Genomic DNA, 230,686 nt, shown 5'->3' with positions numbered 1-230,686 from the left:
AATTATTTTAGCATAACCATCGATGACCTGCTCACCAAAGAACTTACTATTAACAAACTACTGAAGTTTAAGGAAGACCTGCCCTATTCCAATTCCTTTTACGAAGATTTAATGTCACGAATTCCCTGCATCTTCCCTCAAACCGAATTCGAGTATATTCGAAATTATCACCAGGAAGAATTTATCAATTCCCTTCCCTGTGTAAAATTGCCATTGCAATCCACTCAAAAGAGACGTGCCTTCGTGATCTCTACTTCTGAAATGGCTTCAAAGTCTAGCGGAATTCAGCCCAATGACATGGTGGTGGGTGAATGGCTCGATCTGGAAAATTCTGAAAATATCAGTACTGCGCCGCTGGTAATGGTCATTACTGAAAAAAGGTTGATTTTACGGAATTTAACCATTAGTGGTTCAAAGATCGTTCTTTCCACACAGCAGCCTGGTTATGAAGATATTCTTCTGAAAAAGGAAGAGATCCTGGAACTCTGGGAGATCAAACAGATCTTTATGAACCAGCTGCCGCAACCAGAAAATGATCTGAAAGGGAAATTATCAAACCTGGAAGAAGAGATCAACAAGCTGAAGAAATACCTTTAATAAATACACATTCTACCTTCAAAATCAGCAGCATATTGCTGATTTTTGTATTTTTACAGTACCCAAAATCTTAAACCTGACCTATGAAAAACTTTTATCTCGCAGTACCGGAGGACCCAGATTAAGCAGTTGATTCCCAAATAAAACTCTTTATCAACCCCAAATAGTAACCTACAAACCGGTCTGCATATGTTTGCCTCTAATCATTTATTGGCCACATTTTCGGCATTTTTATTTTTATTCTTAAGCGTTTCCACGGTTCATGCCCAGTGTGCCGAAAATGCTGCTGTCCAAATTTCGGCCAATGCCAGTTCTATTTGCCCGGGAGAGTCTGTTGAGTTCACTTCCGAAGTTACCGGGATAGGCAGCAACGAACTGAATTACCAGTGGTATCGCAACTCACAACCTATTAATAACGCCTCTTCCAGCAGCTATTCCGCCACAGGCATCAGCGATGATGACTCTTTTTCCCTGAAAGTTACACTCACCTGTGAAGCTGGACAGCAAATTATCGGGAGTAATTCGGAAGTTATTGAAGTTTACACGATCCCAGACGTAGAGGTTCCAGATGACATCAGTGTTTGTAATGGGGAAATAATTCAATCTATTTCCTTTAGTTCCAACGCTTCCGGCAACATTAATTACAGCTGGGTGGCCAATGACTCGTCCATTGGGATACCCACTTCCGGTACTGGGTCCATTCCTCAGTTTACGGCAGGTAATTCGGGTTCCGCAAGCAAAATCGTTAGCGTGGAGGTCACTCCGGATATCAACGGTTGTGAAGGTGAAAGCAAGATTTTCCAGATTACGGTCTTTCCAACACCTTCAGTAAATAATCAAACTGATCTTTTGGTGTGTAATGGAGAGACCGTGGAGGCGATCATTTTCGGCGGAAGCCAGGTTTCGAACACGACCTATCAATGGCAAAGCGACGAGGCATCAATTGGGATTTCAGCAAGCGGAAATGGGAAAATTCCATCATTCACCGCTCAAAATACTACCGAAGAACCCATCACGGCGAACATCAGCGTGATACCGGAAGCCAATTCCTGCCAGGGTGAAACCATGGAATTTCAGATAACTGTTAATCCTACTCCAGATTTTGATACTCCGGAAGATATAGTGGTTTGCAACGGCGAAACTATTTCCTCGATCAACTTTACGGGCAGCAATGTGAGCGGAACCAGTTTTAGCTGGACCAATGATCAGGCTTTTATTGGCCTGGCCGCTAATGGCTCGGGCAATATTCCAGATTTTACTGCTGAAAACAACGGAAATTCTCCCATTACCGCAAATATACTGGTGACTCCGGAAGCCAATTCCTGTCTAGGCGAAACCCGTTCCTTTACTATCACCGTGAATCCAACGCCTAAAGTGGAACAGCTACAGGATATCACCATTTGTGAAGGGGAAGATGTGGGCCTGATCGCTTTCAGTAATCTCCCGGTTGAAAACACCACTATTCAATGGACTGCCGATAATACGGAAACTGGCATCCCGTCTTCCGGAGAAGGAAGCATTCCTGCTTTTAGCGCAACCAATACCACGGCTGAAATTATGGAAACTACGGTGAGTTATTACCCTGTTGCCAATTCCTGCGAAGGAGAAACCAAAACCTTCAAAATCAGGATAAAACCTCAACCGGTTCTGGAGGCTCCGGAAAACAGGACGTTTTGTTCCGGAACCGAAGTTTCGGCTATTTCGGTGGAAAAAAATATCCATGCGCTGGTTTTTGACATTTCGGGAGGTGCAGAAATTGGTCTTTCCAATCGTACCAATGCGACAGAAATCCCGGTCTTTACTCCGGTAAATAATTCCAACACACCAAAAACGGCCAGTATCAGTCTGCTTCCAAAATATGATGGTTGCACGGGAGAAGCTGTGAATTTTGAAATTACCGTGAATCCCCTGCCAAGTATCTCGGTTTCACCATCGGCGCAGGAAATTTGCTCGGGCGAAACCAGTTCGATTAAACTAAACAGCAACATTGAAAATACCAATTTCAGCTGGGAAATCAAATCTATTACCCCGTCCGGCGCGATCACTGGTGCCGAACCGGGAAGTGGTCCAGAGATCGTACAACATTTAACCAACTCTACTTCCGAAGCAGCTACAGTGATCTACCGCGTGGTGGCGGAAGCCGCTTCCTGCGAAACCAGTCCGCTGGAAATCCCGATCACCGTAAACCCATTACCGGTACTGGTGGTGAATAATCCTGAAACCGTTTGTGCTCCCGCCGCGGTCGATCTTACGGCAGAGCCTATTACAGCAGGTTCGGGTAATTCTCTTCACTTTAGTTACTGGAAAGATGAAGCGGCGACTTCTGAACTGGAAAATCCAGCGGAAGCACCGGCCGGAACCTATTATATCAAAGCTGAAAATGCCTCGGGTTGTGAACAGGTAGCCGAAGTTATCGTAACCGAATATGATGCTCCGGTCCTTACCAGCCCTTCAGAGGTACCAGGATTTTGTTCAGAAACCGCTTTTAACTATGAATTTGAAAGCTCAGTTCCTGGCACCCAGTTCAACTGGTCCCGCCCGGCCATCAGCGGAATTTCGACTCCGGCTAACAGCGACACGGGGATGATCGATGAAGTGTTGGTGAATACAACGAATCACCCGATTGACGTGGAATACGAAGTGACGATGATCAGCCCGGATGGTTGCATCGCTTCGGAAAAAATCCATACCACAGTAACTCCTACTCCAGTGCTTACCAGTACCCTTTCTCCGGGAAGTGTTTGTAGCGGGACCGCTTTTACATACCAGCCGGAAAGCAGCGTTACCGGGACTACTTTTACCTGGAGACGCGAAGCCGTGAACGGGATCAGCAATGCCGCCGCAAGTGGAAACGGAGCAATATCGGAAACCCTGGAAAATACTACCAATCAAACACTCGCTGTCACTTACCAGTACAGCCTGAGCTCAAATAACTGTTCGAACCCACAAACCTACAGTATTACCGTACCGGTTACCCCCTCGCCCAATACCCAGGTCTTTGCTGCGGTAAATGATGGGGAGAGGCAAGCTGAAGAGATCGAGATCTGCGAAGGTGGCAGCATCGATCTTTTTTCTGAAACGCAATTACCGGAGGTTTCCGAGCTTCCTTCTGAAATTCTGAATGCCAATTTCAATTCAGGTGCAGATGGATGGAGCTCTACCGGCAATGGCACACGTTCCTGGAACATCGCCAGTGATAATACCACTGTTGATGAGCAGTGTGGTTATGTCTATGTTGGGCCTAATTGGTGGGATTATGAATACCAGTGCAACGATGTAAACCTACGGTCAAACGACCATTCTTCGTTCTTCCTGGTAAACAGCCGCCAGAATAACGGTGCCTTTTCCAATGTGGCATTGACGAGCCCGGTTTTCAGCACGTCTGCTTACCAGTCATTAAACCTGAGCTTTTGGCATTATTACCGGGATGGCGGTAGTCGCTGGAACGACAACCTGGATATCGGTCGGTTAGAATACCGCATCGGTAACGGCGCGTGGACAAGTCTCAACGGAACTTCCTATACTTCTACCCAGGGAAGTCCTAATGGTTTCGTGCAGGGAAATTATGACATCAGTTCGCTGATTGGCCACGAAAATGTGCAGATCCGTTTCAATTATGATAATGCCAATGGAGATTATTACTGGGCCATCGATAATATCAGTATCACCGGGGAAGGCGGGCAGCCTGCTGAAGTACAATGGACTGCCGATACCAGCGACTGGACTTCCGAAGAAACGAATCCGCAGAACATCAGTCCTGTAGAGACCACTACTTATACCGCCACCTATACTGATCCAGAAACAGGTTGTCCTGGTTCTGCTTCCGTAAAAGTTATCGTAAGAAATCCTCCTCAGCCGCAGATCAGGGCAGATTATTGTGCCTACCCTAACGAACCGAATAAGATCCGGTTGTACGTGGAAGGTAATTATGACCAGTATGAATGGACCAGTTCCGGCGAAGTCATAGGGAATGCTGCATCGATCGACGTCACTTCGGCACAGGGATACAGCATCAGGGTTTGGGAAAATGGCTGTGAAGGTACAGGCTCCATAGATATTTCAGAAAATCTTATCGAAAATGGTGATTTTGAAGCCGGGAATACTGGCTTTGTTACCCAATACAGCTACCAGACCAATCGCAACGGCCAGCAGGAACTTGTGCCTGAAGGAACTTACACGGTGGATACCAATTCCAACCAGTACCACGGATCCTTCCATGACAACGGCGACCATACCACTGGAAACGGGAATTTCATGATCGTGAACGGGGATCCCAACCTGGGAAGTACTGTTTGGGAATCGAACGGTTATATTGCTGTAAAACCTGGAACCGATTATTACTTCAGTGCCTGGACCACCAACCTGGTCTATCGTAATGAAGCTGAAAAATACGCGCAGCTGCGGTTACAGATCATCGTTAGGAATGGAGGGAATGAGCAAATTGTAGCAGAATCTACTCTTGGAGACCTTCGGTTTCAGAATGTAGGAGAATGGATCGAATTTTACAATCCACAAGTCTGGAATTCCGGGGAATTTACCGAAGTGAAACTGCGCATCATCAATGAAAATACGATCAGGGACGGAAATGACTTTGGGATCGATGACATTTCCTTTGCCGAGATCAACGCGGTGGCTTTTGATTTTGAACCTTCCAATGACTCCCCGGTTTGCGAAGGCGGAAGCGTACAGCTTTTCGCCAATCTCGAAGGCGGAAGGGAACCCATAACCTATCAGTGGACAGGTCCTAATAATTTCACATCTTCCGAAGCCAACCCTATCATTGAAAATATGACTCCGGCGGAAGCGGGCGATTACGAACTTCAGGTAACCGACTTCTATGGTTGCGACAATACCATCAAGTCGACAAAAGTTACCGTAATTCCCGCAACGATCGTCAATGCCGGTAAAGACCAGGTAATCTGCTCAGATGCTTCTGAAGTTCAATTAGGCGGAAGTGTATCAGGATCTGTCAGTTCCGGGTTTTGGAGTGGCGGAAATGGCAGCTTTGTGCCTTCTCCAAATGAACTGAACGCAATTTACCAACCTTCCGAAGAAGAAATACAAAATGGCCTTGCAACGCTCATTCTTACTTCTGATGAACCAGATGCGCCTTGCGAAGCCGTGAGCGACACCCTCAGGATTCAGATCAATCCCAGCCCGATGATCGATAATATTGCGATTCAGAATGTAAGTTGTTTTGGTGGCGATAACGGTAGTGCCAGCCTGATAATGACAACGGGAACGGAACCTTTTACTTACGAATGGAGCAATGCGGCAACCACGCAAACCATTAATAATCTTGAAGCCGGAAGCTATTCGGTCGTCGTAACCGATGCCAACGGATGCTCCGCTTATCAGGAATTCGAAATACGCGAACCTGCACCCCTAGAATTGCTGAATACCACGGTGACGAATATAGCATGTTTTGGAAACGCTACCGGTGAAATTACAGCCGAGCTCAGCGGAGGTTTCCTGGAAGAAGAAACTCCGCAATACATTGCCGTGCTTCTGAATTCTGAAAGTGAAGAAGTCGCCAGGATCCAGAGCGCTGAGACTTTGCTGAATCTTACTGACATTCCGGCTGGAAATTATACGCTTCAGCTGAGTACGGCAAAAAGCTGTACCACCATCAGTAAATCCATCACTCTTACACAACCGGAAGAGATCCCTGTGGAAGCAGGGGAAAAGATTAACATTGAAGAATGTGGCCGAACATCGGTTTTCCTGAATGCCACGGCCGTGAATGCCGAATTGGGTTCTGGAACCTGGAGCATTATTTCAGGTGAAGGCGGTGAAATTGACGATTTGAGCAATCCCTCAAGCCGTTTTTCCGGACTTCCGGAAACTACCTACATTCTTCGGTGGACCGTTAATCCCGAAAATGGTTGCGAAGCCATAAACGATGAAACCGAGGTTTCTTTTTCCGGTGCCTGTAGTCAACTGGATTTTGACGGAGAAGATGATTATGTGGATCTGGGTCAAAACTTCAATTTTGCTGGCAATTTCACGGTGGAAGCCTGGGTGAAACCGCATGATCTTGATGCTGCGAAAACCGTCATCAGTAAAAAAGACAGGCTGAACAATACCGGCTACGAGCTTTTGATCTCCAATGCCAAACCGGAATTTCAGTATAACAATAAGATAATCAGTTCTCCTTTTAAGATCACTACAGACAGATGGTATCACCTGGCCTGTACGGTAGCTGCCGATAAGATAAGCCTTTATATAGACGGCGTCGAGGTGAAGTCGGTTACCGGGGCCACGATTTCCGGAAATGAGCTTCCGGCGAGCATTGGAGCATCCCTTTCCGCAGAACAGCGGCCAGCAGACCATTTTCATGGCTGGATACAGGAAGTACGATTGTGGAAACAGGCGCTGAGCGCGGAGCAGCTTCGGTTTATGATGAATCAGCCTTTGGAAAATAAGAACGGAAATGTCCAGGGAAGTATTTTGCCTGTCGCGGTTCCGGGAGCTCCAGCCTGGAATACACTGGCCGGCTATTACCGCCTGCTGGTAAACGAGCTAAATGGTGGATCTACGCCCGACGCTTCTTCTAATAACCTGGACGGTACTTTACTAAATATGACCACTCTCCAGGAAAATACTGCGCCCCTGCCCTATATCCTGTTTCAGGATGTAAACACCGCCTGGTACGATCGTTCCTCCTGGACCCTGCCGGCTACTTATAATGGCCGGGCGATCACGCAGCGCCAGGTTTGGGATTCCCCAAATGGCAGCAGTGTGAAACCTTCGGAAAAGATCAACTGGAACATCGTGATCCTTCGCGGAAATATTAAGAATGAGGCGGCTGCCAATAATCAGAACCAGATTCGGCTACTCGGGCTGCTGTCTGAAAATGGCACTTTTGAAATGAGTGGAGAAAACAACTTCAGCGGAAATGCGCTGATCGTTGATCGCTACCTGAAACTCGATGGCGTAATAGACCTGGATGGCGAATCTCAGCTCCTGCAGCCAGACGGAAGTGTTCTTGCTTCGGAAAGTTCCGGCTATCTAGATAAAGACCAGCAGGGAACGCAAAACAGTTTCAATTACAATTACTGGACCTCACCGGTGAGTGAGCAGGGAAAACAGCCAAATTCGGGTTACCGTATTTCCGAAGTGCTGATGGATGGAAGCGATCCCGAAAACCCGGCCGGTATCTCGTTCAATCCCCAATATCATTGGGCCGATCATAGTTATTCCGGTGGATTGCACATCAGCACCTACTGGTTGTATGTCTTCCACGGCAGTGCCAACCAGTACAGCCAGTGGCATCACATAGACCAGAATGCAAACCTCGAAACTGCGGAAGGTTTCACGATGAAAGGAACGCGGGGTGCCGCGAGCATCCGTGACCTGCAGAATTACACTTTCCGCGGAATGCCCAATAATGGTAGTATTTCCCTGAAAATTTCCAAAGGTGAGAACCGCCTGGTGGGAAATCCGTATCCTTCGGCTATTGACGCTACGGAATTTATTCGCGATAACCTGAAAGATGTTTCCGGCGGAAGGAACTCAGCCAATGTATTTAATGGAAGTCTCTATTTTTGGGACCACTTTGGGCAGGAAAACACGCATATCCTGGCAGAATACGTGGGCGGTTACGCCACGATGAACCTTTCTGGTGGCGTCCCGGCTATTGCCAACGATGCCCGTATCAATGCCAACGGTAGAAAAGGATCCAAAATCCCGGCGCGTTACATCCCTGTGGGACAGGGCTTCTTTGTGAATGTCTCCATAGATGATGTTAGCGGAAATAATTACAATGTTCAGGGCGGAAACGTAAAATTTGAAAATCACCAGCGGATCTTCCAGCGCGAAAACCCGGGAAATTCCCAGTTCCTGATGCAGGAAGAACGTAGTAAGTCCCCTGAACAGGCTGTGACCAGCGACCTAAGGCCCAAGATCAGGCTGCAGTTCCATTCACCGGAAGGTTATCATCGTCAACTACTGGTGACCGGTGATCTCAATGCTACTGAAGGGGTGGACCTCGGTTATGACGCCCCGCTCATCGAAAGCAACAAAGAAGACCTCTACTGGCTCGTCAATGACGCGTCGATGGTGATACAGGCCGTGCCGCAATTTGGTGGCGAGCTGAAACTGCCGCTGGGAATGAGAGTTTCTTCAGCCAAAGAATTTGAGATTTCCATAGACAGCCTGGAAAACTGGTCTCCTTCCAAAGAAATTTATCTGAAAGACCAGAAATTAGACAGCCTTCATAATCTCCGCCAGGCTTCTTACAAGGCAATTTCAGAAGAAGGCGAGATCACCAAGCGTTTTATGCTGGTTTTCAGGAACAGGTTGCTGGAGAAACCTTCAGAAAAAGAAGACCTGGAGCGCTTTTTTGATATAGGCTATTACAATGATCCTGACACTTTCGAGCTGGAAAATCAGCAGGAAATACCGGTTTCCAAAATTCTCATATTCGATATGGGTGGAAAACTACTATCCAGTTTCAGGGACATTCCTACGGAAAAAGCCGTTCGCTTCCGGATGGAATCGCTTCCTGCAGGCACGTATATTGTAAAGGTTTACAGCGAAAAAGGCATTTTGAACAAGAAATTCCTGGTGAAGAATTAACATACGGCCCGATCTTATCGGGCCGTTATCTTCTCTGTAAAGGCCTTCTCCTCAATCGTTTTCGAAATGGAAAATTCACAGGAGATCTGATTTATTTTTATCTACGGAAAAATTCCATTCGTCGACACTTCTCTTCCTTCCACCGAAATACAGCGGCCGTTAAATGGCATTTTTGAGACATTTATCCTGCTTATAACAAAACGATGAAGGTTAAACTGAATATTCTATTAATTGAAGATGATTTCATCGAGGTCATGAAATTAAAGAGAGCCATTAGCAGCCTTTCTTTAAACCATAACCTCCTGGAAGCCAAGAATGGTGAAGAAGCGCTGGAAGTGCTCCAGAACACCGCAAATCTTCCCGATATCATTTTACTGGATCTCCACATGCCTAAAATGAATGGCATCGAATTCCTGGAAATTCTCAAAGCCGATGAGCAGTTGAGGCAGATCCCGGCCATTATCCTTACTACTTCCAGCAACCGCAAGGATCTACTGGAATGCTATCGAACCGGTATCGCGGGATATGTTATCAAACCGCTGAAATATGATGACTATGTTGAAAAAATTGGTGCCGTACTGAAGTACTGGACCGTAAATGAACTAATCCAAAATTAAGATGAAAGGAATCGTATTTACAGAGTTTTTAGAAATGGTGGAAGAAAAATTCGGCCTGGAGATGGTAGATGATATCATTGAAAAATCTGACCTTGCTTCGGAAGGAAGCTATACCGCCGTGGGCGTTTATGATTTCCTGGAAATGCAGCAACTCATTGTACACCTGAGCGAGGAAACCGGTATTCCCGTGCAAAAGCTTATTTACGAATATGGCCGGTATTTCTTTGACGTACTTGCCCAGGGCCACGCTAATATTTTTGCCCGCTACGCATCGCCCATAGAACTTCTGGCTTCCGTGCAGGACCATATTCATGTGGAAGTACAAAAACTATATCCGGGAGCAGAACTGCCTACTTTCGAAATTTCTAAGAAAGACGAAAAGCTTCTGGAAATGACCTACTATTCCAAGAACTCCCTTTATATGTTCGCGATGGCGCTCATGGAAAAGACCTTTGAATTCTTTAAAAAGACACCCGTTATAGATTACAACCTGGTCGAAGCCGATGGCAGCCAGGTGAAATTTGTCATTTCTGAACAATGAGTGTAACCACCAAAATAGAAGTTCTAGAAAGAGCCCTGAAACGGGAACGCCAGGCACGCAAGGCAGCCGAAAACATACTGGAAAGTAAGTCGGCTGAGTTGTACAGCGTTTCGCAGGCGCTTCGGCAATCAAATTCCCGGTTAAAGCAGTTGTTAAGTGAAAAGACTTCGGAACTCGAAGGCGTTTTTATGAATATCAATGATCCCTATGTTGTGATCGACCTTAACGGTGAAGTGCTCAATATGAACAGCGCAGCTACGGAACTATTGGGGTACGATATCGCAGTAGAACCTTTCAATTTGATGAATACGGTGAGCCATAAGGCGGTGAACCAGGTCAAACGCAATTTCAGTGAATTGCTTAGCACCGGCTCCTATATCAACTCCCGAATCCCTGTTGTGACAAAAAACGGGGAAAGGAAACTGCTTCAGGTAAATGCCAGCATCATCTATAACGAAGTTGGAAAAGCGGTCGCTGCACAGGGTATTGCAAGGGATATTACCGAAGAAACACGGCTTAGAGAAATTGCCAATCTTCAGCAGAAACAACTGGACCTTATCCTGGAAAACTCGCCGCTGGGCATCATTTTATTCAGTAGCGAAGACGATAAACTCATTCATACCAACAAAGCGCTGGTAGATATGCTTGGCTATTCTAAAACCGAGTTTGAAAATGTTAAACTCGAAGAGCTTTTGGAAAAAAATGAAAAAAAGAACTTCAAAACACAGCTGCAGAAACTTTACAATAATGAGATCGATCACTTTTCGCTGGAAACCAAATATATTACCAAAGATGGGGAGGCCTTCTGGGGAAAGACTTCGGTCAATTCTGTAAAGAATGAAGTAGGCCTGCCCTTACAAATGGTGGCGACGGTAGAAAACATCAATAAGGAAAAGATCGCCCGGGACCAGCTGAGAGAGTCTGAGAACAGGCTGTCCACTCTTCTGAAAAATCTTCATACCGGGATCCTGCTGGAAAATCAACATCGCGAGATTGTAATTACCAACCAGGAATTCTGCAAAATGTTTGGTATTGAAGCTCCTGCCGATGCTCTCACTGGTGCGAATTGTGAAAATGCCGCAGAACAGTCTAAAATGATGTTTGAAGATCCCGATAAATTCGTAGCAGATATCGATAAGATCCTAAAAGATAAAAAACCGGTCTATGCCGATGAATTGCGCCTGGTGGACGGCCGTGTTTTCCTAAGGGACTACATCCCGGTCTACAATAACGAGGAATACCGCGGTCACCTCTGGAATTACCAGGATATTACACTGCGCAGCCGCTACAAGGAGAATTTACGCAGACAAAAGGAAAAATACAGCAATATCATCAATAATATGAAACTGGGCTTTATGGAAGTAGACACCGAGGGCCGCATCCAGTTCGTGAACCAGAATTTCTGTGAGATCAGCGGTTATTCCAAAGAAGAACTACACGATCAGGTAGCCCAGGAAGTGTTGCTTTTTGGCAAAGATCAGCAAGAAGGACAGAAACTGTTATCTCGCCGCCAGAAGGGAATTTCAGATTCCTACGAGATCCAGATCAAGAATAAGGAAGGTGAAACCCGCTACTGGTTACTCAGTGGAGCGCCCAATTTCGATGCCCAGGGAAGAAATATTGGTTCCATTGGCATTCACCTGGACATTACCGAGCAAAAGCACCTGGAAATGCAGAAGGAACTGCTTCTGGAGAACCTGGCCGAGCAGAACGAGCGCCTCAACGAATATGCGCACATCGTGTCGCATGATCTCAAATCTCCACTTCGGAATATTTCCGCATTGCTGAGCTGGACCATTGAAGACTTCCGCCAGAAACTGGAAGAGGCTGAACTAACGAATTTGAGGCTGATGGAAGAACAGGTGGAAAAAATGGATTATCTCATCGAAAATATCCTGAAATATTCCAGCCTGGACAAATCAGACGTTAACCAGAAAAGTATAGACCTCAACGAGGTGGTTGGAGAAATGCTGGAAATGATCTATATCCCCAAACACATAAAGATCAAATTCCTTAGTAAGCTGCCGCGAATCAAGGAGAACCCCACCCGGATTCAGCAGCTTTTCCAGAACATCATCAGCAACGCGATAGAATATATCGACAAGCCTGAAGGACTTATTGAAATTGACTGCCAAAAATCTGAAAATGAGTATGTTTTCTCGATCAAAGATAACGGTGTGGGTATTGCGCCAGAGAATCATGACAAGATTTTTACCATTTTCAAGTCTCTTGGCAATAACAAGCGCTCTACAGGAATTGGCCTGAGCATCGTGAAAAAGATCCTGGATCTGCACGGTGGTCGCATCTGGCTGGAAAGTACTCCGGGCGAAGGCACTACTTTTTTCTTTACCTTAAAAAAAGAATCATGAAAATAGTTCAGGCAAAAAGACCGGCAGGTGAAAACTGGATCAAAAACCGGGAGTTTGAGTCCCTACAAAATCCGCTGGTATTTGTTTTTGGAGATCGTAAACTGCTTGAAAGTGACGATTTTTACCAGGAGACGATAGCTGCCTTCCCTACAAGGCATATCGTTTTCGGTTCTTCAGCAGGTGAAATTTACCATCAGGACATTCTGGATAATTCGGCCGTGATGACCGCCATCGATTTTGAAACCAGCTCTTTTGAAGTACGTAAAGCCAATTGCTGCGAATTTCAGCAGGATTCCGACGAATTGGGAAAAGCGCTGGTGGCGAACCTTCCGCAGGAAAATCTTCGGCATATTTTCGTGATTTCCGAAGGAAGTTTTGTGAACGGCAGCAAACTGGTTAAGGGTATGGAATCGAATCTCGACCAGGAATTATCTGTCACCGGCGGTATGTGCGGCGATAATGACCGTTTTGAAAAGACCCTGGTTTCCTATAATGAAAAACCGAAGGAAGGTGAAGTGATCGCAATTGGTTTTTATGGCGAATCACTGGACATTAGTTACGCGAGTTCGGGAGGATGGATCCCATTCGGGCCCGAACGTGTGATCACCAAAGCCGAAGGAAATATTTTATATGAAATTGACGGAATGCCGGCCCTTGACCTGTACTCCAAGTATCTGGGTGAAAAATCTAAAGAATTGCCGGGTGCCTCCCTCTTCTACCCGCTTAATATTCGGGTTAACGACCAAACCGAACCGGTGACCCGTACCGTACTGAATATCGATAAAGAGAATAACTCGATGATCCTGGCGGGAAATGCCCCGGTCAATTCCAAGGTACAGTTAATGATGGCATCCGTAGACAGTTTGGTGGAAGGTGCTTCCAAAGCCGCAAAAAAGGCCATGAAAAACCGGAAAAACAAACCGAGCCTTGCCCTGGTGGTGAGTTGCATTGGCAGGAAACTGGTGATGGATCAGCGCGCCGAGGAAGAGCTGGAAGAAGTGGCCGAGATCATTGGCCAGGACAGTTTCCTTTTTGGGTTCTACTCTTACGGAGAAATGGCGCCTTTTGAAACGAACCGGTTTTGTGAATTGCACAATCAAACGATGACCTTAACTTTAATCAGCGAGTCATGAATTCACTTTTGAAAAGACAACTGAAAAAATACCTTCCTGCTCATATTTCGGAAGAAGAATTGATGCCGCTGCTGGATTCCATCAGCCATTCCTATAATAATTACGAGGAACAGATCGCCATGTCCCAGCGAGCGATGCGCATCAGTTCAGATGAACTTTTTGATGCCAATTCCAAACTTCGGAACGATGCGGAGAAAAAGGAAAAAATCATTGACACCTTTAATAATTGCCTGAATATGATGAATGTGAAGGCGGCGAAATACGGGCATAAGGAAATGGAAGTTGAAGAACTGGCCGATTTCATAGAAACGCAGGCTACGCAGATCCACCAGATCCAGTCCCAACGGGAAGAGCTTCTTCATACGCTGGAACAGAAGAACGAAGTGCTATCAGATTATGCGCATATGGTCTCTCATGACCTGAAGTCGCCACTGCGCAGTATCGACGCACTGGCAAACTGGATCCTGAGCGATCATTTAAAAGAAATCACTCCCGAAGGCCAGGATAAATTTAGGTTATTGCTTCAGAATGTGGAACGAATGGACGCGCTTATTGAAGGCGTGCTGAACTATTCTACCATAGACCAGGCGCAGCTGGAAACCTATAAAGTAGATTTAGGAAATCTCCTGGAAGAAACCCTACAAATACTGTATATCCCGGAATCCACGAAAGTGGAAGTGATCACCGATCTTCCCGTGATACAAGGTGACCGTTTCCGGTTGCAGCAATTGTTTCAGAATTTGATACACAATGCCGTGAACAGTATGGAAGATGGAAAAGTCGGCAAAGTGGAGATCGGCCATTCCGAAGACAAAGAAAATTTTACGTTTTTCGTGCGTGATAATGGCAAAGGCATCCCAAAAAATCAGCACGAAAAGATCTTTAAGATCTTTGAAAAGCTGGAGAATAACCAGACTTCTACTGGAATTGGACTGTCTATCGTGAAGAAAATCATCGATTTCTATAAAGGAAGAATCTGGCTGGAAAGCACTCCCGGTTTAGGAAGTACCTTCTTTTTTCAGCTCCCCAAAATAAACCAGACCTCCCATGAAAAAACCCAGTCTTGCGCAAATTGAGCAAATCTGCCAGGGCAGTGAAAGCTGCAAGTCGCGAATTATCGCGATCCTGAAAAAAGAATTTCCAATAGAAGCTGCCACCTACCAGCAGAACCTGGAAAAGGGCTATTTGGAAAATTGTGCCGAAAACGTTCATAAACTGAAGCATAAAATTAGTATTTTAGGCCTGGAAGATGCCTACCAACTTGCTGTTTCCTACGAAGACGAACTTTTAGAAGGCATTACCGAAAAAAAGGCTAAATTCGATCTAATTCTTGACAGCATCAGGCAATTTATCAAGACCCTTTAAAAAACACTTATGAACTGCATTATCGTAGACGATGAAGAAATGGCCAGAGCCATTCTGGAAGAGATAGTTAGCAATCACCCGGACCTGGAACTGGCAGGTAGCTTTCCACATGCTATGGAAGCCCTGAAATACCTCAACCAGAACAATGATGTAGACCTGATCTTTCTCGATATTCATATGCCAGATTTTACAGGTTTTGATTTTATACAAACGCTGAAGAACCCGCCAAAAGTGATTTTGACGACTTCTGATATGAATTTTGCCATTACCGCCTTTGAATACAGCTGCATCGTAGATTACCTTGTAAAACCGGTCGCGCCGGAACGTTTTAATAAAGCTGTTGAGAAAGCCAAAGCGGTTAACAGCGGAAATGTTGAAACAGCGGGAACCACTGAAATGAACCAGGCCGAAGATTCTGTAAACGTGTTATACGTCAATATAGACCGCCGCCTGATCAAGATCGATGTTCCTTCCATCAAACTCATCGAGGCAAAAGGCGATTATATCCTCATCAAAACCACCGGTAAAAACTACACCGTTCATTCTACTCTAAAAAAAATCGAGAACAAATTACCGGGCGAACTGTTTCTCAAAGTGCACCGTTCCTTCATTATCAACCTGAATAAGATCATTGATATTGAAGACAATAGCGTACTCATAGACAAAGATGTGATCCCGGTGAGCCGCTCGAACAGATCAGAGCTCATTCGCCGTTTGAATCTCCTCTAAACCATTTACTTGCGTTTTTTTGCCATTCGTCTACAGTAAGTTCGTAGCCATCGAAAAACGAGCCAGTTTTCTTTTAAATGCTTGCATCTTTGAAGTAGGAAAGAAAACAAAAACTAACGATTATGGCTTTTTTAAACAACACACGGAATCTTCAAATAAAAGGAAGACTGTACAGCGGAAATGTTAGCGAAACCCAGGAAGAATTAGAATACGCTCTGGAAGTGTTCAACACCATTGAGATCAATCTTCGCGAGATCGAGGTGGTTGATATTGCAGGAGTGTTCATGCTGTACCTGATGTTATGCAAAGCCAAGGAAAAGAACAAGAAAATTGTTTTTACAGGATTAGACAACCCAATACTTCACAACGCCCTATACATTGCGGGACTTCACAACGCGTTCCACCCCGCCGCGGCTGCCTGATACGCAGTATTTGAAATTAGCCATGAGCCTCTGAAACAATCAGGGGCTTTCTTCATTTTAAGGATAACCGTGAGAAGAATTTTGCCCTAAAACACTTCAAGTATTGAAAACTTCCGCTCGTCTATAGTTAAGGTTTAATCAACGAAAAATGACTAATTCAAAAGACCATCCTCAGTAGTTTTACCTCAGAATTAATCCTAAAACTCTTCAACATGAAAAAAATGAAACTATTAGTCGCCGCCCTTGTCCTTTCTGGAGCTCAAAGCCTGCTGGCCCAGGACAACAACGACACGAACATCGCTTCACACATTCTGGATGTAAATGTTCCGGAAGTGGCCCTGCTCGATATCTTTGATGCCAATACGGGAACCGAAGCCAGCGCGATCATGTTCGACATGACCAATGTAACCTTATCTGGTACTAATGCTGAAGCGGGTCTCTACGCCTTCCAGGATATAAGCTATTCCAACCTGTTCCTGAATTATACCAGTGTGGTTGCCAGTGCTGCTAATACAGAAGGATATGATCTTACAAGAAAGATCAATGTGAAAATGGAAGCCGGAAGTACGTTCCCAGGCAATCTGGACCTTCGTATTTCACCGGAAGCGCCCGTGATCATTTCAGACGGTGGTACGGCCGACTCTGCCGGCACGATCATGCCAGGTGGTGTGGCACTCGGTGTGTCTGTCCCAATTGGTACCGATGCCCTACTCGTAGACAGTATTGAAAGTGTGTATACCGGTGACCAGGAATACGGCGTAAAATTAACCTACACGCTGGAGCAAAATGGGAATTTTGCCAGTTACAATGCCGGTTCCTACCAATCTACCCTTGTATATACCTTGACTGATTTATAAGACCTTTTTTTGCCCAAAACCTCAAGGCCCATTTCGGGCCTTTTTTTATGTTTTTTACTTAAAGCAGTTTAACGACCATTCGTCTACACTTCCTTACGAACCATCGAATTTCACCGAGTTTTCGTGCAATCTGTCAGTAATTTTAGAATATAAATTCACCCCCTATGAAGAATCTTATGGTAACCACAGCACTTTACGTACTTCTTAGTAGCCACTCCTACGCGAGCATCGTTGTTCTTAATGGTCTTACACATGTATATTCCGGTAACGCCGGTGACCGAATTGAAGGAGAGCTGATCCTGATGAACACCACCGATCTTCCGCAGCAGATCACTTTCAAATTAAATGATGTTATCTTCTCTTGTGAGACCAACCGCTTTTTTACCGATACGGTCTCTCACAAACAATCTTCTCTTCCCTGGTTCCAGGGAAGCCTGATGGATAAGGTGCTACTTCCCAAGGAGCAGTTCGTCTATAAGTATTCCATCCAGATTCCAAAAGATCAAAGTCTGAAAGGCACTTACTGGTCAGCATTAATGATCGAAGCAACCAAACCGGTAAAAGAGGAACAACTAACAACCAATATCCAGCTGGATACCAAAATACGCTACGCGATTGGTTTGATCACTAATGTAAATCAGAAGGAAAATGTGAATATCGATTTTGAAGCGATCAGCCTGAACGAAGATATCGATACCGTCAAATCCCTGAAAATTGGTATTTCCAATACTTCCCTTTTTATGGAAGGAGTACAACTCTCCCTGGAGATTTACGACTCCAAAGGCTTCAAGGTTGGCGAACGAAAATCGAAACGGGAAATGGTTTTCCCCGGCGCCTGCCAGCAATATGAACTAGATATTTCCGATCTCGAAAAAGGAGAATATGAATGTATCCTAACAGCCGATTCCCGAAAGGAATTTATCGGGACCAACATCAACCTGAGCGTGCAATAAACCCAAAAGGCACTAACCCATTTCCTCAAATCTGAAACTCATGAAACTGCGATTACTATACGTGGCCTGGATGTGGCTTGCACTAAGTGCCTGCCAGAGAGAACCATCCACTCCTCAGCTTCCTGCTTCTGAGGAGCCTTTTAGCCGTGAGGAATTGGAAAACCTGGAAGAGGAATCTGAGTTACCGGCTAATATGACCAAAACTGGTTCCCGAGATACGATTGCTGAAGTTATTTCGGAAAAATCGAAATCCACTTCAGAAAAAACCAGATCCTTTCTGCAAAATGCTTCGGAAAAAGCGATCCATATTTCTGAATCAAATACCAAAAAAATCAATTCCCCTACCGCTGATTTTTCAGAAAAAGTCTTTGAAAAACCGAATATTTCGATCATTTCCAAACCCGAAAACACATCCCTGGAACCCGGAAGCCGGCACACACTTCCCATAGAGATCGCCAGCGAAAACGCTCATGATCAAAAACTGCAATTACAGGCTACGCTTCCGGAAGACTGGAAACTGGTATCGGTAAGCAGCATTGACGAACTTCAAAACAGTGATAAAAAGGTCGCGCTCCTAAGCTTTTTTATACCTTCATCAGCAAAACCGGGATCGCGACCTGTATCACTGGAAATCCTTCAGGAAAATGGAGAAATTGTACTGCAGGACGAAATCCAGGTAAGCATTGCCAAAAATCCGAGCCTGGAAATTTTCGCCATTTCCTATCCGAAGACGCTTCAGGCAGGGGCTCCTGTCGAAGTGGTTTACGGTATCCGGAATAATGGGAACGTAAGGCAGGAAATCAGCCTGAAGTCGAATGTAGAACTTCTGGACGCCGAAAAAGGAACAATTGCACCAGATTCTTTAAAGGTCGTGAAGGTACAGGCTAAAGCCAGCCAGAAGATCCAGCAGCTTCAAACCATTACGACCTATCTTGAGGTAAGCAGCAAGGAACTGAAAGAGCCTTTACGCGCCTACTCCTCTACCCGTATATTCCCGAGCAAGATCCAGAAAAAAGATGCTTATTTCCGGTTTCCTGTTCGTGCCTCACTGAATTATAACAGCTATACTTATAAAGACGAGCATTTTTCCACCATTTCGGCGGAAGTATTTGGCGATGGGTACCTCGACCTGAAAAAGGACCATCATCTAAATTTCGTGTTCCGACTTCCGAAGCAGCAATACCTGAAACGATTTGGGGTAACCGACCAGTACAGCCTGATCTACAGCTATAAGGACCGTACCCGGGTTTTCCTTGGAGACCATGCGTATTTCATGAATAGGCTGGGGTTTGATAATCGCTACGGAATGGGTTTTCGAATCGATCAAAAGCTTCAAAAATGGGAATTTTCGACCTATTATTCCAAGCCCAGGCTATATGAATTCAATAGTTCCCCACTTTTTGGAGCCAAGGCGACCTATCGTTTTACCGATTCGCTTCAGGTTGCCCTGAACCTGGCACATTCTTCCGGAAGTATCCAGGGCGCCAATCCCAATATCGAAGCAAATCCCGATGAAAAAGGACAAATCCTGACCGCCAGTGTAAATTTTAAGCGCCGCCGTACGCAGGTGGAGGCTGAAGCTTCAGCAAGTTTTACCAATCAGCACCAGTCATCTGCCGCATTTCTAAACGTTTTGCAGGGATTTGGTAAATTTTCGTTCAATGGTTCGTATACCTTAAGTGGCGAATATTATTTCGGAAGCCTGCGGAATAGTCGGCAATTTTCGAACAGTCTATTTTACAACCCCGGCAAATGGAATTTCGCGGTTGGACACACCGTTTCCCGTGTCAATCAACGATTAAATCCCTTATTCTATGCTGCTGAACCTTATTTTGAAAACACTTATGCCCTGGCCGGGTATCGCGTGAATCGCAAGCATAGCTTCAGTCTTCGTGCGGAAACCCGTCAACGTGAAGACCAGCTTGAGCCCAAATCTTATTTTTATAAGGAACGAAGCCTCTTGTATCGCTATTTGTATTCCGGAGAGAAACTTTCTTTCAATTTCAATGGAAGGCTGGCCAAAACGCAGAATTTACTGGTTGGAAGCGACGATTTTAAAAACACCTACTCCATCAATTTCAATTCTGCCTATCGCCTGACAGATGCGTTGAGTTTACGCGGCGGGATGAACCATAATTACAGTAACCGTTATGGTTATAGCGATGCAAAAATGGCCTATACGCGTTATCATGTGGGTTTTAACCTGAGCGCCGGAAGAAACTTCAGATGGAATGCGACCTACAACAGCGGTTTTAGTCCGGATGAAAACTACCTCCGAAGAGATTTTGTGACATCGAACTTCCTTTTCAGGCTAGCTCGTCATCACCAATTTGAAACCCGTATTACCTATTACGAAAATGCAGGCGCCATGAACCGAAAAGAGTTGCTGGCCCTGGGGAAATACACTTATTTTCTGGGAGTACCGTTAAAACGTGTCCTTGATCAGGGCAGCCTCAGTGGAACGATTGGTACGTCAACCGAAGATTTGGACGTTTCCGGGATTCGGATTCTGGCTGCCGGAAAAGAGGTGGTGACCAATAAAAATGGCCATTTTGAGCTTAACAATCTTCCGGTAGGGCAACATTACCTTTTCATTGACGAGTCGAGCCTTCAGGCATCGAGCGTGGTGACCACCCAATCCCCGATTGAAATCAACATTCAGCCAAACGCCAAACACCATAGTTATTTTGAGATCAGCCAGGCGGGCGGGATCAAAGGCTACATCAGCATGAAAAATCAGAACGGTGAAAGCGCTTATCGCGGTTATGTGAAGATCAGCAATGAACAATTCAGCTATATGACCGAATCGAACGAACAGGGAATCTTCCATTTTGATCGCATCGTCCCCGGAAATTACAGCCTGAAATTGCTGCATTTCAGAAACGAAGAAGATTATGATTTTGAGAAAGAGCTTGCAGTGAGCGTGCAACCTGGAGAACTTGTGGCAATTGAAATGCCCATTGTTGCACGCCCACGGAAAATCAAATTCAGTAAAAAGACCTATAACCTTGGAAAAAAGCCATGAGAAAAGCCTGTTATTTATTGATACTGATCGCTTCCCTGCAGAAATTTACAGCGCAGGAGACCATCAATGCGTTTGATCCCAATAGTTTTATCCTGGGCGGCGACCAGCAAAGTGTAGGAGCTACGGTCCAGGTGCAGCCAATTTCACTGATTGACCTGGAGCCAGATCCCTTCAGTGCTGCTGCAGGTGGCGGTGAAACTTTAGAAGCCGGAAATCCTTTTACCGGTGGTGGCCCGGGTGCCTCCAGCGGTGATTTTTGGGTGAATTTCACCTGGCGGTCACTTAATTACCAGAATGCCAGGATCTTTGTTAGAGCCAGCCAGCCCATTCCGGCGGGTATGAGCATCCAGCTACAGATCATCAATACCGCCAATATTGGCGGAGATTATAATCCAAATCCCAATTATAATCCTGTGAATCTCAGTACCAGCGAGCAGGTCATTGTCTACGATTTTGCCAACGGTTATTCCGGGGATGGCGAAGGTACCGGCTACCAGGTGCAATACATGATCCAGAACCCGGAAGCTCTTTCTCTTCCGCCTGGTTTTGAAATACTTTTTGAAATACGCTAACAACCTGAACCATGAAAAAAATACTACTTTTCCTGTCCATCATTACTTCGAGTTGGATTCATGCGCAGCTGTTGCCGGGTACGATGAATGTTTCGGGGATGCCGGCTTTTATTCAGAATATTGACGATGTGGTTCGCGAAGCAGGCCTTGATGACACAGTCACAGGATTTGAAAGCGCGATCGATGCCAACCTGATCAGTTTTACGCTGGATCCTCTATTATTGCTGAATTCCGAAGTCATGTGCAATGAAAATGTTTTCAGGTACAGCGTGTATGTGCATACGCAAAACCTTCCCGCCAATCTGCAAATTGAAGCCCGTACTTATATGAATAGCGGCTCCAGGTTCCCGGAGGTAAGCATTTATGACCTTTTGATCATTCAACCCCTGGGACCGCGTGACCTTACGCCCTCCAACGGCGGTGATTATATCCCTGTTCCCAACGATGGCTCCCAGGCGATCAAGATCTTTGAATTTGTGGGCTGTAGAACCGATATCCCGGTGCAATTCCGGATCAAGGCCAGCAGCAAATTTGCCGGCGGAACAGGCAATTTCAATATCGTATACACGGTGGTGGGCAGTTTGTTATAAGTTTTTCTTCGGAAAAATATGCTGTATGCTACTATTCTGTAATGCTTCAGGAATTGCAGTCTTTCTGGAAACCTTTCTTTCGAAAAAAGTGTTCCGAACGATCAGTTTTCGCTTCCAAGGATGAGGAAAGTATTTCCTGATTTCCGAAACTTTCAAAAAACCACCATAGGTGAACAGGTTTATGATTTTTGCAATTATTAACGCAGTAACTCAAGGGGATAGTGATTCACCGGGATGTAGCTTTCTGAAATTCTGGCGCCGAAGATTTTCTAAAACTGGTATTAAAATGGGAGAAACCTCATCGATAATGGAGCGAGGGATACCCACGCTGTGGAAAAAGTCGAAAAGTACTGTTTTCAGAACCTCCCAAACACCTGATGAGCCTGCGGAAAATGCTAAAATTCAAAACCTGGATCAAACCATTAAAATTCTTACCCGTCAGCGATCGGAAGTCCATCAGTTCCCCGTTAAAACCAGAAAAGACCATTCGTTTCACCATTTTGACGTAGAAACAAAGAGATAGTGGCAATTCCATTTATTTTCAACCAGTTTCAACTTTTTCCAGGAGGAAAAACTGGAATTCAACCAGGTTTTATTTAATCCTTTGCTCGTAGACCTGGAAATTTAACCGGACTGGTTTCAGAATTTCAAAAATAAAAAAGCCCGATCCAAAGGAACCAGGCATAGGTTAAGTAAAGGGTAGATTAAAACAGTCGCTGGCTCTGGTAGCCCCTTCCGCGGAACATATCAAACCGAAGAAGCACTTCCAGAGAGCCATCATTATATTGTGTATTGCCCAGATCGGTCACCTCCTTATCATAAGAAAGCCCAACGAGTAAATTTTCAGTAAGCTGGAATCCGCTTAAAATACTATAGGCCGCATCCCAGCGATAAGATGCGCCCAGGGAAAAGCGTTTTCTGAACCAGGCCGTTGCTGCGACATCCAGTTGCATAGGCGCACCGCGAACCCACTTTAGAAGCAGGGATGGTTTGAGATGCCAGTCGGGTTCAATTTCAAAAACATAGCCAGACATCAGGTAAAAGTTCTTCATTTCTTTTGCCTGGGAGACAGATTCTCCATCAAAATGTCGTGTTTCCAGGATGTTGGGAAGTGATATTCCGACGTAAAAATCATCGGTATAATAATACATTCCCACCCCAAAATTTGGCGAAACCTTTTTGTTCCAGTATTTATTGATCATTTCGGGATCATCTTCGTAATTGGCGAGTCTGCTGTAATCCACGTTGAAGAAATGCAATCCGCCTTTAAGACCAAAAGACAGGTTTCCGCCCCTTTTCAACCGGATTTTGTATGAAAAAAGACCATCAATATACGTTTCCCGGACCGGGCCAATCTTATCATGCATGACCATTAAGCCCGTTCCTACCCGCTCTCCAACGGGGCCATGAAAATTAAAACTTTGCGTCACCGGCGCGCCTTCCATACCCATCCATTGGTTACGATACATCCCCGTGAGCGTTGGAACACCCCGGCTACCGGTATAACCCGGGTTAAAACTCACCGTATTGTAAACGTACTGAGTGAACTGGGAATCCTGTTGCGAAAAGGCCAGGAAACCAGTTAGCAGGGCAATAATGAGACTTTGTTTTTTCATGATCAGTTAGTTTAGGTGTGGGTTACCAGTTGAGGTAGATATAACCGGTTTTAGTATGTTTAGCCTTGGTTTTATCCCAGTATTCAATGAGGTAGAAATAGGTGCCTGCGGGTAAAAAGTCGGTCTGGGTTCCTGCCATTTTCGCATTGGCTCTCCCGTCAAAACAAATTTTACCGGAGTTATAAGAATCTGATTCCCATACCAGAATTCCCCATCGATTAAAGATCTGCACTTTGCTTTTGGTGCACTGCTCCAGATTTTTGATTTCCAGTGTGTCGTTTTTACCGTCTCCATTTGGGGAGATCAATTGGTTCTTAACGGCCACATCGATCACTTCTTCCATTTCCATGGTTTCTGCCATACTGCCGGTTTCACAGCCTGGATCGCAAGCATCCAACGGATCACTTCCCTGAGCGAGCTCTTCTCCATCCTCCAGACCATCCCCATCGGTATCTGCCTGCTGTGGGTCGGTTCCCGCGCTGATCTCTTCAGAATTGGTAAGACCGTCACCATCCTGGTCACAATGGGCATTATCAGCATCTGGATCACAGGCATTCAACGGGTCGGTATTTTTATGAAATTCCTCGCCGTCATTAATCCCGTCGTAATCGGTATCAGGATTTTCAGGATCGGTTCCTAAAATCGCTTCCTCAAAATCAGTAAGGCCATCAGAATCAGCATCGTTCGGGATTTTATAGATTAGTAAATTCAGTTGTTTTTCTTCTTCGGAAAGAGAATGAGGATTTTTACCATTATTCGTTTCTTTTTCCATAGCCTCAGAATAAGAAGAAGCCTGGATGTTTTCCGCAGTAAGCACCAAGATTACCAGGAAGACTATCCGGAAAATTCTGGGTAAAGAGGTGAATACGAAAATGGCCTTTAGAGTATTCATATTTTTAGTTTGGCTGGTTATGTTTTATTGAAGGTGAAAATAATTCAGCTAATAGAATTTGACAGGGACTATTCGTTAAAGCGAATTGGAGCTAGGATGAACGGTGTATTTTCAGGGATGAACGGCGCGAGGAAAATTCCTTTTTTCACACTGCGATATCCAGAAGCTCCTGAAGATCAAGCGTTCGGAAAGATTTTTCCACTCTCTTATTCCGTACGCTCATCAGGAACAGTTTCTTATCCATTTCTTTCGCTTCCGCTTTTAATCGTTGCAATTTATAGATGCCTTCCGGTTCAATCCGGCTCAGACCGGTAAGATCGATAATGAGTTGTTCTGAAAAATTGAAGAGTGTTTTCAGGCGGATCTGTATCACTTTGATATTGTCGCCGGTAAGCCGCCCCTTCAGCTGTAACTGGTTGTTCATTTCCTTGACGTGTAGATGCATGTTTTTCATGTAAAGTGATTGGAGTTTTTGTCTGGATTCAGTTTTCGTTATCTTCCAATGATCTTTAAGCCGCAAAGGCATACATTTTCATCTCCCTTGTGAGCGGTACAAACATTTTTGATGCAGGTGGGGCACTGAAAGGAAACTTGCGAGACTTTTCTCGGTCGTTTCTGCTTGTGGAAATCGTTACAGTTCATAGCTTCAAGTTTTGTTTATACCCGCAATTTATTCCAGGAAAGCACCAAAAAGGGCTATAATTCGTTAACCGGTAAGTTTCCTGTGGATAAATGGTAATTTTGTTGTGATAAAGCGAATTACCGATGGTCTCAAAATGTTTTTAAAAAAAAATCTTCTGATGTGTGATTTTTTCAAAATTTGATACACTAATAAGGAGCAGTTTCAATTTCAGATGAATAAAAAAGAACATTTTACCAAAGCGATTAAAGAACATGAAGGCCTGATTTATAAAGTGACTTTTCTGTATACCGATAGTCTGCAGGACCGGGAAGATCTTTATCAGGAAATTGTTTTTCAACTTTGGAAATCTTACGACAGCTTCAAGGAATTTTCCAAATTAAGCACCTGGATGTACCGGGTGGCCATGAATACCGCGATCTATCATTTGAAAAAGAGTCAGAGAAACATAGGAACTACCAGTATTGATCCTATGGCAGAAAGAATTACGGAGCAGCAGGATCATTCAGAAGAAGAAAAACTACAGTTGCTCCACGATCAAATTCAACAATTAAACCTCCTGGAAAAAGGTATTATCCTGTTGTTCCTCGAAGGAAAGAGTCATGATGAAATTGCAGAAATCATAGGAATCACAAAAACGAACGTTGGAACCAAAATTTCAAGGATCAAGAAAAAATTGAAATCCCGACTAACTAAAAACTAACTATCATGGAATTAGAAGAGATGAAAAATTTATGGGAAGGAATGAGCAAAAAAGTAGAAAAACAGGAGTTGCTCACTAAGAACCTTCTTGAAAAGGTAACCGAACAGAAGTATCATTCAAAATTGAATAAAATCAGGTATCCTGAAATGATAGGCACGATCATCTGTTACCTTGGAGCCGTTTATTTAATCATGAATTTTGTAAAAATAGATCCTTTGGCTGAAAAGATCTTCGCGATCATTGCGATTGGTTTGCTCCTTACACTGCCGGTAATTTCCTTACGCAGTCTGAATCTTATGCAAAATTTACCCATCTCCTCGAAAACTTATTTAGACACTTTAAATGATTTCGGAAAACGGAAGATGAGGTTTCAAAAATTTCAAAAATTGAACGTGTCATTAGGACTGTTTTTACTGATCGTAGCCATTCCTGTACTTTCAGCTATTAAAGGTGTAGACCTCAGTGAAACCGAGCATTTCTGGACCCTGACTTTTCCAATTTCCATCATTGCTTTTTTAGGATTTGCATTTTGGGTCTTCCGGTCTTACAAAAAATCTTTGGAAGCCACCGAGAAGCTGCTCTCCGACATTAACCACTAAACCATTGTTTAAATACCCGTATTGCTATCAGCTGAAACTTCAGCAGACGGATAGCTATGCCCTAAACTCAACATTCTTATGAAAACCATTATGATTACGTTATTGCTAATAGTATCCATTTTCCTCAATGAGCTATATGCGCAGTCTATTGAAGGAACCTGGCAGGGAGATCTGGAAGTTCAACCCGGTAAAACCATGCTTTTCATCTTCGAAATTTCAAAAGATCAGGATGAACTTATTACCCAACTGGCAATTCCCAGCCAGGGTTTAAAGGAACTTCAGCCGGCGTCCACGAAGCTGATAGAGAAAAACCTGATCATTGACGCTTCTAACCTCGGCTTTAAATTCAGCGGAAATTGGGATAAGGAAGCAGGGAAAATTCACGGTACTTTTCAGGAAGGCCTAAATAGCGTTCCGTTAAGCCTTTCAAAGGAAGAAAATGTAAAGCAAGCAGAAACTCCCAAAAGGCCTCAGGAACCTGTTAAACCGTACCCGTACCTGGTGGAAGATGTAAAAATCCCAAATCCGGAAGAAAATCTTCTACTGGCCGGAACCTTGACCCTACCCCGGGAATTTGGCCAAAATACACCGGTGGTCATATTGATCTCTGGCAGTGGTCCCCAGGATCGCGATGAATCCTATATGGGACATAAACCTTTTTGGGTCCTGGCCGATTATCTTACACGAAAAGGAATCGCGGTCTTACGGTATGATGATCGTGGAATCGGCGAATCGACCGGAAATTTCGAAAAAGTGACCACGGCCGACTTTTCTAATGATGTCCTGAAGATCATCAAATATCTAAAGAGCAGATCAGATATCGGCAATAACAAGATAGGTTTGATAGGCCATAGCGAAGGAGCCATTATCGCTCCCAAGGTGGCAAATATTTCAGAAGATGTTTCCTTTATTATCATGTTAGCGGGCACCGGTGTTAAGGGTAAACAGGTTTCCCTGCAACAGGCCCTGGATTACCGAAATTTCCCGGTCAAGGACGAAGAACAGTATCAAACGTATGTAAAGAAGGCCATTGATATCGCGGCTTCGGATAAAGACGCTGCCGCAGTAAAAAATGAATTGAGGTCCTTCTATCAGCACTCTGAAATGTTAGCCTCCATTCTCCCGGCAACTATCGATAAAGCTGAATTTATTGAAAACCTGGTTGAAAGTAGAACCAATCCGTGGATCCGCTATTTTTACAATTACGATCCATCAGTAGAAATTAGCAAACTGGATGTTCCGGCCTTGGCTTTATACGGAAGTCACGATACCCAGGTGCCACCCAAATACCACCTGGAACCAGTGGAAAAAGCCTTACAAAAAAGCCACGCTGAAAAGTACGAGGTCGTTCTGATGCCCGGTCTCAATCACCTGTTCCAGGAAAGCAAAACCGGCCAGATCACTGAGTACCCGCAGATCGAACAAACTATGAGTCCGAAAATTCTTGAAAAAATTGGTAATTGGGTACTGCATGAAATTTGAAGGTTTGAACTTCGAATTGCAGTAGCGGAATATGGAATCGCTGACGGAAGGATCCTCTTTTTTACTTTAGATACTGGATGGCAATTCTAGCTGCAAGAATTAAAAAATGAGCAGCGGAATCCATTTCCATAAAAGAACAGAAGGTGTTCGCCAGCAAATGTTCAAAAGAATTCAGAAACCTATAGAATTGTATCTTCTGGAAACTGCTCTTATGGAATACAGCATCTAGCAAACGAACACCCTAAATCATTCAGAAGATTGCCGAAATTATGACTAATTCACACCGGCAATCTCCTGAATTCAGGTTTACATATGAAAGCACCGACTAAACCTGGTATTTAAATAGATTGGTTTCTTACTTCAAAAATGATGGGCAAGGTGTACAGCACTCCAACCGCACGATCACGTTGTCTTCCCGGTTCCATCTTCGGGATGAGTTTCACTACCCTTTCGGCCTCTGCCTCCAGCGCAGGATGTGGACCTCTCGCCTGGATATTCTCTACATCGCCTTTGTCATTGATGCGGAAGATCACGTAAATTTTGTTAATGCCTTTAAGCCCCAGTTCCGCACTCAGTTCTGTTCTGAATTCTCTCTTGACCAGTTCCTGGATCTTACCAGACATACATTGTTTTTTCGCGTCATTGCCTTTTTGGTTTTCACAACCCGGGTAAACCGGGACATTGGCAATGATCACAAAAGGCACATCTTCGATCTCTTCTGCGATCTTTTCTTCTTTAATATCGGTCACCTCCACCACTTCGATCTTATCGTTCAGGTTGGTTTCAGTAGACTGAATAGTGCTTTCTTCTAACACGGAATTGTCCTCAATCACTTCAATCACTTCCGGGGCTGGAGGCGGTGGGGGTGGCGGAGGAAGTTTTTCCCGTAATTCGGTCACCGGTACATCCACGATTCGTTCTGTTTCCATATCGAGTTGCTGCAGATCTACCGCAGGCCGACTATCAAAATGCCATTCGATGGCCAGATAAGAAATACCCAGCATGACGATTAGCCCGATCTGGAAAAAGATCAGGCTGTTTCGGCTGAGATCGGCTTTGGGATTTTTTTTGGGTAACATGGCTCTAAAATTTGAAAGTTCGAAGGTTCAGTTTCCAGGATCGCTCCTGATTTCTACCCTAAAATTAGCCTGACTTTGACGGAATAAATATGACGCTGATCATGTTTGAAAAGCTTTATAAAAAAAGCCGGGACGATATCCCGGCTTTTCCTGAGGTTCTCCCAAACCTAGGTGACCACAATGTCCTTTCTTGATCTATTCATGGCCTCTTTTTCTTTTGCGAGTTGTAGTTTTAAGACGCCATTTTTATAGGTGGCCACCACCTCTTTTTTAAAATCGATACTTTTTGGTAATTGAAAAGTCCTGTGAAAACTGGAATAACTGAATTCCTTTCGGGTAAAGTTATCATCGTCTTCAAAGTCTTCTTCACTTTGTTCTGCAGAAACATAAAGAAGATCATCCTCAATGCTCACTTCGAAATCTTCTTTCGAAAATCCCGGAGCCGCAAATTCGATCTCGAAATCATCCTCATGTTCTTTCACGTTCATTGCTGGCAAACTTCTGTTGATCTTAAAGAAGTCGTCATCAAATAAATTTTCCAGGCTCCATGGTGTGTCACCATTCATCCATGGAAATCTCTTTTTGTGGGACTTAACTAATGACATGACTACAAATTTTAAATTGAAAGCTAATTCTCCAGCTAAGCTACTCCGCATTCAAAAAAAAACATATGACGAATGTCAGTTTTTGGTGCTTTTCTGCTACGGAAAAAGCTGAATCTTTTGGTTGAGTGACGGGATGGAAACAAACCAGCCATAGTGTTCCGCTAGCTGAAGTTTCAAAGCTGCCGCAGCCGGTTCTTCCCCATGGATAAGGAACACCTGTTCGGGAATATTCCGAATATCCGTACACCATTCCATCAGTTCTGCCTGGTCTGCATGTGCTGATAAACTTTCCAGCTTCAGGATCTGCGCTTTTACCTGGTAATATTTCCCCCAGATTTTGATTTCCCTGGCGCCTTCCAGCAAGTCGCGGCCACGGGTTCCTTCAGCCTGAAAACCGGTGAGCATCAGCCTCGTAGAAGGCACCTCCAGAAAACGCGTGAGGTAAGTAAGAATACGCCCACCGGTAAGCATCCCGCTGCCGGCCAGAACGATCCTTGGTCTATTCTCATCGATGATCTCCCAGGTACGGCGATAGGAACTTACCTGCTCAAAATAACTGCTCATACTAGAAAATTCCGAAGTACTGAGCTTATGGTATTCATGATATTCCGCAAAAAGTTTCGTGACATCCGTTCCCATGGGACTGTCTACATATACTGGAAGATTCGGAATTTTATTGCTTCGGAATAATTTCCAAAGTAAAAAACTCAATAATTGCAGTCGCTCCACCGCAAAACAGGCAATTAAAAGGATCCCATTTTCAGCAATGATATCCAATACTGCCGTTTTCAGCAGTTCTTCTACATTTTCCTGAAGATGGAGCCGGTTGCCATAGGTACTTTCCAGAAAAAGAACATCGGCCCATTTGGGTTTGTTAGGAGCTTGGAGCAACAGATCATCATTTCGCCCGATATCCCCGGAAAAGACCAGCCGCCTTTCATCGATTTCCAGTTCGATAAAACCGGCACCCAGGATATGACCACCTAGCTGATGCCGAAACCTGATGCTTTCCCGAAGCGAAATCCACTCCCCGCTATGAACAGTCTCAAAGGCCTGGATCGTGCGCTCCACATCTTCCAGGTCATATAATGGCAAGGCTGGCTGGTGTTTGGAAAAATCTTCCTTGTTGGCTTTCTCGGCCTCTTCTTCCTGAATCTTCGCAGTGTCTTTTAAAATGATCTCGGCAATTTCCAAAGTGGGTGCGTTGCCCAAAATCTTCCCTTTAAATCCCTGCATCACCAGTCTTGGTAAATAGCCAACATGGTCAAGGTGCCCATGCGTGAGCAGTACATAGTCAATTTTGGGAACATTTACCGGAAGGTCTTCCCAGTTCTTTAATCGTAAATCTTTAAGCCCCTGGAAGAAGCCGCAGTCGATCAATATGGAACAGCCGGGCGTTTCTACCAGGAATTTGGAGCCGGTAACCGTACCCGCCGCTCCTAAAAAATGTACTTCAATTTTTTCCGTTTTCATGGTGCATGATCTTTTGAAGTTCCTTTATGATCCTCTCCTTTCTTTCGGTAGAAATTTTTTCTTTTTGCAGGAGTTCCGGGTACTGGAGTATTTCAGAAGCCAGCACGTGACCCTTCTCCAACAAACTTTGTTTTTCTTCCGCAGAAAGCAAACTGGAAACCGTGATCGGGTATATCTTGAATTGATCGGCCAGGTCTTTCAAACCTTTAGCTTTTGGGTAATCCCAGCTTAAAAGCGAAAGCCCCACACAATTCCCATATTCCAGAGCATCGAGCGTAAAACGAGTATTGGTCACTACCCACCCGGAATACTTTTGAGCTCCGGAACGCTGAGAAATATCTTCAAAACGCGAATGGATGTAGAGCGGGACTTTCACATCACAGTTGCGCCCTTCTTCACTGTGAAATTTACATTCCACGAAAGCAGTTTTTCGATCTTTTTCCAGGACCAGATCGACCTCGTGGGTCACGCACCTGCCCTGTAACACCTGGTTCCACTGAACTTTATAATTCTTTTTCTGAAAAATATATCCCACGAGTTTTTCAAAAGGAAAGCCCGAAGGTCCCATCTCATAAATGACCTTTTTCAAACTGTACCTGCAGGCAAAGTGACTGCCATGCCCATGAAGCAAATTAAAAGCCTTTCGGTAGATCTCGCGGGTGGTGATGCCATCGTATAACTCTCTGGAGACTTCCCGAAGCACGTTCTCTGCCACCTCGACTCCTGCCCCACTCTTCAGCAGCGATCTTCTAAGTTTTTCTGCGGAAAAGGTCGCCAGTTCGCCGGAATTCTTCCGGATTTGATACCTGGATGTGTTGGCGTTTCTCATAAGCTGATATTCATCCTGAAATTACTCAAAATGCACGCTTCAATTTATGAGAAGGATCAGTTTTAGAGGAGAAAAAATAAATTAAAATAAAAACGTGAAAATTTCAGAAAAACTGACGTTTGTCATTTCAAAAAAACCTGGTTTTCAGGTTAATTTGAATCCAAATTCCAAAATGAAACGCGATGAAAACGTTGACTAAAAAAGAATGCCTGGATTTCCTTAAATCAAAATACATCGGCCGGTTGGGGTATCTCCACCGCGATCGTGTAGAGATCATTCCCGTCACCTATTTCTACGATGAGTCGTATCACTGCATCATCAGTTATTCCGGCGAAGGGGAAAAGATCAGGGCTATGCGAAAACACCCCCAGGTCGCGTTTCAGGTAGATGAAATTCCAGGACTGCACGACTGGAAATCGGTTTTGGTCTACGGAAGATATCGCGAAGAAAAAGGCATCGATGCCAAGAGTTTGCTTCACCGGTTTTCCGAAGGCGTCAAAGATCTGATTAGCCAGACAAAAAATACAAGCGTTCAGTATCTAAGCGAGTTTTCGAATAAAGTGGAGAATGACCGCTACCCAATCGTATATCGTATACAGCTGGAAGAATGCAGTGGTCGGTCAGAATCAAGCGTTGCGGAGTAAAGATGTTTTTATTTCATTATATTTAAAAATCTAATTACCAGTATTTTAGAATTTAATTATCTGGGGTTTAAGCAAAGTGTAAACTCCGATCAGCTCTTTTTACCGAATCTACCGGCATGTTCAGGAAATTCCAGGCGCATCCAGATCTAAAAGACTTTGTTCTTTTCTATTTTGAAATGGACTGGCAATCGGCGCAGGCTTATCAAAACCGGGGTTATCTCTGCCTGCCAACGGGTTGTAGCTTCATTGGTTTTCAGAAGAAAGGTCGGATGCAGGTGAAGATTGATGATTTTACATACGAAACCGAAGCCTATTTCCTTAATGTCCAGACAACGATTCCTTATGAAATGTTCACCCGCGAACCTGATCTCCAAGTGATCGCTGCCTGCCTGAAACCTACTGCGATTGCCCAGCTTTTTAAAATTGATGTTTCCAGGATCATTAACACCGGGATGAACCCCAGAAACCTGTTCGCTGATCACCTGAAAAATTTTTCCGATGTCTTTGAAAAGGAAACCAAAACTTCTGAAATACTGGCGTTACTCGATGAGATCTTTTTGAAACAGCTCAAACACTCCAGGCCTAAATCAAATTTTATCGATATCGCCGTGGATCTCATTATGCAGCAAAAGGGAATCATTTCAATTGAAGAGCTGGTTGGCAGATTCAAGGTAAGTACGCGTTATTTTCAGAAAAAATTCAAGGAAATGGTGGGAATTTCTCCCCTGCTATACATCAAAATCATTCGCTATAATTTCCTTTTTTCGTCGTTTAGCCAGCAATCGCCAAATTTTGCCTCTTCCGCTGCGCCGCTCTATTTTTACGATAGCGCCCATTATTCTAAAAGTTTTAAGGATTATCTCGGTATGAATCCCAGCGAGTTCGATCTATCACAGTATCCGTTTATTAAACTTACCGCCATCGAACAGGCGGTTTGGATAAATGCCTTCCGGGAATTAGCCGACTGATCTTCGATGCCGATCAATTATTATCCCTGAAATGCAATTTTTTTACTCCATTATTATTTCCTAAAAAGGACGCTTTTTTACAAAGTTGCTTCGGAAAATTACCCCTATTTTAAACTGATTGCGAGCCTAATCCAAGCATTCATTACACAAAACTCAACATCATGAAAAAAATTTCCATTTTGGCCCTGCTGGCGGCCATGCTACTTTCCAGCTTTTCCGCAGAAGGCCAGATCCTCAAAAAACTGAAAAAAAGTGCCGAGCGCGCTGCTGAAAGAACCATTCTGAACAGAACCGATCGCGAGGTGTCCAAAAAAACCGATGCCGCGATTGACAGTGTGCTGACCAAAAAAGAACCGCAAAATGCCAATACTTCTTCGCAAAAAAATCCTGAAACCTTAGAAAGCCCTGCTGAAAGTTCGTCTTCTCTTTACCAGAATTTCGATTTTGTGCCCGGTGATAAGATCCTCGTTTTTGATAATTTTTCCGCAGATAATCCGGGGGATTTTCCCGCGAAATGGGACACCAATGGTTCGGGAGAGGTGGTAAACCTCAGCAATAGCAATGATAAATGGTTGATGCTCGCCAACAAATCTTCTTACCTGCCGCACACTCAAAAACTGCCCGCAGAGTATACTATCGAATTCGACCTGCAGGCCCGGGGCCTCACAACTAAAACCAGTTCTCAGGCCATGCTAGAGCTTTGGTTCGATGCAGAAAACGGTTACCGCAAAGCCGCCACGTCCTCCTCGGTCATGATTCCTTTCTGCCTGTTCATCGACCCGGGCATCCAGGTGAGGAAGAACTCCAACGGCCAGCAGGAAATTTATAACAAGATTGAGAACGATATTCGGGATGTGATCCAAAACCAGTTCCATGTGTCGGTAGCCGTGAACAAAACCCGGCTACGCGTTTGGCTGAACGAAGAAAAAACGGTGGATGTGCCACGATTACTGAACGAAGGAAAAGCCAGTTATTTTAAACTTTACCCTCGCGGCTTCAATGATAACTCCGAGCAATTGCTCATCACGAACTTCAAGATCGCTGAAGGTGGCGTGGATCTTCGGAACAAATTGCTGACCGAGGGATCTTTTTCCACTACCGGGATTCTATTCGATTCAGGATCAGACGTTATCAAACCGGAGTCGTACGGTGTACTGAAAACGATTGCCGAAGCACTTGGCGATGGTGAGCTAAACATCCAAATCATTGGCCATACCGATAGTGACGGGGAAACCGCATTTAATCAACAACTTTCAGAAAAACGAGCAGCTTCAGTCAAAAGCAAACTGGTGCAGGATTTCGGAATTTCGGCACAAAGGATTACCACTTCCGGAAAAGGAGAATCGCTGCCCGTGGCCAGCAATGACGATGCCGCGGGAAAAGCGCAGAACAGAAGGGTGGAATTTGTAAAAATTTGATGATGAAAAAATTAATCTACTTTTTCCTGGTTTTCGCCAGTTTTCAAGTGATCGCCCAGGAACAGCCAGAAAGCCCGTATAAACTGGACCAGTCTTTTCACTTTGACAAAAAGATCGATTTCGAACTCAAGATGGATGGAAAAATCGTGCGATCATATATTTATTTTAACACCTCTTCAGGGTATTCGTTGCTGGAAAAAGATTTTTTCAGCCAGTACGAAGGTGGGCAAAACCTGGATTACCAGATTACTTTTCCGCAGCATGAAGAGCAGTTTCTCTACACCGTAGAGCAGGAAGATCATAAAAGGCGCAGTTTCAGGATCCATAAGCCGGTTTTGTTTGCGGGTCAGGACCTTTCAAATATGGCTTATTTCATGGCTTATTTCAGGAATATGCAGCCTACCGGGCAAACGGTGAACATGGGCGAAAAAGGCGATTTTTATTCCGAAGAATATGAGCACAGTAACGCGGAAACTGCCGGAGACATGAAGTTTTATATCAGTAAATACACCGATGCTTTCCTGAAGGATAATTCTTTTTGTGTTTCCTGGCTTGGTTTAGGCTACCTGAATGTTTCGAACAGAACTTTTCTCATCACAAAGATCAGCAGTGCCAGCCACCAGTTTCAGATCAATCTTGTGACCGAAAAAAACGCGGATTATACTTTTAACGGTCAGGATTATGAGTCGGTTTCGGTATTTCTGAATGAACAGATCGAAAGCATGGCCAACAGCCAGGCCGAAGCTCAGAATGTTTTTGTGGAAAGCCTTCAGAAGATAGAGGACCCTGAAGAAAAAAATCTTCGGAAAAAGGCCCAGAAACTAAAAGATGCCGACCAGCAAAAAATGATGGACATTATGAAACAGATGGCCAAAGGCGACGGAAAGATCGAAGATGTGTATGCTGCCGCGAATTCTTTTATGGACCCGGTTCAGAAAATCGAAATCCAGAAGGCCGATCTCAAAGTTGAAAAACAGCAGATTAGTGAAAAACTGAAAAAAGAAAGCGCAAAGGAATATCCCAGCGAAAAGAAAATGACGGTATATAAGCTGCAATTGGATAAGGTGAATGAAAAATCGAATGTTCTGGACATTTATAAACGACAGTTCGACAAGCTCAAAACCGATCATGCCGAAAAACCTATGGAACTTATCAATAAGAATGTGGAGGTTTTTATGGAAATGAATACCAAACTACAGGAAGTGGAAACGAAATTTGAAAAAGAGATTAAGAATGTTAAATAAAAAGTGGTAAAATAGCATAGATTGGAATAGCTGTTTGAGTTTTTCATAATAATGAAAAATCTTTCAGATCTTCTCATCACTGGATTCGTAGTGTTTTTGGAAATATTAAAATCACTATTTGTAGATCTCTTAAAATGTCATCGAGGATCAAAATTCAGTCGTTTTTAAAATGAAAAAAGCGCCGGGTTGGCCGGCGCTTTTTTATTAATTGCAATATAAAATATTACTGTACGATGTGATCAAATGCGGCCAAATAGGCATTATGGACTTCATCCATAGTCAAAATGTGCCCTTGCTTCTGCATTTCTGAAGCAAGCTCATAACCCGCTCTGGCGGCTGCCATTCTTTGAAGTGGCGTACCATGATGGCCCTGGTTGGTAAAGCTACAATCACCAATCTGAAAGAACAGATCGTAAAAGTCTATGACTCTCTTCCAGTTATAAGTCGCACCACGCTTATGGGTCATAAAATAAGATGCGAAAAAGTCGGCCTCCAATTCGGTATATCTGGTAGCTTCCGGAGCATTATCAGCAGCCCCAGTTGGATACCATACTGAATTATTCAAAAATTGAATTTCATGAGCCCATTCATGAGCCAGAATACCTGTCCATACGATTCCTTCATCGATCCCGGTTTCAGCCAACCAGGAAGGTAGCCCGTCACCAATCACGATCGTACGATTAGAAGAGGCAAAACCTTCTGTTGCGAAATAGGGATTTTCAGGTAAGTTGGGAGAGGCTTCGTTTAGACTCATAATAAGATCTGCCTGTTGATAAGCCTGATCGATAGTTAGCGGTATTAATTCGCCATCTTCTGTTCTGTATCCATAGAAATTGTAGAAGACGGCAGCTACATTATCACGGTTATCTAAATTGGCCGTATGCTGTCCCTGCACTTTGATTGTTACTGGCATGGACCAAAACTCAGCCAATTCACGTTGTCGTTTTTGCATCAATTGGGTATAATCTCCATTTTCTCCAAAATACTGCTCAGAATCATCCAGGAAATAACTAAAATAAAGGTTTAAATTAGAATAGAGCCTATTATATGCCAATGCTAGTGGTTCTTCTCTAATAGCATTAATGTATTTTGATTGAACTTGAGCTAATTCAGTTGGACCACACTCGCTGGGAGTAACGGCATTTCGAAAAAGATCGCCCAAGTTCTCAGAAGTTTCTGGTAAAGCCCCTTTACTCTGATCGCTGAGGGATAAATCCTCTAGCTGAATTTTTGATGAAGAATTGGAATTCGAATTCACGGGTTCCATTGTAGAAACTTCTTCGCTCTTTTCACATGAAATGGTCAAACCTACCAACAGCAGGCTCATAAGACCAATCTTAAGTTGATTTTTAATCATAGAATTTTTTTAAGGTTTCGAGAATAGTGTGAAAATACTATTTTAAGTTTCATTTAACAGTTTTATCGAAAGAAATTTTGACGCAAAAGGGATGCAGTGTATTAACTTTAAAAAACGTTTCAGTTTGTTAGAAAATCTTTAAACTTTTCAAATCTAACATTTAATCTTAATGACAAGCAAATGCCCCCTGGTAAGTAAATTTTTGATAATTCAGTATAAGACATAATTAAAACCTGCTCGCCAAGAAAACTTCCACAGTTATTACAAATTGGCGCACTCATATCCAGCAATCATCAACTAGGGCAAGGCATGCTTTAATTGGAGCTGGAGGGTTTCAGTTTCTCTGATCAACATTTCAATTTTTGACATATTGATACGCTGGCCTAATAATAAATATCTCAAGGTTATCTGGTAATTATGGTATTCTTCAGATTTCGGATCGAAATAAAATGGATAATCTGACAGCTCAAAATTAGTGGCTAATTCATAATCCATTTTCATCTTTCCGAAGCCTTTTTCAGAAACCTGAAGCCCATGCCACAGCAAATCACGGTTGCTGATATTATAGATTTCCTCCCGTTCACAAATGGTGTAATATCGAACTATAGAAGCAACGAGAGAATCTGATCCTAACGTATAGAGTTTTCCTGTGCCCATTAATTCCTGATAGGTGTTATCAGTAATATTCAGCATGGAACCGCCCTGAAAAGCTGTTGTTTTACCGATGAAATCAATATCCTCTTCCGAAAACCCGGCATAACTTAGTTTAAGAAGCGTGTCGGCATTTTTTACGGCCTGCTTAAAACTTGGCCATACGGGATCGTTTTGGTGGAGCAGTAAGTCCAGGCGTGATTGTGTGGCCTTAAGGTCCCCAATCATTTTCCGGATATATAAATAATTCTCATTTTGAAGCTTCCGATTGGCGTTCCATTCATTTAACTGGATAGCGATCATAATCCCAATCACCACCAGCACAATTTCCCCCAAAGCATAGACCAGGTAGCGGGTGAAACGGTTACCTTTAAACAAACTTTGCCGATAACGGCGAAAGAAGTGTATCATTTACATACAATTAAAAATTGTAGGGAAGTAAGGGATATTGCCTTCTAAAATACAAAATACTGTCATTGAGAGACTTACTACTACAAAAATGTTCAAAATTTTAATAGAGTAACAGTTACTGTTTAGGTAAGTGCTGGAAAAGTATTGAAAGAATTATGACTAAAAATCTACGAATATCGTCAAAGCTAAACTGGAATAGAAAGTTGTTCGGTTTAAAAAAGCAGTTTCGTAATTTGTAATATTTGGTTGACATTCTCAACCGTTGGACAGCATGTCAATACTTTGACATGTTATAATAACCTGTAATTCATCAGGCTTTTCAGTCAACTTATAATTCGGTTTACATTAATTTCTACTGATTAACTTCAAATTATAAGCTTTCGTCGGATTGCTGTAGATCGGTTTATTTTTCACACGATATAGTACACTAATTTTCAGTTATTTAGTATTTTCAGGCAGGTGGCTAAACTATTCCGACATATCCGCGAAAAATTAGTACGTGAGAACCGTTTCACACGTTATATAGTTTATGCAATAGGCGAAATCATTTTGGTGGTGATCGGGATTTTGATCGCGCTACAGATCAATAACTGGAACGAGGATCGAAAGGAAAAAATCAAAGAAATCAAGCTGCTTTCTGCATTACAGGAAGATTTCCAAACGAACCAAAAGAATCTCCAAAAAGCTTTAAATAGCTATCCGAAAATCGAACATCGACTGGAATCACAATTGACTTTCCTGGGAAATACCAACCAGTTGATGAATGATTCTATCAAGGATTTTTTATCTATTTCCGGGTTTTATAATACCGAAATTATTGAAAGTGGACTCAATGTTTTGCTGAGCTCTGAAAATCTCCAACTCATTACAAAAGATAGTCTTAAAAAGCATCTAACCGCCTATCCATCCTATATTTCAGTTTTTAAGAAGAATGAAAAAGAGACCTTTGATTTAGTTCTAAATGAACACCGTCCCATTCTAGAAAAGCATATTTCCCTTGCAGAACTGTATAGAAGAAACTTTCAACTCGATACATCCCTGAGTTTTATCACTTCTGATTTTGACGAATTAATACAAGATCGGAATTTTCAAAATGTGCTTGTCAAAGAAATGATTTACATCGGTTTCACTGTAAATCAAGCCATCATTCTTTTAAATAAAACCGAAGAAATCTTAAGGGAAATTAACGGTGAACTCTCAAAATACCAGGAGGAATGATCAAATTCTTTAGAAATATTCGGCAGCGGCTGCTTCGTGAAAGCAGATTCACTCGCTATTTAATCTATGCCATTGGTGAGATCATTCTGGTAGTCATAGGAATTTTGATTGCGCTGGGAATCAACAGTACCTATCAGGATTATAAAGAAGATAAAAATACCCAGGCTATTCTACGCCAATTGCAAAAAGAACTGGTGACCGATATAAAAGATGCTAAACGCATCAATGATCTGTATATCAAAAATATGAGTTTGGCTAAAGATGTTCTGAATGACTCCCTAACCATAGACGAACTTATGGATGATCCTAACCGCGGCTTCTTCTTTACACAGTATGTTTCCTTTAGTTATAAAACAGGAAGTTATAACCGGATCATGCAGAATACTAAAGTGATGCCAGAGCGTTATAAAGTTCTTCTCCCTTTTTTAGATTCCATTTTTGTGGAGACCAAAAACACCATTGATGACTACAACGAAAGTATTAAAGAAGAAGTTATGCGAACTATTACCGATGCTTTTAGGCTGGACTCCACCGAATATAGAACGGCATTATGGAAAGATCCACAGAAAAACGCCGGCGATTTGCTAAACGATCCTTTTTTTAAGAATAGAGTTTTCCTCTATAATTTAAAATTGAGGAATATGGCTTCTGTTTCTAATGAATACCGGTATCAGGCAATTTCCTTATACAAACGCATTGATTCTTTGTTAGGGAATGAAAAAACAACCTACCCTACACTTCTACGAACGCTGCCCGATGAGGATTGGACGTCAGAATACGAAGGAGACTATGTATCCCAAACTGAAAGAGACATTCTAACGATTAGGTTTCTTAAAGAAAAAGTTCGGCTTGGTTTCTAAAATAAACACTCTTTCACTCTATTGGAATGGAGATTCCTATTTCTACCAGTCAGACTTTGCAGGAGGGGTTCAGAAATTTTTTATTAATGCTAAGGACAACATTGTCTGCTAATGGAAAGAATTGCCAGCAGGCAGGTTTTCATTAAAACAAGTGATTTGAAAGCAAGCGGTAATAATTAATAATTACTAACAAAAAAGCTCAGCATCGCTTAGAATATGAATGCATGAGTCATAATGAACAGGAGTTTGAATTTTTTGACCTTCATAAAAACTGACATTTTTTCGGGAAAATTCCTTCTTAGTTAAAAGATGAAACATCTTTCGGTTCATTGTACTTCTGAAATAGCGGAAAGTATGAGACTAGGCAATATAACTTCCAACGATTGCTTAAAATGAACGTCACTTTAAACAGGTTTTTATGTTTTTATCGATCCAACTGAAGAAAAAGTTTTAATTAATTAGCAGGTGAATATTCGCAGAAGCTTTTTGTTTTCAGTTGTAACTGACAGGTTTTATGAATTAATCAGAAAGGGAATGAACCTATTAAAAAAAGGGTAACTACATGACAAACACATAATTACCCTCTAGGTTATTTCAAAATGAAATTTAAAAGTCGGGATGACTGGATTCGAACCAGCGACCCCACGCACCCCATGCGTATACGCTACCAGACTGCGCCACATCCCGATTTTCGAATTGCAAATTAAACAGCTTTATTCCAAATTTCAAAGAAAGACAGCAGAAGTATTTTTAGTTAAAATGTTCCATGAAATGATCTGGATGGGCGCCGGTTCTTTTGTTACGGTCCAGATTATCGATCTGCTGAATTTCTTCTGAAGTGAGTTCAAAATCAAAAATTTCTGCATTTTCCCTGATTCTTGCGGCGTGTACACTTTTCGGAATACTGCAAACCCCTTTCTGCAAGTCCCACCTGATCAGAACCTGGGCTACCGATTTCCCATATTTTTGCCCTATCTCCTTTAAGATATCATGATCGAGAAGCTGGCCGCGCATGAGTGGCGACCACGCCTGGTAAACAATATGTTGCTCGTGGCAGTAATTCAAAATATCCAGCTGAATCAACCGCGGATGAAATTCGTTTTGAACCAGCATCGGTTTCATTCCTGCTTTTTGAAGACTCTCCAAATGATGAATCATGCAATTGCTGGCACCAATAGCTTTTGCCATTCCGTTGTCATAGATCTCCTGCAATACTTTCCAGCTTTCAAGGTATTTTCCTGGAACTGGCCAGTGGATCAGGTACAGGTCTACATACCCGATATCCAATTTTTCAAAAGAACGATTGAAGGCTTCGGCGGTTTTAGGTCCCTGGTCATCGATCCAGAGTTTGGTGGTCACGAAAATCTCCTCCCGGGAAATCCCGCTTTCTCTAATAGCTTTCCCCACACTTTCCTCGTTTCCGTAGAAGGTCGCAGTATCAATAAGTCGGTAACCGTTTTCCAGCGCGGATGTAACGGCGTCATATACTTCTGAACCGCTCTTTGCTTTGTACACCCCGAGGCCGAGATAAGGCATCTTTTGTCCGTTGGAAAGTTCTATTTTTCCTGAAATATCAGTAATTGGAAATTTCATAACCTGTTTTTCAGAGAAAGTTAGGGAATTTGGAGCGATCCCTAAAAGCATTAGCGTTTTATCCGGTTTTCGAACGCATTTGCTGGGTAACGTCTTCCGCGACCTTAAAGCCTTTCCGCGTCATCTTACCCCAACCGGTCTTGATATCGAAGAATTTTTTATAATATCCCTTCATTTGACCGAAGACCAGCACCGGATGATAAAGAAATGGTTCCAGATAGGCGGCCAGCAATAACAGGACGATTTGTTTGGGTTTCTGATAGTGATTGAAACTTTTCACATACATGAAAATCGCGATCGTTGAAAACAGGCATCCTACCAGGTAAGCTGCCAAAAATAACAGGATCGCATTTGGCCAGTTTACCCAACCGAGCAAGGAAAAGGCAATCAGGCAAAGAACACCCATCGTTTCCACAATAGGCGCGCTAAATTCAAAAATGACCCAGTAGGGATAATATAGCCAGCCCATCTGGCGATATTTGCTGTTGAAAAGCAAGTGGCGATGCAGGCTGATGGTTTCCCAAAGTCCCCTCGCCCACCGGTCTCGCTGTAAGGTCAAAACTTTTACATCTGGCGGGCCCTCTGTCCAGCAAAGGGTTTCCGGAAGATACACTACCTTATACGGTATTTTCTTTTCTTCCATATGCATCCGCAGCCTGATACACAGCTCCAAATCTTCCCCTACTGTATTTGGGTTGAAACCTCCTACTTCGATCACTCTTTTCCGGGGATACATTCCAAAGGCGCCCGAAACGAGCATGAGACCGTTGATCTCACTCCAGGCCATTCGTCCCAGCAAAAAAGCCCTGATGTACTCCACGACCTGTGTAAGCGGAATCAGGTTATTTGGTAATTTAAGTTCTGTAAGTATCCCATTGCGAATTTCCGAATCATTGGCGATCCCGATCCCGCCTCCACAGGCGATGATCTCCTTGTCGTCTTCCTCCAAGTACGGGCGAACCATTTTCAGGATCGCGTCCTGCTCGATGATACAATCCACATCTGTAAAGATCACCAGTTCGGTATTAGCAAAGTTGACCCCGGCGTTAATAGCGTCAGCTTTTCCACCGTTATTTTTATCAATAACTGTTAAATGTGTGAATTTCTTCAGTTTACTTCTATAAATATGGTTTACGGAAGCCGTCGGAATAGGCTGCGTTATGAAAGAGGCATCGTGTTTTTCCAACTGGAACTCGTCGATGAGCAGCTGAAGTGAATCATCCTTACTTCCATCGTTTACGAGAAGTAATTCATAATAAGGATACTGCATGGAAAGCAGCGAACGCACATTTTCCACGATGGTCTTTCCTTCGTTATAAGCTGGGGCGATAATGGTCACCGAAGGAATATCAGTTGCACTTACAATATCGTCAGACTGCAGGAAGATTGACCGCTGCTTGGTTCTTTTGATCGAACGTCGTGCCAGTAGAATTCCCAGCAGATAAAGCGTAAGCAAGGAGGCTCCATAGCTCAGGAAAAGGAACACACTGATCCAGTAGATGAAATAACTTCCGAAGAAACTTTCCGCGCTATTCCACATGGGCTTCGGTTTTTGGGTACTGCTGGTAATAGAATTCCTGCACTTTCTCTTTGTAGCCGTTATTCCAAAGAATTTCAGCAACGCTTAGTTTCAGTTCATCATTATCACCATACAATTGCTTGAGATAGAAATCCAGATCGATTTCTGAATTTTCATAAATATAATCCAGCAGCTGTCCCTGTTGCGTCGCATTCGGGATCTTCTCATAGAGTTCTTTCACTCTTTCGATCTTTTCATCTGGCAGGGCAAAGGTCTGAATACAATAGATCGCGGTTTCCCGAATTTCATAATCGGTATCATCCAGGTGCATCAAAATATAATCGGTTTCTGAATGCAGCTGATATTTCCTGATGATGCGCATGAGCAATTGTTTGGCGAACAAACGGTCGGTTTTATAAGCCCGTTGCAACCACTTCAGTTCAGGTTTTGGATAAAGGTCATAGAGTTTTTCAACGATCTTGATCTGCTGCCACAAGGTGATCTTCCGCTTCAGATAAGGTAAAAACCGAAGTGATTCCCATCCCAGGAACACCACGAGCGCGATCTGTGCTTCGCGCCTTACATAAAGATTTCGGTGGTTTCGGTATTTGAAGACCTCGTCCAGGTACTGCGACTGGTCCATTTCATAAACTTCCCTGATACCACGTGCCTTCCGGTACCAGTTCCAGCTGTACACTTTGTTGATCGAAACTTTGTAGGGCGGGATCTGGGAATAAAGCTTTTTCAGCTTATTATAGTTTTCCCCAAGAATATATCGCTGTGTCCTGATCATTAACTGAATAAGAAACTGGATATTGCGGGTTTTCCCAGGTTTGATTCCCACATTCCGAAGCGTACGCTGTATCTGGACCAGGGTGATAGGATCTTCGGGATCATTATAAAGGTAGCGGCTCACGATATTGGCAAAAGTGCTCTCAATGATCAAGTAGCGCTTCATTCTATTGCGACGATACAGAATGCTCACCGCGATAGATATCCAGTATCCCGCAAGAATGATTGCTGTAGCTAGGATGAAATAAAGTAATGGTGCTCCATTCATCAGTAGGTTTGTATTATCGCTTCGATTTCGTCTAAATCCAGGGGCACGGCATAGAAACCGGCAATACCGCTTAACGCGAATATCTCCTTTTTGATCTTATCCTGACCCATATTGGTCACCACGATAAGATTCTTGTGCAAAATAACTTCCTGTACCTGAACCACAAACTCCAACGGCGCAATTCCCTCGAACAGGATATCTGTAATGATCACATCAAAATTCTGCTGCTGGTCTTCAATCGTTAAATCATCCAGCGAGCGTATCGCCTTACAATCAAACTTATTCAGCTTTACCAGTCGCTCCAGAATCTTCAGAATTATGATATCTTCTTGGATCACCAAGGCTTGCTTCATTCCAGTTACTTTGCGTTCGAAATATACTAATTAATGCTGAAAACCAAGCTTTTTACCGGTTTCACAGCTTCTTCGGAAGGTATTTCCGAAGAAATTGTACGAATATTCCCAAGACTTGGTTTTCAAAATCGGGCAATTTTACGTTTTATCTTAAAATTATACCGTAAAACTTTATAAATTATTCTTCAACGAGGAGCATTTTCTGTAAACCTCTTATATTGCAGGCAATTCAGGAATCAACATTTGAAATACGTAAGACCTACTATGCGATCTTTCCTTCATTCCCCAATCTGTCTCATGCTGGTATTTTGTCTGAGCTTCAGCCTCCATGCCCAGCAGGAAATGACCAGTGATGAACTATTTCAGAAAGCCCGTACAGAGGCCTTCGATAATGATAATTACCCGGAAGCGATCAGGCTCTCCAGGCTGGCGCTGGAAAAAAGCCCCGATTATACGGATATTCGCATTTTTCTCGGGCGACTTTACACCTGGAGCGATCAACCCGAACTGGCACGACAGGAATTTGAAGAGGTGCTCGCCAAAAACCCGGGACATGAAGATGGCAGTTTTGCCTACGGGAGCCTGGAATACTGGAACGACCAGTCTGATAAAGCACTGCAAATCGTGAATAACGGACTGGAGGTTCATCCAAAATCACAAAATTTACTGCTACTGAAGGCCAAAGTCCTGAAAGACCTGAAAAGATTTCCGGAGGCAAACACCACGGTGAACCAACTTTTAAAGATCAATCCCAAGCTCACAGAAGCCCGTTCCCTGCTACAATCCATAAAAAATGTATCGGCCAATAACGAAATTGGGATCGATTACGAATACACTTATTTTGACAAGCGATTTGAAGACCCATGGCACCTTGCCGGAATTGATTATTCCAGGGCTACCAAAATTGGAACGATCATAGGTCGGTTCAATTACGGGAACAGGTTTACCAACAGTGGTTCGCAGTTCATCGTGGAAGCATACCCCAGTATTTCTGAAACTTTTTACGCCTACGTGAGTGGTGGGGTAATGATCTCTGGCAGTATTTTTCCAGATTATCGTGCTGGCTTCTCGCTTTACGCGAATTTACCGGCTTCCTTTGAAGGGGAAGTAGGTTTCAGGATGTTGAATTTCGGCGGAGACAATACCTGGATCTACACGGCTTCAGTAGGTAAATATGTGAGCAATTTCTGGTTCAATTTAAGAACGTATCAAACCCCATCTAACGACCGGGTTTCACAATCTTATTCGTTAACTACCAGGTATTATTTTGGCGGGGCTGATGATTTTCTGAGCCTGCGTCTGGGCACCGGAATTTCACCAGATAATGAATCGAATAACATTTTATACAACGACGGAAATCCCTACAACCTGAAATCGCATAATGTCACTTTGGATTACCGCTTTACAGTGAAAAATTCCAATATTTTCTTTATTTCGGGAAGTTTACAGAACCAGGAATATCAGCAGAATACGCGCGGCAACCAGATCTCCGGAAGCCTTGGTTATATAAAAAGGTTCTAGACATGAAGAAGAAAATCCTGCTATATCTTTTCTTTTTCATCTTATTCATCCCGGTTTTCATGTGGCTGGCCTGGTATTTTACGCCCAATACCAAACTGGTGATCGCCATTGTTGATAAAACGGTTCTTACCAAAAAAGGCCAGGAACACATTTCGCTGAACTGGGTTCTGAACCACGAAAAATTCACAAAAACTTCTCAAAAACCCTATCATGTAAGCGAAGATTACTTCGGTTTTTTTCCGCAGGAAAATGAAAAATACAACCTGAAAGGCCTGGAACGTTTTTCAGATTCCAAACTTCAGCAACTAAGCCTCGATGCCGATATGGCTTATTTTACAGATACCTATGGAATTTACAATAATGAATGGTTCCAGGAAGGTGATATTTCAGCCAGGTCTGGCATTTTATACGGCGGTCTTAGCAACAAAGACCTGCAACTGCTGGAAAACCTAAAAGAACGACACAAACTGGTGATTGCTGAATTCAATACGTTCGGTTCTCCCACTTCCGCCAGAAACCGCAGGGCTTTCGAGCAATTATTCCATGTGAAATGGACGGGTTGGACCGCGCGGTATTTTGAAAATCTCGATATCGTTGAGAATAAAGAAATCCCGAAATGGCTTGTAAGCAATTATCGCCGTGCCCATCAGAATAAATGGCCTTTTAAGAATGCCGGCGTGGCTTTCGTGAACGACCACGATGAAGTGGTGATCCTGGAAGAAGGGCAGCATCTTAAAAATGCTATTCCCGTGATCAATACCATTGCTGAAAATCAGCAAAAATTTGGCCTTCCGGAAGATATGAATTACCCTTTCTGGTTTGACGTGATCGTGCCCGACCCGCAATACAATGAAGTGATCAGTTGGTTTGAACTGGATTATACTGCCGAAGGTTTAAAAGAAATCCAGGCTTACAATATCCCGAAACATTTCCCGGCAGTGACCGGCCATAAGGGGCAGGATTACCAGTTCTACTACTTTTCGGGAGATTTTTCAGATAACCCGGTGAGCCTTAGCAGTTCTTACCTCAAAGGCATCGAATATTTGAAAGGGCTCTTTTATGATTCCCGCAATGTGATGGAGCGCAAAAAGTTCTTCTGGAATTTCTATCGCCCGCTGGTCACCACGATTCTAGATGAATATTCTGAAGAACTACCAGATTAAGACCCGTATACTTTTAACGAATCGGGAATCAGTTTCTTTCCTTCAATGATCTGTTCGTTCTTTCTTCGGAACTGGTCAAACGCGTTCTGAAGTGCCGCTTTCTTTTCAGGATTATTTACCGGAATCTCTTTCATATCAGGCTGAATTTCATATAAAGAATTGCCATTGAGGTGATAATTCCCCATAACGAAATCCCGAAAATCGGTTTTGGTTTGCTTCAGGGCAATAGGATGAATATTTCTGAAGTTCCTAAGCGTATCCAAACCTTGCCCTACAAAGGCATTTTCCGAAGGAGTTTGAATGCCATATTGCTCATGCATAAAAGCAAGAACGCTCGGGGTAATATCAAAATGAGAAGAAATCGACTCGATCTGGGCCGTACGTTTCAACATAGGTGAATACACCATCAAAGGCACATGATAACGGTCAATCTTGGAAGTCATGGGAATCTCTGGAATACGGTGATCGCCCGTGATGAAGAAAATAGTATTATTGAAATCGGCCCTTTTGGAATAGGTTTCAAAGAATTCTTTTATCGCATCGTCCATGAACAGGATACTGGCATATTGCTTTTTATATTTTGAATATTCTTCCTTCAGCTCATCGCGGAAACCGATCTCCTCCAGCCGCTGCTCAAAACGCTCATTATAGCGATCCTGGTCGTTCACGCTGAAAGGATCGTGCGTGGAAACCGTCAGGATCACATTTAAATAAGGTGCAGCAGTCGTATCATCTGCAACCGTGTTCAGGTAATATCGGTATAGTTCCTTATCGCCATAACCCCAGGTAAAGCCTCCGGCCGATGGTGGTATTTTTTGATAAGCCTCAGGGAAAGTGGGTTCATCCAGGATTCTATTGACCTCATTCGCTTTCAGGTAACGATTCATATTATCAAAAGTGGAGTTTCCTCCGTAGTAAAAAGCCGTCTGGTAATCATTCTTCTGAAGCACATTGAAAAGCGATAATTCGGAAGGCATTTGATCCAGCTCCATAAAGCCGGTCTTCCCGAAAGGCAGCGAACCAAAAATGGAAGGCAATACGGCAAATGTACGTCCTCCCCCACTCAGGAAATTTGGCCAGTACAAACTTTTATCTGAAAGTTCATCCAGGAAAGGCGTAAAATTCCCCAGTTCCGCATTCTTATTGGTGAACGCGCGGCCCAGACCTTCCACTAAAATAAATACGAGATTTGGCTTTTTTTGCTTTGTTTCAAAATAAGGTCCCAGGACGTCATGGCCGGTAGACTTCCGCAGAAATGGATAATTGAATTCATCTACATACTCCACCGGTTCGAGCACATCATCTCCCGCGAGGTAATTTTTCACATAGCTCTCGGCATAAATATCGGTTTCATAAATCTCGGGCTCAAAATGCCGATACGCAGCATTATAGAAGTGTTCCGATTTATTTTCGGCAAGTTTCGTCTCAAAATCGGTTTCCAGTTTCGGTTGGACATTTTCATCCCATCCCACGAAAATATAGGCTGCGGAAAGTACCGGAACCAGTAAACCAATCACCGGCGGAAAGAAAATCCTTTTCCGAATAAATAAAATTCCAGCGATGACCAGCGATATAAATACCAGGAATATCATGACCGGCACAATGGCGAGGGTTCCACTGGCTCCTACTGTTTGAGTGATTTCTGCCAATGAATACCCAAAAATATCGCCCCCCAGCATCACCAGCGTCGTGTTGTAATAATAGATCAACAGCAAATGAATGCTGAAGAAAAGGATGATCGCGAGGTTGGATAAAATGAATGCGAGACTTCTGGACACCAGGTAAACAAGACTGAAAATGAGGTAAGCTGGCAGCGCAATTCGCAACCAGAAAGCCAGGTTTTCCAGGCTGGCCCATTTTATCAGGCTCAAAATTCCTGATTTCAGGTTATGATCTGAAGAAGCCAGGATTATTTCAAAAACAGAGCTGATGAAAAGCAATATTAGAAATAACAGGGAAAACTTCAGGAAATACGCTGTTGCCTGGGCCAGACGGTTTGGAGACTCGGGGCTCGATATTTCGGTCGCACTCATAATTTAGATCAAAGGGTCAGGTTACAAAAAAAAGAAAAATTTTCTTATCGCTGAGGCGGAAGGAAGTACAAGTCTCTAAAAACAAAAAACACCGATGAAAATCATCAGTGTTTTTTTGAAGTCGGGGTGGCAGGATAATTTATTTTCCAATAAACGTCCTAACCACAATACTTTCACTGTTAATTATTTTGATGTTTCACCGAATGATTCACCAAACTTCATAAAACAAAGAGAGTTCATACTATTTGATCGTCTTTGTGATGTAAAGATATGATTTTCTACAAAATACACTCTCCTCCATATTATTCTTTCTTAACGTCATCTCCCTTTTTTAGTAAATGCAAATGGATAAGATTTAGAAGTTAGCCGGACTGCATAAACCGGGCTTCATACTTTGCCCTTTTATAAGTCCTTTTCTAATTCTAAATCTTAAATATGGTGGCATGAAAAAAGGTAGTAGCGAAGGCTCTGAGAGAAGTAAATTAAATTCAATAATTGAAAGGTTTTCTGTTTTCAAAAATTGTAACTGATTAAAAAAAGGAAAGTGCTCAGGATAAAAAAAGTAAATTTTAATATGAACCGTAAGACCAGGGATTTACGTAAACCATTTAAAAATAATGGTTCATACAGGGGATTCGCATCGGCCTTTCCAGTAAATTATTAACTTCAAAAAATCAACAAAGCAAGATGTGTCATTGTCATGACAATCTTGCTTTGCGCCCGGAGGTTGCAAAGAATTATTTGTATCTTTAAAATCGCTGTAAACTTTTAATTAGTTTAATCCACAAAGGGTCACCCCCAAGTGGAATAAAAGAGGGGAAATGCAGGTAAAAGCGTTATTTCCCCTTTTTCATTCTTTACATACCTCCACCAAACGGCTTTAAAATCTGCTACCGTTCTAAAGCTATTTTAATAAGGAATATTTAAAAAAAGGGTAAAACTTCATGATACTGATCCTATTCCTATTAAAATTAGTGTTTTAAAAAAAAGTTCTATTTTTGGGATAATATTTATTATTAATTTGCTTTATAGAAATAATAAATTATTTGCTCTAATCTAAACACTTAAAAATGAAAAACTTAACCACACTTACTTTAACTGTATGTGGGCTCCTTCTACTTTCAGCTTGTTCTTCCGAAGAGGAAAATGCCACTGAAGATAATTTGAATGCTATTGCATTTACAGCAGATGCTCACGTCAGAACTTCTTCACTACCCCAGAGCATTCTGGAATTTATTACCAACAACTATCCTGGCCTGACTATTATAGAAGCTGAAGTTGAGGATAATAATAATTTTGAAATTACCTTAAGTGACAATACTGAGTTAATATTTGATTCGCAAGGTAATTTTTTAGGTGAAGACCGAGATGAAGAAGATGATTTTGGAGATGAAGATTTGGAGGTATCCGAATTACCCGAGAACATACTGGATTTCATAGACGAGCACTTTCCAGGGGTTGGCATTGACGAGGCTGAAAGGGAAAGTAATGGGCATTATGAAATAGAATTGGACAATGGCATCGAATTAATTTTTGATGTCAATGGAAATTTTCTTGGAATCGCTCATGACGAGAATGAAGATGATGATGACCAGGATGACACGGATATCCATCCAGATAATTTACCTCAGGCAATTAAAGATTATATCAGTGCGAACTATCCTGAAGAGACCATTATTGAAGCAGAAATAGAAGATGATGGATCTTATGAAGTAACATTAGACAACGGTATAGAGCTTGAATTCGATGAGGATGGAAATTTCGTTAGCGCAGAAGATGGAAATGGAGAAGATGATGATGATCAAGGCGAAGATGAAAATGATTAACTTAAAAATCTATATAAATGAAACTTACTAAAAAAATTCTTCTCATATTTTCCCTCGTAACAATAATAGTTGGATGTAGTAGTGATGATGATAATTCAAGCAATGCTACTATCAGGGTAAATGGTCAGGCTTTGTTTGAAGATGTTGGCGATTTCAATGGTGATATTGATGGTGATTTCACAGGAAATGGTGGGAGTGTAACCAGAACATTTCAATGGAGAAATGCTTTAAATACAGCAGATTATAATGCCGATATTACGGCTACTTCGCAGGGAACATTTAGAATGATAGTAAAAGATGCCAACGGAACTATGGTTCTGGATAAATCACTGGATGGTGGTTCTGAGCCTGATAGCTTTTCAGGAACAACTTCTACAGGTGTCCCTGGAATTTGGTCCGTTACCATTACTTTAGAATCCTTCAATGGTGATGGTAGCTTTTCGCTTAGTGAAGGTGACTAGATAATTTTTGGTGATCATACAATACTAAATTATTCAACGTATTCTCAGATTAAAAGCACTGACAATCTATTATTGTTCAGTGCTTTTAATTTATTGTTCATCAATACCGGCTGATGGTGCATTCTTTTTTACTAACCTATTTATATTTTCCTGCATTACTCGTATGTGGCTAGTCCCTATTACGTGCCACTTTTTGCTTTTAGCGAAATATCCCTGCCGATTCTTTTAATTTCAATTTTTCCCATAATATATTATTACTAATACTCCACTTTATTTTTAAGAGAGAAAAGTATTTTGCACCCATTTCATAGATTAGTTCAGATACTGGTTTAACACTTAAATATCTCTTTTTCATTGCGACCATCGGGAGCAATCAAGATTGTGTCCACAGGCACACATCTTGCAATTAGTTCACTTTAAATATATTAAGCTAATCTTAAATTGCTAAGACTAATTGGAAAAACGGCAATCGTTCCAATAAGAAAGAACTTAATTGCCACTTCAAACAATCCTATGTCTAGAACAAAAAAAGTGGTTCCTTATTTAATCCTTATAATTGGAATATTAATGGCTTTTATAGGATTTGGATTATTCATATACCTTCACCTAAGGCAAACATCAATTCATTAATTTTTTTTTTAAACATTCCATATCATTGGATATTTTAGAATCAATCACCCTGGCATAGATCTGGGTAGTGGATAATTTGGAATGTCCTAATAGCTTGGAAACAGTTTCAATAGGCACTCCATTAGATAAAGTTACCGTGGTGGCAAAAGTATGCCTGGCAGAATGAAAGGTTATGGTCTTTTTTATTTTCAATTGCAGCATAATCTCCTTTAAATATTTATTGATCTTTTGATTAGAACATACTGGAAACAAATAATCATCGGAAGTAATTTGATTCCTGTATTTATTTAATAAAAGTTCTGCCTGAGGGAGTAATGGTACCTTCACAGCTTCATCTGTTTTCTCTCGTTTGGTATAGATCCAATTACTGCCGTCAATTCCCTTTACGAGCCGATGAATGGTTAGCTCTTTAATATCTACGTAGGAAAGACCCGTATAGCATGAGAAAACAAAAATATCTTTAACTTTTTGCAAACTACTTCTGGTAAACTCGGTAGTCTCTAATATTTGAAGCTCACGCTTAGTTAGATACTGCCGTTCATTCTTTTCAAAGCGGAATTTAAATTTGTCAAAAGGATTTTTCATCAGCCATTCCAGTTTAATGGCCAGATTGAGCATTTTTTTTAAACGTTCCAAATGCTTCATAGTACCATTATTGCCACAAGTCTTTCTGGAGACCCTTGCAGAATACTTGCGTAAGAACTGTTCAAAGTCGGTTACAAACCGGTAATTAATCTGTCTGAGGTTAATATCATTGCAGCTCATTTGCTTATTTAAAAACTCTTTTAAATAGGTTTCAGTTGTATAATAGTTTTTAAGAGTTCCGGGCTTCAACACATTTTTCATGTGAGAATTATGATAATCCATAAGCTCCAATAAGGTTTTCTGCTGATCATCCTTCCCATAGAAACGAGCTTTGATACTCTGAGCGGAGATTACTTTATTCTCAGAAGACAACTGTTTATGACAGTCTAATAATTTATTGTAAACCTGGTCCAGATACTGGTTTAAAATGCGGGATTTTGGAGAAGTTCCTCTCGCGCGTCCTTTTGAGGCGTCCCATTGATTCACCGGAATAGATCTTTTTAAACTGATTTCGGAACGTTTTCCATCAACAGTAATCCGGGCGTAGATAAATAATTTCTTAGTCTCATCATGATGTTTTCGGACAAAGAATAATACGGAAAAGGTAGTGTAATTAGGCATTTCAAGCGTCTTTAATGAAACAATCAGTTCGCAAAGACGAAAGTCAAATCAACTAAAGTGCCTTAGGAAGTTACGGATTTATCTGTAATAATTGATTCACCGAATGATTCACCAGACTTATGTATTTAAATGATATTATCTGATATCATTAAAAACAAAAAACACTGAAAATCAATAGATTAACAGTGTTTTGTATCCACTTATTAGGTGGTTCGTCGGGGTGGCAGGATTATACCCTTTCCCCATAATATTATATATATCAATCAGTTACAGATTCCGAGACATAACTGTTAGCCGATTTGTTGACGATATTATAAATGAACTTATAGTAAATTGCTTTACTTTCTGATAGTGCAAATATATCATTTGTATTATTTCAAACCAACATAAAAAGTCATTTATTTTAGTGTATTAATACTGTAACAATTCCGGTCTATTATGCCTTCTCACCATTACCAATAAATCTTCTATCAATCATTCCTTAAGTACTTAAAATTGAGTAATTAACTACTTCATAATTGGTTTTAAAAGGAATTAATTTCCATAGGAAAATTTGAGGTAGAGAGTATTCATACAATATTACCGAAATATAAACGTCGCAAAATATTTTTCGGAAAAGGGACGGCATAAAGCCAACGCTTCTTCCCTCGCTTATTTATATTCCGTTTCCTTTCCGCTCTAAAATTTTGTCTTCCGTTTGGGTTTTGCTCAAATATTGTTTAATCTAAAATCATTTAATTATGGAAACAAAAGTAAAATCAAACGGAACAGCAAAAAAAGTAAATGCAACCATTAAAAAGGAAGTTCAAAAGAAGTTGACCGAGGAAGCTATCGGAAAAACTGTTACACCAGAAAAGCCCGTGGTAGCCAAAAAACCAGAGATTAATTTGGATGACAGAATTCAAAAGTTTGAAAAATTGAGAGGTTTGGCCAATCAACGTGAACGGTTGACGGAAACATTGAACGAGCTTACAAAGTTTAATTACAATCAGGATGATTCAAGTTCCTTTCATATTAGGGACTCACGTAATCTGGAATTCAAGACGACCAATACGAATTTAATAAAGTTGGTCACTACCCATTTACAGTCCACTTTGGAACAACGTAAATCAGAGATTGAAGAACAGATTGTACAATTTGAACTTTAAAAAGCGAATGTCTTCAAATGTAAAAGCCTGCTTGCAAGAGTAGGCTTTCTTTTTTTAATCATCTGTCATCAGACAGGTCTAAAATCAAATATTATGTATTTAAATCGTTTACAACAAGATGAAATTTTCGTTTCAAATGAAATGAAATCGTTAAAAAGCATTACTGGTATGGAATCTCGAAGAGGGCTTGAAAATGCCATTATTTCCAATGGAAAGATTGTGAATGTGGTCTCGAACAGTTATGGCCATATTCCAAATGAACTGTTCTTCAAAAAAGCCGAACAGCTATTGCTGGATGCCAATCTGAAATATCATAAACGCACGATTAACAGAAATGACAGGTCTTTCATTACCGACTTTATAATCGAGGATGATAATCAGTTTTCGTTGAAGAATGAACAGGATAAGATATTACCGATGTTGCGTTTCAAAAATTCCTATGATGGAAGCGAAAAGACTTCTGGGCATTTTGGGTTTTATAGAGAAGTATGCACCAATGGCTTGCACGTTGCTCAATCAGAAATAGCATTTTCAATAAAGCACAGCAAGAACAATACGGATTTAATAATGCCAAAACTGAATTTGTTGTTTGAGAAGTTTCTGAATAACGAATACTACGAAATCACAAGAAAATTCAGGGAAATGGAAGAAATCGAACTTATCGACACCAAAGCATTCGTAAAGGAGATATTGGAAAAAACGAAACTGTTCCGATATGAATGTAGCGACAAAAACGATAATCCTTCAAAGAAATCTAGGGAATTATTGGATATGATTGCAGAAGAAGGGCACGATTACCATACAACGCCCACATTATGGGATGGATATAATGCCTTTAATTGGATGCTTCACAATACCTTGAAAAAGACTTTTTCGCAACAGGAAAAGTTGGATAAGGTCTTGTTTGATGAAATATACGCAATGGTTTAAGGAAAGATTGTAAAAGGTTTATCCAGTACCTAACTAAACTGGATTTTTAATTATACTTCTGCCATATTATTCCGTTTAGCACATTTCCCTACATTTCGTTGCTCTACATTTCGGAAAAAGAGCTTCACTCAAAAAAGGTCTTGGACACAACTTCAAAGATTCCGATTTCCATTCCACTTGCCCACTCATTCCCGAGAAAATTCGGGAAGTGGTCAAACTCTATTTCAATCTACATCTTTAAAGTTATGTCCGCTTTAAATCCTACTTCAAAAGAATAATACGTTTTATAAACCGTTCAGCACTTTACCGCTACATTTCGCGAAAAGCTTCATTTCGGGCAAAGAGCCTCTCTACAAAAAATCTTGGACCCAATCCCCGTTTTTGGCTTTCCATTCCGCTACCCCTACCCGCTGCGCTGGGTTGGAGCGCTACATTCCCGAGCCAAAACCGTGAATCAAGTCCGCTTCTCATCGGAAATTCAAAGCCTCGATTTTCTTAACAGAATTCTCGGCAAAGCCTACTTTGGTCTTTGCTCGATAATTCTTAAAAACCGAACCTTTGCCTTACAAATTTTAAGGGGTTTATAATGGATGAAGCCTTTATTGTTTTTCGGGACAACGAAAAACAGGTATGGCATAACCAATTCTAAAATAAACCCATTTGCTCTGTTCGCTTAACTGCCGGTACGCTCTCGCCACAAATGACTTTATAAGAATTGCTAATGCCATTATGGAACTTGTCAAGACTATACAAGTTTTAGTGAAAAATAGGGTTTCTACTTCCTTGAAAATCCAAGGATTTTACTACGTCGCAAACACACCTGATTTGTTCCCTAAAAGTCTTGACAAAACCCACTTCATCCATTGTGCGGAGCACGAAAGAAATCATACAAACACCCCTTAAAATTTAATTCAGTTTAAAATGAAAGGGAAATATTAATCTTTTAAAACCTTGTATTATGAGTACTATTAAAAATCACGTACAGTTAATTGGAAATGTTGGACAAGAGCCAACCATTACGAACCTTGAAAGTGGTAAGAAAGTAGCCCGATTGTCATTGGCTACTAACGAAAACTACAAAGACAGTAAAGGCGAAAAGCAAACGGACACCAATTGGCACACCGTTGTCGCTTGGGGCAAAACTGCCGACATTATCGAAAAGTATGCCGATAAGGGTAAAGAAATAGGTGTGGTCGGAAAACTAAAGACACGCACCTACACTACAAAAGACGGTAATCAACGCTATGTTATCGAAGTGGTAGCCGATGAAATCCTATTATTAGGTAGTAAGTAAAAAGTAAAGAGGGCACTAATACCAGTTTTCAATTAGTTTGTGCCCTCTTCTTTTCATCATTAATTCTAAAAAAGACATTACAATGAAAGCACAAGTTAACGAAATAAAAGAAGGATTGCAACATTTTCACGGTTCTGAAATGTTCTATCAAATCCCATTGATACGCACGCGATTTACAAACGGATTGAAATATTTAGCCAATATAGCGGACTGCTTTTGGCTCATCACAGATGTTTCTGTAATTGCCAAAAGTTTATTGAACCGAAGTCATTTTATCACAATAGATTTTAAAAGGCTATCGGAAGAAAAACAGGATTATACAGGCTATGAAGCTGAAATAATTTACAGCGATGGAAATGGTAATATATTAGAAACACATCGATACAACTTTACGGATTTTCCTTTGGATGAACTGCGTTTATATTTTGTGGATAATACGCTGATGCTAACAAGCGAATATTAAAATGAAAGGCTATGATTTATCTGAATTATAACAACCTCGATGACGAAACCCAACAGCATCTGCTTTCCGTTTCAAAAGAAGAAATAGAGAGCAGATTTGGGAATGACCTAAAAGCCTACGCCAATAAACATCATATAGATTATGACACTATATTGGACGAAGAAGCGATAAAAAACCTATATACATATACCTACGTTTTTAACATCTAAATTGAAAACAAGAATTTAGACCTTTGAACTTTCAGAGGTCTTTTTTTGTGTCTTATTTTTTCACAATATTAAGAGCCACTATTCTGAAACTCGACGTCTTAAATTTACTTTTTCATAAAAATCCTATTTTTTGGTATCAAAACAAACCAATTGGAAACAATCTGTATTTCAGAATTATATCTAAATAGAATATCTTTAAAAGACTGTTAAGCAGTATCAATTTAAGTATCGTTATCCCATTTTGATTTGACTTTCGCCGATAATGATACCCACCAAAAATTAAACATATCGGAATTTTCTATTCCGAAAAAAAGCAACTGACTTTTTAGTCAGGTTGTTTGAAAAATTTTGTCCCTGCGGGACGAATTTGGAGAAGCAAGAGGGTAACACGCCAAGGCGGTGTTAACGATTGGTTTTTAGTTGTAGTTATTTGATATTCAAATAATTACTGTTTATATAAGATAGAAGAATAATAAAGTTTTACAGTAAATCCTTTTGAACCCCCTATAAAACGGCAATTTTTTACAGTAAATGAGTTCAAATCATCAAAAGAAATACAGTTTTTCTGCCATTAGTATTAAACCTAATGTGGCAACTCGTTTTCGGAAATTTTCCAAAAGAATTTCACGTTCGCACACCGATGCGCTGGAAACAATGATGAACTTTTTTGATTTGAACGAGCTATCCCCAAATGAATCTTTGGGTGCGAATATGCAGACCTTGGAGAATAGCCTCAAAAAACGCATCAACGCTCTGGTTGCCATTATTAGAGATATTGAAAAAAACCAGACCAAGCCCACCAATGCAATGTTGGAATTGCTTTTCCAAGAAAATCCAAATGAGGCAGCCCCACAAGAAGAAATATTTGAATTTGAACAACAGGAACTGATTACGGAAAACGAGGAACTGAACCACTACCGAAATCGATACGAAGAAGTTCAACAACAATTCCATTCGGTAAAATATGATTTAGAAAAAATCATCAGTAAGACCACTTATGTAAAAGGCAGTTTTGGAGGAGGATATTTAAAAGTGGATTTGAGCAAAGATGAATTTGAAAACATTAAACAAAAAATATAAAATGTATATCACGGTAACCAAACAGACATTGGACGGTAATTTTACACAGAGCGTTTCCGATTTTGTCGCGTATCTCGAAAAAGAGAATGAAGGAAAATCCATTGATGAGATGGAACATTTTTTTAACCAATATGGCGAAGAAATATCAGGAAAGGAAGTCGTCAAAGAAATCGACGGAAATACCGCTAAACTCAAAAAGACCGAACCTAAATTTTATTCCATTACGGTCAATCCGAGTGCCTATGAATTGAAGCGGTTGCAAAATCATTCCGAAGAACTAAAACAGTACACCCGAGAACTGATGAAGGAGTATGCTAAATCTTTCAATCGTGAAATAAACGGACGAGCTGTTACCGTAGATGACATTAAATACTACGCCAAAATTGAGCATCAACGAACGTATAAGGGAACGGACAAACAAATTCAGGAAAATCAACCTTATGCCACCAAGATACTTCAAATTAAGAACGATATCCGAAAAATTGAAAGTGGCGAATTGGAAGGAAACATCAGAAAATTACATCAAACGATGTCCCGATTGGAAAAAGAAGCACCACATCAACAAGATGGAAAACGTATTGTTAGAGGAATGCCGAAAGGAGGCTCTCAAAGCCATATTCATATTATTGTGAGCAGAAAGGATATGTCCAATAAATACAGTTTATCCCCAGGAAGCAAATACAAAGCTTCGGAAACCGTTTTTAATGGCAAACCTGTAAAACGTGGTTTTGACAGGGACAAATTCTTTAAGGCTTCTGAAAAGACTTTTGATTCTTTATTTCAGTACAAAAGAAACTATGTTGAAACTTATAAGGCACGTAAAACATTCCTGAAAAATCCAAAGTTGTATTTCTCAATTCTTTCGGGAATGCCAACCAATGAAAAGGCAACTGCCTATAAAATACTTGCCAAATCTGGTGTACCCATAATGAATATTCCAACAAACAAAGTACAGTTGGCATTGAAGATAATCAACAAATTTAAAAAGGGAATCGACCGAGCCATACAGTCGGGTTCTATTGGGATATGAGTATGTCAATACCACATATCATCCTTTTTATTGTTGTTCCGGTATTGTTTGTCAGTACAGTTTTATATGTGTTTCTTCATCAGGAAGAACCCATAAACGGAGATAAGAAATATCAGGTACGCTTTAAACTTCAACGCGGAAAATTTAAAATCGAAAATATCAAGCGAGGTGCATCGATTATTGGCTCTGCGGGAAGCGGTAAAACGGAAAGTGTTATCTATAATTTTTTACAACATTTTAACAAACACCAGTTTTGTGGTATTATACACGATTATAAAGATTTTGAACTTACCGAAATTGCCTACCCATTATTTAAAGAAAAGGATGTAAAATTCTATACCATTGCTTTTGACCAAATCCATTATCGTGTAAACCCCATTGCCCCAAGATATTTACCCAATGAGGAAAGTGTGAATGAATTATCCAAGGTACTTATTGAAAACCTTTTGGAGTTCAACGAATCCAATACAAACAGTACCACAAAATTCTTCAGTGATGCTGTAGAAGGTTTGATGGGTGGGATGATTTGGAAACTAAAAACGTCCTATCCTCAATATTGCACCCTGCCCCATTTGATTGCTATTTTTCAATCTATGGCTACCAAACAGTTGGTTGCTTTTGTGAGCTCAAATATCACTTCCCGAAGTATGGCAAGTGCTTTTATCAACGGAATGGACTCTGACAAGCAAACGGCAGGTGTAAAAAGCACATTGGCCAATGCCTTTAAAAAGATAGGTTCACAACAGTTGTTTATGGCTTTGTCAAAAGATGAAGTGCCATTGAATATTAACAGCAAGGATAATCCTGCTGTTATCTGCATCGTGAACCATCCCAAATATGAATCGGCTTACTCGCCTATCATCGCTGCAATTATGCACACAGTCATCAAGCAAATGAGCGTGAGAGGTCAACAGTCGTCATTTTTAATGATGGAAGAAGCCCCAACCATAAAACTACTTAATATGCACCGCATTCCCGCAACTTTAAGAAGCTATGATATTGCCACAATTTACGTGATGCAGGATAAAATACAGAATGATATGCTATATGGAGACAAAGCGAGTAAGGCTATTTTGAGCAATCTTTCCTATCAGTTTTTCGGAAAGGTCAATGACCCTGATACCGCAAAATACTATGAGCGTTTCTTTGAAATTGTCCGTATGGAAACCACAAGTATAAATCGTGGGCACAATCTAAATTTTGATACGAGAATTACCACAGGCGAAAAAGAAGTTTCTAAACGTAGGGCAGATGTGTTTTTCCGTCTAAAACAAGGCGAGTTTATAACTTTTGCTGATGGCGAGGATAAAAGAGTTCAATTTAAACTACAAGCGATTCAAAGAGAAATACCAAATCCTCATCAACATTTCACAACTGATGAATTAAAGCTCAATTTTGAACGAATTTATAGAGAAGTTAAATCGGTTTTTAAACTAAAATGATTTTTGATTTAACATTTTTTGACATCAACCATTTAGGTTTTATGTATCTTTCCACCTCAAATTAAACAGCCATATCGCAAAATATCATTCTTTTTTAATAGCTGTTATAGTAATTTATCTACAATTTAATTTACTATTGATATGCATTATTGTGGTGATACTTTGGTTGATGCTGCAATTTTTGAAAAGATAGGTATTCTTAGGGTATATAATTTATCAGAGTTATCACGTCAATTCAATCAGGAAACTGGTGATACAATGAATAAATATAAGGAAAAAAGGGAGTAAGAACACCCTTAGACAAAATAAGATAAAAAAATCTTGAAAAAGAATAAATAGTAAAAATGTCGTATAAATACCTTTACCATTTACCAAAATTTAATGATTATAACAAAGATTTAATAAAACGAAAAATAATGTAAAATTGGAGGAAATAAAAGCAGTTCATATTATTTCAGTGTGTTACAGGCCTGAAAAAATCAATTGCTTCTCTCGTTTGGGAAACTTAAATAATCTATACCATATAAAACTTCTATAATATGTTTAAAATTTCAATTAACTTTTTGCTATTGCTGCTATATAGCATCACTGTTACAGCACAAGAACAGAATCAGACAAGTACACAAAATGAAAGTGAATCATTTGAAAAAAGGTGGCACATCTCTGGCGTTATAAGTCACACTTACATTGGCAGCAATGGGAAGGGCAACCAACTTTTTGTTCCTTCTTGGGGGCTGAACATAGGTTATAGGTTAAATCATAAATTGGGTATTGGACTACATAGCGATATTAGGGCTGACAATTTTGTGATTGTGCGCCGCAATAATAATGAAGAAATCGAGCGGAAATATCCGCTTGTATTTACTTTAGATGCACTCTACTATATATCCAACAGTTTAGTTTTAACTGTGGGACCAGGGATTGAGGTGGAGCAAAATGAATCATTTGGTTTGGCACGTATAGGCTTAGAATACGAATACGAGATTGGTACCGACTTTTATTTGATGCCTACACTTTTTTACGACCAGCGATTTGATGGTTATAGTACTACTACTATTGGGCTTGGATTAGGCTTCAAATTATAGCCATTGTAATTGATTAAAAGCAATTAAAAAAAACTTTGGGTTTAAAATTAATTATCTGCTAAATTGTATAAAACAAAAAAATACAGCAATTAATTGCTTGCCAATGCATTCAAAAAGATAAGCTTCCAACAAATATTTACCCCTTTATCGAAAGATGAAGTTCGCTTAATCATAAACAACTAAGATAATCCTGCTGTTACATCCATCGTAAACCTTCCCAAATACGAATCTACATATTGCCCTATCATTGCTGCAATTATGCATATAGAGGTGTTAAATCGATTTTTAAACTAAGATGATTTTTGTTTTAACATTTTTTAACATAAATTACTGGATTTTATGTATTTTAGCATTTCTAATGAAACAGTCATATCGCAAAATATCATCTTTTCTAACAGCTATTGTAGTACTTCTTTCTACAATGTCATTTACTATTGATATGCATTATTGCGGTGATACTTTGGTTGATGCTGCAATTTTTGAAAAGGTAGGTACTTGTGGAATGGAAATGGAGGGTCCTTCAATTGAGGGTTGCTCAATTGCGAAAAAGGATTGTTGTAATGATGTACAAATAAGTATTGACGGTCAAGATGAATTGCAATTATCAGCTTACACGCTCACTTTAAATCAACAATTATTTATTGCATCATTTGTTTACAGTTATATAAATCTTTTTGAAGGTTTAAGGGAAACAAAATCCTTATATAGAGATTACGCTCCACCACTGGTCGTCAGACAAATCTACAAGATTGACGAGACTTATTTAATTTGATTTTTTTTTACTGTTAATCTTATATTATCCAATGGATATTTTCTGTTAGGATAATTAAAGTATTTAGACATTCACTGATACAATTATTAAATCGTTTTTAAACAGTGAATAGCTTATATCAAAATCTCAATTTGAGATAAAAATTTGATACCAAATAATTCGGCAGCTGCCAATGCCAAACATATATTATAGAGATTTAGAAAATAATATTTTCCAGATAAGAAGATTATTGTAGATAGGAGTTTGAAGAAAAAAAAGAAAAAAAACAGTTACATATGATAACACAAGAGTTTAAAATAAAAGGGAGGATTTGTAGCCGTTGTTTAAAAGTTTTAAATAATGAGTTTAGTGCAACAGGAGCCAAAGTAGTAGATATTCAATTAGGTAAAGTTGTAATCAATTATAGCCCTAAAAAAATAAATCGTTCAATTATCGAGCAAATAATTGTAGGAAATGAATTTGAAATTATTGTAAGTGAAGAAGAAATTCTTGGAGAGCAAACAAAGAGATGGATAATAAATTATATATATAATTCAGATTTAAGTACTAATTTATCAAGTTTCTTGAGTTCTAATATTCCTAAAACGTATAGTGTGATTAGTGATAATTTTTCAAATGTATTTAAACAAACTATTGAGCGTTATGCTCTTTTATTAAAAATAGAAAGAACAAAAGAACTAATTGAAATGGGCAAATTAAACTTTACTCAAATAGCATATCTCCTAGGGTATAGTAATCTATCTGGTTTATCACGTCAATTTAAGAATGAAACTGGTTGTACCATGAAAATGTATAAGGAAAAAATGGGAGTAAGAACACCCCTAGACAAAATAAGATAAAAAATTCTTGATAAAGAGTAAATATTAAAAATGTCGTATGAATACCTTTATCCCTTTTACCAAAATTTTATGATTTTAAAAAAAACCAAAATAGTTAAAGTATTATCAAGCCATATATTATTAGGACTGCTTGTTTTTTATTTCATCCTACACCCTTTAACAATGGCTATCTATGGTTTTGAATGCGCACAAGAAAAATATACTTTAAATGAATTATTAAGTACAATGGGAGGTATTTTGTCAAAGACATTTTCTTTTGAAATGCTTCCTATGTCATATATATTTATTGTTGTTGGAATAATTTTCGGCTTAATATCAGGTCTATACTGGTTTAATATCCTCCATGAAAAGGTCATTATCCAGAGGCAACACCGCATTTTAAATGCTGATGCTTTAATTCTCATTAAAAACGGTGAGAATAATTATGTTGAATTTAAAGCATCAATAAGGTATGATTTTCTAAAAAAAACAACGAACAAGGATTTAGAGATGGTAATTGCAAAGACCATAGTTGGTTTTATGAATGCTCAAGGAGGTAAGCTAATTATTGGTGTGGCCGATAATTTGGATATTATTGGTTTACAAAAAGATATGAATACTTTAAAGCATAAAAATCCAGATGGTTACGAGCGTAAGATCTATGAGATAATAGCCACTTATATTGGTGCTGAATTTAGCAGTTTGTGCCATATTGATTTTCCTAAGATTAATGATGAATTTATATGTGTTATACACATAAACAGCTCTAAAGAACCTGTTTACATGTCCGTTTCAAATAAAACCACCTTTTATTTAAGAACCGGCAATTCAACCAACCCACTCACAGTAAAGGAAACCGTTGAATATTTAAAAATTAGAAAATATGAATAAGTTACTATCTATCACCATATTGCTAAGTTTATTTTTAATCGCATGCAATAATTCCAGTAAAAACAAAAAAGGTAAAAACACTGATGAAGAATTGTCAAAACAAAAAACTACCGAACAGTGGAGCTATTCAGGTGAATCAGGACCCGAATTCTGGACTCAACTAGAAAAGGAATCAGATTGTGGTGGTCAATATCAATCACCAATAAACATAAATACAATTAATTCAGAACTAATTACCAATGATATTAAGGCTTCTGATTTTCATTACGAAAATGCAACGGATATTCAGTCTGTTAAAAATAATGGACATACAATTAAATACAATTTCACTTCTAATGAGAACATTATGATCTATGACGGTGGAAAATATTTGTTAAAACAATTTCATTTTCATTCACCTTCTGAGCATACAATCAATGGAGTTCGCTACCCATTAGAGCTACATATGGTTCATTATGATAAGGATAGTGGTGAATATCTGGTATTTGCAATAATGGCACAACAAGGTGATCCCAGCGAAACTTTTGAGTTTTTAGGACAGTTCCTTCCTTTAAAACAAGGAGAAACAAAGACCGTAAACAAATCTCAACAATTAAGTTATGCACTAAATGAAAGTATTGTTGGTGCGCTTTACAACTATAGAGGTTCATTAACAACACCCCCTTGCACAGAAAAGGTTAATTGGTTTGTATTAGAAAAACCCATTAGTGTTTCTGAAGAGCAAATAAAAATGTTAAGTATTTCTATGCCAATAAACAATTACCGTGATATACAACCCTTGAATGGTCGAAAAATAAATAAAATAATGCCTTTGGCGACAAACTCAGCAACTAATTAAACTTTAAAACTATTTACTATGAGAACACTATTATTAACACTATTTCTATGTGCAGGACTTATTGGACAAGCACAAATCGATGAAATGTCTGTAGAAGGAAATGTTGAAAATCTTCCTGTACATGAATATACATTGACCATCGATCAAAAGATTGTAAACAAAGCAGGAAAAGATGTTATGGGTATGACAATTAACGGTCAAATACCTGGTCCTACCCTAGAGTTTATTGAAGGTGAATATGCCATAATCCATGTCAAAAACAATATGGATGTGGAAACCTCAATTCACTGGCACGGATTATTATTGCCAAACTTCTATGATGGAGTACCTTATATCTCAACTCCGCCTATTGAGCCAGGGGAAACATTTACCTATGAGTTCTCTATTAAACAAAATGGAACTTATTGGTATCATTCCCATACTGGTTTACAAGAACAAAGTGGGGTTTATGGGTCTATAGTTATACAACCCAAAGAAAAAACATTAGACTATGATAAAGAATTGGTTGTAATGTTATCTGATTGGACTAACGAAAAACCTAAAACCGTTCTGCGTTATTTAAAAAGAGGCTCTGAATGGTATAATTTAAGAAAAGGAACTTCTACGCCTCTAAATAAAGTGATTGCCAGAGGAGCATTGGGTGCCCAATTAAAATTTTGGAAACAACGTATGAATAGTGCTGATATAGCTGATATTTATTATCCAGCATTTTTAATTAACGGTGAGCAAACCTCCGAACACCCAGAGTTTAAACCTGGAGAGAAAGTACGTTTACGTGTTATTGATGGTGGGGCTTCTACTTCTTTTTGGATAACTTTTGGTGGTGAAGACCCTATTTTGATAGCGGCAGATGGAAAAGATGTAGTGCCAGTTAAGCATAACAAGACCTTCATAGGTATTGCTGAAACTTATGATTATATAGTAACAATACCACAAGATGGAAAAATAGAATTCAAAATCACGTCCCAAGATGGTTCAGGAACAGCATCGACCTTTCTTGGAAGTGGAAAAATCTATCCAGCCCCAGAAGTTCCAAAACCAGATAAAATTGCCTTAATGCAAAAGATAGCGAAAATGAAAATGAGGATGGGAGCACCAGCATTAAAATATAGGCCAAACATTGATGATCCTTATAAAATGGCAGCAAATTGGGGAATGAAGGACGGCAAAGCTATGAAGGAAATGAGCAAGATGCCAATGGATAGCAAAGTAAATAAACCTAATGACGACATGGATAACATGAATATGAAGAAAGGTGAAATGGACATGAAAAAAGAACCAAAAATGAGTTCCATGAAAGGGATGAATCCTTTTTCAGAATATAATTATGACTATTTAAAATCCCCCAATAAAACCGCATATAATAAGGATGTGCCTGTTAAAGAAATTTTGCTCAATCTTACTGGGAATATGCAACGTTATATCTGGAGTATGAACGGAATACCACTATCAGAGGCAGATAAAATTAAGATTGAAGGCGATCAAGTAACTCGTATTACATTTAATAACCTTACTATGATGCATCATCCTATGCACTTACATGGTCACTTTTTTAGGGTTATTAATGAGAATGGGGAGTATTCCCCCCTAAAACATACGGTAAATGTACCGCCAATGTCTAAGATTACCATAGAGTTTTATGGTAATGAATATGGCGATTGGTTTTTTCATTGTCATATATTATATCATCTTGAGGCAGGAATGGCTCGTGTTGTAAGTTATGGAACACCAAGAGATCCCCGTATGAAGGAATTTCCAGCATCTACTGCAGTTGCTGATACTGATCAATTTTTTACTTGGGGAATTGTTGATGCTGCTTCAAATTTAGGGCGTATCAACTTAGTTAGTTCGGATATTCGAAATCAATTTAACTTGGGTGCGGAGTTTGGTTGGAACAAAAATATGGAAGCAGAATTTACGTATCAAAGATACCTTTATGACTATCTAAGTGTTTTTGGTGGTGTTAATATAGAGAATGCAACACGTGATAGCTATGATAGTTTTACCACAACTGCTGTAGCAGGAATCCGTTTTTTAACTCCATATCTATTTTCTCTAGATGCTAGAATAGATAGTCAATTACGTCCTAGAATTGGTATTGGGAGGAATATTATGTTATTTAAAAAGTTTTCGGCTTTCGGGTACTATGAATATACTTTTGATTTTGGGTGGGTAAATACTTTGCCCAATGGTAATAATTTTCAAGGTGAGTCCTTATGGAGTGCTGGTGCAGAATATTTTTTATCTAGAGATTTTTCTTTAATGGCAAGTTACGATAGTCGTTTTGGAGGAGGTGCTGGTTTGACTGTTCGATTCTAATAAATTGTATGTACTTAGCAATTATACAGAATTGGCAGTGTTACTGCTAATCGTAGCTTTTTTGGTAAATATTTTAGAGAATACTGCCAGTACACATATTTAAAATATAACCTGAGAAATCAACGCAATGAAAAAACCTTTAAAAGAGAATCCCATAAAAGAAGATAATAAACTATCCCTAATCGGTTCCATATCTCTAGGGACCGGTGTTATGATTGGTGCTGGAATATTTGTACTTATGGGTCAAATAGCGGAGTTGGTTGGAGATTTATTCCCAATTGCCTTTATTGCTGGTGCCATTGTAGTAGGGTTCAGTTCATATTCTTATGTAAAGTTCTCTAACGCTTTTCCATCCTCTGGAGGTGTTGTTAAGTTCTTCAATAGAGCGTATGGCCCAGGGACGACAACAGGTGTCTTTTCCCTATTGATGTATGTTTCAATGGTGGTTTCAGAAAGTTTAGTGGCGGGTACTTTTGGAGCTTACACGCTTCGCCTATTTCCCGAAAGTTTTGCTGGTTATGCATCCATTCTTGGCATTCTACTTTTGGTAACTGTCTATATATTAAATATTTTAGGCAATAAAGTTATTGGAGCAACCGCCACTTTTACAGCAATTATTAAGGTTGCTGGTATTGCGTTGCTAGCTATTGCTGGTCTAATAATTTCTGGGATTGCAGATATTACTGGAAATTATATTCCTAATAATTACGAAGCGTTGCCACGAGGGTTCAGCTTTGTAGCCGCATTGGCTTTATCAATACTTGCCTATAAAGGATTTACAACAATAACCAATCAAGGTGGGGACATAAAAGACCCTCATAAAAACATCGGTCGATCTATTGTGTATTCTGTTCTAATCTGTACTGTTATTTACGTAGCATTGGCACTTTCTGTTGCAGGAGGATTAAGCATCCCTGAAATAATTAAGGCAAAAGATTATGCCTTGGCAGCAGCTGCAAAACCTGTCTTTGGAGATTGGGGTTTATGGATTACCATAGGCATCGCAATTGTAGCGACCTTTTCAGGCGTTTTAGCGAGTATGTTTTCAGCATCACGTTTATTGGGAATGTTAAGCAATATGAAACAAGTGCCTTCCTTAAAAGGATTAGGAAACTTTAAGAATCCTGCCCTCATATTTACAGCCTCTCTTGCCATAATACTGACTGCCTTATTTGATTTAACCAGAATTGCTTCTATAGGGGCTATTTTTTACCTAATAATGGATATAGCCATTCATTGGGGGCTTTTCCGCCACTTAAAAAAGGACGTGAAATTTCAACCTATCATCCCGTTAATAGCCATTATAATGGATGTAGCCGTACTCGTTGCCTTTCTATATTTAAAATATCTCAACGACCCAGTGGTGCTTATAGTTGCAGCAATCGGAATTATTTTAATATTTGCTGCGGAACGTCTTTTTATGAAGTCGCATACAGATGATGAAGGTAATATGGAAATGGGAATGGAAACAAAGAACCAAAGACAAAATTAACTCTATTAATAAACCATTTGGCGAATGAAAATTTTAAAAAAAATTGCTCTTGTACTATTAATTGTACTTGTTGGTATCCAATTTGTGCCCACAATGCGCAATCAAAGTGACACAATTCCTGAATCTGATTTTATGACTGTTAATAACGTACCAAAAACTATAAATAATAAGTTGCAGGTTAGCTGCTATAATTGTCATAGTAATAATACTGCATATCCTTGGTACAATAAAGTGCAACCTGTAGCTTGGTTTTTAGAAAGCCATGTTGTAGAAGGAAAATCACAACTTAATTTTAATGAATGGGGCACATATTCTAATAGAAAGAAAAACAGCAAATTGAAGTCCATTATTAGTGAAATCGAAAGTGACGGCATGCCACTCTTCTCTTATACTTTAATCCATAGAGATGCCTCTTTTTCAAAAACCGAGAAGAAGGTGGTAATTAATTGGATGTCAAAATTAAAGGACAGCTTAAAATAGACCTAACGAAACAAGGTTTCTCCTTATGTATAATTGAATATTCAGATGCATCCCATTTCTATTAGTTCTTCTACTCATGACACAGTAAATTTAAGGTTAAAAATTAAACTTAACTTACTGTCCTAATATCGGGGGAATTATACTATTTGATTGTGATTGGCTCGCTGTAGGACTGGGTTATGTTTTTACTCATAAAATAAGGTTGGAACTTACCTATATGTGTGAAACTATGGAGAGCAAAAACAAAGGTCAGTTGTGGTTGCTCCTCTTTTATAAATTTTAAAAGCTAACAGTATAACAAGTTTAGAAAATCATGATTATAAATAAAAGAATACCACTTTACTATCCCTTTAAAATGATTATTGTTGATATTTTGATAATTTCAGCATTTGCAACCGTCATACATTTAATTTCTTCCAATTTTATAGACTTTAAACTACCCATTTCTTTTAGTGCTTTTTTTGGCACATCAATTTCTTTGATTCTCTCATTTAAATTGAGCCAGTCATATGATAGGTGGTGGGAAGCTAGAAAAAATATGGGGTGCCATTGTGAATGATTCCAGGTCTCTAGTTATGCAGCTTAAAACGTTTATTCAAGCAGATAATGAGGCTGGAAAAATCATTCTGAACAAAATGGCATATCGTCAAATTTCATGGTGTTATGCACTTGGTCAAAATCTACGCAGACAAGAGGTAATGAAATACTCGAAAGAGTTTATATCAGAAGAAGAGTATATTCTTGTGAACGATAAAAGCAATATACCAGTGATGTTGTTAGACTTGCATTACGATGATCTAAAAAAATTGCGTAAAAAAGAAATGATTAGTGAGTTTCACGAGATTCAGATAGAAAGTACAATGCAAAGGCTTTGTACTTCTATGGGGCGATCGGAGCGTATAAAAAATACGTTTTTCCCAAAAACGTATAGGTTAACTTTAAGATTATTCATTTATCTGTTTTTGATTTTACTTTCCTTGTCCATGTCTAATTCATTGTCTGAATTTCATGACTTTATACATATACCATTATTAATTGCGATTGCAATTCCTTTTTTTCTTTTAGAAAAAATAGCGTATCAAATACAAGATCCTTTTGAAAACCAACCAACCGACACAGCTGTAACATCCATAGCTAGAACTATTGAAATAAATTTAAAGGAACTTATAGAAGATGAAACAATACCAGAACCATTTAAACCAGAAAAATTCTATATAATGTAAGGCAAAATAATCTCACACAAGAAAGAAGACGGTATGTTGTTAGTCAACAATCTATGTGGGTTTGTAAGATTATAACTCCACTATTTTAATTTTAATGTATTGTTATCTGAAGATAAGTTTCAGGTCTTATTATAAAGAACTGACGAAGCACAATAGTGCCCCATCAAATCTATTTTTTTATTAAATTTTAAGCAATTCTTAAGAAAGGTATAATACTTCTTTAATAATAAATTGTAACTTTTGCGCAATGAGAATTTTAATAGTAGAAGACGAACCAGGTATCTTTAACTTCCTCAAACAAGGCCTTGAGGAAGAATCCTATGCTGTGGATATAGCCGAAGAAGGCAAAAAAGGTCTTGAACTGGCACTTACTGGAGAATACGACCTTTTATTACTGGATTGGATGGTACCAGGTATTAGCGGTATCGAAATCTGTCGCCAATTCAGAAAGGAGTTCCAAGAAACACCCGTTATTTTTTTAACAGCCAAAGACACTCTTGATGAAACCATTTTTGGTCTTCAATCTGGCGCTAATGACTACATAAAAAAGCCGTTTCATTTTGAAGAACTATTAGAACGCATCAAGGTGCAACTACGCCCCAAAACAGGGGAACATTCCATTTTTAAAATTGGTACTATTACTTTAAATACTTCAACCTATCAAGTGTTTAAAGGTGATGAAGAAATAAGCTTAACGCAAAAAGAATTTGCATTATTGGAACATTTGATACGCAATAAGGGAATGGTGTGCAGAAGGTCTCGGATTATAGAAAGTGTCTGGGATATCCATTTCGATTATAATACAGGTGTTATTGATGTATTTATCAATGCACTTCGTAAGAAACTGAAGTTAGGAAAAGATGAGAATTACATTCAGACGGTTAGAGGTGTGGGTTATATTGCAAAGGAAATATGAGTTTAAGTTTTAAGAACAGAATAGCATTACATTATATGATTGCCACGGCAATCATTATGGCTGTGGCATTTACAGCTGTCTATTTTGTGGTCAAAGGTGTGGTGTATCAAAATATAGACCACGACCTTTCTTTTGAAGCGGAAAAGCATACCGGAGAAATGAAAGTCGTTGGAGATAGCATCAAAATAAAAAACAAAAAAGAGTGGGAAGAAAAAGAACATAGAGAAGTTCAGGTAAATCCTGTTTTTATCCAAGTATTGGATAAGAATGGGACCTTTATGGATAAATCGCCAAACCTTAAAGAAAACGAGCTCGAATTTCATCCACAATCTAACTATGGTGGACATTACAATGAAATTTTAAATAACAAACCCATTAGACAAGTTCAATTACCCATAGAGGAAAATGGAAAAATAAAAGGTTTTATAGTAGCTGCAATGTCTTTAGAAGCGTCACAAATGGTACTGCTTAATCTAAGAAATATTTTGCTGTTAGTGTATTTACTTCTTTTAGCGAGTCTCTATTTTATATCAAAATATATTGCAGGAAGAAGTATCATACCTGTTAAAAACGTAACCAAAACAACCAAAAGAATTACACGGAACAACTTAAACGAGCGCGTTGCATTGCCCCAAAATAAAGATGAACTTTTTGATTTGTCTTCCGGAATTAATGATTTGTTACAACGTATCGAAAATGCAATGGAAAGAGAGCGTCAGTTTACGTCAGACGCTTCGCACGAATTACGTACACCTTTGGCAACTTTAAAAGGCACATTAGAGGTGTTGGTTCGCAAGCCAAGGGAACGAGGTGAATATGAAGAGAAAATCAAATTCAGTCTTACAGAAATAGACCGAATGACTGCGACATTAGAGCAATTGTTATTGTTGGCAAGACTGGATACAAGTTCAAAAGCTGCTGATGAAACTTCGGTGCCTCTGGCAACCGTCATTGATGAAATCCTTTCAAGACACAAAAAGCAACTATCAGAAAAGAAGCTTTCAATAAATTTTAAAAATGAAATTGAAAATGAAACTTTAGTACCTCAATATTTTAGCAATTTAATATTGGAAAATATTATTAGTAATGCCGTAAAATATGCCAAAGATGCTACTAATATCTATATTTTAATAACCCTATTAGATGCTAACATAATCTGCAAAGTTCGAGATGAAGGCATCGGTATCAAAAAAGAAGATTTGGATAATGTGTTCAATAATTTCTTCAGGTCTGATGCGCTCAATCATAAAAATATTGCAGGTAATGGTTTGGGGCTTTCTATAGCAAAAAAGGCTGCAGATGCTATTAATGCTAAGATTGAAGTAGCAAGCGACTTTGGGCAAGGGACAACTTTCACTATTATCTTTTAAGCCAATTTTAAGAATAAGCAAAGAAAATTATTAGATGGCTACAATAGCTTTGTATAACAATTGATTAAAATAGTTTTGATTGATAGTTTTGGTTGGTTAGTAAAAGCCTTGAGATTTCTCAAGGCTTTGGTTTTTATATCTCTTAAAACAATTAAGCCAATCTTAAGAAAATTTTCAGGTAATCTTTAAACTACATCGCTACATTTATAACTGTATTAGAAACAATTGAACATTACTATTGAAAAAGGAAAAATAGATTCCCCCATTAACCTTTGAATTTTTGGTTGGTGTTTATTGGTTAATAGCTGCAAAGGTCTTGAGAACTCTCAAGGCCTTTGTTTTTTTGAGAATAAAAATTCTTAAGCCAATCTTAAGAAACCATTTAGAATCCATTTAGGTAGTACTGCTACATTTGACCATTATTCTTAATAAACCACCAAAAAATGTTAGAACGCATTATCCAGTACAGTATTCATCACAAACTTATTGTACTATTATTTACTGCCGGAATCGTGGGATTTGGCTTTTATTCCCTATCAAATATCCCTATTGGAGCAGTTCCCGATGTAACCAACAACCAAGTACAGGTTATTACAACTTCCAGAAATTTAGCTACCGAAGATGTTGAGAAATTCTTGACCTATCCCGTAGAACTGGAAATGGCAAATTTGCCTGGAGTGAAGGAAATCCGTTCGGTTTCAAAATTCGGGCTATCGGTTGTTACCGTGGTGTTTGATGATGAAATGGGCACCTATTTACCACGACAACTTATAGCAGAGAAAATAAAAAGTGCTGAAGAAAAAATTCCGGCAGGCTTTGGTAAGCCGTTTATGGGGCCAGTCTCTACAGGTCTTGGAGAAATTTATCAATATGTAATCGACGTTGATGCCAAATATAAAGACCAATATTCACTATCAGATGTGCGTACCATTCAAGATTGGGTTGTAAAACGTCAGCTTTCCGGAATCCCAGGAGTTGTTGAAGTAAATACTTGGGGCGGCTACTTAAAAACCTATGAAGTTGCTGTAAACCCTGAGCGACTTCGTGCTATGGATGTTTCAATTTTTGATGTGTTTACCGCTCTCGAAAAAAACAACAGTGTTGCTGGAGGTGGTTATATCGAAAAGATTAATGAAAGTTATTTTATAAGAGGAGAAGGTTTAGTAACCTCAGTAAAAGACATAGAAGATATTGTTGTAACGAGTAAAGGCCAAGTGCCTGTATATGTTAGAGATGTTGCCAATGTAGGATTTGGTCACGCCAATCGTTTTGGAGCAATTACAGGAAATGGAGAAGGCGAAAAAGTACTCGGGCAAGTAATGATGCTTAAAGATGCCAATTCAAATGCGGTTATTGAAGCTGTCAAAGAGCGTGTAGCAGAAATTCAAGCGTCGTTACCGACTGGAATTTCAATCAACCCATTTTTAGAACGTAGCGAGCTTATAGCCAAAACAACATCTACCATTGCCGAAAACCTCATTTTAGGATGTCTCATCGTAATCTTTGTAGTGGTATTACTTTTAGGAAATTTACGTTCTGGTTTGGTTGTAGCTTCGGTTATTCCGTTGTGTTTATTGTTTGCACTTTCGCTAATGTACATTTTTGGAGTGGATGCTAACTTAATGAGTTTGGGAGCTATCGACTTTGGTATTATCATCGACGGAGCGGTCATCATCGTAGAATTTATCGCCTTTAAAATCACTAGCCAGCGTGCCAAATTATTAGCACTTCCTAAAGGAGAAAGGCAAGGACTGATTGATGATATCACCTACCAAGGTGCTTCAAAAATGATGAATTCTGCGGTGTTTGGGCAATTAATCATCATCATCGTTTTCATACCGATTCTGTCTTTGGTAAATGTAGAAGGAAAAATGTTTCGCCCAATGGCATTGGTATTCTGCTTCGCACTTATTGGGGCTATGGTACTTTGCTTTACTTACATTCCTGTAATGGCTTCAATGTTCATAAAACCATCAAACACAGAAAAGAAAACCATATCGTCAAGATTGATTTCCTTTTTAGGAAATAAATACCAACCAATTATTACCAGGGCTTTGCGCAAAAAGAAATTAGTATTAGCAATGGCTGTGGGCTTGCTAATCTTCACAGGTTTTCTATTTACCAGAATGGGTGGTGAATTTGTGCCAACCTTAGATGAAGGTGATTTTGTGATTCAACCAGTTTTAAAAACAGGAATGTCTTTAAGTAAGACAATTGAAGCTACTACCAAAATAGAAAAAATACTAAAGCAATTCCCTGAAGTTGAACAGGTGGTAAGTAGAATTGGTGCTGCCGAAGTGCCAACAGACCCAATGTCTATGGAAGAAAGTGATGTGATTATAAAATTGAAACCTAAAGGCGAATGGACATCTGCCGAGTCTAAAGACGAATTGGCAGATAAATTTAAAGAAGCCTTATCCAACGAAATTGCAGGTGTGGATTTTGAATTTACCCAGCCTATTGAAATGCGATTTAATGAATTGATTACAGGAGTAAGAGCAGATTTGGCCATAAAGGTTTTTGGTGAAGATTTAGATGTACTCTACAGAAAAGCACTAGAGATAGAAAAGGCGATTCAAAATGTGGAAGGAGCTGCAGATATTTCTGTAGAAAAAACGGCAGGTCTGCCACAAATGTCTGTAAAGTACAACCGTCAGAAAATCGCTAAATATGGATTGAATATCGAGGATCTAAATAAGGTTGTTACAATGGGATTTGCAGGAATGCCGGCGGGAAATGTGTTTGAGGGGGAAAAGCAGTTCGATTTAGTGCTTCGCTTTGACGATACCCATAGAAAAGACATCCAAAATATAGAAACAGCTTCGGTGTCATTACCTAATGGCACAAAATTGCCATTGAGTGAATTTGCCACCATATCCTATACCAAAGGGCCTGCAAAAATCTCTAGGGATAATACCAAACGACGCATCGTGGTAGGTGTAAATGTGAGGAACAGGGATTTAGAATCGGTGGTAAGAGATGTGCAAGCCATCATTGAAAGAGAGGTTAAGATACCAACAGGATATTCTATAAGCTACGGCGGACAATTCGAAAATTTAAGAACAGCAACGGCACGATTAAAAGTAGCTGTACCAATTGCGTTAATACTGATTTTTATCTTGCTATACTTCGCTTTCGATTCTGTAAAGGAAGCCTTGATGATTTACAGTGCCATCCCATTATCCGCCATTGGTGGCGTCATGTTACTTTACATTCGGGATTTACCGTTCAGTATTTCGGCAGGTGTTGGTTTTATAGCCCTTTTCGGTATTGCAGTACTAAACGGTATTGTACTGATTGAAGAATTTAAGGAGTTAAAAGCACACGGTGTTAACAATATCAATAAGCGAATATTAATGGGAACTAAGAATAGATTACGCCCAGTATTACTGACAGCAGCAGCAGCAGCTTTAGGGTTTTTACCTATGGCAATTTCAACATCTGCTGGTGCCGAAGTGCAACGACCACTAGCCACTGTGGTGGTAGGTGGCTTAATAACTGCCACTGCTCTAACGCTGGTAGTACTGCCTATCTTATATGCCATATTTGATAGAAAAGGGCATCATCCTAAAAAGAAAACCAAAGTGAACTTAAAAGCGTTGAGTATAGTGCTTTTGTTCTTTTTGCCATTTTTTGGTCAAGCACAGCAGCAACCTATGAGTGCTGAACAAGTGGTGCAATTGGCTATGGAAAATAACAATTCCCTTCAGGCATCAGCTAAAAAAGTCAATCAGTCAGAACAATTGGTAGGCAGTGCTTTTAATTTGGATAAAACACAGGTGTACTATAGCTATGACCAAAACAATATTGCGGAGAATGGCTTGCCTTTAAGAGTTTTTGGTGTGAGTCAATCACTTCAATTTCCAACAATTTATGGTGCGCAACGCAAAGTTGAAAAACAAAAAGTGGCTTTGACCACACAGCAATTTAAACTTAATGAAAGAGCCTTGACCAAAGAAGTTTATAAAGCCTATTATGAAGTGGTTTACAGCAATAGTCTGGTGAAACAATATACCTATCTCGATAGTTTGTATGGTCAATTTGCCAAAGCCGCCACAAAAAGATATGAGGTTGGCGAAACCAATCTATTGGAAAAGCTAACGGCAGAAACCAAACAAAAAGAAATAGCCATTGCACTTGCACAAGCACGAGAGAATGTTTCAAAAGCGTACACAATGCTCAATCAATGGGTACAAAGTGATTCCTTAATTACGGTTGCTGAAGATGAATTACCAAGACTTACATTAAAAGCACTGAATATCACAGAGCATCCCGGGATGTTGTATTATGATTCAGCAGAAAAATTAGCAGCATCCTCACTTTCTTTAGAACGGCAAAAACTGTTGCCAGATATAAATTTATCTGTATTTCAAGGAACAAACAATGGTGTAAACGCGAGAAATTATAACGGATTTCAGGTGGGTTTAGCTGTACCACTATGGTTTGGTGCAAACAAGTCCAAAATCAATGCAGCAAAAACGGAAACAATGATTGTAGCCAACGAATTTGAGAATTATAAAATACAACTACAATCAAAATATGATGGTTTACATTCTGATTTAAAAAAATACCAAGAAACTGTCGATTATTATGAAAATACAGGACGAGCGCTTTCTAAAGAATTAACAACAACCGCTTCAAAAGCATTTCAAAGTGGCGAGATAGATTTCTTGCAATATGTACAGCTTTTGGAGAGTGCAAAAAATATCGAAATCAACTATTTACAAAATCTAATGCAGTATAACAATACCGTTTTAGAGTTAAACTATTTAACCAATTAATAATGAAAAATATAAGTAACAAATTATCGAGTTCTATATACGGCAAGGGGCTTTTATTGTTCGCAATAATGGTTTTAGCCTCTTGTAATTCAAAAGAAAAATCTACAGTTGCCGATGAAGATTCATCTGTAGAAATCGAAAATCCAGATGTAATTACGCTAACAAAAACCCAGTTTACATCGGGTAATATGGAAGTTGGAAAAATAACAACGCAACCATTTAATACCATAGTAAAAGCCAATGGTATGTTTGCCGTTCCGCCAGAAAATCAAGCCGATGTAAGTGCTTATTTTGCTGGATATGTAAAGGATATCAGCTTGCTTCTTGGAGATGCAGTAAAAAAAGGTCAGACCTTATTTACCATTGAAAATCCTGAATATGTACAAGCGCAACAAGATTTTTTAGAAGCCAAAGGACGCTTGAATTATTTAAAGTCGGACTATGAACGTCAAAAAGAGTTGATGGCAGATAATGTGACATCCAAAAAGAACTTCCTAAAAGCAGAATCGGAATATACTGTAACCTTGGCGCAATACCAATCGCTGAAAAAGAAATTGAGCTTAATGAATATTAATCCAAATACCTTGTCTGGTGAAAATATTCGTTCGGTCATCAGCGTACCTTCGCCTTTATCGGGTTATGCAACGACCATCTATGCTACTAAAGGAATGTATTTAAATCCTTCTGATGTAGCCATTACGGTTACCAATACAGATAATTTACATATTGAGTTGAAGATTTTTGAAAAAGACCTTCCAATGGTGAAAGAAGGACAACCCATCAATGTGCGATTGCAAAACGATATGAGTAATGTGTACAAAGGAAAAGTGCATTTAGTAAATAAGGCAATTAATAATCAAGACAGAACGGTAAATGTTCACGGCGATTTGGTTAATGAAAGTGACACAAAGTTATTTGCCCCAGGAATGTATATCGAAGGAGAAATTTTGACCACAACAACGGAATATCCGGCATTACCAGTTGAAGCTGTTGCTAATATTGATAATGATTATTTTGTTTTAGTTAAAGAAAACGACACGACCTTTAAAAAGGTATTGGTTAAAATTGGAGCTACCAATAATGGTTTCATACAAATAGTAAATGCCGATGATTTTGACGCGAATACAGAATTCTTAACTAAAGGTGTCTATAACTTAATAACCGAGTAAGATGAAACAAAAAACAGAAGAAAAAGACAATTATTTAGACAACCATTACATTCACAGAAGTAATTGGTTAAGAGCAGCGGTACTTGGAGCTAATGATGGCATTTTATCTACAGCAAGTCTTGCAATAGGTGTTGCTGCTGCAAGTGCCACACGAGAACCTATTATTTTGGCAACCTTGGCAGGACTGGTTGCCGGTGCTTTATCCATGGCAGCAGGAGAATATGTTTCGGTAAGTTCACAAACAGATGTCGAAAAAGCTGACATTGAGCGTGAACAGCAGGAACTGAATGATATGCCAGACATCGAATTACAGCGATTAGCTGAAATTTTTGAAAAAAGAGGGTTGAAAAAAACAACTTCATTAATTGTCGCTAAAGAATTAACAGAGCACGATGCCTTAGGCGCACATATCAGAGACGAATTAGGTATAAATGAAATTAGTCAAGCTAAACCTATCCAAGCTGCTCTTGCTTCAGGAGCATCATTTACTATTGGAGGATTACTTCCATTTTTAGTAACACTCTTTCTTCCATTAAACAGTATGGAATATTCTATTTACGGTTTTGCTTTGTTTTTCCTTATTATTTTAGGAGCATTAGCAGCTAAAACTGGAGGTTCAAGTATAGCAAAAGCAATTGTTCGCATCACATTTTGGGGAACTGTCGCAATGGGTCTAACCGCATTAGTTGGATACTTGTTTAATGTGAATGTTTCTTAAACAAAAATAAAATTATGAACGACGCACATTTTCATTTAGTAATAAATCATATGCCCATTGTAGGAGTGTTGATTGGTTTTTTGGTATTACTGTCAGGTTATATTATAAAAAGCTCTCAAGTAAAGACAACGGCGTTGGGTATTTTCATTTTTAGCACCTTAATGGCTATTGCAGCCTATTATACTGGTGGAGGGGCCGAAAACATAGTAAAGAATCTACCTGGAATTAGCGAGACTCTTATACATAAGCACGAAGAATTAGCGGACATTTTTTTTACAATGATGTTGATTCTGGGCAGTGCATCGCTATTGACCCTATTTTTTCAATTCAAAAAATTCGTATTCGTCAAATACTGTTATGCTCTGGTTCTGCTATTATCTATTGGCTGTGTTGTTATTTCTAAATATGTTGGCACAAGTGGTGGAGAAATAACCCATATAGAAATTAGGAACGACACCAGTATTATTAAATTAGATTCGAACCATGACAGCCTTGACAATTAAAAGTATTGCGATGTATTGTTCAGACATACTTCAAAATGATAAATTCAAGCATATGCCTTTTCACAATCTTGTCCATACCCAAGAGGTAATTGATAATGTATTCTTGATTTCTGATGCGATAGGAGTGCAGCCAAAAGAAGCAGGAATTGTAGCTATTGCAGCTTGTTTTCACGATACTGGCTATTCGGAAATTTATAAAGGGCACGAAGAAGTAAGCAAAAGGTTTGCCGCACAGTATATGGAGAAGGCAAATTGTACTAAAGCAGAAATTGAGATGGTATGCTCTTGTATAGAAGCTACAAAGATGCCCCAAAATCCAAATGATATTTATGCCGAAGTGCTTTGTGATGCCGATTTGTTCCACTTGGGAACAACTAATTTTTTATACAAGAATATGCTCTTACGAAAAGAATGGGAACTGTTTAATGATATAACTATGACAGATGATGAATGGCAAATGCTTAACATTAATTTTTTGGAAGAGCACAGATTCAAGACCACATATGGCAGAGAGATTTTGGAAAATGGGAAACAGGAAAATTTAGATAAAATAAAACAATTGATACGATTACAATGAAAAATGATACTTCCAAAACTTTTATGTATATCTCACATTTCTTTTTCTGTTTGCTTAATTCGGTCCCGAAATGTACAATTACTATAATGTAACGAATGTTATAGATTAAAGCTTTTTAACCAGTGCAAGAATGGCGACAGATTACGAATACATATTAAAAGAATTAGACAATGACCTTGATATTCTTGAAATAGAAGAAGAAGATATATTAGTGAAAGCCGAAAAAGGGATTAAACTTTCAAAACAAACCCTTAAAACAATTAGAAGTATCATTATCGATTATGAATTTGAAACCAAGTTAGAGGAAATACTTTTTTTTAAATGTACTAAACCAAAAATTTACAGTAAACTCATTTATTACGTTAAACTATTTAACATTGAAAGCAAAAGACCAAGGGGAAGTAATAAATCTCAAGTAAAATATTTGAACAGTAATATTGAAAAACTTCAAACCTACTTTAACGACAATCTCGATTTTTACCATTATTACCGTAGGGAAGCTACTGTATTTGATGAACAATATTTTTTAAGAGGTAAGGCAGATATTCGGTTATTCCCAGATTCATTTCATTTTTTTGTAGATGAAGAATTTGCAACAAGCCACGATAGCACCGTGGCCACAATTTTAGCCTACGACCTTTTGATTGTACAGTTAAAACGGGAAATTGATAAATTGGAGAATACAAACAATTATACAAATTTAAGATTGTTACAAAGGAAAACCAAAATTACTTGGACAGCCCATAAAATATATTTAATAGAACTGATTTACGCTTTGCACAGTACAGATGTCATCAACAATGGTACTGTTGACATTAAAGATATTGCCTATTTTGTTGAAAAAACATTTAAAGTAGACTTGGGCGATTATTACAGAGCCTTTCTGGAAATACGGATGCGTAAAAATGGCAGAACCAAATTTTTGGATATACTGAAAAAGCAGTTGACCAAAAGGATGGATGATACTGATAACGTAAAATAAAAACACCCAAGATGGTTCAACTTGGGTGTTTCTCATTTTGAGGAAAATCTTATTTTATTTGGTGGTTTTTAGATAGGGTATTTTTTTTGGAAAGTACCAAAACCCACTATTGTATTACATTGAAAATGAGAGAAAAAAAACACCCAAGTAGCCATAACTTGTGAATAAAATCCATCAAACTACCCCAATTTTGTAGAACGAAAGTCAAATCAGGTCAGGGGCTATCATTTTAGATGAAAGCAAAACGGTAGTCCCTTTCTTCTAATCCGTTCTATTATGCCTACAAGTATTATTACCACAGACGACCTTCGAGAGTTCAAACTGGAACTGCTCGATGATATCAAGGAACTACTCAACAGCCAATCTGGCCGTATTACCAAAAGGTGGTTAAAATCCCCTGAAATAAAAAAACTTTTGGGAATCTCTTCCGGCACTTTACAGAATTTAAGAATCAATGGCACATTACCCTACACCAAAGTTGGCGGTGTACTCTATTACGATTATGAAGAAATAATGAGCGTAATGGAAAATAACAAAATTCATAACAAATTTTAAAATCGTTTTGGAGCAGGTCAATTACATCAAGCACTTGAACGCCGTATTCTTACAATTCTCAAAAGACGGTCGTTTAAATCCCACGCACATCAGTTTATACGTGGCATTATTCCAGTTGTGGAATAACTATCACTTTCCAATGGAATTCTATATCAACCGAGAAGAAGCGATGCGGTTTTCCAAGATTGGGTCAAAAACAACTTACCATCGTTGCATCAAAGAACTGCACCATTGGAAATACCTATTGTACGAACCCTCACACAATCCGTTTAAAGGTAGCCGAATCAAGATGTTCAATTTTGGGACAAGTGATGGACAAGCTCTGTACCAAAACCCTACCAATATCGGGACAAGCAATGGACAAGCGGTGGTATCTATAAACAAACATATACAAACAGGAAAAAACAATACAAATGATACTAAACTTGACCAGCCAAAAAATGAAAATGAAGTCATTGATTTTTTTGAAAAGGAAAATTGGCCAGAATTGGAAGCAAAAAAGTTTTACAACCACTACCAAGGTATCGGTTGGAAAGTAGGTGGAAAAACAAAAATTGTCGATTGGCACGCCACAGCTCGCAACTGGATGTTAAAAGCGGACGAGATAAAAGAAGAAAAAACAATGGTCGCAGTTAGCCAAAATACGGACAACCTAAAGACAAGTTCCAACAAAAACTACAATGAACCCTTATGAATCCCCACAAACCACATATCATTATCGAGGGTAGCGTTCAATATTCATTGGGAGAACTGAAAGACAATCAAATGCTTTATGATTTTGATAAAATGCTCATTTACCTCAATGCCAAAGGAAAACTGTTATTTGGCAAAAAATTTAAAATTTTTGAGGAAGACCGCGATATTGTTTACAAACTCTGTAATTTTTACATCAAGGATGAAGCTAATTGCAAAAAATTGAATATCGACATAAATAAAGGCATTTTACTTTCTGGTCCCGTTGGTTGCGGAAAAACCAGTTTAATGAAATTGTTACGTCATATTGTGCCACATCAGAAATCGTATGAGGTTATACCCACACGAAACATTGCCTTTGCATTTAACAATATTGGCTACACCATTATTGAAAATTATGGCGATAAGAGATTTTATTGTTTTGATGATTTGGGCGTAGAACCAACCGGAAGGCATTTTGGTAAGGACTGTAATGTAATGGGCGAAATCATACTTTCTCGCTATGATTTATTTTTAAGCCACAAAATTAAGACCCACGCGACTACAAACCTTAATGCCAAAGAATTGGAGGAACGTTACGGGAATAGGGTTCGTTCAAGAATGCGACAATTATTTAATTTGGTTGCTTTCGATAAGAGTAGTCGTGATAAAAGAGATTAAATCTAGTTTTGGTTTTCTTCCTCTAAATGAAGCAATTCGTGAATCATATCGCTTTCATCCAAATATTGAGCCAACCAATCTTGTTGGGAAAGCCAATTGACATACTTTTTATCAAATTCCCAAATAGCTTCAACATATTCCCCTCTATATTTACCGAAACTAAATTTCGTTCCAGAATCTTGTCCCTCAACTTCAGTATCGAACAATTTGTGATAGGTTTCCAATAAACCTTCTTCCCTGCATCTATAATATAGCCATTGTTTTTTATAGCCTTTGTATTGTCTTCTTTTTTCAAGGTATTTTACTTTTTCTACATCAGATAAAGCCTTGCAAGAATTTTGTTTGGTTTTTGGTTTAAACAACCAACCAAAGGCCATCCCCAAAGTATTTTGAAGGACATTTAAAAAGAAAATTGCAATTGCTCTCATTTTTTTAACTTGCCATTTATTGACGTAATTAGGACATTAATTTACGAAAAATACTTGAAAAAATTTAAGTCTTACATACAAAAAGACATTGGTTATTTTTTAGCGAATGATTTAAAAACAATAACAACTTCCCTAAAAAAAGAGAAAATTACTTCCCTCAAACTCTTTACAATTTCCATAAATATTTCCTTCATAATTAAATATTTAAATAGTTATACAATCCCATTAAAATAGCCAAGGCCATTGCTCTTATATTTTTAAGCTTTAAAAAATAGTCCGCTTCATCGGTGCTCGAAATAAAGCCCATTTCGATGAGTATAGCAGGGCGAATTTCGATATTTTCACGTAGCACTTGAAAATTTGCGAATCGAACTGCTCGTTTTTTAAAGCCCAATTTCAGAGTGCTTTCTTCCAAAATGGACAATCCCATTCCGATAGATTTCTTTATAAATACTTCTTCGTCGTTGGTATTATGCACGTAAACGTCCATTCCTTTTGCCGATGTATTAGAGGCATTGCAATGTAACGATACAAACACATCAGCCTTTAAGCTTTCAGCCAATCGACTTCTATCAGTTAAGGAAATTAAAGTGTCCTTATATCTGGTCGAATACATATCAAACTCGTTATTTAAGAGGGTTTCATTTAGCCTTATAATCTCTTTGGCAATACTTAACGATACATCCTTTTCTTGAATACTATTTGTACCGATTGCACCAGTATCTTTTCCACCGTGTCCAGGGTCGATGATAATGACTTTTTGTTGACCGAAAATCACACAGAATTGTAGCATCAAAATCACAAAACTGACGTTTTTGGGCGTTACCCACTTCCAAAATTTTAGAGTTATCAACATAGCACTTTTCAATTTTCATAAAATTTGATACCAATTCGCATCAAATAAAAACAATTGATATCAAAACTTATTTTATTCACAATTTGCTGATTATCAGTTATTTGTGTCGTAATATACACTATTTTTCAAATATCAAAATTGACGTAAAATCTAAATCACTTTGATTATGAAAAAATCACATTATGTAACCATCTTATCATTGCTTATTTCAAGTACAACCTTTGCACAAATCGGTGGTATCGAAGATTCCGTAAACGATGTTTCTGATACTATTCGAACCATTTTCCCCATTATTCTGGGTGTTATTTTTTTAATTGGCTTCCTATTCAATGCCGGACATTTCTTTGGCGAAAATGCCGATTTAAAAAAAGGCATTACCCGAGTATTGGTCTTTGTATTGATTGCGGGAGCAGTAGTGGGCATCTTTACGTATCTCATTAGCATCGTAGTGTAATGAAACGATTCGAGGTCTATAAAAACATACGCAAGCGAGCCGTGATAATGGGTCTGCCCATATCATTGTTCGCTTTAATGATGACCGTTGTTATCAGTTCATTGCTGTTCATCATCTTTTCGTTCAGCTTTACTGTTATCATTTCAGTATTTCTATTGAACGGTGTATTGTATATCGTATTGACTCACATTACCAAAAACCCTGCATTGATGCACATCAAAAAGGTATTCCCACAAACAATTAGTAACAAAAAAGGAAGTCGTCTGTACTATGAAGGCCCATAATGGGCATTTAACTAATAACCAATATGAAGAAAATTAACCTATCAGCATATCATCCTATTTTGGATATTCAAGACCATATCCTGTTCGCTAATAACGGCAATGTGGTATTGGGCTATCAAGTGGACAATCCTGAAATCTATTCCCTCGCGGAAAAAGATTTTGAGGATATTCACGGTTCGTGGTTTCAAGCGTTTAAATCATTGCCTATTGCCACGGTTATCCACAAACAGGACATCTATCAGAAAGCTGAATATTTGGCGGAAGAACTTCCGAACAAAAGCTTTTTGCAACGTGCCACACACGATTATTTTAAAGGTCGGGAATACATTAAACACTCTTCTTACCTATTCTTTATACTTCCGCACAATAAAGCTTTGAACGCACCGAAGTTTACCAACCCATTCCGCAAGGTCGAAAAGGGCATTCATAAGCAAATGGACCATAACGTTCAGGAATTTATTGCTTCTGTTAACGATGCCGTTTCCTTTGTAAATAACAGCCGGAAAGTGTCATTGATGCCTTTGGGTATCGATAAAGTCCTGTCATTGACCAATGCTTATTTTAATGGATTCAACGAAGGATTTGATACCGACATTCAATTGAAAAAAGCGAATATTGAAATTGGCGACCATCATTTTGATGTGCTGGCCATCAATAGCGAATTGTGTTATGGCGATGTGATTCAGAGTAGCAAGACCAATGATAAATTTACTTCGGACGACTTTGTATTCCACCAAGGATTTATTGACGGATTAGGGTTGAATCTCAATGAAAATCATATTGTCAACCAAATCATTTATTTGGATGATAAGCACAAATGGCGAAAGCTGTTGGACAAGAAAATTGAAGAACTCAAAAAGAGTTCCAATTTTGGAACACAGAACAAAGTCATCTTAAAGAAGATTGAAGACATTGTTACCAAAATCAATGAGGACGATAGTTCAAGAATTATTAGGGGTCATCTAAATATTATATTCTGGGATAAAGATGAAGCACAATTAGAAAGAATTGCTTCAAAGATAAAAACCGAGTTCAAAGAATTGGATATAGTGCCTTATTATCCAAAAGGCGAAGAACGCAAGCAATATTTCTTAAACTCATATTGCTGTTTTACTTCCAATTTTTCTAATGAGGATTTATACGTAACCGATTTAAAACACGCTCTTTGCCTGTATATCAACAATACCAATTATCAATCGGATGCCAAAGGTGTCATCTTTAATGATAGGCAACATAACATTCCGGTATTAAAGGATGTGTGGGATGAAAAGAAGAAACGCATCAAGGCTCGAAATTTTGCCATTTTTGCACCTACGGGAGAAGGAAAATCCTTTTTGGCAAACAATATTCTACGGCAGTACTTCGAGGTCGGCGTCCGACTGGTCATTATTGATTTAGGTGGTTCATATTCAAAATTCGCCAAGCTCTATCCAAACGACCATATCATCCTTCGCTATGAACAGGGAAAAAATTTGGGTATCAATCCATTCTATATTTCTGATGTCAATGATTTGACACCAGAGCGATTGGAAGATTTGGCAATCTTCCTTTTGGAACTTTTAGCTTCAGGAAAGGAAACTACAAAAGCTGAAGAAGTTGCAGTCAAAAAAGTGCTTCGATATTACTATCTACAGAATGTAGATAGTACACATTCCCTTGAAAACCTGTACCAGTTCGTCGATGCTAAAAAGGACACTCTCTTAAAGGAGTTGCATATTCAAGAGCAACATTTCAACATCTATGATTTTTTACACATCCTTTCAGAATATGTAGATGATGGTTTGTATAGCTTTTTGTTCAACGTGAGTGAAGACCAGACCTATAAAATTGAAGATAAAAGATTAATCGTTTTTGAACTCGATGAAGTTAAGGACAACAAGGAAATCCTTTCCGTAATGTTGAAGCTGATTAAATCTGCCATTCAAAGAACCATTTGGAGAAATAAAGCCGAAAGGGGAATCATCCTATTCGACGAGTTTGCCAAACAACTCAAATTCGGAAATGTACTGGAAAGTGTGGAATTCTACTACCAAGCGATTCGAAAACAGAATGGCGCAATTGGTATCATTCTGCAATCCATCAACCAATTACCCAACAATTCTACATCGGCAAGCATTCTTGAAAACACCCAAGTAATTTACAGCCTTCGTAATGAAAAAGGCTATACCGAATTAAAAAACAGGCTCAACCTGTCCAGTCACGATTTAAACCAGTTAAAATCCATTCGTAACAACCTTACAGGAACACGAAAATATACCGAAATGTTCATCAAAATAGGAAAGGAAAGCAACATTTTCCGATTGGAAGTACCGCCCGAAGTCTTTGCTGCTTACCTCACGGATGGCAAAGAAAGCGAAGACATTATGAAGCTTTTTGAAAAACATCAAGATATGGAGAAAGCCATTAAAATATTTATTAATTCTTAAAAATAAAAATTATGAGACACACTATCAGAAATCTAATGTTATCCGCACTATTTGTAGTGCTAATTGGAAGTAAGGCTTCGGGCCAGGGGATGCCTGTGTATGACAACACAAACTTTATCTCTTTTGTAAAATCATTATTGGAATCCGGTAAACAGACTGCCAATTTAATGAAAACGGTAAAATTCCTTAAAACACAAAAGGAAAATATCGATAAGGTAAACAACGTCATCAAGCAACTTCAAGCAGTCAGGGAACTGGCAAGAAACAACCAACGATTGTATGATGTTGTACAGGATGATTTGAGGGAAATCCTCAATTCCCCTTTTATCAAGCCTGGCGAAGTTACCCGCATTTCAGATTCCTTTGATGCCATCCTTCAAAACTCTATGGCTGGTATGGAATATATCGACCAAATACTGTCCAGCGACAATCTGAAAATGACCGATGCCGAACGTGCCGAAGTCCTCAAAGAAAAAGAACTGGAATCCAAGGAAATGGTAGCGGAAATTGAGGCAAAAACCAGACGCTATCGAGAGATTATTCAATTTAGAGAAATGCAGCACAAAATCAATAACCGAGAAACCGATTACTAATGTCAGGTATTTTTTTAGGCATAGGATTAGAATATGTGGACACTATTTTTCAAACGATAAAAAATAGTGATTTCTCGCAATATACTATTGCCGGAATGAAGACCTTGGCCATATTGTTCTTTCTCATCAACATCCTAAAAAAGTACAATGAAGGCGTTGCTAACAATGAAGGCTATACTTGGGGTTTGACCCCTGCGGAACTGGCAAAAAACTTTGCAATAGTGATTTTGGTCATTTTTTCCACACAGGTATTGGGCGTTTTCGACACTATATTGGTGGCTATCGAAAACCAATATCGGGACACGGCACCCGCACTTCTTCCTTTACAAATGCAAGATATTGACATCGAACAGGATGTAAGTGCTTGGGATGCCGCCAAAAAAGCAATGGCAATGCTTTATGAAGCGTTAGTTACACCTTTATACGGCTTAAAAATACTATCCTTTATTGCCGGAATATTTCTCTGGCTTTTGGATTTGTTCATTTACCCCTTGTTCCTTGCAGAGAGATTCTTTTTGTTGGGCATAATGCAAGCTTTTTTTCCATTGGTCATCAGTTTGGCTGTTTTTGAAAAATTTAGGTCGTTGGCATACAATTTTTTCAAGTTGTATGCAGGTGTTTATATGTTAGTGCCAGCCTTCTTTCTGGTCAATGTTTTCGTGAATAATCTTTACACCGAAATCAACACCAATTTCTGGAGCGACTTATTTGGTACGGATTGGGGAAGCAATTTTTTCGCACCGCTTTTACAGTTAGGGTCTATCGGATTTATTGTATTGCTAAAATTCAAATTATATAAACGAGCGACCTCGTTCACTTTTAAACTCTTTACAGGCTGATAAGTGCTTAAAGCACATTTGCCAATTATCAATCATAGAAAAAAATGAAAACACCATATAAGAATATTTACAACATCTTAAAGCTCAATCGCTTTATAGTATTGACCGTCGTTATTGGAGCTGTGCTAACGTGCATTATTTCTGTATTGATGGTCATAAAGCTGCATAAAGAAACGGTTAATAATGCTTTTGTAGTCAATTCGGACGGAAGTGTTATTCCCTTGAAGCTGGTATCTCAACAAGAAAATTTAAAAGTAGAAGTCTTGGCACAATTGGAGTTGTTTCACACCTATTTCTATAACATTGATGCCAGCAATTACGAAAAGAACTTGGAGAAAGCCTTGTGGTTGGGCAATAGTTCTGTAGATGCTCTGTATCGACAGAAAAAGGCCGATGGAGTCTATAACCGTTTGTTGCAGTATTCGTTGGTTCAAAAGGTATTGAATATCGAATCAAAAGTTGATATTCAAAACGAACCCTACAAGTTTGAAACGAAAACCATTTTTGAAATCAATAGAGGTACTATCACAGATACTTATGAGTTGACCACTACTGGAAATTTGATTCACGTAGATAGAAACTTTCCAAACAATACCCACGGACTGCTAATTACCAACTTTTTTGAAAGCACATTACAAAAATTAGAAAATTATGAAAGTAGAAAAAAATAAAATAGTCTTTGCCATCGTGTTGGTATGCATCCTGCTTTTTATAGGTGGCTATGCAATGCTTGTATTGGACGAGGACGAAAAACCGACCATTGAGAACAACCAGATTCCTGTACCGGAACTGGAAGACGACCAAAAGGAATACGATTCCAAATTGGATGCCCTAAACGACTTAAAGGAAGTTAGGGAAACCAACGCACCAAGTATTTATGATGAACGGCTGTTGGATTCCACAGGCGTATATGACCCTGATTTATTGGACAAGAAAAAAATGCAGATGGTAGATAGCATTTACCAACAAGGGCAGATTCGATATTCAGATAGAACGTTTGAAAATATCAATCCAAGATACTACCCACCAAAACCCCCTGATGAGAAGGAAAAAGACACAACGGATGCTATTGAAGAAAAAGAAACGAATATTGAAGCCAAAGAACGTGCTTTGGAGCATCAACTTTTTTTTGCCTCGCATCCCATTGAAAATGATGATTTGAATTCAAAAAATATCGATGATTTCATCTATGTACGGGTAGATGGCACACAGACCGTGAAAACCAATTATCGATTACAAATGCGGTTGATAAAAGATGCTAACATTTATGGACAACGCTATTCCAAGAATACGCCTGTTTATGGATTTGTCAATTTTAAACCCAATCGTACAATCATAGACATTGAGAATATCAATCATCAACCAGTAAAATTGAAAGCCTATGATTTTCAGGATGGTAGCGAAGGCATTTATATTGAAAACAGTTTTAGAGCTGAAGTTACCAATGAAATCGTTGGAGATATGGTAGACGACATTAATATTACGGGAGTACCGCAAATAAGCGGGTTCAAAAGAATATTCCAACGTAATCGCAGAAATGTAAAGATTACGATTACCGATAACTATAAGCTTATCCTAAGACTTCCCAAAACCAAATACCAAGGAAAACCTCTAATGGGCAATTAAATATATATCACTATGAAAACATACATCACATTACTGCTGCTAATTTGTTCAATATCAATACAAGCACAAAAACCACTTGACACCATTTACGCCAACGATAAGAAGAACGTTGCCCTATTTTTTCCCGACCCAATACGACAGGGCATTACCGGAGCATCCCATTTTGTATTTACTTACAATCGGGAAAAAGAGCAGTATTTTGGTTTGTTACAGGCAAAGCCAGGCACTGAAAGCAATCTATTGACCGTCACAAGTGACGGCAAGGTGTATTCCTATATTCTGAAGTATTCTGAAAAACTTCCAGAACTGAATTATTTTATCAATGAAAATGAAAGCATTGGTAGTGAGCTTCCGAAAAAGATTAAGGAGAAGCAAGAAGTTAAACCATTGAACGAATACGCCAATAGGATAACGCATTTTCAAAAACTCAGCGAATACCTTTTAAAGACCAACTTCGAGCATATAGAAACAAAACGAAAAAAAGGGATTAAGCTACAACTACAAAAAATGGCATACGATGCTTCAGAAGTATACTTAGTTATCGAGGTCAAAAACAAATCTGGAATCGATTTTGAAATAGACTATCTCAACGTATATATAACCAATGGAAACAACAAACGAAAATCCTCTTATCAAAGATTGCAACAAGAAGTGATTTACAAACACAAAATGCCATATTCCATTACAGATAGCAAAAGCCAACGCTTTGTTTATGTAATTCCAAAGGTTGTTTTAGGCAATAATGAAAAGTTGATGCTGGAGTTGCAGGAATTGAAAGGGAGCAGGAAGGTAGTTTTGGAAACTAAAATTTAAGAGGTGTTATCACCTCATTTTTTTGTGATGAAAAAAGTATCTTTGTTACAGATGTAACAAATTAGACACGAGCTAAAAAGATATGAAAGAAGAAAACAAACCCGAAATAGTAAAAGTAAGTACGGAAATAAAAACCGTTTCTTATGACGTACAATTAAGAGACTTTGAAAACGGACTTCAAAATTTTCTTGCAACACATAATTTACCAACAGAAGGAATATTTGTGGGTATTCCAGAAAGAACAAATGTTTTTAAAAACGTTGACACCGTTTTAGACCAGGTGGGATATGCTGAAAAGGAGAAGTCTATCTATCTCTCTAAATTTATCGCGGGAGTTGCTTCAGGACTTTTTGATGCTGCATTGAATTATTTATGGGATGAGACAATTTTACAAATTCGTAAAAGAGTCATTCAATATGATATAGAATACTTCTACGATAATGCTGTAACAAATGTAGATAGAAGAAAAAAGCTAAAAGATGAAAGTGACCTAACCAAGGTTGACGATTATGACTTAATAAAGGGAGCAAAAGAAATTGGCTTAATCTCTGATTTAGGATTTAAACATTTGGAATATATTAACTATATGCGAAATTGGGCAAGTGCAGCTCACCCCAATCAAAATGAAATTACAGGTCTACAGTTAGTTTCTTGGTTGGAAACTTGTGTCAAAGAAGTAATTACCCTACCTATTTCAGACATTACAATTCAGATTAAACAACTGCTAGTTGGTGTTAAAAATACGAGTATTTCTGACAAAGATGCTCAAGAAATTTCAGTATTCACAACAGAATTAACACAAGAACAAATTGACAATCTAGCTTCGGGTTTTTTTGGAATTTATGTAAAACCTGATACAGATAGTCAAACCCATCAGAACATAAATAAGCTATTACCTTTTATTTGGGGGCGGGTTGATGAAGACAACAAACAGACATTTGGACTTAAATATGCGAATTTTGTAGCAAGCAATAGTCAGACTGAAAAAAAACTTGCACGTCAGTTTTTGCAAGTGGTTGATGCAGAAAGCTATATTCCAGATGACTTAAGAGCAATTGAAATAGAGACAGCTATTGAAAATTTACTAAGTGCACATAGAAATTTCAATAATTTCTATAATGAACCATCTTTCGCTAGACAACTTAAAAGAATAGTAGGAGAACCCTTGAAAGTACCAAAAGCTATTAATAAAAGATTTGTTATGGCAATCGTTGAAGTTTTTTTAACAAATGGAAATGGAGTTGCTACAGGTGCGAATACTATTTACGAGGATATTTTATCAAATTTAGACGCTCATCAAGCAAACATAGCAGCGCTCTCATTTAGTGACACAAAGATTTCAAGTCGACTACAGTTCAGTTTGTGCCAGCGAAAATTCAAAGAACTATTGAATATAGTTAAGCCTAGTATTACATCACCACCAGTAAATGACCTAATTCAAAAAATAGAAGATTTTAAAGGAAATCCTTCAAGACTTATGAATGACAAAACTATTAAGACAAGTTTTGAAAACTTAAAGACCTTGCTTAAATAAAGCCATTGATTAACAACTACAGTCGTCACACCAATCACAAAAAATAGGTAGGCTTATAATAAAATATTCAGTTTGTGGGTTTATTTTTCCCTACCCGTCTTATATCCAATTCGACTTCTGTTTTGTTGTCCAGTCTGTACTTTGTCCTTTTGAAGAAGATAGTTTAATGCTTCGTGAATATCCTTAAATTTTAAGTCCATCTCCTTTTCGAGTTGGGCAATACGCACCTTTAGATTCCCATAATCCGTAAGATGTTCCCGTAAAGCTACAAAAGCTCTCATAATGGATATGTTTACGTCAATCGCCTTGTCGCTGTTAAGTACGCTGGAAAGCATTGCCACACCTTGTTCAGTGAAGGCAAAAGGAGTAGTCGGGCTAAATTTGATATTCTCTGGAAGCTTATCACAATTTGTGATAACCTCTTTCCACACTTCCTTTGAAAGCTGAAACATAAAATCATCTGGAAAGCGTTTTAGGTTACGCCTAACGGCTTGTTTTAGCACTCTGGTTTCTACTTCATAAAGTTCGGCGAGGTCAAAATCAAGAATTACTTTGTTTCCCTGAATGTTATGAATTTTAGTTTTTATTGTTGATAGTTCCATTGTATTTTTATTTAAGGGTATTATGAATTTTGAGATGCTACTTTTGAGATAGATTCATTTTCTATCTCATTGAATTGGGCCCTTAATTTTTGCATATCATCACTCACTTTACGTTCAATAACCTTGGCATAAATTTGGGTTGTAGATATTCGGGAGTGACCCAATAGTTTTGAAACTGTCTCAATGGGCATCCCATTACTTAATGTAACCGTTGTAGCAAATGTATGTCGAGCAATGTGGAAAGTGAGGTTCTTTTTAATACCGCAGACATCGGCAATTTCCTTTAAATAAGAATTTAGTTTTTGATTTGAGATTTTAGGAAATATACTTCCTTGTGATATTGATTTACGATTGCTCTTGTATTTTTCAACAATTTGCATCGCCTTTGGCAACAAAGGTATTCGTATGGGCTTTGTCGTCTTTTCTCGTTTGTAATAAATCCAAAGTTCACCATCAATTCCAATACAGATATTATCCGTAGTTAAATGGATGACATCGATATAACTTAAACTGGTATAGCAACTAAAAACAAATAAATCCTTTACCAATTCCAATCTCGGAATGCTAAATTGTTTATTTTCTATCTCTTGAAGCTCTTCGAGATTTAAAAAGCCCCTTTCGTTTTTAATGAATTTAGATTTGAAATTGATAAACGGGTCTCGTTGAATCCAACCCAATTTAAATGATAAATTTATCATCTTTCTAAAACGCTCGATATGCTTCATTACGGTATTGTTGCCCATTGGCTTTTGATGGTCTTCTGGTATGTAGTCCCGGAGATATTTCTCAAACTTTATGATAAAGTGATAATCAAGTTCCCGTAAATAAAGGTCTGTGGTCTTATAGGATTTCGATAAAAATTTGGAGATATAACTCTGTGTAGTGTAATAATTTTTTTGTGTTCCCCACTTTAATTTGTTTACCATATCTTCATTATGGTAATTGATAATATCTGTAATGGAGCGATTATTTTCGTCATTACCGAAGTATCGAGCCTTAACTACCTGTGCGGTAATCAATTTATGCTCATTCATTAAATCGCGATAACATTTAAACAGATGATTGTAAGTTTCATCCAAATAGCTATTAAGGATTCTTGATTTTTGGCTTGTTCCCCGAGCTCTGTTTTTATGGACATCCCAATCAGACACTAAAACTTTTCGTTTTAAACTGATGGTAGCCCGTTTACCATTTACCGTAATTCTTGCGTAAATTGATGCTTGGTCATTTTTTGCCCTGGAGAAGTCTGCCCAGAACAAAATACTGAAGGTGGAAGATGTTTTCATTATTTCGTCTTTTAGTTAACAATAATTCGTTGTTATCAGACGAAAGTCAAATCACTTATAAAGATACATTTATTTATTGATTAACAGCCCTTTGGTCATAAATCTGGTCAACACTTTTTGAAATTTTAATTTGTTATCCGATTTGTTGACGTTTTTAATCAAAACATATCAATTCTTATGATATTCTTAAAAACAGAAAAACCTGTAAATCATACGATTAACAGGTTTTTATTATAGATTGATACTATAATTAGTCGGGGTGGCAGAACGCGCACCTATCTCTATATGCCTTGCTATCAGTGGATTTTCAAATTTTAAGCTTTGAAAGGTCACCGAATTGGACTCAAAATTTCAAATTTTATTGATCTGTATTAATCCAAATCACGCTTTATAAATATACCAATTTTTTCGGCAGTCTTGATTTTATTGTTCGATCTGATAGGTGACTAAGTTGTTTAAATTTAAGTAAACCTATTTCAGTAAATGACAGTAGTTTCTATTTAAACGAGCTTTTAATATTCGTTCATATGATTAGTTGTTTCTTCCATGATTGTGATTATATTATCTCCATTAATAGTGAATTGAAAATATAAGTTATTAATCCTGCAAAACTGGTTGAAGTGGAAAACAAATTCGTTTTTATTCTTAAACCATGCTTGTATTGCCTCGGGAAGATGCAAATTTGGATCCAAACATATAACATTTGAATCAGGGCCTATGGCATAGGTGCTTTTACTTATTATAAATGGATTCTTTCCTTGAATATTTTTTCCATAAATCCAAAAATCAACTGGCTCCAGAAGGTTTATCCAGAATTTTTTTTAAATTAAGTATTGGAAATCAGAAAAATTTTGAAATACTCCAAATATTCAACGGTATTGATGGGAAATTATTGGAACTTTATAAATCTCACTTAGGTGTCTATATGTCTAAAGCGGTAGATAATTTGTACATCCGGGATGTACAAGAGCAATGGATTAACTAGCATCTTATGATTCTTGTGGAATAAGTACAGCATGTTGTTTGGTCGCGCATGCAGGAATCGCGACACGCTGTTAAAATTATATAATATGAAAAGCATAAAATTATTTGGATTATACTCCCTCACTTTTTGTCTAGCATTAATTCTAGCGATATCAGTGATAGATCTTTTTGTTTTAATCGATTATTTCAATTTCGGTCAGTATATATATTCCTTCTTCCTTTTTTTGGGATTATCTCTTATTTCATTTGGCATAATATTTTTCCTTGAAAAAAAAGGATATTACAAATATTAAAATCCAAACCGCTTTTCGAAGCAAATTAAGGGGGAATAGCAAGAGGATAACACGCTGCGCGATGTTATGGATTATTCCCTCCTTAATTTGACTCGAATTGACACCATTTGATTTTAAATTATAGAATTACTGAAAATTTTGAGAAGAAGTTTTAGTAAAAAATGCTCTCAGCCCAGTAAAAATGATATGTTTTTTACTAAAAAATGAAAATTAAGCCTTGGTTGCTTACCACTTTAACCATTTTCCGCTATACTCCAAACGATTAAAGAGGCGCGCTCAAATTATCTTGAACCCAAGCCAAAAATTGATTTTTGACTAGCGTCCGCTTGATTCGTTTTCATTACTAACTCTCTACTGTGAGAAGCGATTTGATTTCGCGAAAATTTACTTTCCGAGCCTTACCTTTTGATTTACAATTACAGAATTTGAAATTAGCGGTCTGCATAAAGCCGCCTTGCTTTTTATAATACCGTATCTAATTTCAAATTCTGATTATGAAAACACATCAAAAGGTAATGCATACAGCTCTAAAAGAAGTAAATGGATCACCAGCTTCGAAACTTATCAAATCAAACACAAATACAAAAGATAGCTGCACCAGATAAAAAAAGTAAATGGCTTCTGATCAAGAATTTGCAGCTAGCTTGTTACCATTATATGTGGTTTGTAAATCAAACGATTTCAATGAGTATATGCCTGATACCCTGGGGAATTAATTTTATTATTTTATCTTTCATCCCCTTTAAAATATTAACAGCGAGGATAATACCTCAAGATTAAAATTATTGAAAGTGAAAAATTTAGCGAAAAAGGATGAGGAGTTTGATAAAATCTACAAAGAGTATAAAAAAAATTTAAATAGATCCTATCTAATAATTCTAGTTCTAGCGCTGATTATCCTAATTTTACTTCTTTATTTTCTGTAAGAGAAATGTAATTCAAATCAGGAAATTTTTTAAGAGGAAACTATTTACTTTCAAAATAGCTCTATTTTCGAAATAAGATTTAATTCATCAGTTTTTCCATATCGGTACTTAATTTACTCTCCAAAACCCGAGCATAAATTTGAGTAGTTGAAAGTTTTGAATGTCCTAATAGTTTTGAAACTGACTCTATTGGTATTCCTTTAGAAAGAGTATTTGTGGTTGCGAAGGTATGCCTGGCAACATGAAAAGTTAGCTTCTTATTTATTTTAAGATTAATAGCTATCTCTTTTAAATACTTATTCGTTTTCTGATTAGAATATACTGGTAAAGCAAATCCTGAGCAATCCGATTGTTGTTGGTATTTCTCAATGATCTCCATCGCTTTAGGAAGAATTGGAATCTTCACCGGTTGCTCTGTTTTTTCCCTTGCAGTAAAAATCCATTTCCGTCCATCTATCCCAATTACAATATTTTCTGGCTTTAGATTTTTTACATCTATCCAAGATAAACCAGTATAACAAGAGAAGACAAAAACATCTCTTGTTTGCTGATGAGAAATTCTATCGAATCGATGTTCTATTAACTTTTGCAGTTCTTCTTCGTTTAAAAAGTCTCGTTCTGACTTTTTAAACTTCAATTGAAATTTAGCAAAGGGATCTTTATCTACCCATTCCAGTTTTTGAGCCAGGTTAAGCAGTTTCTTCAACCGCTCCAGGTGTTTCATAGTACCGTTATTCGTTAAAGATTTTCGGTTCCTTTTGGGCTTATAGTTTCGAAGGAAATGCTCGAAATCTGTAATGAACTGGTAATTGATTTGTTTCAAAAAAATATCATCGGTCTTAAAATGTGTTTTTAGAAACTTATATAGATACCGCTCTGTCGTATAATAATTCTTCATCGTTCCATACTTCAGAACATCTTTCATATTCTCAGTATGATAGTTTAATAATTCCGATAGCTTTTTAAAAGAGTCATCTTTACCTAAATATCTGGCTTTAATTCCTTGGGCAGATATTAATAGGTTCGAATCGTGTAATTGGCGGAAGCATTCATAAAGCTGGTTATAGGTACGATCTAAAGATCGGTTTACCTGTTGGCTTTCCATACTACTACCTTTCAATCTGCTTTTGCGCTCATCCCAGAGATTCAGGGAGATCCTGCGTTGCAAACTAAGTTCTACTCGCTCTCCATTAAGGGTAATTCTTGCATAAAGAGGAGCCTGTCCATTTTTGGATTTACTGGTTTTGGGAAGAAAGACTATCCCAAAGGTCACCGAATTTCTCATAAGATTCGTTTTCAAGGTTAAACAAAATGCGTGAAAACGAAAGTCAAATCAATACTTCGGGCAGATTACCCTACAATTTGAGGTCACCGAATAGGTCACCGAATCGGACTCATTTTAAATGATTTAACACCAAATTCTATGAATGCCCTAAAACAGCAAAACCTTGAAAATCATACGATTAACAAGGTTTTGATGCCATTTAATTATGGTCTTGGTCGGGGTGGCAGGATTCGAACCTGCGGCCTCCTGCTCCCAAAGCAGGCGCGATAACCGGGCTACGCTACACCCCGATACCGAATTATCGGGCGGCAAATATAATAATTATTCGGCCACGGCAATAAAAAGATTGATTTTTTTATATCTTAGTTTCTTCAGAATTTTAAAAATTGCTCTGATCTATGAAAAGAACTTTACTCGCATTATCTGCCATCACACTCTTATCCTGTAACGACCAGGTAAAGACTGACGCTTCCGCACAGGTTTCGGAAGAGCAGAATACGGCAGATACCACTTCCACACCGGTTCCAGATCCTATTCCGGCAGAAAGCAATAGTGATTATTCCGCAGAAATCGTGGTGGACGGTTTGGATATTCCCTGGGGAATGGCCTTTCTTCCTGATGGGAGCATGCTAATCACTGAGAAAAAAGGGGAGATCATTCTGTTTAAAGATGGTAAAAAAACCAGCATACAGGGTGCTCCGGAAGTTTATGATCGCGGACAGGGTGGATTGCTTGATATAGAACTGCATCCGGATTATGCCGAAAATGGCTGGATCTACCTCACCTATTCTTCCAAAGAAGGTGAAGGTGACGGTGGAAATACGGCCCTTATGCGCGCAAAATTGAACAACGGAAAACTTACCGGGCAGGAAGTCCTCTATAAAGCGAGCCCAAATACTACGAAAGGACAACATTTTGGTTCCAGGATTGCTTTTGATAAAGAAGGATTTCTTTATTTCAGTGCCGGGGAACGAGGTGAAAGAGATGTGAATCCGCAGGATATTACGAGGGATAATGGCAAAATTTATCGTTTGAATGATGATGGATCCATTCCGCAGGACAATCCGTTCATAAATGATGACAGCGCCAAAAAAGCTATTTTTTCCTACGGACATCGAAATCCGCAGGGAATGATTATGAATCCGGAAACCGGTGAAATATGGGTTCATGAGCACGGCCCACAAGGCGGAGATGAGATCAACGTCATTAAAAAAGCGGCAAATTACGGCTGGCCAGTTCTTACTTACGGTGAAAATTACGATGGCACCCCAATAACAGAAGAACGTACCCGGCCAGGAATGGAAGATCCAATCTTCTACTGGCTACCTTCCATCGCCCCAAGCGGCTTTGAATTTGTAACTTCGGAAGAATTTCCTGATCTCAAAGGAAACCTTTTAGTCGGAAGCCTTAAATTTCAATATTTGGAATTATTAAGACTAGACGGAAAAAAAATCGAAAAACGGGAAAAACTACTGGAAGATATTGGCAGGGTACGCAATGTGAAGCAGGGACCGGATGGAAATATCTATGTTGCGGTAGAAGGAAAAGGAATATTCAAACTCAAAAATAACAATTAATGAAAAGAACAATTTTGCTCCTTGGTTTAATCGGGCTCATCTCCTGTAAATCTGACAAGAAAGAGGAAGCATCGAGTGAAGAGGAATCTTACACTATTCCGGCAAAAACTGAAGCTAAGAATCAGGTTGATCCTGAACTGGCGGCCAGCATTAAAAGAGGTAAAGAAGTTTACAGCGATCTCTGTGTGACCTGCCATTTACCAACAGGAAAAGGAATCCCAGGCACCTATCCACCATTAGATGGTTCAAACTGGCTTACTGAAAAAAGAGAGGAAAGCATTCGCGGGGTCAAATATGGACTTCAGGGAGAAATTGAGGTAAACGGTGAAATATACGATAATGTGATGACTCCAATGGGACTTAGTGACCAGGAAGTTGCAGATGCTTTGAATTACGCCATGAACAGCTGGAGCAATAAGATCACCGATATGGTTACTGAGGAAGAAGTTAGCAAGATACAGCCAGAATAATCGATTAACAGTATCCCTCTAAAAATTAATGTTTTAACTGAAACAGCCAGATTTTAGAAATTTTTAATAGTCTAATCCGTTATAAAGCATATATTAGTAGGCAAATTAAGAGTTTTAACATGTTAAGTTAAAATATTTTTAATATGAAAAGGTGCATATTTGTTTATTCAAATTTATTCTATATTGCACCGAATTTAATTTAAAACGCTAAAAAGCAACTTAATCATTTCACCTATGAAAAAATTATTTACTTTAATGAGCTTGTCGTTGCTTCTTTTTTCCTGTTCTCAGGATAGTGAAGTAAGCGATATGAATGTAGACGAACAAAATGCAATGAACCTAGACGAACAGGTTGCGGCAGGCATGTTTGACAATTCTAATTTAGGAATTTATGAAGGAGTTTTCACTACTTTGGATGGTCAAAACCAGGCTACAATTCGCATCGAGATGGATAGCAAAAACAATCCACTTGTAATGTTTGTTTTTCCTGAAGGAGATATGAAATCTTTTCGTTCAAATTCTAAGGCTGCTAAAAATCAGATCAACAATTTACATTTTGAAAGCGATTCTTTCGAATTTGATTTCGATGTTAATGATGATGGTAGTAATCCAGTGGTTTCTAATATTACCTATATGGAGAAAAAGGGAGATGTGATTATCTTCAAAGAAACCTCTAAATCGGCAGTGAGTCCTAGAACAGGAACGTATTCTTGTATTGATTGTGGAACTCATCCAGATTTGGGCGTTGGGAAAACACAAACTTTTAATGCTGTTCTTCGTGATGGTGTAGGTTCTCCTGAATCAAACTGGGATTTCCAATTTACTTTAGGCTCTAAAGTTTATTTAGGCACTGGTGCTCAGAGCGGTTGTGAAACAGCTTTTGGTCTTACTACATGTGATGTTATTGGTGAAGGTCAAGGTGGAAGTGGTCCTTTTTATATTAATGGATCTCATACTTATTATTCTGCTGATGCCGTTAGCTCTTGTTCTCGAATTGAAGGTAATATTCTATACGATTCATACTTTAATAATCTAGACGCTGAATTAAGCTTTAAAACTAATGGACCAACTGGGGAAGGTAATAATTGTCCATAAAATTTAAAGACTTTATTTAAGGAAAAGAAAGCTCGGAAAAATTTTTTCCGAGCTTTTTGTTTAAAAATATTGCTAGTATCTTTGTGAAAATTGCACAGTCTTGCTGTTTAATTCTTTTAATTATTTATACTTCCTTCCTCTAGTATTTATTACATATTGGGCCTTAAGCAAATTTGGAAGAAAAAAACAAAATCTATTTCTTTTAATTGCTAGCTATTTCTTTTATGGGTTATGGGACTTCCGGTTTTTAGGCTTATTGTTTTTTAGTTCAATAGTAGATTTCTATGCCGCTCAAAAGATATTCAAAGCCGATAATAAAGAAAAGAAGAAATTGTTTATCCTTTTTTCACTTTTTTGGAACTTAGGAATTCTATTTGTATTCAAATATTTTAATTTTTTCGTAAACTCATTTTCCGGTCTTTTTTCTTTAAAAGATGGATACCATTTTCAGTTGGTGAGTATAATTATACCAGTTGGACTTAGTTTTTATACCTTTCAAACTTTGAGTTATTCTATTGATGTTTACAAAGGCAAAATCAAACCAACTGATAACTTAATTGAGTTTCTATGTTTTGTAAGCTTTTTTCCTCAACTCGTTGCTGGGCCTATTGAAAGAGCTAGCTCACTGCTTCCTCAATTTCTAAAAAATCGCCGATTTTCATATGAAAATTTAAGAGAAGGATTAAGACAGATCTTATGGGGTTTGTTTAAAAAAATGGTAATTGCAGATAATATTGCAATTGCGGTTAATACAATTTTTGATACTCCAAGTTCCTATCAAAGCACCGAAATTTTTTATGGACTTACTCTATTCTATTTTCAGATTTATTGTGATTTTTCAGGTTATGCTGATATTGCCATTGGTAGTGCCAGGCTTTTAGGTTTTAAATTAAGTGTAAATTTCAGGACCCCTCATTTCTCACATTCTATACCTGAATTCTGGAGAAAATGGAATATAACTGTCAGCACATGGTTTCGAGACTATATATTCTTACCATTAGCAAAAAAAACGAATAGAAGCGAGAAATCAATTTCCGCAGTTACATTACTTACCTTTTTTTTAATTGGTTTATGGCATGGGGCAAATTGGACTTTTATTTTCTTTGGACTATTTCATGGAATTTTTATGATAGTTTATAGATATATTTCACTTCCCACTAAAAAGAAATTTAAGCTTAAATGGCATTTCTTTTTTATTGATTCTTTATTTATACTTTTTTGCTTTTTCTTATTAGTAATTTCCAGTGCATTTTTTCGAGCAAGTGATATTGAAACGAGTTTCTTCATTCTTAAACGCCTATTCTCTTTTATACCCGATCCTAACTTCGAAACCATAATTGGATTAAAGTCACTGTTTATAATTCCTTTAATAATTATTGAATTTTTTACAAAAAATTTAAAGTATCCCTTAGAGGCATTAGAAAATAGAACCTCTCGAATTTTCAGATGGAGTATTTATTATTTATTAATTTTTATGATTCTTAGATATGGTGGGCCTCAAGAATCATTTATCTATTTTCAGTTTTAGATGAAAAAATCAATAAAAAATCTCTTTTATTTCTGTTTGCCACTATTGATCATATATGTCGGGCTTGAAATTTTTCTACATTCTTTGGATTACGAACCTAAAACAAAAAATGAATATTTAGAAAAAAATAAAAATAACCTGGAAATCCTCATATTAGGTGCAAGTCAAACAGAAAGAGCTATAAATCCAGAATTTCTCGATTTCAATTCCATTAATTTAGCAGCTTCCAGTCAAGGAATATATCCCAATTTTTGCTTATTTAAATATTTCGCTCCAAAACTACCAAAACTTAAAATAGTTGTTTTGGGAATGCCTTTTAACGCACCGAACACCCCTAAAGAGTATACCAGCCCGATAGTCAATCATCTAAATTTAGCCTTTTACAATGTAAATACTTTTGGTAGAGCAACAATGCCTCAAGATTATTTGCTTTTTCATTCTAATCAAGATTATTTTTCTTCTAGGATTCAGAATTACTTCAGAGATGGAAATTATTCCAACCTCAACAAATTCGGATATGATACAACGAGATTTTATGGTGCTTACCAAGCCGCTAATTATAACATTGGGAAAATCAATAAAAGTGAAATTCACATTGAAAATGAACACAATTCAAAAGCCATACATAATAATGCTAGATATCTAAAAAAAATAATTAGAAGTTGCAAAGAAAGAAATATAAAAGTCGTACTGTATAGCTCACCAACTCATTTTCTTTATAACGAAATGAGGGACACAAATCTCGTTTATGAGCGTGATAGCCTTGTAAAGAATTTGATGGAAGAATATGAGAACTTATATTTTTTTAATGATGAAGATAATTCAGGATTTGAAGCTGATCTTTTCTACAATGCCAATCATTTGAATCCTATCGGTGCAAAAAAAGCTAGCTCAAATCTCAAAACTTTTATTTCTAAAATAATTGATAATCCAAAATCTTTTTAAATTTTAATAATGAAAATTTTTGAATAAAACAAAAAGAAGAGTTGGTAGAAAAATCATTGGTCGGTTTACTTATAAAAACTCTTGCTTCCGGAATTAAACTCTTCAATTTTTCTTTGGAATCATACAATCTTCCATAATTAATTTCATTCAATATTTCCTCAAATGCTCCAGAATTCTTTGCCAATACTGGGATGCCATTCAATAATGCCTCAACTACATTACGTCCAAAAGCCTCATTAGTAGAATTGGCTATAAGAACATCAAACTGATTATAAAGGTTGTTTTTCTCAACAAAGCCGTGGTAAATAACATTTTCGGTTCCGTGAATTACATCATTCAACAATTTTTGATCACCATATCCAAACAAATGCAGTTCAATATTTTGATTTCTAATTTCAGGCTCGTTAAATAACTCCACAATTTCCTCCTGCCCCTTCTGCTTGTTTATTCTGCCTACCATCCCAAAACGAACTTTTCCCGAGACGAAATTTTTCTCTTGTATGTTGAAGTCTCTTTCATCTATATAGTTGTAAATCACCTCTGATTTATGAGACCCAAATTGTTCAAAATACAGCTTCTTTAAAAATTTGGAAATATAAATATTCATTGAAACTGAATTTAAATACCTTTTAAACTCAGAAAAGCTTTCCAAATAATATCCATAAGCTGGCTCTTCAACCGTCTCCCGATGGTGCCACACGATTTTCTTTTGCAGTTTCTCCCCTACATAAAGCCCCATAGGGTTCAGCGAAGAATTCACATAGAGAATATCTGGATCATAGTCTTTAGCGAACTTCAAATGTCTTGAGAAATAAATACGATTTTTGAGCTTTTTCAGGTATTTGTTTTTCGCCCTCCAAAGTCCGTGAAGGAATTTGGAATATTCCCAGCGCTCTCCATGTTCCGAAAAATAGATCCAGTTAAAATGAGGGATTACAGAATAGGGAATCTGTTGCTTTTCCAGTTCTGAAATAATAGGCCCTTCAGAAGGAATGATCAAATGAGGTTCAATTTCCCCTGGATACAATTCCTGTAAACCAGCGATAAGTTCTATGAGAGATCGGTTCGCACCGTAAAGTGTGGAAGAATGGGCGTAAAAAAGTATTCTCATAGATCGCTTTCTATTTCAAAAATATCGAATCTAAATGAGTTTTTCACAAAAATGCGTATTTTGAAAAATTCTAATTTTAAAACTAATAATTACCTTTGCAAAAATTTTAAGAATATGCTCATTATAGGAATCGCCGGTGGTACCGGAAGCGGTAAAACCACCGTGGTCAATCAGATTATCGAAGAACTTAAAAATGAGGAAGTTGATGTAATCTCGCAGGATTCCTATTACAGTGATACCTCACACCTGAGCTTTGACGAGCGAAAAAAGATCAATTTTGACCATCCAAAATCGATAGATTTTGACCTGCTGGGCGAGCACCTTCAGCAACTGAAGAATGGCGAAGACATTCAGCAACCGGTCTACTCCTTTAAAGATCACAACCGTACCGGCGAAACGATCACCATCCATCCACGGAAAGTGGTTATCGTGGAAGGAATTTTGATCCTTACGCATCCTGAAATTCGGGAATTGTTCGATATCAAGATCTACGTGCATGCCGATAGTGATGAAAGGCTCATTCGCCGACTCAAACGCGATATTGCCGAACGAGGCCGTGACCTCGAAGAAGTGCTCTGGCGATACCAAACCACCCTTAAACCCATGCACCAGCAATTCATCGAACCCACGAAAGAGTTTGCAGATATTATCATTCCTACCAATCGATACAATACGGTAGCTGTTGATATCGTTCAAACAATTATCAAAGATCGCTTATCCTAAATTTGTATCTTAGAGGCAAATGAAATTCAGCCAACTCCGTAAAAAAGCATGGTTTAGGTTCTTCAGCAATAAATATGTGCTGATCAGCCTGGTCTTTGCCGTCTGGATGATCTTTCTTGACACCAATTCCTGGTTCATTCATCACGAACTCGACCAGGAGATCAACGAGCTGAAAGACAATAAGGAGTTTTTTCAAACTGAAATTGCCAACGATAAATCCATTATCAAGAATCTCAACGATTCTGTAGAACTGGAAAAATTTGCCCGGCAGAAATACTACATGAAAAGAGAAAATGAAGACATCTACATTATCGAGTACGACACCGTAGACTAACTTCGTTCACCTAAAACCAACTGCATGAAAGAATTGTTATTTCAGGAATTTGAAGAAGTTTCTGCGAAACAATGGAAACAAAAAATACAATACGATCTCAAAGGCGCCGATTATAACGAGCAACTCATTACCCACACTTCGGCCGGGATCGATATCAAACCTTTTTATACTGCGGAAGATGTTTCAGATTTGCCACAAATCGAAAATGCCGCGAACTGGAATATTTGCGAAAAGATCTATGTTACCTCCCCTGCGGAAGCACTGCGCAAGGCACAATATAAAATTGAAAAAGGCAGTAACGCGATCTGGCTCATTTTTCCTGAAGTCGATATTGTTTTGGAAGAACTGCTTCCGAAGTTATCAAATAATGTTACCTGGTATCTTCAACCACTTTTCCTGGATCCCGATTTTTGCCAAAAACTGAAATCGTTTTCGGAAACACAACCATCAGCGTATTTACTGCTGGACGTCGTAGGTAAACTGGCAAGAACCGGGAATTTCTTTCATAATATCCATTCAGATTTTGAAATGCTGCAAGAAATTCTTCAGCATACCAGGAACTTTAAATCAGTTCTGAGCATCAATGCGGGACTGTATCACAATGCCGGCGCAACTATTCCGCAGCAGTTAGCCTATGCTTTAGGCCATTTTTCAGAATATGCCAATCGTTTTCCCGAAGAACCGCAACTAAAGGTCAGCTACCAGCTGGCTATCGGTTCAGATTATTTCCAGGAAATTGCCAAAATTCGTGCGCTGCGATGGCTGCACCGAAGCCTGGCTAAAGAATTCGGCCTGCCCGAAGATTGCCATATTATCGCTGAACCGGGCAAACGCAACAAAACGCTGTATGATTATAATGTGAACCTGCTTCGCACGACCACCGAAAGTATGAGTGCTATCTTGGGCGGTGCCGATAGTATCTGCAATCTTCCGTACGACGCGCTTTACCACAAAGACAATGAATTTGGCGATCGTATTGCCAGAAATCAGTTACTGGTGATGCGCCACGAAGCCTACTTTGGAAAAGTAGGAAATGTTGCAGATGGCAGTTATTATATTGAAACCCTCACTCGGCAACTGGCTGATCTGGCGCTGGACATATTTAAAAACGTGGAAAACGCAGGCGGTATCCTGCAACAACTGAAGGACGGGATCATTCAGAAAAAAATAAAACAAAGCGCTGCGGAAGAACAGGAACGCTTTAATACCGGGGATTTGGTGCTTATTGGAACGAACAAACACGAAAATCCACAGGATCGCATGAAAGACGATTTAGAATTATTCCCATTTCTGAAAAGGAAACCTCGCAAAACCCTGATCGAACCCGTTCTTGAACGACGCCTGAGTGAAGAATACGAGCAGAAACGCCTGGAAAACGAATCTGAAAAACCTGGAAATGATGACTAGAAAGAACGTTCAGGATCTGAAACTTCAGTATTCAAAAGATAAAGCCGGGGAACTAAATTCTCAGACTTTTGATACTCCCGAGGAAATTACGATCCAGTCAAAATATAGTAAAGCTGACCTGGAAACGGTCGATCACCTTCAGTTTGCTGCTGGGATCCCTCCCTATCTGCGTGGACCCTACAGCACGATGTACGTGAGTCGCCCCTGGACGATCAGGCAGTACGCGGGTTTTTCCACTGCAGAAGAAAGCAACGCTTTTTATCGCAGGAACCTTGCAGCAGGCCAGAAAGGACTGAGCGTGGCTTTTGACCTTCCTACACACCGCGGTTATGACAGCGACCATGAGCGAGTGGTGGGAGATGTGGGAAAAGCCGGAGTGGCTATCGATTCCGTAGAAGACATGAAAATTCTTTTTGATCAGATTCCGCTGGATAAAATGTCGGTTTCCATGACCATGAATGGTGCCGTTTTGCCAATTATGGCCTTTTATATCGTTGCTGCGGAAGAACAGGGTGTTTCCCCGGAAAAACTTTCAGGAACCATCCAGAACGATATTCTGAAGGAATTCATGGTGCGAAATACCTACATCTACCCTCCTGCCCCGTCGATGCAGATCATTTCAGATATTTTTCAATACACTTCTGAAAAGATGCCGAAATTCAACAGTATCAGTATCTCGGGCTACCATATGCAGGAAGCCGGTGCCACCTGTGATATTGAGCTGGCCTATACCCTGGCCGACGGACTCGAATACATTCGGAAAGGCCTGGAAGCAGGAATGGATATTGATAGTTTTGCCCCGCGCCTGTCTTTCTTTTGGGCAATTGGAATGAACCATTTTATGGAGATCGCGAAAATGCGAGCGGGAAGAATGCTCTGGGCCAAACTGGTTAAACAATTCCATCCTAAAAATCCAAAATCGTTATCCTTGCGAACCCATTCACAAACCAGTGGATGGAGCCTTACGGAGCAGGACCCATTTAATAATGTTGCCCGAACCTGTATTGAGGCGGCTGCGGCGGCTTTCGGCGGCACTCAAAGTCTGCACACGAACGCGCTAGATGAAGCAATCGCTTTACCCACCGATTTTTCAGCAAGAATAGCCAGAAATACCCAGTTATATCTTCAGCAGGAGACGAATATCACTAAAACGGTCGATCCCTGGGCCGGTAGTTATTATGTGGAAAAATTAACCGCAGATATCGCCGAAAAGGCCTGGAAACTTATTGAAGAAGTAGAAGAACTTGGAGGAATGACCAAAGCGATCGAAGCCGGTATTCCGAAGATGCGAATTGAAGAAGCTGCCGCCCGGAAACAGGCCCGAATTGACTCTGGCAGCGACATCATCGTTGGCGTGAACAAATATCGCCTGGAAAAAGAGGATGAACTCGTGACCCTGGAAGTAGATAACCAGACCGTTCGAAATCAGCAAATAGAAAGACTGGAGAAAATCAGGGCCGAAAGAAATGAAACAAAAGTACAACAGGCTTTGACCAAGCTCACGCTTGCCGCCAAAGAGAAAAATGCTAACTTACTGTCGCTGGCTGTCGAGGCGGCAAGAGAAAGAGCCACTCTTGGAGAGATCAGCGATGCGCTCGAAAAGGAATTTGGGCGCTATAAAGCAAAAGTTCAAACCTTCAGCGGAGTTTATTCCAAAGAAATGAAAGACAATACATCCTTTAACCAGGCGCGTGAAATGGCGAATCGTTTTGCTGAAATAGAAGGTCGCCGCCCGCGTATCATGATCGCTAAAATGGGACAGGACGGGCACGACCGTGGAGCCAAGGTGGTCGCCACCGGTTATGCCGATCTTGGTTTTGATGTAGATATTGGCCCTCTGTTCCAAACTCCGGCAGAAGCTGCGCAACAGGCAGTAGAAAACGATGTACATATCCTTGGCGTATCTTCACTGGCTGCCGGCCACAAGACACTGGTCCCTCAGGTAATCGAAGAATTGAAAAAGCGCGAACGCGAGGATATTATGGTGATCGTTGGTGGGGTCATCCCTTCACAGGATTATCAGTATCTTTTTGATGCTGGTGCAGTGGCCGTATTTGGACCAGGAACGAAAATCAGTGATGCTGCAATCCAGTTATTAGAAATCTTAATCGATGAAGAATAATTATGAGCTATACAGATAAAATGTTGCGCGACGATGCGCTAAAAGGTAAAAATATAGTGGTAACCGGCGGCGGAAGCGGCCTGGGAAAAGCCATGACTAAATATTTCCTGGAACTGGGTGCGAAAGTGGCGATCACCTCAAGAAACCTGGAAAAACTTAAGAATACCGCAGAAGAACTGGCAACTGAAACCGGCGGCACCTGTTTCCCCGTTCAATGTGACGTCCGAAACTACCAGGAAGTGGAAGCCATGCGAGACGCGGTCGTAAAGGAATTTGGACAGGTAGATATTTTACTGAATAACGCCGCTGGAAATTTTATTTCTCCTACTGAAAGACTGAGCGCCAATGCATTCGATACGATCATCGACATTGTACTGAAAGGAAGTAAGAACTGTACACTGGCCTTCGGTAAACATTGGATCGATGAAAAACAGGAAAACAAGAATATTCTAAATATCGTCACAACCTATGCCTGGACCGGTTCCGCATATGTAGTTCCAAGTGCTACTGCCAAGGCCGGGGTACTGGCGATGACCAGGTCATTGGCGGTAGAATGGGCAAAATATGGTATTCGCTCCAATGCTATCGCTCCTGGCCCCTTCCCTACCAAAGGCGCTTGGGACAGATTACTGCCCGGAGACCTGAAAGAAAAATTCGATCTTGCCAAAAAAGTGCCGCTAAAAAGAGTTGGGGAGCATCAGGAACTGGCCAATCTTGCCGCTTACCTTGTTTCCGACTTTTCAGCATACGTCAATGGGGAAGTGATTACTATTGATGGTGGGGAATGGCTCAAAGGTGCCGGACAGTTTAATTTATTGGAGCAAATCCCGAAAGAAATGTGGGATATGCTGGAACAGATGATCAGACAAAAAAAATCTTAAAAGGCCCTACATTTCCATTAACTTAATCCTATTCAATCATTAATGAAAAAATTTATCTTTTTTGCAGCTGTAGTTTTCAGCTTTACTCTACATGCTCAATCTAATGCCATTATTTATCAGAAAAATGGAAAAAACATTCCGGCTTCCGTGAAGTTTGAACAAATTTCAAATTATCAAAATTTAAAATATGCAGATGAAAATGGAAACACCCAATCAATAGTTGCGTCTCAATTAGATAGTGTAGTATCTAATTCCAGAAAGTTCATTTTAAAATCAAAATCCTTTGAAGATCAAATTTACTTAATGAAATTATTGGTTGGAGGTTATTCCAACTTATATTTTTTCAAAGACAAATATCGAAAGCCTCATTATATCGCGGAACATCCTTCATATGGAATGCAGGAGCTTGTACAAACCAGTACAAAAGCAAATTCTTCCGGAAAAACCTATAATAATCAGACAAAAAAATATTTAGGAACACTTTCCATATTATTTGGAGATTGTAAACCTGAAAAACTAGGTCATACCAGTTTGTCCAATAGAAGTCTTTCCGCTGTCTTTATTTCTTATAATGAATGTAAAAAGCAACAAGGTTATGTTGCTGACGAAATTTCAGAAAATTCAAAATTACGCTTTGCGCTTCTAGGGGGTGTCAATTTCACCACGATTCACTCAGCATTTGAATCGATAGATACTTTTGATTCCCAAACAGGACCGGAAGCGGGAATTGAAATCGCCTATGTGCCAACTGCTTTAAAATCAAAAATAAACGTATTACTGGGTATAAATTACTCGAAAAAGGGAGGAGAAACCGTTTATCCTTATCAGAATTATGATAAGGTAGTCATAGAATACCCGATGATTGGCTTAGACTTTGCCGTTCGATATCATTTTCTTCCTGCCACATCTAAAATAAATCCGTTTTTGGGAATGTATGTAAATAAGTCATTTATTTTAAACTCAAGGGATGAGCGCATGAAAAAAGTGGCCGAGAATGGAAATTCAGCTCCTTATGTTGATCTTGACTTGCAGTTTAATTCTTCCATGAATTTAGCTTTCGGCCCTCAATTGGGTATTGATTACCTGATATCTAAAAATTCAGGGCTTATTTTATTAGCAAAAACATATAATCTTGATGATGGGCATAACTATTTTCAGGCAAAGGGAGCTGCTGTACAAATAGGCTATTTCTACCAGTTATAATAATAAATAGTTAAAAGAAACCGCTAAGCTGTTAGCAAATTCATTTTCTAAACCTATAATAAATTGTATTTTTACCTTTCAAAAACTCGAAACTTTTAATGGGTAAAATCATTGCTATTGCTAACCAAAAGGGCGGTGTGGGAAAGACCACGACTTCGGTCAACCTGGCTGCTTCCCTTGGTGTCCTGGAAAAGAAAATTCTGTTAATAGATGCCGATCCGCAGGCTAATGCTACTTCGGGACTGGGAATTGACGTGGAAGAGGTTGAAAATGGAACCTACCAGCTGCTGGAACATTCCATCAAGGCTGAAGAAGCCATTCAGCAAACCAGTTCGCCTAATCTCGACATCATTCCGGCTCATATTGATCTTGTGGCGATCGAAATTGAACTCGTGGACCAGGAAAACCGGGAATCAATGCTTCGTAAGGTTATTGAGCCCCTGAAAGATCAATATGATTTTATCCTGATCGATTGTGCCCCCTCGCTGGGACTTTTAACCCTGAACGCCCTTACTGCGGCAGATTCTGTGATTATTCCTATCCAGTGTGAATATTTTGCTTTAGAAGGTCTTGGCAAATTGCTGAATACCATTAAAAGCGTTCAAAAAATTCACAATAACAAGCTGGATATCGAGGGGCTGCTGCTCACGATGTATGATTCCAGGCTACGACTCTCCAACCAGGTTGTGGAAGAAGTTAAAAAGCACTTTGATGAAATGGTTTTTGAAACAATCATTCAGCGAAATGTGCGTTTAAGTGAAGCCCCCAGTTACGGGGAAAGCATCATTAATTACGATGCGGCGAGCAAAGGAGCCAGCAATTACCTGAGTCTGGCACATGAAATTATTAAGAAAAATTCTTAGCAATGGCGAAAGCGACGAAAAAGCAGGCTTTAGGAAGAGGTCTTTCGGCCCTTCTGAAAGATCCTGATAATGATATAAAATCTGCTGAAGATAAGAACGCCGATAAGTTGGTGGGCCATATCGTAGAGCTCGACTTGAGTTCTATTGAAGTGAACCCGTTCCAGCCAAGGACCAGCTTTAACGAAGATTCCCTGAAAGAACTGGCATCTTCCATAAAAGAACTGGGAGTGATCCAGCCAATCACCGTTCGGAAACTGGATTTCGGAAAATACCAGCTGGTTTCAGGAGAACGCCGTTTTCGTGCTTCCAAACTGGTTGGACTGGAAACCATTCCGGCCTATATCCGCATAGCCAATGACCAGGAATCTCTGGAAATGGCTCTGGTTGAAAATATTCAGCGACAGGATCTTGACCCAATTGAAATTGCCCTTTCTTATCAAAGGCTTATTGATGAAATTCAGTTAACCCAGGAGCAACTGAGTGAGCGAATTGGAAAAAATCGGTCTACAATTGCCAATTATCTTCGGCTGTTAAAACTGGACCCGATCATCCAGACTGGAATGCGAGATGGCTTTTTGAGCATGGGCCATGGTAGGACCCTGATCAATATTGACGATCCACAAAAACAACTGGAGATCTATGAAAAGATCCTTCAGAAATCTCTTTCTGTAAGAGAAACCGAAAAACTAGTAAGAGAACTCAATAATCCCGGTCAGGCTTCAAAATCTGAAGCAAAAACGAGCGTTTCCCAGACCTATAAAAAAGGGATCAAGGAATTTTCGCAATACCTTGGAACCAAGGTCGATGTAAAAGTGACCAAAAAAGGCAGCGGAAAATTAACCATTCCATTTTCTTCAGAAGAAGATTTCATCAGGTTACAAAAACTCATTAAGGGTGAAGAATAGTCTTTTTTTGCTGCTGTTCCTGGTGCTGCTGTGCGGCCAAACCGGCTTTGCCCAGCAGGACTCTGTTGCCGTTGTGCAAAATGAAGACCTGAAAAAGGCAACGAAAAAAGCAGAAGAAAAAGAAAAAGATTACGAGCCCTATAACGCGTTGGCACCTTCAAAAGCAGCCTTTTATAGTGCTATTTTGCCAGGACTTGGGCAGGCGTACAACGGCAGTTACTGGAAAATCCCCATCGCTTACGCAGGAATTGGCACCGGTGTATATTTTTACCTGCAAAACGACAAAGAATACGACAAATACCGGAATGCCTACAAGGCAAGACTGGCTGGGAAAGATGATGAATACAAAGATCGGATCAGTACAGCAGGACTTCGCCGCGCGCAGGAACTGTACCAGAAGAACAAGGAAATTTCTATTCTGGTCACTCTTGGGGTGTACGTACTGAATATTATCGATGCAAACGTGGAAGCTCATTTACGACAGTTCAACGTGGATGAAAACCTCTCTTTTCGACCAAAACTGGATTACGATCAACTCTCCGGAAAAACGAATTACGGACTCACTTTAAACCTCAATTTTTAATATGAGAATAGCGCTTCTTGGATACGGAAAAATGGGAAAAACCATTGAAGAGATCGCCCAGAGCCGGGGTCACGAAGTAGTGCTTCGGGTTAATGATGATATTGAAAGTTATAACCTCGGCGAATTTCAGCCAGATGTGGCTATCGATTTTAGTATTCCGAAAGCTGCGTTTAAAAATATCACTACCTGTTTTAAAAATAACATTCCGGTGGTATCGGGTACCACGGGATGGCTAGACCAGTATGAAAAAGCTAAAAATATCTGCGAAGAAAATAATTCTGCATTTATCTACGCCTCCAACTTCAGTTTAGGAGTGAATGTCTTTTTTGAACTGAACAAGAAACTGGCAGCTATGATGAAAGGTCTCGAGGAATATTCCGTAGAAATTGAGGAAATCCATCATACTCAGAAACTGGACGCTCCGAGTGGTACGGCCATTAGCCTGGCGCAGCAGATCATTGAGGAAAACCCTAATAAAAAAGGCTGGCAACTGAATGACGCAGATAGCGATGAAATCCCGATTCATGCCAAACGAATCGAGAATGTTCCAGGCACCCATACGGTGAGCTACGAATCTGATATTGACAGTATTGAGATCACTCACACCGCAAAGTCACGCCAGGGGTTTGCTCTGGGAGCCGTCATCGCTGCTGAATATTTAAAAGGCCGCTCAGGGGTTTTCACGATGCGTGATGTCCTGGCGAGCCTTTTCTAGAAAATTGTAACAAATTGGTTTTTTAACCACCTAATAGCATAAAGATTTAAAATGACTTTAACTGAATGGTTTTTCTTTTTCCTGATCCTGCAGGTCGTTCACTTCCTGGGAACCTGGAAATTGTATCAAAGAGCCGGAAGAAAGGCCTGGGAAGCGGCCGTACCCGTTTATAACGCAGTGATCCTGATGAAGATCATCAACAGGCCATGGTGGTGGGTGATCCTGATGTTCATCCCAATCGTGAACCTGATCATTATCCCGGTGATCTGGGTAGAGACCATCAGAAGCTTCGGAAGAAATTCTGTTGCAGAAACCTGGGCTGTGGTATTAACGCTGGGGTTCTATATCTATTACGTGAACTATGCGACCAGCGATCCATATATTGTAGATCGAGACCTGAAACCTCGTACAGAAATGGGAGAATGGATCAGTTCGATTCTATTTGCAGTGATCGCCGCAACCATCGTTCACACCTATTTCATGCAGCCATTTACCATTCCAACTTCATCCCTGGAAAAAACCTTGCTGGTAGGAGACTTCCTCTTTGTAAGTAAATTTCACTACGGTGCACGTGTTCCGGAAACCGCTGTAGCCTTTCCAATGGTGCACGATACCATCCCGGTACTGGGAATCAAATCTTACCTGAACAAACCACAAATCCCTTATTTCAGGTTTCCAGGTTTTGAAAATATTGAGCGTAACGATATCGTGGTTTTCAACTGGCCGGTTGATACAGTGAGCAAATTCTTTGACCGCTCCAGCAATCACTACGTCAAGCCAGTAGACAAAAAATCGAATTATGTCAAGCGCGCTGTTGGGCTACCCGGTGATTCCCTCGCGGTAAAAGACGGCTATGTCTACATCAATAACGAAAGACTGCAGTTACCTGAAAGAGCTAAACCGCAGTACCTGTATATTGGTCAAACCAAAGGTCAGCCCTTCAATCCACGGGCTTTATACGAGATGTATGGTATTACAGATGGTTACGGTTACGACCAAAGTAGCAATCGTTTTACCATCACGCTAACTGAAGAAGCTTACGAGCGTTTCAAGAACCATCCTAATGTGGCCAGTATCGAAAGGTATATCGGCCCGGGCGGAGTACGAAACAATGGGTTGTTTCCGAATAATGGAAAACTGAAATGGAGCAACGACAATTTCGGGCCCATCCATATTCCTGAAAAAGGAGAGACCGTGCAGCTAACGCCTGAAAGCATGCCGTTCTATCGCAGGATCATTGAGGTCTATGAGGGCCGGGAAATGGGTCAAGAACAAAAGATCAGCCTTAACGGGACTCAGGTGCTCATTAATGGCAAACCAAGTTCAGAATATACTTTTAAACAGAATTATTACTGGATGATGGGAGATAATCGTCATAATTCTGAAGATAGTCGAAGCTGGGGATATGTTCCTGAAAACCATGTTGTAGGAAAACCAGTCTTTATCTGGTTAAGCTGGGATTCTAATGCCTCAGGGTTTAATAAAATTCGATGGGATCGTGTTTTTACTACGGTTAAAGGCGATGGAGAACCAACATCCTTCCTGCCATACTTTTTAATCCTGGTGGTCATTTATTTCGGCTGGAAATTCTTCAAGAAACGCAGGGAAGAAAGTTAAAAAGCCATGAAAAAAGCCTTATTTCATCCATCCTATTTTGGACCGGTAAGCCTATGGGTAGCACTATCCCAAACCGATCAGATCATTTTTGAAAACGAGGATAATTACCAGAAACAAACTTACCGTAATCGAATGTATATCTACGATGCCAACGGTAAACTGAATCTGAACATTCCTGTAAAACATAGCAGCGCCCTGGGTTTGGATACTAACGGAAGACAGAAATACCAGGATGTGCAGATCGAAAATGATTTTGACTGGCAGGTGCGGCATTGGCGGGCGCTTCAAACTTCCTATCAAACCTCTCCGTTTTTTGAATTTTACGAGGATGAATGCTACCCGCTTTACGAGAAAAAATTTAAGTTCTTGATGGATTTCAATTATCGCTGTATGGAATTTGCCGCGGAAGCCATGCAATTCGATCTGGAATTCGCCAAAACTTCGGAATACATTCTGGAACCTGAAAATGTAACTGATCTCAGATCATTGGTATCGGCTAAAAGAAAACAGTCGTTTCAGAATGAGCCCTACACGCAGGTATTTTCAGAAAAACTGAAGTTTGAAAACGATTTGAGTATTCTCGACCTCTTGTTCAACGAAGGGCCGAACACGCTGGCCTACCTGCAAAGGCAGGAATTATAAGGAAATCTTACTGAGCACCGGGTAGTGATCTGAATAATCTACCTCGAAACGCGAAAATTCCTGAACGGTCATTTCCTGTTCCAGCAGCATAAAATCGATCCGCAGCGGGAAATAGGTCAGTTTAAAGCTTTGTCCAAAACCGCTGCCCGCTTCCAGGAATGCATCCTTGAAATTACCCTCTTCCTTCAGCTGGTTATAGATATAGGAAAAACTCGTGTTGTTGAAATCCCCAACTACCAGTTTTTGATAAGGCGATTGCTTCATTTCCGGTATCAGCATTTCCAGCTGTTCCTGTTGCAGTGAAAATCCATAGCCTATCCTGCCCAGCAATTTTTTAGAATCTTCTTTTTTAAGATCATTGATCTCCGGCTTGATGTTGAGTGATTGGAAATGTACGTTAAAAACTCTTACCGTATCCTGGCCGATCACCACATCAGCATAAATAGCATTATTATTGCCATCCTGCGGGAAATTCAGCGAATACTTCTTAATGATCGGGTATTTGGAGAAAATTGCTGAACCAAATTCAGATGCTTTGCCTTTTAATTCGATATAACTGTAAGGGTAAATCTTCACCAGGTCAGTTGCTTTCCTGTAAAATTCCTGCATACAAACAATATCCGGATCTTTTTCTCTTACAAAAGCTGTAATATTTTCAGGAATATTCTTACGATCTGTCCATTCATAGGCATTGAACATACGAACGTTATAGCTCATAATCGAAAAATCTGCCTGTCCTTTTTCATCTTTTTCTCCTTCGGAAAAACGAACAAAACCAGAAACATATTGGTAACCTATTAACAATACCACCAGGCTAAGCAGAAATTGTCTTTTCAAACGGAAAGACCAGTAAAGCAGCAAAATGATATTCAGAATAATTAAAACCGGCACACCCAAACTGAGCACCGACAATAATGGAAATGATTCAGGCGGAATATGCGGAAGCAAATAAGACAGTAATAAAGCCAGCGCCGCCAGCGAATTCAGAATAAAAATGAATTTATCAAAGACATTCAGCTTTTTCATCTAATCTTCTTTGCCGGCCTGAAACAGGAAATCTTTTTCGGCCTTCGTCAGGCTATCATAACCACTTTTACTGATCTTATCCAGGATTGCGTCTACCTTTTTCTGCTTCTCATCCTTATTCAGCCTCGAAGATGCGTTACTGGTTCTGGAAGTGGTAGTTTTTGCGCGCTGCGTTTTGTTGCGGTACACGGTCTTCATTTTAGCCCTGCGTTCACTCTTTGGTTTGAAGAGAGTAGCAATGCCATCAACCAGGTTTTCAAACCACTTGCCTATATCATTTCCTTTCTGTAACTGAGTGGTGTAGATGTAACCCAGCGCGGCACCTCCCAAATGGGCAAAATGACCACCGGCGTTCCCCATAGGAATCTGAACGATATCTACAATAACCAGAAAGGCGGCGATCCACCAGAATTTGATACTCCCCAGGAACATCAGTTGCACCCTCATGTTCGGGATGTAGGTCGCGATGCCAATCAGTACGGCCATTACACCGGCAGAAGCACCAATCAGGTACGATTTTCCATTTGCCTGGAAAACCGGAAATAAGTTATAACTGGCCATATAAACCAGCGCTCCGATGATCACACCCAGGAAATAGTAATTCAGCAGCCTTTTTGGAGAAAAGTAATTCAGGAAATAGATTCCGGAAAAATATAAGATGAGCATATTTGACAAGATGTGCCAAATGCCGGCGTGTAAAAACGAATAGGTGATGATAGACCAGGGTTTCAGTAGAAATTCCATTGGATCGTCAGGAAAAACGAACCACTGCATTAAAAAATCACCTGAAGTCTGGAAAAGGAATGCGATGGTGCGGATCAGGAAAAACAAGACAAAAACGAGCACGTTTATAGCGATCAGCTTTTCAGTGATCGTTGCCGTTTGCATTTTATATCTCAATTTATCTGAAGTACGCATCAATACCAGCGATTATCGTTGAATTGGTTCTTTTTCCAGTAATACATCATCAAAAACCCGAATAACGCGCCACCAACATGTGCAAAATGCGCGATGGAGCCTCCAAAAAGAGAATAGCCGGTCACTCCTGAGAACAGATCCAACAGGATCAGCGCGGGAATGAAGAACTTCGCTTTGATTGGAATAGGCACAAAGATCAGGAACAACTCCACATTAGGGAACATCATCCCAAACGCCACGAGTATACCATATATTGCTCCGGAAGCTCCCACCGCCGGGTTAGAATAGGCTTCCAGCATCGATCGTAAGGTTTCCTGGTCTACTCCGGAAGGGATCTGGAACTGGTTTGTCTGGAAAGCCTGGTTAGCAAAATCCATAATTTCAGCCGGAGTCCAGCCAATTCCTAATAAAGCATCATATCCATTCTGAAAGGCAAAAAAGTTCACCAAAGTGTGCAGCGCGGCGGCACCAATACCGGAGGCAAAATAAAAGAACAGGAAACGGCGCTGCCCAAGCATCTGCTCAATGGGGCTTCCAAATGCCCAAAGCGCATACATATTGAAAAGAATATGGGTGAAACCACCATGCATGAACATATGGGTGATTCCCTGCCAAAATGCAAAATTCGGATTCTTAAAAAACCAGAGTGCAAAATACTGGTAAGCCGCATCGCCAATTAGCTGACTCCCAATAAAGAAAATAACATTAATTATAAGTAAAACCTTTACGGTTTCAGTGATTCTTCCCATCAAGCAAATTTTTTATCCAGTTCATCCACGCCAATCGTAGTGAAAATGGTCTTATTGAAAGGTGTTAGTCCGGGCTCTTTACAGGCAAAAAGTCGGTTTACGATATGCTGTTGTTCCGCAGAATTCAAAAGAGTTCCCGAACGAACCGCCATACTGCTCGCCAGTGACTTGGCCATTAAATCGGTTTGTGAAAAACCGTCGCTGGGCACCTCTTTTTCAAAATCGGCCAGCAGTTTCTCCAACAGCATTTCCACCTCGCTTTCCGCAATGAGCGTTGGAATACCAGTGATCTCCACTTCATCCCTTCCGAATTCCGAAAATACGAAACCTGTTTGTTCCAGCGAATCTTTTATCTCTTTTAGCATTTCATTTTCATGCTTGTTGAATTGAAGTTTCAATGGAAATAGTAGTTGCTGGCTCACTGCTGCTGAAACAGTTATATTCTTCAGAAGCTCCTCGTAAAGAATTCTGGTATGCGCCCGATGCTGATCAATCGCCAGCAGGCCGCTTTTCAAAGTGGAAATAATATATTTTTTGTTGAGCTGGAAAGTAGACCTTCCGTGCTCTTCCTCTTTCGCCCCAAAAAGATTTCCGGTCACTTCCTCACTTTCAAATTCGATCTCCTTCAGGTTTGCTGAAGATTCAGGCATGGTTTCGGTTTCCAGACCGGTATAAATACCATCCCAACTGGCGGCTGAACGTTCCCTGCGATAGCTCACATTTCCGCCTCCACCTGAAAAAGATGCCAAACCACCTTCATTTTTAAAAGGATTGAAATCCCGATCAACTTCGATCTGAGGAGCGCTGGCATTCTTATTCTTGTAATCATAAGGGGTGTCCAGATCGCTGTCACGCTCGAAATCCAACATTGGCGCCACGTTAAATTGCCCCAGGCTATGCTTGATCGCACTTTTCAAAATGGCATACAGCGCATGCTCATCGTCAAACTTGATTTCCGTTTTCGTGGGATGAATGTTGATATCGATCGATTTGGGATCCACATCCAGATACAAGAAGTAACTTGGATACGATTTGTCTTTGAGCAGACCTTCGAATGCCGCCACGACCGCATGATTCAAATAAGGACTTTTGATAAAGCGATTATTCACAAAGAAAAACTGCTCTCCCCTGCTTTTTTTGGCAAATTCCGGTTTTCCTACGAAGCCTGAAACTTTAACGATCCCGGTATCTTCTTCAACCGGAACCAGTTTTTCATTGGTTTTTCCCCCGAAAATATTGGTGATTCGCTGCCGCTGGTTGGACGGCGGAAGCTGAAATAGTTCATTGTTATTATGCGTAAGCGAGAAACTGATATCTGGATGCGCCAGCGCCACTCGCTGAAATTCATCAATAATATGCCGCGTTTCCACATTATCTGACTTCAGGAAATTGCGGCGCGCGGGAATATTATAAAAAAGATTCTTGACGCTCAGGCAGGTTCCTTTGGGGGTAACACAAGCTTCCTGGGAAACGACCTGGCTACCTTCCATTTTGATACAGGTGCCAATTTCTTCTTCAGCTCTTCTGGTCTTCAGTTCCACGTGGGCAATCGCCGCTATGGAAGCTAGGGCTTCTCCCCTAAAACCTTTGGTTTTTAAACTGAAAAGATCATCAGCCAGTTTGATCTTGGAGGTGGCGTGCCGTTCAAAACTCATGCGAGCATCAGTTACGCTCATTCCAACACCGTCATCGACAACCTGGATCAAGGTTTTTCCGGCGTCTTTAATGACCACCTGGATCCTCGTCGCATGGGCGTCGATGGAATTTTCTAAAAGTTCTTTGATTACAGATGCCGGCCGTTGCACTACTTCTCCCGCAGCGATCTGGTTGGCAACATGATCGGGAAGCAATTGAATTATATCACTCATTTAGCGCGGAATCGAGAAAATGGACAAATCAAAATCTAAAATCCACAGGCAAATAAAAAGCAGCACCAGGAAAATGATCAGGAAGCGCTTATTCAGGCTTCGGTTACCACGAGTTCGACTATCTTTCCTGTCGCTGGCCCACTGGGAACCAAAATCAATGGCATTCGCGGTCTCTTTGTACTTATTGAATTTTGAATCAAAGTCATAGATATTCCCGGTATCCTTTCCCTTGTAATATCGTGGGGTGTAGTTATACCTGGTATTTTTTCTGACTTTGTAAAAATTGATTTTCAAAACTGCGGATTGTTTGTATCTCCAAATTTACTCAAAATGCTTCAAATAACCGAAGCACATTCGCATTAATAAGGAAGCAAGAACAATGCCGTTTTTGAATCTTAACCCTTGTAGAAATCGGCGTCTTTCCGAAGCTGAGCCATTTTAATGGCCGCGATCGCCGCCTCCGTACCTTTATTGCCGTGTTTCCCACCGCTTCTGGCCCGGGACTGTTCGATATGATTATCGGTCAACACACAAAAGATCACGGGAATATCTCCCTGGATATTCAGGTCTTTGATCCCCTGTGTCACGCCTTCACAAACAAAATCGAAATGCTTGGTTTCACCCTGGATCACGCTTCCCACGGCGATAATGGCATCCAACATGTCAAAAGTTTGCTGAAGTTTTTTACAGCCATAAATCAGTTCAAAACTTCCAGGAACGTTCCAGCGAACGATATTTTCCTTTTTGACACCATTTTCAATAAAGGCATCAAAAGCACCCTGGAAAAGACCTTCAGTGATCTCCTCGTTCCATTCTGAAACAACAATCCCAAACCGAAAGTCTTTCGCGTTTGGGATTGTATTCTTATCGTATTCTGAAAGGTTCTTACCTTCTGTTGCCATAGTTTAGTTTTTCGCTGAAGCCATTCCTAAGTAAATAGGCACTTTGTTAGCTTCCGGAGAATCTGGATATTCCTCCTCGATTCTATTCAGGTATTCTTCAGCAGTATCATTATCTCCAAGTTCGATCGCAGTAATCGCCGCTTTCAGTAGAAATCTTGGTGTAGTGAACGTATTGGAACGCATCTCAGCTGCTTTTTCGTAGTAACCCAGAGCATCTTCCGGCTGCCCTAATTGTGTAAAAGCATCACCAATTCCGCCGGCAGCCAAAGGAGCAAAAATCTCATCATCGCTTTTGAAATCTTCCAGTTGCTCGATCGCTTCCTGATATTTTCCGGTTCTCAAATACGCAAAACCTGCATTATAATGTGCCAGGTTTGCCGCATCGGTTCCACCATAATTATCAATAATATCCAAAAACCCAAATTTCCCTTCACCTCCATTCAAAGCCAGGTTGTAAAGCGAATCGCTCTCTGTTCCGGTAGCTCGAAGTGCCGCAGCCATGTAGTCTTCAGCCTGCGCCATTTCATTAGCAGCTTCTGCCTGTTTTGGAGCATGTACGAAACGGTTGTATCCCAAATATCCAAGAACGGCAACGATCGCCACACCTACTATAATATAAATGTATTTCTGGTTATCGGCTACCCAGGTTTCCGTTTTACTGGCACCTTCATCCAAAGTGTTAAAAACCTCTGCTGTTGTAGAGTGTTCTTCAACTGTATTTTCACGTTCCTTCTTGCTAGAAGGCTTATATCCTCGTTTCTTGTACTGTGCCATAGGTAATTTTTATTGCGTGGCAAAAATATAATTTTTTGTGAAAATTAAAAGATTATTTATTTGTATTTTTTAGATAATTTGGGGTTATTTCGTAGCCGAAAAATTCAGCAGCAAACCCTAATCAAAAACCATCAATCCCGGCTTTTATGCATTTGCAACAGCTTCATCTTCTCAACTACAAAAACCTGAAAACGGCCGAGTTCGAGTTTGATGAAAAGATCAATTGCCTGGTGGGAAATAATGGTGTGGGCAAAACGAATGTGCTCGACAGTATTTATCATCTCTCCTTCGGAAAGAGCTATTTTAATCCTATCACCTCCCAGAATATCAATCACGATGCTGATTTTTTTGTGGTAGACGGAGAATTTCTGAAGAATGATAAAGCTGAAAAGATCCTGGTAAGTGCCAAAAAAGGGCAAAAAAAGATCATTAAACGGAATAACAAGGCCTATGATAAGGTAAGCGACCATATTGGGTTCATTCCCTGCGTGATTATTTCCCCGGCAGATCGGGACCTCATCATTGAAGGTTCCGAAACAAGAAGGAAATTCATGGACGGGGTCATCTCACAAAGCGATCCCGTTTACCTGAACAAACTTTTACAATATACCAAACTCATCTCCCAGCGCAACTCGCTGCTGAAATTTTTTGCAGCTAATAACACGTTCGAAAGGGACACTTTGGATGTATATAATTTACAGCTCAGCAGTCTTGGGCAGGACCTTTTCGAGAAACGGAAACAATTCCTGAAGGAGTTCATTCCTATCTTCAATAAACGCTATGCCGATATCACCAATAACAAGGAACAGGTAGACGTGGTCTATAAGAGTCAGCTTTTTGAGAACAGTCTTTCCGGCCTGCTGGAACAAAATCTTCAGAAGGATATGGCGCTGCAGTACACTTCCGTAGGAACACATAAAGACGACCTGAGCTTTGAAATTGCCGGACATCCCATCAAGAAATTCGGCTCGCAGGGACAGCAAAAATCTTTTCTGGTTGCGTTGAAACTGGCACAATTTGACTTTATTAAAGAGATCAGTAAAGTGAATCCCATATTGCTGCTGGATGATATTTTTGATAAGCTGGACGAAAACCGGGTGGCCCATATCGTGGCGCTGGTTGCTACCGGAAAATTAGGCCAGATCTTCATTAGTGACACGCATGCTGATCGTACCGAAGAAGTGGTTAAGAAAAGCGGACAAACCTATAAAATCTTCAAATTGTGAAAAAATTCATCGTCATACTGGCCGTTCTTATCGTTTCCTGCAACCAGGCAGATCCAAAGGAGCAACTGAAAAACCTGAATGGTTACTGGGAGATCGATCATGTAGAGCTTGAAAAAGATTCGGTCATCAAGTATGGAATGAGTCCTTATATTGATTATATCGAGCTGAAGGATAGTATAGGTTTCAGGAAAAAGCTCAAGCCCGAAGTCACTGGAGAATTTATTGCCACGGAAAATGAAGAGAAAATTTCAGCTAAAATGGAAGGCCATACACTAAAGCTGAAATACAGCACTCCATACGACCAGTGGGAAGAAGAAGTTCTGCAAGCTACTGAAGAAAACCTGGTGCTAATGAACAGCGATGGAAAGACCTATTATTATAAAAAATATAAACCTGTTATAAGCCAAGAGAATGAAGAGAAGGAATAATGAAGAAATGAAGCTCAGCGACCTGCTGAAAACCTTTGTGGACGAAAACAAACTGGATAAAAAAGGCCTGGACCAGGTAAAAATTCGCGATATCTGGAACAGTCAGATGGGGCCGGCCATCGAGAAATACACCACGAACATCAAACTGAAGAACGAGGTGCTCTACGTCCAACTCAGCTCATCGGTACTTCGCGAGGAACTGAGCTATGGCAAAGAAAAGATCATCAGGATCCTGAACGAGGAAATGGGAAAAGAGCTCATTCACAAACTCGTACTGCGATAAACTAAAAAAGCCGGGCGTTGCCCGGCTTTTATTTTTCTTACCAAAAATGATTAGAACATCTCTCTTCCTGAGAAATGGAAAGCTCCTTCAATAGTAGCATTTTCATCGCTATCACTTCCGTGAACCGCGTTCTCTCCTACATTCTTAGCGTATTTTTTTCTGATAGTTCCTTCAGCAGCATCTTCCGGGTTTGTAGCACCGATCAATGTTCTGAAATCTTCCACAGCGTTTTCTTTTTCAAGAATAGCTGCAACTATAGGTCCGCGAGTCATGAACTCTACCAATTCCCCGAAGAACGGACGCTCTTTGTGGATCGCGTAGAATTCCTCCGCGTCAGCTGTAGTCATTTGTGTCAACTTCATGGCAACGATTCTAAAACCTGAAGCTGTGATTTGTTCTAAAATTGCACCGATATGCCCGTCTTCAACCGCATCAGGCTTGATCATGGTGAATGTTCTGTTTCCTGCCATTGTATGGTTTTTAAATTTGGTGCAAAAATAGTTAATTCCTTTCCAAATCCAAGCAGATTCAAATTTTAAGTTTATCTACTGAAAATCAAGCTGGTATTCCTGCTGCAATTTGTTGTTTTCGCCACGCATTTCCAGAATCGCCGAATTTTCTTCAAAATTGAGCCTGATGATGCCAAAACTTTTGTCTTTCACCACGAAGCCTTTACGGTACTTGTTGGGCTCCCCGCTAAATTCTTCGTAGGTATGCGTAAGGCCGCTGGAGGTAAAATCCATCAGCGGGTAATACAGGCCCGGAATCACTGCTTCAGAAAATTCGGAAATATGCCGATCGCCACTCAATAAGATTACATTCTTTGCTTTGGAAGAAACGACTAAGTTTTCCAGTTTTTCCACTTCTGAAGGAAAATTTCCCCAGCTTTCAAAACCGTGCTCTCCTGAAAGAACCTGCACGCTGGACAGAATAATATGGAAACCGGCATCACTATTCTTCAGCTCATTTTCCAGCCAACCCCACTGCTCCGCTCCCAACATGGTTCCTTCAGAAGGTTCAAAACGGCGATTGGGATCCTCGCTTTTCTTCAGTTCACTTCGGAAATAACGCGTATCCAACAGAATGATCTTTACGCTGCCCTTTTCGGTTTCAAAAACTTCCGAAGAATACACCCCTTTTTGACTGCGTCTTGGGCTATCATTCGGCACCTTCATAAAATCAAGGAATAACTGCTGGCTGGTATCTTTAAAATGCCATTCCCGCCCGCCGTCATTCAGGCCGTAGTCGTGATCGTCCCAGGTCGCCAGAACCGGCATCGCCGCCAGGATCTGCTGATAATCCTTATTGTCCAGTTGTTGCTGGTATTCGGCTTTCATCCTGGCAGCATCATCGGTATCAGAATAGATATTGTCCCCACCCCATAAAAACACATCGGGCTGATTCTTTAGGATGGGTTGCCAGAGCGGTTGCGGGTCGTACTGGTGATTACAGCTTCCGAAGGCAATAATAAAATCGGTATTTTCATCCTGTTTCAAATTTCGGCTTCCGCAGGAAATCAGTAAAAATGTAATAAAAAGGCTGAGGAGGTTTTTCATAAGAATTGTTTCTATTGCGAATTTAAAGTTTCCTGTATTTCTTAAGTATTATTAAATTGTATATTTAGCCTCGATTATGATAGACACGAGAATTCTGGAGATCACCGCCGAACTGGACGGTGCCGAAAACATAGTGATCGTACCGCATAGAGGCCCAGACGGTGATGCCATTGGCTCGTCTCTTGGCTTATACCATTTTCTGAAGGATAAAGGCCACCAGGTACAGGTCATTGCGCCAAATGATTACCCGCATTTTCTGAAATGGCTACCGGGAAATGACAGCGTCATGATCTATGAACAGGAAAAAGCCAAAGCTGATGAACTCATAAGCCAGGCCGATATTATTTTTACCCTGGATTTTAATCACCTCAGCCGTTGCGGTGATATGGAATTGCCCTTAACCGAAGTCGATGCAGTCTTTGTGATGATCGATCACCACCAGGAACCGGCAGATTATGCGGCCTATACCTACAGCGATTCTGAAATGAGTTCCACCTGCGAGATGGTGTACAATTTCATTAATAAGCTGCGCGCAAATAAAAATATCACTCCCGAGATCGCAACCTGCCTATATGCGGGAATCATGACGGACACGGGTTCCTTCCGCTTTAGTAGTACCAGCAGCGATACACATAGGGCAATTGCCGACCTGATCGATAAGGGTGCGAAAAATGCCGAAATTCACAATAATATTTTCGATACCAATTCCCAGGATAAAATGCGATTGCTGGGAACGGCACTTTCTAATCTTAAAGTAAACAGCGAATTTCGAACCGCTTACATCACCCTGTCCCAGGAAGAACTGGACCGCCACCATTTTCAAAAGGGAGATACGGAAGGTTTTGTGAATTACGGCCTGTCTCTGGAAGGCATCATTTTCGCGGTGATCTTTATAGAAAAAGAAAATGAGGATCTTGTTAAGATATCGTTCCGCTCGAAAGGAGATTTCGATGTGAACAAATTTGCAAGAGCCCACTTTAATGGTGGAGGGCATATTAATGCCGCCGGCGGAAGAAGCGACCTGTCCCTGAACGACACAGTAGTCAAATTCAACAGGTTGTTGCCCGAATACCGTGAAAAGCTTTCAAAATGAAAAAATTACTTGCACTTTTCCTGATCATAGGCCTTGCCTCCTGCAAATCGCCGGAAGCGCGTTATCCCGTGAGTCAAAAAAGCGGTTCGTACATCGATGAATCCGTGGCCAGGAATAAAAAACTGGTGGCCCAGGAAGAACAATACATCAAGAATCTGATGGCTGAAGATTCTACGACCAGTTACCAAGCTTCTGCTGATGGTTTCTGGTATTATTACAACACTAAGGTAGCTGATAGTATTACCAACGACCACCCGGAATTTGGCGATATCGTGGATTTCGAATACAGTATTTCCAGTATTGATGGCCAAACAATTTACGCGGAAGGCGAAAAACCCAGGAGAACGTACGCCATGGACCAGGAAAAACTTTTTTCCGGTCTCCGCCAGGGCCTAAAGCTCATGAAAGAAGGAGAAACCGTGACTTTTCTTTTCCCCTCGCACAAAGCTTTCGGCTATTATGGCGATAAGGAAAAGATTGGCACCAATATGCCAATTATCACTAAAGTGACTTTATATAACATCGAAAAACAAACCAATAACGAATTAGATAATCAATAATGAAAACACGAAACTTTTTATTCTTATTAGCCATCGTGGCTTCACTAATTTCCTGTAAAGAAGAATACCCAGACCTGGAAGACGGGATGTATGCCGAATTTCAAACTTCCATGGGACCTTTTGTCGCCCAGCTTTATTTTGAAGAAGCCCCGCTGACCGTGGGGAATTTTGTTTCGCTTGCAGAAGGAACCAATTCTATGGTAGACAGCACCTTTAAAGGAAAAAAATATTATGAAGGCCTTATCTTTCATCGCGTAATGGACGGTTTCGTCATTCAGGGAGGTGATCCAACAGGTACCGGTAGCGGAGGACCCGGTTATAGATTTCCTGATGAATTTGTAGATAGCCTGAGACATGACAGCGCCGGGATACTTTCCATGGCCAACGCAGGACCGGGCACCAACGGAAGTCAGTTTTTCGTCACCCTCGCTCCTACGCCGCATCTCAATGACAAGCACAGTGTCTTCGGAAAAGTAGTGAAAGGAATGGATGTCGTGGAAGCGATCGGAAAAGTGGAAACCGGCCAGGGAGATCGACCTACTAAAGACGTGGTCATGAATGAAGTAAACATCATCAGAAAAGGAAAAGCGGCCAAGAACTTTGATGCCGACAAGGTGATGCAGAATGAAATGAAGAAGATTGAAGACCGTCGGGAGCAGGAACGCCAGGCGTTGGAAGAGAAGATCAACCAAAACGCTCATCGTTTCGCGGAATTAAAAAAAGAAGCTGATTCCCTGGAAAGCGGTGTAAAGATCTATTATGAAGAAAAAGGTGACGGACCAAAACCGAAGATTGGGCAGAAAGTGATGATGCTGTATCAGGGGTATTTTGAAGACGGAAGAATTTTCGATACCAATGATGTAGAACTGGCAAAAGAAATGGGTGTATACAACCGCCAGCGTGACGATATGGGAATGTACGGCCCAACTCCAATGGATTTTAGCCCAGACACTCCCCTGATCCAGGGATTCAAAGACGCGCTTCAGGCGATGCAAGTGGGAGATAAAGCAGTTGTTTTCATCCCTAGCGAACTGGGTTATGGTAAAAGCGGAAGAGGCAGAGTGATTCCTCCGGATACCAACCTGGTCTTTGTTCTGGAAATGGTGGAAATGGCAAATGCTTCTGAATAAGACTCAGGAAAACAGCATAAAAAAAGCCCCGAAATTCGGGGCTTTTTTTATGATCCTAATTCTTATTAATTCTCCGGAATATTTTTTAAAACTTCCAGCAGGAATTTCCAGTATTTCTGTGAGCTGGAAATAGAAGCACGTTCATCTGGAGAGTGGGCTCCACGAATGGTAGGCCCAAATGAGATCATATCCAGTTTTGGATAATGACTTCCTATAATTCCGCATTCCAGACCGGCATGACAGGCAGCAATATCAGCCTGTTCATGGAACATGTCCTGATAAATACCATCCAAAGTCTTCAGAATGGCCGAATCTCGGCTTGGTGCCCAACCCGGATATTCCCCGGAAAGTGACACATCAAATCCTGCCAGCTCGAAAGCAGCTCTCAAAGACTCGGCAAGATCATCTTTGGAAGATTCAACCGAACTTCTGGTAAGACATTTTATTTCTGCCTTTCCATCTTTGATCGTCACATTTGCAATATTGTTAGATGCTTCTACCAGGCCAGCAATTTCAGGGCTCATTCGGTATACGCCATTATGAGCAGCAGCCAAAGCGAGAACTATTTCCTTCTGAGCCTTTTCCGCGATCACTTTCCGCGCGTCTCCGCTCTTGGTAATTTCTACGGAAAGATTTGGTTCCAGCGTTCGGTACTCCAACTGAATGTTTTCGGCTTCAGTTTCCAGAGCTTTCAATATTTCAGTTTTGCCTTCCGAAGTAATGGTAACGATGGCGAGACTTTCTCTAGGAATGGCATTCCGAAGGCCGCCTCCGTTAATCTCAGCGATCCGAAGGCCGCTTTGCAAACCGGCATTAAACAATCGGTTCATGAGTTTATTGGCGTTGCCTAAACCTTTGATAATATCCATCCCGGAATGACCACCCTGAAGTCCTTTTACCTGGATAGTATACACTTCAGAATTTTCAGGAATCGATTCCTGTTCATAATTCCTTTTAGCCGTCACATCTACGCCGCCGGCACATCCAATCCCGATCTCATCGTCTTCCTCGGTATCCAGATTCAGCAGAATATCACCGCTGAGCAGATCCGGGCTTAGACCTTTTGCACCGGTCATCCCGGTTTCCTCATCGATCGTGAACAAAGCTTCGATCGCCGGGTGTTCAATGGAATCACTTTCCAGGATTGCCATCATGCTGGCCACACCAAGACCATTATCGGCTCCCAGGGTGGTGCCCTTCGCGCGCACCCAGTCACCATCCACATACATATCGATACCCTGGCTGGAAAAATCAAAATCGGTATCATTATTCTTTTGATGAACCATATCCAGGTGTGCCTGAAGAACCACTTTCTGCCGGTTTTCCATTCCGCTGGTCGCCGGTTTCCTGATCACCACATTTCCAACCTCATCAACCTGGGTGTCCAGATTCAGGTTTTCTCCAAACATTTTTATGAATTCGATGACTCGTTCTTCTTTTTTGGAAGGCCTTGGAACCGCATTCAGATCGGCGAATTTATTCCAAAGAGCTTTAGGCTCCAGGGCTCTTATTTCTTCATTCATCTGTTTTGTTTTAAGCGTATTTACAAAGGTATTTTATTTAAAGGATTTAAGAAATTTGCCAACAGCCATTTATTTGTATTTTTAAGCCGTGAAGCGAAAAACCACTCTTATCCTCGCGGCATTGCTACCGGTACAGATCCTTTTTAACCGCATTCTTGCCGGTCATCCCGAATTTGTTGAAACGTACTATTCGCAGGGTTTGTACCCGGTAATTTCGAAGATGATGCGTTTTACCCTGGGCTTCTTACCCTTTAGCCTGGGGGACCTTTTGTACGCTGCATTCATCGTAATGCTCATTCTTTGGATCATCAGAAGGTTTAAACAAGGTTTTAAAAACGCCAAACTCTGGATACCCGATGCACTGGCCAGCCTGTCTATTATCTATTTGTGCTTTAATCTTTTCTGGGGATTCAATTATTACCGGCTGCCCTTACACCAAAGTCTTGGTATCGATAACGATTACACCACGGAAAAACTACTGAAACTCACACATTCGCTCATTGAAAAAAGTAACGAGTTACAACTGCAGTTAGGCCAAAACGATTCGACTAAAATTGAATTTAACTTCAGCAAAAATGAATTGTTTGAAAAAACCATCGCCGGCTATGATCACCTGGAAAAAGACTATCCACACCTCGCCTATCACGGCACTGCCCTGAAAAGATCTTTATACAGCCTTCCGCTTACTTATATGGGTTTTAACGGATATCTGAATCCGCTAACAAATGAAGCGCAGGTCAACACGATCATTCTTCCATATAAAATACCAACCACTGCCAGTCACGAAGTAGGGCATCAATTAGGTTTTGCCAAAGAGAACGAAGCCAATTTCATTGCCTGCCTGGTAACCATGAACCATCCCGACCCCTATTTTCGGTACTCCGGATTCACATTTGCATTGAGTTACTGTTTAAGCGAAGTGTATCGCCGTGAACCAGATACGATAGAAACCTTGCTGGAAGAACTCCATCCAGGAGTGCGAAAGAATTACCAGGAAGTGGAAGATTTCTGGCTGGAACATCAAAACCCTCTGGAGCCGCTATTTCAGGCAACTTATAACCAGTATCTCGTGGCTAATAACCAGGCCGAAGGCATGAAAAGTTACAGCTATGTGGTGGCGCTTCTGGTGAATTATTTCGACGATACCAGAAATGCTTTTTAACTCCGCTTTAAGATTCTGTATTTTTTAGTATTTTAAGGCTCTTTAAAATTGGAGTCTTTTTCAAAAACCCTAACAACTTTTTATGAAATTAAAATTACTGATCTTTGGGGTGATCTTTTGCGGTTTTAGCATGAACGCGCAGGATTACTTCCCAAAGAATGACGGTGTGAAGACCAAAAACACCAATTACACGGTATTTAAAAATGCCAGGATCCATGTAGATCCGGAGACCACGATCGAAAATGGAATGTTTTCGATCCAGAATGGTAAAATTGTTTCTGTAGGTAAATCGATTTCTGTTCCGAAAAACGCAGTAATTGTCGATCTTGAAGGAAAAGAAGTCTATCCTTCCTTCATCGATATCTACAGTGACTTCGGAATGGAGAAACCAAAACGTGCCGATGGTGGTGGTCAGCCACAATATGATGCAGGCCGCGAAGGTTATTACTGGAATGACCATATTCGCCCGGAAACCGAGGCTGTAGCTCATTTCAGTTATGATGAAAAAGCCGCTGAAAAATACCAGAAAGCTGGTTTTGGAGTGGTGAACACACATATGCCAGATGGCATCGTTCGCGGTACAGGTATGCTGGTGGCACTCACTCCCGGTGTTACTGAAGGTGACCGGATCATCAATGATCGTTCCGCGCAATATTTATCTTTTGATAAAAGCGTTCAGTCAAGACAATCTTATCCTACCAGTATTATGGGTGCGATGGCCTTGATTCGCCAGGTCTATAACGATGCAAACTGGTATGCCGGTGGCAATGCTGAAAATACTGATCTTGCCCTGGAAGCTTTGAACAAGAACAAAGGTCTTACCCAGATTTTCGTTACAGACAATCTGCTTGATGAATTTCGTGCCGATAAAATTGGGGACGAATTCGGAATACAATATGTGATCGTGGGAACCGGAAAGGAATACCAGCGACTGGATAAGGCAAAAGCTACTGCTGCCACCTATGTTGTCCCTCTGAATTTCCCATCACCCTTTGATGTGGAAGACCCGTATATGGCTTCACATCTCGGACTTCAGGAGATGAAAGAATGGAATCAGGCGCCTGCCAATCTCAAGATGATGGATTCGGCTAAAGTACCGTTCATTTTAACCACACATTCCATTGATGCCGAAAAAGATTTCCGCAAAAACCTGATGGAAGCCGTAAATTACGGTTTGACTAAAAAAGCGGCTCTGGCTGCCTTGACCACTATTCCGGCGAAAACTATGGGTCAGGAAGGAAAACTAGGAACCATTAAACAAGGTGCCTGGGCTAACTTCCTCATCACTTCCGGAGATTATTTTGACAAGGAAAGTACCATTTATGAAAACTGGACTCAGGGTAAAAAGAAAGTCCTGGAAAGCATGGACGTGACCGATATCACCGGAAAGTACGATTTAAAGATCGACGGAAAGGATTACGAGCTTTCCTTAACCGGCGAACCAACTAAACCTAAGGCTGAAGTAACCATGGGTGATACCAAGATCGGCTCGAAACTTTCTTTTGACCAGAACTGGATGACCCTACTGCTTTCTTCTCCTGATACTACTAAAACGGAATTTATTCGTCTTACCGCAAATGTTCCGGCAAAAACTGAGAAGATTTCAGGTAAGGCTATTATGCCAAATGGAAAACAAACATCTTTTACCGCTACCAAGAAAACAGCAGAAGAATCAGGTAAAGACAAGAAAAAAGACAAAGAAGACCAGGCAAAAACCAGAGAAATACTGGCCGTCTCCTATCCAAACAATGTATATGGTTTCAAAAAACTTCCGAAGCAACAGAACATATTATTTAAAAATGCTACGGTATGGACCAGTGAAGATGCCGGCGTTTTAGAAAATACCGATGTGCTGGTGAAAAACGGGAAGATCGCAAAGGTTGGTAAAGACCTTGGAGCCGGTGGAGCAACGGTGATCGATGCAACCGGCAAACACCTTACAGCAGGTATCATTGATGAGCACTCTCACATCGCTGCTTCGGCTATTAATGAAGCCGGCCAGAATTCTTCTGCGGAAGTGCAGATGGAAGATGTGGTAGATCCTACAGATGTTGCTATCTACCGTGATCTTGCGGGCGGTGTGACTACCGTGCAGCTGCTGCATGGTTCGGCTAATCCAATCGGCGGGCAGTCGGCCATTCTTCAACTAAAATGGGGCGAATCTGCTGAAAATATGATCTTCGAAGAAGCTCCCGGATTTATCAAATTTGCCCTTGGTGAAAATGTAAAACAGTCTAACTGGGGAAGCAACATTCGTTTTCCACAGACGAGAATGGGTGTGGAACAGGTTTATATGGACTATTTCGGCCGTGCGAAAGCCTATGAAGCCAATAGAGGCAGTGAAGGTTTCCGTAAAGATGAAGAAATGGAAACTTTAGTTGAAATTCTGAATGGCGAACGCTTCATATCCTGTCACTCTTATGTTCAGAGCGAGATCAATATGCTGATGAAAGTTGCGGAACATTTCGACTTCCGAATCAATACATTCACGCACATCCTGGAAGGTTATAAAGTCGCCGATAAAATGAAGGAACATGGAGTTGGTGCTTCTACTTTTTCTGACTGGTGGGCGTACAAATACGAAGTGAACGACGCGATACCTTACAACGCCAGCATCATGAATGAAGTTGGGCTAACAGTTGCCATCAATAGTGATGATGCTGAAATGAGCCGTAGACTGAACCAGGAAGCGGCAAAAAGTGTGAAATATGGCGGGATGAGCGAAGAAGACGCCTGGAAAATGGTAACCATAAACCCGGCAAAATTGCTTCATGTAGATAATCTTGTTGGAAGTATCAAGGAAGGAAAGCAGGCTGATCTGGTTCTTTGGAATGAGCATCCACTTTCAATCTACGCTGTTCCTGAAAAGACCATGATCGAAGGAGTGGTGTATTTCGATAAGGAAAGAGATGCAAAACTTCGCGAAGAAATCCAGCAGGAGCGAAATATGCTAATCGGGCAAATGCTGAAGGAGAAAAACAGCGGGGTAAAAACTCAGCCAGTTAAGAAGAAGGAAGAACAACATGTTCATTGCGACCTGTTAGAAGAAGTAAAATAATTAAACCGGAAAAACATGAAAATTAGAATAACATTTTATTTAATCTGTTTCCTGTTAGCCGGCAGTTTATCGGCACAGCAAACGCCAGCCCAGAAGCAGTCTGAAGCGGTAACCATCGTTGGTGCCACTGCGCATATTGGGAACGGGGAAGTAATTGAAAATAGCCTGATCATTTTTGAAGATGGGAAGATCACCCAGATCATGGATGCAGGCAGCACAAAAATGCAATATCGTGGAGAGATCATACAGGCCGAAGGCAAACATGTATATCCAGGATTTATAGCACCTAATTCCACTTTAGGTTTGGTAGAGATCGACGCGGTTCGCCCGACAGATGATGAAGATGAAATTGGTGAAATGCTTCCAAACGTAAGAAGTTTGATCGCCTATAATGCGGAAAGTAAGGTTGTGGAATCCATGAGGCCAAACGGTGTGCTGGTTGGCCAGATCGTACCTCGTGGCGGAACGATTTCAGGAACTTCTTCTATCGTTCAGTTCGATGCATGGAACTGGGAAGATGCCGCGGTGAAGGTAGACGATGGTCTTCACATCAACTGGCCATCGGCTTTTAGACGTGGTCGCTGGTGGAGAGGTGAAGATCCCGGATTGAAGAAGAACGAAGATTACGACCAGGATATTCAGAAGTTATCTGACTTTTTTGCGCAGTCCAAAGCTTGGTTAGCCGGGGATCGCTCCACTCCTAACCTTCCGGATGAAGCAATGGAACCAGTTTTCAGCGGAAAGAAGAAAGTGTATGTACACGTAGATGGCGAAAAAGAGATACTGGACGCTATTCAATTTAAAAAAGACCAGGATCTGGATGAATTCGTGATCGTTGGTGGCTACCACGCCCTGGGAGTTGCCGATGAATTGAAGGCGAATAACATTCCAGTTTTGGTAAACAGACCGCATACCACTCCGAATATGGATGATCAGGATTATGACTATCCGTATAAACTGGCAAAACTGCTGGCCGAAAGAGGCGTGATGATCGCTTTGGAAAGCAGCGGACAAATGGAACGAATGAACACCAGAAACCTTCCTTTTTACGCGGGGACAGTTGCAGCATTCGGTATGGATAAAGAAGAGGCTTTGAAACTGATCACTTCCAATTCGGCAAAAATCCTGGGAATTGACGATATGTACGGAACTCTTGAAAAAGGGAAGTCGGCTACATTATTTATTTCTGAAGGGGACGCGCTGGACATGAGAGGCAATATTCTATCTCACGCTTTTATTGATGGTCGTGAGGTGAGCCTGGAAACGCATCAAACCGAACTGTGGAAGCGTTATTCCAATAAATATAAAAATCAGAAAGAGGAAGAAAGCAAATAATTTTTCCTGTTTAAAATATAAAAGCCTCCCATCAGCGGAGGCTTTTTTTATGAACAGGAACTGTGTATTTTTACAGAATGATCAGGAAAATCACCAGTATTCAGAATAAGGAAATAAAGTGGCTGCTACAGCTTCAGGAGAAATCGAGAAACCGACGAAAGGAAGGGGTATTTGTAATCGAAGGGCAGCGGGAGATCGAGCTTGCCTTAAAGGGAAATTATATCCCGGTTCAGCTATATTATTTACCTGAAAAGATCGAATTCGATAAAGTATTGGCGTATTCTAAAATTACTGATGACCCGGCTGCCATAACCGAACTGAATCAGGAAGTATATGAAAAGCTGGCGTATCGAAGCAGTACCGAAGGAATAATTGGTGTGTTTAAATCGAAAAATCATGAATTGGATGATCTGAAATTAAATTCTGAAAATCCCCTAGTTTTAATCGCCGAAGCACCGGAAAAACCTGGAAATATTGGTGCCTTGCTACGAACTGCTGATGCCGCCGCCGTTGATGCCGTGATCATTGCAAATCCAAAAACCGATCTGTACAATCCGAATATCATCAGGAGCAGCGTGGGTTGTGTTTTTACCAATCAGATTGCGACAGGATCAACCACTGAAATTATTTCTTACCTGAAACGACAGAATGTCAAAATTTACACGGCAGCTTTACAGGCCTCAGAAAATTATTATGATATTGATTTCACCGAAGCTTCCGCAATTATTGTAGGTACCGAAGCAACCGGCCTTAGCGATGAATGGATCGAAAATGCAGACCGCAACATCATCATCCCAATGCATGGCGAAATTGACTCCATGAATGTTTCGGTAGCTGCCGGAATTCTAATTTTTGAAGCAAAAAGACAACGAATCACGAGGGCATAGATTTTGCCATTTTCAGAATAAAATTGAACGAATTGAATCCACAAACTCTTTTCCTAATTATTATCGCTATTATCGTCATCGACTTTGTGATCGATAAGATCCTTGATGCCCTGAACGCGAAACATTTCGATGATCCCGTTCCAAGCGAACTGAGCGATGTTTATGATGATGAGAAATATGAAAAATCGCAGGCTTACAAAAAGGAACGTTTTCAGTTTGGACTGATCTCGTCAACCTTTTCAGTAATGCTTACACTCGCCTTTATTATTCTTGGCGGTTTCGCCTGGGTTGATGGAATCGCCCGCGGTTTCAGTGGAAATGAAATCATCATCAGCCTGATCTTCTTCGGAATTATCATGCTGGGAAGCGATATTCTTATGACGCCGTTTTCCTATTACAGCACTTTTGTTATCGAGGAAAAATATGGTTTTAATAAAACTTCGAAAAAAACCTTTATTCTGGATAAGTTTAAAGGACTCTTGATGACAGTGATCATTGGCGGCGGAATTTTAGCGCTTATCGTATGGTTTTACCAGATCGCCGGCGAAAATTTCTGGTTGTACGCATGGATCTTAGTGGCGGTATTTTCAGTATTCATGAATATGTTCTACGCGAAGCTGATCGTACCACTTTTCAATAAACAGGTGCCACTGAAGGATGGCAGTTTACGTTCCAAAATCGAAGAATATGCACAAAGTGTGGGATTTCAGTTAGACAACATTTTTGTGATCGACGGTTCGAAAAGAAGCACGAAAGCCAACGCTTATTTTTCAGGATTTGGAAAGGAAAAACGCATCACTCTATACGATACGCTGATCAATGACCTTGAAGAAGAAGAGATCGTGGCGGTACTCGCACATGAAGTGGGACATTATAAAAAGAATCATATCATCATTAACCTGGTTGCTTCGGTTGTAACTACTGGTTTTACCCTTTGGCTGCTTTCTGTTTTTATTGGTAGCCCGGCTCTTTCACAGGCACTGGGTGTTGCGGAGCCAAGTTTTCATATTGGGCTGGTAGCCTTCGGAATTTTATATAGTCCTATTTCAGAAATTACGGGACTGATCATGAACTACCTTTCCCGAAAATTTGAGTACCAGGCAGATAATTATGCCAGGGCCACCTATAACGGGGAATCGCTTATTTCCAGCCTAAAAAAATTGTCTAGGAATACGCTTAGCAATCTTACGCCGCACAAATCCTATGTTTTTGTACATTACTCACACCCAAGTCTGCTCCAGCGTTATCGAAATTTGAAATCCTGAGTAGTTGTTTGATTTTAATCTTAATCGTATTTTTAAATCATGACAGAAGCTGCTATAGAAAAAGAAAACAAACAAATTGCCAGGCAATACAAAGAATTGCTGCGCATCAGTTATCAAACTCTTACCGAGGATGACAAGAAACTGATCCGTAAAGCTTTCGATACTGCGGTAGATGCACATAAAGACCAGCGCCGTAAATCTGGCGAGGCCTATATTTTTCACCCAATTGCGGTGGCAAAAATAGTTGCTTCGGAAATTGGATTAGATGCCACCTCCATCGCCGCGGCCTTATTGCACGATGTGGTGGAAGACACCGCCTATACCCTTCAGGATCTCGAGGAACTATTCGGAGATACCGTAGCCCGTATTGTAGATGGACTCACGAAAATTTCCAGTCTTAAAAAAGACAAGGATGTTTCCCTGCAAGCGGAGAACTTCCGGAAAATGCTGCTCACGCTGAATGATGATGTACGAGTGATCATTATTAAGATTGCAGACAGGCTGCATAATATGCAGACCATGGACGTGATGCGGCCGGATAAACAGGTGAAGATCGCTTCGGAAACACTGTATATTTACGCACCACTGGCCCACAGGATTGGCCTTTATAACGTGAAAACCGAGCTGGAAGACCTCGGACTTAAATATACCGAGCCGGACACTTACCATGACATCCTTACCAAAATCAAGGAAAGCAAGGAACAACAGGATGCCTATATTCGAGAGTTTACGAAGATCATCCAGGATTCACTCGATAAGGAGGATTTTAAATACGAGATCAAGGGAAGACCGAAGTCGATTTATTCCATCAACCGGAAAATGAAAGCTCAGAATGTGAGTTTTGATGAGGTTTATGACAAGTTTGCCATCAGGATCATCTATAAAAGTGACCCCGGCAGTGAGAAATTCCTTGCCTGGAAGATCTATTCTATTGTAACCGATCACTTCAGGCCCAATCCTACACGATTAAGAGACTGGATTTCTTCACCAAAATCTACCGGTTATGAGGCGCTTCACATTACGGTGATGGGGCCTAAAGGCCGTTGGGTGGAAGTACAGATCCGCAGTGAACGCATGAATGAAATCGCGGAAAAAGGTTATGCTGCGCACTATAAATACAAGCAGGGACCCAATCAGAAAGAAGAGAGAGGTTTTGAGGAATGGGTGACCAGGCTTCAGGAAGTCCTGGAAAATCCAGAGATCAACGCAGTAGATTTCGTGGAGCAGTTCAAATTGAATCTCTATTCCAAGGAAATATTCGTTTTTACACCACAAGGAGATCTCAAATCACTTCCGAAGGGCGCGACACCGTTGGATTTTGCTTTCAGTATCCATACTGAAATTGGGCTGCATACCAGAGGAGCACGAGTCAATAACAAACTCGTGCCGCTAAGCCACCAGTTAAAGAGCGGCGACCAGGTAGAGATCATCACTTCAGACCAGGCGCAACCCAATGTGAACTGGCTGGACTACGCCACTACCGCGAGAGCCAGAGCCAAGATCAAATCTTCTTTAAAAGACGAAAAAAAGGAGATCGCCGAAGAAGGAAAGGCTATTCTTGCCAGAAAACTAAAGGCACAGAAGATCACCTTCAGCGAAAAGACGATCAACGAACTGGTAGTTTTCTTCAATTTGAAAACCAGCCTCGATCTTTTTTACAGAGTGGGCATTGGTAAGATCGATAATAAAATGCTGAAGGACTTTGCCGGTTCCCGGAGCAATGCTTTTGTGAGCTACTTCAAGAACAAAATCAGAAGGCCTCAAATTTCAGAAGATCTCAATAAAGAAGAGATCACGGCAAAATATGACCAGCTGGTCTTCGGAAAAGAAGAAGACAAACTGGAATACAAGCTGGCGAATTGCTGTAATCCCATTCCCGGCGACAATGTTTTCGGGTTCATCTCGGTAAACGACGGGATCAAAGTGCATAAAAAAGACTGTCCCAACGCCTTACAGCTACAAAGCAATTATGCCTACAGGATCATCCAGGCAAAATGGATAGACAGTTCGCAGCAGGAATTCAAGGCCGTGATCAAGTTACAGGGAATTGATAATATTGGCCTGGTGAGCGAGATCACTCAGGAAATTTCCAGCAACATGCACGTAAACATGAAAAACCTGAATTTTGATAGTTCAGACGGGGTGTTCAGCGGGCGTATCACGGTGATCGTCAAGAACAACAACATCCTCAATACCATCATTCAGCGGCTGAAAAAAATTAACGGCATAGACAAGGTTAGCCGTGAATAAACTTATACCTTTGCAACTCAAATTATGAGCAAAAAAGTCGTAAATAAGAACGACCAGGCTGTCGTTAAGAACGTTTTTACCAAGTATCTTGAAGAGAAAGGCCACCGCAAGACTCCGGAACGTTTTGCCATTCTTCAGGAAATCTATAATTCAGATGACCATTTTGATATCGAATCGCTCTATATCAAAATGAAGAATAAAAAATACCGCGTAAGCAGGGCCACGCTATATAACACCATTGAGCTTCTTCTGGAATGTGGCCTGGTACGAAAGCACCAGTTTGGCCAAAACCAGGCGCAGTATGAAAAATCATATTTTGACAGGCAGCACGATCATATCATTCTAACCGATACCGGAGAGGTGATCGAATTCTGCGATCCTCGCATTCAGAGCATTAAACAAACCATCGAAGAAGTTTTTGATATCGAGATCAAGAAACATTCTTTATATTTTTACGGAAATAAAAAATCAAACAACTAAGCTAATATTTTCATGGCAGTAGATTTACTACTAGGTCTCCAGTGGGGTGACGAAGGAAAAGGAAAAATCGTTGACGTTCTCACCTCAGATTACGATATTATTGCCCGTTTCCAGGGCGGTCCCAATGCCGGGCATACACTGGAATTCGATGGGCAAAAACATGTTCTGCACACTATCCCTTCCGGGATCTTTCACGATAACAGCGTGAACGTTGTTGGAAACGGTGTGGTGATCGACCCGGTGATCTTTAAAAGGGAGCTGGACAACCTTGCCAAACACCAGATCGATTATAAATCAAAATTACTCATCTCCAGAAAAGCTCATTTGATCCTTCCAACGCACCGTTTGCTGGATGCGGCTTCAGAAGCTTCTAAAGGAAAGGCCAAGATAGGTTCCACTTTAAAAGGAATTGGACCAACCTATATGGATAAAACCGGTAGAAACGGGCTTCGTGTGGGCGACCTGGAAATGGACGACTGGAAAGACAAATATCGCAGTCTTGCCGATAAACATGAAAAAATGATCGCGTTCTACGACGTAGACGTTCAATATAACCTGGATGAACTGGAAAAGGAATTCTGCAACGCCGTGGAATCTTTGAAAGAACTAAAGTTTATCGATAGCGAGGAATACATGCACCAGGCTATCAAAGACGGTAAAACCATTCTGGCCGAAGGTGCTCAGGGTTCCCTGCTGGATATCGATTTTGGAACTTACCCCTTCGTGACTTCTTCCAATACGACTGCCGCAGGAGCTTGTACCGGTCTTGGTGTGGCGCCCCGTGAAATTGGGGAAGCCTACGGAATTTTTAAGGCATACACCACAAGAGTGGGGAGCGGCCCTTTTCCTACTGAATTGTTTGATGAAGTTGGCGAAACCATGGGACGCGTTGGAAATGAATTTGGTGCGACTACCGGGAGAAAACGCCGTTGTGGATGGTTGGATCTTGTAGCTTTAAAATATGCCGTGCAGGTAAACGGGATCACACAGCTCATTATGATGAAAGGTGATGTTCTGAGTGGTTTTGATACACTGAAGGTGTGTACCGCATACAAATATCGTGGAGAAGAGATTCAGCACCTTCCATATAATATTGAACCTGAAAATGTGCAACCGGTTTATACTGAAGTAAAAGGCTGGAAAGAAGATTTAACGAAATTGACAGATCCTGCACAACTTCCTAAAGAGTTCAATGACTATGTTGATTTCCTGGAAAAAGAATTGGAAACTCCAATTAAAATGGTTTCAGTAGGACCAGATAGAAAACAAACGATTACCCGATAATCTTATTTTTCAACATATTAAAAAAGGCTGTCTAAATTGACAGCCTTTTTCATTTATATAGAGATCGTATTGGGTTTACATGTCCTCACTAACGATAAACAAACTGGCGATCGCTACCGCAGTATCTCCAGATATTGGCTCATCAAAAGCCTGAGTTACCGCTTCAGTTACATCTCCAACAAGATCATCAGCATAGGTTAGACCGGTTAGGTCTACGTCACCCTGGGTTACGTTTTCCTCACCATCATAAACTGGCTGGGTTGCTTCAGGCATTCCATCACCTCTCATATTTCCGGTGATCCATCCTTCCAGACCTCTGATTTGTCTGATTTCCGAAGCATGTCTCGCCTCTACCGAGTGAATCTGTAGCGCTGGCTCCAAATACGGAGTGTTCATCAGGTTTCCGGCCTGGCCTTTGTAGGCACGCACTCCGGTATCTTCAAAAGCCTGAGCCAAAGCCAGTAGTTGCGCGTAGGCGGTGTCCATATCTGTTCCATTTTCAGCAAAAGGATCAAAACTTCCTCCGGCCGTGAAATCAAAAGTTGGTTTGCTCACTGCTGAATCTCCTAAAGCTTCCATTAAAAATGCCACGTGAGCATCTTCATGTTTGGAGATCTGCATATAAGCCGCTTCTGCTCTCGCATGACCGGCCAATACACCTGATTCTAACGCCTTCATATAGAACTCTGCTTCCAGATATTCCAAAGTAAGTGCAAGATTCAACGGATCTTCATGTACTTTTTGTTGGAACAGGCTTGCAGCGCTGGCCGATTTTCCAGCCAGTCCAAAAGGAACGGCAGCTACAGCTGCTTTCTTTCCAATGGAACCCAGTGTTCCAAACATCTCACGTCTGGAACTTCTTGTTTTGGTAAGATTTTCAGTCGTGAAATCTTCTAATAATTTTATAATACTCATAATTTCTTTTTTAACTGGTTTATAATTAGGATCCGGTCATTGGTTCTGGAAGGTTATTCGCGGTAAATTCGGTCACGATAAAGTCACCTGCCGCGTCAAACACTTCTGATGGATCGTATGCGAGATCTAATCCGTTTTCATCTACCACATCATCTCCGGCAAAATAACCACCGGTAGGATCGATAAGACTACGAATAGCTGCCGCATGTCTTGCTTCTACAGAAACAATTTTACCAGCCAGCGTTAAATAAGTAGCATCAGCAATACGGTCACCGGCACCATTGTAAGCGCCAACTCCGGTATCCTCTAAGATCATGGCATATTGAAGAACAGAATCCCGGCTGCTGAAATCGATAGCCGAAACATCAAATTCTAAATCTGGCAATGTATTCTCTTCACCGGCAACCCCAGTAATGGCCGCTTTAAAGAAATCACGGTGAATAACTTCATGATTATACAGGTCGTCAAAGATCGCCTGCTCTTCAGCTGACGCTCCGGCGTAATAAGAACCGGCTCTAACCTGAGTATAAAAAGCAGCTTCCAGCTGTTCTAATGCATAAGCATAATTTAAAATCCCCACATCCCCAGAGCCAAGGTCAAATGCTGTTGGTTCTGGATCTGGATCCGGATCTGGGTCTGGAGTTGGAGTCATACCAGAATCGCCTCCCGGATTAAACATATCATCTTCACTACAGGCATACAGAAGGAAGCTGGATCCGGCAAGCCCGAGACCACCTAACTTAAGAAACCTTCTTCGCGAATTACTTTTCGAATTCTTGGAAGATGCTTCTACCACATCTACCTTCACTAAGGGTTTTTTCATAATCTAAAATTTTAGTTTCTACAGAAACCTACGATGGAAAACCCACTTTGGTTTTATTACAGAAGTTAAGGTTATCTTAAAACACCCTTTTTTTAGAAACTTTTAAGCATTTCGCCATTTTCTTTATAAAAAGCTTATGTTAATTATTGTCATTCCTGAAAATATCGCAAAATTTTCAGTAGCCTGTTTTCGTTAGTATTTTAATTACTTTTGAAAAAAATTCAGATTGAAACATTTAGCATTTATATTCCTTTTTTCTCTCCTGGTTTCCATGCCCTTATTTGCACAGCAGGAAATCGAGTTTAAATCTGACAGGAATATTCAGAATGAAGAGCGCTATCCCGGAGCTTTTATACTGAGTATGGTAGAAAACCAGGTGTATTTCCTGCATGATGGTATCGAAGTATGGTGTGATAACGCTGTTTTTTATAAAAAGGCCAATTTCTTTAAAGCCTACGGAAACATCAGGATGCAGCAGGGAGACAGCGTGAAAATGTACAGCAATTACGCCGAATATAATGGGAATACTGAATTTGCTTTTGCCAGCGGAAAGGTGAAAATGGAACGACCGCAAACCACTTTAGAAACCGATTCGCTCTTTTTTGATCGCGTCAAACAACAGGCTTATTACCGCAGCGGCGGAAAGGTCACCGATACTGCCAGCGTTCTCACCAGTAGAATTGGTCGTTATTTCATGGAGCAGGACAAATACAGTTTCGTGAATGAAGTCGTAGTTACCAATCCCGAATACGTGATTCATTCTGAACAGCTCGATTTTTATTCGGAAAATGGCCATGCCTACCTGTATGGCCCTTCTACCATTGAAAGCGAAACCAGTACGGTTTACTGCGAAAGAGGTTTTTACGACACCCGGAACGATAATGGTTATTTTGTCAAAAATTCCCGAATAGATTATGACAACCGTATACTGAAGGGTGACAGCCTGTATTTCAACCGGGAAAACAGTTTTGCTTCAGCCACCAATCATATCGAAGTACTGGACACCGTAAATAAGAGCCTGGTGACCGGCCATTATGCCGAAGTCTACCGTGACAAGGATTCGGTTTTTATTACCAAAAAAGCACTGGCGATCAATTTTAAGGAAAAAGATTCTATTTTCATTCATAGCGATACGATCATGATCACCGGTCAGCCGGAACACCGAATTGTCAGGGGTTTTTATGATGTGCGCTTGCTCCAGGGAGAGATGAGCGGCAGAAGTGATTCCATCTATACTGACCAGCAAAGCGGCATTACCAAGCTCATCAATAAAAGTGGCGACCGTAAACCCGTATTATGGTCTGGTCGTAACCAAATGACGGGTGACACGATTAAATTGTTCAGCAACACAGAAACCGAAAAACTGGATTCGCTGCTGGTGTATGAAAATGCATTTTTGATACAGGAAGACACGATCGAGGGCTATAACCAGGTAAAAGGAAAGTTTTTAGTCGGTTATTTTGAAGATAACGAAATCTACGAGGTCAATATCGATAAAAACACGGAAACGCTTAATTATATGCGGAATGGTGAAAATCAATTGATCGGGATCAATAAGACCCTGGCTAGTAGGATCAAAATTATTTTTGAGAATCAGAAGATCCAGTATATCGATTATTTAAGCATGCCGGATGGTGAACTGGTTCCTGAAGAAGACTTTCCGCCAAATGCGCGCAGACTGGAAGGTTTCAACTGGCGAGGGCAAGAGCGAATTCTCAATAAAGAAGGTTTGTTTGAAGGGCAACCGGAACCGGAACTGGTCAAAATCCAGGGAATTCCGTTACCCGAAGAACCCGAGGAATTCTTTGATGAACGCGATGAAAAAGACGAATTACTGTTGAATGAAAATTCCAGATTAAAACCTCAGATCCTCCAGAACCGGGAACAGGACAGCCTGAAATACAAAACCACCAAAGATTCGCTGGACATCCCTAAACCCGACGTCCGGGAAGACCGACTTCAAAAAAAGGATTCTGTTAATTGAAAAAGGATTTTTTAAAATACCAGGCTCAAACAACGCCGCACCCGCTGGGACTGGAAGTTTCGCACGCGCAGGGTTCATATATCCATACCACAGATGGTCAAAGCCACCTGGATTTTGTGGCAGGCGTTTCGGCCTGTACCTTAGGTCATTCACACCCGAAGATTGTTCAGGCAATTAAAGTTCAGGCGGAAAAATACCTGCATGTGATGGTTTATGGTGAGTATGCACAGCAGCCTGCGGTGGAACTAACGAAACTCCTGGCCGAAAATTTACCAGACGGTCTGAATAAAACATACCTCGTAAATTCTGGAACCGAAGCAATCGAAGGTGCGCTGAAACTGGCTCGACGAGCTACGGGTAGAACCCAGATCCTCGCAGCCCACCAGGCTTATCATGGAAACACGATGGGTTCATTGAGTTTAATGGATTTTGAAGAACGCGTTCAACCCTTTAGGCCCTTGGTTGGAGATATCGCTCATATCAATTTTAACGACACCAGTCAGCTGTCAGAAATCACTGGCCAGACAGCCGCGGTGATTCTGGAAACCATCCAGGGTGGAGCAGGTTTTATAGAACCGCAGAACGATTACCTGAAAAAAGTTAAGGCACGTTGCGAGGAAACTGGTGCGCTACTGATTCTGGATGAAATTCAGCCAGGATTTGGCAGAACCGGAAAACTCTTCGGTTTTCAAAATTATGAGGTGGTGCCAGACATCCTGGTGATGGGAAAAGGCATGGGCGGCGGGTTGCCAATTGGTGCTTTTACGGCTTCCGAAGAACTGATGGACCTTTTAAGCGATAATCCAAAACTGGGGCATATCACCACCTTTGGCGGAAATCCGCTTATTGCTGCCAGCGCCCTGACAACTCTTCAGGAACTACTTCATTCTCAATTAATTCCTGACACGCTTCAAAAAGAGACGCTCTTCAGAAAACACCTTAAACACCCACTCATCCAGGAGATTCGCGGCCGAGGCCTGATGCTTGCTGCCCTTATGAAAAACAGCGAGATTGCCGATCGCGTGGTGCTGGAAGCCAAAGATCGCGGACTCATTCTTTTCTGGCTTTTATTTGAAAAAAGGGCTGTACGCCTCACTCCTCCCCTTACGATTTCTTCTGAAGAAATTGTGAAAGGTTGTGGCATTATTGTTGACATACTCAATGAAATAGCCGCAGAATAAGCTCGGTGTTAATTAATTTGTTAACAACAATATAAAGTTTTCCAAAAACCACCTTTTTTCATTTATAACTTTAATACAGTAGAAATCCCCATAATCCCTCTCTTATGCAGTTAAGCCATAACGAAGAAGATAATTTCTCACTTGCCCGATTCGAATCCATGCTGAAGACCAATGATGTGCTTTTCTTTGATTCCAACGAATTTGAGAATATCATCCATCATTACCTGGAAAACGGAAAGATCTCTCTGGCGAAGAAAGCTGTGAAGATGGGACTGGCCCAGCATCCAACTTCCGTGAACCTGAGGTTGTTCAAGGTGGAGATCCTGGTTTTTGAGGATAAACTGGACCTGGCAGATGGTATTCTGAACGAACTGAAAGAACTGGAATCTTCCAACGAGGAAATTTACATTCAGAAAGCACAGATCTGTTCCAAAAAAGATTTGCACCAGGAAGCCATCAAAATGCTGGAAGCAGCGTTGGAGATCACCCTGGAAGACGCTGAAATCTTCTCGCTTATCGGGATGGAATACCTTTTCCTGGAAGACTTCGAAAATGCCAAATATTACTTTATGAAGTGTCTGGAGTCGGACGAAGAGGACTACTCGGCACTTTATAATATCATGTATTGTTTCGATTTTCTCGATCAGAAAGAAGAAGCGATCGAGTACCTGAACATGTACCTGAACAAACACCCGTACTGCGAGGTGGCTTGGCACCAGGTAGGAAAACAGTATTTTGACCTGAAGCAGTTCAACAAAGCTCTGGCCGCTTTTGATTTTGCCATTATCAGTGATGACCGCTTTGTGGGCGCGTACCTGGAAAAAGGAAAAGTGCTGGAGAAAATGAAGCGTTACAACGAGGCGATCGAAAATTATAATATCACCCTGGAACTCGAAGATCCTTCCTCATTCGCTTATTTAAGAATCGGGAAATGTTTTGAAAAACTGGGATGTGATGACCTTGCATTGAAGAATTACCAGCAAACAGTTCACCAGGACCCGCTTTTGGACAAAGGCTGGATCGCTATTACTGATTTTTACATCAGAAAACTGAATTTCCAGAAAGCCTTGTATTACATCAATAAAGCGATCAATATTGATGAAGAGAATGTGCTTTACTGGAAGCGATACGCCAGGATCAACAATCGGCTGAACTTTTTCGAAGAAGCGGAACATGGTTACAGAAAAAGTTTGGAACTGGGCAATTATGAACTGGAAACCTGGATCAAACGTTGTGATATCCTGATTGGTTTAGGAGAATATGAAACCGCTATCAACAGCATGCTTCAGGCCATTGAATTTTATCCGGAAAGCGCCGAGGTGGAATACCGCCTCGCAGGACTTTTCTTTGTGACCAACAAAGCCGAAAAAGGCTATTTTCACCTGAAGAACGCACTAAAGATAGATTCTGAATATTACATCATCATCGAGGAACTCTTTCCCTCCATTTTCAGCAGGAAAAGCGTTAGACAAATTATAAATTCCTTCGTAAAGCTCTCTTAGTATTTTGCTACCTTTGAGCGAATCATAAAAAAAGAGCATGCAGCGAAGTTTCAAGGATTATCTTACGATAACCCTCAAAGGTATGGCCATGGGTGCCGCCGATGTCGTACCCGGAGTCTCTGGAGGAACCATAGCATTTATTTCAGGAATTTACGAAGAATTGATCTCTACCATTTCCGGGGTGAACATGGATCTGTTCAAAACATGGAAAAATGAAGGTTTTAAGGCTTTCTGGACCAAACTAAACGGAAATTTCATTGTAGCCCTTTTCGCCGGAATTCTCATCAGTCTCTTTACACTCATGCGGCTGGCAAATTACCTGCTGGAAAATGAACCGGTATTGATCTGGTCATTTTTCTTTGGGCTCGTTATTGCCAGTATCTGGTTCGTCGCAAAGCAGATCCAAAAGTGGAACTGGAAACTGTTTCTCGCTCTGGTTATTGGAGCGGCAGTCGCGTTTTATATCGTAAGTCTGCCTCCAATGGCTGCGAATAACAGTTATATTTTTCTCTTTCTCGCCGGTGCGATTGCAGTTTGCGCCATGATCCTTCCGGGAATTTCGGGAGCCTTTATTTTGGTGCTGCTGGGCGCCTATAAATCGGTGACGGAAGCGGCGCATGATTTTGATCTCAAAACGCTCGGAGTTGTGGGTCTGGGAGCCATTTTTGGCCTGCTTACCTTCTCGAAAATACTCAAGTGGTTGTTCGTTCACTACAGCAATATTACGCTTGCCGTTTTAACCGGTTTCATCGCCGGTTCCCTGAATAAGATCTGGCCCTGGAAGGAAGTCCTGGAAAAAGCCACATACGGCGACAAAGAAATTGTACTGAAAGAAGCTTCGGTATGGCCGTGGAAGTTTGACGGAGATCCGCAAACGATATTTGCTATTTTACTGATGCTCGCCGGTTTTTTCCTGATCATTATATTGGAAACAGTTGCCGGCCAAAATCCCGAATCTGCCAATGCAGCAAACTAGAACTCTATCAGATAAGCTTTTCCTTGTTTTAAAAGGATTGGCGATGGGCGCAGCCAACAAGGTTCCGGGAGTTTCCGGCGGGGTGGTCGCGTTCGTTGCAGGCTTTTATGAAGAGTTCATTTATTCGCTTCAGAAAATTAACCTGAAAGCGTTCAAGCTATTGATATCAGGCAGGTTTCGCAGTTTGTACCAATACATCAACGGGAAATTCCTGGGACTGCTCATTTTGGGAATGCTGATTAGTTATTTCAGTGTTTCCAAAATACTGGATTACCTCATCGTACATTTTGAGCTGTACGTCTGGTCTGCATTCTTCGGGATGATCATTGGGTCTATTTATTATATCAGCAAGGATTTTGATGAATGGGATCGAAATTCGGTCATTTTCGCGGTCGTTGGGCTCTGTGTTGGCGTCGCCATCAGTTTCCTGGAACCAGCCCGGCAAAATGACAATCTCTGGTTTGTATTTATTTGCGGAATGATCAGCGTTTCCGGGATGACCTTACCGGGACTCTCCGGAAGTTTTATTCTCATCCTGCTGGGAAATTACGTGTTATTGCTGGTCGATTCCGTCAACTCTTTATACGACACTTTTGCGGATCTGGCCACGCTTGATTTTTCATTTATCCATGATCCTGAACGGCTGCGTATGCTTCAGGTTCTCGCAGTATTCTCCATTGGTTCCTTAGCAGGGCTGGTTTCGCTCTCGCACCTGCTCGGTTACGTGTTGAAGAGGAATAAAAAAGAAACTTTTGCGGTAATCATTGGTTTTATCGCGGGCTCTTTGGGCGTGGTCTGGCCCTGGAAAGAGAAGGTTTACAAGCTGAACCAGGCGGGACAAATCCTGGTTGATCGTGAAGGCCACCAGATTATTGATAATTACGATAGGTACTGGCCAGACTTCAGTATTTCTGAAACCTATATCGCTATATTTTACATCCTGGTAGGAGCTTTTATCGTGCTGGGACTGGCCTGGTACGAAAATAGAAAAGCAACAAAATGAGAACTTTCGGATTAATTGGCAGAAATATTTCCTATTCCTTTTCCAGGAAATACTTTTCAGAAAAATTTGAAACAGAGAATATTGATGCAGTTTATCGAAATTTCGACCTGGGAGAGATCAGCGAATTCCCTTCTATTTTAAAGATCCGAAACATTTCCGGAATGAACGTAACCATTCCGTACAAACAGAATGTGATGAGCTACCTGGACGATCTGCATAGTGACGCCCGGGAAATCGATGCGGTTAACGTGATCAAGATCGAAGGCGATCAACTCATTGGCTACAATACCGATCACTTGGGATTCCAGGATTCCATCAAAATCTTGCTGAAACCGCATCATCAAAAAGCACTGATCTTAGGAACCGGTGGGGCTTCGAAGGCCGTGGCTTTCGCACTGAAAAACCTCCAGATAGATTACAGCTTTGTATCCCGAAACCCAGGAATAGGCCAGCTTTCTTATGAAGAGCTCAACCAGGAAGTTCTTGCAGAAAACCAGGTGATCATCAATACCACGCCACTGGGAACTTTTCCCAATATCGAGCAATGCCCAGACATTCCTTATGAATTTTTGACCCCTCAGCACCTGGCTTATGACCTGATCTACAACCCGGCGGAAACCAAATTTCTTCAGAAGGCGTCGAAACAGGGGTCTGATATTTGTAACGGACTCAGAATGTTGCAGATACAGGCAGAAAAAGCCTGGGAAATATGGAATTCCTGAATTATTAGCCTCCACCCTTCAGAATTACACAAATAGAACCATTTGCTTGTTCATTTTTTGGGATGTTGTTATCTTTCAACTTTAAATAATTTCAGAAGAACCCTAACATTGAAAGATATGTCTCAGCAAGAAAATGAAAAAAATAAGACCGATCATTCCGAAGAGGAAATGAAGAAAACTACTTCTTCAGCAACTTCGGCCGAGGAGTCTAAAGATATGCCGGCAGGACAAGTTGAGAACGAATCGACCACCGACACCGAAAAACAGGATGCTGAAAATCCGTTTTTCAAAAAACCGGAAATTGACGAGGAAGTACAGCAGGAAGAGCAACCGGAAGCTTCTGAAAACAGTGATATTGAGGATGCCATGGTTTCAGAATCTGAAAAGCAGCAACCGGAACCGGAAAATGTGGTGGACCTTGGAGATGATGATGATGAGGAGGAAGAAGATGAGGAAGACGAGAACACCTCTTCAGGCAATCATGAAGATGATATGGATAATGCCGTGGCGCACGACAGCGAGGATGAAAGTGCCAGCGAACGCCATGATATAGAGAAGAAAGATTATCATTCGATGAGCAAGGAAGCGCTGACAGATGAGTTGGAGCGACTGCTGAAGAATGAAAAGGTGCAGGCGATCAAGGAACACGTTTCAGAGATCAGGACTGAATTCAACGCCAAGTTCGACGAGGAAGTAGAAGAGAAAAAAGAGGAATTCCTGGCTGAAGGCGGGAACATCATCGATTTCCACTACTCCACTCCGCTTAAAAAACGTTTCAATTCACTGTATTTCGATTATAAAGAAAAGCGGAATAATTACTACCAGCGCCTTAAAAAAGACCTGAATGAAAACCTGAATCGCAGACTGGAGATTATCGAAGAGCTAAAAGGGCTGCTCGATGTGGAAGAAAATATCAATACTACCTACAACCATTTCAAGGAAATACAGGATAAATGGCGTACCGCAGGGCCAATTCCTCGGGACAAATACAACAACGTCTGGAACACCTATCACCATCATGTAGAAAATTTCTATGACTTCCTGCATCTCAACCGCGAGTTCCGGGATATGGATTTTAAACACAACCTGGAACAGAAGTTAAAAGTGATAGATCGTGCGGAAGAACTGCTTCAGGAAAATGATATTAACCGGGCTTTCCGTGAGCTGCAGATGCTTCATAAGATGTGGAAGGAAGAACTGGGGCCGGTCGCAAAGGAATACCGCGAGGATATCTGGGAACGTTTCAGTACCGCCACAAAAAAGATTCATGACAAACGCCAGGACTTTTTCAACAATCTCGAAGCCGAGTACGAGAAAAACTGGGAAAAGAAGCAGGAGATCATTGGAAAGATCCAGGAAATTGCCGGGGAAAACTATGATTCTCACCAAAAATGGCAGCAAAAGATCAAGGATATCGAATCATTACGAGAAGCCTTTTTCAACGCTGGTAAGGTGCCGAGAAACAAGAACCAGGAAACCTGGAATGCCTTCAAGGAGAACGTTCGAAAATTCAATCGTAACAAGAATGCATTCTACAAAAACCTGAAGAAAGAACAATACACCAATCTCGAGAAGAAGAAAGAACTGATCCAGATCGCTGAAGACAACCAGGATAGCGATGATTTTAAAACTGTCACCCCGCTGATGAAGAAAATCCAGTCTGACTGGAAGAAGATTGGCCATGTGCCAAGAAAAGACAGCGACAAGGTCTGGAAACAGTTTAAAAAGGCCTGTAATCACTATTTTGACCGTCTTCACGCCCAGCGCAACGAAGACAATAAGGAAGAAATCGAGGCTTTCGATAAGAAGAAAGAAATTCTGGATCGCGTAAAAGCCATTGAACTTTCAGGAAACAAGAAGGAAGATCTTGATAAAATTAAGACTGAAATCAATAACTGGAAGGACACAGGCCGCGTGCCTTATAATAAGCGTTTCATCGAGGGCAAATTCAACAAAGCCCTGGACCAGCTTTTCAATAAAATGGATATTGATAATACCAAGGCTGAAATGCTGAAATATGAGAAAAAAGTTCAGGCTCTGGATGAAGCTGACGATGATCAGAAAATCCGGAATGAGCACTATTTCCTCAGCAAGAAAATTGAAGAAACCAAGGGCGAGATCAGGCAACTGGAGAACAACCTCCAATTCTTTTCCAATGTGGATGAAGGCAACCCGATGGTGCAGGATGTGATGAAGAATATCGAAAATCACAAAGAAGACCTGCGAGTCTGGGAAGAGAAGTTGAGAAAGATCAAATCACTCTACTAAAAAAACGCCGGAAAATTTTTTCGGCGTTTTTTTATAATTTCTTGGCTTCGTTCCAATAAACGTCCATCTCAGCCAGGCTCATATCTTTCAGGCTGGTTCCGTTTTCCGAAGCTTTCCTTTCCAGATACTGAAAGCGTTTGATGAATTTCTTATTAGTTCGTTCCAAAGCATTTTCAGGATTGATTTTCAGGAATCTTGCATAATTGATCATCGAAAAAAGCACATCGCCAAATTCAGATTCCATAGCATCCTTATCATCTGCTGAAACTTCATGCTGTAGTTCCTCGAGTTCCTCTTTCAGTTTTTCGAAAACCTGTTGGGGTTCTTCCCAGTCAAAACCTACACCGGCAACTTTATCCTGTATCCTGTTAGCCTTAACCAGGGCGGGCAGGGATCTTGGAACACCTTCCAAAACACTTTTCTTACCTTCCTTTAACTTCAGGTTTTCCCAGTTTCGCTTGACATCTTCCTCGTTTTGAACTTCCACATCTCCATAAATATGCGGATGCCTGTCTATAAGCTTATCACAAATTCCGTTAGCAACATCAGCAATATCAAAATCGTTGGTTTCGCTGCCAATCTTAGAATAGAAAACGAGGTGTAGCAAGACATCGCCCAGTTCTTTCCGGATTTCATCCATATCCCCATCCAGAATGGCATCACCCAGTTCATAGGTCTCTTCAATGGTGAGATGTCTTAAAGATTCCATGGTTTGCTTGCGGTCCCAGGGGCATTGCTCTCGCAGTTCATCCATGATGGTTAACAGCCTGTCAAAGGCTTTTAGTTTTTCCTCTCTGGAATTCATAAAAATGGTTTTTTCAAAAATACCATTTTATGCAGGGATAAAGAGCTTATATTTCAGCGTTTTTCATAATAATAGATACAGGATTCGATACAACCTGTAAAACTTATTTCTAAACTGCCTGTGGTGATTTCACTGATATGATAAGATCTTATGTCATCCGAATCGGAACAGATCAAGTTCAAAGTATCATCATTAAGAGAATAGGTTCCTGATAGGCAATGTTCTTCGGAATACTGAAAAGTGTTATCTGCTGAAAATTTATAGACCGGCCCATTCTTCACATTTTCCCAGATTGCTTCTCCTCCCGGGCTAACGTATTTTCTGGTTAATTGCCATTCTCCCGTTAAGGTTTGAACAGACAGATCTACCATCTCAAAATGTTCTGATTCTTTGCTGCAACTACTGAGGATTACTAAACTGAAAATAAGGATGAATCGTGTCATTAAAGGATATTTTCAGTAAGATGTAGAAATTCTGATATGGTTGCGTGGAAAATGAAAAAAGCTTCCTAAAATAGGAAGCTTTTTGAAGGGTGGATGATGGGGTTCGAACCCACGACCTCTGGAACCACAATCCAGCGCTCTAACCAGCTGAGCTACAACCACCATTTGAATTGCGGTTGCAAATGTAAGTTATTTGTGCAATTCCGCAAAGAAAAAAAGTCAATTAAATAAGATCAAATACTGAATCTACTGCCACATGCCTTTCTGCTGTAAAGCCTTCGGCATACTCGGTATTGATAAGCCTGCCAAGGTCTCTGGCCCGGTAACTAATGCTATCCAGGAAGTTAGAGCTCGAAATTGGTGTTTCGGGCTCCTTGCTATTTTCGTCAAAAAACTGGGATCGGTATGCTTTTACCGCTTCTACTTTTTTGTCGATATATCCTGAAATATCCACTACAAAATCGGGTTCCAAGTTTTTCCATTGGATATAATGAAAGACATGTTTCGGTCTCCAGGCCGGTTGTTTGTTGCCGTCCATGATGGTTTCGATCTTCCGAAGTCCGCTTAAAAAGCAGGCGTCACTTACCAGTTTCGCAGCCTTTCCATGATCGATATGCCGGTCATCGATGGCGTTGCACAAAACTATTTCGGGTTTATATTTCCTAATGATCTTGATCACTTCCAGTTTATGGCTGGTGTTATTTTCGAAGAACGCGTCGCTGAATTCCAGGTTGTGCCTCATGCGAACTCCCAGAACCTGGGCAGCATCCCTTGCTTCGCGATCCCGTATCTCCGCCGTACCTCTGGTTCCCAGCTCTCCTCTTGTAAGATCGAGGATACCTACTTTCTTCCCGCGGTCTACTTCTTTGGCGATGGTGCCGGCACAACTCAGTTCCACATCATCTGGATGCGCCCCAACCGCCAGTATATCTAATTTCATATGCTTATTTGATTTTTTTCAATGCCTGCAGAATATCCTGCTGCAGGTCTTCTGCTTCTTCAATTCCTACTGAAAAACGAAGAAGATTATCTTTAATTCCCTGTTTTTCCCGCTCTTCCGGAGATAGCAAACCGTGGGACGTCTTACTGGGCAGTAAAATGGTGCTCTCCACCCCTGCCAGGCTCATCGAAGGTTTGATCAGTTCCAGCGCTTTCATAAATGCCTGTACATCCAATTCCTCGTGCAACTCAAAAGACAACATCCCTCCAAAACCTTTCATTTGTGATTTAGCGATCTCGTGTCCCGGGTGCGATGCGAGCCCGGGATAATATACTGCCTGCACCTCCTCTAGAGAATTCAGGAATTCTGCCAGTTTTTGTGCATTTTCATTCTGAGCCTTTACACGAATACCCATGGTTTTCAAACTGCGCTCCAACAACCAAACCGTATAATCGCTCAGGCTGCCGCCAAAATTTTTGGCCAGTTGAAAGATCCGGTCAATATGTTCTTTGCTGCCAGCCACTGCTCCGGCAAGAATATCACTGTGCCCGCCCATATATTTGGTAGCTGAATGGATAATGATATCAATTCCGAAATCTACCGGGTTCTGATTGACCGGCGAGGCAAACGTGTTATCAATCATCGTAATAAGATCATGCTTTTTTGCAAGTGCCGCCACCTTCTGAAGATCAGTAATCATCAGTAACGGATTGGAAGGCGTCTCGATATAGATCAGTTTGGTATTTTCCCGAATTTCCTTTTCCAGGGCTTCAGCTGAAGCATTTTCAGCAAAAGTATATTCTATACCATATTTGCCAAATTCTTCGTTTACCAAGTTACTGGTTCCTCCATAAAGAGCATCCTGAAATACCACGTGATCCCCTTTTTGCAGAAATGCCAGCAGGCTGGTACTAACAGCGGCCATTCCACTACCAAAAATAAGGGCATTTTCGGTCTTTTCCAGGGCAGCGATCTTCTGAGCCAGGGCGACCTGGTTCGGCGTATTGAAATAACGAGGATACCTTTTCACTTCCACTTCTTCAAAAGCGTACGAGGTGGCCATATAAAGCGGCGAAACAGCTCCTTTGAACTGCTTGTCTTCAAGCTCACCGGTGTGAGTGCAAATGGTATTGATTCCGCGAACTTTTGTCATAGCTGTATTTTAGAGGCTCTAAGGTACTAAGTTTTCTTTGAAAGATAAACCCGAAATAGCCGTTAAACGAGGCATTTTAGAATCGTTAATTAAATCTAAAGCTTTGCGGAAATTCCGCATTTTGGATACATATTTCAATAACTTTAATACATAAATTTTAGGAATATGAGTTTATTTTCTTCCCTGATGGGAAATGCCGGTGCGATTGAAAAACAGCAGCTGGAAAAGGATTTTGGTAACTTATTGATCCCGGCCGAACAGATCGAAGCGGGTTTTAAGCTGATACGAGACACTTTTATTTTCACCAACAAACGGCTGATCCTGGTAGATGTACAGGGCCTAACCGGTTCCAAACGGGAGTACTTTTCGGTTTCCTACAAGAGCATTTCCCGCTTCAGTATTGAAACTGCCGGGCATTTTGACCTGGATGCCGAACTGAAAATATGGGTTTCCGGAGAGCAGCATCCAAGTATTGCCAAGCGTTTCAACAAAAAGGTGAACATTTACGAGGTGCAGAAGATCCTGGCCACTTTCATCCTGTAAATTCGCTGGTAAATCTTCAGGAGGTTTTTATCTTCGCCAAACGATCAAAAAACGACCCATGAAAACGCTTTTTAAAAATATCAAACAACTGCTGCAGGTTCGGGATTCCGGAGTTTTAAAAGTTTCCGGAGCAGAAATGAAAGAACTGCCAAGCATTTCCAACGCCTGGATGCTGGTGGAGGACGACCGCATTGCTGATTTTGGTTCCATGAACGATGCCTACACCGGCGATTTTGACGAAGCTGTAGACCTCAACGGAAAAATGCTGCTGCCCAGTTGGTGCGATTCCCACACCCATATTGTCTACGCCGGGAACCGCGAACAGGAATTTGCAGACCGCATTAAAGGCCTTACTTATGAAGAAATTGCCAATCGCGGCGGCGGAATTCTGAATAGCGCGGAAACCCTTCAAAAAACTTCGGAAAATGAGCTGTACGAACAGTCAGCAAGACGCCTGGAGGAAGTGATCGGGCTGGGAACAGGCGCCGTAGAGATCAAATCTGGATATGGTTTAACGGAAGATGCCGAGCTGAAGATGTTGCGCGTCATCAGGAAGCTGAAAGAAAATTACCAGTTACCCGTTAAAGCCACCTTTTTGGGCGCACATGCAATCCCCAGTGAATTCAAGAGCGAACCTAAGATCTATATGGACCTGGTAATAGAAGAAATTCTACCGGAAGTGGCGCGGCAGGAGCTGGCAGAATACATAGATATTTTCTGCGAAAAAGGGTATTTCAGCGTGGAAGACACCAACAGGCTTTTAACCGAGGCCAAAAAGCTAGGCCTAAAACCTAAAATTCACGTCAACCAGTTCCATTCCATTGGCGGGATCAAGGCAGCCGTAGATCATGGAGCACTAAGTGTAGACCACCTGGAAGTGATGACCAGTGAGGACCTGGAAATCCTCAAAAATTCTCAAACCATCCCGGTGGCGCTTCCCTCCTGCTCCCTGTTTCTCAGCATACCGTACACCCCGGCAAGGGACCTGATCGATGCAGGTTTGCCTCTGGCTCTTGCAACCGATTTTAATCCCGGAAGTACTCCCAGTGGAAATATGAACCTGGTGATTTCCCTGGCCTGCATCAAGATGAAAATGACGCCGGAAGAAGCTATCAACGCTGCAACCATCAACGGGGCTTACGCCATGGAACTTTCAGAAGAAGTTGGAAGTATCACCAGGGGAAAAAAGGCAAATTTCATTGTAACCAAGGAGATTCCCAGCTACACTTTTCTTCCGTACGCATTTGGGACGAATTCCATAGATTCGGTATACCTTAATGGTAAAATCTTGCAGCATGAGAGCGCTAAAAGTTTATAGTTTCAAAAATATTGAAAAGCTGATCTCCACCCGAAAAGGCGAGACTAAATTTGGAGAAAAACTCCAATTTGTTTCCGAATTGGATACGCTGAAAGATCAAAAAGCGAAATATGTGCTTTTTGGAATTCCGGAAGATATTGGCGTGCGTGCCAACCACGGAAAAGCCGGTACTTCCGGTGCCTGGATGGCCGCGTTGAAAAGCCTGGTGAATATTCAGCAAAACCGCTTCAACAAACCGGAAAGCCTCCTCCTTCTTGGGGAACTGAACTGCGACGAATGGATGGAAAAAGCCTCCAATCTTGGCGAAGAGGATCCCAACTATCACGTGAAACTGGGAGATCTGGTTAAAGAAATCGATGAGCAGGTTTCTGCAATCGTAGAAAAGATCGTGGCTGCGGGGAAGATCCCGATCATTCTGGGAGGCGGACACAATAATGCCTTCGGAAATATTAAGGGTAGCGCGAAAGCTTTGAAAAACCCCGTGAATGTGATCAATATTGATGCGCATACCGATCTACGGCAACTGGAACATCGTCACAGCGGCAACGGCTTCAGCTATGCGATAAAGGGTGAATTTTTGAAAAATTACCATGTTTTCGGGCTTCAGAAGAATTACACGCCGGAATATATTTTTCAGGAAATGGAACAGTCAGAAACGCTTACTTACTCGCTGGCCGAAGAGCTTTTTTCCGAAGATGTTTCAGAAAGATTTTCCGAAGAACTGGAGAAAATTGCCCAAGCTGATTTTGGGGTGGAACTTGACTGCGATGCAATTACCGGTTTTCCAAGTAGCGCGGTTTCGCCTTCAGGTTTCAGTGTGAATGCCGTCCGGAGATTTATCAGTCTGGCTGGAAAAAAAGAAAATTGTCGCTATTTCCATATTTGCGAGGCCTCACCCACTGAAAATGATGCGCAAACCGGCAAAGCCCTGGCCTATTTTATCAGTGATTTTATTCGCTAGCTGTTCCAGTGGGCCGCTGCCAGGGAAAACGCCCTTCGATCTCCAGCTGGATGGAAATACTCAAAAACGTCCTGATAAGAACGATCACCCCTAAAACCAATACGCGTTGCATCGTGGGTTCCGTCACTACCGTGGCAATAATATCCCCGGCCACCAGGATCTCCAGCCCGAGAAGGATTGCTTTTCCCAGTTCCTGCCGAAGCGTTTTGTAAGATCGTTCCCGTTGCTTCTGGATCCCAAATGTGTATTTGATGATCGCCAGGGCAATCTCGATAATTATGGCCGTGATCCCGGCCACTTCAATGAACCTGGCAGTGTATTCTATATAAGTTTGTATCTCTTCCATATTATTCTGAAGACAATTTTTGGTAAACCCCGTTAGACCAGCCAAAACCATCCTGTGTTGGATATTCCCCGCCACCGCTTTCTTTGGTCAGGTCTTCTACATTATATTTCTCGGTCATTTTGTAGGTTCTGGAATACACATCCTCATTTAGTTTTACCCAACGATCTCTAATGGTTGTGGCCAGTTCGTTTTCATCATAATTCTCCAGAGCTTTTACTGTGATATATTGCAACGGAGCCCAGCCGTTTGGGGCATCCCACTGTTCCCCTGTATGATATAAGGTGGTAGTAACCCCACCCGGTTTCAGGAAATTTTCACGAATGACCTTTGCGGAACTTTCAGCCTGTTCTGGAGTCGCCATATTGAAGAACAGCGGGTACATGCCCGCAAGAGAAAACTGCCCGGTAAGTGCCTTTTTTCGGAAATTATAATCCATAAAAAAAGTATCGGCTTTACTCCAGCAGTACTTGAGCAGCGCTTCGCGACGAGCATCGGCTTTCTCCAGGTACACCCGAGATTTGTCTTTTTGACCAGCAAGCATGGCCGCCTTCGCAATGGTTTTTTCAAGGTTATACAACAATGCATTCAGATCTACCGGAATAATATCGGTAGTATGAATGGTCGCTAAACTGAATTTCCCGTCGACCTTACTGAGCCAGCGACTGGAAAAATCCCAGCCAGATTCTGCTCCGGCGCGTAAATTACGGTACACCTCTTCTTTGGTAAGGTTTGGGTTGATCTCCAGCGCTTTTTCCGCAGTTTCCATATCTTCCCGGTAACTTTCCGGGCGGGGCGTATCATAAGTGTCCCAATACCTGTTGAGTATGGATCCATCTGGCATTTTCACAATACGCGCCCTACTTTCGCCGCTTTGTATGCTGTCACGACCGCTCATCCAGAACTTATATTCCTTTTCCAATTGGGGAAGGTATTTCTTTAAAACCGCATCGCCTTTTTCTTCGGAAAGCAGCCTGACCATCATGGCAAAAAATGGCGGTTGAGAACGGCCAAGATAATAGGTCCTGTTTCCGTTGGGGATAAAACCGTAAGTATCGATGAGATAAGCAAAATTATCAACCATGTGCTGAATGGTTTCCACCTCCCCATCGGTCTGAAGGCCCAGCATGGTAAAATAGCTGTCCCAGTAATAAATTTCTCGGAATCGGCCACCCGGAACGATGTACGGGTTCGGCAGCGGGATGAGTGTACCCGATTTCTCTGCATCAGCCGGCCGCTGCAACACCTGCCAAAGCTTCTGAATATGCTGGTGGATCGAAGAAGAATCGGTTTTGAAGCTTGCCTCGTTCTGTGGAATCATAAAATGTTGCACTACAAAATCCTTAAGCCCTTCCGTAGTGGTATCATCCAGCATTTCATAACGCTGCCTGATGAGCCCCACATTATATTGCGGCACCGCATCAGCAAAAGTTTTACTATCCTGAAACAAGCTTCGGGTTTGTACCTGTTCAAAAAGATTTCCATAGAGCTCTCCCGGCGGAAGAATTTCAATTTCCTCCTGCACCATTTGCAGTTCCTGATCGGGATCTGGCCCTGATTTGCAACCTGCCAGCAGAAAAATCACTAAGAAAGCGGAGTAATAAAAGCGTGTAGTAGTAAGCATAAGCCTTGTATTTCCTATAAATATACTGAAATACCTATTTTTTGAAGAAACAGATTTTCTATTTTTGCCCGAAATTCAGCAAAAGATGAAAATTGAATTCTGGAAACCCGAATTATCTGAAGATTTTAAAAACCTGAACCTGCAGTGGCTGGAAGAGTTCTTTTGGGTGGAAGAGCACGACCGGGAAGTACTGGGGAATCCGGAAAAACATATCATTGCACCGGGCGGCAACATCCTTTTTGTCATGGAAGAAGAGGAGGCGGTTGCCTGCGTGGCATTGATGAAAATTTCAGAAGGTATTTTTGAACTGACCAAAATGGCAGTCAAACCGGCATTACGCGGAAAGAAAATCGGTAATCGATTGCTTGAGGAAACGATCAACTTCAGTAAAAAACAGAATTGGGATGAATTGATCATCTATTCCAATACCAAGCTGGAGAATGCCATCCACCTGTACAGGAAATTTGGTTTTATCGAAATACCTATGGAACAGAATGGTCCATATTCCCGCGGGAACATTAAAATGCGCCTAAACCTATCTTAAAACTTTATTAATTACAGCCTAGACGTTCAAAGCTTTTTTAATTTTAGCCAAAATAGGTTGTATGAGAAAATTAACTACGATTCTCGCGCTTACAGTAGCATTTACCTCCTGTAAGAACGAGCAGAAAAAAAACGAAGAACAGTCTGAAGAAATGGCACAGACCGAACAGTCTCAGGCTGCTGAAGAAACTGATTCTGTAGCTCTTGAAATCACACCAATTTCCCATGCTACAGGAGTCTTTCACTGGGGAGACACTGTTTTTTACACAGATCCCGTGGGTGGCGCCACTGCTTTTGAAGGACAGGACGCACCTGACTTTATCCTACTAACTGATATCCACGGCGATCATATGAACGCCGAAACCCTACAGGGACTGGAACTGGGTGACACCAAAATCATCGTCCCTCAGGCAGTAGCTGATAAACTTCCGGAAGATCTTCAGGAAAATCTAATGGTGATGAATAATGGCGAAAGCCAGGAATTCATGGGCTTTAAAATTGAGGCGATCCCGATGTACAACATTCCGCAAACCCAGGATGCTATGCATACGAAGGGTCGTGGAAATGGGTATGTACTGGAAAAAGACGGTCAGCGCCTGTACATTTCAGGAGATACGGAAGATATTCCCGAAATGCGCAATTTGAAGGATATTGATGTGGCTCTTATTTCCATGAATTTGCCTTATACCATGCCGGTTGATCAGGCTGCGGAAGGTGTTCTGGCATTTAAGCCGAAAAAAGTAATTCCTTACCACTATCGCGGAAAAGATGGATTTTCAGATATTGAAAAATTCAAACAGCTGGTAAACGAAGGTGATAGTTCTATTGAAGTGGAATTGATGGACTGGTATCCTGAAAACGAGGAAAGCAATAAATAATTACTAACAGGCCAAAAAAAGAAAAAGCTGCGGAAATCCGCAGCTTTTTTTATATCTGTTATTTTCTTCTAATTAAGAAAGTACTTCCTGAACCTTATCAGCAGCTTCCTTGAATTGTACCGCTGAGTACACTTTCAGTCCGCTATTATCTATAAGTTCCTTAGCCTGGTCTGCGTTGGTTCCCTGTAGACGAACGATGATTGGCACATTGATAGCATCCCCCATGTTCTTGTAAGCGTCTACGATTCCCTGTGCTACACGGTCACAACGAACGATACCTCCAAAGATATTCACCAATATGGCTTCTACTTTCTCATCTTTCAGGATCAGGCGGAAAGCTTCCTCCACTCTTTTCGCATCAGCAGTACCACCAACATCCAGGAAGTTAGCAGGTTCTCCACCAGCCATTTTGATAAGGTCCATCGTAGCCATTGCCAGTCCGGCACCGTTTACCATACAACCAACGTTTCCATCAAGGTCCACGTAGTTCAATCCAACTTCTTTCGCTTCAACTTCTGTTGGGTTTTCTTCACGTTTGTCACGCATTTCCGCGTAATCTTTGTGACGGAAAAGTGCATTATCATCAAGCGTCACTTTAGCATCTACTGCCAGTATCTTTTCATCACTGGTCTTCAAAACCGGGTTGATCTCAAAAAGTGAAGAATCAGATTTTTCAAAAGCCTTATACAAAGACATGACGAATTTGGTCATTTCTTTAAATGCCTTTCCGCTAAGTCCCAAATTGAACGCGATCCTTCTGGCCTGGAACGGTAATAATCCAACTGCAGGATCGATCTCTTCGGTAAAGATTAAATGCGAAGTTTCTTCAGCTACGGTTTCGATATCCATACCTCCTTCGGTTGAATACATCACCATATTTCTTCCTGTGGCACGATTCAAAAGAACTGACATATAGAATTCTTCCGGTTCGCTGTCTCCAGGATAATAAACATCTTCTGCTACCAATACCTGATGTACTTTTTTACCTTCCGCGGAAGTTTGAGGAGTTACCAGGTTCATCCCAATGATCTCTCCTGCGATCTCTTCTACTTCTTTCAGGTTTTTGGCAAGTTTTACACCACCACCTTTACCACGGCCTCCGGCATGTACCTGAGCTTTGATCACGTGCCATCCGGTTCCGGTTTTTTCAGTTAAATCTTTAGCTGCTTCAACGGCTTCCTGTGGAGTGGTCGCAACAGTACCTCTCTGCACAGTAACACCGAAACTACTTAAAATCTCTTTTCCTTGATATTCGTGTATATTCATAATCAGGTATTACGTCTGTTTATTTTTTGGAGAACAAAAGTAACAAATACCTGCCAGTGAGCCAATCTTTTTTGAGCTTCTTAACGAAAGCTTGAAAGAAACGTTCAAATCCTGTCTCCAGTCTGCCATTTCCTTTTCAGAATTGCGAAAAGGTTATCGTAGAAAAACCTGTAAATACTGGGATTAGAAGATGTTGAGCCGTATTTTTGGACGTTTAAAATCTTTCTATGAAAAAGGCATTGCTGGCACTGGCGGTTGGAGGTTTTGGTATCGGGATGACCGAGTTTGTCATTATGGGCATTCTTCCCGAAGTCGCCGAGGCGATGCAGATCTCCATACCAAAAGCAGGGCATTTCATCTCGGCATACGCATTAGGAGTGGTCGTTGGAGCACCCCTGCTCACCATCATTGGTAGCAAATGGCCTGCACACAAAGTCATGCTGGGACTCATGCTCTGGTTCACCGTTTTCAATACGCTATCTGCATTTTCCAATTCTTACGAAATACTCATGATCGCGAGGTTCCTCTCTGGTCTGCCTCACGGAGCTTTTTTTGGTATTGGCGCTGTGGTTGCGGGTCAGCTAGCCAAACCCGGGAAGGAAGCCTCGGCCATCGCCATGATGTTTACCGGTCTTACCGTTGCAAATGTCATTGGAGTGCCGCTGGGAACATGGCTTGGACAACATTTTGACTGGAGTGCGTCTTTTCTGGCGGTAGGAATTGTTGGATTACTGGCCATTTCCAGTATCAAGTTCTGGATGCCGGAATTGCCCAAAGCTTCCAACGAAGGCATCCGGAAAGACCTGAAAATTCTAAAAAAAGCTGAATTATGGATGGTGATCTTACTTACCACCATTGGGACTGGCGGTTTCTTTGCCTGGTACAGTTATATCGCGCCGCTGATCACCAAAGTCGCCGGCCATCCTGAAGAAGTCGTAAGTTACGCCATGATCCTGGCGGGATTGGGCATGGTAGTGGGAAATCTGCTAGGTGCCAAACTGGCCGAAAAGTTTCAGCCTATTTACGCGGTCCTGATCTCTCTCAGTTTGATGGTCGTCATCCTGATCGCCAATTCGTTCCTGGCCTACGATAAAATTGGAGTATTGATCACCACATTTTTGATCCCTGTGATCGCATTTTGTGTGGCGACACCTATCCAGATGGCGGTGATCAATTCAGCAAAAGGTTCGGAAATGCTGGGATCTTCGCTCAATCAAAGCGCTTTTAATATGGGAAATGCCAGCGGAGCATATCTCGCCGGGCTGCCCATCGCTTATGGTTATGGCTATGCTTCGGCGGAATTCGTGGGTGCCGCGATGGCTTTCAGCGGAATTTTGATTGGTCTTGGCGTGATCATGCTTCGGAAAAAAGCCAATGCCAGGCTGGAGATAAGCAGTTCCTGATTTCAGAAAAATAACAAATCATATAAATCGGTTATATTTGACACAAGGCTTGCATGCCTGCGGAAAACTCGTTTATTTTTGCCCGAAATTATTTTCAGATGACACAGAAAGATTTGCTCAGTATCACCAAAGAATTTGGAAGCCCGGTCTACGTTTATGACGCGGAGAAGATCACCGCTCAGTACCAGCGCCTTACTAATGCTTTTGATGTGAAAAACCTTCGAATTCACTATGCCGTAAAGGCACTTTCCAATATTTCTGTGTTAAAATTACTGAATTCCTTAGGTTGCGGGCTGGATACCGTATCGGTACAGGAAGTCAAACTCGGTTTGAAAGCCGGCGTGGATCCTTCAAAAATCATTTATACTCCTAATGGCGTTTCCCTGGAAGAGATCGAAGAAGTGATGCAGCTTGGCGCGCAGATCAATATCGACAATCTTTCCATCCTGGAGCAATTTGGCAGTCGTTACCCGGAAACTCCGGTTTGTATCCGTATCAATCCACATGTGATGGCCGGCGGAAATTCTAAAATTTCAGTAGGCCATATCGATTCCAAGTTCGGGATCAGTATCCACCAGATGCCACATCTTTTACGAATTGTGGAAAATACCGGGATGCACGTGAATGGAATTCATATGCACACCGGAAGTGACATCCTAGATATTGGGGTTTTTCTGCATGCTTCTGAGATTCTATTTGAAGCTGCCAAAAACTTCAAAGATCTCGATTTTATTGACTTCGGAAGTGGTTTTAAAGTGCCTTATCGCGAAGGCGATATCGAAACAGATATTGAAGAACTTGGTGCACAATTAACCAAACGCTTCAAAGAGTTCTGCCAGCAGTATGGGAAAGACCTGGCGCTGGCATTTGAACCTGGAAAATATCTGGTAAGTGAATCGGGGAAATTCTTAGCAAAAGTGAATGTGATCAAGCAAACCACTTCTACCGTTTTCGCGGGGATCGACACGGGCTTCAACCACCTCATCAGGCCAATGTTCTATGGTTCACACCATGAAATCACCAATATTTCCAATCCTTCCGGAAAAGAGCGTTTTTATAGTGTGGTGGGTTACATTTGCGAAACCGATACCTTCGGAAACAATCGCCGAATTTCAGAAATTCGGGAAGGTGATATTTTAAGTTTCAGCAACGCCGGGGCCTATTGTTTTTCCATGGCGAGCAATTTCAATTCCCGCTATCGTCCGGCTGAAATTCTTTGGTATGACGGAAAAGCACATCTCATTAGGGAACGTGAAACTTTTGAAGACCTTACCAGGCACCAGGTAGAAATGAACTTTTCCGAAACGAAAGTCGCGGAAAAAGCCAACTGATCGGTTTTCTGATCAGGTACAGCTTATGGAATTTCCGCCGCTGTCATAACAACTTGTCTGGCGAATAGAACCGTCCTCGTTATACAATTCGGTTTTCACTAGATAACTACTGCCCTGTCCGTCGATTTCGTACCAGGATTTCTGATAGAGCACACCGTTCATGTGCCATTCATAATATGATAATATGCCATTTTCATAAACCTCTATGGTTTTATTAGACTGGCCATTAGAATAAGTTGAGAGGGTGGTATCCTTGAGAATGGTTTCCTGCTCATCGTATTCAATCGTAGTTTGCGTTTCGGAATTATCTATTTGACTCTTGGAGTTTAGTGATTCCAGGCTATGATCATCTCTATAGTTATATTCAAAATTCATAGTGCCATTCATCGAAGTGGCCATCTCCGTTTTCAGGTCCCCAAAATCGGTATAAGTAAAGCTTGTTTCGGTGGTAAAATTCACATTCGTCGCTTCCTGAAAATCACTATTTACAAATTTCACCAGGTAATCTTCCTCATCATAAAAATATTCCCTGCGGTAATACACATCACCTTCTGTGTTTTGCCTGGCAGTCTTTTTCAAAAATTTTTCTGAATCAAGTTCTAATATAGCTGTCACGGGATAAGAATAATTGGGTCGTAGATTTTGATACATCGTGATGGTGTAATCCTCTGTGAACGAAATCAGGAAGTCTTCTTCCAACTGGCCCGCCCTGTAATATTCATAGCGGAGCGCATGCATTTTCACGCTGGAATCTGTATAATCTGAAAAGGTATATTCCCCAAGAATCCGGGTTGGATATTTTTCATATTTCGTTGATTTTATCAGTTTTCCATCATTATCAAATTCATGGATCCACTGAAAAATTCTGGTATTATGACCAAAGGCATCTGAAAATATCGGGACGAAATTATTGACAAACAGGTCTGCCGGTTCAAATTCGATTTCCAGGCTTTGCGCCAAGTGAGCCGCCGCCATTCCAGGGTAAACCACCTCTAAGCTAATGCCTGTTTCCTGAAATACCTCCAGCGCTATTTCCCCTAATACCTGGATAATATTTTGAGTGAAATCAATTTCCGATAGGCTTAGGGCATTCGCGACAGTGCTGCTAATAGCGATTCCGTTGGAAGGGTCCCCATCGCTATCTAAAGTTTGTAAAAAGGCGGCAATATTTTGTACTTCGAGAGTGTTGATTGTAGCATCAGCGGTCGTAGCGATATCTAAAGGAGACAATTCACCAGTTGCTAAGGCACTTCCTAACAAAATATCTCCAACGTAGAAAGTAACTGTCTCCCCTTTCTCATAGTCATAATTTCCGCTTTCATCAGTGTAGCCGGAATGAGTTTCGGTTTCATAATAAAGTCCCTGAACGGCCGAATCTATAAATTGCCCGGTCATGGTAACTTGCTGTTCTTCTCCCTGTGAAGGTTCATCTTTGGAACAACCCCACAATACCACGACTCCTAGAAATAGGAAAAATGCTGTTTTTCTCATATTGATTGTATTTGCTTGTAGGGAAGTTTTTAAAGTTAATGAAAAAAATTTTAGCCCTAAGCGATATCTGAATTTTAAAATCTTGTGAAAATTGTACACGAAATGTGCAATCCTTCAGGAGATTCAATAGCTTTGAAAAGATTCCAAATTTCAATGCTTCATGAAGAAAGTTTTACTGGCTATCCTGGCGATTCTGGTCGTGTTTTTTGCACTGGTCTATCTCTCCACTTCTTCCACTAAAGAGGCAACAGCAACCTGCGTGGTTGAAAACGAGCAGGATTTAAAAAATATCAATTTTAAAGATTTTGACAGTGTGCTGGTTGCCCCCAGTGCACTGTATGAGGGTAATGAACTCAAGAATATGATGCAAGGTCATAATTACCGTAAGGCCTGGTCTACCCCGGTAAAAGTCCCGGTAGTTTTCCTGGATACCCTTAAAAATGGGCTCGAAGTGACCGATGAAGGTGGTGGCATGCAAACGCATTCTCTTAAACTGAAAGCAAAAAATGGCATTATTTACACCTTGCGCAGTGTGAATAAAGATCCCGAACCGCTTATTCCCGAAGTCGCCAAAAACCTGGGACTGGAAAATATCATTACAGATGGTATTTCCGGTCAGCACCCATTTGGGGCGATCCTTGCCGCTGCTCTTGCAGATAAGGCCGGCGTCTTGCACACTCACCCGGTTATGTATTTTGTTCCGAAGCAAAAAAGATTGGGAAAATACAATGACGATTATGGCAACAAGCTCTATTTACTGGAATATGAAACCGAAAGTGATAAAAACTGGACTTCTATTCCACATGCGCATGAAATTGCCGAAACCGACGACCTGATAGAACTCAAGTTAAAATTGCGCAATAAACTGCATATTGATAAAAGATCGTTTATCAGGGCTCGTTTGTTCGACATGCTTATTGGCGACTGGGACCGCCACGCCAAGCAATGGGGATGGGTCATGCAGCAAAAAGCTGATTCGGTTACCGCTTATCCGCTATCGGCAGATCGCGATAACGCGTTTTTCAGCGTAGACGGATTAATTCCTAATATTATCACGAATAAAAATGTAAAACCCCTCATCAGGCCTTTTCAAAAAACTATCGATTATATGCCAGGCCTGGTATATCCCGGCGACGTCTATTTCCTTCGGAATACCCCAGAGGCCGATTTTACCGCGGAAGCTGAAATTTTACAAAAAAGACTAAGCGATCAGGCCATCGAAGAATCTTTCCAGGTTTTACCGCAACAGGTCAGAAAACTGGATGAAAAGGATATTTCAGAAAAAATAAAAAGCCGACGCGATCAACTGAAAAAATATGCCCTGGAATTCAAGGAAATCATAGACGAGCGCGACACCGTGACCAAAACCCTCAAAGGAACTGATGATCTGGAAATACCTCAATCCCTGCGCAAATGTTTTGAATGCCTGGAAAACGATGCTGAAAATTGATCTTTATTCTTTTATATTTAGCTTCAAAATCTAAATTATGCGAAAGAATTTTGCGATTAGCAATGGCATATTGATCTTATTTTTACTTTTCTCTTATACTGTTTTTCCTCAAAGCACCGCATCACCGCAACTTTCGAAGTTTCAGATTGCGGCCCCGCAGCTGGACACCATCAAAACCATCTGGCTCTATCTCCCAAAAGATTATTCCGAAGAAAAAAAATTTCCGGTTCTCTATATGCAGGATGCCCAAAATTTATTTGATAATGAAACGGCCTTTGCAGGCGAATGGGCGGTAGATGAATTTCTGGATATGCAAGATGCTGAAGTGATCGTGGTGGCTATCGAACACGGTAACGACAAACGCATTTCCGAATTAACTCCGTTCCCCAATGAGAAATATGGCGGCGGAAATGGTGATCGATATGTGGATTTCATACGGGAAACGCTCAAACCGCATATAGACGCCAGTTATTCTACCAAAACAGCTTCCAGAGACACCTATATTATGGGATCATCTCTGGGCGGTTTGATTTCTTTCTATGCCGCGCTGAAATATCCGGAGGTTTTTGGGAACGCGGGGGTTTTCAGCCCTTCCTTCTGGTTCAGTGAGAAAATTTACGAATTTGCGCAACAATCTCAGATTTCTGATAAGTCAAAGTTTTATTTCATGGCAGGAGATTCCGAATCTCCAGATATGCTGCCAGATATGCATAGAATGATCGAGCTGTTGAAGGAAAAGGGAGTTGAGGCCCGGCAACTGAAATGGGTCACTCACAAAAACGGCAAGCATCAGGAAGCAACCTGGAAAGCTGAATTTCCGGCGGCCTATTACTGGCTTTTACAAAATGACGATCATGGAAAAGATTAATCTACAGGAGAAATTTGGGAAATTCAGTGATCACTGGCACCCGCGATTACTGGGAGAACTCAATGGTCAGCATGTTAAAATTGCCAAATTACAAGGCGAGTTTGTGTGGCATCATCACGAGGAAGAAGATGAATTATTCCTGGTAATTGAAGGCACGCTGGAAATTGCATTTAAGGATAAAAGCATTCGACTGGAGGAGGGTGAAATGCTCATTGTCCCGAAAGGAGTAGTTCACAAACCAATTGCTCATAAAGAGGTAAAAGTACTCCTTTTTGAACCGGCGGGAACAGTCAACACCGGCGATCAAACAGAGGAACGAACCAGGGATAGAATTGAAAAAATTTAGTCAACTTGTTTATTTTCAGATAATTAAAATATTTTTTTCGTATTTTTAATAGGCTTAATTATCACCCGATGAAAAGCCTGTATTCCATTGCGATCTGCCCGCCGGAAGATGTCGTTCAAATAGTCGCTGAATATAAGAAACCGCTTGCAGACGCTATTGGCTGGTATCGCAGCAAAAATTCTGAAGCGCATATCACCTTCAACCTGTTCTCGGCAGACGAGCGAATTCTGGCGATTTGGGAAACCTATATGCGCTGGTTCAGTTTTCTTATCGCTCCCTTCCCGGTCACCCTGGACTCGACCGATCATTTTAAAAATGGTGCTTTCTTCCTGAAACCTAATCAGGAATCACTACAATCACTGCGTGAATTCATGAACTATTTTCACTTACATTCGCCGCTTTCCGCTCAAACACAAAATAATCCGCATGTATCTATAGGTCGTGGATTAAGCGAAAAGAATTTGCAAATTGCAAAAGAAATGATCAGGAACATCAACCTGAAATTTCTTTGTGATAATTTAGCCATTAGGAAGTATAATCCCGAAAAACAACAATACGAAGTAATCAGTCGCACTTATTTCAATAGCTAATGAAAATCGAAGCCAGTTCACCCGATGAATATATCCAAAACGCGCCGCCAGAGAGACAGGAGGCTTTATCAAAATTACGGGGCGTGATTAAAAGCCATCTTCCGGAAGGTTTTCAGGAAACTATGAGCTACGGAATGATTGGCTATGTGGTGCCACATTCCATCTACCCGAATGGGTATCATTGCGATCCAAAATTACCACTGCCGTTCATGAATCTCGCCAGTCAGAAAAATTTTATCGCCGTTTATAATTCGGCTATCTACGCAGATCAAAAAATTCTCAAATGGTTTGTCGAATCGTATGAGGCTGAGACCGGGAAAAAGCCAGATATGGGTAAAAGTTGTATTCGTTTGAAAAAAATTGACGCCATACCCTATGATCTTATCGGGCAGCTTTCAGCTAAAATGAGCGTCAAAGAATGGATTGCATTATATGAAAAACGCAACGGCTAGGTTTTCTATAAAATTTACCATATCATCCTGGTTCTAACCATTCAAAAAAGATAGTATGAAAATTCTGATTATCGGCGCAAACGGCACGATTGGTCGAGCGGTAACAAACAGCCTCCAGAACGGAAATGACATTATTAAAGTTGGAAAAACAAGCGGCGATTTTCAGGCCGATATTTCCAATTCCAGCTCCATCGAAGACCTGTTCAAAAACATTGGGAAAGTGGACGCGATCATTTTTATTGCCGGGGAAGCCAAATGGGAGCAATTCGAAAAACTTTCCGAAGAAGATTTCTATATCGGCATCCGCAGTAAACTGATGGGCCAGGTGAACCTGGTAAGAATTGGTCAAAAATACCTCCATCAAAAGGGCTCTTTTACGCTTACCACAGGTATTTTGGCTGACGAACCGGTAGACAAAACCACGAGTGCAGCCATGGTGAACGGTGCGATTCATAGCTTTATCAAAGCTGTTGCGCTGGAGTTGGAAAACGGGCATCGCATCAATGCTGTTTCGGCAGATCTGGTAGCAGATGCGAAAGACAAATATCAGGATTTTTTTCCCGGGCATACGCCGGTACCCATGTATAAAGTGACCGATGCCTATAAAAAATCGGTTTTGGGTTTAGGAACCGGCCAGATCATCAGGGTGAAAGCTTAACATCTCAAGCCGGAAACTGTTAATCCTTTCTTAATTTAAACAGACTACTTCTTAAAGCTTTGTTCAGCCAAATGGAACCCATTAGTTTGGGCGCTCAAAAATCAAATTTATGAGAATGAAAAGTGTAATTAGTAGTTTGTTGATCACGCTGGCAATAGGTACAGCAACTGTACAGGCACAGAATTCACCTATCGCTGCGCCGCAACAACAAAAAGTAGAGGTGAGCGATGCGGAACTGGAAAAGTTTGCAGAGGTTTTTCAGCAAATGCGCATGGTGAACCAGGAAGCTCAAAAAGAAATGATGCAGGTAGTTCAGGAGGAAGGTTTTGAATTGCAGCGCTTTAACGAGATCCACCAGGCTTCCATGGACCCGAATAAAGAGATCGAAACCACTCCGGAAGAAGATAAAAAACACCAGAAAGTAGTTAAGGAACTGGAAAGTATGCAACCAAAATTTCAAAAAGAAATGGAAGAAGTGATTGCGAATAGCGACATTTCCATGCAACGTTACCAGCAACTGGCTATGGCCCTTCGCACTGATCCTGAATTACAAAAAAGACTTCAGGAAATCATGCAAAGTTAAATTATTGACAGACCAAATTTCAAGAAGACGAGCTGACTGCTCGTCTTTTTTTATATCAATTTTTAAGGGTATTTTAAATTTTCAGCTGTTCCAAGGCATCAAATTTGTTGTAAATTGAAAAATGCAACGAGGAATGAACAATTCTATAAAACTTGGTCTGGTAATTCTCCTATTACTAAGTTTTTCTGTTCAGTCTCAAGAAGCCGCTATGAAGCAGAAGCAAAGCCTTGAATATACCCATAAGATCGTTCCGGATATCATCTGGCGCGAAGCCTACGTCGCCCTTTCTCATTACCCCGAGTTAAAGGACACTCCTATTGAATTTCGGTTTAAAGACAAGATCAAGAAATCGTTCATGCAGGCACAACCGGTATTTTCAGATCTTTTCAAAAAAAGGAAAAATCGCGGGTACATTATTTTTATGAACAGGGAATTCAATATTGAAGGAAAAAAACTTCATATTGATGAAGTTCCTTCACAGGTCCTTACGGGTTGGTTAGGCCACGAACTTGGGCACGTGATGGATTATAAGAACCGGCACGGATTCGGACTAATCTGGTTTGGAATTAAATACATGACCTCGAAAAACTATATCCGTGAAGCTGAACGTGCAGCAGATACTTACGCCGTGAATCATGGCCTTGGTGAATATATTATCGCAACCAAGGATTTTATCCTGAATGAATCTCAATTATCTGAAACCTATAAAAGCCGGATCAAAGATTTGTATCTTTCTCAGGAAGAGATCATGGTTTTAATTGACGAACTGCACGAAGAGACCAAAGAGCTTCGAGAAGAATTCCAGGAAGAGAAGATTGAAGATATTCGCTAGCGTTTCGCTACAAACTCTTCAAATTCTTTGAATTTATCTTCTTTCATCACTTTTTCCATTTTTACCTGTCCGCCCTTTTTCTTGTTTTCTCCATTCCAATCATGAAAAATATCCGGATCAACGGTATGCACTTTGACTCCTTTCAGAGCTTTGGAACGAGCCACACTATAATTCTTATTGGCATTTTTAAGGTTTCGATCCAAGGCTTCCGCAAGTTTTTCTGGGTTGGCATCATCAGTCGTTCCCAGATACCAGAAATGGTAATATTCACCATCTTCTGCACGTTTCGCGCATACAACGAATTCCGGCACTTTGATATCAAACTCCTCTTCCAGTTCCTGTACCGCGTCGTTCATTTTGTTAACTGAAAGCTGGCTGCCAACCACGTTCAGGAAAAATTTGGTTCTTCCCGTGATACGAATCTCCAGTTTTTCTTTATCGGTGAACTTGATCGTATCACCAATGATATATCTCCAGGCACCGCTCACGGTAGAAATAAGAAGGACGTAATCTATCTCCTCCTCCACCTCGTTCAGGTGAACCACGGGCGCATCATCTGTTAATGAACCGTCTTCATTAATGTATTCTGGTTTAAATGGAACGAACTCGAAATAGATTCCGTTATCAGTGATCAATTTCATGGAATGAGTATCTGGCCGGTTTTGCAAGGCCAGGAAACCTTCGGAAGCCAAATAGGTATCGATAACCTGTACAGGTTTACCCATGAGCGCATCAAAGCTTTTTTCATAAGGTTCAAAAGCGACTCCCCCTGAAGCATAAACCTGAAGGTTTGGCCATATCTCGTGAATATTGGAAACTTTGTGATATTCGATCACTTTTTTAAGCATCAATTCCATCCAGGATGGGATCCCACTTAAAGCACCGATATCCCAGTTCTTGGCATTTTCAGCGATTTTTTGAACCCTTTCGTCCCATTCGTCGATTTTGGCAATTTCTTCACCTGGTTTGTAATAGCTGCGAAACCAAAAAGGAATATTACTGGCGCTGATGCCGCTAATTTCTCCCTCTTCATGATCGCCTTCCTTATGCAGATCAGTGGAACTCCCCAACATCATGATTTCCTTTTCAAAAAAATCAGCCGGAAGATCAAAATTGCTCAGGGCACTTACCTGCTTGATCCCTGCACTTCGAATGGCATCCAGCATATCCTGGGTTACCGGGATGCGCTTGCTGGTTTTGCCAGTGGTTCCCGAACTCAGTGCAAAATAAGGTGGCTTTCCAGGCCAGGTTACGTCTTCCTCCCCTTCGTGATAGCGGTCCCACCATTGTGAGGCAATCTTATTATAATCGAAATAAGGAACCTTTTCAGCAAAAGCCTTTTGCATATTTTCAGCTTCCAGGATTTCCTCAAAGTGATAGTGTTTCCCAAATGCCGTATCCTGCGCTTTTTTCAACAATTCTCTGAGCACTTCCTCCTGCTGTTTGACAGCATCTTCCTCACTAGTGAAATTTTCTTTTATTTCAATTAAACTTTTGATCAGGGAACCAAATATTGCCATAGGTAGTTTATTAATTAGGAGGTAAAGCTAACGAGGCTGAGACGAAACAAAAAGACCCTTATGGAATATTTAACTCGCTGAATTGTAGAATAAATCCTACAAATGGATTAACTTGTGGGAAAATATTGTTAAAATTTCTGTAATATTATGTTACTAAGCGTTTTTAATGTAATATTTACATCCTTAATCTAAATTGTAACCCTACTACTATGAGCCAAACATTACCTCGCACGTACTCTCGTTACAAGATGGTTTCTTATGATGAAGCCTCTCCCGCTGTAAAAGATATTTACGACGATACGAAAAAGACTTTGCAACTTCCATTCGTTTTGAACTGGTTCAAATGCCAAGGAGATAATGAAACCCTTTTAAAAGGTAACTGGAGCAAATTGAAAAACACCCTTATGGAAGGTGAAGTTCCAAACGTGCTGAAACAGCTTATCATTTATAATGTTTCCAAAGAACGCGGCTGTAACTACTGTTCTCACGCTCACGGGATCTTTGCCGACAGCATGAGTTCCATGATCAGCGATGAAGAAGGTTTTAAAGCTACAGAGCATATGAATTCTCCTTCAATGCCGGTAAGTTACCGTACTGCGGTTCAAATTGTCACCAAGGCCGCTCTGAACCATGATGAAATTTCTGACGCTGATTTTGAAGAACTGGAAAATGCCGGTTTTTCAAGAAAAGAAATTCAGGAGTTAATGGCACAGGCAGATTTGGTAAACATGTTGAATACCATCGCAGATGTATCTGGTATCAAGATTGATAACGAACTGCTGGAAACTCCGGAATAACCCGATATTACTTTTCGAAGCCCCCGAATGAGTATTACCCGTAATGCAGCCCAGCTCTATAGGATCACCTATGAAGCCTATTCCAAGTTTGCCAACGACATCAATCGTTGCGCCAACCTTTCGGAAGTGGGAGACGTATGTCAACGTCACTTAAAATACCTGCTGAATTTTCGCCTGATCAGGATGACCATTGAACAGGACGATAAATACCTGGTTTTTGAGCTGTTCAACAACAACCTTGATTACGGCATTCGCAATGGTTCTGAAGTTCTTCCTTATGAAAAAGAGCTTTGTGCCAAGGGCATTCCTATTTATACAGAAGATATTCCTGAAAAGCTGGTGCGAAAGCGCATTGATCTCAATGTGCTTTCGCAACCGGTACTTTGGGGCTGGAATTTTGACAAATATGAACGCAAGGTCCTGGTTTCCATTCTTAGTGACCAGGAGATGAATTTTTCCGCGGGAGATATTGAAATCCTTAAACTGGTCGTAGACTGTATTCAGGCCAAATTCAACGAGATCTACCTGAAACGACAAATCGCTATCCGTAACCAGAATTTACAGGAAGCATACGAAACCATTAAATCCAAAAATGCTGAAATTGAGCATATCGTGGAAAATCAGCAACGTATAATTGAAGAACGAACCAGCGAGATCGCTCAGAAAAACGAAAAATTGCTGCATGTTTCGGTGCTGAATGCACATAATGTACGCGAACCGCTTTCCAGGATCCAGGGAATCATCCAGCTTTTTGAGTATTTTGATGATGATGCCTGCAGAACAGAGCTCGTACCGAAGCTCGAACAATCGGTAACCGAAATGGACAATGTACTGAAAGAAGTCGTGGAAATGGCTTCGAATGAATTAATAGAATTAAAGGCAAGCAGAATATGAAGAAGATTTTTTTGGTAGATGATCAGCCAATAGCCAATTTCATCACGAAGAAGTTACTCGAGGTGGAAGGATTTAACGGTGAAGTACGTGATTTTACCGATTCTACGGAAGCCTTTGAATACCTAAGCAATGAAGATGAATCGCTGATCTTTCTGGATCTTAATATGCCCGTGATGAGTGGCTGGGATTTTCTGGAAGAACTTCAGAAAAGGAACATTAAGCACCAGGTGATTATTTTATCTTCAAGTACCAGCCAGTTCGACATTCAGAAAGCGAAACTCTATCCAGATGTGCTTCAGTATGTCGTAAAACCCATGAATAAACAGAAATTTTTAGAACTTGCAGGAAATATCGATTACCTGAAAGTTTCCTAAATGAATCCACTTCAACCCGATCCGGCACAACTGCTGGAACTGGCCTACGCCAAAATGCCCTTCGGTAAATACGAAGGTATTTTTCTTTCAGACATCCCGGAACCTTATTATGTCTGGTTTAGCCAGAAAGGTTTTCCACAGGGAAAACTCGGCAACCAGATGCGACAGGTCCACGAACTGAAGATCAACAGTTTGGAAGGACTCCTGCGGCAAATCAGGCTGCGCTACCCGGCACCCAAAAAGTGAAACAGGACGCTGTTAAAAAGGTCTTAATATTCGGTTTCCATTTTCAGAGGTTTTTCTATTCTTCTTTGTAATTTAGCGCCCTGAATAAACAACACAACAAAGCACAACCAAAATGGCCGAAACCAAGTATATTTTTGTTACCGGAGGTGTGTCTTCTTCCCTTGGAAAAGGGATTATAGCCGCATCACTGGCCAAATTGCTGCAGGCGCGTGGTTTTAAGACCACTATTCAGAAGCTGGATCCTTACATCAATGTGGATCCCGGAACCTTGAACCCTTATGAGCACGGGGAATGTTACGTTACCGAAGATGGTGCGGAAACCGATCTGGATCTTGGCCATTATGAGCGTTTCCTGAATGTGAATACTTCACAGGCAAATAATGTTACCACTGGCCGAATTTACCAGAGCGTGATCGAAAAGGAGCGCCGTGGGGAATTCCTGGGGAAAACGGTTCAGGTCGTGCCCCATATTACCAACGAGATCAAAGAACGCGTACAGATACTTGGGAAAAATGGCGATTATGATATTGTGATCACCGAAATTGGCGGTACCGTTGGGGATATTGAATCCCTGCCTTACATTGAAGCGGTGCGGCAGTTGAAATGGGAATTGGGAGATGACAATGCCCTGGTGATCCACCTTACACTTGTCCCCTATCTTTCGGCAGCCGGTGAACTGAAGACCAAGCCTACCCAGCACAGTGTAAAAACCCTGATGGAAAGCGGGATCAAAGCCGATATCCTGGTGTGCCGTACCGAGCATGAACTGTCAGACGACATCCGGCGAAAACTGGCAATTTTCTGTAATGTTCGCCAGGAAGCCGTAATCCAGAGTATCGATGCACCCACGATTTACGACGTGCCGAACATGATGCTGAAAGAAGGACTCGACACGGTAACCCTGAAGAAACTGGCTTTACCAGATGATTCCACTCCAAACCTGGACAGATGGAACCAGTTCCTGGAAAGGCACAAAAATCCAAAAGCCGAAGTCCATATTGGGCTGATCGGTAAATACGTGGAATTACAGGATTCCTACAAATCCATCCTGGAAGCTTTTATCCACGCGGGTGCGGAAAATGAGGTTTCGGTGAACGTGGAGTATATTCATTCCGAATTCATCAACGAAAACACCATTCATAACAAGATCAGTCATCTGGACGGGATTCTCGTAGCTCCAGGATTTGGAGAACGAGGGATCGAAGGGAAAATCGATGCGGTGCGATACGCCCGTGAGAACGACCTTCCGTTCCTGGGAATCTGCCTTGGAATGCAAATGGCCGTGATCGAATTTGCCAGGAATGTGCTTCAGTTGAAGGGAGCTAATTCTACGGAAATGGATCCGCAAACCAAACATCCGGTCATCGATCTAATGGAAGCGCAAAAAACAGTTACCCACAAGGGTGGCACTATGCGCCTGGGTGCCTGGGATTGTGAGCTTTCAGAAGATTCGGTCATTATGAAAGCCTATCAGCAGAAAGATATCAGCGAAAGACACCGTCATCGCTATGAATACAATAACAAATACAAAGAACAGCTGGAAAAAGCGGGACTTGCCAGTACGGGGATCAACCCTGAAACCGGACTCGTGGAAGTGGTCGAAATCCCGGAACATCCCTGGTTCGTAGGCGTGCAATACCACCCCGAATATAAAAGTACCGTGGCCAATCCACATCCGCTATTCGTGGCATTCGTCAAAGCCGCGTACGAACACATGCTGAAAAATAAAGATGCCAAGTTGACACATAAGCAATAATTGGCTGTTTTTTTGACCAAAGAGCAACAAGTAATATAGAGAATGGAAGAAAAGAAAATTGACATTCAATCCATAATTGGATTTATTTTGATTGGTGGTATCCTGATATGGATGCTCTACAATAATAAACCTGAAGAAGAAGTTCAGGACAACCCAAAAGACCAGACCGAGCAGATCGTAGAAAAATCGCAGCAGGAACCCGTACAGGAAGAACAGGCCAGAGATTCTGTGGCGAATGATTCTACCGCACTGGTTGCCGCTCAAAAGAAACTGGGCGCTTTTGGTTATTCTTCTACCCTGTCATCAGCTCAGGGCGGAACCACGACTCTCGCCAACGATGTACTGGAGCTAAAGGTTTCCAATAAAGGTGGTTATATTCAGGAAGCTAAACTGAAGAATTTCAAGACTTATGACTCTGTTCCCGTTTATATTATCAAAGACGGAAATGCCACTTTCAATCTAAATTTCAATACTACAGATGGTCGTAGCCTGAACACGGAAAACCTATTCTTCCAGCCGGAACTTACCGAAAATAACGGAAGTCAGGTGCTTTCCATGAAGCTGAAGGTTTCTGAAAATGAGTTCCTGGAATACCGTTATTCCCTGAAACCAGGTGAATATATGATGGATTTCAGTATTCGTTCACAAGGTTTAAGCGGAGTTCTGGATGCTTCTCAAACACCAAATTTAGACTGGCAAATCAAGGGTTACCGTCACGCGAAAAGCATTTCCTATGAAAATAGGTACACCGATCTGGTTTACGAATACGGCGGCGGAGATGATGACAATATCAGGAGTGGTGACGATGAAGAGGAAAATGTAAGCTATATCGCCTATAGACAGCATTTCTTTACCTCCATTTTATTAACCGATACGCCTTTCGAAAAAGTTAATTTCAATGTTACTGATCTGGTAGAAGATGAAGATGTAGATACGGTTTACACCAAAAACTTTGCTTCCACCATTCCGCTGGAATTAAAAGCCGGAGAATTGAATTATAATATGAACTGGTACTACGGTCCGGCTGATTATAAGATCCTGAATGATTACGATCGCAACCTGGATGAAGTGATTCCTCTTGGATGGGGAATCTTCGGGTGGATCAACAAATACATTTTCATCCCGTTCTTTGCTTTTCTAAGCGGATTTCTTCCGAGTTATGGTTTGGCAATTATTGCAATGACTATTGTGGTGAGGATCGTGCTTTCTCCTGTCACCTATAAATCATATTTGTCTCAGGCAAAAATGAAGGTTTTAAGGCCAGAGATCAATGAGATCAACGAGAAGTACAAAGATAATGCGATGAAAAAGCAGCAGGAAACAATGAAGCTGTACAGCAAAGCAGGTGCCAGCCCTATGAGCGGTTGTCTACCGGCGCTGATGCAGATCCCGGTTTTCTATGCCCTTTTCCAGTTCTTCCCGAGTGCATTCCAGTTAAGGCAAAAAAGCTTCCTGTGGGCAGATGATCTATCCAGTTATGATGTGATCGCACACCTTCCGTTTAAAATTCCATTTTACGGAGACCACGTAAGTTTATTCCCAATTCTGGCAGCTATCGCCATTTTCATTTACATGACGATGACGACAGGCCAGAGCATGCAGGCGAACCAGCAGCCGGGAATGCCAAATATGAAGTTTTTAATGTATCTGTCTCCGCTATTCATGTTGATCTTCTTCAACAACTACGCGAGTGGACTTTCATTATATTATTTCACTTCCAACCTGATTACTATTGGGATCATGTTAGTGATCAAGCACGTGATCATCGACGAGAATAAAATCCACGCGAAAATTCAGGAGAATAAGAAGAAACCTCGTAAAACGAACAGGTTTACGCGTAAGTTCCAGGAAATGATGGAACAGGCGGAAGAACAACAGAAGAAACAAGGTAGAAAATAAGCAAAAAGCCCGGTATTACCGGGCTTTTTCATTTTTGGGGAATGTAGGTTTAAAGTTCTGGTAGGAGCACCGTATCGATCACGTGAATAACTCCGTTGGTAGCCTGAACATCAGCAGCGATTACTGTAGACATCCTGTCGTTGGCATCAGTAATTGTTACGGCATCGCCCAGATTAACGGTGAATGTATCTCCATTCAGTGTGCTCACCTCCATGCCATCTGTAAGATCACCAGAGCGAACATTCGCTTCAGCTACGACATGGTACGTCAATACGGCAGAAAGGGTTTCCGCGTCTATATCATCCAGTGAGGAAGCTTCCAGTTCTTCTAATAAAGCAGCGAAAGCATCATCAGTAGGAGCAAAAACGGTAAAAGGCGCAGGAGAATCCATGGCCATTAAAGTTTCTACGTAGGTGTAATCTTCTTCCCTGGTAAGCGCACTCACTAAAATGCTGAAAGTAGGGTCTGCAGTGGCAAAAGTGGTCACATCCGGCAATCCGATAACCGAGTCGACCGCATGAATCACTCCGTTATCTACTTCCACATCGGCAGTGGTCACTGAAGCCACACCATTGATCATCACCCCATCGCTGGTATTGATGTACAGGCTCAATGGTTCTTCGGAAGCACCATACACGGCCATACTTTCAATATAACCGGTAGAAAGATTAGAAGACATGATTTCTCCTTCCTGAACGTGATATAGCAAAACCTGCGTCAAAAGATCGGTCGGGACTTCATCCAAAGAAGCAAAACCATTTGCTGAAAGAAAGGCAGCGAAAGCATCATTATCTGGGGCAAAAACGGTGAAATTCGTGTCACTATCTAAGGTGGCAGTGAGACCGGCGGCATCAATTGCGGCAGCTAGAGACGAATAGTCGTCGTTACTGTTTACAAAATCAATGATCGAATTGGTTTCCATCACATCATCTGTTTCTGGTTCAGGATCTACTACGCTCATGTCATCATCGATCATGAAGTCGTCATCTTCATCACAGGAAGTAAATAAAAGCAGGGAACATAATCCCAAGACCCATAATTTTGGTAGTTTCGAAATAAAATTCATAATACAGAGTTTTAATAATGTTGGTCTGCTAAAAATAATTCCTGAAAAAAGGAACATTTGTTTAATGTTTGTTAATAATGAATAAACACAAGTTAAATTTAATCATTCTATTACTACTGTCTTTCAGTGTGTTAGGTCAGGTAAATCAAAAAGATGTCAACGGAAAAAGGCACGGGAAATGGCAGGTCAATTTTGAAGGAACCACCAATCCCAAATTCGAAGGAAACTTTGATCATGGCCAGCGAACAGGTGTTTTTAAATTCTATAAAAAAGGTTTTTACGAACATCCTTCGGCGATCATGGATTTTGGAAACGGCCAGGATTCAGTGAGTGTCACCTACTACACCCAAACGGGGAAACCAATCAGCCAGGGAAAAATGATCGATCGCCTAAGAGAAGGAAAATGGACGTATTTCCACCAGATGAATGACAGTGTCATGATGATCGAGCACTATAAAAATGATAAGTTAAATGGATTTCAGGAAACCTTTTATCCCGATGGAAAGCTGGCAGAAAAAACCCATTATGTCATGGGCGTCATGGATGGCAGCAGCCAGATCTTTGCAAAAAATGGCCAGGTTCTGAAAGATCTGCATTATTCCGAAGGTGAACTGGATGGAAAAGCGGTGTATTACAATCCTCGCGGCGAAATGCAAATGGAAGGCTCCTACCGCAAAGGCAGCAAAACCGGAATCTGGAAATACTATGAAGACGGAAAAGTTACTGAGCAGAACTATGACTCAAAAAAATAATACCTTTAAAATCCTAAATTTAATCATATGAAAAAGATCCTATTTATGTTTTTGGCAGCAACGATGATCACTGCCTGTAGTAAAGATGACGATTCACCAAAGACTGACGGTGATGAACCAATTCTGGGCCAGTGGTTTTTGATTGATGCTCGCGCCGGCAGTGTGAATAACACGCTTACTGAATGTCAGCAACAATCTTCAATTACTTTCAATGAAGATGGTTCCGCCCAATCTGAATATTACGAAGAAACCGAAGGAACCTGTAATCTGGAATCTTCAGAAGAAGGAACATGGATGCACAATTCAGACGGTACGTACACCATTGATGCACCGATTTATGGAGAGATCACCGGTACCGCTAATTTCGAAGGTTCCACAGGATTTACCTTTACCAGCCCGGACCTGGCTCCTATAGTTTTAGTTTTTGAAAAATAACACGATCCATAATGATTATAAAAGGTGGCTTTCGCCACCTTTTTTTATTTCGTAATTTTGCCGCGTTTCCACCGACAGAAACCCGGAAAAAGATTCAGATTATGAAAAAAGTTGTTGTAGGACTTTCAGGAGGAGTAGATTCTAGTGTTTCGGCCTATTTGCTAAAAGAGCAGGGTTACGAAGTGATCGGGCTGTTTATGAAGAACTGGCACGATGATTCGGTTACGATTTCAGATGAATGCCCCTGGCTGGACGACAGCAACGACGCCATGATGGTGGCTGAAAAATTGGGTATCCCGTTTCAAACCGTCGACCTCAGCGAGGAATATAAGGAGCGCATCGTAGATTATATGTTCAATGAATACGAAAAAGGCCGTACGCCTAATCCCGATGTTCTCTGTAACCGCGAGATCAAATTTGACGTGTTCTTGAAGATCGCTCTTTCACTTGGCGCTGATTACGTGGCTACTGGCCACTATTGCCGTAAGGCTACGATCGAAAAAGACGGGGAAACCTATTACCAGCTGCTGGCCGGAAAAGACAAAAACAAAGACCAGTCTTACTTCCTCTGCCAGCTCACTCAGGAACAGCTCTCTAAAACGCTTTTCCCTATTGGGGAATTAGAAAAAGTGGAAGTTCGTAAAATTGCTGCGGAACAGGAACTGGTTACCGCCGGAAAGAAAGATTCCCAGGGACTTTGTTTCATCGGAAAAGTGCGGCTGCCAGATTTTCTTCAGCAGAAATTGAAACCAAAAGAAGGCGTGATCGTAGAAGTTCCCGCCAATACCGAAATTTTTTCTGAAGAAACCGAACGGGCTTTTGACTCCAAAATCGAGGAATTGGAGCATCTTTCCAAAAAATACAAATATCATCAAACCGACGGAAAAGTGGTGGGTCAGCATCAGGGCGCTCATTATTTTACCAAAGGCCAACGTAAGGGTCTTGCTGTGGGCGGGACACCAGAACCACTTTTCGTAATTGATACCGATGTGGAAGAGAACGTGATCTACACCGGCCAGGGTAAGGATCATCCCGGGATCTACCGCAAGGCGCTGTTTATAAACCCGGAAGAGGTGCACTGGATTCGTCGCGACCTTGCTATCAAAGCCGATGAGGAACTGAAAGTACTCGCCAGGATTCGTTATCGCCAGCCGCTGCAGGAAGCCACTCTCTACCAGACAGAGAACGGCATGTACGTGGTTTTTGAAGAAGAACAGGCATCGATCACCGAAGGCCAGTTTGTAGCCTGGTATAATCAGGAAGAAGAACTGCTTGGATCCGGAGTAATTTCGTAAATTATCGGGAAGATCCTATTTCCCGATAATGCTGCAAAAACTGCCATTTTTACTATTCTTTTTCTGTTGCTGTTCTTTTGGCCAGCAGGAACATGCCTGGATTTATTTCAAGGATAAACCTTCTGCTGAAACTGCGCTTCAGAATCCGCGTAGCATTCTTTCCGAAAGAGCTTTGCAGCGAAAACAGCGTTTCCAGATTCCTGTTGATTTTCGGGATATCCCGGTGGAAGAAGCCTACATTTCCGCTGTAAAAGCTGAAAATACTATCACAGTAATGGCGAAATCAAAATGGCTGAACTGTGTACATGTCATTGGTGAGCAGGACGCTATCGAGGAACTGGCCAATTTGCAGTTCGTTCAGCAAATCGAATTTGCTCGCGATGAACTGAATGAACGAGCTGCTTTTGCGCTCAAGCAGCCATTTTCCAAATTTGGAACTACTGAAATTTTTGACTACGGCTATTCTTCAGATCAGGTGGAAATGCTGGAAACAGATTATCTTCATGAGCAGGATTTAACCGGTCAAAATTTAGTCATTGCGGTGCTGGATGCCGGTTTTCCCAATGTAAAGCAACTGGCAGCTTTTGAGCGAATGCGTGACAAAGGGCACCTGCTTGGCGGTTATGACTTCACCCATCGTTCAGAAAATTTTGATAAGCCTGAACTGAGCAATCATGGCACACTGGTGCTTTCCACCATGGCCGGTTACGTCCCCGGCTATTTGATTGGCACCGCTCCGGATGCCGATTATTATCTCTTTTGCACGGAAGTAGCCGAATCTGAAACTCCGGTGGAAGAAAGTTACTGGGTGGAAGCGGCAGAAAGAGCCGACAGCCTGGGAGTGGATTTGATCAATTCTTCCCTGAGCTATTCGCTTTTCGACGATCCCGGTTATAATTACCGTTTTGAGGATATGAACGGGCAAACTTCCTTTGTTTCCCGCGGGGCCAATATCGCGACTGAAAAAGGCATTCTAGTGGTTGTTTCCGCAGGAAATAGCGCCGAAAGCACCGTCTTCCCCGGCATTGGCGCTCCCGCTGACGCGCAGGTACTTACCGTGGGCGCGGTAGATGCAAACAGGGATTATGTTCGTTTCAGCTCTGTAGGGCCAACTTCAGACGGTCGCATAAAACCTGATGTCATGGCACAGGGCTTTCGATGTATTGCCGCCAATGAGCGCAACGAGATCGTGCAGGTAAGCGGCACTTCGTTCTCCTCTCCTATCCTCGCGGGTTCGGTAGCCAGTTTCTGGCAGGCCTTTCCGGAAATGACCAATCTGGAGATCATGGATCTGGTAAAACGAGCTTCTTCAAATGCTCAAAATCCCGATAACCTCATCGGCTACGGAATCCCGAATTTCAGGATGGCGCTTGAAAATACCGAAATGAACAGCTATTTTTCTGAAGAGTTCTATGTTTTTCCGAATCCCGTTTCCGAAGAACTCTATTTCGCCAGCCCGGAACAACATTATGACGTTTCAATTTATGACCTTACCGGGAAATTATTGCTGTACCAGCAGAACGTAAATAAGAAAATTGACCTTTCAGGCTTTTCCAGGGGAATTTATATTGCTAAGTTTGAACGACAGAATTTTAGAAAATCCCTGTTGATATCCAAAAAATGAAGCAAAATAGAATTACCGAACTTTTCAATATCGAGCATCCTATCATCCAGGCCGGAATGATCTGGGCGAGCGGCTGGAAACTAGCCAGTGCCGTATCTAATGCCGGCGGACTAGGAATTATTGGTGCAGGCTCCATGTACCCCGATGTCCTGAAAGAACATATTACCAAGTGTAAAAATGCGACTTCCAGGCCTTTCGCGGTAAATGTCCCTATGCTTTATCCAGATATTGAAAAGTTAATGGAGATCATTATGGAGGAACAGGTGCCCATCGTATTCACATCGGCTGGAAACCCGAAGATCTGGACCAAAACCCTCCAGGAACACGGAATTAAAGTGGTGCATGTAGTTTCCAGTGTCAAATTTGCCATAAAATCCCAGGAAGCCGGCGTGGATGCTGTAGTCGCTGAAGGTTTTGAAGCAGGCGGTCACAATGGTCGTGATGAAACCACCACTTTCACACTGATCCCAATGGTCCGGGAAAAAATTTCCATTCCATTAATTGCTGCAGGAGGAATTGCCACCGGGCGCGGCATGCTTGCCGCTATGGTTCTGGGAGCCGATGCCGTCCAGGTAGGAAGTCGGTTTGTGGCTACACCTGAAGCATCGTCGCATCAGAATTTTAAAGATCGGGTCGTAGCCGCCAGCGAAGGCGACACCGTGCTGACCCTCAAAGAACTCGCTCCGGTTCGGCTGTTGAAAAATAAATTCTACGAAGACGTCCAGGCCCTGTATGCAAAATCTCCAAGTAAGGAAGAACTTATTGATTTACTGGGAAGAGCACGTGCCAAAAAAGGCATGTTTGAAGGTGACCTGGAAGAAGGGGAACTGGAAATTGGGCAGGTTTCGGGACTTATTCATGATATCAAGCCCGCGGCAGCGGTCGTTCAGGAAATGATCAGGGAATTCGAGCAGGCTAAAAAAGAAGTTGCTGATTATTGATGCTGGAAAGATTTCAGCTTTTCCAGTTCGCGATCAATATACACCTGCCATTCTAATTCTTTATTTCGATTTTCACTGTGCGAAGTCTCCTTATCAAATCGCTCCTGCATGGCTACACGTTCCGATTCTATTTTCTGATAGATCCGCCGAAGATCCAGCCTTACCGTACGGCCAATTTCATAATTTTCCAGCGCCTGCTGCAATTTTCGGGCATGGAGTTCTGAAATATCAAAATGGGCCCGTTCATGCTCCAGCAAATAATCGGCATCCGTTATAGTAGCTTTTCTCCAGGACAACTCGGGATAAAAACTGCAACTGACTTCAAAAACCAGTATTGGCTCCCCTGAAGCGGTACTGTAGCTCCAGCTGTAACCAATCCCCGAGTTTACATTGGCTGAATACGGACTGTTTTCTTCCGGTGCTCCGCGGAAATCACTCCATGTGATGGGACGATTCTGGGACCAGCTGATCTTTTCTTGCTGGGCTTCCGAAGAAGAAGACCCAAAAAACCATACAATCGCGATGAGACAGTACTGCCAGCGGATCATGGATAGGTGAAAGAAATCAGCTTTTCAATATCTGGATGCAGGCTAAACAAAACCGGGCAGGTCCTAGCCGTATTTTCAAGGATCTTTGTATCCTTTTCAGCGTAGGATTTTGGGAACTTCACGTTCACTTCGATTTTGGAAATACGCCTGGGATCGGAAGACATGGTTTTAGTCACTTCCGCAGTGGTACCAACCAGGTCCACTCCCAAACTTTCTGCTTTGATCCCCATTACCGTAATCATACAGGTCGCCAAAGCATTGGCAACGGTATCGGTTGGAGAGAAGGCCTCACCTTTTCCGTGGTTATCAACCGGCGCGTCTGTAATCATTTTGGAACCGCTTTGCAGGTGTTCTGATTCGGTTCTAAGATTTCCCTGATAAATGACTTTAGAAGTTATTCCCATTTGCCTCGCTGATATTTAGTTGTTCATCAAGTTGTAAGATATAGACCGCGTCATTGCTGAAACCGCCGTTCATATTCGGAATATAATGGAACTTATTCTCATAATATTCTGTGTACCCAGGATACTGGTTAAAAGACTCGTAAAGATCTTCTGAAGAAGCCAGCCTCAATAGTACATCCATGGTAAGGTCATAGCCACGCATCGCAAAACGTTCCGGTTCGTTTCCAAAACGTTCCTGATACCTGCGAATGAATTCATTATCACTTTCAAGATTGTATTCCTTGTCTACTGAAGGATAATGCAATTTGAGTTTTCCCAGGTGATTGTTCGAGATCAGGTCACTTTCAAAAGCATCATTCTTATCAGTAGTTAGTAGCGTAATATCGTGTTCACGCGCCAGCCTGTTCAGGGCTGCAGTTGTGCTGCTTACCACGTTAATATTGTCTGATTCCAAAATGACCCAATTAGGCCCTGCGGCCATCACCGCGGCGAGTTTCTGGTCACCCACAAAATTGTCGCTGGGACTTACGAATCTTGCGGAAGGCATGCGGCTGCTGAGTTCATCACGAACCTTAAAGTGCTTGCCATCTGCCACTACTATAATATTCTTTCCTGCCGAATTCTTCGCAATATATTCCAGCATGGCATTTTCCAGGACCTTGTCGGTTGGACGCGCCTGGAAAAGGTTGGAATAATTGTACATTTCACTGCTGGAAAGCGGTGAAATTACCGGGATGTTCTTAGACTGTAACCTGGAAGCCGCAGCTTCAGCGGTTTGCTTAACAAGCGGACCAATTACCACATCTGTTCCTGAGAAATCGTTCATGTTCAGAATATTGGCCACTTCCCCAGGATTTCGCTTCGTATCATATACTTTCAGGTTGGTGGAAATTCCCATTTTCGCGGCATCTTCCACAGCCATCAGTATTCCACTGTAAAAATCAAGGGAAACACGCGTGACTTTCTCTTTCAGTATCAAATCTTTATAAGAAGCCAGTGAATCTATTTCCACTTTTTCGGTGTGATATGGTAACATCACAGCGATGTTCTTGGTGCTACGGTTTCGGATCTCGTTTTTAAGATCCATTTTTTTCGAAGCTTTCGCGGGGTCATTACTGGTCAAAACAGCATCAGGGTTTTCCTTGGTCGGCACCTTCAGCACCATTCCGTATTTCAGGCCATCCTGTAGAGCGGGATTTAGTCTTTTCAAAGAGTCCTGTGTGACGCCAAATCGCTGCGATAGACTGAAAAGTGTTTCCTGTTTCTGAACTTCATAAAAACGAAAACGCTCATCGGTAATGATCACCGGTTCGTCTTTCAGGACATTGGTACCTACGCGAATCATCATTCCCGGTTGCAGCATTTCCACCATCGGGTTCAAATCATCCAGTTCTTCAACCGTCATTCCATATTTACGAGCAATACCGAATTTAGTTTCCTTCGGAAGAACGATATGTTCCCTGGTTTTTCGATCCTGGACCGGTTTGCTGCCGGTAGTTTTGTAAGGGACGCTTACGGGATTGCTATTCACATTTCCGGTTGCTACCGCGGCAGCCGTGGTTCCCGCCACCGGGATCCTGATCGTTTCACCCATCTGGAGTTCCTTGCTGTACAGCTGCTTGTTGAAGCGTTTGATATCGTCTATGCGAACATTGTATTCTTTGGAAAGGCTGTATAACGTTTCCTTTTTCTGAACTTTATGCTCTACGAATTCGGCTTTGTTGTTACCTGACGCAGTTTTTTCAGAATCATTTATAGGAATTACCAGCTTTTCATTGATCGAGATCCCTTCTTTCGCATCGGGATTGTATTTGTAAATATCTTCCTCGTCCAGGTGATACTTCTGAGAAATACTGAAGACCGTCTCCCCCTTTTCAACGGTATGATATTTATACTCCTGGGCCCGGGCAGAACTCGAGTACATTCCCAGTAGGAAACAAATTACAATTAGGTATCTCATGCTGATTTTTTTAGTTTGGTTTTTAGTCGCTTACTCCCATTCGATGGTCGCCGGCGGCTTGGAACTGATGTCATACACCACTCTATTAACGCCTTTTACCCGGTTGATTATTGTATTAGACGTCTTTTGAAGGAATTCATAGGGTAAATTCACCCAGTCTGCAGTCATTCCATCAGTCGATTCTACGGCCCTTAAAGCGACCACCTGCTCATAGGTTCGCTCATCTCCCATCACTCCTACAGATTGAACTGGTAGAAGAATCGCTCCTGCCTGCCATACTTTATCATACAACATCCAGTCACGTAGGCCCTGGATAAAGATATGGTCTACTTCCTGAAGGATACGAACTTTTTCCGCTGTGATATCTCCAAGAATACGGATCGCAAGACCTGGTCCCGGGAACGGGTGTCTTCCTAATAATTCTTTGGCGATTCCCAGTTCAGCTCCTACTCTACGTACCTCATCTTTAAAAAGCATTCTCAGCGGCTCCACTACTTTCAGCTTCATTTTTTCGGGTAAACCACCCACATTATGGTGTGATTTGATCGTTACGGAAGGTCCGTTTACAGAAACCGATTCGATCACGTCCGGATAGATCGTTCCCTGAGCCAGGAAAACCACGTCCTGAATGGAATGAGCTTCATCATCAAAAACATCAATAAACGTATTCCCGATCGCTTTACGCTTCAGTTCCGGATCGGAAAGGCCTTTCAGCGCATCCAAAAAACGTGCCGAAGCATCGACACCTTTTACGTTCAGCCCCATATCCTTATACTGGTGCAAAACGCTTTCAAACTCATCTTTTCTCAGTAGGCCGTTATTCACGAAGATACAATAAAGCTGGTCCCCAATGGCCTTGTTTAACAAAACCGCGGCAACAGTGGAATCTACACCTCCGCTTAATCCAAGGACCACTTTCTGGTTCCCGATCTTTTCCTTCAGCTCATCTACAGTAAGGTCCACGAAGGCTCCCGGCGTCCAGCTTTGTGCTGTTCCAGCGATGTGAACCAGGAAGTTTTCAAGCAGCTGTTTTCCATCGGTAGAATGATAAACTTCAGGATGAAACTGGATGGCGTAGGTCTGTTCTCCTTCAATACGGTAAGCAGCGTTCAATACATCAGTAGTACTGGCAAGGCGTACCGCATTTTCCGGAAGGTCAATGATCGTATCACTATGACTCATCCAAACCTGCGAATTCTCTTTAATTCCCGCAAACAGTTCTTCCGCATCTTTAATAACGGAAAGGTTGGCACGGCCGTATTCCCGGCTACCCGAAGGTTCTACTTTTCCGCCGTTGAAATGAGCCAGATATTGCGCACCATAGCAAACGGCCAGCAGAGGCAGTTTCCCGCGAATCCTGGAAAGATCTGGATGGGGTGCATTTTCTGCTCTTACCGAGAACGGACTTCCTGAAAGGATGACCGCTTTAAAACCGGAAAGGTCTTCTGGTACTTTTGAAAATGGATAAATTTCACAGTAAATATTGAGTTCTCTTACTCTTCGCGCGATGAGTTGGGTGTACTGAGAACCAAAATCGAGGATGAGGACGTTGTTTTGCATGCACAAAAATAGAAATTTGAGACTAAAATAAAACCCCGCAAAAGATTAAATTTAAGAGACTTTCACCAGCCTTTTATATTTTTCTGAAGCTCACCTCATAAACTGAAATTTTCGCTGTATTTTTAATAGCATCATCAAAAATCCTAACCAAGATGAAATTTATCGGAGCCCTCATTTTTTCAGTCGCTATTGTGATTGCCGCCTACTTTCTTGGCCATGCCTATGTTTCCCGCGCCAATCCAGACGGCGTCATTTCCGTGACCGGTGCGGGTTCAGAAAACTTTACTTCAGATCTGATCGTTTGGGAAGGCACGTTCAGCCGGATGAACCAGAACCTGGAACAGGCTTATAACCAACTTAACCGTGATAAGGAAACGGTAAGGCAATACCTGCTGGGGAAAGGCATCAAAGATGACAACATCGTATTTAATTCGGTCAATACGATGGAGCAACGCGAAAATCAGTACCAGAACGGGAATTACGTGGGCAGTTATTTCAAAGGTTATGAGCTTACTCAAAGTGTCAAAATCGAATCGAACGACGTGGAAAATATCGAACAGGTTTCCCGCGAGATCACCGAGCTGCTGAACAAAGGAGTGCAGTTCAATTCCCAGCCGCCACGATATTACTATTCAAAACTGGCCGATCTCAAGCTTGCCATGATCTCAAAAGCTACTGAAGACGCGCGACTAAGAGCCGAAAAGATCGCCGAGAACAGCGGCGGAAAACTCGGTGAGCTGAAAAGTGCCAATATGGGCGTTTTCCAGATCACCGGCCAGAACAGCGGTGAAGATTTTAGCTGGAGCGGTGCTTACAACACGAACGATAAAAAGAAAACCGCATCTATTACGATGCGGCTGGAATATGAAATAGACTGATTTTAAGACAAGGTCTCCAGTATTTTATCAATATCATCTTCAGTAGTATCAGGATTGATAAAACAGAACCTGATCACGCTCTCGCCCTTATAGCTTGAAGGCGTTACCAGCGCAAAACCATCGCGGTGGTTCTTATAGGTCCAGTTTCGGTAATCTTCAGCGGTCCAGCCTTTTCTTTTAAAAAGCACCACGGAAAGACTTGCCGGCCGTACCAGTTCCAGGTCTTCATGTCTCCCGATCTTTTCCGCAGAGATCTGAGCCAGTTCGATCCCGCGTTCAATGGCTTCTCGGTATTTGTTGGTTCCGTGCATCGCTAAGGAAAACCATAAAGGCAGCCCACGCAATCTTCGGGTAAGCTGAATTTGATAATCTGCCGGATTGAAACCCTGCGCCCCTTCATCTTTAAAAATTTCAAGATAAGCTCCTTTTTGAGAATGCGCTTTTTCAGCCAGGGAAAGGTCCTTGTAGATAACCGCTCCACAATCGTACGGTGAAAACAGCCATTTATGAGGATCAATCGTAATGCTATCTGCACGTTCGATTCCGTTAAATAAATGCCTGACGGAATTTGCCGCCAGGGCACCGCCTCCATACGCGCAATCTACATGTAGCCAGATTCGCTCTTTTTCGCAGAGATCGGCTATGGAATCCAGTTCGTCGATGATCCCGGCATTGGTCGTACCCCCGGTCGCCACAACAGCAAAAAGCCTGTTACGGTCTGTTTCCGAAAGATTTTCGATCTCCTTCTGAAGATCTTTTCCGGAGAGAAATTCCTCTTCGGAATTGATAAGGTGCACATCGGCATCCATCACCTTGGCCATCGATTTAATCGAACTGTGCGCGCCATTGGATGTTAACAAGAGTACACGTTCTTTCTGAAATTTTGGGTTTTGTGAGCGCCATTCTTCCCGCGCCGTCACCAAAGCCGACAGGTTTGCTGCCGTACCGCCGCTGGTGAAAACGCCAAAAGCCGTTTGTGGCAATCCGGTTAAGGAGACCAGCCATTTCATGGCCTGGTTCTCGCAAAAAATGCCACCTGCTCCTTCCATCCAGTAGGCTCCGTGAATACTGGATGCTGAAGTCACCAGGTCAAACATGATCGCAGCCCGTGTTGGAGCCGCAGGCACAAAGGCCAGGTGCCGGGGGTGGTCAATTGGTACCGTTGCCTTGACCAGCACATCCCGAAACAGCTGAAACGCATTTTCGCCTCCAATCCCTTCCGGAGTAATCGTTTCTCCTACAATTCGCAACAACTCTTCTTCCTTTCGCGGGGAGCCCAGTTCGGGTGTAACATTGGAGATACGGTCTATGGTGTATTTCATGACATCGAGCGTCATTTCCACCAGGTCCATATCTATGGTATGCATTCTATTCTTCTCCAAAAGTGATGATTTTAAAATTGAAATCCAGTGGCTTCAGCTCCTGCAACAGGGTATCGATCAAAACGGGACCATATTCGTCATAATATTCTGAAAAATTCACCTGTCTTTCCTGAAGGCTTCGATTAGGGAACAATTCATTCTGAAGTTTGGAAATTCGTTCGACCTCGTCTTTGAGTTTGCGCTTCTGGGCTTTTAACAGGCGCTTTTCAAGATTATCGAGTCCTTTTAATTGCTTTACTTCCTGTGCCTTGACAGCTGAAAGAAAAGTAGGATCGGTTTGCTCGGCCAGGTTATAAAGCTCCTCAAATTGAGCTACGAGATGTTCTTTCTGAGGATCGAAATTGATATCGATATTCGAAATTTCCCGAACCTTCCTATTGATGAGTTCATGCTGCTTCAGGAACAGCTCCTTCAGCTCGATATGCAGTTTTTTTCGTTTGTCGTTTTGCTTGCGTGATTGCAGTAAGGCGGAATTCCGAAGTAACAGGATCGGAAAAGTGATCTTTTCAGCTTCGAAATACTTTTTCAGTTCAAACCAGTAAGCAAGTTCACCGCCTCCACCGATATAACACAGATTGGGCAAAATAACTTCCTGATACAGCGGTCGCATTACCACATTCGGGCTAAAACGCTCGGGATGATCTTCCAGTTCTTCCAGGAGTTCTTCGCGGCTCCAGTTTATTTCAGTCTCATGCACATAATAGCGATCATCGCGCAGGATGATTCGCTCCCGAAGTTCTTCAGTTAGATAAAAAAGATTGATCTCCCTGGGATTCACCTGGAGCGCATATCCCAGCTTCTCAAGTTCTTCCAGCGTCCCGGCGGTGGCTTTACTGGACGTTTGCTCCAGCAATTCAGTTTTGGCGTAGGCCTGAAAATAGGTTTTGAGGCGCGAATCCTCCGCATCCAGGATCACCAGGCCTTCTTTCCCAAACAACTGGTTGGCGATAAATCGAGTGGCATCGGTAAGATTTTCATGTTTCAGATAGCCATCAGAAAAAAGTTTCTTCAGGTATTCAGCATTTTCCCCGCCTCCCAATTCTGCGGAAAACAACTCAAAGACCTCGTCCAGACCACTGATTTTCAAATAGCCCACGGCGGTCTTCCCGGCCCGCTCATCAGCATTATTCCACTTGAATTTTTTTCCGTGTAAATTGAAGTAATTGATCTCCTCAAAATCATGATCTTCTGTCGCCATCCAGTAGACCGGGACAAAATTATATTCAGGATAAGCTACTTTCAATTCCTTACAAAGATTGATCGTTGAGATGATCTTGTATAAAAAGTATAGGGGCCCGGTGAACAGGTTCAGCTGGTGGCCGGTGGTAATGGTAAAAGTTTTCTTATCGCCCAGCAATTGCAGGTTTTCCCGGAATGAATCTGTGTGCTCCAGACCTTCATACTGCTTTCTTAAAACCTCCTGAAGAGTTTTCCTGATTTCGTGATCGTAATTAGCCGACTTCTCTTCCAATTGCGGCTCAAATTCGGAAATATCCGGAAAACGATGGTAGAACTTTTTCAGATCTTGCTGTTGATCGAGATAGTCCAGGATAAGTTGGGAAAAGTAGTTGGTTTGGGAATAAGGAATTGTTTCGCTGAGCATTCTTTTTCTTGAAATTTTATGTAAAGATAAAATCTTTTGGAGAGGAAATTAAATGTGGACCAGAATGCAGGTTATGATTAACTAAATTTTAGGGAGCGGGATTATTTAACTAACTTTCAGAAGATCAAATCATCTTTAAAAGTCATCACTATGAAAACACGCAAATTCGGGGTAATTATTGGAGCCCTATTTTTTATACTCACTAGTCTCTCCTGCAGTAAGAGCGATTCCCCGCAACCCGCAGATACCAGAACCTCAGCTGAAGTAGAAGCCGATTTCCAGGCGCTGGATCTTACGGCTGGCACACATGATTTTGCCATTTTGAGCAAGGTGAGCAATGAATGGAATTTTCGGCTAATTGTTCCCGAAAGTGCTTCGGCAACTAATAAACGCCCGCTGATCGTAAATTTACACGGGGCATCTGGCGGGGATACCAACGCCCATAAAACTACCAGTTGCTATGCAGAGCCAGGATTTGCAAGTCTGGACCCGATCATTTTGAGCCCGAATGCCGGTGCCCAACTGTGGATTAGCACACGCAACCAGGAAATGGTCCTAACCTTAATAGAGCTTAGTGTGAAATATCTTCCGGTAGATACTTCTAAGATCGTCATAACCGGATACAGCAATGGTGGCAACGGGGCCTGGTTCTTTTCCGAAACGCAGCCCTCGATCTTTTCAGCCGGGATTCCCATGGCGAGCTCTTATAATACCTTTGGGACAGACGGAAATGCCCGTAAGATCAACACACCTCTCTATGAAATTCACGGTGAAAATGACGAACATTTTCCTTTAGAAGAAACTCAGGCATGGATAGAAGCTACAAATAATGCCGGTAGTAATGTAACTTTAAAGGTTGCTGAAGGTCTTACTCATAATGAGCCCTGCGAATACGTTCCTTACGTGGAAAATGCCGCAGACTGGCTGGTAAATGAAATCTGGTAAAATATTAGTCCCTTTTTGGTTAATTTTGAGTTCCGCAAACTAATTATTGAAATAATCCTGAATGAAACATTTTTACACCCTAAGCTTTCTTTTTAGTTTTTTTATTGCTGCTTCCCAAAATCTTCCTGCTCCCGCAGAATTTCTCGGCTATGAACTGGGCAGCCAGTTCACCCGGCATTCACAGGTGGTGGATTATTTTGAGGAAATTTCAGAAAAATCGGCGATGGTACAGCTTCACCAGTATGGCCAAACCAATGAGCGCAGGCCGCTGATCTATGCCACGATCTCTTCGGAAGAAAATATTAAGAATATTGAAGAAATCAGGCAAAATCACCTGAATAATGTGTCGAACACCGATTCCTCAACCGACAAGGCGATTGTTTGGCTGAGCTATAACGTTCACGGCAACGAGGCTTCCAGCACCGAAGCTGCGATGAAAACCTTGTATACCCTGATCACCCAGAAACAGGATTGGTTAAAAAACACCATTGTGATCATAGACCCCTGTATCAACCCAGATGGGCGCGACCGTTACGTGAACTGGTATAACCAGGTAAAGGCGGCGCCTTACAATGTCGATCCCGCTGCTGCCGAACATCATGAACCCTGGCCGGGAGGAAGACCCAATCATTACCTTTTTGATCTGAACCGTGACTGGGCCTGGGCGACGCAGGTTGAAACGCAAGCCAGGTTAAAGGCTTACAATGCCTGGATGCCGCACATCCATGTAGATTTTCACGAACAATACATCAACGATCCGTATTATTTCGCACCGGCTGCCGAGCCATTTCACGAAATCATCACTCCGTTCCAGAGAGATTTTCAAACCCGAATAGGAAAGAACAATGCTAAATATTTCGACCAAAATGGCTGGTTATACTTCACCGGTGAGCGATTTGACCTGCTTTACCCTAGTTATGGTGACACCTATCCAACTTATATGGGAGCCATTGGAATGACCTACGAACAGGCAGGACACGGCATGGCAGGCCTGGGGATCCAAACGAACGAAGCGGCCGTCCTGACTCTGAAAGATCGCCTCGAACATCATTTTACTACCGGAATTTCCACCGTGGAAGTGGCTTCTCAAAACTCTGACGAACTATCGGCGAATTTCAGGAAGTATTTTGAAACTGCAGATTCTCGTTATAAGAGCTATGCCCTTTCAGGTAATGCCGATCGTCTCCAGAAACTGACGGAACTGCTGGATCGTCACGAGATCACCTATTCCTACAAAAATTCAGGAAAATTAAGTGGTTATAACTACCAGCAAGCAGGAAACCAGTCAGGAAACTTTGAAAAAAATACGTTAGTGGTTTCTACCAACCAGCCTAAAGGCAAGATGGTCAAAGTGCTTTTCGAACCACAAACAAAACTGACAGATTCAGTTACCTATGATATTACGGCGTGGAGCCTACCCTATGCTTATGGCCTGAACACCACGGCCAGTACCAGCACCATTCAGGCAGGTGAAAATGCAAACTTCGGAAACATCAGCAATACCGTGAATCCGTCAGGAGTTGGTTATTTGTCTAAATGGAACAGTATGAACGATGCGGCTTTCCTAGCAGCTTTGCTTCAGCAGGAAATCAAAGTTCGTTTCAGCGAAACAACATTCAGCAGTCAAAATGAGCAATTTGAGCCTGGTAGCCTGGTGATCCTGAAATCAGATAACATGAACCTACAGGATTTTGATGAGAAAGTGGTTTCGATCGCCAATGAGCATAAGCGAAAATTGACCAATGCCGCTACCGGTTTTTCCACTTCCGGGCCCGATTTCGGCTCTTCCAGCATCAGCATCCTGAATCCTCAGAAAGTGGCGCTGCTAAAAGGTGACGGCGTTTCGTCATTGAATTTTGGTGAGATCTGGTATTATTTCGAGCAGGATCTCCAATATCCTGTCACTCCAGTAGATACCGACTATTTTTCTTCTGTAGACCTGGATGAATTTGATGTGCTGATCATGCCTTCCGGACGATATCGTTCGCTTCTGAATGAATCAAACCTGGAAAAGATCAGCAGTTTTGTGAAAAAAGGCGGAAACCTGATCGTGCTCGAAGACGCCATAGCTGCATTTGAAGGAAAAGAAGGCTTCGGAATTACCAAAAACGAGCAGGCAAAGAAAGATTCGACCAAAGTGGAACTTATCCCCTACGCCCAGCGCGAACGCGAAAGCATTAAAGACCTGATTACCGGCAGTATCATTCGAACAAAGATCGACAATACCCATCCGCTGGCTTTTGGTTATCCCGATACCTATTTTAGCTTGAAACTAACCAGCGACAGCTATGCCTTCCTTAAAAATGGAAATAACGTGGGGGTTATTCAACAGCCGGAAGTCGTTTCCGGTTTCGCCGGAAGTAACGCTATTAAAAACCTGAAAAATTCCCTGGTTTTCGGGGAACAGCCAATGGGTCGCGGGAGTATAATTTACCTGGTTGACAACCCTCTTTTCCGGGCGTTCTGGGAAAATGGAAAGCTCTTTTTCGCCAATGCCATATTTTTCACCAACAAAACCGGATATTCTTATAACTAAGCTGCTATGAAATTATTAAAAAATTGTGCGATTTGTTTCCTGATGCTTTTCGTAAGCATGGCCTATTCCCAACAGGAACAGAATTTCACTGTTGATTTTGAAACATTTAATCTTGAAAACGGGCTGAAGGTCATACTTCACCAGGATCATTCAGATCCCGTGGTCGCTGTGGCTCTCACTGCCCATGTGGGTTCGGCAAGAGAAAAAGAAGGCCGTACCGGGTTTGCCCATCTCTTTGAGCACCTGCTTTTCCTGGAATCTGAAAACTTGGGAAAAGGCGGCCTGGACAAGCTCAGTGCCCGTATTGGAGGCTCCGGGGCCAATGGTTCCACCAGCCGTGATCGAACCAATTATTTCCAGACTGTTCCAAACGATGCATTAGAAAAAATGATCTGGGCCGAGGCCGATAAACTGGGTTATTTTATCAATACAGTCACCGATCCAGTTCTGGCAAAGGAAAAACAGGTAGTGAAAAATGAAAAGAGGCAGCGGGTAGATAATCGCCCATACGGTCATACTTTTTATGTGATCGACAGAAATCTTTATCCCGATGGCCACCCGTATTCCTGGGAGGTGATTGGTAGCCTGGAAGATCTCCAGAACGCTACACTTCAGGATGTAAAGGATTTTTACAACCGCTGGTATGTTCCCAACAACGTGATCCTGACGATTTCAGGAGATTTTGACAAGGAACAGGCAAAAGAATGGGTGCATAAATATTTTGATGAGATCCAACGAGGCCCGGCGATCCCCGAAATGAAAAAGCAACCGGTAAGCCTGGCCAAAACCAAAAAGTTATATTACGAAGACAATTTCGCCAAATTGCCGGAACTTACTATGGCCTGGCCTTCGGTGTATTCGTACCATCCAGATTCTTATGCCCTGGACATTCTTACCAGCTACCTTGCAGATGGGAAAAATGCGCCTTTATACAAGAAGATCGTTGAGGAAGACCAGTTAAGCGGCCGGGTGAATATGTACGATTATACTTCAGAACTGGCCGGGCAACTCATGCTTCAGGTGCGGGCTTATGAAGGGAAAGACCTGGATTCTGTGGCTATGGCTATAGAGGAAGTTTTTTCAGAATTCGACCAAAACGGAATTCCGGAGGGCGACCTGAAAAGGATCAAGGCCGGGCTGGAAACCCGCTTTTACAATTCCATCAGCAGTGTACTGGGAAAAGGTTTTCAGCTCGCGCAATACGAGATATTTGCCAAAGACCCCAATTATATTAATAAGGAAGTGGAAAAAATGCGTGCCGTTACGGCTGATGATGTCTTGGAGGTCTTCCGAAAATACCTAAAAAACAAGGCCTTCATCGCGACCAGTTTTGTACCGAAAGGCCAGCAATCACTTGCGCTCGAGAATTCTTCCGAAGCCAAGGTCGTGGAAGAGAAAATTGTTGAAGGCGCGGAAGAGGAAGTTGACCCGAACCAGGATGTAACTTATGAAAAGACGCCTTCCAGTTTTGACCGAAGCGTGGAACCTCCTTACCACGGAAGCCCGGAACTCCAGGTGCCAAAAGTTTGGGATGACCTGATGCCTTCGGGAATGAAGGTGCTTGGAATTACCAATACAGAAGTTCCGCTGGTGCAGTTTAGCCTGGATATCAAAGGCGGGCAATTGCTCGAGAGTAAAAAGACTGCTGGCGTGGCTCATATGCTGGCCGAAATGCTTACAAAGGGAACCGCTACTAAAACGCCGGCAGAACTGGAGGAAGCCATTGAAATGCTGGGTGCTTCCATAGATGTCGTAGCGCAACCGGAGAAAATTTCGATCTACGGAAATACGCTTTCCCGAAATTACCAGCAAACCATGGAACTGGTTCAGGAATTATTATTGCAACCACGCTGGGATGAACAGGAGTTTGAATTGCTGAAAAAACAGGTTTTAAGTCAGTTACAGCAGCAGGCGGCAGACCCTAATGATATTGCTGAAAATGAATTTCGCAAACTGATCTACGGGGAGCAATCAATTCTTTCTTATAACGAGCTTGGAACCGCAGAAACTATCGAAAACCTGAAACTTCAGGATGTGAAAGATTTTTACAAGATCAGCATCTCTCCTACTGTGGCGACCTATCTGGCCGTTGGGGACATCAGGCAGGAGGAGGCCGTTAAATCACTTCGGAACATTTCAGCAAATTGGGCGCCGGTAAGTGTGGACTTCCCTAAAATTCCGGAGCCACAAAAACCCGAAACTTCAAGGGTTTATTTTTATGACGTTCCGGGAGCCAAACAATCGGTCTTTATGTTTGGAGCACCGGCAATGAGCGCCAAAAGCAAAGATTTTTATCCTGCAGAAGTGATGAATTACCGTCTTGGCGGCGGCGGATTTGCTTCCCGACTCACCCAGGAACTGCGGGAAGGAAAAGGTTATACATACGGAATTCGTTCGCGATTCCTGGATCGTAGTTACACCGGGCCTTTTGTGATCTCCAGTGGTGTTCGCAGCAATATCACATATGAAGCAGCCGAACTGGTCAAGCAGATCCTGGAAGATTACCCGTCAACTTTTAGCGGCGAAGACCTGGAAGTTACCAAAAGTTTTATGGTCAAAAGCAATGCCCGCAAATTTGAAACCCTGGGTGCCAAACTGGACATGCTCAGCCAGATCAGTGATTATGGTTATGATTACGATTACATCAAAAAACAGGAAGGTCTGGTGAACAATATGAGTTTATTGCAAATTCAGGAACTGGCAGAAAAATATGTGAATCCTGATAAAATGTATTTCCTGATCGTTGGTGATGCGGAAACGCAATTAGACAGACTTTCGAAACTGGGACTGGGAGATCCCATTCTTTTAGATCCTGAAACGGGAGAATAACAAATTTTATCAAAGCTTTAAACATTGGCGGGAGTTGGTTCTTCCGCCTTTTTTATATCTTGTTCTCCCACCAAACCGAAAAAATTGTCCAAGAAAACTTCATATTTTCTTACCGGGGGAATCATTCTGCTGCTGGTAATCTCATATTTCATCATTCCCGATTTTCAGGATTTCATCAATAAAACCTGGAATGTTCTGTGGAGTGAAGACAAGGAAAAGATTAGGAGCTATTTTAAAGATTTCGGCTTCTGGGGCCCGCTAGCAATCATTGTGGTGATGGTGGTGCAGATTTTCCTGGTCATTTTCCCGTCCTGGCTGCCCATGATTGTGGCGGTTCTTGCCTACGGTTTCTGGGGTGGTGCGGCTATTTCGATCGCCGGGGTATATTGCGCTTCGACCATTGCTTTTTACCTGGGGAAATTCCTGGGAGAAGATCACCTGGAACAGCTGCTGGGGGAATCCAAGAACAAAAAAGTGGAATACTGGGTGTCTAATTATGGATTTTGGACCATTACCATCTTCAGGGTTTCTCCCTTTTTATCAAACGACGCCATCAGTATCATCGCGGGAATGCTCAGCATGAAGTACCGCAAGTTCATTCTCGCCACCCTCGCCGGGATCATCCCGCTGGCATTTGCCATTGCTTATTTCGGGGAAGATACGGATACCCTGAAAAACGGGCTTTACTGGATTGGCGGTGCGGGCATTCTGATCTACGGAATTTATGTTTACATCGACCATCGGAAAAACAAATATCCACAGAAATCTTAACGGCTTTTATCATTTCTTTACCATAGGTATAAGACAATCTACCCTCAGAATCTCTTAATTTTCAGAAACCAAAAACTGAAATGATGAGTTATTACCAGAAAATTCAGCAAATCTTAGGAGACAAATCATCGTATTACCTGGACCATACCTGTGAGAAGATCAGGAGAAACAGGCTTAGCCTGCCTTCGTTTGATTCTGTAGAGAATTTTCAGGATTCTGATCGAAATGTGCAGGTTCTAAAAAGTCTTTCCCAGCTTTAATCACGGAAATCTTGCTCATACCGGCTACCTGAATATTCTTCCCATTGACCAGGGAATTGAACATTCCGCCGCATTTTCGTTTTACAAGAATCAGGATTATTTTGACCCGGAAAATATCATCAAGCTTGCCATCGAAGCAGGTTGTAATGGGGTAGCTTCGACTTTTGGAGTGCTGGCGCTCCATGCCAGGAAGTACGCACATCGTATCCCCTTTGTAGTGAAGATCAACCATAACGAATTGCTTACCTATCCCAACAAATACGACCAGATTCCCTACGGAACGGTAAAAGAAGCCTGGAACATGGGCGCAACGGCCGTAGGTGCTACGATCTATTTTGGTTCCGAAGAAAGCAATAAACAAATCGTCCAGATCGCTGAAGCCTTTGAAGAAGCACACCAGCTGGGAATGGCCACTATTCTCTGGTGTTATACGCGAAACGAAGCCTTTAAGACCAAACAGGAAGATTACCATTTTTCGGCTGATCTTACCGGCCAGGCCAACCATCTTGGGGTGACGATCAAAGCCGATGTGATCAAGCAGAAACTTCCTGTTACTAATTTCGGATATAAGAATATCAACTTCGGAAAATTTGATGATGAAATGTATGACAGCCTCACGACCGATCATCCCATCGATTTATGCCGATTACAGGTCGCCAACTGTTATATGGGGAAAATTGGTTTAATCAATTCTGGTGGTGGATCTGAAGGAGAATCTGATTTTTCCGAAGCGGTAAGAACCGCTGTAATTAATAAGCGCGCCGGTGGATCGGGATTGATCATGGGCCGCAAAGCTTTTCAGCGGCCGTTAAAAGAAGGAGTCGAAATTTTAAATGCCGTCCAGCAGGTTTATCTCGAAGAAAAGGTCACTATTGCGTAAGCATTTCGGCAGAACCAAATTCTTTATAAAACCTGGAAATATCTTCGGATTGAAAATTTTTCAATTCCAACATGGTTCTAGATGTGTCTCGCAATTAAATAATTTATTTGTTATCGGAAATCGTAACGTTCCTTATTTCTGAAAACTGGTATTTCTTTCTCTTTTTGGCATAGAGTTTTACGGTAATTTGTTCCTTGTTCCACTCTATTTATTCAGTAGTCTCCTGCCGGTATCCGCTGATGAAGTAGAGAATTGCTGTTACTAGGTACAATCCGGGAACAATGAAATAGCGGTTCCCTGCAAATTCTACAGGCGTTTTTGTCAATAACATTCCTACAGCTAAAGAAAGCCATACAAAGCCAGGAATTAGCCAGTAATTCTTTTTAAAGAAACTGAGATGCCTTTATATTCTGGTCATTTCCAATTGGTTTATTCCAACATGACCAAAAATACTCCATGTTTAGTTTCCGGTTCGTACCTGAAGTGGTTTGCGTTTTGGCTTTTCCACGTTCGCATTCACCGGGACTCCGTACAGGTCAAAATCAGCCGCTTCCGTGATTTGAATGTCATAGTATTCACCGGTCTTCAAATAGATTTCCGAAGCTTCGATCAATACTTCATTATCCACATCTGGCGAGTCGAACTCGGTTCTTCCAACAAAATAATTCCCATCCTTACGGTCAATAACTACTTTGAAGGTTTCTCCAATCTTCTGCTGGTTCAGTTCCCAGGAAATTTGTGACTGAATCTCCATAATTTCATTTGCCCGTGCCTGCTTCACCTCTTCCGGAACGTTATCCTCAAGATTATAAGCATGCGTATTTTCCTCATGAGAATAGGTAAAACAACCCAGTCTTTCAAAACGCATTTCTTTAACCCATTCTTTCAGCTCCTGAAAATGCGCTTCGGTTTCACCGGGATAACCCACAATCAAGGTGGTTCTAATGGCCATTTTCGGAACGCGATTACGGAATTCTTTCAGCAGGTTTGTAGTTTTTTCATGCGTGGTTCCACGACGCATCGACTTCAGAAGATCATCAGAAATATGCTGCAGTGGAATATCCAGGTAATTACAGATTTTCGGCTCTCTTTTCATCACCTCCAGCACATCCATCGGGAAACCGGTTGGAAAGGCATAATGAAGCCTGATCCACTCAATACCTTCAACCTTCACAAGGTTTTCCAGCAACTCGGCAAGGTTTCTCTTTTTATAAAGATCCAGGCCGTAATAGGTCAGATCCTGGGCAATAAGAATCAATTCTTTTACTCCATTGGCAGCCAGTTTTTCAGCTTCTCTGACCAGGTTTTCTATCGGAGTACTTCTATGCTTTCCGCGCATTAATGGAATAGCACAAAACGAACATGGTCGATCACAGCCTTCGGCAATTTTTAGATACGCATAATTTTTGGGAGTGGTAGTCAATCGCTCCCCAATGAGTTCATGCTTATAGTCGGCTTCCAGGGCCTTTAACAAAGCTGGCAATTCGGTAGTTCCGAAATACTGGTCTACATCTGGAATTTCCTTCTGAAGGTCTGGCTTGTAACGTTCACTTAAACAGCCCGTCACAAAGACCTTGTCTACCTCACCCTGTTCCTTGCGCTCCACGAACTCGAGAATGGTATTGACCGATTGTTCCTTGGCATTGTCAATAAAACCACAGGTATTGATCACCACGATATTTCCTTCCTCTTCATGTACCACATCCTTGTTATTGGCCTTCAACTGGCCCATGAGCACCTCGCTATCGTACACGTTCTTACTACAGCCAAGGGTCACCACATTGATCCGGTTCTTCTTTCTCGATTTCGTTCTCATGCAAAAATTTTGGTGTGCAAAGATAAGGTGTAATTTTTATACACCTAATTTTAAGCCGATTAAACTTTTGAAGTAACTTCGTGTTTCACAACCGTTTTTCAAAATGAAGTACAGGATCCTGATTTTCATATGGATATTGTCCCTTTTCACCTGCTGTTCTTCGGAAGGTGATACTACGGCCACGCCCGAACCGGAACAGGAACTCTATTTTCCAGATTCGGAAAACTGGGAAAGCACTTCTCCTGAAGACTTAGGTTGGAATACCGAAAATATTAATGATCTGATCAATTTCCTGGACAACAGTGGCACCAAAGCTTTTATAATTCTGAAAAATGGCAAAATCGCACTGGAATGGTATGGAAACGGTGAAGACAGCAGTTCCAATCTCCCATGGAATTCTGCCGGAAAAACTCTATCCGCTTTCCTGATGGGCATTGCGCAGGAAGAAGGTTATTTATCACTGGAAGAAAGTTCCAAAAAATATCTTGGCGCCGGCTGGAGTAGTCTTACCGCTGAACAGGAAGCTCACATCAGCATCTGGAACCATATTACTATGACCACCGGGCTGGATTACCAGGGCGATACTTTTTGTTATGACCCGGAATGTCTTACCTACCTCAATGAACCCGGAACTTTCTGGTACTACCATAATGCACCATATACGCTTACGCAGGATATTATTGAAAATGCCGTGAACAAAGATTTCCGAAGTTATTTCAATGAGAAGCTCAGAGACCAAATTGGGATGAACGGTGCCTGGATCACTTTAGGTTATAATTACGTGTATTTCAGCAATGCCAGGAGTATGGCTCGCTTTGGTCTACTTTGTCTTAACGAGGGAAACTGGAAGAATGCTGAAATTATGACCGATAAATCCTATTTTTCGGAAATGCTTCATACGAGCCAACCTTTAAATCCTTCATACGGCTACCTCTGGTGGCTCAATGGAAAAAGTAGTTTCCGGCTTCCGCAGAGCAGTAGTTCGTTTCAAGGCTCCATTATTCCAAATGCCCCTGATGACCTCGTGGCAGGTCTGGGTGCCAATGACCAGAAATTATATATCAGCAAAAGTCTTAAGCTGGTGGTGGTGAGAATGGGAGCCAGTGCGGGAGAAACACAGCTAGGGCTAAGTTCCTACGATGACCAGCTCTGGGAAAAACTCCAGAAAATGATCAATTAAAATACTGGTGCAACTGCAACATCCAGTCTTTCTCAAAATACCGGATGGCGCTGATCACGATGATCCCGGCAATGACATAAGCCCAGTGATATTTGTCGTTTTTAAGGATGTACAATCCAACAGCCGTGAATATAAGATACGGGAGGCAGAGTATGAGATTCGCGTAGAGCCAGGCTCCCTGGAAGATCGCCAGTAATTTCATAACAATATAGAAAATGCTGTAAAAGAAAATGATCTTGGAGATCGTAACCAGGTATCGCTGCGAGAGTTTACTCATCGTAATCCTGTGGGGTTTTTCGGCGTTTGGTTTCCTGCTCGTACACATAGGCCCATTTCAACAGGTCCTGTTCAGAAAAAGGTTTCCCGATAATGGTAAGTCCTTTTGGAGCGCCAACCTTCGTATAACCCATAGGGATCGTAATCGCAGGATATTTTGCCACTGCGGCAAAACCAGCATGGTAATTATTGATGGAAAGGATTCCATCCAGGTTATGTTCCCTCATCGGCTTTTCCAGGAATCTCGTTCCATTGGTCTTCAACGTGTCCTTGATCGCGGCAAAATCTTCTTCGGAAGCTGAATCATCTACAATTCCCTGGAATAATCGTTGCCCGTAAGGTGCTCTTTTCAGGGTGTCTTCAGAATTATATTCCATAACATCCTGAACATTTTTTAAACCAACATCCCCACCGTAGTTTTCAAAATAAGATGGCAGGTCTTTTTTCATATCCAGGTTCAGCAGGCGCACGAAATTGGGCAAATTGATCTCTTCAGCCTCATATTCCACTATTTCTGCCCCGGCCTTTTTCAGGTCGTTGATCGCCCGAACGTACAGGCTGTCTTCCATCAGTCGTATAATAGCACCGAAGCGCTTACCGCTAAGGTCTGCCTGGGTAATTTCAGTATAATCAAAAGCGGGTTTGGCCGCCATTTCAGAAGCGGGGTCTTCCGGATCAATTCCAGACATCGCTGAAAGTAAGATCGCATTATCTATCACCGTACGGGTCATGGGGCCAGGTGTATCCAAGGTACTGGAAATTGGCACAATTCCGCCACGACTTAATAAGCCGATTGTCGGTTTTAAACCTACAATCGAATTCTGGCTGGATGGTGAAAGTATCGACCCCGAGGTTTCTGATCCTACCGCAACCGGCGCCAGGTTTGCCGCCACGGCCACACCGCTACCGCTGCTGGAACCACCGGTATCGAATTTCTTTCTTCCGTAAGGATTGAGCGTTTGCCCGCCAACCGCTGAATAGCCGCTGGGACAATCGCCACAAAAGAAATAAGCCCATTCGCTAAGGTTTGCTTTTCCTAGAATCAGCGCACCATTTTCTTTCAGTTTTTGCACGATAAAAGCGTCCTGGGTCTGGTTATTTTGGAGAGCTGCAGCTCCGGCGGTGGTAGCCATAGCTTCGGTATCGATATTATCTTTTAGCAACACAGGAATTCCGTATATCGCATGAGGATCTTTTGCATTTTTAAGGTCCTCATCTTTTTGCCGTGCTTCCGCCAGCAGGTTTGGATTGAGAGAAATAACCGAATTCAGAGAAAAGTCATTATTGCGGTCATACTCCCTGATCCTGGTAAGATAGAACAATGCGAGCTCTTCGTAGGTAAGCTTTCCGGCTGAGACGGCTTCTTGAATCTCCGGGATGGATTTTTCATAGACGTAACCTCTTACTTCTTCATATACTTCCGCAGTCATGCTGTCCAGGTCTTTTTCAAAAGGCTTCCAAAGACTATCATTATCGATAAATTTAGAATCGACCACCTTAAAGTCCATTTCTTTAATGGTATCTCTTGGATTCTCTACATTTTGTTCTTCGGAAACAGTATCTGCTTTTTTATCGTCCTTGCAGGAAACAAGCAAGCTACCGGCTATAAAAAGAAGTAAAAGTTTTTTCATGCTATTATTTAAAGAAAGAATCTACAAATTCGAATTTGTTGAAAACCTGAAGGTCATTGATGCCTTCGCCCACGCCAATATATTTGACCGGGATTTGAAACTGATCGCTTATACCAATCACCACACCACCTTTCGCAGTACCATCCAATTTGGTTACGGCCAGCGAGGTTACTTCAGTAGCCGCAGTAAATTGTTTTGCCTGTTCGAAAGCGTTCTGGCCTGTGGAACCATCTAAAACCAATAGCACTTCGTGAGGCGCTTCAGCAACGGTTTTCTGCATCACTCTTTTGACTTTGGAAAGTTCCTTCATCAGGTTCACTTTGTTATGAAGTCGGCCTGCGGTATCGATTAAAACCACATCGGCATCCATTTTTACGGCATGTTGAATGGTATCAAAAGCTACGGAAGCCGGGTCGCTACCCATTTTCTGCTTAATAATGGGCACATCACAGCGATCTGCCCAGATCTGCAATTGATCTATCGCGGCAGCCCGGAAAGTATCTGCAGCGCCAAGCACCACTTTTTTACCCTGATTTTTGAACTGATGAGCCAGCTTCCCAATGGTAGTGGTCTTTCCTACGCCATTTACTCCCACCACCATGATCACATAAGGGCGTTTATCTTTTGGAATCGTTAATTCGGAATACTCCCCGGTGTTGGTTTCAGAAAGCAATGCGGCGATCTCTTCACGAAGGATCTGGTTCAGCTCATCGGTGCCCAGGTATTTGTCGCGTGCTACTCGCTCTTCAATTCTATTGATGATCTTAATAGTTGTAGCCACGCCCACATCGCTGCTAATCAGCACGTCTTCCAGGTCATCCAGTACTTCCTCATCAACTTTAGACTTACCGGCGACCGCCTTGCTCATTTTATCAAAGAAGCTGCTCTTCGATTTTTCGAGGCCTTTATCGAGGTTCTCTTTTTTTTCTTTTGAAAATATCTTTTTAAATAAACTCATGTTTTTTCGGCAGGTGTTAAACAACAAAGAAGGCTGTAAACCTTCTGATTGTGGCATAAATATACATAAAAACAAAAAGCCGTCCAGAAGAAAATCTGAACGGCTCTAAAAGTAAGTTTGTTCCGCTTCCGGAATGATTATTTCTTGTTAAGGAAGTCGTTTACGTCCTCCGGAGCCATGATCGCTTCTACGAAAGTATAGGCACCGGTCTTTTCAGATTTAACCATTTTGATTGCTTTGGTTAATCTCTTAGATCCTGTTTGAATAGATGCTACTGATTTCTTTGCCATGACTCAAATTATTTAATTTCTTTATGAACCGTCATTTTCTTTAGAACAGGGTTGAATTTCTTCAACTCCAGTCTATCCGGTGTATTCTTTTTATTCTTTGTTGTAATGTATCTTGAAGTACCTGGCTGCCCAGATGCTTTATGTTCTGTACATTCAAGGATTACCTGAACTCTGTTACCTTTCTTTGCCATTTTGAATGTTTTTTATCGGATTATTTCTTAAGAAATCCTTTAGCTCTTGCCTCTTTAATCACGGCAGAGATTCCTTTCTTGTTGATATCTTTTAATGCAGATGTAGATACTTTTAAAGTTACCCATCTGTCTTCTTCAGGAATATAAAAACGCTTCTTTACAAGATTCGCGTTAAATTTACGCTTCGTCTTGTTCATCGCGTGAGAAACATTGTTCCCAACCATAGCTTTTTTCCCGGTAAGTTCACAAACTCTTGACATTGCTTCTATACTTTTCTCGTTATTTCAAAACAGGCTGCAAATTAACGATTTTTTATCCTAACAGACAACAAATTATCGAAAAAAAATTTGAGCTTCGTTTTTTCTTCGGAAGACGGCAAATTTACAGCGCTCACAGGAGTTCCCAAAATTAAAAGTTTTCTACTGACTTTCTTTTTCGTGCAGAATAGCCTTCAGGATTAATTCCATCGACTTATTAACGGTTTTGCCCACCACTTTTTCCCGATGATTCCCGAAATTGAATTTCTCAGAATAAGTTCCTGAAGGTGTGGCGATTCCGATAAAAACTGTTCCCACATCCGCATCGCTATCCCCTTTCGAAGGTCCGGCATTTCCGGTAGTGGAAATAGCAAAATCAGCATGCATTTTTTCACGTGCCTTTTGTGCCATGGCTTCGGCCACTTCCCCACTTACCACTGAAAATTGATCGACCAGCTCCTGCTCTACCCCTAAAATTTCCACCTTGGAACGGGTGGCATAACAAACCAGGCTTCCCATAAAATATTCCGAAGCACCGGGATGTTCCGTAAATAAAGAGGCAAGGCGACCACCGCTACAACTTTCTGCCGTAGCCAGCGTCCAGCGATTTTCTTTCAAAACTCTCCCGATAGTCTCTTCCAGGGCGTTTTCTTCTTCGTAACCATAGATGATATCGCCAATGATGCCATGCAGTTTTTGCACCTCCTGCTCAATAGCTTTTTCGAGCACCTCTCGATCTTTTCCCTTGGCACTCAATCTAAGCCGTACACGCCCAAGATTAGGCAAATAAGCTAATTTGATGAATTCCGGCAGGCCATTCTCCCAATCTTCGATCTTCTCGGCAATGGCGCTTTCCCCAAGGCCGTAGGTCATTACTGTCTTGTGAAGAATCACCGGCCGAGAAAAAGTTTCTGTAAGCCGCGGGATGATTTCCCGCGCCATCAGCGCTTTCATTTCATATGGCACCCCGGGCATGGAAATAAAGACCTTCCGATCCTTTTCAAACCACATTCCGGGAGCGGTACCATATTCGTTATGAAGCACAGTGGCTTGGGAAGGAACCAGAGCCTGGTCCCGATTAAGGTCTGAGATCGGAGTTTCAATATATTTTTCGAACAAATTCTCGATATGCCGAAGTACCTGCTCATTTCTTACGAGCTGATCATCAAAAAATTCCAGCAGGCATTTTTTGGTAATATCGTCTTTGGTAGGACCGAGTCCACCGGTCACCAGGATCACATCAACTCTTTCCGCAGCTTCTTTTAAAGCGGTGAGAATATGCTGGCGCTCGTCCTGTATGGAGGTAATCTGGTAAACCGAAATACCAATCTTATTCAGCTCCTTCGAAATATAAGCCGAATTGGAGTCAATAATCTGCCCGATCAGGATCTCATCCCCAATCGTAATGATTTCCGCGGTCATTCCAGCTCAAAATCTCGTTTAAGCGCAATGATCGCCACATCTACTTTCTTGGTGATCGCTGCAGAAGCTTCCGGCACCTCATCCTTGCGCTGCCCGTGTTTGGACCAGGCTTCGATAATCTTGATCTGCTCCATAAGATTCAGGCCAAATAATTGAAGATTGGGCTTCATTTTATGGGCATACTGGTACGCCAGCGACGGATTATCATTTTCTATGGCATCATTCATAGCCGCAACATCCGGCGGAATCTCTTCGAGAAAGGTTTGCACTACCACGACCATGAAATCGTCATCGCCGCCTGCCATTTCTTTCACTTCGTCAAGATTATAGCTACTCATGTATTCTATTTTATTTTTATTGAAAACATTTTCTTGTCCTGCAAAAATCCGGTTAACTGATCTTCGGCTGCCACCGGGCCAACGCCAGCAGGCGTTCCGGTGAAAATGACATCCCCGATTTTCAGGGTGAAATACGTGGAAAGATAGGCAATTAATTCGTCAATTTTCCACAACATATGAGAGGTATTTGATTTTTGCACCACCTCCTCATTTTTCTCAAGCCTAAAATCCAGATGGTCCACATCACCTAATTTGGCTTTATTGATCCACTTGGAACCAATTACCGCGGCTCCGTCAAAGCCTTTGGCTTTTTCCCACGGAAGCCCTTTTTCCTTCAGTTTTTGCTGAAGATCACGCGCCGTAAAGTCAATACCCAGCCCGATCTCCTCATAATATTTATGGGCGAATTTCGGCTGAATGTGTTTCCCAATTTTGTTGATCCTGACCAGAACCTCTACTTCATAATGCACATCAGTAGAGAAATCTGGGATAAAAAAAGGTTGTTTTTTCAGTAAAACCGAGGTATCGGGCTTCATGAACAAAACTGGTTCATCCGGCTTTTCATTGGCCAGCTCCGCAATATGCTCGGTGTAATTTCGGCCTACACAAATAATTTTCATCAGTCGGTAAATTTAAGTTTAAACACAGGGGAAGGTATTTTATTTCCGAAGAATTTAGCGCTCAGGTCCCAGTTCTCTATTCGCACCCAACCGCCGGGCCCGTAGTAATAAATTGCATTGTCGTAAAATCTTGGCTGCAGCGATCCCAGGTAAATGGGTGCATATTTGGTGGTTTTATAGTTGGTTGCGACCAGACTGTCATTAATGATATAGTCTTTGACCTCGGAAAACTGGTTTTCCTTGATAAACAGGTGCTCGAGACCAATAAATATCCCTTCCTTGGGAATACGGATCTTTTCTTTCAGCAGGTCCAGTCTCATCCTGGATTTTCCCGAAGCTTTGGTAAGCAGTTTTCCACCGGGAATTTCGTCACCGGGTTGCCCGTTTTTAGCTACTTTATAAAAATGCAATCTGAATTTGGGAGCAATTCCTTTTTGATCTGAAGTTTGATAAAAATAGATGGTCAATTCTTCGAGAAAACAAATGTCCTGGAATTTTTCCGGTTTTTCGATCTTCCTCGCCAGCACCGACGGGTACAAACCTCCGTTCAGATTGCCAATTCCAATCGTTTGCAAGCTCCAGTCGGGTTTCTGGGTGTAACGTGTATTGCGTTGTATCTTCCCCACAAAAACCTCGCTCAATTCTTCCGTTTTTGGCGACAGGTACACCAGACCTTTCGCCAAGGAGTTCAATGTTACCTCCTTTGACTGAAAACCCAGGTAAGTGAGCCTGATCTTTTCATTCATGATACTGTCTGGCACCTGGAGCGCGTAAAATCCGTCTTTATTGGCTGATGCCCCCAGCGATCTGGAAGTGAGCACCATGTTCACATACGGGAGCGGCTTTTTCGTATCCATGCTCAGCACCCGCCCCTTGATGAGGCTTGTTTGCGCAACCGCACTAACTGAGAGCAGAAGAAGCAGGATAAAAATTCTCAAATTCAGGAAAGTTTATTGTTCAGTTTCCGCAGTTTGATGGCTGTTAATACTTTTTTGGTGTAAAGCGGGAAATCGGCATTTTGGATCCAGCCAAAGTAACCCGGTTCTTCCTCAAGCACCTGCTCCACGTTCTTACCTTTATATTTTCCAAAACCAAATACTTCTTTTCCTTTCTTGTCGTAGTGAATAAATCCGGCAAAATCAGCGAAACGCTTACGCGCGCTAAAATCTGCCAGCCACTTCATATCATTCTGAAGATCATCATATTTGTCTAATTGCGACTTGAGTACCTCATAGGTCGCCTCGGTATCTGCCGAGGCCCTGTGTGCATCTTCGAGATCCCTTCCGCAGTAAAACTGGTAAGCTGCAGAGAGCGTGCGCTGTTCTTTCTTATGAAAAATGGTTTGTACATCAACGGCGACCACATTTTTCATTTCAAAATCGATCCCGGCACGAAGCAATTCTTCGACCAACAGCGGAATATCAAAACGGTTCGAATTATACCCGCCCAGGTCACAGCCCTTGATCAGGTCATGCACCTTCGAGGCCAGTTCTTTGAAAGTTGGTTCGTTGGCCACTTTTTCATCTGAAATTCCATGGATGGCTACCACCTCAGCGGGAATCGGCCTTTCCGGGTTCACCAGCCAGGTGTGACTCTCCTTGTTTCCATTAGGAAAAACCTTCAGGATCGCGATCTCTACAATGCGATCATTGGTAATGTTCGTTCCGGTAGTTTCCAGGTCAAAAAAACAAATTGGCTTGGTGAGTTGAAGCTCCATAAATCAAATTTTTGGTAAAGTTACTATAAAATGCTTTTGGGAAAAGTACGCAGGGCTCTAAAAAGCAAAAGCCACGAAGATCGTGGCTCTGCAATTCTTATTCTGAAGTATTTACACTTCGCGGTCTTTGTCAAAATTTTCCAGGTACTGGGCCACTCGTTGTACAAACTGACCTCCGAGCGCTCCGTTCACCACCCGGTGATCGTAACTGTGAGAAAGGATCATCTTGTAACGAATCCCTATAAAATCACCTTCCGGAGTTTCGATAACCGCCGGCATTTTGCGAATTGCGCCCAGCGCCAGAATGGCTACCTGTGGCTGATTGATGATTGGTGTTCCCATAATACTGCCAAAAGTTCCCACGTTGGTTACCGTAAATGTTCCGCCCTGGATCTCATCTGGCTTGAGTTTGTTGTGCCTTGCACGGTTGGCGAGATCGTTCACCTCCTTTGCCATTCCAACAAGATTGAGTCGGTCAGCATTCTTGATCACCGGAACGATCAGGTTTCCATCTGGAAGCGCTGCCGCCATCCCCAGGTTGATATCTTTCTTTTTGATGACCTTGCTACCGTCTTCACTAACCGAGATATTGATCATAGGAAAATCCCTGATCGCTTTCGCTACCGCTTCCATGAAAATTGGGGTAAAGGTTAGCTTTTCCCCTTCTCGCTGCTGAAATGCAGCTTTATGTTTGCTACGCCAGTTCCAGATATTGGTCACATCTACCTCGATAAACGACTGCACGTGTGCCGAAGTGTCCACGCTTTTTCGCATATGATGAGCGATCATTTTCCCCATTCTGCTCATCTCGATGATCTGATCTTCGCCAGTCACCACAGGGTCTTCACTTTTCGCTACGGAAGAAGACAAACCTTTATCGGCAATTGCCTTTCCAGGTTGTCCTTTCGAAGCGGCAGACTGATTACCTCGATTTTCCACGTACGCCAGGATATCATGCTTGGTCACCCGGCCATCTTTGCCGGTACCTTCCACTTTTTCCAGTTCCTCTGCGGAAATTCCCTCTTCCTTGGCAATATTTTTTACAAGCGGAGAATAAAAACGTTCGCTGGAATTATAATCTTCCCCAGAAGTTTCAGCAGAAGCGGTCGCTTTTGCCACTTCCACGGTTTCAGCTACTTTCGAGCTTGGCTCCGGAATTTCCTCGTCCTCGCCAGCTTCAGCTTCTTCGGTCACATCTTCCTCTACATCTCCGTCAACCTCAATAATCGCGATGGTCTGCCCTACTTTCACCACGTCATCAGCTTCAAAAAGTATTTTCACGAGCTTGCCGTCTACTTCGCTGGGCACTTCGCTATCTACTTTATCGGTAGCGATCTCCAGCACCGGCTCGTCCATTTCGATGGTATCGCCAACTTCTTTTAACCATGAGGTAATAGTTGCTTCCGCAACGCTTTCTCCCATTTTTGGTAATTTCAGTTCAAATTTTGCCATATTATTAATAGAGGTGTTGTATTTGTTATTCGGTTTGCGAATTTAATTAAATTTCAGCTTTATAAATATTAAAAAATCAATAAAACTTCCATTTGCTGAATTTTCACTATTCAGAAATTAATTCAAATTCTCCCTAAAAGTACGATTTCAGCAAGGGAATTGAAAACCTTTAAGAAACTTTAAGCCTAGAGGCTACTGGTCTTTCATGCTATTTTCGAAAGGAACACGATTGGTGATACTTCTTCCCAGCGTCACCTCATCAGCGTATTCCAGTTCATCACCAACCGAAATTCCGCGGGCGATCGTAGAAGTTTTTACCGGCGTGTTCTCGAGTTGTTTGAAAATGTAGAAATTCGTGGTATCACCTTCCAGAGTGCTGCTCAGAGCGAAAATGATCTCTTCAACCTTGCCTGCCTGAACTTTCTCGATCAGCGGTTTTATGGTAAGCTGGGAAGGCCCCACGCCATCCATTGGGCTGATCTTTCCGCCGAGCACGTGATAATGACCGCGATACTGCCCGGTGTTTTCAATCGCCATCACATCGCGAATATCTTCAACTACACACACAATTTCAGCATTTCTGGAAGGATTGGCGCAAATTTCACAAATTTCGGTGTCACTGATGTTGAAACAATTCCTGCACAGTTTGATGTTATTCCGAAGATCCAATAAGGCATTGCTGAGATCCTGGGTTTGGGAAGCCGGTTGCTTTAATAAATGCAAAACCAATCGAAGCGCGGTTCTTTTCCCGATTCCCGGTAATTGCGACATCTCATCTACAGCCTGCTCCAGCAATTTTGAAGAAAAATCCATACCCGCGAATTTATGATTTTTTTGGCTGACGAGTTTAGCTAAAGCTTAATTTGTAAATTGCCGCTCCTAACACCAGTCTATGCAACCATACCAAGTCCTGCTCCTCATAGCTGCCTATTTTGGCGTTTTAGTGCTCATTTCCTACCTCACCGGGAAAGGCGGAAGCAATTCAGAATTTTTTCGGGCCAACAAACAGGCGCCCTGGTACCTGGTAGCCTTCGGAATGATTGGTGCTTCCCTGAGCGGAGTCACTTTTATTTCGATTCCGGGAACGGTGGAAAGTGACAATTTCAGCTACTTCCAGGTCGTTTTGGGATATACCATCGGGTATGCGGTCATTGGGCAGGTATTGTTACCGCTGTATTACAGAATGAATCTCACTTCTATCTACACCTATCTGGGTGATCGCTTCGGGATTGCCTCGTATAAAACTGGCGCCTCGTTCTTCCTGTTATCGCGCGTGGTGGGATCCAGTTTTCGGTTATTTCTGGTTGCGAATGTGCTGCAACTGATCGTTTTCGATTCGATGGGCGTGCCCTATTACGTCACTGTTTCGATCACCATATTGCTAATCTGGCTCTACACCTTCAAAAGCGGAATCAAGACCATCGTATGGACCGATACGCTTCAGACATTTTTCATGCTGCTGGCGTTGGGCATCACCATCTATTTCATCTCCAAAGACCTTCAGATAAGCAATATTTTCAATTACCTGAGCGAAAGCAACTATTCCAGGGTTTTCTTTTTTGACGACTGGCGTAGCAAAGATCATTTCGTAAAACAATTCCTTTCCGGAGCCTTTATCGCCATCGTAATGACCGGTCTCGACCAGGATATGATGCAGAAAAACCTGACCTGTCGAACGCTGAAAGATGCCCAGAAAAACATGTTCTGGTTTACCATTGTACTGGTCGTGGCCAACCTTTGTTTTCTAACCCTCGGCGTGCTGCTAACAGACTATGCGGATGTAAATGGAATTACTGAAACCAAAGATGATCTGTTTCCTGCCATTGCCATGAGCGGAAAACTTGGGCTGGCAGTTGCTATTTTCTTTCTCCTTGGTCTTATTGCTGCCGCATATTCCAGTGCCGACAGCGCCTTGACCGCTTTGACGACTTCATTCAGTATAGATATCCTCGAAATTGATAAAAAATATAGCGAGGAAAAACAGGTACGCATCAGGAAACGCATTCACATCCTGTTTTCGCTGGTTCTTATTGTGGTGATGCTGATATTCAATTACGCGATAGCCGATAAAAGCGTGATCAACAAGCTCTTCCAGTTTGCCGGTTACACCTATGGACCTTTACTGGGGCTTTATGCTTTTGGACTGTTTACCAAATGGAAAGTTAGAGATGCTTTGGTACCGGTCATAGCGCTCGCCGCACCGATCCTGTCATACTTTATCAGCATAAACAGTTTGCAATGGTTTGGTTTTGAATTTGGATTCTTTATACTGATCCTGAATGGGTTGCTTACCTTTTTAGGTTTAGTACTGGCGCGTAGATAGCATTACCAGGGTACAGGCATTTTCAAAAGCGATTCTGTTTTTGCGGAGGATCTGGTACAATTCGGGATTTTCAGTGCCTGGATTGAATATGACTCTTTTAGGCTTCAACGAAACGATATAATCGTAGTACTCCTCCTGCCTGCGGGCATTCAGGTACAAAGTAATCGTATCTACGTCTTCAAACGGCATTTTTTCGGTTTCGATATTCACGCCTGCTACTTCTCCATTCCGCAGACCTACCGCCACAACCGGTTGCCCGCTGCTAACAAGTTTATGAATGGCCAGATTGCTATAACGAGAAGGATTCAGGGAAGCTCCCAGAACAAGTGTTTTCTTTTTCATATTCCAAATTTAAATAAAATTATGTGTAACAATATTTTTTCTGGGCAGTCTATATGTTGAGAACCGGTTCTTGCAGATCATCATGTATCAATTTTGATGGTTAGTGTTAATACAGATGATTTTGCTAAATGCCTGCATTCCGTAAAAAGAATGCAGGTTTTTTCAAAAATCCTGTAACAAGAACGTTTTTTGGTCGTCTTAATAATAGAAAGCATTGAATTTGCGAAAACCTATTTTCATCTATTAGGTAATGCAAAGTAATTTGCTATACATAAATCATCATTAAAATCAATCAAAAAATGAAACAGTTATTCGTAGCTTGTCTATTGCTTATTGGCAGTATTTGCCATTCCATGACCGATCCCTTCGGAAGAATCTCCGGAACGGTGATGGATGGAGAACTCAACGAACCCATTCCCTATGCCACAGTGGTCATCAATGATCTGGAAGGTAATTTAGTGACCGGTATCACTTCTGATGATAATGGAAGTTTTTCCATTGAAAATATCAAGAGCGGGGTTTATGTCTTCAAAATTCAGTTCATAGGTTATAAAACCTACACCAAAGAAATCCACATCGATCGTAACAGTCAGAAAATCGACCTGGGAACCATTCGCCTGGAGCCTGATGTTGCGATGCTCGATGAAACAGTGGTGGTTGCCGAAAGAACCACGATCGAACAGCGCGTGGACCGGAAGATCATCAATGTGGGTAAAGACCTGATGACCACCGGCGCCAGCGCTTCGGAACTGATGCAGAACGTTCCTTCGGTAAACGTGGACCAAGACGGCAATATTTCGCTTCGCGGAAACAGCAATGTACGCATCCTCGTAGACGGAAAACCCACAAATATGGATCCTGCACAGCTGCTGAAGCAAATTCCTTCCACTTCCATCAAAAGCATTGAGCTGATCACCAATCCTTCCGCAAAATACAACCCGGAAGGAATGAGCGGGATCATCAATATCGTCCTGCACAAAAATGCCAACCAGGGCTTCAACGGAAACCTGAACACCGGTCTTACGCAGGGGGTCAATACTCGCTTTAACGGTTCGCTGGACATGAATTACCGCACCGGTAAATTCAATTTCTACGGAAATTTGGGCGGGAACTTCGGAAAACGCCAGAACGAAGGAACTATCAATCTTCCGGAGTCTAATAGTCAGCAACATTTCAAGGCTCAGAACCGCAGGGAGTCTTATTTGTACAAAATCGGTATTGACTATTATATGGACGAGAAGAATACCCTTTCGGTATACACGAATCAAAACCTGTATGAAGGCGGGCCGCTGGCTTACCTGGAATTTACTGATTTTGGAGATGCTTCCAACAGTTTCAGGCAAAACCTGGATGCCAATTTTGACAATACCAACTCCAGCTACAACCTATTGTTTGATCATGATTTCAACGATGACGGGCATGACCTGCAGGTGGAACTGGATTTCAACAATTTCGATGAAGAAGAACGTACCAACGTAGACTTTGGGGAAAATAGCTTTGATTTTGTCCCATATACTGATATCGTAAATGAAAACCGACAAAATTTTACCGGAAATATCGATTATGTAAACCCTTTCAGTGAAGTTTCCAAGTTGGAACTCGGTGCCGAAGCACGCATCCTGACCACCGATAATGATTACGATGCCGGCAACCCGCAATTGAGCGACGCACAGTACGAATATAACCGCGATATTTACAGTTTCTACACCACCTTCGGTCAGAATTACGAAAAGTGGAGCTACCAGCTCGGCGCCCGGCTGGAAAGCTACAATGTAGATGCGTACTATGACGGGGATGAAGTGTACCAGGATGATTATATCACGGTGTACCCAAGTGCGTTCGTAAGTTACAATCAGAGTGAGAAGAACACCTTTCAGTTAAGTTATAGCCGAAGAGTGGACCGCCCAGGTTTCAGCCAGGTAAACCCGATCAGGCAGGTTGCTTCTCCGCGGCTTACTGTAGCCGGAAACCCGGAACTGGACCCACAATTCACCAATTCCCTGGAATTCAATTTCACCCGTAAACTTGGTAAAAAGGGAAGTTTGACCAGCGGCGTTTTTTACCGTAGAACCAATGACCAGATCAACCAGATCTTTCAGGAAGTTGAAAATGAGCCAGGTTCCATTTTCCTGACCTTTGCGAATTACGGGGATACCAATTCTTATGGAACAGAATTTTCACTGAACTACAAATTCTTTGACTGGTGGAGCACGAATTCCGGACTGGAAATCTACCACAACACCTTGCAGGGAGCAGTGGGGGGAGAAATCATTGAAGTAGACAACACAGCTTACACCTTTAGAAGCAGCCACAATTTCAAAGCTTCTGAGGCGCTTTCTTTCTCTTTATTCGGAATGTATCGCAGCAAACAACAGGACCTTCAGCTGGATATTGATGATTTCTACTTCGTGAACGTGGGTGCCAGGTATTCATTCCTGGAAGACAATAAGGCTACAGTAAGCCTGAATTTCAACGATGTATTCAATACGCAAAAATTCCGTATAAATGGCGGCAGACCTTTTGCGCAAAATGGGGAATTCAATAACGAAACTCAAACAGTATACTTAGGTTTCTCGTATCGTTTTGGAGGCGGAAAGAACCGTGCTCTTAAAAGAAAACAGCGAGATGATGACAACTCCGGCGGAGGCGGTCTGTTCTAAAATATTTGTTTGATTTAGCCAGAAAAAAGCCTGAAGGATCCTTCAGGCTTTTTGAATTTCATTAGTTATTTATTGGAGCTGTCTAAGCTTCTACAGCATACATTTTTTCGCGTTGCTCCCGGATCGCCTTATCACTCATGTAATCATCAAATGTCAGGTAACGATCAATTACTCCTCCCGGAGTCAACTCGATCACACGGTTCGCTACTGTTTGAGCAAATTCGTGATCGTGCGTGGTAAACAGTACGGTTCCCTTAAAATTCTTCAGGGAGTTATTGAAAGCCGTGATCGATTCCAGGTCCAGGTGGTTCGTAGGTTCATCCAGCATCACCACATTGGCACGAATCATCATCATCCGGCTTAGCATACAGCGAACTTTTTCACCTCCGGAAAGTACCCTACAGGTCTTCAGGGCTTCTTCTCCACTGAAAAGCATTTTCCCCAGGAAGCCGCGAATGTAAACCTCTTCACGCTCTTCTTCCGTTTTGGCCCATTGTCTCAACCAGTCCACCAGCGTAAGATCATTTTCAAAATATTCAGAATTATCTGCCGGTAAATAGGACTGTGAGGTTGTGACACCCCATTGGAATTTTCCTTTTACAGGCTCCTGTTTTCCGTTAATAATTTCGTAGAAAGCGGTCGTGGCACGAGAATCTTTGGAGAACACTACCACCTTATCGCCTTTGGCCAGGTTAATGTCTACATTTTTGAAAAGTGTTTCCCCTTCGATACTGGCTTCCAGGCCTTCCACATTTAGAATTTGATCACCCGCTTCCCGTTCTCTTTCAAAGATGATTGCCGGGTAACGACGGCTGGAAGGTTTGATCTCTTCAATATTCAGCTTGTCGATCATTTTCTTTCTGGAAGTAGCCTGCTTACTTTTTGCCACGTTCGCACTGAAACGCTGAATAAACTCCTGAAGTTCTTTCTTCTTTTCTTCAGCCTTTTTATTCTGCTGCGCGCGCTGTCTGGCAGCTAACTGAGATGATTCATACCAGAAAGTATAGTTCCCACTGAAATGATTGATCTTCCCGAAGTCGATATCAGAAATATGCGTACAAACCGCGTCTAGGAAGTGACGGTCGTGAGAAACGACGATGACCGTATTGTCATAATTGGCAAGGAAATTTTCCAGCCAGTTAATCGTTTCATAATCCAGGTCGTTCGTAGGCTCATCCATGATCAATACATCCGGGCTGCCAAATAAGGCCTGTGCCAGCAATACACGAACCTTCTGTTTCCCGTCCAGGTCTTTCATTAAAGTATAATGCAGGTCTTCGCTGATCCCCAGGTTTGAAAGCATGGCGGCTGCATCGCTTTCCGCGTTCCAGCCATTCATCTCCTCGAACTGTACCTGCAGCTCCCCGATACGATCGGCATTTTCATCAGAATAATCGGCATACAGGGCATCCATTTCGGTCTTCACGGCGAAAAGCGGCTTATTCCCTCGCATCACGGTTTCCAATACCGGATATTCGTCATAAACGTTGTGATCCTGTTCCAAAACCGACATTCTTTTTCCCGGTTCCAGGTGAACTTTTCCGGAAGTTGCTTCTGATTTTCCTGAAAGGATCTTCAGAAAAGTGGACTTCCCGGCACCGTTCGCACCAATGATCCCATAACAGTTACCCTGGGTAAACGTAACATTCACCTCATCAAACAACACTCTTTTACCAAACTGTACGGAAAGATTTGAAACTGAAAGCATAAAATTCTTCGATTAAAATTTGTGCAAAAGTAGTTATAATCAATCTTAATGAGAAAGATTAACGTTTTAAAAATTCGTTTTAACGCCTGATTAACATAGAGCCCCTATCCCACCATCTATCTTTGCTTATCGAAGCAGCCGAAATTGTGATTCCCAGTACACCTACATGAAATACGCCTGGCTTTTAATTGGTTTCCTACTTCTACTTTCCGGATGTAACAATCAACCGGAAGGAGATCAGCACGTATTTGTAGGTGGCCAGATCAACAATCCCGAAACCGATTACGTAGTCCTTTCCAAGGAAGACAGCATCATTGACACTCTTTACCTCAACCAGCAAAACCAGTTCGGCAAGGAATATGACGACCTCGAGAGCGGTATCTATACTTTTAAACATTCCCCGGAAAATCAGATCATGTACCTGGAGCCCGGAGACAGTGTGGTGATCTGGCTGAATACACTGGATTTTGACCGTTCGCTGAACTTTAGCGGAGACGGTGCCGAAAAAAGCAATTTTCTGCTGGATATTTTCATCAGAAATCTGGACAATAACGATCTCATTCTTCAGTATTACAAGATCAAACCGGAACGCTTTGCCGAAATCACAGATTCTATTCGTGATGATCGCATGCAATCACTTGAAAGACTGGAAGAACAGGAAGAATTGAGCGATACTTACCTGAAACTTGCCAAGGCCAGTGTGAATTATGAATTTTACGACCTGCGCGAGCGTTATTCCTTCCTGATCCATAAATATTATCCTGCGCTTTCTGCTGAAATTCCGGAAAATTTCAACAATTACCGCGAACATATCAATTTTAGCGATGAAGACCTGGAAGATCTGTATGTCTATACCAATTTTCTTGATGATTATTTAAGATCGAAATCGATCGAGGACTGCCAGACAAAAGAATGTTATAACCTGAACAGCCTTCAGAATTTAAGCAAACGAATCGAGCTAACCGATTCATTGTTTAAGAATGATAAGCTGAAACACAAGTTCATTGACCGTTTCGCCACTCAAAGTATCATTATGAGTGAGACCGATCGTGGAATTGATTTTGTTTTGAATCTCCTGAAAAGCATTGATTATGCACGCCTGGACTATATTGAAAGACTTTCCAGGATGCAGCGCTCCTACCTGAAAGGCAATTCCATTGCTGATAAAGGCCTGATCGATACAAACGGTAATAAAACGACTTACGGGGAGATCATTGATAAACCAAGCATCATTATGAGCTGGTCTATTTACGCGCTAGATCACCATCAATGGCTGCATAAGATCGTGAAAGACCTGCGGGAAAAATACCCGGAAATTGATTTCTACACGGTCAATATCGACGGCCAGACCTATGAAAACTGGCTTCGTGTTCTGGAGACTTTTAGTTACGATAAAAAATACGAGTACCAAATTGCCAATCGAAATATTGGCAACGATATGTACAAGAATTACCTGACCAAGGTGTTATTCGTAGATAAAAAAGGAGTGATTCAGAAAGGAGATATCTCCTATAGTTCCATCAAGGATTTTGAAGAAGATATTTTGGAATTTCTGAATAAATAAAAAAAGGCCGCTTTTCAGCAGCCTTCTTTATTTCATTGGAAAATTGTGTTACTGATTTCCCTTCTTATAATCTGCCAGGAATTTCTCCAAACCGATATCTGTTAGTGGGTGTTTCAGCAATCCTTCGATAGAAGATAGGGGGCCCGTCATTACATCAGCTCCAATTTTTGCGCATTCCAGTACATGCATGGTATGACGTACCGAAGCAGCAAGAATCTGCGTATCGAATTCATAATTATCATAAATGAGTCTGATCTCAGCGATCAAGTTCAGTCCATCAGTAGAAATATCGTCTAAACGACCTATAAATGGAGACACATAGGTTGCTCCAGCCTTAGCAGCCAGCAATGCCTGCCCAGCCGAAAATACCAGGGTACAGTTGGTGCGAATCCCGCGGTCGCTAAAGTATTTAAGCGCTTTCACACCTTCCTTAATCATCGGGATCTTCACAACGATCTGTTCGTGAAGTTCAGCCAGCTCTTCTCCTTCTTTGATCATGCCTTCGAAATCTGTAGCGATCACTTCCGCGCTTACATCCCCATCAACCAGCTCACAAATTCGGTTATAATGTTTAAAAATATTGTCTTTTCCGGTAATCCCTTCCTTCGCCATAAGCGACGGGTTGGTGGTTACACCGTCAAGAACCCCAAGGTCCTGGGCTTCCTTGATCTGGTCGAGATTTGCCGTATCAATAAAGAATTTCATAGTTGTGCGTTATTTTGAATTTTTAATTTGATTCGTAAAATTACAATTTATAATGCTTCATCAGCATTTTTTCATACATCTTATCGGGTAACAGTCCTTTCAGCTTCACTGAAAATTTTTGCAAAAAATCCCCGATCTTATAATGTACTTTTGGATCGTCTTCCGCAATGACCTTTAAAACCGCCTTCGCCATTAAATCAGGATCCTGTCCAGCGCTTACGTGTTCATTCATCAGTTGCAACGTGTCACCATACGCTTTCCGGTAAGGGGAATCTTCCAGGACAGGAGCATGATAGCGACCGGCCGCAATGTTAGTTGCAAAATCTCCAGGTGCAATATTGGTCATTTTAATACCGAACTGTTTGAGTTCCATTCGGTAGGCCTCCGCAGTAATTTCCAGCGCACCTTTGGTGGCTGAATAGATACCGCGATAAGGCAGGCCCATATAACCAGCGATAGAAGTAATATTGATGATCAGGCCGCCACCCTGCTTTCTCATTAGGGGAACGGTGTTCTTGATGACATTCAGCGGGCCGAAATAATTGGTCTCAAAAGCCTTTTTGATCTCGCTTTCGGGAGTTTCTTCAATAGGACCGGTAATACCCACGCCCGCATTATTGATGAGAATATCGATTTTCCCTTCTTTTTCTGAAACCTGCGAGATTGCCTGCCGGATGCTTTCCGGACTGGTCACATCCAAGGCTACCAGCTCAAAAGGGGAATTTGGATTTTTAGACGGATTCCGACTCGTTCCATAAACCTTAAAACCATTTTCAGAAAGATGCGTCGCGATAGATTTTCCAATTCCGGAAGAAGCTCCGGTAATAAAGACGACTTTGCCTGTAGACTGCCCGTTTTCCATACCGCACAAAGATGCACTTTTTTTGAGAAAAGCGGAAACAAAAAATGGCAAGCGACCCACATCACACCGCTACGACCGCCTACCCTTGCTGCGTTCCCGCCCTGGGGGATTCAGCAGGAGCTGGTTGTGTGGGACTTGCCGCTGCAAATATACAATCTTTAAACCTTTAGGCAAGCTTTTTTATCCTGAAATGGTTAATTTAGCAGGGCAAAATAAGCAAGATTCATGAAGCGATTTTTTAACCTCCTGGCTATCTTTATTTTAAACTTTTTCATTTTTTCCTGCGGAAGCAAAAACGGTAAAAATAAATCTGATTTTTCGATACAATTTGAAGGAAACAAGTCGAGTTTTCACTTGAACGAGTCGGTAAAAGGCTCCATTCTGAACAAAGAAAATAAACCGATCGACTCCATCTCCTATTTCCTCGGAAATCAAACCCTGCAATCATCCGGGAAAGATTTCAATTTTAACCTGAAGGATTCCCGTCTCGGGAACTGGCCACTTCGAGCGATCATCTATTCCGGAGAACAGGTTGATACGATTTCCAAAGAGATCAAGATCCTCAACGATCAGGCACCAGCCGTTTACACTTTTGAGGTGATCAATGAATTTCCTCACAGCAATACCTCCTATACCCAGGGACTCGAGTTCCATGACGGGCAGCTTTATGAAAGTACCGGGCAACGGGGAAGATCCAGACTCCTGAAAGTAGACCTGGAAAGCGGTGAGATCCTTGACGAGATCAAACTGGATGACCAGTTCTTCGGGGAAGGGCTCACTATTCTAAATAATAAGATCTTTCAGTTAACCTGGCAAAGTGATGTTGGTTTTATTTATGACGTTCAGAAATTCGAAAAAACCGGGAGTTTCGGTTACAACCAGAGCAAAGAAGGCTGGGGACTTTGTAACGATGGTGAGAAAATCTACAAAAGCGACGGAACGGAAAAGATCTGGATTTTGAATTCCGAAACACTTGCCGAAGAAGATTATATTCAGGTCGCTACCAATAAAGGGATCAAATCAAAATTCAACGAACTGGAATGGGTTGATGGAAAGATCTACGCCAATACTTACCAGTTTCCGAGCGTTAGTATCATCAATCCTCAGAATGGTGCTATTGAAGCTATCATCAATTTTAAAGGCTTGCAGGATCGAATTGGAAACAAGAACGACCTTGACCCAGTGAATGAAGTGCTGAATGGAATTGCTTATAACAGTGCTGACGGAAAATTGTATGTGACGGGCAAAGACTGGGACAAGTTATTCGAAGTGCGAATCATTAAAAACTAAGCATATCGAACCGGAGATTTTTGAAATGGAATTTGCTGTCCGGGAATCTGATCTGGATAAGCAGCAGCATGTAAACAATGTGCAATATGTTCAATGGGTTCAGGATATCGCTGAAGCTCACTGGGAAGCGCGCGCAACTCCTGAGCAAAAAGAAAAGCATATCTGGGTCGTTATCAAACACGAGA

209 protein-coding genes, 3 tRNA genes, 1 other RNA gene and 1 pseudogene (2 of these 214 running past the window's edge) are annotated in these 230,686 nt (G+C 41.4%); 143 read left to right on the top strand and 71 right to left on the bottom strand.

The window, feature by feature from the left end:
• The 16 genes from GRFL_RS13645 to GRFL_RS13570 form a co-directional block, all read left to right on the top strand.
• Window positions 1-597 carry the 3' portion of a helix-turn-helix domain-containing protein gene (locus GRFL_RS13645; protein WP_083645155.1) on the top strand. Its footprint begins 156 nt before the window's first position, so 597 of the gene's 753 nt are visible here — the last part of the coding sequence; its start codon lies off the left edge, out of view; its stop codon occupies window positions 595-597.
• A gap of 189 nt (window positions 598-786) precedes the next feature.
• The gene (locus GRFL_RS13640) at window positions 787-9,177 is read left to right on the top strand and encodes a PKD-like domain-containing protein (protein ID WP_083645154.1); all 8,391 of its coding nucleotides are present in this window, start codon (window positions 787-789) and stop codon (window positions 9,175-9,177) included.
• 203 nt (window positions 9,178-9,380) lie between these two features.
• Complete coding sequence (locus GRFL_RS13635) at window positions 9,381-9,794, top strand: response regulator (protein WP_083645153.1); 414 nt, start codon at window positions 9,381-9,383, stop codon at window positions 9,792-9,794.
• A 1-nt stretch (window position 9,795) separates the two neighbouring features.
• Window positions 9,796-10,335, top strand: coding sequence for a heme NO-binding domain-containing protein (locus GRFL_RS13630; RefSeq protein ID WP_083645152.1), 540 nt, complete (start codon window positions 9,796-9,798; stop codon window positions 10,333-10,335).
• Window positions 10,332-12,704 carry a PAS domain S-box protein gene (locus GRFL_RS13625; protein ID WP_083645151.1) on the top strand — a complete coding sequence of 791 codons (2,373 nt, stop codon included), beginning with the start codon at window positions 10,332-10,334 and terminating at the stop codon, window positions 12,702-12,704. Before GRFL_RS13630 ends, GRFL_RS13625 begins: the two co-directional genes overlap by 4 nt.
• A complete protein-coding gene (locus GRFL_RS13620; protein WP_083645150.1) occupies window positions 12,701-13,837 on the top strand; it encodes an FIST signal transduction protein in 1,137 nt (378 codons plus the stop codon). Before GRFL_RS13625 ends, GRFL_RS13620 begins: the two co-directional genes overlap by 4 nt.
• Window positions 13,834-14,913 (top strand): sensor histidine kinase, encoded by a 1,080-nt coding sequence (locus tag GRFL_RS13615; RefSeq protein WP_083645149.1) that lies wholly within the window; start codon window positions 13,834-13,836, stop codon window positions 14,911-14,913. The genes GRFL_RS13620 and GRFL_RS13615 overlap by 4 nt, the downstream gene beginning before the upstream one ends.
• Window positions 14,885-15,202, top strand: a complete 318-nt coding sequence (locus tag GRFL_RS13610) for a hypothetical protein (protein WP_083645148.1) — start codon at window positions 14,885-14,887, stop codon at window positions 15,200-15,202. Before GRFL_RS13615 ends, GRFL_RS13610 begins: the two co-directional genes overlap by 29 nt.
• Window positions 15,203-15,211: 9 nt before the next feature.
• The gene (locus GRFL_RS13605) at window positions 15,212-15,931 is read left to right on the top strand and encodes a LytR/AlgR family response regulator transcription factor (RefSeq protein WP_083645147.1); all 720 of its coding nucleotides are present in this window, start codon (window positions 15,212-15,214) and stop codon (window positions 15,929-15,931) included.
• A gap of 122 nt (window positions 15,932-16,053) precedes the next feature.
• On the top strand, window positions 16,054-16,353 hold the full coding sequence (locus tag GRFL_RS13600) for an STAS domain-containing protein (RefSeq protein ID WP_083645146.1): 300 nt from the start codon (window positions 16,054-16,056) through the stop codon (window positions 16,351-16,353).
• Between the two features lie 212 nt (window positions 16,354-16,565).
• Window positions 16,566-17,210, top strand: coding sequence for a hypothetical protein (locus tag GRFL_RS13595; protein WP_083645145.1), 645 nt, complete (start codon window positions 16,566-16,568; stop codon window positions 17,208-17,210).
• A gap of 164 nt (window positions 17,211-17,374) precedes the next feature.
• On the top strand, window positions 17,375-18,163 hold the full coding sequence (locus GRFL_RS13590; RefSeq protein ID WP_083645144.1) for a hypothetical protein: 789 nt from the start codon (window positions 17,375-17,377) through the stop codon (window positions 18,161-18,163).
• A gap of 40 nt (window positions 18,164-18,203) precedes the next feature.
• A complete protein-coding gene (locus tag GRFL_RS13585) occupies window positions 18,204-21,188 on the top strand; it encodes a hypothetical protein (RefSeq protein ID WP_083645143.1) in 2,985 nt (994 codons plus the stop codon).
• Window positions 21,185-21,760 (top strand): hypothetical protein, encoded by a 576-nt coding sequence (locus tag GRFL_RS13580; protein ID WP_083645142.1) that lies wholly within the window; start codon window positions 21,185-21,187, stop codon window positions 21,758-21,760. Before GRFL_RS13585 ends, GRFL_RS13580 begins: the two co-directional genes overlap by 4 nt.
• Window positions 21,761-21,771: 11 nt before the next feature.
• Window positions 21,772-22,350: a hypothetical protein gene (locus GRFL_RS13575; protein WP_083645141.1), complete on the top strand. Its 579-nt coding sequence runs from the start codon at window positions 21,772-21,774 to the stop codon at window positions 22,348-22,350.
• Between the two features lie 286 nt (window positions 22,351-22,636).
• Window positions 22,637-22,873 (top strand): hypothetical protein, encoded by a 237-nt coding sequence (locus GRFL_RS13570; RefSeq protein ID WP_139839253.1) that lies wholly within the window; start codon window positions 22,637-22,639, stop codon window positions 22,871-22,873.
• A 181-nt stretch (window positions 22,874-23,054) separates the two neighbouring features.
• Here the strand turns inward: GRFL_RS13570 and GRFL_RS13565 are convergent, their stop codons facing one another.
• From GRFL_RS13565 to GRFL_RS13555, 3 genes are all read right to left on the bottom strand, one after another.
• Window positions 23,055-23,966 carry a PorP/SprF family type IX secretion system membrane protein gene (locus GRFL_RS13565; protein WP_083645139.1) on the bottom strand — a complete coding sequence of 304 codons (912 nt, stop codon included), beginning with the start codon at window positions 23,964-23,966 and terminating at the stop codon, window positions 23,055-23,057.
• Between the two features lie 22 nt (window positions 23,967-23,988).
• On the bottom strand, window positions 23,989-24,858 hold the full coding sequence (locus tag GRFL_RS13560) for a T9SS type B sorting domain-containing protein (RefSeq protein WP_083645138.1): 870 nt from the start codon (window positions 24,856-24,858) through the stop codon (window positions 23,989-23,991).
• Window positions 24,859-25,003: 145 nt separating this feature from the next.
• Complete coding sequence (locus GRFL_RS13555) at window positions 25,004-25,312, bottom strand: STAS domain-containing protein (RefSeq protein ID WP_139839254.1); 309 nt, start codon at window positions 25,310-25,312, stop codon at window positions 25,004-25,006.
• Between the two features lie 400 nt (window positions 25,313-25,712).
• Here GRFL_RS13555 and GRFL_RS13550 point away from each other — a divergent pair, with 400 nt between their 5' ends.
• The 4 genes from GRFL_RS13550 to GRFL_RS18300 all read left to right on the top strand — a co-directional run bounded on the left by GRFL_RS13550 (window position 25,713) and on the right by GRFL_RS18300 (window position 28,511).
• Window positions 25,713-26,201: an RNA polymerase sigma factor gene (locus tag GRFL_RS13550; RefSeq protein ID WP_083645136.1), complete on the top strand. Its 489-nt coding sequence runs from the start codon at window positions 25,713-25,715 to the stop codon at window positions 26,199-26,201.
• A gap of 5 nt (window positions 26,202-26,206) precedes the next feature.
• Window positions 26,207-26,800, top strand: a complete 594-nt coding sequence (locus GRFL_RS13545) for a hypothetical protein (protein WP_083645135.1) — start codon at window positions 26,207-26,209, stop codon at window positions 26,798-26,800.
• Between the two features lie 78 nt (window positions 26,801-26,878).
• A complete protein-coding gene (locus GRFL_RS13540; protein WP_083645134.1) occupies window positions 26,879-28,282 on the top strand; it encodes an alpha/beta hydrolase family protein in 1,404 nt (467 codons plus the stop codon).
• Window positions 28,283-28,388: 106 nt separating this feature from the next.
• Window positions 28,389-28,511 (top strand): hypothetical protein, encoded by a 123-nt coding sequence (locus GRFL_RS18300; RefSeq protein ID WP_257787364.1) that lies wholly within the window; start codon window positions 28,389-28,391, stop codon window positions 28,509-28,511.
• 109 nt (window positions 28,512-28,620) lie between these two features.
• Here the strand turns inward: GRFL_RS18300 and GRFL_RS13535 are convergent, their stop codons facing one another.
• From GRFL_RS13535 to GRFL_RS13520, 4 genes are all read right to left on the bottom strand, one after another.
• Complete coding sequence (locus GRFL_RS13535) at window positions 28,621-29,361, bottom strand: energy transducer TonB (RefSeq protein WP_083645133.1); 741 nt, start codon at window positions 29,359-29,361, stop codon at window positions 28,621-28,623.
• A 167-nt stretch (window positions 29,362-29,528) separates the two neighbouring features.
• Window positions 29,529-29,966 carry an Hsp20/alpha crystallin family protein gene (locus GRFL_RS13530; protein ID WP_083645132.1) on the bottom strand — a complete coding sequence of 146 codons (438 nt, stop codon included), beginning with the start codon at window positions 29,964-29,966 and terminating at the stop codon, window positions 29,529-29,531.
• Window positions 29,967-30,062: 96 nt separating this feature from the next.
• The gene (locus GRFL_RS13525) at window positions 30,063-31,439 is read right to left on the bottom strand and encodes an MBL fold metallo-hydrolase RNA specificity domain-containing protein (protein ID WP_083645131.1); all 1,377 of its coding nucleotides are present in this window, start codon (window positions 31,437-31,439) and stop codon (window positions 30,063-30,065) included.
• Window positions 31,420-32,268: a restriction endonuclease gene (locus GRFL_RS13520; RefSeq protein ID WP_083645130.1), complete on the bottom strand. Its 849-nt coding sequence runs from the start codon at window positions 32,266-32,268 to the stop codon at window positions 31,420-31,422. The genes GRFL_RS13525 and GRFL_RS13520 overlap by 20 nt, the downstream gene beginning before the upstream one ends.
• A gap of 182 nt (window positions 32,269-32,450) precedes the next feature.
• Between GRFL_RS13520 and GRFL_RS13515 the strand changes: the two genes are divergently transcribed.
• The 4 genes from GRFL_RS13515 to GRFL_RS13500 all read left to right on the top strand — a co-directional run bounded on the left by GRFL_RS13515 (window position 32,451) and on the right by GRFL_RS13500 (window position 36,542).
• Window positions 32,451-32,912 carry a pyridoxamine 5'-phosphate oxidase family protein gene (locus GRFL_RS13515; RefSeq protein ID WP_083645129.1) on the top strand — a complete coding sequence of 154 codons (462 nt, stop codon included), beginning with the start codon at window positions 32,451-32,453 and terminating at the stop codon, window positions 32,910-32,912.
• 116 nt (window positions 32,913-33,028) lie between these two features.
• Window positions 33,029-33,880, top strand: coding sequence for a DUF6597 domain-containing transcriptional factor (locus GRFL_RS13510; protein ID WP_083645128.1), 852 nt, complete (start codon window positions 33,029-33,031; stop codon window positions 33,878-33,880).
• Between the two features lie 161 nt (window positions 33,881-34,041).
• The gene (locus GRFL_RS18240; protein ID WP_083645127.1) at window positions 34,042-35,298 is read left to right on the top strand and encodes an OmpA family protein; all 1,257 of its coding nucleotides are present in this window, start codon (window positions 34,042-34,044) and stop codon (window positions 35,296-35,298) included.
• Window positions 35,298-36,542 (top strand): hypothetical protein, encoded by a 1,245-nt coding sequence (locus GRFL_RS13500; RefSeq protein WP_157493001.1) that lies wholly within the window; start codon window positions 35,298-35,300, stop codon window positions 36,540-36,542. The genes GRFL_RS18240 and GRFL_RS13500 overlap by 1 nt, the downstream gene beginning before the upstream one ends.
• A 223-nt stretch (window positions 36,543-36,765) precedes the next feature.
• Here GRFL_RS13500 and GRFL_RS13495 read toward each other — a convergent pair whose 3' ends face one another.
• Together GRFL_RS13495 and GRFL_RS13490 are read right to left on the bottom strand one after the other, a co-directional pair.
• A complete protein-coding gene (locus tag GRFL_RS13495; RefSeq protein ID WP_083645125.1) occupies window positions 36,766-37,899 on the bottom strand; it encodes a hypothetical protein in 1,134 nt (377 codons plus the stop codon).
• Between the two features lie 297 nt (window positions 37,900-38,196).
• On the bottom strand, window positions 38,197-38,961 hold the full coding sequence (locus GRFL_RS13490; RefSeq protein WP_083645124.1) for a DUF6090 family protein: 765 nt from the start codon (window positions 38,959-38,961) through the stop codon (window positions 38,197-38,199).
• 459 nt (window positions 38,962-39,420) lie between these two features.
• Here GRFL_RS13490 and GRFL_RS13485 point away from each other — a divergent pair, with 459 nt between their 5' ends.
• Window positions 39,421-40,179, top strand: coding sequence for a DUF6090 family protein (locus tag GRFL_RS13485; RefSeq protein WP_083645123.1), 759 nt, complete (start codon window positions 39,421-39,423; stop codon window positions 40,177-40,179).
• Window positions 40,176-41,039, top strand: coding sequence for a DUF6090 family protein (locus GRFL_RS13480; protein WP_083645122.1), 864 nt, complete (start codon window positions 40,176-40,178; stop codon window positions 41,037-41,039). The genes GRFL_RS13485 and GRFL_RS13480 overlap by 4 nt, the downstream gene beginning before the upstream one ends.
• Before the next feature lie 613 nt (window positions 41,040-41,652).
• Here GRFL_RS13480 and GRFL_RS13475 read toward each other — a convergent pair.
• From GRFL_RS13475 to GRFL_RS13455, 5 genes are all read right to left on the bottom strand, one after another.
• A tRNA-Pro gene (locus GRFL_RS13475) sits at window positions 41,653-41,726 on the bottom strand.
• 63 nt (window positions 41,727-41,789) lie between these two features.
• A complete protein-coding gene (locus GRFL_RS13470) occupies window positions 41,790-42,632 on the bottom strand; it encodes an aldo/keto reductase (RefSeq protein WP_083646139.1) in 843 nt (280 codons plus the stop codon).
• Between the two features lie 58 nt (window positions 42,633-42,690).
• Complete coding sequence (locus GRFL_RS13465; RefSeq protein WP_083645121.1) at window positions 42,691-44,172, bottom strand: glycosyltransferase family 2 protein; 1,482 nt, start codon at window positions 44,170-44,172, stop codon at window positions 42,691-42,693.
• Window positions 44,162-45,211, bottom strand: coding sequence for a hypothetical protein (locus GRFL_RS13460; RefSeq protein ID WP_083645120.1), 1,050 nt, complete (start codon window positions 45,209-45,211; stop codon window positions 44,162-44,164). The genes GRFL_RS13465 and GRFL_RS13460 overlap by 11 nt, the downstream gene beginning before the upstream one ends.
• Entirely contained in the window at window positions 45,211-45,564 is a 354-nt protein-coding gene (locus tag GRFL_RS13455) for a DNA-binding transcriptional response regulator (protein ID WP_083645119.1), read from the bottom strand. The genes GRFL_RS13460 and GRFL_RS13455 overlap by 1 nt, the downstream gene beginning before the upstream one ends.
• A gap of 297 nt (window positions 45,565-45,861) precedes the next feature.
• Between GRFL_RS13455 and GRFL_RS13450 the strand changes: the two genes are divergently transcribed.
• Together GRFL_RS13450 and GRFL_RS13445 are read left to right on the top strand one after the other, a co-directional pair.
• On the top strand, window positions 45,862-47,085 hold the full coding sequence (locus tag GRFL_RS13450) for a YaiO family outer membrane beta-barrel protein (RefSeq protein ID WP_236995800.1): 1,224 nt from the start codon (window positions 45,862-45,864) through the stop codon (window positions 47,083-47,085).
• Between the two features lie 2 nt (window positions 47,086-47,087).
• On the top strand, window positions 47,088-48,248 hold the full coding sequence (locus tag GRFL_RS13445) for a hypothetical protein (RefSeq protein ID WP_083645117.1): 1,161 nt from the start codon (window positions 47,088-47,090) through the stop codon (window positions 48,246-48,248).
• On the opposite strand, the gene GRFL_RS13440 is transcribed toward GRFL_RS13445, so the two are convergent.
• Window positions 48,245-50,281, bottom strand: a complete 2,037-nt coding sequence (locus GRFL_RS13440) for an LTA synthase family protein (RefSeq protein WP_083645116.1) — start codon at window positions 50,279-50,281, stop codon at window positions 48,245-48,247. The genes GRFL_RS13445 and GRFL_RS13440 overlap by 4 nt on opposite strands.
• Window positions 50,282-51,351: 1,070 nt before the next feature.
• On the opposite strand from GRFL_RS13440, the gene GRFL_RS13435 reads away from it, so the two are divergent.
• Both GRFL_RS13435 and GRFL_RS13430 read left to right on the top strand, forming a co-directional pair.
• A complete protein-coding gene (locus GRFL_RS13435) occupies window positions 51,352-52,107 on the top strand; it encodes a PepSY-like domain-containing protein (RefSeq protein WP_083645115.1) in 756 nt (251 codons plus the stop codon).
• Between the two features lie 17 nt (window positions 52,108-52,124).
• On the top strand, window positions 52,125-52,568 hold the full coding sequence (locus GRFL_RS13430; protein WP_083645114.1) for a hypothetical protein: 444 nt from the start codon (window positions 52,125-52,127) through the stop codon (window positions 52,566-52,568).
• A gap of 618 nt (window positions 52,569-53,186) precedes the next feature.
• Here GRFL_RS13430 and GRFL_RS13425 read toward each other — a convergent pair.
• Window positions 53,187-54,404 (bottom strand): site-specific integrase, encoded by a 1,218-nt coding sequence (locus GRFL_RS13425; RefSeq protein WP_083645113.1) that lies wholly within the window; start codon window positions 54,402-54,404, stop codon window positions 53,187-53,189.
• Window positions 54,405-55,144: 740 nt separating this feature from the next.
• Here GRFL_RS13425 and GRFL_RS13420 point away from each other — a divergent pair.
• The 29 genes from GRFL_RS13420 to GRFL_RS13285 all read left to right on the top strand — a co-directional run bounded on the left by GRFL_RS13420 (window position 55,145) and on the right by GRFL_RS13285 (window position 84,842).
• Window positions 55,145-55,552, top strand: coding sequence for a hypothetical protein (locus GRFL_RS13420; protein ID WP_083645112.1), 408 nt, complete (start codon window positions 55,145-55,147; stop codon window positions 55,550-55,552).
• A 93-nt stretch (window positions 55,553-55,645) separates the two neighbouring features.
• Window positions 55,646-56,482 (top strand): DUF932 domain-containing protein, encoded by an 837-nt coding sequence (locus GRFL_RS13415; protein WP_083645111.1) that lies wholly within the window; start codon window positions 55,646-55,648, stop codon window positions 56,480-56,482.
• A 958-nt stretch (window positions 56,483-57,440) separates the two neighbouring features.
• Window positions 57,441-57,776: a single-stranded DNA-binding protein gene (locus GRFL_RS13410; protein ID WP_083645110.1), complete on the top strand. Its 336-nt coding sequence runs from the start codon at window positions 57,441-57,443 to the stop codon at window positions 57,774-57,776.
• 82 nt (window positions 57,777-57,858) lie between these two features.
• Window positions 57,859-58,239, top strand: coding sequence for a DUF6876 family protein (locus tag GRFL_RS13405; RefSeq protein WP_083645109.1), 381 nt, complete (start codon window positions 57,859-57,861; stop codon window positions 58,237-58,239).
• Between the two features lie 11 nt (window positions 58,240-58,250).
• Complete coding sequence (locus GRFL_RS13400; RefSeq protein ID WP_083645108.1) at window positions 58,251-58,448, top strand: hypothetical protein; 198 nt, start codon at window positions 58,251-58,253, stop codon at window positions 58,446-58,448.
• A 531-nt stretch (window positions 58,449-58,979) separates the two neighbouring features.
• Window positions 58,980-59,528 (top strand): BfmA/BtgA family mobilization protein, encoded by a 549-nt coding sequence (locus GRFL_RS13395; protein ID WP_083645107.1) that lies wholly within the window; start codon window positions 58,980-58,982, stop codon window positions 59,526-59,528.
• A gap of 1 nt (window position 59,529) precedes the next feature.
• Window positions 59,530-60,558, top strand: a complete 1,029-nt coding sequence (gene mobB, locus GRFL_RS13390; protein WP_083646137.1) for a MobB family relaxase — start codon at window positions 59,530-59,532, stop codon at window positions 60,556-60,558.
• Window positions 60,555-62,000 carry a type IV secretory system conjugative DNA transfer family protein gene (locus tag GRFL_RS13385; protein ID WP_083645106.1) on the top strand — a complete coding sequence of 482 codons (1,446 nt, stop codon included), beginning with the start codon at window positions 60,555-60,557 and terminating at the stop codon, window positions 61,998-62,000. The genes mobB and GRFL_RS13385 overlap by 4 nt, the downstream gene beginning before the upstream one ends.
• A gap of 539 nt (window positions 62,001-62,539) precedes the next feature.
• Window positions 62,540-63,085: a hypothetical protein gene (locus GRFL_RS13380; RefSeq protein WP_083645105.1), complete on the top strand. Its 546-nt coding sequence runs from the start codon at window positions 62,540-62,542 to the stop codon at window positions 63,083-63,085.
• Window positions 63,086-63,443: 358 nt separating this feature from the next.
• Window positions 63,444-63,857, top strand: a complete 414-nt coding sequence (locus GRFL_RS13375) for an HYC_CC_PP family protein (RefSeq protein WP_083645104.1) — start codon at window positions 63,444-63,446, stop codon at window positions 63,855-63,857.
• A 275-nt stretch (window positions 63,858-64,132) separates the two neighbouring features.
• Window positions 64,133-64,696, top strand: coding sequence for a helix-turn-helix domain-containing protein (locus GRFL_RS13370; protein ID WP_083645103.1), 564 nt, complete (start codon window positions 64,133-64,135; stop codon window positions 64,694-64,696).
• A gap of 69 nt (window positions 64,697-64,765) precedes the next feature.
• Window positions 64,766-65,566 (top strand): AlbA family DNA-binding domain-containing protein, encoded by an 801-nt coding sequence (locus tag GRFL_RS13365; RefSeq protein WP_158091643.1) that lies wholly within the window; start codon window positions 64,766-64,768, stop codon window positions 65,564-65,566.
• The gene (locus tag GRFL_RS13360; RefSeq protein ID WP_083645101.1) at window positions 65,559-66,404 is read left to right on the top strand and encodes a carbonic anhydrase; all 846 of its coding nucleotides are present in this window, start codon (window positions 65,559-65,561) and stop codon (window positions 66,402-66,404) included. The genes GRFL_RS13365 and GRFL_RS13360 overlap by 8 nt, the downstream gene beginning before the upstream one ends.
• A gap of 18 nt (window positions 66,405-66,422) precedes the next feature.
• A complete protein-coding gene (locus GRFL_RS13355) occupies window positions 66,423-68,723 on the top strand; it encodes a multicopper oxidase domain-containing protein (RefSeq protein WP_083645100.1) in 2,301 nt (766 codons plus the stop codon).
• A gap of 127 nt (window positions 68,724-68,850) precedes the next feature.
• Window positions 68,851-70,215, top strand: a complete 1,365-nt coding sequence (locus GRFL_RS13350) for an APC family permease (RefSeq protein WP_083645099.1) — start codon at window positions 68,851-68,853, stop codon at window positions 70,213-70,215.
• Between the two features lie 24 nt (window positions 70,216-70,239).
• On the top strand, window positions 70,240-70,695 hold the full coding sequence (locus tag GRFL_RS13345; RefSeq protein ID WP_083645098.1) for a heme-binding domain-containing protein: 456 nt from the start codon (window positions 70,240-70,242) through the stop codon (window positions 70,693-70,695).
• Window positions 70,696-71,008: 313 nt separating this feature from the next.
• The gene (locus tag GRFL_RS18390; protein ID WP_423738278.1) at window positions 71,009-71,254 is read left to right on the top strand and encodes a bestrophin family protein; all 246 of its coding nucleotides are present in this window, start codon (window positions 71,009-71,011) and stop codon (window positions 71,252-71,254) included.
• Window positions 71,205-71,918, top strand: a complete 714-nt coding sequence (locus GRFL_RS13340; protein ID WP_236995799.1) for a bestrophin family protein — start codon at window positions 71,205-71,207, stop codon at window positions 71,916-71,918. Before GRFL_RS18390 ends, GRFL_RS13340 begins: the two co-directional genes overlap by 50 nt.
• Before the next feature lie 247 nt (window positions 71,919-72,165).
• Window positions 72,166-72,834 (top strand): response regulator transcription factor, encoded by a 669-nt coding sequence (locus GRFL_RS13335; protein WP_083645097.1) that lies wholly within the window; start codon window positions 72,166-72,168, stop codon window positions 72,832-72,834.
• Window positions 72,831-74,204 (top strand): sensor histidine kinase, encoded by a 1,374-nt coding sequence (locus GRFL_RS13330; RefSeq protein WP_083645096.1) that lies wholly within the window; start codon window positions 72,831-72,833, stop codon window positions 74,202-74,204. Before GRFL_RS13335 ends, GRFL_RS13330 begins: the two co-directional genes overlap by 4 nt.
• A gap of 443 nt (window positions 74,205-74,647) precedes the next feature.
• On the top strand, window positions 74,648-78,985 hold the full coding sequence (locus tag GRFL_RS13325; protein WP_083645095.1) for a CusA/CzcA family heavy metal efflux RND transporter: 4,338 nt from the start codon (window positions 74,648-74,650) through the stop codon (window positions 78,983-78,985).
• A gap of 2 nt (window positions 78,986-78,987) precedes the next feature.
• The gene (locus tag GRFL_RS13320) at window positions 78,988-80,154 is read left to right on the top strand and encodes an efflux RND transporter periplasmic adaptor subunit (protein WP_083645094.1); all 1,167 of its coding nucleotides are present in this window, start codon (window positions 78,988-78,990) and stop codon (window positions 80,152-80,154) included.
• Between the two features lies 1 nt (window position 80,155).
• Window positions 80,156-80,872, top strand: coding sequence for a VIT1/CCC1 transporter family protein (locus GRFL_RS13315; RefSeq protein WP_083645093.1), 717 nt, complete (start codon window positions 80,156-80,158; stop codon window positions 80,870-80,872).
• Between the two features lie 14 nt (window positions 80,873-80,886).
• Complete coding sequence (locus GRFL_RS13310) at window positions 80,887-81,375, top strand: hypothetical protein (RefSeq protein WP_083645092.1); 489 nt, start codon at window positions 80,887-80,889, stop codon at window positions 81,373-81,375.
• Window positions 81,356-81,952 (top strand): HD domain-containing protein, encoded by a 597-nt coding sequence (locus tag GRFL_RS13305; protein WP_083645091.1) that lies wholly within the window; start codon window positions 81,356-81,358, stop codon window positions 81,950-81,952. The genes GRFL_RS13310 and GRFL_RS13305 overlap by 20 nt, the downstream gene beginning before the upstream one ends.
• 130 nt (window positions 81,953-82,082) lie before the next feature.
• The gene (locus GRFL_RS13300) at window positions 82,083-82,934 is read left to right on the top strand and encodes an RteC domain-containing protein (RefSeq protein WP_083645090.1); all 852 of its coding nucleotides are present in this window, start codon (window positions 82,083-82,085) and stop codon (window positions 82,932-82,934) included.
• Between the two features lie 276 nt (window positions 82,935-83,210).
• Window positions 83,211-83,489 (top strand): helix-turn-helix domain-containing protein, encoded by a 279-nt coding sequence (locus GRFL_RS13295; RefSeq protein WP_083645089.1) that lies wholly within the window; start codon window positions 83,211-83,213, stop codon window positions 83,487-83,489.
• Between the two features lie 7 nt (window positions 83,490-83,496).
• Window positions 83,497-84,183, top strand: coding sequence for a hypothetical protein (locus tag GRFL_RS13290; protein WP_083645088.1), 687 nt, complete (start codon window positions 83,497-83,499; stop codon window positions 84,181-84,183).
• Window positions 84,180-84,842 carry a P-loop NTPase family protein gene (locus tag GRFL_RS13285; RefSeq protein WP_083645087.1) on the top strand — a complete coding sequence of 221 codons (663 nt, stop codon included), beginning with the start codon at window positions 84,180-84,182 and terminating at the stop codon, window positions 84,840-84,842. The genes GRFL_RS13290 and GRFL_RS13285 overlap by 4 nt, the downstream gene beginning before the upstream one ends.
• Window positions 84,843-84,844: 2 nt before the next feature.
• Here GRFL_RS13285 and GRFL_RS13280 read toward each other — a convergent pair whose 3' ends face one another.
• Together GRFL_RS13280 and GRFL_RS13275 are read right to left on the bottom strand one after the other, a co-directional pair.
• Complete coding sequence (locus GRFL_RS13280; RefSeq protein WP_139839259.1) at window positions 84,845-85,270, bottom strand: hypothetical protein; 426 nt, start codon at window positions 85,268-85,270, stop codon at window positions 84,845-84,847.
• 196 nt (window positions 85,271-85,466) lie between these two features.
• Window positions 85,467-86,138 (bottom strand): N-acetylmuramoyl-L-alanine amidase family protein, encoded by a 672-nt coding sequence (locus GRFL_RS13275; RefSeq protein WP_236995798.1) that lies wholly within the window; start codon window positions 86,136-86,138, stop codon window positions 85,467-85,469.
• Window positions 86,139-86,292: 154 nt separating this feature from the next.
• On the opposite strand from GRFL_RS13275, the gene GRFL_RS13270 reads away from it, so the two are divergent.
• The 8 genes from GRFL_RS13270 to GRFL_RS13230 all read left to right on the top strand — a co-directional run bounded on the left by GRFL_RS13270 (window position 86,293) and on the right by GRFL_RS13230 (window position 94,695).
• The gene (locus GRFL_RS13270; RefSeq protein ID WP_025743366.1) at window positions 86,293-86,580 is read left to right on the top strand and encodes a hypothetical protein; all 288 of its coding nucleotides are present in this window, start codon (window positions 86,293-86,295) and stop codon (window positions 86,578-86,580) included.
• 307 nt (window positions 86,581-86,887) lie between these two features.
• Complete coding sequence (locus tag GRFL_RS13260; RefSeq protein WP_083645083.1) at window positions 86,888-89,290, top strand: TraG family conjugative transposon ATPase; 2,403 nt, start codon at window positions 86,888-86,890, stop codon at window positions 89,288-89,290.
• Window positions 89,291-89,325: 35 nt separating this feature from the next.
• Window positions 89,326-89,883, top strand: coding sequence for a conjugal transfer protein (locus tag GRFL_RS13255; protein WP_423738279.1), 558 nt, complete (start codon window positions 89,326-89,328; stop codon window positions 89,881-89,883).
• Entirely contained in the window at window positions 89,883-90,722 is an 840-nt protein-coding gene (locus tag GRFL_RS13250) for a hypothetical protein (RefSeq protein WP_083645081.1), read from the top strand. The genes GRFL_RS13255 and GRFL_RS13250 overlap by 1 nt, the downstream gene beginning before the upstream one ends.
• 44 nt (window positions 90,723-90,766) lie before the next feature.
• Entirely contained in the window at window positions 90,767-91,393 is a 627-nt protein-coding gene (locus GRFL_RS13245) for a conjugal transfer protein TraK (protein WP_083645080.1), read from the top strand.
• Window positions 91,374-92,348 carry a conjugative transposon protein TraM gene (gene traM, locus GRFL_RS13240; protein ID WP_083645079.1) on the top strand — a complete coding sequence of 325 codons (975 nt, stop codon included), beginning with the start codon at window positions 91,374-91,376 and terminating at the stop codon, window positions 92,346-92,348. Before GRFL_RS13245 ends, traM begins: the two co-directional genes overlap by 20 nt.
• Window positions 92,349-92,360: 12 nt before the next feature.
• Entirely contained in the window at window positions 92,361-93,161 is an 801-nt protein-coding gene (locus tag GRFL_RS13235; protein WP_083645078.1) for a DUF4138 domain-containing protein, read from the top strand.
• 82 nt (window positions 93,162-93,243) lie between these two features.
• Window positions 93,244-94,695: a hypothetical protein gene (locus GRFL_RS13230; protein WP_083645077.1), complete on the top strand. Its 1,452-nt coding sequence runs from the start codon at window positions 93,244-93,246 to the stop codon at window positions 94,693-94,695.
• Between the two features lie 80 nt (window positions 94,696-94,775).
• Here GRFL_RS13230 and GRFL_RS13225 read toward each other — a convergent pair whose 3' ends face one another.
• The 4 genes from GRFL_RS13225 to GRFL_RS13205 form a co-directional block, all read right to left on the bottom strand.
• On the bottom strand, window positions 94,776-95,297 hold the full coding sequence (locus GRFL_RS13225; protein ID WP_083645076.1) for an ORF6N domain-containing protein: 522 nt from the start codon (window positions 95,295-95,297) through the stop codon (window positions 94,776-94,778).
• A gap of 20 nt (window positions 95,298-95,317) precedes the next feature.
• Window positions 95,318-96,583 carry a site-specific integrase gene (locus tag GRFL_RS13220; protein ID WP_083645075.1) on the bottom strand — a complete coding sequence of 422 codons (1,266 nt, stop codon included), beginning with the start codon at window positions 96,581-96,583 and terminating at the stop codon, window positions 95,318-95,320.
• Window positions 96,584-98,865: 2,282 nt separating this feature from the next.
• Complete coding sequence (locus GRFL_RS13210) at window positions 98,866-100,071, bottom strand: site-specific integrase (protein WP_083645073.1); 1,206 nt, start codon at window positions 100,069-100,071, stop codon at window positions 98,866-98,868.
• 212 nt (window positions 100,072-100,283) lie between these two features.
• Window positions 100,284-100,361: transfer RNA gene (locus tag GRFL_RS13205), tRNA-Pro, on the bottom strand.
• Between the two features lie 108 nt (window positions 100,362-100,469).
• Between GRFL_RS13205 and GRFL_RS13200 the strand changes: the two genes are divergently transcribed.
• The 5 genes from GRFL_RS13200 (at window position 100,470) to GRFL_RS13180 (ending at window position 105,686) form a co-directional block, all read left to right on the top strand.
• Window positions 100,470-101,648 carry a PQQ-dependent sugar dehydrogenase gene (locus tag GRFL_RS13200; RefSeq protein ID WP_083645072.1) on the top strand — a complete coding sequence of 393 codons (1,179 nt, stop codon included), beginning with the start codon at window positions 100,470-100,472 and terminating at the stop codon, window positions 101,646-101,648.
• Complete coding sequence (locus GRFL_RS13195; protein ID WP_083645071.1) at window positions 101,648-102,118, top strand: c-type cytochrome; 471 nt, start codon at window positions 101,648-101,650, stop codon at window positions 102,116-102,118. The genes GRFL_RS13200 and GRFL_RS13195 overlap by 1 nt, the downstream gene beginning before the upstream one ends.
• Before the next feature lie 234 nt (window positions 102,119-102,352).
• Window positions 102,353-103,213 carry a hypothetical protein gene (locus tag GRFL_RS13190; protein ID WP_083645070.1) on the top strand — a complete coding sequence of 287 codons (861 nt, stop codon included), beginning with the start codon at window positions 102,353-102,355 and terminating at the stop codon, window positions 103,211-103,213.
• A 100-nt stretch (window positions 103,214-103,313) separates the two neighbouring features.
• The gene (locus GRFL_RS13185) at window positions 103,314-104,741 is read left to right on the top strand and encodes an MBOAT family O-acyltransferase (protein ID WP_083645069.1); all 1,428 of its coding nucleotides are present in this window, start codon (window positions 103,314-103,316) and stop codon (window positions 104,739-104,741) included.
• Window positions 104,742-104,825: 84 nt separating this feature from the next.
• Window positions 104,826-105,686 carry a hypothetical protein gene (locus GRFL_RS13180; protein WP_139839258.1) on the top strand — a complete coding sequence of 287 codons (861 nt, stop codon included), beginning with the start codon at window positions 104,826-104,828 and terminating at the stop codon, window positions 105,684-105,686.
• Here the strand turns inward: GRFL_RS13180 and GRFL_RS13175 are convergent.
• Window positions 105,655-106,797 (bottom strand): glycosyltransferase family 4 protein, encoded by a 1,143-nt coding sequence (locus GRFL_RS13175; protein ID WP_083645067.1) that lies wholly within the window; start codon window positions 106,795-106,797, stop codon window positions 105,655-105,657. The two genes, GRFL_RS13180 and GRFL_RS13175, sit on opposite strands and share 32 nt — an antisense overlap.
• Before the next feature lie 51 nt (window positions 106,798-106,848).
• On the opposite strand from GRFL_RS13175, the gene udk reads away from it, so the two are divergent.
• From udk to GRFL_RS13115, 12 genes are all read left to right on the top strand, one after another.
• Window positions 106,849-107,520, top strand: coding sequence for a uridine kinase (gene udk / locus GRFL_RS13170; RefSeq protein WP_257787363.1), 672 nt, complete (start codon window positions 106,849-106,851; stop codon window positions 107,518-107,520).
• Between the two features lie 19 nt (window positions 107,521-107,539).
• Complete coding sequence (locus tag GRFL_RS13165) at window positions 107,540-107,854, top strand: FtsB family cell division protein (RefSeq protein WP_083645066.1); 315 nt, start codon at window positions 107,540-107,542, stop codon at window positions 107,852-107,854.
• A gap of 24 nt (window positions 107,855-107,878) precedes the next feature.
• Complete coding sequence (locus GRFL_RS13160; RefSeq protein ID WP_083645065.1) at window positions 107,879-109,261, top strand: methylmalonyl-CoA mutase subunit beta; 1,383 nt, start codon at window positions 107,879-107,881, stop codon at window positions 109,259-109,261.
• Window positions 109,254-111,383 carry a methylmalonyl-CoA mutase gene (scpA, locus tag GRFL_RS13155; RefSeq protein WP_083646134.1) on the top strand — a complete coding sequence of 710 codons (2,130 nt, stop codon included), beginning with the start codon at window positions 109,254-109,256 and terminating at the stop codon, window positions 111,381-111,383. The genes GRFL_RS13160 and scpA overlap by 8 nt, the downstream gene beginning before the upstream one ends.
• 2 nt (window positions 111,384-111,385) lie before the next feature.
• A complete protein-coding gene (locus GRFL_RS13150; RefSeq protein ID WP_083645064.1) occupies window positions 111,386-112,264 on the top strand; it encodes an SDR family oxidoreductase in 879 nt (292 codons plus the stop codon).
• A gap of 42 nt (window positions 112,265-112,306) precedes the next feature.
• The gene (locus GRFL_RS13145; protein ID WP_083645063.1) at window positions 112,307-113,467 is read left to right on the top strand and encodes an OmpW family outer membrane protein; all 1,161 of its coding nucleotides are present in this window, start codon (window positions 112,307-112,309) and stop codon (window positions 113,465-113,467) included.
• Between the two features lie 98 nt (window positions 113,468-113,565).
• The gene (locus GRFL_RS13140; RefSeq protein ID WP_083645062.1) at window positions 113,566-114,330 is read left to right on the top strand and encodes a ParA family protein; all 765 of its coding nucleotides are present in this window, start codon (window positions 113,566-113,568) and stop codon (window positions 114,328-114,330) included.
• Between the two features lie 2 nt (window positions 114,331-114,332).
• Window positions 114,333-115,235 (top strand): ParB/RepB/Spo0J family partition protein, encoded by a 903-nt coding sequence (locus GRFL_RS13135; protein ID WP_083645061.1) that lies wholly within the window; start codon window positions 114,333-114,335, stop codon window positions 115,233-115,235.
• Window positions 115,225-115,818 (top strand): DUF5683 domain-containing protein, encoded by a 594-nt coding sequence (locus GRFL_RS13130; RefSeq protein ID WP_083645060.1) that lies wholly within the window; start codon window positions 115,225-115,227, stop codon window positions 115,816-115,818. The genes GRFL_RS13135 and GRFL_RS13130 overlap by 11 nt, the downstream gene beginning before the upstream one ends.
• A gap of 1 nt (window position 115,819) precedes the next feature.
• Window positions 115,820-116,533 carry a 4-hydroxy-tetrahydrodipicolinate reductase gene (gene dapB, locus GRFL_RS13125; protein ID WP_083645059.1) on the top strand — a complete coding sequence of 238 codons (714 nt, stop codon included), beginning with the start codon at window positions 115,820-115,822 and terminating at the stop codon, window positions 116,531-116,533.
• A 51-nt stretch (window positions 116,534-116,584) separates the two neighbouring features.
• A complete protein-coding gene (lepB, locus tag GRFL_RS13120; RefSeq protein WP_083645058.1) occupies window positions 116,585-118,150 on the top strand; it encodes a signal peptidase I in 1,566 nt (521 codons plus the stop codon).
• Window positions 118,151-118,156: 6 nt separating this feature from the next.
• Window positions 118,157-118,792, top strand: a complete 636-nt coding sequence (locus GRFL_RS13115; RefSeq protein WP_083645057.1) for a WbqC family protein — start codon at window positions 118,157-118,159, stop codon at window positions 118,790-118,792.
• Here the strand turns inward: GRFL_RS13115 and GRFL_RS13110 are convergent.
• From GRFL_RS13110 to GRFL_RS13080, 7 genes are all read right to left on the bottom strand, one after another.
• Window positions 118,787-119,818, bottom strand: a complete 1,032-nt coding sequence (locus GRFL_RS13110; RefSeq protein WP_083645056.1) for an endonuclease/exonuclease/phosphatase family protein — start codon at window positions 119,816-119,818, stop codon at window positions 118,787-118,789. The genes GRFL_RS13115 and GRFL_RS13110 overlap by 6 nt on opposite strands.
• The gene (locus tag GRFL_RS13105) at window positions 119,819-120,736 is read right to left on the bottom strand and encodes a rhomboid family intramembrane serine protease (RefSeq protein ID WP_083645055.1); all 918 of its coding nucleotides are present in this window, start codon (window positions 120,734-120,736) and stop codon (window positions 119,819-119,821) included.
• Window positions 120,736-121,485 (bottom strand): rhomboid family intramembrane serine protease, encoded by a 750-nt coding sequence (locus tag GRFL_RS13100; RefSeq protein WP_083645054.1) that lies wholly within the window; start codon window positions 121,483-121,485, stop codon window positions 120,736-120,738. Before GRFL_RS13100 ends, GRFL_RS13105 begins: the two co-directional genes overlap by 1 nt.
• Window positions 121,485-123,353 (bottom strand): DNA mismatch repair endonuclease MutL, encoded by a 1,869-nt coding sequence (gene mutL, locus GRFL_RS13095; protein WP_083645053.1) that lies wholly within the window; start codon window positions 123,351-123,353, stop codon window positions 121,485-121,487. The genes GRFL_RS13100 and mutL overlap by 1 nt, the downstream gene beginning before the upstream one ends.
• Window positions 123,354-123,647: a hypothetical protein gene (locus tag GRFL_RS13090; RefSeq protein WP_173850099.1), complete on the bottom strand. Its 294-nt coding sequence runs from the start codon at window positions 123,645-123,647 to the stop codon at window positions 123,354-123,356.
• Between the two features lie 101 nt (window positions 123,648-123,748).
• On the bottom strand, window positions 123,749-124,255 hold the full coding sequence (gene ribH, locus GRFL_RS13085) for a 6,7-dimethyl-8-ribityllumazine synthase (protein WP_083645051.1): 507 nt from the start codon (window positions 124,253-124,255) through the stop codon (window positions 123,749-123,751).
• 3 nt (window positions 124,256-124,258) lie between these two features.
• A complete protein-coding gene (locus tag GRFL_RS13080; RefSeq protein ID WP_083645050.1) occupies window positions 124,259-125,029 on the bottom strand; it encodes a tetratricopeptide repeat protein in 771 nt (256 codons plus the stop codon).
• 146 nt (window positions 125,030-125,175) lie between these two features.
• Between GRFL_RS13080 and recF the strand changes: the two genes are divergently transcribed.
• From recF to GRFL_RS13065, 3 genes are read left to right on the top strand one after another with little or no spacing between them, the layout of a single operon-like run.
• A complete protein-coding gene (gene recF, locus GRFL_RS13075; RefSeq protein ID WP_083645049.1) occupies window positions 125,176-126,255 on the top strand; it encodes a DNA replication/repair protein RecF in 1,080 nt (359 codons plus the stop codon).
• Window positions 126,252-126,683: a lipocalin family protein gene (locus GRFL_RS13070; protein ID WP_083645048.1), complete on the top strand. Its 432-nt coding sequence runs from the start codon at window positions 126,252-126,254 to the stop codon at window positions 126,681-126,683. The genes recF and GRFL_RS13070 overlap by 4 nt, the downstream gene beginning before the upstream one ends.
• Window positions 126,667-126,966, top strand: coding sequence for a DciA family protein (locus GRFL_RS13065; RefSeq protein ID WP_083645047.1), 300 nt, complete (start codon window positions 126,667-126,669; stop codon window positions 126,964-126,966). Before GRFL_RS13070 ends, GRFL_RS13065 begins: the two co-directional genes overlap by 17 nt.
• A 50-nt stretch (window positions 126,967-127,016) precedes the next feature.
• Here the strand turns inward: GRFL_RS13065 and GRFL_RS13060 are convergent, their stop codons facing one another.
• The gene (locus GRFL_RS13060) at window positions 127,017-127,436 is read right to left on the bottom strand and encodes a nucleoside-diphosphate kinase (protein WP_083645046.1); all 420 of its coding nucleotides are present in this window, start codon (window positions 127,434-127,436) and stop codon (window positions 127,017-127,019) included.
• 75 nt (window positions 127,437-127,511) lie between these two features.
• A complete protein-coding gene (locus tag GRFL_RS13055) occupies window positions 127,512-128,522 on the bottom strand; it encodes an alkaline phosphatase D family protein (RefSeq protein ID WP_083645045.1) in 1,011 nt (336 codons plus the stop codon).
• Between the two features lie 76 nt (window positions 128,523-128,598).
• Between GRFL_RS13055 and GRFL_RS13050 the strand changes: the two genes are divergently transcribed.
• Genes GRFL_RS13050 through GRFL_RS13040 form a run of 3 tightly spaced genes read left to right on the top strand, consistent with a single transcriptional unit; the run spans window position 128,599 to window position 131,305 of the window.
• A complete protein-coding gene (locus tag GRFL_RS13050; RefSeq protein WP_083645044.1) occupies window positions 128,599-129,615 on the top strand; it encodes a DHH family phosphoesterase in 1,017 nt (338 codons plus the stop codon).
• The gene (gene gldI / locus GRFL_RS13045) at window positions 129,612-130,175 is read left to right on the top strand and encodes a gliding motility-associated peptidyl-prolyl isomerase GldI (protein WP_083645043.1); all 564 of its coding nucleotides are present in this window, start codon (window positions 129,612-129,614) and stop codon (window positions 130,173-130,175) included. The genes GRFL_RS13050 and gldI overlap by 4 nt, the downstream gene beginning before the upstream one ends.
• Entirely contained in the window at window positions 130,175-131,305 is a 1,131-nt protein-coding gene (locus GRFL_RS13040; protein WP_083645042.1) for a peptidylprolyl isomerase, read from the top strand. Before gldI ends, GRFL_RS13040 begins: the two co-directional genes overlap by 1 nt.
• 65 nt (window positions 131,306-131,370) lie before the next feature.
• On the opposite strand, the gene GRFL_RS13035 is transcribed toward GRFL_RS13040, so the two are convergent.
• Window positions 131,371-132,828 carry an aminoacyl-histidine dipeptidase gene (locus GRFL_RS13035; protein WP_083645041.1) on the bottom strand — a complete coding sequence of 486 codons (1,458 nt, stop codon included), beginning with the start codon at window positions 132,826-132,828 and terminating at the stop codon, window positions 131,371-131,373.
• An 88-nt stretch (window positions 132,829-132,916) separates the two neighbouring features.
• Here GRFL_RS13035 and GRFL_RS13030 point away from each other — a divergent pair, with 88 nt between their 5' ends.
• The 8 genes from GRFL_RS13030 (at window position 132,917) to GRFL_RS12995 (ending at window position 144,549) form a co-directional block, all read left to right on the top strand.
• Entirely contained in the window at window positions 132,917-133,990 is a 1,074-nt protein-coding gene (locus tag GRFL_RS13030; protein ID WP_083645040.1) for a DUF3810 domain-containing protein, read from the top strand.
• An 82-nt stretch (window positions 133,991-134,072) separates the two neighbouring features.
• Window positions 134,073-137,048 carry an amidohydrolase family protein gene (locus tag GRFL_RS13025; protein ID WP_083645039.1) on the top strand — a complete coding sequence of 992 codons (2,976 nt, stop codon included), beginning with the start codon at window positions 134,073-134,075 and terminating at the stop codon, window positions 137,046-137,048.
• A gap of 15 nt (window positions 137,049-137,063) precedes the next feature.
• A complete protein-coding gene (locus GRFL_RS13020) occupies window positions 137,064-138,383 on the top strand; it encodes an amidohydrolase family protein (RefSeq protein ID WP_083645038.1) in 1,320 nt (439 codons plus the stop codon).
• A gap of 77 nt (window positions 138,384-138,460) precedes the next feature.
• Window positions 138,461-139,270: a TrmH family RNA methyltransferase gene (locus GRFL_RS13015; protein ID WP_083645037.1), complete on the top strand. Its 810-nt coding sequence runs from the start codon at window positions 138,461-138,463 to the stop codon at window positions 139,268-139,270.
• Between the two features lie 32 nt (window positions 139,271-139,302).
• Window positions 139,303-140,535, top strand: a complete 1,233-nt coding sequence (locus GRFL_RS13010; protein WP_083646132.1) for a M48 family metallopeptidase — start codon at window positions 139,303-139,305, stop codon at window positions 140,533-140,535.
• A 39-nt stretch (window positions 140,536-140,574) separates the two neighbouring features.
• Window positions 140,575-142,785 carry a RelA/SpoT family protein gene (locus GRFL_RS13005; RefSeq protein ID WP_083645036.1) on the top strand — a complete coding sequence of 737 codons (2,211 nt, stop codon included), beginning with the start codon at window positions 140,575-140,577 and terminating at the stop codon, window positions 142,783-142,785.
• A gap of 24 nt (window positions 142,786-142,809) precedes the next feature.
• Window positions 142,810-143,265, top strand: coding sequence for a Fur family transcriptional regulator (locus GRFL_RS13000; protein WP_083645035.1), 456 nt, complete (start codon window positions 142,810-142,812; stop codon window positions 143,263-143,265).
• 12 nt (window positions 143,266-143,277) lie between these two features.
• A complete protein-coding gene (locus GRFL_RS12995) occupies window positions 143,278-144,549 on the top strand; it encodes an adenylosuccinate synthase (RefSeq protein WP_083645034.1) in 1,272 nt (423 codons plus the stop codon).
• 75 nt (window positions 144,550-144,624) lie between these two features.
• Here GRFL_RS12995 and GRFL_RS12990 read toward each other — a convergent pair whose 3' ends face one another.
• Both GRFL_RS12990 and GRFL_RS12985 read right to left on the bottom strand, forming a co-directional pair.
• Window positions 144,625-145,464 carry a ferritin-like domain-containing protein gene (locus tag GRFL_RS12990; protein ID WP_083645033.1) on the bottom strand — a complete coding sequence of 280 codons (840 nt, stop codon included), beginning with the start codon at window positions 145,462-145,464 and terminating at the stop codon, window positions 144,625-144,627.
• Between the two features lie 25 nt (window positions 145,465-145,489).
• The gene (locus GRFL_RS12985; protein ID WP_083645032.1) at window positions 145,490-146,287 is read right to left on the bottom strand and encodes a ferritin-like domain-containing protein; all 798 of its coding nucleotides are present in this window, start codon (window positions 146,285-146,287) and stop codon (window positions 145,490-145,492) included.
• 271 nt (window positions 146,288-146,558) lie between these two features.
• Here GRFL_RS12985 and GRFL_RS12980 point away from each other — a divergent pair, with 271 nt between their 5' ends.
• The 7 genes from GRFL_RS12980 (at window position 146,559) to GRFL_RS12950 (ending at window position 155,923) form a co-directional block, all read left to right on the top strand.
• A complete protein-coding gene (locus tag GRFL_RS12980) occupies window positions 146,559-148,271 on the top strand; it encodes an OstA-like protein (protein WP_086047730.1) in 1,713 nt (570 codons plus the stop codon).
• Window positions 148,268-149,452: an aspartate aminotransferase family protein gene (locus GRFL_RS12975; RefSeq protein ID WP_083645030.1), complete on the top strand. Its 1,185-nt coding sequence runs from the start codon at window positions 148,268-148,270 to the stop codon at window positions 149,450-149,452. Before GRFL_RS12980 ends, GRFL_RS12975 begins: the two co-directional genes overlap by 4 nt.
• A 104-nt stretch (window positions 149,453-149,556) precedes the next feature.
• Window positions 149,557-150,954, top strand: a complete 1,398-nt coding sequence (locus GRFL_RS12970) for a tetratricopeptide repeat protein (protein ID WP_083645029.1) — start codon at window positions 149,557-149,559, stop codon at window positions 150,952-150,954.
• Between the two features lie 37 nt (window positions 150,955-150,991).
• Window positions 150,992-151,930 (top strand): DUF368 domain-containing protein, encoded by a 939-nt coding sequence (locus GRFL_RS12965; protein ID WP_083645028.1) that lies wholly within the window; start codon window positions 150,992-150,994, stop codon window positions 151,928-151,930.
• A complete protein-coding gene (locus tag GRFL_RS12960) occupies window positions 151,917-152,933 on the top strand; it encodes a DUF368 domain-containing protein (protein ID WP_083645027.1) in 1,017 nt (338 codons plus the stop codon). The genes GRFL_RS12965 and GRFL_RS12960 overlap by 14 nt, the downstream gene beginning before the upstream one ends.
• Window positions 152,930-153,655 carry a shikimate dehydrogenase family protein gene (locus GRFL_RS12955; protein WP_083645026.1) on the top strand — a complete coding sequence of 242 codons (726 nt, stop codon included), beginning with the start codon at window positions 152,930-152,932 and terminating at the stop codon, window positions 153,653-153,655. The genes GRFL_RS12960 and GRFL_RS12955 overlap by 4 nt, the downstream gene beginning before the upstream one ends.
• Before the next feature lie 117 nt (window positions 153,656-153,772).
• On the top strand, window positions 153,773-155,923 hold the full coding sequence (locus GRFL_RS12950) for a DUF349 domain-containing protein (protein WP_083645025.1): 2,151 nt from the start codon (window positions 153,773-153,775) through the stop codon (window positions 155,921-155,923).
• A 31-nt stretch (window positions 155,924-155,954) separates the two neighbouring features.
• Here the strand turns inward: GRFL_RS12950 and mazG are convergent, their stop codons facing one another.
• The 5 genes from mazG to GRFL_RS12925 all read right to left on the bottom strand — a co-directional run bounded on the left by mazG (window position 155,955) and on the right by GRFL_RS12925 (window position 159,264).
• Window positions 155,955-156,728: a nucleoside triphosphate pyrophosphohydrolase gene (gene mazG / locus GRFL_RS12945; RefSeq protein ID WP_083645024.1), complete on the bottom strand. Its 774-nt coding sequence runs from the start codon at window positions 156,726-156,728 to the stop codon at window positions 155,955-155,957.
• A gap of 53 nt (window positions 156,729-156,781) precedes the next feature.
• Window positions 156,782-157,171, bottom strand: coding sequence for a lipocalin-like domain-containing protein (locus tag GRFL_RS12940; RefSeq protein ID WP_083645023.1), 390 nt, complete (start codon window positions 157,169-157,171; stop codon window positions 156,782-156,784).
• Between the two features lie 88 nt (window positions 157,172-157,259).
• Window positions 157,260-157,333: transfer RNA gene (locus GRFL_RS12935), tRNA-His, on the bottom strand.
• A gap of 61 nt (window positions 157,334-157,394) precedes the next feature.
• A complete protein-coding gene (gene bshB1, locus GRFL_RS12930) occupies window positions 157,395-158,111 on the bottom strand; it encodes a bacillithiol biosynthesis deacetylase BshB1 (protein WP_083645022.1) in 717 nt (238 codons plus the stop codon).
• Between the two features lie 4 nt (window positions 158,112-158,115).
• Window positions 158,116-159,264 (bottom strand): trans-sulfuration enzyme family protein, encoded by a 1,149-nt coding sequence (locus tag GRFL_RS12925; protein WP_083645021.1) that lies wholly within the window; start codon window positions 159,262-159,264, stop codon window positions 158,116-158,118.
• A 165-nt stretch (window positions 159,265-159,429) separates the two neighbouring features.
• Between GRFL_RS12925 and GRFL_RS12920 the strand changes: the two genes are divergently transcribed.
• The 3 genes from GRFL_RS12920 to GRFL_RS12910 are packed head-to-tail and all read left to right on the top strand — an operon-like array spanning window position 159,430 to window position 162,086.
• Window positions 159,430-159,807: a PH domain-containing protein gene (locus tag GRFL_RS12920; protein ID WP_083645020.1), complete on the top strand. Its 378-nt coding sequence runs from the start codon at window positions 159,430-159,432 to the stop codon at window positions 159,805-159,807.
• A gap of 58 nt (window positions 159,808-159,865) precedes the next feature.
• Window positions 159,866-161,125 (top strand): imidazolonepropionase, encoded by a 1,260-nt coding sequence (hutI, locus tag GRFL_RS12915; protein ID WP_083645019.1) that lies wholly within the window; start codon window positions 159,866-159,868, stop codon window positions 161,123-161,125.
• Complete coding sequence (locus GRFL_RS12910; protein ID WP_083645018.1) at window positions 161,103-162,086, top strand: formimidoylglutamase; 984 nt, start codon at window positions 161,103-161,105, stop codon at window positions 162,084-162,086. The genes hutI and GRFL_RS12910 overlap by 23 nt, the downstream gene beginning before the upstream one ends.
• Here GRFL_RS12910 and GRFL_RS12905 read toward each other — a convergent pair.
• Both GRFL_RS12905 and treF read right to left on the bottom strand, forming a co-directional pair.
• Complete coding sequence (locus tag GRFL_RS12905; RefSeq protein ID WP_083645017.1) at window positions 162,076-162,432, bottom strand: DUF1622 domain-containing protein; 357 nt, start codon at window positions 162,430-162,432, stop codon at window positions 162,076-162,078. The two genes, GRFL_RS12910 and GRFL_RS12905, sit on opposite strands and share 11 nt — an antisense overlap.
• Window position 162,433: 1 nt before the next feature.
• Window positions 162,434-164,053 carry an alpha,alpha-trehalase TreF gene (treF, locus tag GRFL_RS12900; protein WP_083645016.1) on the bottom strand — a complete coding sequence of 540 codons (1,620 nt, stop codon included), beginning with the start codon at window positions 164,051-164,053 and terminating at the stop codon, window positions 162,434-162,436.
• An 85-nt stretch (window positions 164,054-164,138) separates the two neighbouring features.
• On the opposite strand from treF, the gene GRFL_RS12895 reads away from it, so the two are divergent.
• Window positions 164,139-164,597, top strand: a complete 459-nt coding sequence (locus GRFL_RS12895; RefSeq protein ID WP_083646130.1) for a GNAT family N-acetyltransferase — start codon at window positions 164,139-164,141, stop codon at window positions 164,595-164,597.
• Window positions 164,598-164,658: 61 nt separating this feature from the next.
• Complete coding sequence (locus tag GRFL_RS12890) at window positions 164,659-165,474, top strand: MBL fold metallo-hydrolase (protein ID WP_083645015.1); 816 nt, start codon at window positions 164,659-164,661, stop codon at window positions 165,472-165,474.
• Between the two features lie 72 nt (window positions 165,475-165,546).
• Here the strand turns inward: GRFL_RS12890 and sucC are convergent, their stop codons facing one another.
• Window positions 165,547-166,740 carry an ADP-forming succinate--CoA ligase subunit beta gene (gene sucC / locus GRFL_RS12885; RefSeq protein ID WP_083645014.1) on the bottom strand — a complete coding sequence of 398 codons (1,194 nt, stop codon included), beginning with the start codon at window positions 166,738-166,740 and terminating at the stop codon, window positions 165,547-165,549.
• 227 nt (window positions 166,741-166,967) lie between these two features.
• Between sucC and GRFL_RS12880 the strand changes: the two genes are divergently transcribed.
• Complete coding sequence (locus tag GRFL_RS12880; RefSeq protein WP_083645013.1) at window positions 166,968-168,143, top strand: MFS transporter; 1,176 nt, start codon at window positions 166,968-166,970, stop codon at window positions 168,141-168,143.
• A 98-nt stretch (window positions 168,144-168,241) separates the two neighbouring features.
• A complete protein-coding gene (lysA, locus tag GRFL_RS12875) occupies window positions 168,242-169,474 on the top strand; it encodes a diaminopimelate decarboxylase (protein WP_083646128.1) in 1,233 nt (410 codons plus the stop codon).
• Between the two features lie 12 nt (window positions 169,475-169,486).
• Here lysA and GRFL_RS12870 read toward each other — a convergent pair whose 3' ends face one another.
• Window positions 169,487-170,965 carry a hypothetical protein gene (locus GRFL_RS12870; RefSeq protein WP_139839228.1) on the bottom strand — a complete coding sequence of 493 codons (1,479 nt, stop codon included), beginning with the start codon at window positions 170,963-170,965 and terminating at the stop codon, window positions 169,487-169,489.
• A 160-nt stretch (window positions 170,966-171,125) separates the two neighbouring features.
• Between GRFL_RS12870 and GRFL_RS12865 the strand changes: the two genes are divergently transcribed.
• From GRFL_RS12865 to GRFL_RS12830, 8 genes are all read left to right on the top strand, one after another.
• Window positions 171,126-172,415, top strand: coding sequence for a hypothetical protein (locus tag GRFL_RS12865; protein WP_083645011.1), 1,290 nt, complete (start codon window positions 171,126-171,128; stop codon window positions 172,413-172,415).
• Window positions 172,416-172,452: 37 nt separating this feature from the next.
• Complete coding sequence (locus tag GRFL_RS12860; RefSeq protein ID WP_083645010.1) at window positions 172,453-173,283, top strand: alpha/beta hydrolase; 831 nt, start codon at window positions 172,453-172,455, stop codon at window positions 173,281-173,283.
• Window positions 173,270-173,629 carry a cupin domain-containing protein gene (locus GRFL_RS12855; RefSeq protein ID WP_083645009.1) on the top strand — a complete coding sequence of 120 codons (360 nt, stop codon included), beginning with the start codon at window positions 173,270-173,272 and terminating at the stop codon, window positions 173,627-173,629. Before GRFL_RS12860 ends, GRFL_RS12855 begins: the two co-directional genes overlap by 14 nt.
• Before the next feature lie 68 nt (window positions 173,630-173,697).
• Window positions 173,698-174,219: a 2'-5' RNA ligase family protein gene (locus GRFL_RS12850; RefSeq protein ID WP_083645008.1), complete on the top strand. Its 522-nt coding sequence runs from the start codon at window positions 173,698-173,700 to the stop codon at window positions 174,217-174,219.
• Window positions 174,219-174,671 (top strand): DUF1801 domain-containing protein, encoded by a 453-nt coding sequence (locus GRFL_RS12845; protein WP_083645007.1) that lies wholly within the window; start codon window positions 174,219-174,221, stop codon window positions 174,669-174,671. Before GRFL_RS12850 ends, GRFL_RS12845 begins: the two co-directional genes overlap by 1 nt.
• A gap of 55 nt (window positions 174,672-174,726) precedes the next feature.
• Window positions 174,727-175,329, top strand: a complete 603-nt coding sequence (locus GRFL_RS12840) for a short chain dehydrogenase (RefSeq protein ID WP_083645006.1) — start codon at window positions 174,727-174,729, stop codon at window positions 175,327-175,329.
• Window positions 175,330-175,444: 115 nt separating this feature from the next.
• Entirely contained in the window at window positions 175,445-175,912 is a 468-nt protein-coding gene (locus GRFL_RS12835) for a DUF4168 domain-containing protein (protein WP_083645005.1), read from the top strand.
• A gap of 208 nt (window positions 175,913-176,120) precedes the next feature.
• Window positions 176,121-176,744: a M48 family metalloprotease gene (locus GRFL_RS12830; RefSeq protein WP_083646126.1), complete on the top strand. Its 624-nt coding sequence runs from the start codon at window positions 176,121-176,123 to the stop codon at window positions 176,742-176,744.
• Here the strand turns inward: GRFL_RS12830 and GRFL_RS12825 are convergent.
• Window positions 176,741-178,264 carry a GH3 family acyl-acid amido synthetase gene (locus GRFL_RS12825; RefSeq protein ID WP_083645004.1) on the bottom strand — a complete coding sequence of 508 codons (1,524 nt, stop codon included), beginning with the start codon at window positions 178,262-178,264 and terminating at the stop codon, window positions 176,741-176,743. The two genes, GRFL_RS12830 and GRFL_RS12825, sit on opposite strands and share 4 nt — an antisense overlap.
• 209 nt (window positions 178,265-178,473) lie before the next feature.
• Between GRFL_RS12825 and GRFL_RS12820 the strand changes: the two genes are divergently transcribed.
• From GRFL_RS12820 to yidC, 6 genes are all read left to right on the top strand, one after another.
• On the top strand, window positions 178,474-179,061 hold the full coding sequence (locus GRFL_RS12820; RefSeq protein WP_083645003.1) for a carboxymuconolactone decarboxylase family protein: 588 nt from the start codon (window positions 178,474-178,476) through the stop codon (window positions 179,059-179,061).
• A 27-nt stretch (window positions 179,062-179,088) separates the two neighbouring features.
• Window positions 179,089-179,955 carry a histidine kinase gene (locus tag GRFL_RS12815; RefSeq protein WP_083645002.1) on the top strand — a complete coding sequence of 289 codons (867 nt, stop codon included), beginning with the start codon at window positions 179,089-179,091 and terminating at the stop codon, window positions 179,953-179,955.
• The gene (locus GRFL_RS12810) at window positions 179,952-180,329 is read left to right on the top strand and encodes a response regulator (protein WP_083645001.1); all 378 of its coding nucleotides are present in this window, start codon (window positions 179,952-179,954) and stop codon (window positions 180,327-180,329) included. The genes GRFL_RS12815 and GRFL_RS12810 overlap by 4 nt, the downstream gene beginning before the upstream one ends.
• The gene (locus GRFL_RS12805) at window positions 180,330-180,575 is read left to right on the top strand and encodes a DUF3820 family protein (protein ID WP_083645000.1); all 246 of its coding nucleotides are present in this window, start codon (window positions 180,330-180,332) and stop codon (window positions 180,573-180,575) included.
• A 112-nt stretch (window positions 180,576-180,687) separates the two neighbouring features.
• On the top strand, window positions 180,688-182,331 hold the full coding sequence (locus tag GRFL_RS12800) for a CTP synthase (RefSeq protein ID WP_083644999.1): 1,644 nt from the start codon (window positions 180,688-180,690) through the stop codon (window positions 182,329-182,331).
• A 42-nt stretch (window positions 182,332-182,373) separates the two neighbouring features.
• A complete protein-coding gene (gene yidC / locus GRFL_RS12795; protein ID WP_083644998.1) occupies window positions 182,374-184,230 on the top strand; it encodes a membrane protein insertase YidC in 1,857 nt (618 codons plus the stop codon).
• 49 nt (window positions 184,231-184,279) lie between these two features.
• On the opposite strand, the gene GRFL_RS12790 is transcribed toward yidC, so the two are convergent.
• A complete protein-coding gene (locus tag GRFL_RS12790) occupies window positions 184,280-185,296 on the bottom strand; it encodes a fasciclin domain-containing protein (protein WP_083644997.1) in 1,017 nt (338 codons plus the stop codon).
• Between the two features lie 77 nt (window positions 185,297-185,373).
• Between GRFL_RS12790 and GRFL_RS12785 the strand changes: the two genes are divergently transcribed.
• The 5 genes from GRFL_RS12785 to GRFL_RS12765 all read left to right on the top strand — a co-directional run bounded on the left by GRFL_RS12785 (window position 185,374) and on the right by GRFL_RS12765 (window position 190,343).
• Window positions 185,374-186,048: a toxin-antitoxin system YwqK family antitoxin gene (locus GRFL_RS12785; protein WP_083644996.1), complete on the top strand. Its 675-nt coding sequence runs from the start codon at window positions 185,374-185,376 to the stop codon at window positions 186,046-186,048.
• Window positions 186,049-186,075: 27 nt separating this feature from the next.
• Entirely contained in the window at window positions 186,076-186,483 is a 408-nt protein-coding gene (locus tag GRFL_RS12780; protein ID WP_083644995.1) for a lipocalin-like domain-containing protein, read from the top strand.
• A 101-nt stretch (window positions 186,484-186,584) separates the two neighbouring features.
• Entirely contained in the window at window positions 186,585-187,778 is a 1,194-nt protein-coding gene (mnmA, locus tag GRFL_RS12775) for a tRNA 2-thiouridine(34) synthase MnmA (protein WP_083646124.1), read from the top strand.
• Between the two features lie 28 nt (window positions 187,779-187,806).
• A complete protein-coding gene (locus tag GRFL_RS12770; protein WP_083644994.1) occupies window positions 187,807-189,402 on the top strand; it encodes a S8 family serine peptidase in 1,596 nt (531 codons plus the stop codon).
• Window positions 189,399-190,343: an NAD(P)H-dependent flavin oxidoreductase gene (locus tag GRFL_RS12765; RefSeq protein ID WP_083644993.1), complete on the top strand. Its 945-nt coding sequence runs from the start codon at window positions 189,399-189,401 to the stop codon at window positions 190,341-190,343. The genes GRFL_RS12770 and GRFL_RS12765 overlap by 4 nt, the downstream gene beginning before the upstream one ends.
• On the opposite strand, the gene GRFL_RS12760 is transcribed toward GRFL_RS12765, so the two are convergent.
• The 4 genes from GRFL_RS12760 to guaA are packed head-to-tail and all read right to left on the bottom strand — an operon-like array spanning window position 190,337 to window position 194,815.
• Window positions 190,337-190,891 (bottom strand): DUF922 domain-containing protein, encoded by a 555-nt coding sequence (locus GRFL_RS12760; protein ID WP_083644992.1) that lies wholly within the window; start codon window positions 190,889-190,891, stop codon window positions 190,337-190,339. The two genes, GRFL_RS12765 and GRFL_RS12760, sit on opposite strands and share 7 nt — an antisense overlap.
• On the bottom strand, window positions 190,888-191,289 hold the full coding sequence (locus GRFL_RS12755; RefSeq protein ID WP_083646122.1) for an OsmC family protein: 402 nt from the start codon (window positions 191,287-191,289) through the stop codon (window positions 190,888-190,890). The genes GRFL_RS12760 and GRFL_RS12755 overlap by 4 nt, the downstream gene beginning before the upstream one ends.
• A complete protein-coding gene (locus GRFL_RS12750) occupies window positions 191,279-193,255 on the bottom strand; it encodes a PBP1 and LysM peptidoglycan-binding domain-containing protein (protein ID WP_083644991.1) in 1,977 nt (658 codons plus the stop codon). Before GRFL_RS12750 ends, GRFL_RS12755 begins: the two co-directional genes overlap by 11 nt.
• A 30-nt stretch (window positions 193,256-193,285) precedes the next feature.
• The gene (guaA, locus tag GRFL_RS12745) at window positions 193,286-194,815 is read right to left on the bottom strand and encodes a glutamine-hydrolyzing GMP synthase (RefSeq protein ID WP_083644990.1); all 1,530 of its coding nucleotides are present in this window, start codon (window positions 194,813-194,815) and stop codon (window positions 193,286-193,288) included.
• A 152-nt stretch (window positions 194,816-194,967) separates the two neighbouring features.
• Between guaA and GRFL_RS12740 the strand changes: the two genes are divergently transcribed.
• Window positions 194,968-195,693 (top strand): SIMPL domain-containing protein, encoded by a 726-nt coding sequence (locus GRFL_RS12740; RefSeq protein WP_083644989.1) that lies wholly within the window; start codon window positions 194,968-194,970, stop codon window positions 195,691-195,693.
• A gap of 2 nt (window positions 195,694-195,695) precedes the next feature.
• On the opposite strand, the gene GRFL_RS12735 is transcribed toward GRFL_RS12740, so the two are convergent.
• Together GRFL_RS12735 and bshC are read right to left on the bottom strand one after the other, a co-directional pair.
• Window positions 195,696-197,060, bottom strand: coding sequence for a pyridoxal phosphate-dependent decarboxylase family protein (locus GRFL_RS12735; RefSeq protein WP_083644988.1), 1,365 nt, complete (start codon window positions 197,058-197,060; stop codon window positions 195,696-195,698).
• 1 nt (window position 197,061) lies between these two features.
• Window positions 197,062-198,678 (bottom strand): bacillithiol biosynthesis cysteine-adding enzyme BshC, encoded by a 1,617-nt coding sequence (bshC, locus tag GRFL_RS12730; protein ID WP_083644987.1) that lies wholly within the window; start codon window positions 198,676-198,678, stop codon window positions 197,062-197,064.
• Between the two features lie 150 nt (window positions 198,679-198,828).
• On the opposite strand from bshC, the gene GRFL_RS12725 reads away from it, so the two are divergent.
• From GRFL_RS12725 to GRFL_RS12705, 5 genes and pseudogenes are all read left to right on the top strand, one after another.
• A complete protein-coding gene (locus GRFL_RS12725; protein WP_083644986.1) occupies window positions 198,829-199,623 on the top strand; it encodes a carboxylesterase family protein in 795 nt (264 codons plus the stop codon).
• Between the two features lie 61 nt (window positions 199,624-199,684).
• A complete protein-coding gene (locus GRFL_RS12720) occupies window positions 199,685-202,159 on the top strand; it encodes a M14 family metallopeptidase (RefSeq protein WP_083644985.1) in 2,475 nt (824 codons plus the stop codon).
• A gap of 6 nt (window positions 202,160-202,165) precedes the next feature.
• The gene (locus GRFL_RS12715) at window positions 202,166-204,988 is read left to right on the top strand and encodes a M16 family metallopeptidase (protein WP_083644984.1); all 2,823 of its coding nucleotides are present in this window, start codon (window positions 202,166-202,168) and stop codon (window positions 204,986-204,988) included.
• Window positions 204,989-205,072: 84 nt separating this feature from the next.
• Window positions 205,073-205,759, top strand: a complete 687-nt coding sequence (locus tag GRFL_RS12710; RefSeq protein WP_139839229.1) for a TVP38/TMEM64 family protein — start codon at window positions 205,073-205,075, stop codon at window positions 205,757-205,759.
• Window positions 205,760-205,842: 83 nt separating this feature from the next.
• Window positions 205,843-206,899, top strand: a pseudogene (locus GRFL_RS12705) (class I fructose-bisphosphate aldolase).
• Between the two features lie 460 nt (window positions 206,900-207,359).
• On the opposite strand, the gene rimO reads toward GRFL_RS12705, so the two are convergent.
• On the bottom strand, window positions 207,360-208,715 hold the full coding sequence (gene rimO / locus GRFL_RS12700; RefSeq protein ID WP_083644982.1) for a 30S ribosomal protein S12 methylthiotransferase RimO: 1,356 nt from the start codon (window positions 208,713-208,715) through the stop codon (window positions 207,360-207,362).
• Between the two features lie 103 nt (window positions 208,716-208,818).
• On the opposite strand from rimO, the gene GRFL_RS12695 reads away from it, so the two are divergent.
• On the top strand, window positions 208,819-209,895 hold the full coding sequence (locus GRFL_RS12695; protein WP_083644981.1) for a serine hydrolase domain-containing protein: 1,077 nt from the start codon (window positions 208,819-208,821) through the stop codon (window positions 209,893-209,895).
• On the opposite strand, the gene GRFL_RS12690 is transcribed toward GRFL_RS12695, so the two are convergent.
• The 13 genes from GRFL_RS12690 to recR all read right to left on the bottom strand — a co-directional run bounded on the left by GRFL_RS12690 (window position 209,888) and on the right by recR (window position 219,860).
• Entirely contained in the window at window positions 209,888-210,172 is a 285-nt protein-coding gene (locus GRFL_RS12690; RefSeq protein ID WP_139839230.1) for a hypothetical protein, read from the bottom strand. The two genes, GRFL_RS12695 and GRFL_RS12690, sit on opposite strands and share 8 nt — an antisense overlap.
• Window positions 210,165-211,802, bottom strand: a complete 1,638-nt coding sequence (locus GRFL_RS12685; protein ID WP_083644979.1) for an amidase family protein — start codon at window positions 211,800-211,802, stop codon at window positions 210,165-210,167. Before GRFL_RS12685 ends, GRFL_RS12690 begins: the two co-directional genes overlap by 8 nt.
• 4 nt (window positions 211,803-211,806) lie before the next feature.
• The gene (gene ftsY / locus GRFL_RS12680) at window positions 211,807-212,760 is read right to left on the bottom strand and encodes a signal recognition particle-docking protein FtsY (protein ID WP_083646120.1); all 954 of its coding nucleotides are present in this window, start codon (window positions 212,758-212,760) and stop codon (window positions 211,807-211,809) included.
• Between the two features lie 137 nt (window positions 212,761-212,897).
• Window positions 212,898-213,050, bottom strand: a complete 153-nt coding sequence (locus GRFL_RS12675) for a DUF4295 domain-containing protein (RefSeq protein ID WP_083644978.1) — start codon at window positions 213,048-213,050, stop codon at window positions 212,898-212,900.
• Between the two features lie 8 nt (window positions 213,051-213,058).
• Window positions 213,059-213,241, bottom strand: coding sequence for a 50S ribosomal protein L33 (rpmG, locus tag GRFL_RS12670; RefSeq protein WP_083644977.1), 183 nt, complete (start codon window positions 213,239-213,241; stop codon window positions 213,059-213,061).
• A 20-nt stretch (window positions 213,242-213,261) separates the two neighbouring features.
• Entirely contained in the window at window positions 213,262-213,501 is a 240-nt protein-coding gene (rpmB, locus tag GRFL_RS12665; protein WP_083644976.1) for a 50S ribosomal protein L28, read from the bottom strand.
• 159 nt (window positions 213,502-213,660) lie between these two features.
• Window positions 213,661-214,920: a competence/damage-inducible protein A gene (locus tag GRFL_RS12660; RefSeq protein ID WP_083644975.1), complete on the bottom strand. Its 1,260-nt coding sequence runs from the start codon at window positions 214,918-214,920 to the stop codon at window positions 213,661-213,663.
• Window positions 214,917-215,258 (bottom strand): Hpt domain-containing protein, encoded by a 342-nt coding sequence (locus GRFL_RS12655; protein ID WP_083644974.1) that lies wholly within the window; start codon window positions 215,256-215,258, stop codon window positions 214,917-214,919. The genes GRFL_RS12660 and GRFL_RS12655 overlap by 4 nt, the downstream gene beginning before the upstream one ends.
• A gap of 5 nt (window positions 215,259-215,263) precedes the next feature.
• Window positions 215,264-215,878, bottom strand: coding sequence for a fumarylacetoacetate hydrolase family protein (locus GRFL_RS12650; RefSeq protein ID WP_083644973.1), 615 nt, complete (start codon window positions 215,876-215,878; stop codon window positions 215,264-215,266).
• The gene (locus GRFL_RS12645) at window positions 215,878-216,816 is read right to left on the bottom strand and encodes a carboxypeptidase-like regulatory domain-containing protein (RefSeq protein WP_083644972.1); all 939 of its coding nucleotides are present in this window, start codon (window positions 216,814-216,816) and stop codon (window positions 215,878-215,880) included. Before GRFL_RS12645 ends, GRFL_RS12650 begins: the two co-directional genes overlap by 1 nt.
• 2 nt (window positions 216,817-216,818) lie before the next feature.
• Window positions 216,819-217,595, bottom strand: coding sequence for a 3'-5' exonuclease (locus tag GRFL_RS12640; RefSeq protein WP_083644971.1), 777 nt, complete (start codon window positions 217,593-217,595; stop codon window positions 216,819-216,821).
• Between the two features lie 111 nt (window positions 217,596-217,706).
• Window positions 217,707-219,047, bottom strand: a complete 1,341-nt coding sequence (locus GRFL_RS12635) for a dihydrolipoamide acetyltransferase family protein (protein ID WP_083644970.1) — start codon at window positions 219,045-219,047, stop codon at window positions 217,707-217,709.
• A gap of 192 nt (window positions 219,048-219,239) precedes the next feature.
• Window positions 219,240-219,860, bottom strand: coding sequence for a recombination mediator RecR (gene recR, locus GRFL_RS12630; protein ID WP_083644969.1), 621 nt, complete (start codon window positions 219,858-219,860; stop codon window positions 219,240-219,242).
• A 79-nt stretch (window positions 219,861-219,939) separates the two neighbouring features.
• On the opposite strand from recR, the gene GRFL_RS12625 reads away from it, so the two are divergent.
• Complete coding sequence (locus tag GRFL_RS12625) at window positions 219,940-221,370, top strand: sodium:solute symporter (RefSeq protein ID WP_083644968.1); 1,431 nt, start codon at window positions 219,940-219,942, stop codon at window positions 221,368-221,370.
• Here GRFL_RS12625 and GRFL_RS12620 read toward each other — a convergent pair.
• Entirely contained in the window at window positions 221,350-221,712 is a 363-nt protein-coding gene (locus tag GRFL_RS12620; protein WP_083644967.1) for a CoA-binding protein, read from the bottom strand. The genes GRFL_RS12625 and GRFL_RS12620 overlap by 21 nt on opposite strands.
• Before the next feature lie 299 nt (window positions 221,713-222,011).
• Here GRFL_RS12620 and GRFL_RS12615 point away from each other — a divergent pair, with 299 nt between their 5' ends.
• The gene (locus GRFL_RS12615; protein ID WP_083644966.1) at window positions 222,012-224,372 is read left to right on the top strand and encodes a TonB-dependent receptor; all 2,361 of its coding nucleotides are present in this window, start codon (window positions 222,012-222,014) and stop codon (window positions 224,370-224,372) included.
• An 82-nt stretch (window positions 224,373-224,454) separates the two neighbouring features.
• Here the strand turns inward: GRFL_RS12615 and GRFL_RS12610 are convergent, their stop codons facing one another.
• On the bottom strand, window positions 224,455-226,080 hold the full coding sequence (locus tag GRFL_RS12610; protein WP_083644965.1) for an ABC-F family ATP-binding cassette domain-containing protein: 1,626 nt from the start codon (window positions 226,078-226,080) through the stop codon (window positions 224,455-224,457).
• Window positions 226,081-226,246: 166 nt separating this feature from the next.
• On the opposite strand from GRFL_RS12610, the gene GRFL_RS12605 reads away from it, so the two are divergent.
• A complete protein-coding gene (locus GRFL_RS12605; RefSeq protein ID WP_083644964.1) occupies window positions 226,247-227,644 on the top strand; it encodes a TlpA family protein disulfide reductase in 1,398 nt (465 codons plus the stop codon).
• Between the two features lie 48 nt (window positions 227,645-227,692).
• Here GRFL_RS12605 and fsa read toward each other — a convergent pair whose 3' ends face one another.
• From fsa to ffs, 3 genes are all read right to left on the bottom strand, one after another.
• On the bottom strand, window positions 227,693-228,349 hold the full coding sequence (gene fsa, locus GRFL_RS12600) for a fructose-6-phosphate aldolase (protein WP_083644963.1): 657 nt from the start codon (window positions 228,347-228,349) through the stop codon (window positions 227,693-227,695).
• A 40-nt stretch (window positions 228,350-228,389) separates the two neighbouring features.
• Window positions 228,390-229,211, bottom strand: coding sequence for an SDR family oxidoreductase (locus GRFL_RS12595; protein ID WP_083644962.1), 822 nt, complete (start codon window positions 229,209-229,211; stop codon window positions 228,390-228,392).
• A gap of 42 nt (window positions 229,212-229,253) precedes the next feature.
• Window positions 229,254-229,352, bottom strand: an RNA gene (gene ffs, locus GRFL_RS12590) — signal recognition particle sRNA small type.
• Between the two features lie 84 nt (window positions 229,353-229,436).
• Between ffs and GRFL_RS12585 the strand changes: the two genes are divergently transcribed.
• Both GRFL_RS12585 and GRFL_RS12580 read left to right on the top strand, forming a co-directional pair.
• Window positions 229,437-230,501 carry a glutaminyl-peptide cyclotransferase gene (locus tag GRFL_RS12585; protein WP_083644961.1) on the top strand — a complete coding sequence of 355 codons (1,065 nt, stop codon included), beginning with the start codon at window positions 229,437-229,439 and terminating at the stop codon, window positions 230,499-230,501.
• 25 nt (window positions 230,502-230,526) lie between these two features.
• Window positions 230,527-230,686 carry the beginning of an acyl-CoA thioesterase gene (locus tag GRFL_RS12580; RefSeq protein ID WP_083644960.1) on the top strand. Its footprint extends 218 nt past the window's final position, so 160 of the gene's 378 nt are visible here — the first part of the coding sequence; the start codon lies at window positions 230,527-230,529; its stop codon lies off the right edge, out of view.

It is taken from the genome of Christiangramia flava JLT2011 (assembly GCF_001951155.1).
Taxonomy (GTDB): Bacteria; Bacteroidota; Bacteroidia; order Flavobacteriales; family Flavobacteriaceae; genus Christiangramia; species Christiangramia flava.
Note: the sequence above shows the minus strand (reverse complement) of the source record. Positions and strands in the feature narration are given on the sequence as shown.

Excerpts from the sequence above, each read along its gene's own strand:
- GRFL_RS13640 (WP_083645154.1), top strand. The coding sequence starts at position 787 with ATGTTTGCCTCTAATCATTTATTGGCCACATTTTCGGCATTTTTATTT.
- GRFL_RS13635 (WP_083645153.1), top strand. The coding sequence starts at position 9,381 with ATGAAGGTTAAACTGAATATTCTATTAATTGAAGATGATTTCATCGAG.
- GRFL_RS13630 (WP_083645152.1), top strand. The coding sequence starts at position 9,796 with ATGAAAGGAATCGTATTTACAGAGTTTTTAGAAATGGTGGAAGAAAAA.
- GRFL_RS13625 (WP_083645151.1), top strand. The coding sequence starts at position 10,332 with ATGAGTGTAACCACCAAAATAGAAGTTCTAGAAAGAGCCCTGAAACGG.
- GRFL_RS13620 (WP_083645150.1), top strand. The coding sequence starts at position 12,701 with ATGAAAATAGTTCAGGCAAAAAGACCGGCAGGTGAAAACTGGATCAAA.
- GRFL_RS13615 (WP_083645149.1), top strand. The coding sequence starts at position 13,834 with ATGAATTCACTTTTGAAAAGACAACTGAAAAAATACCTTCCTGCTCAT.
- GRFL_RS13610 (WP_083645148.1), top strand. The coding sequence starts at position 14,885 with ATGAAAAAACCCAGTCTTGCGCAAATTGAGCAAATCTGCCAGGGCAGT.
- GRFL_RS13605 (WP_083645147.1), top strand. The coding sequence starts at position 15,212 with ATGAACTGCATTATCGTAGACGATGAAGAAATGGCCAGAGCCATTCTG.
- GRFL_RS13600 (WP_083645146.1), top strand. The coding sequence starts at position 16,054 with ATGGCTTTTTTAAACAACACACGGAATCTTCAAATAAAAGGAAGACTG.
- GRFL_RS13595 (WP_083645145.1), top strand. The coding sequence starts at position 16,566 with ATGAAAAAAATGAAACTATTAGTCGCCGCCCTTGTCCTTTCTGGAGCT.
- GRFL_RS13590 (WP_083645144.1), top strand. The coding sequence starts at position 17,375 with ATGAAGAATCTTATGGTAACCACAGCACTTTACGTACTTCTTAGTAGC.
- GRFL_RS13585 (WP_083645143.1), top strand. The coding sequence starts at position 18,204 with ATGAAACTGCGATTACTATACGTGGCCTGGATGTGGCTTGCACTAAGT.
- GRFL_RS13580 (WP_083645142.1), top strand. The coding sequence starts at position 21,185 with ATGAGAAAAGCCTGTTATTTATTGATACTGATCGCTTCCCTGCAGAAA.
- GRFL_RS13575 (WP_083645141.1), top strand. The coding sequence starts at position 21,772 with ATGAAAAAAATACTACTTTTCCTGTCCATCATTACTTCGAGTTGGATT.
- GRFL_RS13570 (WP_139839253.1), top strand. The coding sequence starts at position 22,637 with ATGGGAGAAACCTCATCGATAATGGAGCGAGGGATACCCACGCTGTGG.
- GRFL_RS13565 (WP_083645139.1), bottom strand. The coding sequence starts at position 23,966 with ATGAAAAAACAAAGTCTCATTATTGCCCTGCTAACTGGTTTCCTGGCC.
- GRFL_RS13560 (WP_083645138.1), bottom strand. The coding sequence starts at position 24,858 with ATGAATACTCTAAAGGCCATTTTCGTATTCACCTCTTTACCCAGAATT.
- GRFL_RS13555 (WP_139839254.1), bottom strand. The coding sequence starts at position 25,312 with ATGAAAAACATGCATCTACACGTCAAGGAAATGAACAACCAGTTACAG.
- GRFL_RS13550 (WP_083645136.1), top strand. The coding sequence starts at position 25,713 with ATGAATAAAAAAGAACATTTTACCAAAGCGATTAAAGAACATGAAGGC.
- GRFL_RS13545 (WP_083645135.1), top strand. The coding sequence starts at position 26,207 with ATGGAATTAGAAGAGATGAAAAATTTATGGGAAGGAATGAGCAAAAAA.
- GRFL_RS13540 (WP_083645134.1), top strand. The coding sequence starts at position 26,879 with ATGAAAACCATTATGATTACGTTATTGCTAATAGTATCCATTTTCCTC.
- GRFL_RS18300 (WP_257787364.1), top strand. The coding sequence starts at position 28,389 with ATGAGCAGCGGAATCCATTTCCATAAAAGAACAGAAGGTGTTCGCCAG.
- GRFL_RS13535 (WP_083645133.1), bottom strand. The coding sequence starts at position 29,361 with ATGTTACCCAAAAAAAATCCCAAAGCCGATCTCAGCCGAAACAGCCTG.
- GRFL_RS13530 (WP_083645132.1), bottom strand. The coding sequence starts at position 29,966 with ATGTCATTAGTTAAGTCCCACAAAAAGAGATTTCCATGGATGAATGGT.
- GRFL_RS13525 (WP_083645131.1), bottom strand. The coding sequence starts at position 31,439 with ATGAAAACGGAAAAAATTGAAGTACATTTTTTAGGAGCGGCGGGTACG.
- GRFL_RS13520 (WP_083645130.1), bottom strand. The coding sequence starts at position 32,268 with ATGAGAAACGCCAACACATCCAGGTATCAAATCCGGAAGAATTCCGGC.
- GRFL_RS13515 (WP_083645129.1), top strand. The coding sequence starts at position 32,451 with ATGAAAACGTTGACTAAAAAAGAATGCCTGGATTTCCTTAAATCAAAA.
- GRFL_RS13510 (WP_083645128.1), top strand. The coding sequence starts at position 33,029 with ATGTTCAGGAAATTCCAGGCGCATCCAGATCTAAAAGACTTTGTTCTT.
- GRFL_RS18240 (WP_083645127.1), top strand. The coding sequence starts at position 34,042 with ATGAAAAAAATTTCCATTTTGGCCCTGCTGGCGGCCATGCTACTTTCC.
- GRFL_RS13500 (WP_157493001.1), top strand. The coding sequence starts at position 35,298 with ATGATGAAAAAATTAATCTACTTTTTCCTGGTTTTCGCCAGTTTTCAA.
- GRFL_RS13495 (WP_083645125.1), bottom strand. The coding sequence starts at position 37,899 with ATGATTAAAAATCAACTTAAGATTGGTCTTATGAGCCTGCTGTTGGTA.
- GRFL_RS13490 (WP_083645124.1), bottom strand. The coding sequence starts at position 38,961 with ATGATACACTTCTTTCGCCGTTATCGGCAAAGTTTGTTTAAAGGTAAC.
- GRFL_RS13480 (WP_083645122.1), top strand. The coding sequence starts at position 40,176 with ATGATCAAATTCTTTAGAAATATTCGGCAGCGGCTGCTTCGTGAAAGC.
- GRFL_RS13470 (WP_083646139.1), bottom strand. The coding sequence starts at position 42,632 with ATGAAATTTCCAATTACTGATATTTCAGGAAAAATAGAACTTTCCAAC.
- GRFL_RS13465 (WP_083645121.1), bottom strand. The coding sequence starts at position 44,172 with ATGTGGAATAGCGCGGAAAGTTTCTTCGGAAGTTATTTCATCTACTGG.
- GRFL_RS13460 (WP_083645120.1), bottom strand. The coding sequence starts at position 45,211 with ATGAATGGAGCACCATTACTTTATTTCATCCTAGCTACAGCAATCATT.
- GRFL_RS13455 (WP_083645119.1), bottom strand. The coding sequence starts at position 45,564 with ATGAAGCAAGCCTTGGTGATCCAAGAAGATATCATAATTCTGAAGATT.
- GRFL_RS13450 (WP_236995800.1), top strand. The coding sequence starts at position 45,862 with ATGCTGGTATTTTGTCTGAGCTTCAGCCTCCATGCCCAGCAGGAAATG.
- GRFL_RS13445 (WP_083645117.1), top strand. The coding sequence starts at position 47,088 with ATGAAGAAGAAAATCCTGCTATATCTTTTCTTTTTCATCTTATTCATC.
- GRFL_RS13440 (WP_083645116.1), bottom strand. The coding sequence starts at position 50,281 with ATGAGTGCGACCGAAATATCGAGCCCCGAGTCTCCAAACCGTCTGGCC.
- GRFL_RS13435 (WP_083645115.1), top strand. The coding sequence starts at position 51,352 with ATGAAAAACTTAACCACACTTACTTTAACTGTATGTGGGCTCCTTCTA.
- GRFL_RS13430 (WP_083645114.1), top strand. The coding sequence starts at position 52,125 with ATGAAACTTACTAAAAAAATTCTTCTCATATTTTCCCTCGTAACAATA.
- GRFL_RS13425 (WP_083645113.1), bottom strand. The coding sequence starts at position 54,404 with ATGCCTAATTACACTACCTTTTCCGTATTATTCTTTGTCCGAAAACAT.
- GRFL_RS13420 (WP_083645112.1), top strand. The coding sequence starts at position 55,145 with ATGGAAACAAAAGTAAAATCAAACGGAACAGCAAAAAAAGTAAATGCA.
- GRFL_RS13415 (WP_083645111.1), top strand. The coding sequence starts at position 55,646 with ATGTATTTAAATCGTTTACAACAAGATGAAATTTTCGTTTCAAATGAA.
- GRFL_RS13410 (WP_083645110.1), top strand. The coding sequence starts at position 57,441 with ATGAGTACTATTAAAAATCACGTACAGTTAATTGGAAATGTTGGACAA.
- GRFL_RS13405 (WP_083645109.1), top strand. The coding sequence starts at position 57,859 with ATGAAAGCACAAGTTAACGAAATAAAAGAAGGATTGCAACATTTTCAC.
- GRFL_RS13400 (WP_083645108.1), top strand. The coding sequence starts at position 58,251 with ATGATTTATCTGAATTATAACAACCTCGATGACGAAACCCAACAGCAT.
- GRFL_RS13395 (WP_083645107.1), top strand. The coding sequence starts at position 58,980 with ATGAGTTCAAATCATCAAAAGAAATACAGTTTTTCTGCCATTAGTATT.
- mobB (WP_083646137.1), top strand. The coding sequence starts at position 59,530 with ATGTATATCACGGTAACCAAACAGACATTGGACGGTAATTTTACACAG.
- GRFL_RS13385 (WP_083645106.1), top strand. The coding sequence starts at position 60,555 with ATGAGTATGTCAATACCACATATCATCCTTTTTATTGTTGTTCCGGTA.
- GRFL_RS13380 (WP_083645105.1), top strand. The coding sequence starts at position 62,540 with ATGTTTAAAATTTCAATTAACTTTTTGCTATTGCTGCTATATAGCATC.
- GRFL_RS13375 (WP_083645104.1), top strand. The coding sequence starts at position 63,444 with ATGAAACAGTCATATCGCAAAATATCATCTTTTCTAACAGCTATTGTA.
- GRFL_RS13370 (WP_083645103.1), top strand. The coding sequence starts at position 64,133 with ATGATAACACAAGAGTTTAAAATAAAAGGGAGGATTTGTAGCCGTTGT.
- GRFL_RS13365 (WP_158091643.1), top strand. The coding sequence starts at position 64,766 with ATGATTTTAAAAAAAACCAAAATAGTTAAAGTATTATCAAGCCATATA.
- GRFL_RS13360 (WP_083645101.1), top strand. The coding sequence starts at position 65,559 with ATGAATAAGTTACTATCTATCACCATATTGCTAAGTTTATTTTTAATC.
- GRFL_RS13355 (WP_083645100.1), top strand. The coding sequence starts at position 66,423 with ATGAGAACACTATTATTAACACTATTTCTATGTGCAGGACTTATTGGA.
- GRFL_RS13350 (WP_083645099.1), top strand. The coding sequence starts at position 68,851 with ATGAAAAAACCTTTAAAAGAGAATCCCATAAAAGAAGATAATAAACTA.
- GRFL_RS13345 (WP_083645098.1), top strand. The coding sequence starts at position 70,240 with ATGAAAATTTTAAAAAAAATTGCTCTTGTACTATTAATTGTACTTGTT.
- GRFL_RS18390 (WP_423738278.1), top strand. The coding sequence starts at position 71,009 with ATGATTATAAATAAAAGAATACCACTTTACTATCCCTTTAAAATGATT.
- GRFL_RS13340 (WP_236995799.1), top strand. The coding sequence starts at position 71,205 with ATGATAGGTGGTGGGAAGCTAGAAAAAATATGGGGTGCCATTGTGAAT.
- GRFL_RS13335 (WP_083645097.1), top strand. The coding sequence starts at position 72,166 with ATGAGAATTTTAATAGTAGAAGACGAACCAGGTATCTTTAACTTCCTC.
- GRFL_RS13330 (WP_083645096.1), top strand. The coding sequence starts at position 72,831 with ATGAGTTTAAGTTTTAAGAACAGAATAGCATTACATTATATGATTGCC.
- GRFL_RS13325 (WP_083645095.1), top strand. The coding sequence starts at position 74,648 with ATGTTAGAACGCATTATCCAGTACAGTATTCATCACAAACTTATTGTA.
- GRFL_RS13320 (WP_083645094.1), top strand. The coding sequence starts at position 78,988 with ATGAAAAATATAAGTAACAAATTATCGAGTTCTATATACGGCAAGGGG.
- GRFL_RS13315 (WP_083645093.1), top strand. The coding sequence starts at position 80,156 with ATGAAACAAAAAACAGAAGAAAAAGACAATTATTTAGACAACCATTAC.
- GRFL_RS13310 (WP_083645092.1), top strand. The coding sequence starts at position 80,887 with ATGAACGACGCACATTTTCATTTAGTAATAAATCATATGCCCATTGTA.
- GRFL_RS13305 (WP_083645091.1), top strand. The coding sequence starts at position 81,356 with ATGACAGCCTTGACAATTAAAAGTATTGCGATGTATTGTTCAGACATA.
- GRFL_RS13300 (WP_083645090.1), top strand. The coding sequence starts at position 82,083 with ATGGCGACAGATTACGAATACATATTAAAAGAATTAGACAATGACCTT.
- GRFL_RS13295 (WP_083645089.1), top strand. The coding sequence starts at position 83,211 with ATGCCTACAAGTATTATTACCACAGACGACCTTCGAGAGTTCAAACTG.
- GRFL_RS13285 (WP_083645087.1), top strand. The coding sequence starts at position 84,180 with ATGAATCCCCACAAACCACATATCATTATCGAGGGTAGCGTTCAATAT.
- GRFL_RS13280 (WP_139839259.1), bottom strand. The coding sequence starts at position 85,270 with ATGAGAGCAATTGCAATTTTCTTTTTAAATGTCCTTCAAAATACTTTG.
- GRFL_RS13270 (WP_025743366.1), top strand. The coding sequence starts at position 86,293 with ATGAAAAAATCACATTATGTAACCATCTTATCATTGCTTATTTCAAGT.
- GRFL_RS13260 (WP_083645083.1), top strand. The coding sequence starts at position 86,888 with ATGAAGAAAATTAACCTATCAGCATATCATCCTATTTTGGATATTCAA.
- GRFL_RS13255 (WP_423738279.1), top strand. The coding sequence starts at position 89,326 with ATGTTATCCGCACTATTTGTAGTGCTAATTGGAAGTAAGGCTTCGGGC.
- GRFL_RS13250 (WP_083645081.1), top strand. The coding sequence starts at position 89,883 with ATGTCAGGTATTTTTTTAGGCATAGGATTAGAATATGTGGACACTATT.
- GRFL_RS13245 (WP_083645080.1), top strand. The coding sequence starts at position 90,767 with ATGAAAACACCATATAAGAATATTTACAACATCTTAAAGCTCAATCGC.
- traM (WP_083645079.1), top strand. The coding sequence starts at position 91,374 with ATGAAAGTAGAAAAAAATAAAATAGTCTTTGCCATCGTGTTGGTATGC.
- GRFL_RS13235 (WP_083645078.1), top strand. The coding sequence starts at position 92,361 with ATGAAAACATACATCACATTACTGCTGCTAATTTGTTCAATATCAATA.
- GRFL_RS13230 (WP_083645077.1), top strand. The coding sequence starts at position 93,244 with ATGAAAGAAGAAAACAAACCCGAAATAGTAAAAGTAAGTACGGAAATA.
- GRFL_RS13225 (WP_083645076.1), bottom strand. The coding sequence starts at position 95,297 with ATGGAACTATCAACAATAAAAACTAAAATTCATAACATTCAGGGAAAC.
- GRFL_RS13220 (WP_083645075.1), bottom strand. The coding sequence starts at position 96,583 with ATGAAAACATCTTCCACCTTCAGTATTTTGTTCTGGGCAGACTTCTCC.
- GRFL_RS13210 (WP_083645073.1), bottom strand. The coding sequence starts at position 100,071 with ATGAGAAATTCGGTGACCTTTGGGATAGTCTTTCTTCCCAAAACCAGT.
- GRFL_RS13200 (WP_083645072.1), top strand. The coding sequence starts at position 100,470 with ATGAAAAGAACTTTACTCGCATTATCTGCCATCACACTCTTATCCTGT.
- GRFL_RS13195 (WP_083645071.1), top strand. The coding sequence starts at position 101,648 with ATGAAAAGAACAATTTTGCTCCTTGGTTTAATCGGGCTCATCTCCTGT.
- GRFL_RS13190 (WP_083645070.1), top strand. The coding sequence starts at position 102,353 with ATGAAAAAATTATTTACTTTAATGAGCTTGTCGTTGCTTCTTTTTTCC.
- GRFL_RS13175 (WP_083645067.1), bottom strand. The coding sequence starts at position 106,797 with ATGAGAATACTTTTTTACGCCCATTCTTCCACACTTTACGGTGCGAAC.
- udk (WP_257787363.1), top strand. The coding sequence starts at position 106,849 with ATGCGTATTTTGAAAAATTCTAATTTTAAAACTAATAATTACCTTTGC.
- GRFL_RS13165 (WP_083645066.1), top strand. The coding sequence starts at position 107,540 with ATGAAATTCAGCCAACTCCGTAAAAAAGCATGGTTTAGGTTCTTCAGC.
- GRFL_RS13160 (WP_083645065.1), top strand. The coding sequence starts at position 107,879 with ATGAAAGAATTGTTATTTCAGGAATTTGAAGAAGTTTCTGCGAAACAA.
- scpA (WP_083646134.1), top strand. The coding sequence starts at position 109,254 with ATGACTAGAAAGAACGTTCAGGATCTGAAACTTCAGTATTCAAAAGAT.
- GRFL_RS13150 (WP_083645064.1), top strand. The coding sequence starts at position 111,386 with ATGAGCTATACAGATAAAATGTTGCGCGACGATGCGCTAAAAGGTAAA.
- GRFL_RS13145 (WP_083645063.1), top strand. The coding sequence starts at position 112,307 with ATGAAAAAATTTATCTTTTTTGCAGCTGTAGTTTTCAGCTTTACTCTA.
- GRFL_RS13140 (WP_083645062.1), top strand. The coding sequence starts at position 113,566 with ATGGGTAAAATCATTGCTATTGCTAACCAAAAGGGCGGTGTGGGAAAG.
- GRFL_RS13135 (WP_083645061.1), top strand. The coding sequence starts at position 114,333 with ATGGCGAAAGCGACGAAAAAGCAGGCTTTAGGAAGAGGTCTTTCGGCC.
- dapB (WP_083645059.1), top strand. The coding sequence starts at position 115,820 with ATGAGAATAGCGCTTCTTGGATACGGAAAAATGGGAAAAACCATTGAA.
- lepB (WP_083645058.1), top strand. The coding sequence starts at position 116,585 with ATGACTTTAACTGAATGGTTTTTCTTTTTCCTGATCCTGCAGGTCGTT.
- GRFL_RS13115 (WP_083645057.1), top strand. The coding sequence starts at position 118,157 with ATGAAAAAAGCCTTATTTCATCCATCCTATTTTGGACCGGTAAGCCTA.
- GRFL_RS13110 (WP_083645056.1), bottom strand. The coding sequence starts at position 119,818 with ATGAAAAAGCTGAATGTCTTTGATAAATTCATTTTTATTCTGAATTCG.
- GRFL_RS13105 (WP_083645055.1), bottom strand. The coding sequence starts at position 120,736 with ATGCGTACTTCAGATAAATTGAGATATAAAATGCAAACGGCAACGATC.
- GRFL_RS13100 (WP_083645054.1), bottom strand. The coding sequence starts at position 121,485 with ATGGGAAGAATCACTGAAACCGTAAAGGTTTTACTTATAATTAATGTT.
- mutL (WP_083645053.1), bottom strand. The coding sequence starts at position 123,353 with ATGAGTGATATAATTCAATTGCTTCCCGATCATGTTGCCAACCAGATC.
- ribH (WP_083645051.1), bottom strand. The coding sequence starts at position 124,255 with ATGGCAACAGAAGGTAAGAACCTTTCAGAATACGATAAGAATACAATC.
- GRFL_RS13080 (WP_083645050.1), bottom strand. The coding sequence starts at position 125,029 with ATGGCACAGTACAAGAAACGAGGATATAAGCCTTCTAGCAAGAAGGAA.
- recF (WP_083645049.1), top strand. The coding sequence starts at position 125,176 with ATGCATTTGCAACAGCTTCATCTTCTCAACTACAAAAACCTGAAAACG.
- GRFL_RS13065 (WP_083645047.1), top strand. The coding sequence starts at position 126,667 with ATGAAGAGAAGGAATAATGAAGAAATGAAGCTCAGCGACCTGCTGAAA.
- GRFL_RS13060 (WP_083645046.1), bottom strand. The coding sequence starts at position 127,436 with ATGGCAGGAAACAGAACATTCACCATGATCAAGCCTGATGCGGTTGAA.
- GRFL_RS13055 (WP_083645045.1), bottom strand. The coding sequence starts at position 128,522 with ATGAAAAACCTCCTCAGCCTTTTTATTACATTTTTACTGATTTCCTGC.
- GRFL_RS13050 (WP_083645044.1), top strand. The coding sequence starts at position 128,599 with ATGATAGACACGAGAATTCTGGAGATCACCGCCGAACTGGACGGTGCC.
- gldI (WP_083645043.1), top strand. The coding sequence starts at position 129,612 with ATGAAAAAATTACTTGCACTTTTCCTGATCATAGGCCTTGCCTCCTGC.
- GRFL_RS13040 (WP_083645042.1), top strand. The coding sequence starts at position 130,175 with ATGAAAACACGAAACTTTTTATTCTTATTAGCCATCGTGGCTTCACTA.
- GRFL_RS13035 (WP_083645041.1), bottom strand. The coding sequence starts at position 132,828 with ATGAATGAAGAAATAAGAGCCCTGGAGCCTAAAGCTCTTTGGAATAAA.
- GRFL_RS13025 (WP_083645039.1), top strand. The coding sequence starts at position 134,073 with ATGAAATTAAAATTACTGATCTTTGGGGTGATCTTTTGCGGTTTTAGC.
- GRFL_RS13020 (WP_083645038.1), top strand. The coding sequence starts at position 137,064 with ATGAAAATTAGAATAACATTTTATTTAATCTGTTTCCTGTTAGCCGGC.
- GRFL_RS13015 (WP_083645037.1), top strand. The coding sequence starts at position 138,461 with ATGATCAGGAAAATCACCAGTATTCAGAATAAGGAAATAAAGTGGCTG.
- GRFL_RS13005 (WP_083645036.1), top strand. The coding sequence starts at position 140,575 with ATGACAGAAGCTGCTATAGAAAAAGAAAACAAACAAATTGCCAGGCAA.
- GRFL_RS13000 (WP_083645035.1), top strand. The coding sequence starts at position 142,810 with ATGAGCAAAAAAGTCGTAAATAAGAACGACCAGGCTGTCGTTAAGAAC.
- GRFL_RS12995 (WP_083645034.1), top strand. The coding sequence starts at position 143,278 with ATGGCAGTAGATTTACTACTAGGTCTCCAGTGGGGTGACGAAGGAAAA.
- GRFL_RS12990 (WP_083645033.1), bottom strand. The coding sequence starts at position 145,464 with ATGAGTATTATAAAATTATTAGAAGATTTCACGACTGAAAATCTTACC.
- GRFL_RS12985 (WP_083645032.1), bottom strand. The coding sequence starts at position 146,287 with ATGAAAAAACCCTTAGTGAAGGTAGATGTGGTAGAAGCATCTTCCAAG.
- GRFL_RS12980 (WP_086047730.1), top strand. The coding sequence starts at position 146,559 with ATGCCCTTATTTGCACAGCAGGAAATCGAGTTTAAATCTGACAGGAAT.
- GRFL_RS12970 (WP_083645029.1), top strand. The coding sequence starts at position 149,557 with ATGCAGTTAAGCCATAACGAAGAAGATAATTTCTCACTTGCCCGATTC.
- GRFL_RS12965 (WP_083645028.1), top strand. The coding sequence starts at position 150,992 with ATGCAGCGAAGTTTCAAGGATTATCTTACGATAACCCTCAAAGGTATG.
- GRFL_RS12960 (WP_083645027.1), top strand. The coding sequence starts at position 151,917 with ATGCAGCAAACTAGAACTCTATCAGATAAGCTTTTCCTTGTTTTAAAA.
- GRFL_RS12955 (WP_083645026.1), top strand. The coding sequence starts at position 152,930 with ATGAGAACTTTCGGATTAATTGGCAGAAATATTTCCTATTCCTTTTCC.
- GRFL_RS12950 (WP_083645025.1), top strand. The coding sequence starts at position 153,773 with ATGTCTCAGCAAGAAAATGAAAAAAATAAGACCGATCATTCCGAAGAG.
- mazG (WP_083645024.1), bottom strand. The coding sequence starts at position 156,728 with ATGAATTCCAGAGAGGAAAAACTAAAAGCCTTTGACAGGCTGTTAACC.
- GRFL_RS12940 (WP_083645023.1), bottom strand. The coding sequence starts at position 157,171 with ATGACACGATTCATCCTTATTTTCAGTTTAGTAATCCTCAGTAGTTGC.
- bshB1 (WP_083645022.1), bottom strand. The coding sequence starts at position 158,111 with ATGAAATTAGATATACTGGCGGTTGGGGCGCATCCAGATGATGTGGAA.
- GRFL_RS12925 (WP_083645021.1), bottom strand. The coding sequence starts at position 159,264 with ATGACAAAAGTTCGCGGAATCAATACCATTTGCACTCACACCGGTGAG.
- GRFL_RS12920 (WP_083645020.1), top strand. The coding sequence starts at position 159,430 with ATGAGTTTATTTTCTTCCCTGATGGGAAATGCCGGTGCGATTGAAAAA.
- hutI (WP_083645019.1), top strand. The coding sequence starts at position 159,866 with ATGAAAACGCTTTTTAAAAATATCAAACAACTGCTGCAGGTTCGGGAT.
- GRFL_RS12910 (WP_083645018.1), top strand. The coding sequence starts at position 161,103 with ATGAGAGCGCTAAAAGTTTATAGTTTCAAAAATATTGAAAAGCTGATC.
- GRFL_RS12905 (WP_083645017.1), bottom strand. The coding sequence starts at position 162,432 with ATGGAAGAGATACAAACTTATATAGAATACACTGCCAGGTTCATTGAA.
- treF (WP_083645016.1), bottom strand. The coding sequence starts at position 164,053 with ATGCTTACTACTACACGCTTTTATTACTCCGCTTTCTTAGTGATTTTT.
- GRFL_RS12895 (WP_083646130.1), top strand. The coding sequence starts at position 164,139 with ATGAAAATTGAATTCTGGAAACCCGAATTATCTGAAGATTTTAAAAAC.
- GRFL_RS12890 (WP_083645015.1), top strand. The coding sequence starts at position 164,659 with ATGAGAAAATTAACTACGATTCTCGCGCTTACAGTAGCATTTACCTCC.
- sucC (WP_083645014.1), bottom strand. The coding sequence starts at position 166,740 with ATGAATATACACGAATATCAAGGAAAAGAGATTTTAAGTAGTTTCGGT.
- GRFL_RS12880 (WP_083645013.1), top strand. The coding sequence starts at position 166,968 with ATGAAAAAGGCATTGCTGGCACTGGCGGTTGGAGGTTTTGGTATCGGG.
- lysA (WP_083646128.1), top strand. The coding sequence starts at position 168,242 with ATGACACAGAAAGATTTGCTCAGTATCACCAAAGAATTTGGAAGCCCG.
- GRFL_RS12870 (WP_139839228.1), bottom strand. The coding sequence starts at position 170,965 with ATGAGAAAAACAGCATTTTTCCTATTTCTAGGAGTCGTGGTATTGTGG.
- GRFL_RS12865 (WP_083645011.1), top strand. The coding sequence starts at position 171,126 with ATGAAGAAAGTTTTACTGGCTATCCTGGCGATTCTGGTCGTGTTTTTT.
- GRFL_RS12860 (WP_083645010.1), top strand. The coding sequence starts at position 172,453 with ATGCGAAAGAATTTTGCGATTAGCAATGGCATATTGATCTTATTTTTA.
- GRFL_RS12855 (WP_083645009.1), top strand. The coding sequence starts at position 173,270 with ATGGAAAAGATTAATCTACAGGAGAAATTTGGGAAATTCAGTGATCAC.
- GRFL_RS12850 (WP_083645008.1), top strand. The coding sequence starts at position 173,698 with ATGAAAAGCCTGTATTCCATTGCGATCTGCCCGCCGGAAGATGTCGTT.
- GRFL_RS12845 (WP_083645007.1), top strand. The coding sequence starts at position 174,219 with ATGAAAATCGAAGCCAGTTCACCCGATGAATATATCCAAAACGCGCCG.
- GRFL_RS12840 (WP_083645006.1), top strand. The coding sequence starts at position 174,727 with ATGAAAATTCTGATTATCGGCGCAAACGGCACGATTGGTCGAGCGGTA.
- GRFL_RS12835 (WP_083645005.1), top strand. The coding sequence starts at position 175,445 with ATGAAAAGTGTAATTAGTAGTTTGTTGATCACGCTGGCAATAGGTACA.
- GRFL_RS12830 (WP_083646126.1), top strand. The coding sequence starts at position 176,121 with ATGAAGCAGAAGCAAAGCCTTGAATATACCCATAAGATCGTTCCGGAT.
- GRFL_RS12825 (WP_083645004.1), bottom strand. The coding sequence starts at position 178,264 with ATGGCAATATTTGGTTCCCTGATCAAAAGTTTAATTGAAATAAAAGAA.
- GRFL_RS12820 (WP_083645003.1), top strand. The coding sequence starts at position 178,474 with ATGAGCCAAACATTACCTCGCACGTACTCTCGTTACAAGATGGTTTCT.
- GRFL_RS12815 (WP_083645002.1), top strand. The coding sequence starts at position 179,089 with ATGAGTATTACCCGTAATGCAGCCCAGCTCTATAGGATCACCTATGAA.
- GRFL_RS12810 (WP_083645001.1), top strand. The coding sequence starts at position 179,952 with ATGAAGAAGATTTTTTTGGTAGATGATCAGCCAATAGCCAATTTCATC.
- GRFL_RS12805 (WP_083645000.1), top strand. The coding sequence starts at position 180,330 with ATGAATCCACTTCAACCCGATCCGGCACAACTGCTGGAACTGGCCTAC.
- GRFL_RS12800 (WP_083644999.1), top strand. The coding sequence starts at position 180,688 with ATGGCCGAAACCAAGTATATTTTTGTTACCGGAGGTGTGTCTTCTTCC.
- yidC (WP_083644998.1), top strand. The coding sequence starts at position 182,374 with ATGGAAGAAAAGAAAATTGACATTCAATCCATAATTGGATTTATTTTG.
- GRFL_RS12790 (WP_083644997.1), bottom strand. The coding sequence starts at position 185,296 with ATGAATTTTATTTCGAAACTACCAAAATTATGGGTCTTGGGATTATGT.
- GRFL_RS12785 (WP_083644996.1), top strand. The coding sequence starts at position 185,374 with ATGAATAAACACAAGTTAAATTTAATCATTCTATTACTACTGTCTTTC.
- GRFL_RS12780 (WP_083644995.1), top strand. The coding sequence starts at position 186,076 with ATGAAAAAGATCCTATTTATGTTTTTGGCAGCAACGATGATCACTGCC.
- mnmA (WP_083646124.1), top strand. The coding sequence starts at position 186,585 with ATGAAAAAAGTTGTTGTAGGACTTTCAGGAGGAGTAGATTCTAGTGTT.
- GRFL_RS12770 (WP_083644994.1), top strand. The coding sequence starts at position 187,807 with ATGCTGCAAAAACTGCCATTTTTACTATTCTTTTTCTGTTGCTGTTCT.
- GRFL_RS12765 (WP_083644993.1), top strand. The coding sequence starts at position 189,399 with ATGAAGCAAAATAGAATTACCGAACTTTTCAATATCGAGCATCCTATC.
- GRFL_RS12760 (WP_083644992.1), bottom strand. The coding sequence starts at position 190,891 with ATGATCCGCTGGCAGTACTGTCTCATCGCGATTGTATGGTTTTTTGGG.
- GRFL_RS12750 (WP_083644991.1), bottom strand. The coding sequence starts at position 193,255 with ATGAGATACCTAATTGTAATTTGTTTCCTACTGGGAATGTACTCGAGT.
- guaA (WP_083644990.1), bottom strand. The coding sequence starts at position 194,815 with ATGCAAAACAACGTCCTCATCCTCGATTTTGGTTCTCAGTACACCCAA.
- GRFL_RS12740 (WP_083644989.1), top strand. The coding sequence starts at position 194,968 with ATGAAATTTATCGGAGCCCTCATTTTTTCAGTCGCTATTGTGATTGCC.
- GRFL_RS12735 (WP_083644988.1), bottom strand. The coding sequence starts at position 197,060 with ATGCATACCATAGATATGGACCTGGTGGAAATGACGCTCGATGTCATG.
- bshC (WP_083644987.1), bottom strand. The coding sequence starts at position 198,678 with ATGCTCAGCGAAACAATTCCTTATTCCCAAACCAACTACTTTTCCCAA.
- GRFL_RS12725 (WP_083644986.1), top strand. The coding sequence starts at position 198,829 with ATGAAAACACGCAAATTCGGGGTAATTATTGGAGCCCTATTTTTTATA.
- GRFL_RS12720 (WP_083644985.1), top strand. The coding sequence starts at position 199,685 with ATGAAACATTTTTACACCCTAAGCTTTCTTTTTAGTTTTTTTATTGCT.
- GRFL_RS12715 (WP_083644984.1), top strand. The coding sequence starts at position 202,166 with ATGAAATTATTAAAAAATTGTGCGATTTGTTTCCTGATGCTTTTCGTA.
- rimO (WP_083644982.1), bottom strand. The coding sequence starts at position 208,715 with ATGAGAACGAAATCGAGAAAGAAGAACCGGATCAATGTGGTGACCCTT.
- GRFL_RS12695 (WP_083644981.1), top strand. The coding sequence starts at position 208,819 with ATGAAGTACAGGATCCTGATTTTCATATGGATATTGTCCCTTTTCACC.
- GRFL_RS12690 (WP_139839230.1), bottom strand. The coding sequence starts at position 210,172 with ATGAGTAAACTCTCGCAGCGATACCTGGTTACGATCTCCAAGATCATT.
- GRFL_RS12685 (WP_083644979.1), bottom strand. The coding sequence starts at position 211,802 with ATGAAAAAACTTTTACTTCTTTTTATAGCCGGTAGCTTGCTTGTTTCC.
- ftsY (WP_083646120.1), bottom strand. The coding sequence starts at position 212,760 with ATGAGTTTATTTAAAAAGATATTTTCAAAAGAAAAAAAAGAGAACCTC.
- GRFL_RS12675 (WP_083644978.1), bottom strand. The coding sequence starts at position 213,050 with ATGGCAAAGAAATCAGTAGCATCTATTCAAACAGGATCTAAGAGATTA.
- rpmG (WP_083644977.1), bottom strand. The coding sequence starts at position 213,241 with ATGGCAAAGAAAGGTAACAGAGTTCAGGTAATCCTTGAATGTACAGAA.
- rpmB (WP_083644976.1), bottom strand. The coding sequence starts at position 213,501 with ATGTCAAGAGTTTGTGAACTTACCGGGAAAAAAGCTATGGTTGGGAAC.
- GRFL_RS12660 (WP_083644975.1), bottom strand. The coding sequence starts at position 214,920 with ATGACCGCGGAAATCATTACGATTGGGGATGAGATCCTGATCGGGCAG.
- GRFL_RS12655 (WP_083644974.1), bottom strand. The coding sequence starts at position 215,258 with ATGAGTAGCTATAATCTTGACGAAGTGAAAGAAATGGCAGGCGGCGAT.
- GRFL_RS12650 (WP_083644973.1), bottom strand. The coding sequence starts at position 215,878 with ATGAAAATTATTTGTGTAGGCCGAAATTACACCGAGCATATTGCGGAG.
- GRFL_RS12640 (WP_083644971.1), bottom strand. The coding sequence starts at position 217,595 with ATGGAGCTTCAACTCACCAAGCCAATTTGTTTTTTTGACCTGGAAACT.
- GRFL_RS12635 (WP_083644970.1), bottom strand. The coding sequence starts at position 219,047 with ATGGCAAAATTTGAACTGAAATTACCAAAAATGGGAGAAAGCGTTGCG.
- recR (WP_083644969.1), bottom strand. The coding sequence starts at position 219,860 with ATGGATTTTTCTTCAAAATTGCTGGAGCAGGCTGTAGATGAGATGTCG.
- GRFL_RS12625 (WP_083644968.1), top strand. The coding sequence starts at position 219,940 with ATGCAACCATACCAAGTCCTGCTCCTCATAGCTGCCTATTTTGGCGTT.
- GRFL_RS12620 (WP_083644967.1), bottom strand. The coding sequence starts at position 221,712 with ATGAAAAAGAAAACACTTGTTCTGGGAGCTTCCCTGAATCCTTCTCGT.
- GRFL_RS12615 (WP_083644966.1), top strand. The coding sequence starts at position 222,012 with ATGAAACAGTTATTCGTAGCTTGTCTATTGCTTATTGGCAGTATTTGC.
- GRFL_RS12610 (WP_083644965.1), bottom strand. The coding sequence starts at position 226,080 with ATGCTTTCAGTTTCAAATCTTTCCGTACAGTTTGGTAAAAGAGTGTTG.
- GRFL_RS12605 (WP_083644964.1), top strand. The coding sequence starts at position 226,247 with ATGAAATACGCCTGGCTTTTAATTGGTTTCCTACTTCTACTTTCCGGA.
- fsa (WP_083644963.1), bottom strand. The coding sequence starts at position 228,349 with ATGAAATTCTTTATTGATACGGCAAATCTCGACCAGATCAAGGAAGCC.
- GRFL_RS12595 (WP_083644962.1), bottom strand. The coding sequence starts at position 229,211 with ATGGAAAACGGGCAGTCTACAGGCAAAGTCGTCTTTATTACCGGAGCT.
- GRFL_RS12585 (WP_083644961.1), top strand. The coding sequence starts at position 229,437 with ATGAAGCGATTTTTTAACCTCCTGGCTATCTTTATTTTAAACTTTTTC.